We start from the raw sequence: 230,686 nt of genomic DNA on the forward strand, positions 1-230,686 counted from the left end.
ACGCCGGGGACGAGTAATACGGCCAACATAGGTGTTACCTATGTGGCCGGTTTGTGGTGTTACCTATGTGACCGGCTCAACATTTATCAGACAGACTCCCGCTGCCCGCCCCAATACCCCGTCATTCCCGCGCACGCGGGAAACCATTTTGACCTTCCGCTCCAGAAACGTTCCGCCGGCCCTGAGCCGCGCACCGCGCCCTTCAGGTAACTTGCAGATATTCAGTAACTTACCGCTTGACAAGGTTCGGCGTGCTGCGTAAAGTTCGCGGCCATTGCAGGCACGTAGCTCAGTTGGTTAGAGCACCACCTTGACATGGTGGGGGTCAGCGGTTCGAATCCGCTCGTGCCTACCAAATTAAAAGCCCGGCCCCTGTGGCCGGGTTTTTTGTTTCAGCGCCCTTCGGGGCGCCTGTGCAGTAGCCCGTGTGGGCGCCGGCGATCGTTAGCTGGTCTGAACTGCAGCATCAGGCATTCCGGACGGACTTTTCCATCATGTGGCCTTGCGTAGGGGTCACCACTGAGAAGGAGCGGCACATGCCCACTATTACTCTCCCCGACGGCAGTCAGAAATCGTTCGATCACCCCGTTACCGTACTCGAGGTCGCGCAATCCATTGGCGCAGGCCTGGCTAAAGCCACTCTGGCCGGTAAGGTCAACGGTAAGCAGGTAGACGCCTGCGACACCATCGACACCGATGCGACCCTGCAGATCATCACGCCGAAGGACGAAGAGGGGCTGGAGATCATCCGCCACTCCTGCGCTCACCTGATTGGTCATACTGTAAAGCAGCTGTACCCGACCGCCAAGATGGTGATTGGCCCGGTAATCGATGACGGTTTCTATTACGACATCGCCTACGAGCGCTCCTTCACCCCCGAAGACATGGCCGCCATCGAAGCGCGCATGCGTGAGCTGATCGCCACCGATTACGACGTGATCAAGAAGGTCACCCCGCGTGACCAGGTCATCGAGGTGTTCGAGTCCCGTGGTGAGGAATACAAGCTGCGTCTGGTCGAAGACATGCCCGACGAGCAGAGCATGGGCCTGTACTACCACGAAGAATACGTCGACATGTGCCGCGGTCCGCACGTGCCCAACACCCGCTTTCTCAAGGCCTTCCAGCTGACCCGCATCTCCGGCGCCTACTGGCGTGGCGATGCCAAGAACGAGCAGCTGCAGCGCATCTACGGCACCGCATGGGCCGACAAGAAGCAGTTGGCTGCCTACATCCAGCGTATGGAAGAAGCCGAGAAACGTGATCACCGCAAGATCGGCAAGCGCCTGGGCCTGTTCCATACTCAGGAAGAAGCCCCGGGCATGGTGTTCTGGCATCCGGATGGCTGGACCATCTATCAGGTGCTCGAGCAGTACATGCGCCAGATCCAGCGCGGTGCCAACTACAAAGAGATCAAGACCCCTCAGGTCGTTGATCGGGTGCTCTGGGAGCGCTCAGGCCACTGGGAGCATTATTCCCACGCCATGTTCACCACCGAGTCGGAAAGCCGCGACTACGCCATCAAGCCGATGAACTGTCCGTGCCACGTACAGGTGTTCAATCAGGGCCTGAAGAGCTACCGCGAGCTGCCGCTGCGTCTGGCCGAGTTCGGCTCCTGCCACCGCAACGAGCCCTCCGGCTCCCTGCATGGCCTGATGCGCGTGCGCGGCTTTACCCAGGACGATGCGCACATCTTCTGCACCGATGAGCAGGTCGAGGCCGAAGCGTCCGACTTCATAGCGCTGACCTTGCAGGTCTACAAGGACTTCGGCTTCGACGACGTCGAGCTCAAGCTGTCGACCCGTCCGGAAAGCCGGGTTGGTGACGACGCGCTCTGGGATCAGGCTGAAAAGGGTCTCGAATCTGCCCTGAACAAGGCCGGACTGAAATGGGATCTGCAGCCGGGCGAGGGTGCGTTCTACGGTCCGAAGATCGAATTTTCTTTAAAGGACTGCATTGGCCGCGTTTGGCAGTGCGGAACTCTGCAGCTGGACTTCATGCTGCCAGGTCGCCTCGGCGCCCAGTATGTAGCCGAAGACGGCGCACGCAAGACTCCGGTCATGTTGCACCGCGCGATCCTGGGTTCCTTTGAACGATTCATCGGTATTCTGATCGAACATTACGCTGGCGATTTTCCTGCCTGGCTTGCTCCAACGCAGGCCGCCATTCTCAATATCACCGACAATCAGGCCGATTTTTGCTCCGAAGTGGAGAAAAGTCTCAATGAAATGGGCTATCGGGCCACTGCGGACTTGAGAAACGAGAAAATTGGCTTTAAGATTCGCGAGCATACTTTGCACAAGACACCTTACCTCCTGGTAATTGGAGATAGGGAAGTCGAATCGCACACTGTGGCCGTGCGCACACGGGAGGGTAAAGATCTGGGTTCCATGACTGTTACCGAGTTCTCCGAATACCTCGCCCGTGACGTTGCACAACGAGGCCGCCAGAATTCGGAGCTATAAAGATTAAACGCGAGATGAGACAAGACAAAAGAGCCGCACAACGCCCGCCGATCAACGAGAACATCACGGCGCGCGAAGTCCGCCTGATCGGTGCCGAAGGTGAACAAATCGGTATCGTGTCCATTCAGGAAGCCATGGCCGCAGCAGAAGAGGCCAAGATGGACCTGGTTGAGATCTCTCCTGATGCAGAGCCGCCGGTTTGCCGAGTCATGGACTACGGCAAGCACGTCTTCGAAAAGAAGAAACAGCAGGCCGTCGCGCGCAAGAATCAGAAACAGATTCAGATCAAAGAAATAAAGTTTCGACCAGGGACGGAAGACGGGGACTATAAGGTCAAGCTACGTAACCTTATACGCTTCCTGAGTGATGGGGATAAAGCCAAGGTTTCATTGCGATTCCGCGGCCGCGAAATGGCCCACCAGGAGCTGGGGATGGAGTTGTTGAAGCGGGTCGAACAAGACCTGCTGGAATACGGCACCGTCGAACAGCATCCGAAAATGGAAGGTCGTCAGCTGATGATGGTCATCGCACCCAAGAAGAAAAAGTAACCTCCAGGGCATCGCCAGGCCTTGCGGTTATCTATTAACGCTCTATGCGGAGAAATTGAACATGGCTAAAGTAAAGATGAAGACCAAAAGGGGTGCTGCAAAGCGCTTCAAGGCGACCGGCAACGGTCTCAAGCACAAGCATGCTTTCAAGAGCCACATCCTGACCAAGATGAGCACTAAGCGTAAGCGTCAACTTCGGGGTACTTCCGAGTTGCACCCTGCTGATGTGCAAAAAGTCGAGCGCATGTTGCGTCTCCGTTAAGTCAAGGTTGAGGATATAAAGAATGGCTCGTGTTAAGCGTGGTGTAATGGCGCGTAAGCGTCACAAGAAAATTCTGAAACTCGCCAAAGGCTACTACGGTGCACGCTCACGCGTATTCCGTGTTGCCAAGCAGGCGGTCATCAAGGCAGGTCAGTATGCTTACCGTGACCGCAAGCAGCGCAAGCGTCAGTTCCGTGCTCTGTGGATTGCCCGTATCAATGCTGGTGCGCGTATGAACGGTATGTCGTACAGCCGTTTGATCGCTGGCTTGAAGAAAGCGTCCATCGAAATCGACCGCAAGGTTCTGGCCGATCTGGCTGTGAACGAAAAAGCGGCGTTTACCGCGATTGTCGAAAAAGCAAAGGCTAGCTTGGCTTAAGCCCTCGTTACGACAATCACCGGAGCCTGGCTCCGGTTGGCAACGTCATTAATAGGGGAAGAGCCTCATCGCTCTTCCCCTATTTTTGTTTCTGGAGTCTGTAAATGGAAAATCTTGACGCCCTGGTCGGCCAAGCCCTGAAGGCAATCGAACAGGCCGATGATGTCAGCACGTTGGAACAGATACGTGTGCAATACCTTGGCAAGAAGGGCGAACTGACCCAGGTAATGAAGACCCTGGGCAATATCCCCAACGAAGAGCGCCCCAAAGTAGGCGCCATGGTCAATGAAGCCAAGGAGAAGGTCTCGAGCGAGCTAAATGCCCGCAAGAGCAGCATGGAAGCAGCAGCCATGGATCAGAAGCTGGCTGCCGAGCGGATTGACGTCACCCTGCCAGGCCGCGGCCAGGTCAGCGGCGGACTGCATCCCGTTACGCGCACCATGGAGCGGATTGAACAGATTTTTGCCCACGTCGGTTATACCGTCGAGGAAGGTCCTGAAGTCGAGGACGATTATCACAACTTCGAAGCACTCAACATTCCCGGCCATCACCCGGCCCGGGCAATGCACGACACCTTCTACTTCAACGCTAACACCCTGCTACGCACCCACACCTCACCGGTTCAGGTACGTACCATGGAAAGCACGCAGCCGCCGATCCGGATCATCTGTCCGGGCCGTGTCTACCGCTGCGACTCGGATCAGACCCACTCACCCATGTTTCACCAGGTCGAAGGCCTGCTGATCGACGAGGGCGTGAGTTTTGCTGATCTGAAAGGCACCATCGAGCAGTTCCTGCGCGAGTTCTTCGAAGCTGACCTGGAAGTGCGTTTCCGTCCCTCGTTCTTCCCGTTCACCGAACCTTCCGCCGAGGTGGATATCCGCCGCACCGTGGTCAAGAACGGTGAAGAAAAGGCCGACTGGCTGGAAGTGCTGGGCTGCGGCATGGTGCACCCGGATGTGCTGCGCATGTCCGGTATCGATCCGGAAAAATATCAGGGGTTTGCCTTCGGCATGGGCGTCGAGCGCCTGACGATGCTGCGTTACGGAGTGGGCGATTTGCGCATCTTCTTCGATAACGATCTGCGTTTTCTCGAGCAGTTTCGCTAAGCGACGCACCCGCCAATCCCTTTGAAAGCAGGAACCAACAATGAAATTCAGTGAACAGTGGTTGCGCACCTGGGTGAATCCGCCGGTCTCCAGCGATGAGCTGGTAGCGCGCCTGTCCATGACCGGTCTGGAAGTCGATAGCGTCACGCCCGCCGCCGGGGCCTTCAGTGGCGTGGTAGTCGGCGAGATCATCAGCGCCGAACAACACCCCGATGCCGACAAGCTGCGTGTCTGCCAGGTCAGCGCCGGCGGTGAGCAGCACCAGGTTGTTTGCGGCGCGCCTAATGCGCGTGCCGGCATCAAGGTACCTTTCGCCACTGTTGGCGCGGTACTGGGTGAAGACTTCAAGATCAAGAAAGCCAAGCTGCGCGGCGTCGAGTCCCAGGGCATGCTGTGCTCCGCTGCCGAGCTCCAGTTGTCCGACGATCACGACGGCCTGTACGAACTCCCCGCGGATGCACCCGCAGGCCAGGATCTGCGCGAATACCTGGGTCTGAACGACGCTATTATCGAAGTCGACCTGACTCCCAACCGCGGTGACTGCCTGTCGATCGCCGGCCTGGCCCGTGAAGTCGCAGCCAACTACGGCGAGCAGGTCTGCCGTCCGACCGTTCCAGCCGTGCCCGCAATCAATGACGAACAGCGCGCGGTCGAGCTGCTCGCGCCCCAGGCGTGTCCGCGCTATATCGGCCGCGTGATTCGCAATGTCGACCTGTCCCGCCCGACGCCCCTGTGGATGGTCGAGCGCCTGCGTCGCAGCGATATCCGCAGCATTGATGCAGTGGTCGATATCACTAACTACGTCATGCTCGAACTGGGTCAGCCGCTACACGCATTCGATCTGGCCGAGATCCGCGGCGGTATTCGTGTGCGCATGGCCGAGGAGGGCGAGAAACTGGTACTGCTTGATGGCCAGGAAATAACCCTGCGTGCCGACACCCTGGTGATTGCCGACCACGAACGGCCGCTGGCCATGGCCGGCATCATGGGCGGCGAGCATAGCGGCGTCAGCGAGAAGACTACCGATCTGTTCCTGGAAAGCGCGTTCTTCGACACCATCGCGATCGCCGGCAAAGCCCGCGGTTACAGCTTGCACACCGACTCTTCACACCGTTTCGAGCGTGGCGTCGACTGGCAGCTGCAGCGCGAAGCAGCCGAGCGCGCCACCGCACTGATTTTGGAAATCGTTGGTGGCGAGCCTGGTCCGATCGTTGAAGCGGTTGAGCAGGCGCAGTTGCCTACGCTCAAGCACATCACCCTGCGTAACGAGCGCATCACGCAAATGCTGGGCATGCAGATGAGCGACGCCGATATTACCGGCTACCTCACAGGCCTCGGACTGCAGATCAACGCCGATGGCGCCGAGCAATGGCAGATCAATGTACCCAGCCACCGCTTCGACATCAGCATTGAGGTCGACCTGATCGAAGAGCTGGCCCGCCTGTATGGCTACAACCGTCTACCCGTCAGTGCGCCCACCGCAGCGCTGACCCTGACTGCCAAGCCGGAAACCCGTGGCGAGCTGCCGGTACTGCGTCGCCTGCTGGTTGCTCGCGGTTACCATGAAGCCATTACCTACAGCTTCGTCGAGCCGGGTCTGAACAAACTGTTCGACCCGCAGATCGAGCCCCTGGCCCTGGCTAATCCGATCTCCAGCGACATGGCTGTTATGCGCACGTCCTTGTGGCCAGGTCTGAGCAAGGCCGTGCAGTACAACCAGAACCGTCAGCAGGGCCGCGTCCGCCTGTTCGAAAGCGGTCTGCGCTTCGTGCCCCAGGCCGATGGCCAACTGCTGCAGGAACCGATGCTGTCCGGTATCGCCACGGGCAGCCGTGCACCCGAAGGCTGGGCCAACAGTAGCGACAAGCTCGACTTCCATGATGTGAAGGGCGATGTAGAGGCGTTGCTGGGGCAGGGCGGTGCGGGTGATCAGTACCGCTTCGAGCCCGCAGAGCACCCTGCTTTGCATCCGGGTCAGACCGCGCGTATCACCCGCGACGGACACACAGTTGGCTGGCTGGGTGCGTTGCATCCACAACTGGCCACCGAGCTGGATCTGCAAGGTGCCGTGTTCGTATTCGAACTGGCTCTAGGCAAAATCATCAAGGGGCGCCTGCCGCGTTTCGCTGAGTTGTCCCGTTTCCCTGAAGTTCGTCGGGACATCGCTCTGGTCGTCGACAAGACAATGGTGGCCGCAGATCTGCTTGCCGACATTCAAAGCAATGCGGGCGAAGCATTGAAGAACCTCAGGTTGTTTGACGTCTATGAAGGTAAAGGTATTGATCCGCATAGAAAAAGTCTGGCAATCGGCTTGACGTTACAGCATTCGTCACGCACTCTTACTGATGATGAGGTGAACGCTGTCATGGACAAAGTGCTTACGTCTCTGGAGCAAAGGTTCAATGCCACACTAAGGAAATAGCCTATGGGGGCTCTGACAAAAGCAGAAATGGCGGAACGTCTCTACGAGGAACTTGGCTTCAACAAGCGTGAAGCCAAGGAACTGGTAGAACTGTTTTTCGAAGAGATTCGGAACGCCCTGGAAAGCAACGAGCAGGTCAAACTGTCGGGATTCGGCAATTTTGACCTGCGCGACAAGCGCCAGCGGCCAGGCCGCAACCCCAAGACCGGTGAAGAAATTCCTATTACCGCCCGGCGTGTGGTCACCTTTCGCCCCGGACAGAAACTCAAGGCACGAGTAGAAGCATATGCTGGAACCCAGCCATAACGACGAACTACCAGTCATACCCGGCAAGCGTTACTTCACCATCGGCGAAGTGAGTGAGCTGTGTGCGGTCAAGCCGCACGTATTGCGTTACTGGGAGCAGGAATTCCCACAACTGTCGCCGGTCAAGCGCCGCGGCAACCGTCGCTACTACCAGCGTCAGGACGTGCTTATGATCCGTCAGATCCGTGCACTGCTTTACGATCAGGGCTTCACTATTGGCGGCGCCCGTCAGCGTCTGTCCGGTGATGAAGCAAAGGAAGACGTCACCCATTACAAGCAATTGATCCGCCAGACCATCACCGAACTGGAAGAAGTGCTGCAGGTTCTGCGGACCCATTGATTTACCCGCATAATGAAAAAAAACTTTCTCGTATCAGATAGTTAATGTATTATGCGACCCGCTTCGACAGACAAAGTCGAAGCACAGTCGGGGCGTAGCGCAGCCTGGTAGCGCACTTGCATGGGGTGCAAGGGGTCGAGTGTTCGAATCACTCCGTCCCGACCAATATTCAGTGATTTAGCCCAATGTTGACGCATTGGGCTTTTTCATTTCTGGGAGCTGAAGGGCGACTCCCGGCAAACTGTTTGCCCTGTATCTTGTAATCTGACCGACCTTCAAGCTTGTTATTCTCCCTGCTTAAATCATCCAAAGAGGAATTTTCCATGGCTACCACCCGTTCGCGTCGTTTGCGCAAAAAGCTCTGTGTTGATGAGTTTCAGGAACTGGGATTCGAGCTGAACCTGGATCTGAAGGATGACCTTGGTGTTGAAGAGATCGATAGCTTCCTCGATCAGTTCATTCTGCAGGCTCTGGAAGCCAACGGCCTGAACTATGTTGGCGGTGAAGATTTCGGCCTGGTCTGCCTGGCCGAGCGGGGCTCTGTCAGCGAAGAACAGCGTGCAGCGGTAGAGAGCTGGCTCAAAGGCCGTAGCGAACTGAGCAAAGTGGAAGTCAGTCCGCTGGTGGATGCCTGGTATCCAGACACGGCAATTACTGCTTCGGCCTGAAGTGGTAATCGCTCCATACCTGACGGGGTTCAGAAGTAGAATCAGGCTACCATGGCCAGCTTCTGTCGCTGCGTGGTAACGCTCAGTCGTCGTTGCGACGCCCGTCCCGATGGATATTGATGAAAAAGCCCAGTCAGAAATGACTGGGCTTTTTTATGCGTATTGTTTTTGGCCCCAGAGTTGGCTGTTGCTGATCCGCTTGAACTCATTTTGGTGCTAGTAGTACTAAATAACGAACCCCACCCTGCCAAGGAGGCATACCCGGGGACCCTCTGCTGTAACTAGTATCGTTTCAAGACTTGGCTCGTGAGGAGCCAGGCAACGTGCAGAGGATAACAATCATGATTTATGCAAATCCCGGAGCTCAGGGCTCTGTCGTTTCTTTCAAAGAGCGTTATGGCAACTTCATCAATGGTGAATTTGTCGCGCCAGTCAAAGGGCAGTACTTCACCAACCTCTCGCCTGTGACGGGTGGCGTTATATGCGAGATTCCCCGTTCCACTGGCGAAGATATCGAAAAGGCTCTGGATGCCGCTCACGCAGCCAAGGTAGCCTGGGGCAAAACCTCGGTGCAGGCTCGTGGCAATATTCTTCTGCAGATAGCTGACCGCATTGAACAGAATCTCGAAAAGCTTGCTGTTACCGAGACCTGGGACAACGGCAAGGCCGTTCGCGAAACATTGAACGCCGACATCCCGCTCGCAGCGGATCATTTCCGCTACTTCGCTGGTTGTATTCGCGCCCAGGAAGGAACGCTGGCGGAGATTGATGAGCACACCACCGCTTATCATTTCCATGAACCGCTTGGCGTCGTGGGTCAAATCATTCCCTGGAACTTCCCACTGCTGATGGCTGCCTGGAAGCTCGCGCCAGCGCTGGCCGCGGGTAATTGCATCGTGCTCAAGCCGGCGGAACAGACGCCGCTGGGTATCCTGGTACTGATGGAGATCATCGGTGACCTGTTGCCGCCGGGCGTTCTTAACGTGGTCAACGGCTACGGACGTGAAGCAGGCGAAGCACTGGCTACGAGCAAGCGCATCGCCAAGATCGCCTTCACTGGCTCCACACCGGTTGGCAGGCACATCATGCACGCTGCTGCGGAAAATATTATTCCTTGCACGGTTGAGCTCGGTGGCAAGTCTCCCAACATCTTCTTTGCCGACATCATGCAGGCGGAAGAGTCATTTATCAGTAAGGCTGTGGAGGGTCTGGTCCTGGCGTTTTTCAACCAGGGCGAAGTCTGCACTTGTCCATCACGGGCGTTGATCCAGGAATCCATGTACGACGAATTCATTGCGCTGGCAATCAAACGCACCCAGAGCATCAAGCGTGGTAATCCACTGGATACGGAAACCATGGTCGGTGCCCAGGCTTCCGAGCAGCAGTTCGACAAGATCCTGTCTTACATGGAGGTTGCTCGTCAGGAGGGCGCCGAGTTCCTGATTGGCGGTAATGCAGAAAAGTTGGAAGACAGCATCAACAACGGATATTACATTCAGCCGACCCTGCTTAAGGGTCACAACAAGATGCGCATATTCCAGGAAGAGATATTTGGTCCGGTCGTCAGCGTCACCACCTTCAAGGACGAAGCCGAAGCACTGGCGATTGCCAATGACAGCGAGTTCGGCCTTGGTGCAGGGCTCTGGACGCGCGACAACAATCGCTCCTATCGCATGGGCCGTGCGATCCAGGCTGGTCGAGTATGGACTAACTGCTATCACCTGTACCCGGCCCATGCGGCTTTTGGCGGCTACAAGCAGTCAGGTGTCGGACGGGAAACGCACAAGATGATTCTCGACAGTTATCAGCAGACCAAGAACCTGCTGGTCAGCTACGACACCAATCCACTGGGCTTCTTCTAGGTCCCTGTTGCGTTCGCCCGGGATTGCTCCCCCCGGGCGGGCGTATTCTGTGGGTGGTCTCCATTATTGCGCAGCTTCGGCTGCGTTTTTTTATGCCCGGCGGATAACTGTAACCAGATCAGGCACTTTCAGGCCCTACCAAATCGGGCCGAATCTAGTTCCAAAGTACCATTCTTGGAGTTCAATGCGGGTGTTTAACTGAATCTGTCGGCATTGACCGACATGACTCACTCGTAAAACAAGAGGATCGACCTATGTGGACTAAACCGAGCTTTACCGATCTGCGTATCGGCTTTGAAGTCACCATGTACTTTGCTAATCGTTGAGCAGTCGGCACCCCGGCTTGCCGGGGTGTTTCTCAGATCAAACCGATTCGGTGAGCCTCAGGAAAACCCATGCATATTCAGATACTAGGTTCAGCAGCGGGGGGCGGTTTTCCGCAGTGGAACTGCAATTGCCATAACTGTGACGGAGTACGCAAGGGCACCCTGAACGCCAAGCCGCGCACCCAATCTTCTATCGCCTTGTCGGACGACGGTATCAACTGGATTCTTTGCAACGCGTCGCCGGATATTCGTGCTCAGCTGGAAAGCACTCCGGTGCTGCAGCCCGCGCGCGCTGTGCGCGATACCGCAATCGGTGCAATTGTGTTGATGGATAGCCAGATCGATCATGTAACAGGCCTCTTGACCTTGCGCGAGGGCTGCCCACACCAGGTGTGGTGTACCGACATGGTACATGAGGATCTCAGCACCGGTTTTCCCCTGTTCAAGATGTTGGCGCACTGGAATGGGGGCTTGCAATGGAATCCGATCCCTTTGGCTGGAGAGTTCAGCATTCCCGTTTGTCCTGCTTTGCGTTTTACCGCCATTGCGTTACGCAGCGCAGCGCCTCCCTATTCGCCGCATCGTAACAATCCCCATCCTGGTGACAACATCGGATTACTGGTGCGCGATCTGAATACCGGTGGCGTCCTTTTCTACGCACCAGGTCTGGGTCGTCCAGATGATCGAGTCAGGGCAGTGATGGCTGACGCCCACTGTCTGCTGGTGGACGGCACCTTGTGGCGTGATGACGAAATGGCATTCGCTGGCGTGGGCGACAAGCTGGGTAGCGAAATGGGGCATCTACAGCAGAGCGGCGTTGACGGGATGATTGCCTTGCTCGATGAGCAGCGGGCCTCTCGCAAGGTACTCATCCACATAAATAATACCAATCCTATCCTGGATGAGGATTCGCCTGAGCGGGCCGAACTGACCCAGCACGGAATTGAAGTCGCTTTTGACGGCATGCACATCACGCTTTAAGGAGTCCATCTTGCAGCCCCAACCAATGAACGCCGATGCTTTCGAGCAGGCCCTGCGGGCCAAGGGAGCCTATTACCATATTCATCATCCCTACCATGTAGCCATGTATAACGGCACCGCCAGCCGCGAGCAGATTCAGGGCTGGGTTGCCAATCGCTTCTACTACCAGATCAAGATTCCGCTCAAGGATGCGGCGATTCTGGCTAACTGCAATGACTCGGCTACCCGTCGCGAATGGATACAGCGGATTGTAGATCATGATGGCGAGGCGGACGGGCAGGGTGGTATTGAAGCCTGGTTACGACTGGGCGAGGCTGTAGGCCTGGATCGGGACATTCTGTTGTCGCAGGAACGGGTATTGCCGGGCGTGCGCTTTGCAGTAGATGCCTATGTCAATTTTGCCCGTAGGGCGAGCTGGCAGGAAGCGGCCAGTTCTTCGTTGACCGAGCTGTTTGCGCCGCAGATTCACCAGTCACGTCTTGATAGCTGGCCGGCGCATTATCCGTGGATAGACAGTCGCGGATATGAGTATTTCCGTAAACGCATGAGTGAGGCGCGGCGCGACGTCGAGCATGGCTTGCGCATCACGCTCAGCCATTATCAAACCCACACCGCTCAGCAGCGCATGCTCGATATCCTGCAGTTCAAGCTGGACATCCTCTGGAGCATGCTTGATGCCATGACCATGGCCTACGAACTGGGCCGCGCGCCCTATCACACGGTTACAACACAAGCTGTCTGGCATAGGGGAATAGAACTGTGATCGACTTTCAGAAAAGCCAGGTGCCAGTACTGCGTCCCGGATTTCGTCTGCAGTGGGAGCCAATCCAGAACAGCCACGTTCTGTTGTACCCGGAAGGGATGGTCAAATTGAACGAGAGTGCTGCCCAGGTGCTGTTGCTGATCGACGGCGAGCGGCAAATCAAAGGCATCATAGACAGCCTATCCGATCGTTTTCCGAATGTTCCAGGCCTGGATGAAGACATCCTCGCCTTTATCGAGGTGGCCAATGCACAACACTGGATCCAGGTCCGCTGACAGCCCGCTGGTTGCAGAGCAGGGGCCACCGTTGTGGCTGCTGGCCGAGCTGACTTATCGCTGTCCGCTGCAATGTCCCTATTGTTCAAACCCGCTGGAGTTCGCCAATCACAAGGATGAACTGACTACAGCACAATGGGTAGACGTATTCACTCAGGCCAGGGCGCTGGGTGCAGCGCAACTCGGGTTCTCCGGTGGCGAGCCACTGGTGCGTGACGACCTGGTCGAGTTGATCGGCGCGGCGCGTGAGCTCGGGTTCTATACCAATCTGATAACCTCGGGTATGGGCCTGACCGAGCAAAAGATAAACGCGTTCAAGCAGGCGGGGCTCGATCACATCCAGATCAGTTTTCAGGCGTCCGATGCCGAGATCAACAACTTGCTTGCTGGCTCGCGCAAGGCTTTTGAGCAAAAGCTGGCGATGGCGCGCGCCGTGAAGGCGGCCGGGTACCCTATGGTGCTCAACTTCGTGACGCATCGGCACAACATCGACGAGATAGAGAAAATTATCGAGCTCTGTCTGGCACTGGAGGCGGATTTCGTTGAATTGGCTACCTGCCAATATTACGGCTGGGCGCACCTGAACCGGGCTGGCCTGTTGCCCACCAAGGCCCAGCTTGACCATGCTGAAACCGTTACCCAGCGATACCGCCTTAAACTGGCCGCTGAAAATCACCCCTGCAAACTGATTCTGGTGACCCCCGACTATTATGAAGAGCGGCCCAAGGGCTGCATGAATGGGTGGGGCAATATCTTTCTGAGCATTACGCCTGATGGCACGGCATTACCCTGTCATAGTGCTCGGCAATTGCCGGTGAGTTTTCCCAACGTTACCGCGCACAGCTTGTCGCACATCTGGTACGACTCGTTCGGATTCAATCGTTTCCGTGGGTATGAGTGGATGAGCGAACCCTGCCGCTCCTGTGACGAAAAGGAAAAGGATTTTGGTGGCTGCCGATGTCAGGCGTATATGCTTACAGGAGATGCAACCCAGGCAGACCCGGTCTGCAGTAAATCACCGCATCACGACAAGATACTGGCTGCTCGCTCTGAGGCCGAGTTGCCCCAACCGCCAATAGAGGTGCTGACATTCCGTAATGAGCGAACCTCGCGAATCATCTGCAAAGGCTGAACGTCCCGGGTTCTGGACCAGTTCGTTCACTGCCGCACAAGCGGTCGCAGCGGCAAGTGATTACGCCGATCTGGTCTGTGACGAGGAGCGGCTGCTCTGGATTGAATTCCATCCAGAGGACGGCCGCAATCTGGTCCATGAATGGACCCCGGGTGGGCAGCGTAGCTTGACGCCAAATGGCTTCAGCGCCCGCAGCCGTGTTTATGAATACGGTGGTGGTGCGCTTTGCCTGCATGGAGGCCAGCTGTTTTTTGTCAACGAATACGATCAACAGATCTATGTCCAATCCTTGCTCGATCTGGACTGTCAGGTACTGACAAAGCGTCCCGATTGCCGGTACGGAGCACTTGTCTATGATTCCCAACGCGGTCATCTCATCGCAATCGAAGAGTGTCATAGCGTCGCTGCTGTAGAGCACCGGTTAGTGTCAATCAGCCCCCAGGGCGTGCGCCGCATAGTCGCCGAAGGCGCTGATTTCTATAATAGCCCTTGTATCAGCCCCGATGGCTCCCGCATGGCCTGGGTCGAGTGGGACCGGCCGGACCTGGCCTGGACCCGAACGCGCCTTATGGTCGCCGTACTCGACCAACAGGGGGGCATCCAGGAACGCACTGTATGCTCCTGCGGTCAGGCTGAAGCAGGTCACCCCGAAGCATTTCAGCAACCACAGTTCGATGCACTTGGAACACTGGTGTGCCTGACCGACAGGAATGGCTTCTGGCGGCCCTGGCGCGTACTCGACAACAACACCCTGCAGCCTCTGCCTGCCCGGAATGCCGATCATGCTCCAGCGCCCTGGCAGCTTAATCCGCGGCATGTGCTGGGCTTGCCGGGGGGCTTGTGGGCGCTCAGCTGGCTGGAACAGGGTCTCGGACACCTGGCGCTGCGCCACGCTGAATCTGCCGAGGAAAGCCGGTTGGCGCACGGGTACCAGCGCTTCCGCGCGCTGGTGGCGAACAGTCGATGGTTATTCTGTGTGGCAGGCTCTGTGCACTGCAGCGCTGCCATACTGCGAATAGACCTGTTGACACATGAGCATCAGGTCATACGACAGATCATGCCCGCCTTGGCAGAAGATGAGATATCGCAGCCGCAATCAGTGTCCTACCCCAGCGCAGATGGTGAGGTCGCTCACGGTTTTTTCTATTCGCCGCACAATAGTCGTCATTCCTCCCCCTCAGAATTACCGCCATTGGTTATTTTTACCCATGGTGGTCCAACGTCAGCGACCTATGCGGTATTTGATAATCGCATCCAGTACTGGACGCAGCGTGGCTTCGCCGTTGTCGATCTGAACTACCGGGGAAGCGTGGGATTTGGTCGAGCCTACCGACAACGCCTGCGCGGTGAGTGGGGTGTGGTCGATGTGGAAGACGTGTTCGGAGCGATCGAATATCTTGTACAGCAGGGCTATATAGCTCCCGACAAGGTGTTTATTCGGGGTTCCAGTGCCGGGGGCTACACCACTCTGTGCAGCCTGCTAGCTGCCGAGGGGCGTTTTCGTGCAGCGGCCAGTTTATACGGGGTCAGCGATCCGTTAAGGCTCAGGGCAAATACTCACAAGTTCGAAGCTGACTATATCGACTGGCTGATCGGCGATCCTGAGAGTCAGCCCGAACGTTACTTAGCCCGCTCGCCACTGGAACGCGCAGTTGAAATCAGCACACCCGTTATCTTTTTCCAGGGGCTCAAGGATGGTGTGGTTCTACCGGAGCAAACCGAGCGCATGGTGGCTGCACTGCGAGCGCATGGCGTCCCTGTTGAGTGCTTTACCTTTGCAGAGGAACGTCATGGGTTTCGCGAGGCAAAAACACTGTGCAGCGTGCTGGAGCAAGAGTTGGCATTTTATCAGCGCTGGCTGCCAGGTTGAGCGTGCAGATGCGCTCTGTCTGACTTTTTGCCTGCGCAACAGTTGGATGCCCCTCGGCATGCACCTGGTCTTGCGGAAGTAACGGCAGTAACGGTATCACCGCTGCGGCGTTCATTATCACCAGAAGACGCAGGCGCCAGACAAGTAGCCCGATGCCTGTTCTTTCCTCAGTCTGTTGCTTTCCGGTTGTTTGAGTAAGGCTGTGACGCATGGGCAAGCCCTCGAGGGTAGACGGGCGGATTCAGCCCTGGGTCGGCGTAGCCGCATCTCGCCAGGGCGTATCGGTCGCAATAATGTCCCGTTGCTCAAGGCGTTTGCGCGCTTTGCGAGCTTGCTTTTCGGCACTGATGGTGGCCACGCACTGGTTGTCATTATTGAGAATGACAATGCATTCCAGACACTGAATGCACTCGCCGTAGTCGATGCTGCCATCACGTTTGATTGCGCCGATCTCGCAGCTGTTCTTGCAGTGCTGGCAAGGCTTGCCGCAGGCGTCGATCCGTTTGAGCCATGAGAAAAGATGAAACTTGCCCAGCATTGCCAGGCCTGCGCCGAGGGGGCAGACGTAGCGGCAATAGAACTTGTGCACAAACAATCCCATGCCCAGCAATATCAGCGCATACAGCACGAACGGCCAACTGCGCATGAAGAACAGGGTGATGCTGGTTTTGAAGGGCTCAACCTCGGCAAGGCGTTCAGCCAGCGTCAATGATAAAAATGCCGTTAGCACCAAACCGACAAGAATCACATATTTGATCCATTGCAGTTTCTGATGCAACGGATCAGCTATTTTCAATTGCTTGATGTTTAGCTTTTTGGCGATCCAGCCGAGCATTTCCTGCAGCGCGCCGAATGGGCATAACCAGCCGCAGAACAGCCCCCGTCCCCAGATGAAGAGGCTGACGAAGGTAAAACTCCAAAGAATGAAAATCACCGGATCCATCAGGAATACGGTCAAGTCGAAGTCAGGTCCGAGGGCGAGCAGCAGAGTGAAAATATTTACTACCGAGAGCTGACCCTGGGCATACAAACCCAGAAATAACAGGGTAAAGAGCAAGAAACCTGCGCGGAATACATGAAAGGCCTGGCCGTGGCGGCTGATACGATGCTGGAACATGAAGACCATACTCAACAGGACCAAAGCCAGCAGCGTTAACCCGACCTGCCAGCCGCGTTCCTGCCACATGCGCAACCAGACAGGCACTGGTTTGTGTACGGCAGGCGCAGCCTGGATATCGAATAGCGTGGAATCCAGCGTTAGGGGATGGGTGAAGGGTGCGCTGCTCTCAACCAGCGGATTGCGCCTTAGACTGACATTCAACTGCAGGCTGGCCGGTTCTGCCGGGTTGAAACCGGCATGGGGTTTGATCCGGAAAATATGGGCTACACCTTCGCTGATGGGCGTATTCAGCGATCCCAGGATGTCGCCGTTGTTGTAGTTCATATCGTGCAGTTCGATCGCCTTGTCATTTTGCGTCAGCACCAGGCGGCTCGGCGCGCTGGCGGGAATGAAGTCGTCGGGGACATGGGGGTATAGCCCACTGGAAATCACCAGCAATGCCTGTTCGTTTGCTTTCAGTTCGCTGGTAAGGCGTGCGAAACCAGCTTCACCAAGCAGGTTGCGGCCGGTGTTGGGGGTGTTCAGGTAGGCGAAGTACAACTCGCTGAAAGGTTGCTCGGGGCTTTCAATATCCAGGTCGGGAAAATAGGCGATGTGCTGATTGAGGGACTGTTCCACCTCAGCCTGTGAAATTTCCCAGTGCTGCAGGTAACTCCGATCCAGTAGCTGTTGCCAATCCAGGGGTTCGAAAAGATCAGATCGTGGGGTGGCCAGCGGGCTGCCGGCAAAGTCGTCGAGCAATTGGCGAGCGACGCTTAACGCTGAGACCAGTACTGTCTCGTTCAGAATCACCACCGATACAGTGGCCTTGCTTACTCCGTCGAATTGAGTGATGGAGGTACCATCCACTGTTGTGGCCTGGCGGCCGCCAACCACGATCGGCGTACGGATGTCCTGCTGGCGGTATTGCTCGACGAAGTCAAAGAGTGCCTGCTCCCCGAGGCCATGCAGAAATACCGGCTCATGATGCTCGAGCACTTTTACGCCAACCAGAATGCCCTGTGGCTCCAGCCCGATAAGCAGACGAATCGGCTTGCCTGAAAAGCCCTGGAGACTTGAATAGTCCTGGGACTCGAAAGCGTAGCCAAGCAAGTCATCCAGTTGATAGACACTGTAGACAGGAGGGTTGTCCTGTTTTGGTTCGATACGCGTGGCTTTGGGAAACAGTGCCTGAATCTCGCTGTTATCAACTGATGCGTAGAGTGTCTGGCTGAAAAAGAGCCAAAGCAGACACGCTGCCCGCAGAGCAACTGACAGAACTGAATGCGCTTGCATGGCTGATCCCGGATTTATGGTTTTTTTCAATGTTGCGGGGCAGGGCGTTTGACGACCATGCGACTTGCAGGTAACCCGGCAGATACTTAGGTCTTAGTACGCCTGCCAAGCGGCTTCCAGATGGGTAGGAAGAGGCCGATTCAAGGGCAATATGCTTATGGTGCGGCGGTTAATCAGGTACTCTTGCCCCACAATAACAAGCCAGTCGAATCGCCATGTCCTACGATATAAGTCAGTTACGCAAGTTCGTTACGCCGGAGATTATCTTTGGTGCCGGCGCGCGCAAGACCGTCGCCAACTACGCCTCCACCTTTGGCGCTAAAAAGGTCTTGCTGGTCTCCGATCCTGGCGTACAGGCTGCCGGGTGGCTCGCGGATGTCGAGCAGAGCCTGCAGGAGCAGAGTATTGATTACGTGCTCTTCACCCAGGTATCCGCCAATCCACGTGTCGAAGAGATCATGCTCGGCGCCGAGGTGTATCGAGCCGCCGGTTGCAACGTGATTGTTGCCGTAGGCGGCGGCAGCCCCATGGATTGTGCCAAGGCAATCGGCATCGTGGTGGCGCATGATCGGCACATTCTCACCTTCGAGGGCGTCGACACCATACGCGCGCCCATCCCGCCGCTGATCATGGTGCCGACCACGGCCGGAACCTCGGCCGACGTGTCGCAGTTCGTGATCATTTCCAACCAGCAGGAGAAGGTAAAGTTTTCCATCATCAGTAAGGCCGTGGTCCCGGATGTGTCGCTGATCGATCCGGAAACCACCTCGACCATGGACCCGTTTCTGTCCGCCTGTACCGGAGTCGATGCACTGGTTCATGCGATTGAGGCATTCGTATCAACCGGCAGTGGTCCGATGACGGACGCCCACGCCCTGGAAGCCATGCGTCTGATCAATGGCAATCTGGTGGCGATGATCCAGAGCCCCCAGGATATTGCCCTGCGCGAAAAGATCATGCTTGGCAGCTTGCAGGCCGGACTGGCATTTTCCAACGCGATCCTTGGCGCAGTGCATGCAATGTCGCACAGTCTCGGGGGGTTTCTCGATTTGCCCCACGGACTGTGTAATGCCATCCTGGTCGAGCACGTGGTCGCATTCAACTATGCCTCGGCACCCGACCGATTCAAGGTCGTGGCTCAAACCCTGGGTATCGATACTCGCGGCCTCACAACGCCACAGATCCGGCAACGGCTGGTACAACACCTGATCGATCTGAAGAAGGCTGTGGGCTTCGAGCAGAGCCTGGCCATGCATGGCGTCAGCATGTCGGATCTTCCCATGTTATCAATGCACGCAATGCATGACCCCTGCATCCTGACCAATCCCCGTGAGTCCAGCCTCAAGGACGTCGAGGTTGTGTATGCAGAAGCCCTCTGACCCACGCCGGGAAGTACTGACGGGGTTGCTGGGGCTGGGCTCCCAGTCGTCGCGCAAGAGTTATTATCCCGAATTGCTGGCGCGACTGGAGGACCTGGAAGCCGAGCGCAATCGCTACAAATGGCTGTTCGAGAATGCGCTTCACGGTATCTTTCAGGCGGGGCTCGACCAGGGATTTCTGTCGGTCAACCGGGCCCTGGCCCGCATGCTCGGCTATCCCGATGCACAAGCCGTGATTGCTGGCCACGACAAGGGTTGGGCAGCTGTTTTTGTTGATGGCGACCAGGAGCTCCAGGCCATCACCCGCGCGTTGTTGAGCCAGGGTGAGCTGGCCGGATACGAAACGCGCCTGGTTCGCGCCGATGGACGGCACCTGGATGTACGCATCAATATGCTGCTTCGCCCCGATGCGCAGGGGCCTGTGGTCGAGGGGTTTGTCGCCGACATCACCGAGCGCAAGAACGCCCAGGCAAGCATGCAGCGGCTGAACGAGGATCTGGAGCGGCGAGTGCAGGCGCGCACTCAGGAACTGGAAGCGTTGAATACGGATTTACGCCACCAGATTATCGAGCGTGAGAGGGTTCAACGGGCGCTGCGCGAAGCCAGGGATGCCGCTGAGCAGGCCAATACGAGCAAGGATCGTTACCTCGCTGCGGCCAGTCACGACCTGCTCCAACCGATGAATGCAGCGCGTTTGTTGATGTCGACCCTGCGTGAGCGGACATTGCCGGCAGACGAGGCGCAACTGGTCGAGCGTTCCCATTGCGCGCTGGAAAGCGCCGAGGACATGCTCACCGACCTGCTCGATATCGCCCGTCTGGATCAGAGCAACGTCAAGCCGGAGCTCGGCAACTATAGTCTTGCGGAGTTGATCGAGCCGCTGGTTGCCGAGTTTCAGGGGTTGGCCGACCTCAATGGCATCCGCTTGCGCATGCATCCCTCGGACTGCGCGGTGCATACCGATTACCGGCTGTTCAGCCGGATTTTGCGTAACCTCCTGAGTAATGCCATCCGTTATACGGATCGGGGAGGGGTGCTGATCGGGGCTCGCAGGCAGGGCGGTCGGTTGGAAATACAGGTCTGGGATACCGGGCGCGGCATACCTGTCGAGCAGTTTCGCGCGATTTTCAAGGAGTTCAATCAGCTCTCCCAGTCGGCAAATCTTCCGCAGTCAGACCTGCAGGGAAAGCGCAAAGGCGTGGGGTTGGGGCTAGCGATTGTCGAACGTATCGCCACGCTTCTGGAGGCCGGCGTGACGGTGCGCTCCAGAGTTGGCCGGGGTTCGGTATTTTCGGTCAGTGTCCCGTTGGCTACCATGGCGCCAGCCGCGCCGCTGCCCTCCGCCAGGGTTCTGGAGCAGCTTGTTGCACCGCTGCAGGGACGGCTTTTGCTGGTAATAGATAATGAACAGATCATTCTCGATAGCATGCGCGACCTGCTGGAACAGTGGGGCGCCAATGTGCGGGTGGCGGTTCACCATGAAGCCGCGCTGGAACAACTTGGCGGATCCGTCCCGGATGCGGTTCTGGTCGACTATCACCTGGATGAGGGCCGCAACGGCTGCGACGCGGTAAGTAGCTTGCGCGAGCATTGGCAGCAGGTGGTACCGGCGATCATGATCACAGCCGATCGCAGTGAGCACTGTCAGCAGACCCTCCGTGAGCTGGGTATTCCGGTGCTTGGCAAGCCATTGAAGGCAGCCAAGCTACGCGCGATGCTCGGGCAGATGCTCAAGGAGTAACCGCACCTAGTGCTTTAGTGTCACTCATTACTACTTTGGTGGCATTTGGGAATAAAAGCCCGGCTTGCGGGGTTACTCTGGGCTGCCAAGATCCGCCCAGGAGCGCTCAGTGCATTGTATTCCTCTGGCTGCCACTCCCCGCGATGGTCGTGATTATCGGCTTTATCAGCATGCCAATGGTTTGCGCTGCCTGCTGATCAGCGACCCTGAGGCCAGTCTTGCAACCTGTGTAGCCCAGGTAGACGTGGGCAGTGAAGACGAGCTAGGCGGCCATTCCGGCTTGGCCCATCTGCTGGAACACATGTTGTTCATGGGCTCCGAGGGTTATCCGCATCCCGGCTCTTTCCCCGCACTTGTGAATCGCTATGCGGGCCGTTTCAATGCCAGCACCGCGGCACAAATTACCCGCTTCTTTTTCAGCGTTGGCCCCGATGGGCTATCACCCTGTATTGAGCAGCTGGGCGACATGCTCTGCGCACCGTTGTTTGAACCCTCCCTGGTGGGTACCGAGCGTCAGGTCATAGACGCGGAATTTCATACGCGTTTGGCAGATGATGCCTTGCATCAGCAGGCAGCCATGGCTGCAGCTCTTGATCCGGCACACCCGATGAGCCGTTTCAGCGCCGGAAACGCAGTAAGCCTCACCGGCACTGACGCTGATCTGGTGCAGCACTTGCGGGGCTTTCATCAGCAGTATTATCGCGCGGCAGACATGCTTCTGGTGCTTCATGCCAAGCAAACGCCCGCAGCGTTACTCAGTTTGGCCATTGCATTTGCAGACCGGCAAATACCGGGCGGGCGACCGAAACGTTGTCGACCGCCGTTATTTGACCCCAAAAGATTGCCCTGCCGCCTTCAGCGTGAGACAGCACAGGGGTCGCCCAGATGGCAATTGGTCTATCCGCTGACCGGACTCGACTGGCTGGAGCACGACAGCAGTGGCGCGTGGTTGTGTGAGTGGATCGCCAGTCCTGGTCCCGCGGGTGCCCTGGGTTGGCTGCGTGAGTGTGGCCTGATTGCCGAACTGCATGTCCGGATTGAGGTGATGGCGGACAACCAGGCGTTGCTCTACGTCGAACTTGAACCACTACTCAAGCTGGAGAATTACCAGCAATTGCTGGATGCATGGCAGAGCTGGCTGAACTGGCTGCTGGAGGTGGACCCGCAATGCTGGCCGTTTGCAGCCAGAACCTGCCTGCTGGATCAGGCCTTTGCCCGGGGGCGCCAGGGTGACCCGGTCGAGTGGCTCAAGGATCTTGCACACCGGTTGATGCGCTTACCGGTTGACCATCTGCTTGAACCAACGGCAAACCGGCAACCCGTCAATGCCCAGCGTTGGCGGCGCCTGCTGGACCAGCTGCAGCCGACCAGACTGCTGCTTGTACAGCCGCGCCGCAATGCCACATGGACTGAGAGAACACCATGGACCGGCACCGGTTATACGCTTAGTGAACTGACATGGCGTGCGCCGGTTCTGAAAGCGCCATTACAATCTGACCAGGGGCCCGATTTCGACTGTGCGATGGGCAGCAACAACCCGATAGTCTGTATTACGCAATTGCCGGGGTTTCGGCAGCACGACTTGCCTGCTCGAGACGGCCACACCGAACACTCAGGGCAGCAGGTACAAACACGTCTGGCCTGGTGTTGGCCTATGGGGCAGAGCACCCGGGCGCAGCGGTATTTGCTGCAATCGTGCTGGGCTTTGCAGATCGAGCCCATTGCGCGCCGCGCAGAACTGTCAGGCGTCAGGATCGCCTGGCAGCAGGACGCTGGCGTGCTCAGCCTGACGCTATCAGGCCTGGCAGATGGGACGGATAGCTCTGTGCCAGGCATTCTGCGTAGCGTAATCGGTGCTATCACACAGCCCCCTGCGCCCGGCTTGCTGGACCTTGCCTGTCATCGACTTTACTGCTGGCAGGCGGAGCAGGCTGCGCAACTGCCGGCCTATCGCTGCCTGTCGGAGCTGGATGCATGGCTGCTTGCCGACGCTGCAGAGTGTGGCTTCAGTCTGGATGATCAGATGACTGCGACAACGGCATTGAATGTGTGGCGCCATCTAAGCGAGCAGGCACAACTGCTCTGGCTGAAACCCTCTGGCCTGCATGCGAGCACGCTCGACGGCTACCTCATGGCATCAGGGTTTCCGGGCCTGAAGCGGAGCTTTGGCTGGGCTGAACCTCGTCCCAGAGTATTGCAAGCAGGTATCGAGTCACTCTCTATTCCCGTGCTGGCCCCGGATAGATGCCAGTTGCTGTACTGTCAGGCGCCCAGTGGTGGTGTGCTTGAGCGCGCTGGCTGGCGGCTTCTGCAGCAACTGCTGGCCAGCCCCTTCTTTGACGATCTGCGAACCAGACAGCAACTGGGTTACTGGGTTGTAGCTCGCTATCATCCGATTTCGGGAGTACCTGGGTTATTGTTTCTGGTCCAATCTCCCAGTCATGACCACAAGCAGATAACCCGCGCAGTGGACGAGTTTCTCCTCGAGCAGCAAGAGCTGGTAGCGGCTATGCCTTTTGCCCTCATAAAGGCCCAGGCTGAGCGCCTGGCACAGGCCCTCCAGGCTCAGCAAAGCGCCGCTGACCGCATGTTTGAAGAGTGCTGGAGCACACTGCTCGGGCGTGAAGGCCAGAGTCTTGAGGCGGAGTGTGAAGTATTGCGAGGTATGCGAGCGGAGCAATGGCAGGTCGTTCAGTCGCAACTCTGGGAGAGAGCGTTGCGCCTGCGTCTGGCCAGCGAAACCAATACCAAGGTAGCGCACCAGGTACACCTGCAAAAGCACAGTAGTACCGGCGCTTTATAGGCACAACCAAAGCGCACCGGTTTTGCTCCCCAGGCACAATAGGGCCTGGCCCGCAGCTTTCCGATAATCGGCTGGACGTTCTAATCCGTCAGCCATGGATCACATCGGAGAGTAAAAATGAAAAACAAAAAATCGGTCTACCCAGTACTGACTGCCCTCGCAGCAACCATCCTGAGCGCCCCGGCCAGTGCAGCAATCACTCTGTATGACGAAGACGGCACCACCTTTTCCGCAGACGGCTACGTCAACGCCTTCTACGTTCAGACCGACACAGACAATATCAATGACACCCTGGACCGGGACCAATCCCGGGTGAAGATGGGTTTCCTGCCCAACTATATCGGTTTCAACATGGGCAAGAAGATGGACAACCTGACGATGGGTGCACGTTCGTCGTTCTGGGTCACCATCAATGATGGCGAAACCAATGGCACCAGCACCGCAATCGACGTACGGCAATTCTACGGCACCGTCGCGGGTGAATGGGGCGAGGTGTTGGTCGGCAAGGATTTCGGCTTGTTTTCCCGCTCGAACATTTTTGTTGATGAATTTCTTTCCGGTTACGGTCAGGTGAGCGACACCCTGGGCCTGGTCGATGGCGGCGGTGTGTCCTTCGGTAATATCGGTACCGGCTACCCCTATCCGTTTCCCACGGCACAGATCACTTACCGCTCTCCGATCATGAGTGGTTTCCGGGTTGCGGTCGGCATCATGGATCCTGTGGACACAACCGATGATTCCGTTGTGGGCAAGAACTACCAGGACACGCCGCGCTTTGAATCAGAGATTACCTACCAGACGCAACTGGGTGGCGTTGATTTGTTCAGCTGGGTAAACGGTATGCATCAGAAATCCGAAAATACCGACTCCACCGTTGATTCAGTCACTTCCCAGGGTCTGGGTTACGGTCTGCAGGCGAAGATGGGGAACATGTCATTGACAGCTTCGGGTTTTGACGCCGAAGGGGTCAACCCGTTTTTCACCAACAACGCTGGGGAGCCGGTTCTGCGTGAGATCGACAGCACCGGATACCTGCTGCAGGGATCCTACAAATTTGCGGACAAGACACGCGTGGCCCTGTCGTTTGGCAAGACCGAGGATGATGGCAACGGACTGGGTTTCAAGGCGGATTATGAGACTCGTGGTCTGGGTGTATTCCACAGCATCAATGACAACCTGACACTGGTTGCCGAATACAATCAGTTCGAGATAGAAAACACCACCACCAAGCAAACCATTGAGGAGACAGACACCATTGCCCTGGGTGTTGTGCTCAGCTGGTAGGTAATTTGGCAGTTCCATACACAACCGAAGCCTGGCTTCGGTTGTTTTGTTTGCGTCTTAAGGCGTGCTGAGACAGTACTCAAGTAGCATGTTGATCGACTTTACGCCTGACTAGAATCGATGTTATGGCGGATGAACCAGCCACGGAGCCTTTCATGCATCGCACAGTGACGCAGTGTTTTCTCACAGCCAGGACCTGCGTACAGGATCCTGAGCTGGCCGCTGCCGAATTGGCGGATCAGTTACGGCATCCGGGGCTTGGTTGCGTCCTGTTTTTCTGTTCTGCGGAATACTCGCTGGCGCCACTGGCCGAGGCGCTGGAGCGTGTTTTTTCCGGGGTGATGGTCATCGGCTGCACCAGCGCTGGTGAGATAACGTCCGATGGGTATGGGCGAGGTTGTATCAGTGCTGTTGGCTTTGACTCGTCCGCCTTTGCTGTGGATTGCACCCTGATTCAGGCATTGGACAATTTTACGCTGGTCGACGCGCAGTCAGCTGTTGACCAGATGCTCAGCCATTGCCGGGGTATCGGCCTTGCGCCCATCAAGGACCAGACATTTGCCCTGACCTTGCTCGACGGGCTTTCAAGCCGGGAGGAGGTGGTGCTGTCGACCCTGAGTACTGCCCTGGGCAGCATTCCCAATTTTGGTGGCTCTGCGGGTGATGATAATCACCTGAGTCATACCCATGTGTATTACCAGGGCGTCTTCCATACCGGGGCTGCAGTGGTAATCATGTTCAATACCTGGCTGGATTTCGAGGTATTCACCACGCACCACATGCAGCCGATGGAAAACAAGCTGGTTGTTACCGCGGCAGACAGCGATACGCGCACTGTTCTGGAGCTCAATGCAGAGCCTGCGGCCGAGGAATACGCACGTCTGGTCGGGGTGGCAGTAGAGGATCTGAACCTTTCCACCTTTGCTCTCAACGCTCTGGCTGTACGTATTCGTGACCAGTTCTATGTGCGCTCGATTCAAAGGGTCAATGCCGACCTGAGCTTGACCTTTTATTGCGCGGTAGACACCGGAATAGTGTTGACCGCGATGCGTCCTGGACCTCTATTGCCGGGTTTACAGGTTCAATTTGAGATATTACGTCAGCGCCTGGGCGAGCCGGTGCTGATTCTCGGCTGCGATTGCTTTCTGCGCCGCAAGGAAGCCGAGTTGCGCGGCGAAGACCAGGCGCTTTCTGCCTTTCTGGCAAGCAGCAAGGTAGTGGGATTCAATACCTACGGCGAACAATACAACGGTATGCACATCAACCAGACGTTTACCGGGGTGGCCTTTGCCCTACCTGACTGAACCGCTTGCATCCTCTCAGGAGTCTTCTGATAACGCGGAAGTGCGCAGACTGCGGGCCGAGAACAATAAGCTGCGGCGCATCAATGCGGCACTGATCGAGCGCGTGGAATCCAGTTCCAGTCAACGTACCGAAAGCTATGCGGCGTTCCAGCACTCGGTCGAACTGGCCGAGCAGGTACGGGAGCGAACCCATGCCTTGAACGAAACCATGGCTGAACTCCAGGCCAGCAATCGACTGCTGATCGATGCTCGGGCGCACGCTGAGCGCGCACACCATCACCTTTCAGATGCCATAGAAAGCGTTTCTGATGCATTAGTGTTGTTTGACAGGTACGAGCGTATCGTCCTTTTCAACAGCCGTTTTGCCGCGTTCTGGAAAGGCACGCGAGCGGAGGTCACGGCTGGAACGTCCTTGTCCGAGATCAAGCGTCTTGCGGTAAGCACTGGACTGGTAACCGAGGTCGACGCGGCAGCTGACGGTCATGTTCTGTATCAGCTGCGCGGCCAACGCTGGGTACAGGTCAGTGAGCGGCTGACCAGTGAAGGCGGCCTGGTAATAATGTACACGGATATCACCGATCTCAAGCAATCAGAAACTGCGCGACGAGAAAAGGCTCTGGCGCAGAAAACCCGGCTGCTCCAGCGCACAGTCGACAGTCTGTCCCAGGGCGTGGCAGTGATCAACGAGCAAGGCGGTATCGAGGTCTGGAATGGGCGTTTCCTTGAATTGGCCGGGCTGGCGCCAATTGAGCCCCACCGGCCTTTTGCCGAGGTGATGGATGAAAGCGAGCTGGAGTTGTTTGTTCCGGGCCGATACGGCATTTCGGGAAGCGAGCAACTGACCTGCGAGCAGCGTCTGGCCAACGGAAAGGTGCTGGAAGTGCGCACTCACCCGATGCCGACGGGCGGTTACGTCAATACCTATACTGACATTACCGAGCGTGATCTTTACGCCAAGGCCTTGCTGGAGAGCGAGCGCTGGGTCCGGCTGATTACTGATCATGTACCCGCACTGATTGCCTATGTGGGCGAGGATCTGACCTATCAGTTCACCAACAAGGTGTATGACGAGTGGTACGGTTGGCGGCGTGGCGAGAGCCAGAACAAGAGCTTGCGTCGGATTCATAGCCAGGAGCAGTTTGCGCGCTTGCAACCTTATATAGAGCGTGCATTTCAGGGCGAGAGCGTCACCTTTGAATTCGACGAATGCAACGCGGAGAATCTTGAGCGGTATCTGTTGCGATCCTATGTGCCCAACCGCGATGCGCAGGGCAAGGTGATCGGTATCTTTGTATTGATCCGCGATATCACTGAACGACGACATACCGCCGTAGCCCTGCGCGAAGCCTATCAGCACCTGGAGCAGCGTGTCCTCGAACGCACGCAGGAACTGACCGAGCTCAATACCCAACTGCGACAGGAAATCAGTGAAAGGGCCCAGGTTGAGTCACGTCTGCGGGAGGCCAAGCGTGAGGCCGAGCAGGCAAATATGTCGAAAACCAAGTTCCTGGCGGCAGTCAGTCACGACTTGCTGCAACCTCTCAATGCAGCACGTCTGTTTACCGGTGCGCTACTTGAGCATGAGGTGCCTGAGGTAAGTGCCCCGCTGATCAGGCAGGTCAGTCACTCCCTGGAGGATGTGGAAAATCTCCTGGAGACACTGGTGGATATTTCCAAGCTGGACGCCGGCGTTATCAAGCCCGATATCGCCCCTTTCAAGCTCTCTGAGCTGCTTGATAATCTGGCCAACGAGTATCGCCAGATAGCAGGCGTGGAGGGCCTTGAATTGCATTTTGTCGGCAGCGATGCGGTCGTGCGTAGTGATGCACAGTTGCTGGCGCGCATTCTCCGAAACTTTCTCACCAATGCGATTCGCTATACTCAATCCGGAAAATTGCTGCTGGGGTGTCGTCGCCAGGCCCACGGTCTGCGCATTGAAGTATGGGACACCGGTATGGGCATCCCAGAAGATAAGTTGCTCGAGATCTTCCAGGAATTCAAACGGGTAAATCCCAGCGCAAACACCCGAGACCGCGGCTTGGGCCTGGGGCTGGCAATTGTGGACAAGATTGCGCGAATGCTGGGTCACCGCATCCGTGTGCGCTCCTGGGAAGGGCGGGGTTCGGTATTTTCGGTCGATCTACCCTACGGTCAGCTGCAGACAAGGCTCGATCAACCTTCCGCAGCGCCGATGATGCAGGGGCAAAGATTGCAGGATGCCCGCGTCTGGGTGCTGGATAATGATGCATCGATCTGTGCAGCAATGCGTACGCTCCTGGAAGGGTGGGGCTGTCATGTAGTAACGGCACTGTCTGAAGAAGACCTCGCCAGCCAGGTTGACAACTTCCATGCCCACGCTGACCTGCTGATAGCCGACTACCATCTGGATAACGAGGTCAATGGAGTGGATGTGGTCGCCACTATCAACGGTAGACGGGGGCATCCACTGCCAGTGCTACTGATAACGGCAAACTACAGTAACGACCTCAAGCTTCAGGTGCGCGAGTTGGGGCATGTGCTGATGCACAAGCCCGTGAAGCCGCTGAAACTGAAGACCGCAATGGGGCACTTGCTGGCCACTCAGGCGGGCCAGCCAAGGGACGTTCAGCGTCTCAGATAGGAGCTGAAATCGACATCGCTCGCGGACAGGATTGCCTGCACGCGATTGTGTACATTGAGCTTGCGCAAGATCGCCGAGACATGAGCCTTGACGGTGGTTTCCGCAATCTCCAGGTGATAGGCAATCTGTTTGTTGGATTCGCCCTTGGCCATGCGTTCCAGAACCAGCAGTTGCTTGCGCGTCAGGGCATACAGCAGCTCAGGGGATACAGGGTGCTCCTCCGGGTGCCGGCGAGTAATCACACGATTGGAGCGGATGATGTCTGAGGGCAGGTATACATTCCCGGCCATTATCTGCTCGATGGCCCTGGTCATTTCCGCCCGTGGTGAGGACTTGGTAATAAAACCCACGGCGCCATAAGTGATCGCCTGCAACACCACCTGCTTGTCTTCCTCGGCAGAGACAATCACCACCGGAATGGAAGGCGACTCGTTACGCAGCGTGATCAAGCCGTTCAGGCCATGCATGCCAGGCATGTTCAGGTCCAACAGGATCAGATCCAGGTCGTCCTGCTCCTGGGCGATGACCAGTGCACTGTCCAGATCGTTGGTTTCAATAAGCTCCGAACCAGCGAATCCCGTCGTGATGACATTGCAGATGGCTTCACGGAATAATGGATGATCGTCGGCTATCAGTATCTTGTACATGGCCAGTTTCAACCTGTTTGTTGTTGTTTTTTTATGTTTTCGGCTCGCAGTAGAAAGCCTTCTAGTGATTTGGCATTGCTACTTGAGCATTACAACCCGTGCCGACTGTATTGCAAATGATACATTGGCACACTAAAGCAGTACTAAAGTAGTAAATTTCGTTGTCATCCTGCGCTAGTCACCCTGAGGTCGACGCCGCACCGCGGCATGTTGCGGGTTGAAAGTCATGATTGCGGCGCTGGTAATCACCATCAGTAGGACCAGACATACGACCAGCGCCTGACCATTGAGCTGCAGGTACAAGGCAAAGCGCACCAGCTCGACCGCGTGAGTGAAGGGGTTGAGGCTGCATAACCAATAGAGCCATTCACTGGACTCGCGCATTTTCCACAGCGGGTAGAGTGCCGATGAGAGAAAAAACATCGGGAAAATGACAAAGTTCATCACGCCAGCAAAGTTCTCCAGCTGACGTATGCCATTGGACAGCAACAAGCCCAGGGCACTTAGCAGCAGCGCCGCTAGCAGGAGTGCCGGGGCAGCCGCCAGCAAACCCCAGAGCGGTGGCTGAATATCAAACATCCAGGCAATCGCAAGAAACGCATAAACCTGAATCAGAGAGATCAATGCACTGGCAGCCAGTTTGCTGATCAGCAGAAAAGGTCTGGGCAGGGGGCTCATCAGGAGCACCCGCATGCTGCCTATCTCACGGTCGTAAACCATTGAGAGCGAGGCCTGCATGCCATTGAACAGAACGATCATGCAACATAGCCCAGGCAGTATGTAGGTTTCGTAAGTGATGTAGGTGGCGTAAGGCGCCATGATCGAGACACCCAGCGCTGCGCGAAAACCGGCGGCAAAGACCAGTAACCAGAGCAGTGGGCGTACCAGGGCGCTGAGAAAACGCGACCGTTGCTGATAGAAGCGCAACCACTCACGCTTGAGTACGCCGTTAAGGCAAGCCAGATAAGCTGCCGGGCTCATGCTGATGCCCCGGCGGTCTGGGTCATGTACCGGAAAGCGTCATTCAGGTTGGTGTGGCCGGTCTTGGCAATAATGCCTTCAGCGCTGCTCGCCGCCAGGACCCGCCCGCCATGCAGGACTACAACAGGGTCATTCAACGCAATTTCGTCCATAAGGTGGGTCGTCCAGACAACGGTAATCCGCTGCTCGGCGCATAGAGTACGAATATGCTGATTCAGTGCCAGACGGCTCGCAGGATCCAGGCCGGCACTGGCCTCATCAAGAAGCAGAATGCTCGGCTGATGCAACAGTGCTCGGGCAATCTCCACTCGCCTGCGGTGCCCCCCATTAAGCTCGCGTACGCGCTGGTGCTGGTGCGCCAACAATGATTGACGCATTAGCTCCTGCTCTATGAGCGGTGCTGCCGCACGGGCACTCAGGCCATGCAGGGCGGCATGGTAAGCGAGGTTCTGATGTACGCTGAGATCCAGATCCAGCGTGCTCTGCTGGAACACCACCCCGAGCTGCCGCAGTGCCTGGCGGGGCTGCCGCCGAAGTGACACCCCGCCAACCCGGATATCGCCCTGTTGCAGCCGGTATAACCGGCTGAACAAGGCTATCAGGGTACTTTTACCTGCGCCGTTGGGGCCCAGCAGGGCATTCAGCCGGCCCGTCTCGATGCCGAAGCTGACCTGGTCCAGTGCGACCTTGTCGCCAAAACTGAAGCTGACCTGATCAACTTGCAAGGCGTTCAAGGAGTGACCACCACGCCCCATGGATAGCGGCCGACCTTGATGGTATTGACTGCCTTCAACGAATCCACATCGATGACCGAGACATCTCCGCTTACACCGTTGGTGGTCAAGAGTTTGCTTTGGTCGGTATTGAACGACATGTGCCAGACGCGGCGGCCTACCAGAATGTACTCAAGCACCTCATAGGTCTTGGCGTCCACTACAGCCACATGATTGGCAGGGCCCAGAGCAACAAAGGCGTATCGGCCATCGTCACTCAGCTTGACCCCGACCGGCTGGACGCGATCCGGATGAATTCCCTTGATCGCGAACTCAATGGTATGGGTGACCTCCTTGCTGGCTACGTCGACTATCTTGACCGTACCGCCGATCTCGGCCGACGCCCAAAGCAAGCTACTGTCCTTGGTAAACTCCACATGTCGAGGGCGCTGATCTACCAGAGTATTGGCTACCAGTGTATTGGTGCTGGTATCGATCCAGTGCAGCATGTTGCTGGTTTCACTGGTATTGACGGCCCACTTGCCATCAGGACTGACGCCCATGCCCTCGGGCTCGACACCTACATCGATCTGTGCAAGCACTTCGCTGGTTTCAACGTCAACTACCGTCACCAGTGCATCATCTTCATTGGAGATATACAGCCAGCGATCGTTATGATGCAGAGCGAATTGTTCGGGGTCAGCGCCTGAAGGCAGTTCCTTGATTATCTTGCGGGTGGCCAGGTCGATGATCTGTACCCGATCCGAATCGCTGGCGCAGATATACAGCAGTTTGTTATCGCTCGAGAGCAAGACCCCGCGCGGACGCAGTCCCACATCGATGGTTTCCACTACCTGCATGCTGTCCAGGTCGATAACAGAAACGGTATTGTCTTTCTCGTTTGTAACGTAAGCCGTCTCGGCCAGGGCAGTCAGACTGAACGTGCTGGTCAACAAAGCGCCTGCAAGCAGTGACAGACTGAACTTCCTGATCGGCAGACTATGCGCGAGTACAGCAGAGGTGTGACGGCTTTTCTTGTACATGGGTACTCCAGGTTCTTGTTTTTGGGATTTTGGGTGACCGGGCCAGATTCACAGCAGCCGGCATTTGCTCTCGGGTTGGTCAAACCCCAGAGTGTCAAGATCGGTCTCGGGATGCAGAAAGCCTTCCTGTGGTGAGTTGCTTACCAGTGCGCGGGGTTGCACCAAGGGGATGGGCTGACGAAGTTGTCCGCTCCAGTCGCGATAACTCAGCTTTCTGCCTTTGAATCCGTCCAGCGGAAGATCGTCGGACAGACTCAGCGCTTTGATCGCCGCTGGATCGGTGCTATTGAGTGTGGTGACAGCTGCACCAAAGGTACGAATACCCAGCCAGGCGGCGAAGTCCAGGCTATTCATCCAGCGGCCAGCCTGGAGTTCAAAACGTTTTTGCAACTGGGCAGCGCCGAAGGTTTCGACCACTTTATGCCAGCCCAGTGGGGTGAGGCCCTGTGTGCCAGCTACTGGTCTTGGATACCAGGTGTTGTAAGGGATGTATTCACCAAAATCACCGCGCTCGTCAGCCACTACCACAACGTCATACTCGGAGGTCTGGGTAAACAGGGGGACCTCCGCCTGTGCGGTGCGGCGCAGATCGGTATCAAAACTCCAGACTTTTTCAGCCACGACTTTATGGCCGAACCGTTTGGCGGAGCGTTTCAAAGCGGCGGCATAGGCCAGGTCGTCATCCGTGGGGCCACTGATCAGCAGCCAGCGCGTGAGTTTGCGTACGGTCAGAAACTGCGCCAGCGCGTCGGTCAGCATGGCGCGGCTGGGGAGTGTATGCAGTACGTTCGGCAGGCACTGCTCAGTGCGCAGCTTGTCATCGTGACTGCCGGCGTTGATCAGCAAGCTATCAGCGGAAAACTCGTTTGCCAGCTCGGACAGCGCCTGGCTGGGCAAATTGATGACGAACAGCCTTACGCCCTGAGCATGCAGCGCTCTTGCGGCATCCAGAGTAGCCTGCAACTCCGCTTCAGCGGCGACCAGCAACTGATAGTCATGTTTCAGAAAGCGCCCAGTACTGTTGTTGTCTGCCAATGCCAACTGCGCACCCTGCAGGCCCGCATCGGGCGGTTCAGGAATGACGTTAGACATGATCGGGCCTGGGTCTGGAGTCCAGCTGACATAAGCCATATTGACCGTCAGCGTCTGGACCTGACTGCTCGTGGCCACTGCACTGGCGCTGATGACTGTCATAAAACAGAACAGGGAATACAAAACCGTTGAGCGCATGTGGACTCCTTTTATCTTGAGTCCAGCATGGAAGCTGGCAGGTGCCTGGTAAATCCGAAGAAAGTACCAATCGGCCAGTACCAAGGTACTATTCCGAGGTTTTGTTCAAACCGTACGATAGGGCGGACTGTATTAGATTCGTCCAGGAATTAGCCAATGCGCTCTATTTCGACTGCAACTCGCCTGACGGCCTGGGTTTGTGTGGCCTTCAGCATAGTGTTATTGGTCACCATGGGTGTGTTGCTCAGGCAGGCTGAAAAGGATGTCGTGCGTGAGCTGCAGAGCGGCCGGGCAATGGCACTGAGCTTGCTCGAAAACATGGCTCAGCGGCGGGTCTCTCCCGCGGTTGAGGTTCTCGATGATCTCCGCCATGTGCGCATCGCGAAGACTGGCAGTGTCGGCCATGATATTGCTCAACAAACTTCTGGTGCAGTGCCAGGGTGGTTGCTGCGCTGGATGCAGCCGGTGATAGATAAGTCATTTGCACCTGTATCTCTGGACTTTGCCGATGGCCAGCGATGGCTGGTCAGTCCTGATCCAGTCGACGAGCTTGAGGAGGTGTGGGAGTCGTTGCTCCTGCTGCTCGGCGTTTTTGCTGTTGCTCTTGTATTGTCATTGGTAGTCATCCATCTCTCGTTGCGTCGTGGGCTAAGAGCATACCGGCATCTGCTTGAAGCTTTGGAGCTTATCGGGGTTGGTGAATTGCAGGCACGCCTGTCACCTAGCAGCCAGACTGAGTTGAATCAATTGGCCAACCGCTTCAATCTCATGGCCACGGCCCTGGAGCGGGCAGAAGCAAGCAACCAGCAACTGACCCGTGCATTGATGACCCTGCAGGAGAAGGAGCGGATGCACCTGGCTCACGCCCTGCACGATGATCTGGGGCAATACCTGACCGGCATCCGGGCCCAGGCCTATATGCTTGGCGAATCATCTGGTCAGCCCGATCTGATTCGGCAGCACGCGCAACATCTTTTAGAGGCATGCAATGGTTTACAGCGTGGCTTCAGGGCGTTGGTCAAGGATCTGCATCCAGTCGTGCTGGACCGGTTAGGGCTGGAACAGGCTCTACGTCAGTTGACAGGGCAGTGGCAGCAACAACAGGGCATCCAGTGTGTGCTGGAGCTGGATAACCCTTTGCCTGATATGGCAACAGAGCAGCGCACGCATTTATATCGTCTATTGCAGGAAGCTTTGACCAATGTCGCTCGGCATGCCAAAGCCAGCTCGGTATGGGTGCGGCTGGTACTTCAGGGCAACGTGCTGCAAGTCAGTGTGCGGGATAACGGCGACGGTCTGAAAGACCAAAACGAATCCTGCGGAGTGGGCATGCGATCAATGCGCGAACGCGCTCGCTGTCTGCAAAGCGCATTGCAAGTCACCTCAAGCCCAGGCGTGGGTGTATTGGTGTCGCTCACTATTCCACTGAAGGGGCTCGCCGCATGAATATTCTTCTGGTCGATGACCACGCGATTGTGCGTCAAGGCTATACCAGCCTGCTGGGTATGACTTTCACCCAGGCTGACATCCGTGAGGCCGCCAGTGGAGAAGAGGCCATCAGCGCCGCGCAACAAAAGGTGCCTGATCTGGTGGTGCTGGATATCGGATTGCCGGGCATCAGCGGCATCGAAACTGCCCGGCGTCTGCTGCTGCGGTGGCCCTCACTGCGCATTCTGTTTTTCAGTATGCATGATGAGTTACCGCTGGTGCGCCAGGCATTGGCTGCTGGCGCACTGGGGTACATCACCAAAGGCGCAGCACCGGATGTGTTGCTTGAGGCGGTGAGGCGTTGCCTGGGTGGGCAACGCTATATAGAACAGGAACTGGCTACGCAGCTGGCCTGTGCTGGTCCCGACAACACCCTGGACCCGCGGCTGAAATGCATGACTCAGCGGGAGTTCGAGATTTTTGTCATGCTCGCCAAGGGCACGCCACCCAGGCGCATCGCCAGTCATCTGTGCATCAGCAGCAAAACGGTTTCGAATAATCTGACCGTGCTCAAGCAGAAACTGAATGTCAGTTCTCTCACCGAACTGGTCCACCTGGCTATCGATACAGGAGTAATTCGAGTGCAGGTGGCCTGAGCACGTCAGTATATGTCACTTTTCCCAGTCAAAAGGGCAGGCAGTGCAGTTGCTCATGTGCATGTTGAGAAAGGTGCCGTAATGCAGTCGGGCACCGGTCATATCGGCAGATTCCAGATTCGCGTGATTCATCTTTGACTCCTGCAGATTGGCATCGCGCAGATCTGCACCCTTCAGATCCGCCTTGGGCAACCAGGCCATCTCCAGGTTCACAGCACGCAGAGTGGCATCGTGCATGCTGGCACCACTGAAGCGGGCAAACTCAAGGTTGGCTCCGGTAAAGTCAGCATCCTTGAAATGCCCTCCCTGGGCTGTCAGGTTCCAGGCCTGAGCGCCAACAAAGCTTGTACCCACGGCGCTTACACCACGCATTGCGGTTTGTTGCAGGCTCGCCCGGTTGAGATTGGCCCCGTCCAGCCGGGCATTGTCCAGCTTCGCCTGATCCAGTCGGGCATGTCGCAGGTCTGCTCCGCGCAGGTCTGCACCAACAAGGTCGGCCTTGCGCAGGTCCACATGGCGCAGGTCAAGATTACGCAGGTCAACGCCAGGACAGCGTGTGCCTGGCATCAAAGCACAACCGTTGACAGTAACCACATCCTCCTCCGCAAAGTCGGCATCTTGCGCGGCAAGAGGTTGGGCAGCAATGATCCCTAGAACGATAAAGCTTGTGGCAAATAGTGATTTCATTGTCGCAGCTCCTATGGCAACGCCCGGTCTTGCCGGGCGTGCCTCAAGGGTTAAAGGAGTTAGAGGTTCAACGCTTGGCGCTGCTGGTATCCCAGCCAGGCAACTTGAATACCCAGAACGAGCCGCCCTGCGCAACGGGCTTGGTCAACTCAGCCATCTCGCCACCCCAGAGTGGTACCGCGCCGCCGTAGCCGGTGGTAACACCGATGTACTGTTCGCCATCCAATTCCCAGGTAACCGGCGGTGAGATGATTCCGGTGCCGGTCTGGAACTTCCAGACCTCTTCACCAGTTTTGGCGTCGAAGGCCTTGAAATAGCCGTCACCCGTGCCGGTAAAGACCAGATTGCCTGCTGTCGCCAGCACACCAGCCCAGAGGGGCAAGGGTTCTTTGTGTTCCCACTCGACCTTGCCTGTAGTGGGGTTCATTGCACGCAGAATGCCGACGTGATCCTCATACATGCGCTTGATCCGGAAACCCATGCCGAGGTAGGCAGAGCCTTTGTTGTAGCTGACTTCTTCGGTCCAGTAGTCCTCCTTCCAATGGTTCGCTGGCACGTAGAACAGTCCGGTATTCTGGCTGTAGGCCATGGGGTTCCAGTTCTTGCCGCCGAGGAAAGGGGGTGATACCTCTACCGCTTCGCTGCGCTCCTGGCCAGGCTTGAGCCGGGCAGGGCGTTGCCCTTCATTTTCTACCGGTCGGCCGGTCTTCAGATCGATGTGGCTTGCCCAGGTGATGTTGTCCACAAAGGGAAATGCGTTGGCCAACTTGCCGTTATTGCGGTCCACGACATAAAAGAAGCCGTTACGATCAGCATGTGCGGTGGCCTTGAGCGTTTTGCCGTCCTTGTCCTTGTAATCAAACAGCACCAGCTCGTTGTTGCCGGAGAAGTCCCAGGCGTCGTTGGGTGTATGCTGATAGAACCATTTGACCTCGCCGGTGGTGGCGTCAACGCCGACCTGACCTGAGGTGTAGAGACTATCGTAATCGGACGGTTTGCCGTCTTTTGAGGTGCGCGCCCATCCATTCCAGGGCGCGGGATTGCCAGCCCCGATAATAATGGTATTGGTGTCCGGGTCGAAGCTGGCGCTCTGCCAAGGGGCACCTCCACCCTGGCTCCAGGCCTCAACTTTGCCGGTGGGCGAGTTTGTATCATCAGGCCAGGACGGCGCCTTTACGTCGCCAGTAGGGGTGCTCTCTTCGCCATTAAGACGGCCCATGTGGCCCTCAACGAACGGCCGCATCCACAGTTCTTCACCCGTTTCAGGGTCGCGCGCAAAGAGTTTCCCCACTACGCCGAACTCATCACCGGAGGATCCATGAATCAGCATGACCTTGCCGGACTTCTGGTCCTTGATGATGGTTGGGGCGCCAGTCATGGTGTAACCAGCCTTATGGTCCCCGAATTTTTTACGCCAGACCACTTTGCCCGTGTCCTTGTTCAGAGCCACTACCCCAGCGTCGAGGGTACCGAAGAAGACCTTGTCCCCATAGATTGCCGCGCCGCGATTTACCACGTCGCAGCAGGGGCGAATGTCGTCGGGCAACCGATGCGAGTAGCTCCACAAACGGGCACCGCTCTTTGCGTCGAGTGCAAAAATACGTGAATAGGAGCCCGTTACGTAAATAATGCCTTCATGAATAATTGCCTGGGATTCCTGTCCGCGCTGTTTTTCGTCGCCGAAGGAAAAAGACCAAGCCGGCGTCAGTTTGAAAACGTTGTCCCGGTTGACCTGTTTCAGCGGGCTCCAACGCTGGGCGTTGGTCCCCATGCCATATTGCAGCACGTTATGAGTTGAGGTGTGATCGTTGGCAATATCGTCCCAGGTGACAGGTTTGGCGATGGCATAGGGCGCAGCCAGGCTGATACTGGCAGCCATTGTCAGACATTTGATGGCCTGGGCGAGAGGGCTTGGAGCAGTTAACTTTCTTGTTTTCATGGCAGTGTTTCCTTGTTGTTGGATTAGGGCAGCAATGCTGGTCCACGTCCCCATCTTGGTCAGTCGTCTTTTTCGGTGATACGGAAAATGACCCGGGGTTTGCGGGAAAAAACCCCGGGTAGCTGGCGCTTGGGATGCCCTCAATTGGAGCGCTACTTTGGACGGAGCAAATCAATGCTTTTGGCTGTTCTAGCTGTTAAAAGCGGCTTTGCCTGGCTTGAGAATCCGGTGCGGTGGCTGAAGTGTTTAATACCAACGGACTAATTTGCGGCCACCAAAGCAGCATTGGGGTCAGGTCGGTCCGTTCCTACCATGGCCCTCGGATACTCAAATAATGATCCGTGCCTGACACGGCCGAGAGGTGAGCCTAATGATGCATTTCAAACAAGCCCTGAAGATAAGCGCCCTGGGATTACTATTGGCTTCTGGCCAGTCCCTGGCGCACGGCAACGTCACGCCACAGTCAGTGGATACCAAAAACCTGGAGAAACTCGGCGAGGAGTGGCTTGAAACCAACCCCTATCGAGATCATCCGCAACATGACCTAGCAGTAAAAATAGGTGCTTCTGCCTATAACCAGAACTGTGCGTCCTGCCATGGACTGGAAGCCATCTCTGGGGGTATGACGCCCGATTTACGAGAGCTTGAGACCGGTGATTACGGTGATGAGTGGTTCAAGGAGCGGGTCGTCAATGGCGCTGTACGCGACGGCCGGGTGTATATGCCGCGTATGGGCGACGTGCTCAGCCAGGAAGCTCTGTGGGCAATTCGTACCTGGTTGGAAACTGTTGCGGTAGAGCAATAAAGCATGCTTTCCCTGAGGATTGTGGGCTTATGGTGTTGCTTGTTGATGGCCATGCCGGCGCTGGCGTTCAACATCACGCATATCCGCGACCATGATGAAATTATCGATTCCGGTTATCTCAAGGTGGCCGTCTATGAAGACTACCCACCCTATAGCTTTATGCACGATGGTCAGCCTCGAGGCGTTGACGTCGAGCTGGCCAAGGTGCTGGCTGCAGAGCTTGACCTGGAGTTGCGGCTGCAATGGATGAAGCCGGACGAAACCTTTGACGGTGACCTGCGCAATCACCTCTGGAAAGGTCATTACCTGCGCCCTGGTCAGATCGCCGATGTGATGTTGCGGGCACCCAACGACAAAGCGTACAGCACAATGCGTGATGACCTTGGCTTGCCTGCTCACGAGCTGGTTCACATGTTCGGCCCGTATCAACAGGAGCGTTGGCAAGCTGCCTATAACCCGAAGAAGATAGACGCGGTGCCCAGCATTGCGATCTTTCAATATCACCCTGTTGGCGTTGAAGAGGATTCGATTCCCTCGTTCTACCTGGCCAGTGTCATGAATGGTCAATTAAGCAAAATGACCCGCCATTATCGCAACCTGGCTCTCGCCTTCGAGGCTATGAAGACTGGGGAGGTACACGCGGTGATGGGCACGCAGGCCGAGATTGACTGGCTACTTGCCAGAAATGCCGAGGCCGGCATGCAGTTGACCGAAAATGCCTATCCGAATATGGGCAAACAGGTCTGGGATCTGGGGATGGCAGTCCATGACTCCAACCGCCAGCTGGCTTATGCCCTGGGTGATATCACTGAAGCCATGGTGCTGGATGGACGCATGGCAGCGCTCTATGCCGAGTATGGTTTGCGTTACATGTTACCGAGTTATTACGCCGATATCTGAACCGGTTCATGCTTGCCGGCTGGCATGGCAGTCTTGCCATGCCAGCCGGCTTTTTTGTGCCCGCGATCAGGGTATTGCTACCAAGTGATGAGGTAAATCACCCCTGGGTTGCATTGTTGAGAAGATCCTCGCAGCGAACAATCAGGGCCTGAGGCGGGAAAATTTCCCGGTTCTTCGCTGACTCGACCATCACAACAATACATCTTTGAGGTAGCAGCAATGACACACCGCTCATCCTTCGCCTTGACCGCCCTGGTAACCGCCATGAGTTTTTCCGGCTTGGCTGTCGCTGGCGTCACCTATGACGATATCACCAACGACGCGACCACAACCGACTCCATTGTCTCCTACGGCATGGGTACCCAGGGCCAGCGCTACAGCCCACTAACCATGGTAAACGACACCAACGTAAGCCAGCTGCAGCCTGCATGGGCCTTTTCGCTTGGTGGTGAGAAACAGCGCGGCCAGCAAGCACAGCCGATGATCAAGGACGGCGTGATGTATATCACCGGCTCCTATTCTCGTGTGTTTGCAGTCGATGCCCGCACCGGCAAGAAACTCTGGCAATACGACGCCCGCCTGCCAGATGGCATCATGCCCTGTTGTGACGTGATCAACCGCGGGGTTGCCTTGATCGATGATCTGGTGATCTTCGGTACGCTTGACGCCAAACTGGTTGCACTGAACAAGGACACCGGCAAGGTTGTATGGCGCAAGACCGTAGCCGACTACAAGGCAGGCTATGCCATTACCGCAGCGCCGCTGATAGTTAACGGCCGCTTGATTACCGGCGTGTCGGGTGGTGAATTTGGGGTTGTTGGCAAGATTGAAGCCTACGACCCGACCAACGGAGAGCTGCTCTGGACTCGTCCGACCATCGAAGGTCACATGGGTTATACCTACAAGGACGGTAAAGCCATCGAGGCAGGTATTTCCGGTGGCGAAGCCAACAGAACCTGGCCCGGCGATCTTTGGAAGACCGGTGGTGGTGCGCCTTGGCTGGGCGGTTTCTATGACCCTGAAACCAATCTGCTGTTATTCGGTACCGGTAACCCCGCGCCCTGGAACTCGCATATGCGCAAGGGCGACAACCTTTACAGCTCCTCACGACTGGCGCTCAACCCCGACGACGGCACCATCACATGGCATTTTCAGACCACGCCGAATGATGGCTGGGACTACGACGGAGTAAACGAGCTCGTGTCCTTCAACTACAAGGAGGGCGACAAGGAAATCAAGGCTGCCGCGACAGCTGATCGTAATGGTTTCTTCTATGTGCTGGACCGCACTAATGGCAAGTTTATCCGAGGTTTTCCTTTTGTTGACACCATCACCTGGGCCAAAGGGCTAGACAAGAACGGTCGGCCAATCTACAGCGAGGATCACCGTCCAGGTGCGCCCACAGAATCGGGTGATCAGGGGAAAACCGTTTACGCGGCTCCTGCGTTCCTTGGGGGCAAGAACTGGCAGCCCATGGCCTACAGTCAGGATACCGGCCTGTTCTATGTTCCATCCAACGAATGGGGCATGGATATCTGGAACGAAAGCACCGCATACAAAAAGGGTGCCGCCTACCTGGGCGCTGGCTTCACCATCAAACCTATCCACGATGACTACATTGGTGTTCTAAGGGCAATGGACCCCAGAACCGGCAAGGAAGTCTGGCGCGTGAAGAACCCGGCGCCACTCTGGGGTGGGGTACTGAGCACCAAAGGTAACCTGGTCTTTACCGGCAACCCGGAAGGCTACCTGATGGCTTTCAACGCCAAAAATGGAGAAAAGCTGTGGGAGTTCAACACCGGCTCTGGCGTAATCGGCAACCCGGTCACCTGGGACATGGATGGCGAACAATACGTATCCGTGCTCTCAGGTTGGGGCGGCGCGGTGCCGTTGTGGGGCGGCCAGGTAGCCGAGATCGTCAAGGACTTCAACCAGGGCGGCATGCTGTGGACCTTCAAAATTCCGTCATCATCTACGGTGGCCAAGCGTTGAGTACATGGTTTAACCAGCAACAGGTGTGTAGGTAGGAGGTAAGGGCTGGGAGTTCGAATCAATCAGCTCCTGCCAATAGCCAACAAAAGGCCAATCATAAATGATTGGCCTTTTGTTTGGGATCAACTGCAGCGCCGGTGCGGATACCTCGCACTGAGCGGGATAAAAAATAACTATGTATCAGTATATGACTAAATCCTGAATTGCTAACTTGTCTCCAGCCTGTGATAGAGTTCACATCTTGAGCACGGACTAGCTGTTTTTCACATAAAGGAATAAGTCATGAAAAAGCCTCTGCTCGCCACGCTGGCGGTCGTTGTAGTGTCTTTTGTTGGTGCATTGGTATTGTCGGTCGTTTTCGGCGGTCCCTCCGCGCCGTCGGTTATGGCGTCGGCAAACAACCCATTTGATTCAGTGGATTATTCCGGCTTACCCGAGCTAAGCAACTACGCCGCTCGGGACGGCCAGAATCTGGGGTTTCGCCGATATGACGTCGCGAATCCGCAGGGCAGTGCGGTGCTGCTCCACGGCTCATCCGCTGACAGTCGTAGCATGCATCTGATGGCACAGGCTTTGGTAGACGCAGGTTTTGCCGTGCATGCTCTGGATGTGCGCGGGCATGGCGCTTCGGGGGCCAAGGGGCACGTCGCTTATGTGGGCCAGCTCGAGGACGACCTCCAGGACTTCATGGAGCAAGTACAGCCGGCTGCGCCGGTCACTCTGGTGGGCTTTTCTTCCGGTGGCGGCTTCGCCTTACGTGTAGCGGGCGGTGAGCATGCCGCGATTTTTGATCACTATCTGCTTCTCGCTCCGTTCGTCAGTCATGAGGCTCCCACTTATCGCTCGGGCAGCGGCGGCTGGGTGAACGTGGGTCTGCCTCGCTATGTGGCGCTAGCCATTCTGAACCAGATGGGTATTAAGCAATTCAATCACCTGCCTGTAGTGAGTTACGCCCTGAGTGAGCAAGCACGTCAATCGCTGACGCCGGAATACTCTTTCAACCTTGCAGAGAACTATCGACCACAGGCCGATTACGTCGAGGTGATAAAGGGGATTCAGCAGCCTACACAGGTGCTAGTTGGAGCTCAGGACGAGATGTTTTATCCGGCGGAGTTTGTCGATGTGTTTGGTGCAGCTGAAAGGAGAGTGCCGGTTACGCTTGTTGAAGGTGCAAATCACGTGGGGCTGACGCTTATGCAGCCAGCGCTCAACGCCCTGATTGCAGCAATGAGTGAGCTGCGTGATCTGGATAATCTGCGCAGCAAAAGGTGACAGGTTTATTCATGTGCTCAAAAAGGCGAGCTAGAGCGCTTTGTCTGCAGTGGATGCAGAATCTATATTTACGGCCATAGCTACCGCAACTTTTGAACTGCCGGATCATCAGGATTCTGCGCTCGAAGCTCTTCCATCAGTGCCTTCGATTTTGCCGGCGCCTGCACACTCAGGTAGCTGACCAATGCCAGCCGCACCTGGCGGTTGGCAGGATCGGCAGCCAGGTTCTCTTCCAGTAGCCGCAGCGCTTTGTCCCGCTCGCCACTGTCATGCAGAGCGACTGCCAGCACGTATGCGTAGTCGGCGTTATCAGAGCCCAGTTGCTGGGCCAGGGCCAGGGCAAGCGCTGGCAGGGCCTCGGCGAGGTTGCCCTGGCGTACCAGAGCGAGCCCCAGCGCGTGGTGCAGGCTGGGTTCGTCTGGATGCCGTGCGATGGCCTGTTGCAGCAGCGTCAGGCCCCGTTTCGGGAGGCGAAAGTACTGCTCCTGCCATTGCGCCTGCATGATTATGGCGGGGAAAAAACCTGCATCGCGTTCAAGTGCATCGCGCAGGGCAGCCTCAACCTTATCTTCACGGCTGCTGAGTTGATACAGCATGGCCAGATTGAAGTGCGCGTCAGCGCGCTCCAGCAGATTGTTCTGCACCTGCTCGTATTCAGCGCGCAGTGCCGGCCAGGCAGTCAGCCCGGATCGTGTCTGCGCGGGCAACTGGGCCAGTTGCCAGGCAGCTGCCAGACGCACGGCACGAACGGGATCGGCTGCCAGCGGCGCGAGCAGGTCTCGCAGTTGGGTTTCGCTGGCAAGCGCGGGCAAGCTGTTGATGGCCGCCACCCTCACGCTGGGATCAGGATGTCGCACTGCGCGGGCCAGTTGCTGTAGTCCAGCGAGGGAAGGGTAGCGGGGCAGTTCGCTGACCAGCGTGGCCACTCTGATAGCCGGTTGATCGTCACGGGCGAGCTGCCTGAATAGGGCGGCTGCAGCGCCAGGCTTGCCGCCACGTGCAGCGGCCATATCCTGAGCATATCCGCCATCGCGTGGCAGCGCCTCGGGATACTGCGCCAGAAACTGCGCGACTAGCTCTCCAGGCTCGACCTGCTGATGGCAGCCCAGGCAGGCATCGCTATGGCTCAGCTCCAGTGCCTGCGCCGGGTTGGGCGAGGTGAAGCTGTGGTCATGGCGCAAGTCGTTGGTCATGTAAAGCTTGCCGGGCATATGGCAATTGATGCACTGCGCGCCTGGCGAGCCGTTTGGGTGCTTGTGGTGGTCTGGTGAATCATAGTTCTTTGCTTGCAGGCCGCCGCCCTGAATTGCGGCCCGGGTCGGCTGCGCATTGCTGTTGTGGCATTGGGTGCATACGCCATTGCCCGATGCGCGTAGCTCACCGCTGTGCGGGTTGTGACAATCGGAGCAGACCACTCCGGCGGCGTGCATCCTGCTCTGTTTGAAGGAGCCGTATTCAAACACCTCGGCCTTGATCTTGCCGTCTACCTCGTAGAGGTCCGCACTGAGAATGCTCGGCAGAAAGTCGTCCATCAATGCATTGCCATGTTGGTAACCGTCATCCAGCGGCGAGCGACGGCTATGGCAGCGGGCACAGACTTCCACTTCTTCAGTGGATGCAATGCTCGGGCTGGTGGCGAACCCCATGGAGTTATTTTGCTGATCGGGCTCGGTTGCTGGAGTGTCTGCGGCCCATTCGAGGTGCCCCGACGCAGGACCGTGGCAGCTCTGGCAGCCCACGCCCGGGGCTTGCCAGCGGCTGGCGAAAGTGTCGGTGGCGGCATCGTAGTTGCGTTTGAAGTCAGTGGCGTGGCACTCGATACACATGAAGTTGGCGTTCTGTACGCTACCAGTCCAGTGCAGGCGATCCTGGTGGTCCACACCCTGGTCCTGATACAGATGAAACCAGGCCTGCTGCTGCGTATCCCAGGCCATGCCATGGGCCTGCAAACGGCCGCCGGGCATTTCCAGAAGATACTGCTGCAGTGGCTCAATACCGAAGGTGTAGGCCACCTTGGCGTCTACGGGCTGGCCGTCAGCCCCCGGGGTCTGAATAACAAAGGCTCCGTTGTCGCGTAGAAACCGGCTGCTCTCTGTATCGCTGTCGATCTGCTGCCCGCTGAAGTCGCCGAGGACCGAATGCTCGGCGGCCGGCTGCATCGCCAGTTGGTGGTGCGAGCCTTGCCAGTCTGCAAAAGCCGCGGCATGGCAGCTCTGGCATTGGGCTTCATTAACCCACTCGGGCGGGGTTATGGCGGTGCTGTGCTCGGCTACAGACTCAGACTCAGACTCAGACTCAGACTCAGACTCAGACTCAGACTCAGGTATTGGTGCAGTGGGCGAGGGCACTGCCCACCACGCCGTCGCTGCTGCACCTAACAGCAGGAGGACCAGCGGCCAGGTCCAACGCCTACTCATGGTTGCGGGCAAGGACCAAGATTGGCATTGATGATGTCGCGGTCCAGGTCATTGGTAAAACCATCGATATTGAAATCATAGGTACTGGACCCACCCCAGCGCGCCTGCACGACGGCCAGGGCGCTCAGATCCAGATCATCCACCACGCCGTCGCCATTACCGTCTCCGGGACAACTTGGCTGTGAAGCCAGAACGGTGTTGAGCTCCGTTTGCAAGAGCGCAAGATTGCTCTGCTCCTGTGGGTTCAGATTTTGCGTATCGAGTTCAAGGCCGGCCCTGTCAAGTTGTGGCAGGATCGGATTCTGATCGATGGCATAGAACTCTTCCGAGACCACTTCAACCCCAGTGTCGGTAGTGACGTCGTAATCCAGCGCCTGATTACGCACCAGCTTGAACGCGTCATTGCGCACCGCCTGGGTGCCAGTCGGGCTCATGACAATGCGGTTGGTGTCGTAATTGGCAGGATCGTTATCGTAGATGGCCTGATTGACTTCCCAGCATTGGGTGAGAGCACCCTTGAGAACCGTTGGGTCGTCGGCACCAAGACCCCACCAGACGCCAGCGTTGTCCTCACACACACTTTTGCTGATGGGGGTGTGTGAGCAGGAGCTGCCGAAGAATACGCAGGGCCCGTTGCGCCCGCCGTTAACCTGGATATTCAGGCCCCCCTGGGTAAAGTTGTACTCGCGCAGGCTTTCCTGCGCGGGGTCTGCAAGGTAGGGCTGCATGCTTACCGAGTCCACGCCACGCGGTACCGCGGCAGATACGTCTATACCGGCCGTCTCGCCGAACAGCTGAAACACATCAACTGCGTTGATCATATGCTCCACGGCCCGGCCAGGTGCTTCCACCATGGGGCCGGCGACAATCAACGGTACCCAGACACCCGTCTGATAAGTGCTGCCTTTTGCGCGGTTGGGGTCCAGGGGCGCCTTGACTACAGGGCCGAAGCTGCCGTTATCGCCAATCACAACCACCATGGTGTTGCTCGCGGCCGAATCATAGATAAGGGAGCCATCAGGCCGTACCTGAGCGATGCCGGTTTCGACCAGCAAACGGCCCAGTTCGGTATCCATGGCTTCGATCATTGCATCGGACAGGCGGCGCTGATTCAGCGAGTCGCTGCAGTCACTGGTCAATTCTGCGTTGATGCCGGATGGTAGTAGCTCGGCAGGCGGTTGCTGCAGCGGCGTGTGAGCCGAGCTAAAGCTCAGGGTGGTCATCCAAGGGTCGGCTTGACTGTTGCGGGCGTTGATCCATTCAATCGCCGCATTCACCTCAATGGTCGAACGGTAGCCGCGCCCGCGCGTATCGCTCAAGGGCGCCTCGAGCACATTGCCCCCTGCGTTCACCACCAGAGGCGAAACATAATGTGCATTGGCCTGCTGGAAATTCACCTCGGCGGGTGCGTCAGCCTGGCAGGTCGCCTGGGGTACCAGCACGCCGCCGCGTGACACGCACTGCAGGCCGGCGGAATCTCCCAGTGCGCTGGCACCGACGATTTCCGTGCACTGGCTACCGCTATCGGTAGGCACATAGCATGCCCCATAGCTAGCGCCGTTGGGTTGGGTTTCATCCGGTATGTATCCGCAGTTGTACGTCCCGGGCGCGGCAACACCGCCAGCCGTGGTATCGATCGAGTCGGGCACCCCGTCGACCCAGCCGTAAAACGTCCCCCAGCCACTCTGGGCTGGCGCGCCGTTACCGGCCTCGTTGAACCCTGCCTGAGCCAGGTGATACTTGCCAAACATCGCACTGGTATAACCGGCCGGCTCCAATAGCTTGGCAACGGTGATCTCTTCTGGATCGGTCTGCGAATTGGCCAGGTCGTTAGGGCCTATGGCCAGTTTGATATTGGTCCGCAAGGGATAGCGCCCGGTCATCAGAGCGGAGCGCCCCGGGGAACACTCGGGCATCGACCAGGTATTGCGGAAACGCACCCCGGCATCAGCGATAGCACCGATGGTCGGCATGCTCGGCGCTTCCGCGCCACCGTAGCCGAAAGTGCTGAGCTGATCGACACCCACGTCATCCATGATTACGAACAGAATGTTCGGGGTCTCGGCGCCACTGACAGGAGGGGAGTTGTCACCCCCTGAGTCCGATCGGCAGGAAGCAAGGGCAAATAATCCAGCCAACAGCAGCACTTTGACGCCTAGTGTTGATTTCATGAGAATCTCTTCTAATTATTCGAGCTTTTCCAAGCGTAAGTGCTAGTTGAGCTGCAGGTATTGATTATTGCATGGCCGGTCACAGACACTCCAGACCGAGGTTGTCCTCGATGATCTGCCGGTCCGCGGCATCAGTCAGGCCATCCAGGTTGAAGTCGTACCAGCTGGAGCGTCCCTGGTTAAGTTGAGCGAACACCGCCCAGTCGCGCAGGTCTTTCTGGTTGACGACCCGATCCAGATTGCCATCGCCAGGGCAGGGCGGTTCGCTAGTGACTATGCTGTCCAGCTCCGCCAGCAAGGTTTCGTAATTCTGCTGCTGGTCCGAGGTCAGCGCTGGGCGGGTCAGCAGATCCTGGGTGGCAAAGTTGTCCAGACCCTGAAGGGAGCCGCTTTCGTTTATTTCATATAACTGGTTGCGCAGCGTGAGGCTGCCATCACCCGCTGCACAGTTGGGTTCTTCCAGCTGCAGCACCTTGAAGCGATCATTGCGCACCGTTCGCTGGGTTTCGGCAAGAATATCGAAAGGCGCTTCGCCGCCGTTTTCCCGGTAGGTGTTTACCGCGCAGCAGGAGCTAAAGGACTGGCCGGGCACCACACCGTCATCGCCATACCAGGTGCCACCCTCGGACAGACACAGGCCTTTCTGCGGGAACAGCTGCAGGCAGATATTGACGTCGGTGAGCACGCAGGGCTGCGGAATACTGTCAGCCAGGTTGCGTCCCGACATGGAGAAATTGGTGTCGCGCACGGGCGGCGCATCCGGGTTGGCAAGGTAGCTGTCCATTGGCTGGGCATCCAGTCGGTCAGCAACGGCCGGAGCGCTCAGGTCAGCACCGCCTAGTGTGGCAAACAGGTGATAGAGGTCGGTGGAGTTGACCATAGCGCCCACCGAGCGGCCGGGTTGTTCGACGGTGGCGCCAGTGACGATCAACGGCACCCAGATACCACCCTGGTAAACCGTACCCTTGCTGCGGGCAGGCAGGAATGGCTCCTTGACTACCGGGCCGTAGGTACCGTTGTCACCCACAAAGGCCACCACGGTATTGCTCGCTGGGTTGTATTCCAACTCGCCATCATCGTTTTCGATAAAGACCCCTGCCGCCAGCAGCACACGGCGTAGCTCGGTATCCAGCGCTTCCATGGTCTGATTCATCAACTGGCGGGTGTCTGCGTCGTTGTCACAGTCAATGCCGGTATCTAGCGCACCGGCTACGGGTGCCAGGCTGGCGGGTGCTGGTTGCAGCGGTGCGTGTGAGGCCGAGTAGCCAAGCGAAAGCATCCAGGGTTGGTCGTCCGCCTGCGCCTGCATCCAGTCGATGGCAAGGTTGGACTCCAGTTGCGTGCGATAAAGTCTTGAGGCGGGGTCATCCACGTCCAGGCGCCGTGAACTGTTCTCGTCGCTGATCACGACTTCGGCGGTGTAATAGGCATTCTGACGGGTGAAGTCGAGATAAGTGGGTATTTGCGCAGCGCATTGCTGGCCGGGATCAAACAGGCCGCCGCGCTCCAGGCACACCTTGCCGGGTACGGATGCATTGCCAGTCGTCAGCAATTCACAACTGCCGCTTGGCTGATAGCAGGCCCCGGTATCGGCGCCCTGGGGATGATCAGAGGCCAGGGGTACGAAGCCACAACTGAAGGGGGCGGCGCTGCTATCGAGGTTGTCCAACCCTGCCGTCACATCGATCGGGCGCGGGCCACCGTCAAAATAACCGGCGAAATAATCAAACCCCAGGGCCCTGATCGCTTCATCACCAAAAGGGTGGTTGGCCGGATTCACATCCGAACCTGTAATGTGAATCTTGCCAATATAGGCGCTGACATAACCCTCGGCTGCCAGAACGTGAGGCAGGGTTTTTTCAAAGGGTGAGGTCTGCGAGTTGACCAAATCGGTAGAAACGATCGCCGTGTTCACATTGGTCCGCGGCGGATAGCGGCCGCTGAACAGGGCTGCACGCGTGGTCGAACAGGTAGGCATGGACCATGTATTGGAAAAGCTCACACCAGTGGCAGCGAGGTTGCCAATGGTAGGCGTGGCTGGCGGCTGCGTACCGCCAAAGCCAAAACTGCTCAACTGATCGACGCCCACATCGTCAGCAATTATCAGAATCAGATTGGGTTTGTTTCCGCTGTCCGGCGCCGGGCTCTTTAATAATGCACTGCTACCACCGCTGTCGAGACAGGCAGTCAGCAACAGGGGCGAAAGCATCAAAGCCAGTATGCGTACCAAGTGAAGATTCTTGTGTTCTTCTAAGGCGCCTGGATGGTCGGCCAAGTGAGAATTGCTCTGCTGGTGGGTGTGTGTCCAATACTAGCCCGGTGCCATGAACATGTATGCACTTGATTCGCTTCAGAGGCCCCTGATCGCGTTTCAGGAGCCATGCTCTTGCCCTAAAGTGTATTTTTATAGATCACTCCCTGCTTGATGATCATCCGAAAATTCTGCTCGGGGTCAGCGATCAGCGCGAGATCTGCGGTCGGGTCACCCTCTACCAGCAAAAGGTCGGCAATAGCGCCGACCTTGACGACGCCCAGCGGCGCGGGCAGCGGATAACGTGGACCGGCCAGGCTCATTAGCGCGCCATTGTTACCGGTGGCAATTTGCAGAACCTCGCCAGGGGTATACCAGCGTTGCATGGACACCAAAAGCGCGTTCTGGCTTTCACCCAGATTGCCGGTGCCCAGCATATCGGTGCCAAAGGCGACCTTGATCTTGTGCTTGCGCGCCAATTCAAAGGCGCGATCGGTGCCCTGTTGCACCATTTGTTGCTTGAGGCGCGCCGCACCTGTTTTCGGGTTGGACAGCTCGTTGTCGATGAAGGGTTGCAGACTCCACCAGGCATCTTTTTTTGCCATCAGCCGCACGGTGTCCTCGTCTACCAGTTGCCCATGCTCAATACTGCGCGCGCCCGCTTCCAGCGCCATGGTGACTGCACGGGAGGTATAGGCGTGCACGGCGACATAGGTGCCCCAGTTTTCTGCAGCATCGACCGCTGCCTTCAATTCATCCGCAGTGTATTGGGTCACATCCAGCGGGTCGTACATTGAAGAAACGCCGCCACCGGCCATCAGCTTGATCTGCGTGGCGCCCAGCATCAATTGTTCTCTCACCCGCTTCAGTACCGCATCGGACCCGTCGGCAATCGCCGTAACGCCAACGCGATCGGCGTAATTCAAGGGAGCGTTTTGCGCCTGGGGTACTTCGTGGGGTAGCCGGAAGTCACCATGGCCGCCGGTCTGGGAAACCATGGCCCCAGAGGGGAAAATGCGCGGTCCCGTTACCAGCCCTTCTTCAATGGCGCGGCGCAAGCCAAAGGACGGCCCACCCATGTCCCTTACGCTGGTAAATCCACGCATCAGAGTGGCATCTGCCACCCGACCGGCGAGGAGATGGATGTAGGCGATATCCGCAGTCATTGCGCCGATCGAGGATGGGCTGACCAGGGCTGAATGCCAGTGGGCATCAATCAGGCCCGGCATGAGCGTACGGCCCCCGCCATCAAAGACCACGAGGCCATCATTCGCTGCGGATTCGATGGGGGTACTGCTGATATTGTCGATTCTACCGTTGCGCACCAGTACATGCATCGGCGCGCTGCTGCGTTCGGCGGATGTGCCATCAAACACATAGACGTTCCGCAGCAGCATGTCTCGGGCTACGGGCGGGGCTGCCTGGCTACTTACAGGGCCCAGCAGGGCAACAAAAAATACAAGCACAACGGGTAGGCGCATCATGGCAAGACTCCGGTGGGGGCTGGTTATTTATCAATGAATTCATCACTGAGCGCAATGCCCGCATTCAGAAAAACGCAGTCCAGTCGCTCGGATTTATCCAGCGCCGTGGCGATCATTCGTTGGTTATCAATACGCTTGCGCCCTGGGCTTGGGCCAGGCGCGCGGTAGCTTCTAAATGTACCCATGATCCGACTCCCTATGTGTGATAACCCTGTTTACTTCTAGTCACATTTATTCGATCAATGCGTGTGAAGACGTAGTCCGGGAGTGGGGCGCGACGAATCTGGTGTAAACTCGCCCCCTGACCCAGAATCAATGCGCCTACGGAGCCCTTTACATGACCTATATCGAAGAATCCCTGTCAGCGGGAGAGAAAGTCGAAGCACTTTTCCCTTTGCATTGGTTCGCCCGTTTGCCAATGATCCTCTGGATCGTACTGGCCATACCGACTCTGGGTATCACCTTGCTGTTAGCGCTCTATGAGTACCTCAAACTCAAGCACATGGAGCAGGGCGTGACCAACAAGCGCGTCATTCTCAAGCGCGGCATCATCAGTCGCAAAACCGATGAAATGAAGCTGCAGTCAATCGAAACGGTCGAGATCGACCAGGGTATTGGCGGACGCATGTTTGGTTACGGCACCGTCAAAATCACCGGTCGCGGTATCAGCGATGTGATCTTCAAAGCGATTGATGATCCGATGACGGTCAAGCGCCAGATTGAAAGCGTGAGCAATCCAGTAGGGTGACAGCGCTCAAGTACCTCAACGGGTACAGTCCGGATGTCAGGCAGCAGGTGCAGCGGCTGATCGACAATAATCAGCTGGGCACCTGGCTTGAGCAGCGTTACCCGCCGGAAAGTGGGCACAGCGTTCAGACCGATGCTGCTCTCTATGACTATACCCAGCGCCTCAAACAGCAACATATGCGTAGCAGCGGACCGGTCAGCAAGGTCTTCTTCGATACGCGCATGCACGTCATCGACAACGCCCTGGGTCAACATCAGTTTGTCAGTCGGGTGCAGGGCAGCAAGCTCAAGCGCAAGAACGAGATCAAGGTCTCGGCACTCCTCAAATCCCTCCCGGAACCGCTGCTGCGCATGGTCGTGGTGCATGAGTTGGCGCATTTGCGCGAAAAGGATCACAACAAGGCCTTTTACCAACTCTGCCAGCACATGGAGCCCGACTACCATCAGTTGGAACTCGACTTGCGGCTGTATCTGACCCTGCGCGGTTGAACAGCCCGATATGCACCGCTTGACCCTCCAGTAGCTATATGGTTTTTAATGGCGCAATCGAATCCGGGAAAAGGACGCAAGTGAGTGAAGGACGACAGTGTTGCCAGCCCCTGCTGCTGTTCGAGTGAGTCTGTTGCCCAGGTAAATACCGTGCACGCAGGTTCTGCCCAGTGGGCAAGCTTGTTCAAGATCCCCAAAATGGATTGCCCATCAGAGGAGCGCCTTATTCGGCTGGCACTTAACGGCTCCGATACGGTTCAGGCGTTGTTGTTTGATCTGGCCGATCGCCAACTGACCGTACTGCATGATGGTCCGGTAGATCCGATCTCCGCCAAACTGGCGACCCTGAACCTCGGGGCTCAGCTCCTGCAGACTCAGCCTGCCAACGCCGATCAGGTGCAGCAAGCGGAAGGCTCTGCACTCACCGAGGTTGCAGAGTCACGTACCTTGCGCTGGTTGCTGGGCATCAACGCTGTCATGTTCGTTGTTGAAATGACTGCAGGGCTCATCGCCCAGTCTGCCGGTCTGATTGCCGACTCCCTGGATATGTTTGCCGACGCCGCGGTTTATGGTCTCGCGCTTTATGCGGTAGGGCGTGCTGCCAGGTATCAGATGAATGCGGCGCGCTTTGCCGGTGTATTGCAGTTGGTCCTGGCCCTGGGCGTGTTGCTTGACGTAGGGCGTCGATTCCTGTTTGGCAGCGACCCGCAATCCAGCGCGATGATCGCCGTTGCCTTTGTCGCCCTGATCGCCAACAGCATCTGCCTGCTGTTGATTCACAAGCATCGCCACGGCGGTGTGCATATGAAAGCCAGCTGGATATTCTCGGCCAACGACGTCTTGATCAACCTGGGCGTGATCACCGCCGGAGTGCTGGTGCTCTGGAGCGGCTCCAATCTGCCTGACCTGGTGATCGGTACAGTCGTAGGCCTTATTGTACTCAACGGAGCGCGCCGTATATTGGCGCTGAAATCATGAGCGAACACAGCCACGATCACGGTCATGCCCATCACAACCATAACCACGGCACCGGCAAAACGTTGCTTTTTGCCCTGGTGTTTACTACAGCTTTCGCCATCGTCGAGGTTTTTGCAGGGCTGATGGCCAACTCGCTGGCATTGTTGTCTGATGCCGGGCACATGCTCACTGACTCGCTTTCACTTGCCGTTGGTGCCTTTTCCGCCTGGCTCGCCAACAAGCCCGCCTCACGCAGGCATTCGTTCGGGCTGCAACGTGCGGAGGTGCTGGGCGCGCTGTTCAACGTGATTTTCATGTTTCTGGTGATCGTGTATATCGCCTACGAAGCTATCCTCAGGATGCTCGATACCCCGGAGGTAGACGGGGGCACGGTATTGCTGATCGGCGGGCTGGGGTTGTTGGTCAATATCATCGTCGCCTGGGTACTGATGCGCGGTGAGCAAACCATGAACGTACGTGGCGCGCTGCTCCACGTGATGGGCGATCTGCTCGGCTCAGTGGCTGCGGTAGCTGCAGGGGCGATCATCTACTTTGGCGGCCCAGCCATCATGGACCCGATTCTGTCGGTGTTCGTGTGTGTGCTTATCCTGGTGTCTGCTGTCAGGCTGCTGGGCGCAGTCACCCGGGTGCTGATGGAAGGCGTACCACAGGGGATAGAGCCAGGCGACGTCAGCCAGGCTCTGTCAGAGATAGAAGGGGTGCGCGCCGTTCACGATCTGCACATCTGGAGCCTGTCCTCCACCAGCCATGCCATGGCCGCCCATGTGGACCTGGATGCCATGACCCAGTGGCACAGGGTATTACCGCAAATGCAGACTGTGCTGCGGGAGCGCTTCGGCATTGAGCACAGCACCTTGCAGCCGGAGGATGCGGAGATTCGGTTGGGGTGTGTGGTTGGTGTTGGGTGCGGCTCGGACGGTGCGCATGTTCACCGTTAGACCAGCAAGAAGTAATGACGGTTTTGATGTATTGCCTTTTAAGCTACAACTGTAGCCATTAAAGCTACATCAAGGTAAATCGATGCGAGATAGTTAACTCTTCTCCTAGTAGCGCCGCTTCCAATGCTCTGGCCAGAGGTGGTGGCAGGTTGTTATCGAGAAGAAATTTCACGCGGCATCCTTGCGCTCAAACCTGATGGCTGCCTCCACTTCGGCAGGGGTTAGATCGTAAATCAGGGCGACCCTGCGGATATTCTGGTCTTCGGCCTGGTACGCGGCGGCGATGGTTTCTGTATCCACACCGGACTTGGCAAGAATGGGTTTGCCGAAGTGTCTCGCTGGGTCAAGCACCACGGCCTTGCTCCGTGTGAGAGGATACCAGCGCAGGGCCTCGCCATCGCTGTCATAGTCGATGCCAGCGTAAAGCGAGGCGCTGATAACCTGCCTGAAGGCATATTGGCGCTTTACGAGATCGATAAGAGTTTCGTCACCGGTCTCTTCCATGACCGTGGCAAAAATACTCTGACCGTCGGTTTGGAAGCGCCTGCAGGTAAAGGGGTAGGGCTGGTCAAACCACTCTCGTGCATGACCGGCAGCCGCTCGGATGGACTGCAGACTGACGCCATATTGACGGAAAGCATGCACAAAACGGATTTCAAGCAGGTCATGAAAGCTCAGGGTTTTCTCTTCGAGCTCTCCTAGTGCAGGTTGCCATAGGCTAGCGTGGCTTTTTCCGCCCGCACGGTAACCGAAGACCCAGCGGTTGATCTGATCCGCCGGAATACCGGTGTAACTGGAAGCTTCGGGCAGGCTGTAGAGACCAACGCCGAGCAAAGGGCTTAGAGGTTCTGGGGTTTTCATGATTAAGGTACTGATCATTGCCATCCTTGGCTCCGTGTTGATGCGTAATGATATGAAGTATGGACCAATAGCCATAATTCGGAAACAGGCAGCTAGGATGAGTGCCTAAATCGAAATGCTTTTACGGCGAGGTCTGTTAGTCACTAGATCGCGCTCGATCCGCGCCCGGATCAAGCCGCTTATGTTTGTCCCTAGAGACAACGGACCTCAGATAATGCAAAGTGGATCACATAACAAACCGGCTACCTGAGTGTTGTTCGGTAACGTATTCGTGCTGACAAGGATTTTGGAGAGAACGTGTCCGAACTGGAACGGCCGAGCTTTCAGGTTGAAAGGGAGTTTCTTACTGATGACATCGCCTGAACCCACCAGCAATTTTGGTTTTCTGGCAGAACACGATCCGCTTTTTGTCGAAATTGCCCAGTCCGCCGAGCGGGCCTTTGCTGGCGACCCCAACACCACTCTGATCAAATTGCGTCAGCTGGGTGAGGCATTGGCCCAGCACCTTGCTGCCCGGGCCGGTATCGAGTTCGACGATCAAACCAGCCAGGCCGATCTGCTGTTCAAGATCAACCGTGAGCTCAAGCTGGAACCGGTGGTGCGCGAGCTGTTTCATACCCTGCGTATCGAGGGCAACAAAGCCACGCACCAATTCAAGACGCTGCACAAGGAAGCCATCAGCGGTCTGGTAGTCGCCCGCAAACTGGCCATCTGGTTTCATCAAACCTTTGGCAAAACCGGTGTGCACTTCAAGCCCGGCCCCTTTATCCCGCCTGCTGATCCCAGCGAACAGTTGCGCAACCTGCAGACTGAAATTAGCAAGCTGAAATACGAGCTGCAGCAAGCCAATATGGGCCTTGATTCGAGCCAGCAGCTCAATGAGCTGATCGCCAAAGAGAAGGACGAATACGAAGCCCTGGCCCATGCTATGGATGAAGAGTCGCGAGCCCTGGCCCAGCAAGCTGCCACCCATGAGCAGGCGCTCAATCAGCAACAGCAGGCTTATGAAGCCCGTATCAAAGCCCTTCAAGCTGAACTGACGTCACAGGATGACAAGACACAAACCGCTCAACGCCAGACACTCAGCCGCAACACGCAAGCCGCCACCCAGCATATTGTTCTGGATGAAGCCCTCACCCGCATTTTGATTGATCAGCAGCTGATTGAAGCGGGATGGCAAGCTGATAGTGAAGCCCTCACCTACAAGAGCGGAGCCCGCCCGGAGAAGGGCAAGAACCTCGCCATAGCCGAATGGCCAACCCAGTACAAAGGCGAGAACGGCCGCGCCGATTATTTGCTGTTTGCTGGCCTGACACCGATCGCCGTGGTGGAAGCCAAAAAGGAAAACACCAATGTTGCCGGAAAGATTGGCCAGGCCGAGCGTTACAGCAAGGGCTTGAGCGTCACCGCGCCGCTTATTGGCGCCTGGGAGCAGGCAGGGCAGACCGTTGCTTGGCCCGATGACGAAGACGGCCATTACAAAGTGCCTTTCGTATACTCCTGCAACGGGCGCCCCTTTGTTAAGCAGCTGGCAGAACAGTCAGGTACCTGGTTTCGGGACGTGCGGCACCCGGCCAATACCAGAAGAGCGCTGCCCAGCTTCCACAGCCCAGAGGGCCTGCGCGATTTGCTAACGCGTAGTAAAGAGGCCGCGCAAGCCCAATTGCAGGCCGAGCCTTTCGGTTACCTGAAACTGCGCGCCTATCAACAAAAGGCCATTGTGGCGGTAGAAAACACACTGGCTAAAGAAATTCGTGTGGCGCTGCTGGCCATGGCCACCGGTACTGGTAAAACCCACACCATCATCGGGCTGATGTACCGCTTTCTGAAAACCGAGCGTTTCAAACGCATCCTGTTTCTGGTAGATCGTACTGCTCTGGGCCAACAGGCTATCGACGCCTTCAACGAAGCATCGCTAGAACAGAATCAGACGCTGTCGCAGATCTACAACGTCGCGGAGCTGGGTGACATGGCCGCCGAGGCCGCAACCCGCATCCAGGTCGCCACCGTGCAGGCCATGGTCAAGCGCATATTCATGAACGACAACCCGCCGCCGGTGGACCAGTTTGATTGCATTATCATCGACGAAGCCCACCGCGGTTACACCCTGGATCAGGAAATGACCGAGGGCGAACTGGCCACCCGTGATGCCAGCCAATACCTCTCCAGTTACCGCCGCGTACTGGACTACTTTGACGCGGTGAAAATCGGCCTGACCGCCACGCCGGCCAAACACACCAGCGAGATTTTCGGCAAGCCGGTTTACATCTACACCTACCGTGAAGCCGTCGCCGAGGACTGGCTGATCGATCACGAGCCGCCCATTCGCTATGAAACCCTGCTGACGCAAAACGGTATTACCTTCGCCAAGGGCGAAAAGGTCAGCGCTATCAATACCCAGACCGGCGAAGTGCAAAGCGCCGAACTGGATGACGAGTTGAATTTCGAGGTCGATGCCTTCAACCGTCGCGTCATCAACGAGAACTTCAATCGAGTGATCTGTCAGCAGCTGGTACAGGAGTTGGATCCGTTCGCTGATGAGAAGACCCTGATTTTCTGCGCCACCGACCTGCACGCCGATATGGTCAAACGACTGCTGGATGAGGCCTTCAAGGAGCTTTATAACGGCGAATACAACCAGGCCGCAGTAGCCAAGATCACCGGCCAGAGCGACAAGGTCGAGCAGCTGATCCGCCAGTACAAGAACGAGCGTTACCCGAATATCGCCATCACCGTAGACCTGCTGACCACCGGCATCGACGTACCGAAGATCTGCCATCTGGTATTCATGCGCCGGGTCAAGTCGCGCATTCTGTATGAACAGATGATTGGCCGTGCCACCCGCCGCTGTGACGAGATCGGCAAAACCGTATTCCGCATCTACGACCCAGTGGATATCTACGCCGCCCTTAGCGACGTCAATACCATGAAGCCGCTGGTCAAGGATCCGAATATCAGCCTGGAACAGCTGCTGGAGGAGATCACCAACCCCGAGCAACTGGAACGCGCCCTCAGCGCACCAGGGGACAGCGCTGGTGAAAGCCATGCCGACGTGGTGCTCAGCCAGCTAAGCCAGAAAGTCATGCGCGTGCTGCGCAAAGCCGAGAAAAAGGCCGAAACCAAACCGGCGGTCAAACACAAGCTTGATGAACTGCAGGATCTATGGGGCGTAGAGCCGAAAACGCTTCACACTCATTTGCGCAAGCTAGGTCCCAAGCAGGCCGCCCAGTTCATCACCCAGCACAATGGCTTGCTGCATCAGTTGAACGAGGTCAACAACCTACTTGGCAGCGACCGCCAGCCGGTTATTTCCGAACACCCCGACGAGATCCGCGAGCGCACGCAAAGCTATGGCGTGCATCAGAAGCCGGAGGACTATCTGGACAGCTTCAATCGGTTTATCCGCGAACAACTCAACCAGAATGCAGCCCTGGCAGTGGTGGTCAACAAGCCGCGCGACCTGACACGGGAGCAGCTCAAAGAGATCAAACTACTACTCGATGGCGCCGGGTACAGCGAGGCCAAGCTGCAAACCGCCGTCCGCAACCAGACCAACCAGGATATCGCCGCCAGCATCGTCGGCCATATTCGTCGCGCCGCCCTGGGCGAGGCCCTGGTGCCCTTTGAGCAGCGGGTAGCCCAGGCCATGCAGCGTATTTACCAGAGCCATAAATGGCTGCCCGCGCAGCGCAAATGGCTGGAACGCCTGGCCAAACAGCTGGTGCACGAAGTGATCATTGATCGCGACTTTGTGAACAGCCGATTCTCGGAGCACGGGGGTGCCAAACAGCTGGACAAGATTCTGAATAGTCAGTTGGACAGCCTGCTGGTGGAGCTAAACAAAGCCATATGGCCAGAAGTGGGCTGAAAAGCCGGGCAATCGGCAAAGGGTGGCGTCATTTTCTATACATGAGCCTATTGATATGTATAGAAAATAACGATTTCTATGCATGTTCTCCGCGACATGTATAAAATCCAACAAAATCTATATCTGAAAAACCAGTCCATGGATCAAGGCCTGTTACATGAGCGGATACAGCATTCCAGAACTCCCGATCAGCAATCTGAGTAGCCTTGAGACCCGTGCGGTGTTGAAAAAAACCGCCGAGGCTCATCGCTATCTGGCTGAACTCAAGGGCGTTGCCGCCACCATTCCAAACGAAGCCATATTGATCAACACACTGGCCCTGCAGGAGGCAAAAGACAGCTCCGAGATCGAGAACATCGTTACCACGCACGATGAGCTGTATAAAGCTAACCTGAACGTTGAGGCTGTTACCCCCATTGCCGCCAAGGAAGTGCAAGACTATGCCTACGCACTTAGGCAGGGATTTCTTGGCGTCAGGCAGACCGGGTTACTTCGACTAAACGATATTATTGACGTTCAGCAGCTGCTCGAACGCAACAAGGCAGGCTTGCGTCGGCTGCCAGGTACCGAGCTGAAAAATGCCGCGACCGGCGCAGTTATCTACACTCCGCCGCAGCACGCAGAAATCATAGAAAAATTGATGGCGAATCTAGTCACCTACATCAACGATGACAGTCTATGTGATGCAGATCCATTGGTAAAAATGGCCATCATTCACCACCAGTTCGAAAGCATTCATCCGTTCTACGATGGCAACGGCCGCACCGGGCGCATCCTCAATCTGCTATATCTGGTCGCCAAAGACCTTCTCAACCTGCCGGTGCTATACCTGAGTCGTCACTTTATTCGTAACAAGGCCGCTTATTATCAGCAATTGCAGCAGGTGCGTGAAAGCGGAGAATGGGAGCCCTGGCTGCTATACATGCTCGACGCGCTGATCGAAACATCGCAGCACACCATCGAGCTGATACAGGCAATGAAAGTCCTGATGACGGAATATAAGCAAAGGATGCGCGCCGAGCTGCCCAAAATTTACCGGCAGGAGCTGCTCAATAACTTGTTCAACCACCCGTACACCAAAATCGAATTTGTCATGGAAGACCTGCAAGTCTCCCGCATTACTGCAACCAAATACCTTGATCAACTGGTGGAGCACGGCCTTCTGGTCAAAGAAAAGGTAGGCCGCAGCAACTACTACATCAATCAGCCCTTGGTCCGCTTGCTTAGCGAAGCCCCCCAGTTTCCAACCAATTGAGAAAACCATGAACAACAACGACATCGTCCAGAAGCTCTGGAACCTCTGCGACGTGCTGCGCGACGACGGCATCAACTACAGCGACTACGTCACCGAGCTGGTGCTGCTGCTGTTTATCAAAATGGTGCACGAGAACACCGAAGCCGGCACCCTGAAAAAGCACCCGCTGCCCGAAGGCTGTCGCTGGACCGATATCAACGGCAAGTCTGGTATCAACCTGCTGAACGACTACAAGCGGATCCTGCTAAGCCTGTCCACCGGCAAAGATGCGGACAATAATCTGGTACACGAAGACCCACTGATCAGCGCCATCTACGCCGACGCGCAAACTCGCCTGCGCGAACCGCGCCACCTGGAACAGATGATCAAGACCCTGGACCAGATCGACTGGTTCACCGCCGCCAAAGACGGCCTGGGTGATCTGTACGAAGGCCTGCTGGAAAAGAACGCCAACGAAACCAAATCCGGGGCAGGGCAGTACTTTACCCCGCGCGCCCTGATCAACAGCATGGTGCGCTGCCTCAAACCGCAGATTGGTGAGGTAATACAGGACCCGGCCGCGGGGACCGCGGGCTTTCTGGTTGCTGCTGACCAATATATGCGCGAGCAGACCGACGATTACCTGGCGCTGAGCGCCAAGGATGCGGCCTTCCAGAAGCATAAGGCCTTTGTAGGCATAGAACTGGTCCCCAACACGCGCCGCCTGTCCCTGATGAACTGCTTGCTGCATGGCATGGAAGGCGACGACGAAGGTGTAGTGCACCTGGGCAACGCCCTCGGCGATGCCGGCAAGGCCCTGCCCAAGGCCGATATTATCCTCGCCAATCCGCCCTTTGGTACCAGCAAAGGCGGGGAGGCCAGCAACACCCGGGATGACCTGACCTATAAAACCAGCAACAAGCAGCTGGCCTTTATGCAGCACATCTACCGCAACCTCAAACCCGGTGGCCGCGCCGCCGTGGTATTGCCGGATAACGTCCTGTTCGAGGCCGGCGTGGGCACCGAGGTACGCCGCGACCTGATGAACAAGTGCAACCTGCACACCATCCTGCGCCTGCCCACCGGCATCTTCTACGCCCAGGGCGTCAAGACCAACGTACTGTTCTTCCAGAAGGGCAGCCCGGGTGATCCGCGTCAGGAACAGGGCTGCACCCAACGCGTATGGATCTATGACCTGCGCAGCAATATGCCCAGCTTCGGCAAGCGTACGCCCTTTGGTGATGCGCACCTTAAACCCTTTGAAGACGCCTATGGCGATGACCCGAACGGCAACAGCCCGCGGGCCGAGAATGTCGAGGGTATTGGTGAACTCAGCCGTTTCCGCTGCTTTACCCGCGAGCAGATTACCGAGCGCGGCGACTCGCTGGATATCAGCTGGCTCAAGGATGCCTCCAGTGAAAATGCCGCCGACCTGCCCGCGCCAGAAGTGCTGGCCGGTGAGGCCATGGCGGAGTTGACTGAGGCCTTGCATGAGTTGGAGGAGTTGATGAAGGCCTTGGGGGCCGAGGACGAGGTGGTGGCGCAGAAGCGGTTGATGGCGGAGGTGATGGGGCTGGAGGCGCCGGAGGCGGAGCTGCAAGCTTCAAGCGATAGGCTACAAGCGGGGGAGCGGGGATGAGTGGGTTGCCGACGGGATGGGCTGCCTGCCAATTGTCAGATATTGGCCAGATCGTTACGGGAAAAACGCCGAGTACTAAAGAGTCACGCTTTTATGGCGGGGATATACCCTTCATCAAGCCAGGCGACCTCGATTTTGCCAGCCCGATCTTCAGGACTGAAACCTATCTAACTGCTGACGGCGCCGCCGAGATTCCAAGCCTACCGTCACAAAGCATCGTAGTGACCTGCATTGGAAATCTAGGGAAAGTCGGCTTAACCACGACAACCTCAGCTACCAATCAGCAGATTAATGCAATAATTCCGCATGAACGAATAGATCCAAAGTTCCTGTTTCATTACTGCAAAACACTTAAGCCATGGCTCGAAGCCAAATCCTCTGCAACAACGATTTCCATCGTGAACAAGGGCATTTTTTCTACAGCACCAACCTCATTGCCGCCACTCGCCGAACAAACCCGCATCGCCGCAAAACTCGACGAACTGCTGGCCCAGGTCGATACCCTGAAAGCCCGCGTCGACGGCATCCCCGCACTGCTCAAACGCTTCCGCCAATCCGTCCTCGCCGCTGCTGTTTCCGGGCGGTTGACGGAGGAGTGGCGCAAGGATGACTCTAGCAAATATAAGGATCTGGACTTCGCCTACCCGGTTAATAGGCTAGGTTTGCTTGCACGTTTCATCGACTATCGAGGGAAAACCCCAGAAAAGGTCGGGACTGGAATTCCACTCATTACCGCAAAAAACATCAGGTCGGGGTATATATCGAGAGAACCTCGAGAGTTCATACGTCCTGAAGCTTATGAGGGGTGGATGACACGAGGGATTCCGCTGGTTGGTGATGTTCTGATAACAACTGAAGCACCGCTAGGCAATATTGCGGTAATCGACATAACTGAGAAGTTTGCATTGGCACAGCGTGCAATATGCCTCCAGTTTCATGAAGGCTTTTTGTCTAATTTTGGAGCTATAGCTTTGCAATCGCCACTGTTGCAAGAAGAGTTATTGCGCCGTGCAACTGGAACAACAGTTAAGGGTATCAAGGCATCAGTTTTGAAGGACATCGAGGTTCCAGTTCCTACATTAGCAGAACAAACCGAAATCGTTAGCCGCGTAGAACAACTATTCGCCTTCGCCGACCAGCTGGAGACCCGGGTCAAAATCGCGCAAACACGGATTGATCGGCTGACCCAAAGCATTCTAGCCAAGGCCTTTCGCGGTGAGCTGGTGCCGCAGGACCCGAATGATGAGCCGGCCAGTGTGTTGCTGGAACGTATCAAGGCGCAACGGGCTGCGGCGCCCAAGACCAAGCGGGGTCGCAAGGCGTCGGCTTGAACGCATGGGTGAATGAAGTGGGCCTGATTGGTTCAACCGTCGGGGCAGGATGTGAGTACAGGGAGTAGTGCAATAGCAATTCCGCGAATCAATGGGGTCAGAGCGTTTGATCTTTAAGAAAACAATGACACTGACCCCATTGATTGCACGCTGGTACCGGAGTCGACGGATAGTTCGTTTCAGCCGATTGTGTTGGGGCTGAGGAGAAAGATGAGGTGAGAGTGTTGGCGGAGCTCGTTGTGGTTTTGGTTTGAATGACTGGCTGCTATCGGCCAGAAGCAGCCGATGACGACAGATAAAAATTGCACAGAAACGGCCCTCAAGGGTGTCTACGAATCTAGAGAGATTCAGCCTCTACCGCATGGTTTACAAGAAGAGCCTATCGGCAACATCTTGGAAGTATGCAGCCACAAGCTGCCCTGCTCGGCCGGTGCTGATGGCTGAGTCGTGACAAAACTCTGGAACGCTGCCGGGCGGACGCTGGTAAGAAGCCTGCGCCCGCCCGGTGACATGTTACATCTGGCTTTTAGTTACTCCAGTACAGTTGTGGGTAGACAGAACAGTTTGCTTGAATCGCTGCAAACTACGGCGGCCACTGGGTGAAATAGAAACCGTAATGGGCCGCCTGAGAGAGGGGTGAGTCAACTTGCCGTGTTTGCCGCCACGTTGATAACCCCATCCGTGTCGCACTAGGCACCGTATGACGAGGTCGAAGTCTTTGTCTGAGCAGTACTTCCTCATGATGCCTCCCCCGGTGCTGTTGTGTAACGGGAGCGAAAGCCGGCCGGGTTGAAGCGCATTTCGGAAAATGCTGCGGCGGCACCGGAAGGTAAAATCGGTTGGCTGTAGAGGTAGCCTCCTTTCCCAGCTGCTTGGTTTTGGAAGAAACGGCCATAAGGGTCGACCATAAGGTACGACTCACACATGTCGCTGTTGTCCTCGACGCACTGGATTGATCGGAAAGCGCCATGTCTTTCCACAAAGGCTGCAAAGGCCTCGTCGCTAACGGCAAGAGTGGCATCAACTATTGGTAGCATCCGCAGCACCTTCCAGCGCTCTGGGCGAACTCGTGTGATTAGTCCGCTCAAGTCTTCATCGGCATTTAAGGCGTTGACGACGGTAGTAATCTTGATCTTGAGTGCGGGGTTAACTTGACGAGCAAAGTCCAGGTTCGCGGTCAGCTCATTTAGACTCAGCCCTTGCCCGCTTCTTTCTACCCGTCCTATTGCAAGATTGGTCCCAGAGTCCGTGGAGTCTAGGCTGACACCTAGATAGGTCAGTTGCGGTGCAAGCTGCTTTATAACGTCAGATGTCAACCTTGAAGCATTGCTGATAAGTGAAACCTCAAACCCTACTTGTTTGGCCACGCGGGTGATGTCTAGCAGGCGCTCTCCGAGTATCGATGGCTCTCCGCCAGCCAGGTTCAGGCGCAGAGTGCGCCATGAGAGGGCATCACGCAGAGGATTACTGGTGTTTGTCGGCTGAAAATACTGGAACAACTCCACCAGCAAGTGCTGGCTGCGGTCGCGATCGTGAAATAGCTCGCGGGGACAGGGGTGGTCCGTCCATTTCGCGTAGCAGTATTGGCAGCGGTAATTGCAGGCCTCCGTCACGTGCCAGTTGATAGTCAGAGCGTCAACGTGGACGGGAGCTGCTTTTACAGGGCTGATGGGAAAAATCAAATTATCTTTGGACATACGTCAACTCCTTGGCGACCGCAGTGGTGCGGTCGGTAAAAGGTTCTGCATGGCGGACGCGAGGCGTCAGAGTAGGAGCATCAGGCTCCGGTACACCGTGACTTTTCTTGTTGCGGGTGGTTACGGATTACGCATCATATTGCGCCGTGTCTTGAGGGCTCCCTCTGGGTCTATGGGAAGACCGAGTGCGCGTCGCTGACTCATTAGCAGCCACCATTCAGCGGCGATCAGCCCACGCTTGTAGTCCTGAACGCTTTTTTTACTTTTGGTTTCCCGGCGCACGGCTCGATAAGCCTCTTTCGCGACATCGCGGACGCTTTCATCAGGGTCGAACTGCCGGGTAAAAAAAACGGTTTTGTGCGCCTTACCGTTAGGGTCAAGGCCGATTTCCAGCAGCGCCTTCAAATATCCTTGACGCCAGATAGCCGATTGCTCGGTCACCTGGCTATCGGCGTACCGTTCATCTTCGGGCTTCTTTTCGCCTTTGCGCAGGCGCAGGCGGCTAAGGCAAAACTCGATCAGATCAAGGGCGAATGACTGGTAGCTCTCCAGCTCAGCTTTTTCGCATTCCTGTCGGTCAACATAAGGCGTCCCGCTGAGTTTTTTTGCGTGAAAGTTCCTAGCTTGCTCACTCAGTGGGCTGTACCAACTGACAGCCTTGTCGCTGTGATGTGAGCTGAAGCGTGATAGTGACTCGTCGGCGAACGGCACGTACGACGAGCGCATGAGCATCAGGCGATGTCGAAGTGCTTTCCGCGGGTCTAGGTGCGATAGCATGCTCAACAGTGCATCGAGTTGGTTGTTCAGATCAGGCTCTGCCGCATTCGACAGTCGGCTGCGCAGCAGTCCGAGGCTCTTGTCGATGTAAGGCAGCACGACCTCGTCACTCAATCTACCAATAGCATGGACAGTCCATTGCGGGGTTAGAGCCAGTGGAAACTCGGGGTCGTGAATCAACTTTTCGAGCAGGCTATCCCACCAAGGGTGAAGTTCTCGAGATACTGCTTCACTGGGAAGCCGGAAAAGCCTGCAGGATAGAACGGCCAATGCATCTTTGACGCCCAAGGCATGGATCTCGGCTTCTAACTTGGCTTTCCATATGGCCGAATAGTCCGATGCCCACCACTTTCTGCTTCTCTGATCAGATAGTGTTGGGAACGAGTCCAGTCTGCTTTGTAGTGTTGCTTTTACATCGCTGTGGACAGATTGCTGAACCCAAGCCTCGGCTTTGTCGGAAGTGAGCAGGGAGAGTAGCCTGCGAAGGTGCTGCTGCTCGGCTACATCCCACTCACCGCTTGGCAGCTCAATGATTCGCCCCGAGACACAGTTATCAAGCTGTAAAGCCCAGTCAGCAAGCTGTCCTTCATCTGCATCGGCGAGCTCCATGTGGATCGCTAGGGTTTCCTTTAGCTGCAGTTCCAAGTTTATGAGCCAATCTGTGGCAGAGTTGTACAGGTCCTTTTCATCGCTGTCGCCTGAACGTAGCGCCTCTAGGTCAGACCGTAGTGATTCCCTCTCGGTATATAGCTTTTGAAAAACGCCTTCGTGCGGGTTACGGAGTCTGCCGGCAGCAGCATCGGATTTAACCCAAGCCTCTAGAAACCTGACCCGCTGAAGCCATTGGTGTGCTGCAGGTGTTGGCGGGCCAGCATGCCGCTGTGTTGACGCAACTGAAATCAGAGCTTTGGCATCAGGGCTGAAAATTGATGCCAACTCAGTCGGGATTTGCTGCTCGTCGTGTGACCACGCGGGCAAGCACGACCAGAGCACCCGCACCCTTTCCCACTCACCTTCTGCAATAAGCGCTGGGTCATCGAATACTGCGCTGTGGAGAAAGTACTCGTTTCCGTACAGCGCGGTTATGAACCAACCGTGCTGTGAGTCGGGTTTGAGCTTTTTAAACAGCTTGTAAGGGGAGTGCGGAAAGACGGTTTGGGCTACGTCTTTGGCAAAATCGAGCGTTTCTAAGGTGCGTCCAGTGACATCTTTATGTATGAGGACGAATAGTAGCTGCATGCGCAGGCGCTCTGCCAGCGGGCCGGATGAGATTACGGCAGCGGCTTGGTCCTCCATCGTCGCTTGGCTTCGAGCAAGGTCTAACGCCTCTTCCAGTCTGTTAGCGGATGTGAATACGTGCTGCCAGGTGGTGGCGAAGTGGTTAGTTAGCAATGAGCGGAGTTGCCCGACGACTTCATATTCGTCAAGGGCTTGGGTAAAACGCTCGGAGGGGTCGGCTTTTTCGTCAAGGTCGTACTTGCCGAATTCGGCATCAATTCTGCACATGGTTTTTTCCCAATATCAGGATTAGGTTTCATGGGTTACGCACCAGATTGGATTCTGGCCTGCAGTTGAAACCTCCCGTGCAGCAGAGGGGAGCGGATGGGTGATTAGCCCGTGAGCATCAAGCTCTATAGCCGACTGCAGTAGCGCGCCAAATAAAAATAGATGGGTTCGTATCTTTAGTCAAGCATTGATCCAGAGGCCGCCAGCTCGCATCGCTGGCTACAGCCCTAGCTATTTTTCTCCTGACTGGCAGCCGGTAAGCCACGTAAAGGATATGCCGTCCATTGTTTTGAACATCGACTGACGGCTACGTATTAGCGCTATGTGAATAGCCTCGGCTTATGTAGACAGCTAATGACCGCTATTGGCCCAGAGTGTGTAAAAACGCCAGAACGGATTTCCGTCACGGTCTATAGCGAGCCTTTCTCGAGCTGAGAACCTGATCAAGCTTATGACCACTGCGAAGGGGGCATGAGACAATCCAGCAACGCCCTGGAGCCCTCTCAGAGGCAGCGTAGGCGAGTAAAGCCAGGGCTTTTACGCTGTCAGGGCCTCTAGCAAGCTGACGGTGCCTATGATTTTCATCACCCGTTTCAGGTTGTAAGCGAGCACATTCAGGCTCATCTCAGCACTCACCCCATTGAGCTTTCGCGTCAGGAAGTGCGACGCGCCCATCCATTGTTTGAGCGTCCCGAAGGGATGTTCAACGGTTCGTTTTCGAACCTTCATCATCTCGGGTGCTCTGCTGAGCCGGTGCTGCATTTCTTCCAGCACTGCTTCATGCTCCCAGCGCCGAATTCGCCGCTGCTTGCTCGGCGTGCACTGCGATTTCAATGCGCAGCTTTGGCAATTTGAGCTCCAGTACCGATGCAGTTTCATGCCGTTCTCAACGCTGGAGAAACGCCAAATCAAAGTCTCGCCAGCCGGACAAGTGTATGCGTTTGCCGCCGCGTCATAGATAAATGCGTCGTTGTTGAGTCGCCCATCGGCTTTGGCTGCGGAGGTCATTGGCTTGGGTACATAGGTGACGATACCTGCGTCGTGACAAGCCAGGATTTCCCCGCTTTTGAAGTACCCACGGTCAGCTACCACCGACAGCTTTTCTGTTCCCATCGCCTCGCGGGCTTGCTTGGCAATAGGGCTGAGCTGATCGCGGTCGGACCCGACGTTGGTCACCTCATGAGCGACGATTAAATGGTGCTTGGTATCGACCGCTGTCTGCACGTTGTAGCCAACGATTCCTGTGCCGCGAGTCATCATGGAGCGGGCATCTGGATCCGTCAGTGATACCTGCTTATCCGGTGATTCATTGAGCTGAGTTTCGATCAATTGAAGCTCTTTCATTTGCGCCTTCAGCTTGGCGATTCTTTCTTCCAGGTGCACGACATTGGCGTCAGAGGCTGGACGATCCTGTTGATCAGCAGCATCGAGCGCTGTCAGGTACCGATTAATACTTGCTTCGATTTCCTCCATCCGCCGCTTCAATTTGGCGCTGGTGAAATTGCGATCTCGGTTGTTGACCGCCTTGAATTTGCTGCCATCGATGGCAATCAGGCTTCCGGCGAATAACCCTAACTGCTGACAGAGCACAACGAACTGACGGCAGACGCCACGGATAGCCTTACCGTTGTCCTTTCGAAAATTAGCGATAGTCTTGAAATCAGGCATCAAGCGACCGGTCAGCCACATCAACTCGACGTTGCGTTGCGCTTCTCGTTCAAGGCGTCGGCTGGATTGAATGCGGTTGAGGTAACCGTAGATGTAGATCTTCAGCAGGATCGAGGGATGATAAGCAGGCCGACCAGTATCAGCGGGGATGGCGCTTTCAAAACCCAGCTTCACTAGGTCGAGTTCGTCGACAAAGACATCGACCACTCGCACCGGATTGGTATCGTTGACGTAGTCGTCGAGGCTCTCGGGCAGTAAGTTGCTTTGGCCTCGATGCTCACCTTGAATGAAGCGCTTCATGGACGATCCTTGCGATGAAATCCCGAGAAATCATAGCAAGGGTTTGAGACAGCGTTTTTACACACTCTGGGCCGTTAGCGGACTGTCGTTGCCCACGGAAATTTATTAGCCCTAGCGGATCCCTTGTGTGCCGAAGCCTGTCACGAACCCAACGACGCAAGATAGGTGACCGGATCAAGTCGGAGCCGCTGATGCATGTCTCCTGTCAGAGCGAACATTCTTGGTTTCGTCCTGAATTCAAAAAGCCGATAGAGGTGATAACGCTCGGACGTCACCTTGGAAAACTCAACCTCGTTGCGGCTGATGTAGAAGGGCGTTGCTTTTGCAAACGCAGTGGTCTTCACTTCGATAAACCTTTCCCTACCGTCGGTTTCAAACGAGAGGATGTCATAGCCGACACCATCTCCTCGCTTAATTGAAGTGTGTTCCACCTTGCCAGCAAGCGATCCGAAGCCACTGCGTTCTAAACGCTGTTGCTCGTAGCTAAGCACTAATTCTTCCCCAGCAAGACCAAGCGCGCGGTTTCGGGCTTCTCGCGCCACGTAGTCGCGCTTTGTGGCCAAAAATCTCGGTTGATAGGCGGATTCGTTGATTTCTATTGGCTGCGGCGTTTGCTCAATCCAGCAGTCAAAGTCCACTCCCATTGGGACGATTGCAGGTTGCTCGCTAGCATGGCGTGCGGCCTGGTCGAATATTGGGTCGTTTACTAGCGTCTCTACGACAGCTTCGACGAGCAGCGCTTGGTAATTACCAAGCGGTTTGTAACCGACGATCCACGGGCACTCGAGTTCATGCAAGACGGCGCTGATATTTTGATGCTTACGCTCAATGGAGCCTTCTGACCGATCTTGCAAAAGTACCTGCAAGGCTCGCCGGTGGTGGGTTTTACTGTATTTTTGCCCATTGAGCTCCTGTACAAGCATTCTCTTGTAATCAGCGACCGCTAAGCGGACTTCTTCCTGGGTCCAGGGTCCGTTCGCCATGTTTACTATTCCTTATAGCCCCGTACGGGCGTCAATGAGATTCCAGATTTTAGGTCAATTGCGCTCGTCGTCAGGCCAGCTCGCTATTACCTACTTTGATAGGCAACAGAAATTCAGGTAAGCGACCACTCCGCTAATTGCTGACTGGCCTTCAACTTCGCCCGCTGATGCTGCATTGCCGCAAATATCTCATCCAACCCGCTCTGTGGCGTAACCAGCGGCAGCGCAGCTTCAGCCTCAATCAAAAACCGCTCCGAGAATTTCGGCTCCGAAACATAGGCTTCGCCCCACCAATCGAGGATCAGCTCTTTTGAGTTCTCCAGGAGCAGGGCGGAGGGAAGCTTGTCGCCTTTTTTGCTGTTAATGGCTTCTGCTGCGGGCACAAGATTCCACAGGTCGTTATTGAACCAACGGGCCCAGGGGGAAACAGTGATCCACCGCGTAGCGGTCGGGACGGAGTTGTTTCTGGCTCCAGACGCACGAAATGTCGCGGCCACCTAGCTGCATTGCCGCAATACGGCTTCTGACTTCGGCGGTATCGCGTCTGTCTTCATTCCATTGCAAGGCGCGTTCGTACACGCTCGGATCGTACTGCATGCTCCACGAGCGCATCAGCCGGGTCCATTCACTCAGTATGGCGGGCTCCAGCCAGCAGGCGTGCTGGGAAAAGGTCTGCCATAGGTAGGTCGGCACTCTGAATGTGCCGAAGTCGCTCAGCGTTTGTTTGTTGCATTGCCAACTGCCTTTTGGAATCCGTCTGGAGACCCGGTTGCACTCGAATACCGGTTTGTCCTGGCCTGGATAGGTGATGTATTTGGCAGGCATAGCTTCGATGTTGGTGCAGATATTTTTCAGGGTCGCGATCAGGTTCAACGAGGTCTCTGGATCGAATGTGGCACCTACACGCAGATCGTAAGGGGAGAGGGTGTTCAGCTTGTAAAAATGACCACTGCTGGCCCAGCCGTAGCCTGTTTGGTTTTCATGGACGGCTGTCGGGGTCTGGATCAGGTTGTGCTTTAGCACCAGGGGCATGTACATCTTCAGCCAGTAGAGCGCAACCAGACCGAAGGGTATCTCCACCCAGGCTTCGTCCCGCCTGGTGACCATGCCGGGTGCGCCTTCGGCTATGCGGATCAGGGCGCGTAATAAGCCGAGTTTGTAGGAGGCGGATTTATTGTCATTGACGATGATATGTCTGAGCAGCGGCAGGCTGCCGCTGCCATCGTCGGGCAACACAAAGGCCATGCAGTCCCACTCGATGCTTGGGCGGGTGGCGTCGGGTTGCCGGGTTATCACCTTTGGGGCAAGGGCGCGACCCTGGGCAAGTATCTGGATTTGCTGGGCTGTGACTGGATGAAAGCGCTTTTCTTTGTCTTCGCCAATACGCAACGAGATCACCAGAATGCCGCCTGGGGCCAACAGGTCGCTGACGATGCGCATGGCGCGCTCGTGCTGGTCAGGCCGCAGGTGCATCCATACGGCGCTGATCAGGATCAGCTGGAAACGCTGGTCGAGCGAGCGCAAGCGTTTCAGGTCGGGGAGGGCGTCATCCAGCCAGGTTACCGAGCCGGGCCTGCAGTGTTGGGCTGTGGTGCTGGCCTGGCCCAGCTGTCGAAGTTTCTCGCTGGGCTCTACGGCGGTGACGGTCCAGCCCAGCTTGGCGAGCCAGCATGCGTCCCGTCCGGAACCCGCGCCGATATCACAGGCTATGCCAGGTTGGGCTGGCAACAGGTGCCGCCAGGCAGAATGAACGACCTCCGGGTCTACAGCCTGGTAGGCAGCAAAGAGCTCGTCCGCACGTTCGATGTAGTAATCCATGTAATGACATCTCCGTCTCAAGCGAGTGTATCGGTTGGGTAGGGGGTGTCAATCGAGTAGGGCAAGGACTGTCAGTCCGGGCTCACCTGTATCTAGTTCGTTTGTCATGTCGATTTTCTAGGAATATTTCGACATGACGAAGTGTTGTGTCGAAGACCTCGACATATCTGATTGGAGAATTTCAAGCGAATCCGCAGCCCGCACCTGGGGGGCAGGTGCGGATGGAGCGGTATTTTGAGGTCAGGGAACCTTTTAAGCATGTGCTCTGGCGTTACTGCGCTGGCACCCAGCCGTCTTTGGATTTGGCCATTAACACCTCCGAGCGTTGTACGGAGCGACCGGTAATAGGGGTTGTCGCATCCACGTCCACATCACAGAGGTAGACATTGGTGCGTTGTTCTTCGCAGCTATGAATGGTGACGGCGTGGATGTCGACTTTCAGCATGCTGGACATGTTCTCGCCGCCGATCTCACCCAGCATCCCGGACATCTGGTTCATCTGGGCTTCCAAAAGGGTCTTGACGTCGTCTTCCGATGGCCCGCTTGAGCAGGCGCTGAGCAGGAGGCTTGAGCCCAGCAGGAACGCTCCGTAAATGGCTTTTTTCATTCTGATTCCCGGCGGTGTTTTTGTTGTGAGCGAGGTTATGCCAGATAGCAGGGCGGGGCAATACAAGGCCTTACGCTGATTGCTCCACCGGAGCCCGATACTCTGAGGTTTTGTTATAAAGGTAAAAACAGGGCCTGTGGAAAGCCCCTGTAATGCAGGGGCTTCTGTTCAACTACTGCGGCTTGTCACCTATTTATACGCCGTAAACATCAAGGTACCCCGGATCTGGTCGAGTTCGCCGTCGGCTCCGCGCAGGGTAATCGACCATTCTTTCTGGGTGTCTGCTTCATGATGTACGTCAGCCAGGGTATTGAGCCTTGGATCAAGCCAACTGAAGCTGCCTGAGTCAGACAAAGTGACCCAGGTTGGGTCTGCGCTGGTGTCACTCGCTGTTCCATCCGAGGCCAAGGCGGCTGGCTTGTCGTTTGATGCCCCCCAGCTCGGGCTGGCGGTATTAACCGATACACCGGTGCGTGTGAACTGCAAGAAGGCTTCGCCCTCTACACCCAGCACGGTCAAGGGTTGCTCTCCGTTATAGCGAAGCATTATTCCCGGCCTGGGCGCGCTTAGAATCAAGCTGCTCAGGCCCTGGATATCAGGTCGGGCCGTAATGCTGGCCTTGACGAACCCCTCTGGCACATCGTCCAGTTCGAGGGCGCCGTGCGCACCTGCCAGCCCGGAGGCTGACAGGCACGCGAGGCCGAACAAAACGAGACCCGTACAGGCGGTTCTTGTTTGTTCGATGATCATTTGTTTCTCCTTGCGATTACAGGATGTCGAGGGTTGACTCGATAATGCCGTCAGCCGTAACAACGTCGGTTGAGGCCATCACCGGCGCCATGCAAGCCAGACTGCTATTGACCACCGTAATCGGTGCTGCCTCCGAAGGTACGCGACCTTCTGCGGTGTTTTTGCTGACAAACAACATGTACTCACCAGCAGGCACCACATTGTGATTGTTTGGCATTGTCAGCGTCAGTTTGTTGCCAGGGCCCTTGACGATATTCAGCTCGATCGCGCGCTGATCGCCGTCAATCAGGTGGGTCATTACCGTTCTTCTGATCAGCAGTGCCTTGTCGACCTGGTCAGCCTGATCCACTTTGATGTTGAAGCGATTTCCGATGGTCAGACTGCTCGGCGCACGTTGAATCTGCGGGCGGTCACTGCGCATTGCGTAGGGCGGCGTGTAGATCTCGAAGCTCGGATCACGGCCGTCATAGGGGGCCAGTCCCAGGCCCTGCAGGTCCACAAAGGTCAGGTAGGCGGTGTTGATCGGCGAGTGACCGGCAACCATTACACGACCGTCTTCCATGAGCACGGCTGTGTTGTGATAGGTGCGGGCCCGGTGACCAGTGGCCATCTCTGTCCATGTACCGGTTTCTGGGTCGAAGCGCTCTGCGGTACGGATAGGACCCTCCAGCCCTGGGCCTACTACACCGTCCCGGTCGCCGCCGCTGAATACGGTAACGCTGCCGTCAGGCATTAGCACATTGGTGCCGTACCAGCGTGGCTGATTCAGAGGGCCTGTGAGACGGGACTCATAGTCGATCTGATCACCATTGGTGCTGATGCGATCGATACGACTCTGGGCAGTGGGCAGATAACCGCCCGGGTTGGTCAAAACACCATAACTGGGCACCCCTCCCGCGGTGAGCAGTTCGATGTCGGTGTATTCCCCGTTGGCATTGGGCTTGAGCGGCAGCATGGTGGACGAGGTTGACCCACGCATGCCTCCGGCAATAGCCATCTGCAAGCTTTCGTCAGACACGCCGAGATCCAGACCGTTTTCTATGAGCGTCTCGGGGGCGGAGAGCACATCGCCGAGGAAGGAGGTTGCCTGCGAAAGGGACAGGTTGCTGATGTTCAAGGTGCTGCCGAGCTGGCCCAGGCCGACCTCGTCCAGCCGAAGCGGCAGTCCGGCATAGCCAATGTCCGTCCAGCGCTGCGTGGCGGGGTTATAGCTGGCGGTGATATTCCACAGCGCCTGGTCGTAGCCTTGACCAAAGGGATTGAAGGCCTGGCCGCCGGCGTTGTAGAACACGTGGCCGTTGGGTAGCAGGTGCATCCGTGGATACAGCGGAAACGATCGGTCTGCGGTTGTCGGGTTCAGCGTCCAGGTCCGGGTACACGGATTGTACGTTTCGGTTTGAACGACGTTGCGCCCGCTGTTGATCGGATCTTCCGGGTAGACCGGTTTGAGCAGCTTGGTTACGCCGCTGGCAACGAACACGTTGCCATTGCCCAGTGTCACCAGTGAGGGGTACCAGCGACCGAAGTGCATGTCACCGCTTTGAGTCCAGGTGTTGGTTTCAGGATCAAAAATGCGCGAGTTTTTTATGCCCTCTAGCTCTGCCGCGCCCAGGGGCAGGCCGTCAATGCCTGGCTCTGAATAGTAGTCGGTGCCGCCGACCGCCATGACGTTGCCGTTTGCCAGTCCGATCACGTCGGAGCAGAACAGAGCACCATCGTTGTCGCTGGTGTTGTCAGCGGTATCTATCAGACCGTCAAGAAAGGTGCCGTTTAGCAGGGTGGTGCTGTCGTTTCCATCCGGGTTGGCTCCGGCATCCAGCGGAGAGGGCTTGAGCCAGGAGGGGGTATCGTTATCGTCGAGCGACAGGACGCGGGTCTGGTCATTGACTGACACTTCGCCAAACTCGGCCACGATTGAAAGCTCGACGTTCTCGGTGCCTTCCAGGGCATTGAGATACAACAACCGTCCGTCCTTGAGCAGTGCCATGGTGCCGGCAGCCGGTTTGCATTCATCCATACCATCATTGCGTGTAATACACTTTTCATCCGTTTCGATGACCTGTCCATCCACAATGATGGTCGGCTCGGCAAAGGGGAGGCTGAAGCTACCCTTGGCGCTTGATGCTGCCGGTGTGGTGGACGTGCTGTTGGTGGAATCACTGGATGTGCCCAGAAGGCCGCCAAGCAGGCCGGCACTGACTGCTGCAGGTAGGGCTGCAAGTACCAGCAATGAACCTGTTGCGGTTACTAACCGTCTCGATAGATGGGACATTTGCTTCTCCTGATTTTGTTTTTGTTTGATGCTGTCCGCTGGAGAGGGCGGATCAGGCCCTGCTTCACCAGAGCGGCAAACCGTCTCGCTGTTCGCAACTGTCTCGGACATAAGCCATTACGGGCCGGACGCAGAAAAAGATGCACCGCGGAATAAACGCAATGTATCTTGGCGCTTATGGCGCCTTTTATATGTGTTGATAAGACGATTTATGGGCCATAAGGGATGGCTTGATGGCCTGACGAAGACAGTTGCGTGGAATGATCACTCCCATGTCATGTGGTTTGTAGATACTGAGGATATTTCCCACTTGGGCCTTGCCAGGAGGAAACCATGACAGCATGCAGATCAGGTGTAGCGATTCTGTTGGCGGGCTTATGTGTATTACCGGGTTGTGCCACTCATATCCGGGATCGGGATAGTGTCAACGACCTGAGTCAGCGGCACGCTGGTGTTCAGCTGGGCCCACGTCCGGCCTGGCTGGTGGACGACATGGATGAAGGCCCCCTCAAGGAAAGGCTCGAGCGCTGTGAGGGGAAGGGCCTGAATCGTTCGGATTTTTCCATCGGGCACAGGGGGGCGCCGCTGCAGTTTCCGGAGCACACCATGGAGTCCTATGTGGCAGCTGCTCGGATGGGTGCTGGCATTGTGGAATGCGACGTGGCGTTTACCGCCGACCGCGAGCTGGTCTGCCGCCATGCCCAGAATGACCTGCATACCACTACCAATATTGTCACCATCCCCGAATTGAACGCCAAGTGCACCCAGCCCTTTGTACCCGCGGATCCAGCATCCGGCCTGCCTGCCAAGGCTGAGTGCCGTACCAGTGACATCACTCTGGAGGAGTTCAAATCGCTGGAAGGCAAGATGGACGCCTCCAATGCCATGGCGACCACGCCCGAGGAGTACGTGGGTGGCACCGCCAACTGGCGTACCGATCTTTACGCCAGCCGGGGCAGGCTGTTGAGCCACCGGGAAAGTATCGAACTGTTCAAGACGTTGGGGGTGAAGATGACACCGGAGCTGAAGACGCCGGTGGTCGACATGCCCTACGAGGGCGATTACACGCAGCAGGATTATGCTCGCCAGATGATTCAGGACTATATCGATGCCGACGTCACGCCACGGGACGTGTGGCCGCAGTCGTTTCTGCTGGACGACGTGCTGTTCTGGGTGAACGAGACGCCTGAGTTCGGCCGCCAGGCAGTGTTTCTGGACCAGGAGGCCATTACCCCGGAAACCTCCTCGCTGGCCTATATGGAGAGTCTCAAGGCCCAGGGTGTGAGAATCATCGCCCCGGCCATCTGGAAGCTGCTTACCCTCAATGACCAGCAGGAGATGGTGCCTTCAGAGTACGCCCGGAACGCCCGTGCCGCCGGCCTGGACATGATCGCCTGGACCGTAGAGCGCAGTGGTCCGCTGGAGGAGGGTGGCGGCTGGTACTACCAGAGTGTGACCGACGCCATCAATAATGACGGTGATGTGATGAACGTGATTGACGTTCTGGCTCGGGAGGTGGGTGTGATCGGCATTTTCTCTGACTGGCCGGCTACGACTAGCTATTACGCCAACTGTATGGGTATTCATTAAGCCATACAGAAAACCGTATTTTATCGGGCCTTTACCCTTGTACCACTGCTTCAGGATGCAGCCGTTTGAGTAAATCGATACTTTTGCGATACTGCGAAAAAGCGGGTTCCAGTTCGCGGTAATACAAATGTATGGCGTCCTCGAAACGGTTGCTTTCAGCCGCCTCGAACACAGGTTTTAGCCCTTTCTCGGTTAAAGCCTGCAGGTCAGTGACGACAGTGTTGAGCAATAGCCGCTCTTGGTCGGTCACGGCAGAAGCTGAATAGGCGGTTGTAATCTCATTCAGCTCCTGCAGGTTGCGCTCGAGCTGCGGACGAAGGGATGAAAAGGGTTCGGTAATAAATTGCGCTTCCGAGTTGCTCGGATTGTATTGCACCGCAGCCCGGGCGAGCTCCCGATTCCGATTGGCGAGGTCAAGGAGCTTGTCGATTTGCAAGCGGGGGTCATGGTGCTCCTGACTAACAGAATCTGCCACCGAGCTGCTTGGACGCGCGACGTTCAGCCAGATCAGGCTGATGCCTATTATGCAGACAGCTAAAATCAGCAAAGAGAGTATCAGGCGCTTGTTGAAAGAAGTGTCTGTCGGGGTCATGGTCGGTGCTCGAAATAATGGGCTGATTGCGCCGAGTAGCACTCTGGCTACGTGTAATTGCGGCAGTCTATAAGCGTGGTCTTTGAAAAACCAACACCCAAAAGGGTGACCGGTTTGGGCTCATTACTGTTTTTCCTGGAATAACGAAATCGGTGGGCAAAATCGGGGGGCAGATTGAACATTGATGACGCATGAATTGTCTGCATAGGGTCTTTGACTGAATTTCAGTATCACTCCGCATTGATACATTGCCATTTCCTTCATGGATAGGCGTCAGGTCTTCAGGATAGCTGTCTAGCTCGCGGGCCAGACAGCTCGGCCGCTGCGCTGTTTTGTCACGCATTGGGGAAATATGACCCGTGAGTCAGACTCAAAAATTCTGTGCGGCAACGGCCCCGTTATGTGGATACACTAGCGAGCTTGGTGGGCGAGTAATATCGGCGCGCGATTACAGTCCGCGTCTACTAATAACAACGTACTTAGAAAGGAATTATCCATGAGAGGCACCACTGCCGGAGTAGGGGGAGCCCAAGGCCACTTGGTCGGCTACGGCTCCAAGTCGTACCGCAATTATGTGCTTTTTGCGCTGACACTTATCTATATCTTGAATTTCGTCGACCGCGCCCTGCTAGCGGTTGTAGGCCCCGATCTGGTGCCGGACCTCGGGATTACCGACACTCAGTTTGGCCTTCTCACTGGCTTCGGTTTCGCCTTGCTCTATACCGCCGTGGGCATTCCGCTAGCGCGCTTTGCTGACGTCGCCAATCGTGTGTGGATCATGACCGTCTGCGTGGCCTTGTGGTCGCTGATGACGGCGCTCTGCGGCCTGGCGACGGAAGTCACCATCGGCTCGGTAACCATCGGCGCGTTCTGGATCCTGCTGATGTGTCGCGTCGGCGTGGGTATCGGCGAGGCGGGCTGCACGCCGCCAGCCAACTCCCTGATCGCTGACTATTTTATCCCGCGTGAACGATCCCAGGCGCTGGGCTTCTACGCCATGGGCGTAACACTTGGCACCATGTTCGCCAACCTGATTGGCGGCTGGGTTACCGACATGTTCGACTGGCGCACCGCCTTTTTCGTCGTCGGTTTGCCGGGCTTGCTGGTCGCCCTTGTTTTCAAATTGACGGTCAAGGAGCCGCCACGCGGCTACACCGATCCGGCGCAAGCCGAGCAGAAAGAGCGCGCAAGCCTGGGCGAGGCTATCCACGAGCTGATGGGCAAGCCTGCTTTCTGGCTGATGACCGCCGGCGCCACCATTGCCGCGTTCTGCGGTTACGGTATCTCTTCGTTCCAGTCGCTCTTTCTGGTTCGCACCTACGAGATCACTGCTGGTCAGGCGGCGATATGGATCAACACCCCGGTAGCCCTGTCCGCGGCGGTAGGCACCTTCGCCACCGGTTGGCTAGCGACCAGGATCTACAAGAAGCACCCGGGCGCCATCGCCTGGGTACCGGCGATGGGCCTGACACTGTCGGTTCCTTTCTACATTTTCGCCTTCACCACTGACAACCTGCTCTACGCTGCAATCGGCCTGGTCATCGGCGGCTTTGTGAAGTACGGCTACCTGGCCGCTCAGTACACGATCGGCCAAGGTGTGGTCAGCATGCGCGTGCGCGCCATGGCCACGGCAGTGATGCTGCTTCTCGTCAACCTGCTTGGCTATGGCTTCGGCCCGCTGTTCATTGGTGCCGTCTCCGACATCTTCTTCAACTCCGGCGTCGCAGAGCTCGGGGTCGCGGCTGGCGAACTGGCGCGCAATCAGTGTCACCCCGCCGTGCTAGGTCAGCTCGACCAGAACCTGCAGGACGTTTGTGGCCAGGTCTACGCGCAAAGCCTGCAAACCTCCATGGTCATAATGGCCTGCCTGTATGCTGCCAGCGGTCTGTGCTTCCTGCTGACCTGGACCCGACTGGGCAAGGATATGGTGGACAGACAGGATGTAAAACCGGTCACTCCATAAGTGGCTAACCAGAGGGCGCATCGCGCCCTCTTTTTTTGCGCTCAGGAAAGTTGCGCGGCTGATTAATAGCGCTCTGCCCGTTGCTGGCGAATACCGCTACCGTAGTTACGGTGCTGATCGTTCCGCGGATCCCTTTGATGCTGCTGTTGCCTGGAATTGTCGAGCATGCGGTCGCGGTTACGCTCCCAATTCTCACGCTCCCGGTTACGCTGCTCCTTGTACCGCTCCTGTTGAGCGCGATAATCCGGGCGTTGGTACTGGTCATTACGCCGTTGATCGGGGCGCTGGTGCTGCGACCAGCGATCATTGTGTTGGTCGTACTTGTTGCGATCACGGTGCTGGTTGTACTTGTCGTGCCTGTCGTACCTGTCATGTCGGGGCTGCTGGCCGTGCCTGGGGTGTTGATATTGCTGCGACCACTGCTGAGAGTGCCTCGGCTGCTGACGCTGTGTGCCAGGGTAGTAGTCGTATTGCTGCACTTGACCCTGCTGGCTGTAGATGCGCGACGATTGGCCATAGGCTTGCCGGTTTGGCTGCACGACTATCACCCGTGGCTGCGCGGGGTATACCTGAGCATGTTGCGGGTGCAGGGAGTCGTTCGGGCTGGCATAGGGGTTGTTGGCACAGCCACCAAGCAACAGGCTTGAAATGCCCACAAGGGCGATACTACGAAGTATGTTCATTTGAATTGTCTCGCCTTGGGCAGACCGCATACATACCAGCGTCGGGTGCATCCTGCAGCGCGGGGATTACTCATCAGACAGTAAAATGAACATAAAAACTGCATTGTAAAGGTATCTTTACATACATTTACGCTAGCCATGCCGGTGGCTGGTTGCAGTTTCGAGTGCGGGTCGCAAGACAATACTGGCCCCCGTGTTCAGGGCCGACCGGTCTTGCGGCCGTAAATGTAAATAGCCATCGCGATGATGCCGCCGATGATCATGACGTATCCGGCGCCGCCTCCCATACCGTTCTGATTGCCGCTTGAAGCAAATGTGATGATGGCACCGAGCACTATGCTGATGATACTCATGACAAAAAGCACGATCAGACTCTTGCGTGGCTCTTTTTTTACAACTGTTTTTGGATCTTCCATATCGTCCTCACTCTTTTGCAGTTTCTCAGTCATCCACATCGCTGGGGCGCAGATGCTGTTTAGATGCCGTATTACGACTATTACCCTACTTTAGAGTGGGATTGGCTTGTGGAGTTTCTGGTTGCTGGAAATTTCCATGCCTGGGCGATTGAGTTGCAGCTTTCACTGTTTGCATTAAGATCGACGGCCTGGATTAAGCAAGGTGTCATCAGATCGTCAATCAGCCAAAGTCCATTCTTTTCCCGTCCGAGGTGATCCATGACTGAAGCAAGAATTGCCATTATTGGCGGGGGCCTGGCGGGGCTTTATGCTGCTTACCGTCTGGACCGGCTGGGTGTGGCTTTTGATCTTTTTGAAGCGCGTAATCGGCTTGGCGGTCGCATCCTTGCTACTGAATCGGGTGGCTTTGATCTTGGTCCGTCCTGGTTCTGGCCGGATTTTCAACCACGTATGCACGCCCTGGTGACTGAGTTGGGTTTGCCGGTGTTTGAGCAATACACTGCAGGAGCGACGATGCTGGAGGACCGTGCCGTCGGGGTGGTTCGGCGCGCAGGCTATTTGTCCGGCAATACGTCAATGCGTGTCGAGGGTGGCACCTGTGAACTGGTGGCTGCACTCACGGACCTGTTACCGCCGGCACATCTGCATCTGAGCGCTGCACTGAAGGCCGCGAGTCTGGACGGGCAGGCAATACGCCTCGTGTTTGCTGATACCCCGGACCCATCACAGACATACACGCATATATGGCTGGCGCTGCCGCCTCGGCTGGCAGCCGGTATCCAGTTCAGCCCCTCTCTGCCTGAGCGTGATTTGCAGATGCTTATGGCGGTTCCGACCTGGATGGCTGCTCACGCCAAATATGTTGCTCACTATGGCAAGCCGTTTTGGCGTGAGGCTGGGCTATCGGGTGACGCTTTCAGTCGCATAGGTCCCTTGACCGAGATTCATGATGCCGGAAACGAAAAGGGCGCTGCCTTGTTCGGATTTTTCGGGATCAATGCGGCTCAACGGACAGGCCTGACAGCGTCTGAGGTTAAAGCTGCCTGTCGTGCGCAACTGATGCGGTTATTTGGTGAGCAGGCAGCAGATCCTGTTGAAGATGCTTTTTATGACTGGGCGGCCGACCCCTATACAGCGACCGATCAGGACCGGGTCTCATCTGGCGAGCATGGTGCCCTGGATGCCGGCTTTGTGTTTGCCGCGTTGTGGAGAGACAAGATGCGTTTGATTGGTAGTGAGGCTGCGGTTGAGCAGGGCGGTTATATGGAGGGCGCCTTGGCGGCGGTAGACAGAGTGCTTGCGGAGATGAACCTGGCGGCAGTGGATCAGCCGAGGTAAGACTGCCGAACACTCCGAGGCGTATTATTTACCTTTTGGCCAGATCATCCGCATCAAGGCCCGCCGTCTCGGATCAGGAAAGATGATCGTATTCTCCGATTGCTGTATCGCCAGCACTTCGTCCAGTGATTGGAACAGCTTCAGGTGATCCTGAATGCACCGTGGAATCATTTCATCCCGGAGAAATCCGAGATAGGCATCCAGGCTCTGCTGATCCGTTTGCCCGGCGGCTGTAAAGCCATGCCGATGCAGAGCCTTGACGGCAATGGATTGCCACTCATCCCGGTGGCTCGTTTCAAGTCTTTCGGGGTAGGTGTACAGGTCCTGGATTTCTTTCTCGATGCTGACCACCATCTGGTCAGGCGGAAAGGAAAGCCGCATTGCCAGCAGGTCACGGATGTCGTTTAGATGCAGTTCCACCGATTGTCTGACCAACTCGACTCTGTTCATTGCTGCTCGCTGCCGGAGGCGGTTTTTCGAGCGGCTTTCTGGTCATACATTACCCGGTCGGCGCGCGCCAGCAGTTGGTTGCCGGACTCGTTAGGCAAGGCACTGACTACGCCTATGCTGGGTCCTGCGTAGTCCAGTTCAATGTCTTCGATTTTGAAACGGCCCTGCGTCAGCGATCTCAGGCGATCAGTTATTGCCTGACGCTGGCTTTCACTACTGCCTTGGGCTGTAGCGCAAAAGAACACGAATTCATCACCACCGTAGCGGGCAACAAAGTCACCTTCCCGCAGCCTGTTTGTCAGATTGGCGCTGATTTCAAGCAGAAAGCGGTCGCCGAAATCATGTCCGTAACGGTCGTTGATGGCTTTGAAATCATCCAGATCGATAAAGGCAAGGTGGGTTTGCAGTTGGTTGCGTGAGGCATTTGCCAGAGTGCGGGTGAGCTCCTGCTCCATGGCCCGGCGATTGGGTATTCTGGTCAATGGATCTTGCAGGGCGGCTTTACTGAACCGCTGATTCTCCACTTGCAGCTGGGCTATCAGGCGTTCGCGCTCTATCTGCTGGATCAGTAATCGGCCAAACATGGACAGTAATCGACGACTCCTGCTACTGATCTTGCGCTGTGAACTGCTCGCCCCGCATAGGGTGCCGTAGAGCTCACCGTCGCTGGTGCATAGTGGCTCGCTCAGGTAAGTGACAATCCCCAGCTCTCGACCGATGGCGTTGTCAGGCCATAGCTGATGCGCCGCGTCGGTGTGAATGACGCCATCATCCATGGCCCTTTTGCACAGGGTATCGCACCAGGGATTGATGCGCCCTTCAGGAATCTGCAGGCTGCTGGTGTTGTGGGTGTAAACCAGTGTCAGCTCATTTCGCTGGAGATCGACCGACGTCAGAAAAGTCGACTCCAGGTCGGTAATTTCCTGCAGTATCGCCAAAAGAGGGCGCGCAAGGCTCTCCAGGTCCTGGCTGTCAGTGATTGTAGTCGCGAGCTTATCGAGAAAATTGTCGTGCATCGTATGTCCGCTGCCTTTAAGCACTTGTCTACTATATCCAGTAGGCCAGCTTGCCAGAAATAGCGTGATGTTTATCGTATTTAAAGAATAGATTTAGTTTCGAAAAGAGATAGCAAAAATGCTGCCTCCGTGAGAGGTGGGGTCATAGCTTAGATAGCGCATCCGTGCCTGAGACTGCGTCAAGCGTCGCACGATGTTGTTCCGCCTGTCTGTCAGTTACACCTTTCTTTGACCCTCGATCCCTGATTTCGTTTACTGTATGCATATACAGCATACGTGAAAGGTTATTGAGTATGAGCACCGTCACCATTTTAGGCCCTGTGGGCATCTCCGAGAGTGAGCTGCCTTTTTTTTCCGCTCGCGTTCCGGCCGGCTTCCCGTCCCCGGCCCAGGACCATATGGAGCAGACCCTGTCACTGGATGAGCTGCTGGATATCGATGCACCGCACACCTATCTTGTGCGTGCCGATGGAGACAGCATGACGGGGGCAGGCATTCTGGATGGGGATGTGTTGGTGGTGAGTCGGGCGTTGTCCGGCCGCCATGGCGACGTGGTCATTGCAGCGATCAATGGCGAGACCTTCGTCAAGCGATTAGCCCTGCGCGGGGAGGAGGTCATTCTGCTCTCGGAGAACCCCAAATACCCTCCACGCTATGTACTAGAGGGCGATGACCTGCTGATCTGGGGCGTAGTCACCGACAGCATCCGGAGGCACCGTAGCCATGGTTGAGCAGGTTTTTGCGCTGATTGATTGCAACTCCTTCTACGCGTCCTGCGAGCGAGTATTCCGGCCGGACCTGAATCGGGTACCAATCGTGGTGCTAAGCAACAATGACGGCTGCGTTATTGCGAGGAGTGCAGATGCCAAGCCCTTTGTGAAGATGGGAGAGCCCTATCATCAGATCAAGGGTGCGTTGCAGCGCAACGGTGTTCTGGCCTTCAGTAGCAATTACGCCCTTTATGGCGATATCAGCGAGCGCGTAATGACCGTGATCGAAAGTCTTGTGCCGGCGCTCGAGGTTTATTCGATTGATGAAGCTTTTGCCGATCTGACAGGAATTGATCAGCGGGAGAAGCTGGGCCGTGAGATCCGCGCGCAGGTATTGAAGTTGACGGGTATCCCCACCGGAGTGGGCATTGCGCAAACGAAAACACTGGCCAAGCTGGCGAATGCCGGTGCCAAGCGCTGGCAAAAACAGAATGGCGGTGTGCTGGATATCTGTGATCCGCAGCGGCGCGACAAGCTGTTGAAGGTGATGCCGGTTGACGAAGTATGGGGTGTGGGCCGGCGGATGAATGAGCATTTGACTGCCATGGGGATCAAGACTGCGTGGGATCTGGCGCAGGCGGACGCCTGGTTGCTACGCAAGCAGTTCTCTGTGGTGATCGAAAAGACCGCCAGGGAGCTACGGGGTACGCCGTGCCTGGCGCTGGAAGAAGCTGCGCCCGCCAAGCAGGAAATCTGCAGCAGCCGGGCTTTCGGTCAGCGTTTATACGAAATAGAGCCTATCAGGGAGGCGGTCGCTACCTACGCTGCACGGGCCTGCGAGAAGCTGCGGGCCCAAGGATCGCTGTGTAAGCGGATTCGGGTAGCGATTCGCACCGGCATGTTCAATCCCGAGGAAGCCAAGTTTGCCAGGGGCATTGTCTGTGAATTGCCATACCCCTCCGACGATACCCGGCTGATTGTTCGCGCTGCACTGCAGGGGCTGGACGCGATCTTTCGCGCGGGTCACGCCTACGCCAAGGCCGAGATCATGCTTCTGGACTTGAGACAGCGGGGGGAGTTTACCGATGACCTCTTTGCTGAAGTGCAGCCTGTCGCCGCCGCAAAGGTCATGAGTGTGCTGGATGAAATCAACGGCCGATGGGGCAGGGGCACGCTGCGTCCGGCTCGGGTACCGATCGCGCCAGGCTGGGGTATGAAGCGGGAACTGAAAAGCCCCAGTTACACCACCAGGTGGGACCAGTTATGGTGTGCCAGCTGCAGATGATTGGTGGCTGCGCTCACTAGCCGTTGGCCATCAAGATCTCCGGCGCGTTACTCTGGGCTCTCTGCCCCTTAGGAGCCAAGCCAGTCCATGTCTGATATCCGCGACCCAAAACGCTTTGACCATGCGCAATTCGCTGGTGATACCCGTTCCAACTTGAACATGCTGGCACGAGAGACTATCAAGCATTATCAGCAGAATGCCGAAGACTTTCGCGAGGGTACCAGGGATCACGATGTGAGCCAGAACATTGATGCATTGCTGCGCAATATTCACACACCTGCACCGCTGCAGATTCTGGATTTGGGCTGTGGGCCTGGGCGGGATCTGCGTATTTTCAAGGCGATGGGGCACGTGCCGGTTGGGCTGGATGGTTGCGAGCGCTTCGTCGAGATGGCACGGCAGGACACTGGCTGCGAAGTATGGCTGCAGGATTTTCTTGCTCTGGACCTGCCAGTGCAGTGGTTTGACGGAATTTTCGCGAACGCAACACTATTTCATATTCCCAGCAGGATTTTGCCGGCTGCATTACGCCAGTTACACCAGGCCCTGAAGCCCGGCGGGGTGCTGTTCTGCTCCAACCCTCGGGGCGATGATCAGGAAGGCTGGACGGGGGATAGGTATGCCGCCTATTACCGGCTGGACACCTGGAGGGCATTTTTGCAGGCCGCGGGCTTTATCGAGATTGAGCATTACTACCGGCCGGCTGGCTTGCCGCGCGATCAGCAACCGTGGCTGGCGACGGTCTGGCGGCGCGACTCAGCCTGACAACAGCGTTCCGAGCTCGCTTCACAGGTCGGTTGGGATAAGCAACCCTTTGCGCCGGTACGCATCAATATCAATGCCGAATGCGCCGCTGCTGTGTACTTCCTTGATTCGGCAAGACTTTCCTCCGCTGTCGGTTGTGGTCAGTGCCAGGTCGATGACCACTTCCTTGCAGAGTTCCTTTTTGGTGTTGAGTACGCGTAGTATTTTCGGTCTGAGTTTGTTGCCGGGTGCGCAGCCTATGATGATGCCGACTTCACCATTTGCCAGCTCGACAATTTCGCCCGGCGGGTAGATGCCCATCAGGCGAATGAAGTGGCCGACAATGCCCTCATCGAAATGGCTGTTGGCTGAGTCATGCAGTATTCTCAGTGATTCCAGATTGGACCGTCCCTTGCTGTAGATCCGGTCACTGTTGATGGCGTCGTAAGCGTCAACGACGGCAATGATTTTGGCGAAGTAGGGAATCTTGCCGGCATCCAGGCCGCGCGGATAACCTCTGCCATCCAGGCGTTCATGGTGAGAGTAGGCGACATCGACAGTGGCGGGCGTAATCTGTTCGTTGCTCATCAACAGTCTACGGCCCTCGATGGCGTGGCTTTGCATCACACGCAGCTCTTCGGCGGTGAGGGCGCCGGGCTTGTTGAGTATTTCGCTAGGTACCTTGAGTTTGCCCACATCATGCAGCATGCCGCAGACGCCTATCTGCTCCAACTGATAAGAGGCCAGGCCCAGTTCCTTGCCGAGAGCAATGGCGAGCATGGCAACTCTCAGGGAGTGCTCGGCAGTGTAGTGATCGCTGTTCTTGATGCGGGCCAGCCATAGCATCGCTGCGGGATTGCGCAGAATGCTGTCTACGCATTCCTTGACCACGGCCTTGACCGCCGTGACGTCCAGCTCCTGGCCCAGCCTGACTGATTCGAGGATGCGTAAAGATTCCTCCCGCGCTGTATTCCAGGCGGGTGAGGCCTGTTCAATTTCGTGGCTAAAACTGATTTTGCTAATGATGGGCTGTGTGTCTACGGACTGGGCATGACTTTCGATTGTCTGCTTTTTAACGCCACGGATCCGCCTGGAATCCACCCACACGTATTTGCATATCTGCTGGAGTAAGCGAATTTCTTGCTGCTGACGAATACGGAAACCTTGGAACAGAAAACTGGTCTCTGTCCAGGGACGATCAAGCTCGACCACATACATGCCTATAGTCAGCTCGGCTACGTCGATTTTCATGCGGTCCGTTGGTGCATTATCGGACATCGGTTTTCCTGATCAGCGGCAATAGGTGCTTTTGTTATTATTAGTGATCCGGCCAAATCAGTCCCAACAGGCATTGCTCTGTAGGCGCCGGTTGTACGATTGTATTGTTTGCGCGCTGGATCGCCAAGACCTCTTCCAGGCTCTGAAACAGTTTGTTGTCGAGTTCGACAGAATGAGGGGCCGTTGTCCTCTTGAGCAACTCGGGTCAGGTCTCGGGAATTGCTTGTGCGATCTATCCATGCGCGAACAAAAATAGAGCTGTATTTATATTTGCAAATATAAAAAACCAGAACTAGTATCTGTGAGTACATTTATTTATCGAGTTATTCCATGCAAGCAGCTCCAGCTTTAAACCCCGACAAGACAGCATCGGCCACGGGTCTGCGCACCGCTGTTGCTATCCTCGACAGATGGGGCGCAACCGGGGAGCAGGGTGAGGCAATATTGCGGGTGTCGCATAGCACCTACGCGCGGGCCAAGCGCAAGGATGGCCTGGCGTCCATCAGTCTGGACCGTGACCAACTGACCCGTGTGAGCTTTGTGCTCAACATTCACGCAGCGCTGCGCACGATCTTCGACAACCCCGACAACCTCTACGGTTTTATGCGGATGCCGAACGACAATGCGTTCTTTCTGGGCCGCTCGCCACTGGAAGTCATGGGCGGGGGAGATATTGTCGCTGTATATGAAACCTTCCGCCGCATTGACGTGCTGCGTGGTAGTCAGTGGTAGCGGTACGGGATCTGCCAGTCCTGCCAGCGGGGCTGGTGCGTGGTTATCGCCTGGTGAATTCGAAGTTTCCGCCCATCGCGATATTTGATGATGTGGCCAGCGCCGATGAGTTCGAGGAGCTTTACGCGCTGCAGGCCCTGACCAATCCGCGCCTGGCGAACCAGGCAGGGCGGTTGGAGTTGATCCCCAGGGCCGACATTCCTTTTGGTATTCAGGGCTGCTCCTACGCTGCTGCGCCTTTTACCCATGTAAATCCTGATGGGTCGCGTTTCAGTGATGGATCTTTCGGTGTGCTGTATCTGGCCGACTGCATGGAAACCGCGATAGCCGAGGTGCGTTATCACCAGCAGGTCTATTGGGCGAATGTGCCGGCCCTGCGCTATGAGCGCTTTGTTTTCAGGGGGCTGACCGCGCGGTTTGACGAGGCCGGTACTCTGGATGCGCTGAGTGTTCCGTACACGGATCCGGTGTATTCGCCAACCGCCTACGACGCTGCCCGTATGCTGGGCCGCAGCGCCTTTGCCGCGGGCGCGACCGGCATTCGGTATCACTCGGTCAGGCAGGCTGGCGGCGTGTGCTGGGGTTTGCTGACCCCCAGACAGGTCTCATCTGTGGTGCAAACCGCGCATTACGAAATGATATGGAACGGGGATGTTGTCGGGGTGCACAAATTGTCGACCCGCGTAGGGTAGGCAACAGCCGGCACATTAGCCGGCTGCAGGTTGCTTGTCAGTCCTGTTCTTCGATCTCTATCTCTGAGTTGTCATCCGGGTAATCGCCGCTGTCTTCCTCTGGGCGATCTTCATCACGAACCTCCTCACGCTCGTCACGGATATTGTCCAGACCTGCGCGGTCCTCTTCGGGCTCAAGCAAGTCCCGGGAGTAGCTCTGGGCTTCTGCTTCCGTCATGTTCTCATCCTCTGCAAAGGCCGGTGATGCTATCAGCAGTGCCAGGGCCAATGCCGCAGTGGACAGTAAAGGTGTCGCTGTTTTCATGATGTGACCTCTCTTGAATACATATGAACCAGGGTTGCTGTTCTTCTTGGACAGCTCATCGGCCCGGCAAGTTCGACAAGATGCTTGACCCTAAAGTTGTCTTTAAGGTTATGGTGTAGATGTTGACCTCCAGATAGGAGAAGGATTGATGAAAACATTCAGCATCGGCGAGCTTGCGACTGCCAGCGGAGTGGCGACGCAAACTATCCGTTTCTACGAGCAGCAGGGCTTGATGCCGGAGCCGCGGCGAACCGAATCCAACTATCGGCGCTATCCCCATGAGGCTGCTGATCGCTTGCAGTTCATCGTGCATGCCAAGCAATGGGGTTTCACCCTGGATGAGGTACGTGAGCTGCTGACGCTGCAGGATGCCAACGGTGATCGCGCCGAGGCCAAGCGTATTGCCGCGGAGAAATTGCAGAAGATTCGGAGTCAGATTCAGAGCCTGCGCCGCATAGAAGCGGTGCTGGCAAAAACCGTTGATGAGTGTTCCGGCGAAGGCGCGGTTGCGGGTTGCCCGATTGTCGAAGCCATTGCAGACAATGCCTGATTACGTAGGTGGGAGTTTTTATGAGTGAGAGTATCGAAATCGGCATCAACGGCATGTCCTGCGGCTCGTGTGTGGGCCGCGTGGAACGCGCACTGGCCAGCGAGCCTGGCGTCACCAGCGCCCAGGTTAACCTGGCAACAGCAAAGGCCCAGGTGACTTTTGACGGGCAAACCGATGCGGCGGCAGTGATCCGGGCAATTGAGGGCGCGGGCTACACGCCGGTCACCCAGAGCGTGGATCTCATGGTGCAGGGTATGTCCTGTGGTTCCTGCGTGTCACGGGTCGAGAAGGCCATAGGCCAACTGGCTGGCGTGCTGCAGGCAAGCGTCAATCTCACCACCCAGAAGGCTTCGGTGACCTTTCTGCCCGAGATGGTCACGCTGCATCAATTGCACCAGGCGATACGTGGTGCGGGTTATGAGCCGCAGCAGGCCGAAACGACCGGCTCTGTGGTGGATACCCAGGATCACGAAGGCCGGGAGCTGCGTAACCGGATGCTGTTTGCTGCAGCGTTGACCATCCCCATTGTATTTATCTCCATGGGCAAGATGTTGCCTGGGCTGGATACCTTCTTTACTAGCATCATGTCCCATCGCGGCTGGATGGGGATCGAGTGGCTGTTGACCACGCCGGTGCTCTTTTATGCTGGCGCACGCTTCTTCCGCAGCGGTTTTGCCGAGCTCAAGCATTTCAATCCGGGTATGAACAGCCTGGTAATGATTGGCTCGAGCGCGGCGTATTTCTATTCCGTTGTTGCCTTTCTGGCGCCGGGTATATTCCCGGCCGGCACCGCGGGCAGCTATTTCGAAGCAGCCGCAGTGATCGTGACCCTGATTCTCTTGGGCCGCTATTTCGAGCATATAGCCAAGGGGCGTACTTCCCAAGCCATCAAGAAATTGCTCAGCCTGCAGGCCAAGACAGCCCGGGTAATACGCGACGGTGAGCCGGTGGAAATCGCGATCGAGAGCGTTGTGGCAGGGGATCGGATTCAGGTTCGGCCGGGCGATCGAATCCCGGTAGACGGGGAGGTGGAGGAAGGTCAGTCCTACGTCGATGAATCGATGATCAGTGGTGAGCCGGTGCCCGTATCCAAGGAAGTTGGCTCCGAGGTAGTGGGCGGTACCATCAACAAGAACGGTTCCCTGGTGTTCAGAGTGACGCGGATAGGCGGCGATACCGTCTTGTCGCAGATAGTGAAGATGGTCGAGCAGGCTCAGGCTGACAAGCCACCGATCCAGCAACTGGCTGACAAGATAGCCGGTATTTTTGTACCCATAGTCATCCTGATCGCAATCATCACCTTTGCGGTCTGGTACCTGTTTGGCCCCGAGCCAACGTTGTCGTTTGCCTTTGTGACCGGTGTGAGTGTTCTGCTGATCGCCTGCCCCTGCGCAATGGGGCTGGCAACGCCCACGGCAATTATGGTCAGCACCGGCAAGGGTGCGGAGATGGGTGTGCTGTTCCGACGGGGCGCCGCTCTGGAAACCCTGGCGAAGATGGATACGGTGGTGCTCGATAAAACCGGCACCCTGACCCAGGGACGCCCGGAGCTTACTGATTTCGTAGTGATGGAGGGCGATCACAATGAAGTGCTGAGCTGGGTGGCGGCTGTGGAGGCACAAAGCGAACATCCGATTGGCGAAGCCATTGTCAGCGCTGCGAAGGCTGGCGGCCTGACGCTGCCCAGCGTCTCCGGCTTCAACAACGAGCCGGGCTATGGCATCGAGGCACAGGTGGCCGGACGCCAGATTCATATTGGCGCAGATCGCTATATGGAGCGCCTGGGCATTGGCCTGGCAGCTGCCGAGGAGCAGGCAAGGGCGCTTGCACAACAGGGTAAAACGCCTTTTTATGCAGCAGTGGATCACAGTCTGGCGGTTATCATCGCGGTGGCGGATCCGCTCAAGGAGGGCTCGGTCGAGGCTGTGGCGGAACTCAAGTCCATGGGGCTGGAGGTTGCCATGCTGACGGGCGATAACCGGATTACCGCGGAGGCGATAGCGCGTCAGGTAGGTATCGAGCGTGTGCTCGCCGAAGTGTTGCCCCAGGAAAAAGCGGAGGAAGTGAAGCGTTTGCAGGAACAGGGTAAGCGTGTGGCCTTTGTGGGGGATGGCATCAACGATGCGCCCGCGCTGGCGCAGGCCAATGTGGGGATCGCCATAGGCACGGGTACTGATGTGGCTATCGAGGCGGGTGACGTAGTCCTGATGCGTGGTGATCTGCGCGGCATCGTCAATGCTGCCGCGTTATCGCGACGGACTCGCAGCACCATTCTGGGCAATTTTTTCTGGGCGTACGGCTATAACCTCGCGTTGATACCGGTCGCTGCGGGCGTGCTCTATCCGGTAGCCGGTTTTCTGCTGAATCCGATGCTGGCGGCTGGCGCAATGAGTCTTTCAAGCATCTTCGTGTTGACCAATTCGTTACGTTTGCGGCGATTCAAGCTGGATCAATAAAGTGCAATCGTGCGTCGAACCTTCGAGCGACGTTGGCGTCCCAGATATGCGCTTGAAGATCACTTTCCAGGGGGGGTGAGCTATGAACTGTATCCCCGTTGAAGGTTGTGTTCCTCTTGGGTCAATGGCTAAATTCCAGTATTTGGCTCGCTTGGTATAGATACGGTAGGCGAATGACGGATACACCAAAGGAAGATAAAGCGCAGCCGCCTTCTCCGGGTATTCAGGCTGTAACGGAAGCTGTTTCGGATGCAGGCCCGCAACTGGACCTCTGGAAAGAACTGTCTAGTGGGCGGGGCGAATATCGTCTTCGCAGGGCGTTGGATGTAGAAGCGATTGGTGTCATTTATTTCGACATGAGCGGTCGCATAATCGATGCCAATAATGCGTTTCTGGCGATGTCCCGTTACACCCGTGATGAGCTTCTCGCCGGCGACCTCACCTGGCAGCGTCTTACGCCGTCGGAGTGGATGCTCGATTCAAACAGGGCCTTTGCCGAACTCAAGGCGCGCGGCGAAACCACGCCCTACGAAAAACAATACATTCGTAAGGATGGCACCCGGTGGTGGGCGCTGTTTGCTGCGAAGAAGCTTAATGAAGACCTGGCTTTCGAATTTGTAATCAACGTTTCGGAACGCAAAGTAGCGGAAGAAGCTCTGGGCCAGAGCGAGCGCAGACTCCGTTCTCTTATCGATGCGATTCCCCAGCTGGTCTGGCGCTCTGCTGCACGCGGTAACTGGACCTGGGCCAGCGGCCAGTGGCTGGAGCACACTCAACTTACCCCGGAAAGCAGTATGGGACTGGGTTGGCTGGACGCTTTGCACCCGGATGATCGCAAGGTAGCCATGGAGGGTTGGGGCCATGCCGCATCGGACGGTGCTATCAGTTTTGATTGCCGTGTCTGGAACCCCAGTGATAACTGTTATGAATGGTTTCAAGCACGCGCCACCCCGGTGGAGGGAGATGGCGAGCATCTGATCGAGTGGGTAGGTACTTTTACCAATATCAACGAACAGATACTTGTCCGTGAGGCTTTGAGGCGGGGGCAAACCGAGCTGGAGCAGCGGGTAGCAGAGAGAACAATCGAACTGCAGCAGGCCGTCGAGGCGCTGAATACCGAAGCCTCGGATCGCCGCAAGGCCGAGGAACAGTTACTACAAAGCGAAAAGCTCAAGGCGGTGGGACAGCTCACAGGCGGTATCGCCCACGATTTCAACAATCTTTTGGCGGGTATCAGTGGCAGCCTTGAGGTGATTCACATGCGGGTCAGTTCAGGTCGCACTGAAGGGCTCGAGCGATACAGTGAAATGGCCCTGTCGTCAGTGAAACGGGCTGCGGCATTAACCCATCGGCTGCTGGCTTTTTCCAGGCAACAGTCATTGGCACCGCGCATCATTCAGCCAGCCAGAACCGTAGCCGAGCTGGAGGACCTGATAAGTCGTACTGTGGGTCCGAGTATTCATCTTGAATGTCGCCTGGGGTGCGAGGATACGATTCTTTGTGATCCAGGCCAGTTGGAAAATGCCGTGGTTAATCTGGCGATCAATGCCCGGGATGCGATGCCTGGGGGAGGTGACCTGGTCATCGAGATCAGCCATCACGTCATTGATGGCGAGCTGGCGTTGTTGCGCGATCTTCCGCCAGGCGACTATATCGGGGTTTCGGTTACCGATAACGGTGAAGGCATGGCGCCTGATGTGGCGGCCAGGGCTTTCGACCCGTTTTTTACGACAAAGAACATCAGCGAGGGAACCGGCCTGGGTCTTTCCATGGTCTACGGTTTTACCCAGCAATCTGGGGGGCAGGCAAGAATCCACAGTAAACCTGGGCTTGGCACCACAGTTACTTTGTATTTTCCACGCCAGGCGGGCAAGGAGACGGTGATTGAAGGCAAGCCGGATACCCATGAAACGCCCACGGCCCAGGGGGAAAGCATTCTGGTGGTCGATGATGAGCAGTCAGTGCGGGAACTGATGGTTGAGGTTCTGGAAGACCTGGGATATCAGGTGATAGCAGCCGTTGATGGTGCTGATGGCTTGGCACAGGCGCTGAGCATGGAATCTCTGGACGTGCTGGTAACAGACGTGGGTCTGCCCGGTTCGATGAGTGGCCGTGACCTGGCGGAAAAGCTGCGTTCCCGATTGCCTGAACTCAAGGTATTATTCGTCACCGGGTTTGCTGCGGACAAGAGCCTGGAGCAAGCTACCCGACAACCCCATACCCGTCTGTTGACCAAACCCTTCAGCCTGGATGAACTGAGCCGCCGCGTGCGACTACTTCTGGATCAGAAACACAATCTCTCCTGACCGCCCCCAATCGAGGCCTGTATGGTCGCAAAGCTTTCAGACAACAGCCAGGGCATAGCCTACGGCGTGGGTGCGTACACGATTTGGGGCTGCTTCCCCCTGTTCTTCGCCTTGTTCGAAGGGGTGCCGGCCTTTGAAGTGCTGATCCATCGCATCATCTGGTCCTGCGTATTCCTTGCCGTGGTCATCACCCTCATGCGCCGCTGGCAGCCCGTCAGAGAAGCGCTGTCCCGGCCGGGTCGGTTGGGCCGAGTGCTGGGCTGCGCTGTGCTGATTGCGATCAACTGGGGCGTCTACATCTATGCGGTGGAGACCCACCATGTACTACAGGCCAGCCTGGGTTATTTCCTGACTCCTCTGGTGAACGTCGCCCTTGGCATGCTGATACTGCGCGAGCGAATGGAGCCATTGCAGGGTGTGGCTGTTCTGCTTGCGGGAGCAGCCATACTGCTGCAGCTTGTCGTGCTGGGTACCATGCCCTGGATCAGTCTGATTCTGGCGTTGAGCTTTGGTACCTACGGCCTGCTGCGCAAACAGATACTGCTTGATGGTCTGTCGGGGCTGTTTGTGGAAACGCTGTTATTGCTGCCTTTGGCGTTGCTGGTGCTGGCGGGAATGTTTCAGATGGGGCAGTCGAGCATGGATGGCGATGTGCGCACCACTATGTTGCTGATGGCCAGTGGGGTGATTACCGCGATACCGCTTTTGGCTTTTGCCGGAGCAGCCCGGCGGTTACGGCTGGCAACTGTCGGATTTCTGATGTACATCAATCCGAGCATGCAGTTTCTGATTGCGTTGTTGGTGTTCGGGGAGTCGATTACCGGAATTCAGATAGCCAGTTTTGCGCTGATCTGGCTGGCACTGGGTCTTTACTCCTGGTCAACCTGGCGCACCCTGCAAACGAGCAGGAAGCGCCAGGCTGCTTTATAGGGCTGCCTGGCGTCGAATGAAGTCTGCAGTCACATCTGGTTGGGTAATCGGCAACATATGCCCGCCATCGATCAGCTCCAGCGCGGCATTGGGCGCTGCCGCTGCCATGGCCTCACCCTGCTCGCGGTAGTCCAGGATACGGTCCTGGCGACCATAAAGAACGGCCACCGGCAACGTCATGGTTGCGTATTGCTGCTGCATCATCGGCAGGGCATCGGGCAGGGCGTTCATGTCTTCCGAGGCGGAGATGAATTGGCTCGGACGCAAACCCAGCAAGCCGCCGCCACGTACCGGAAAGTCCTTGGGCACGCTCTCGGGGCCAAAAACAATATCCAGTACCTTTTCCCGCTGCAGGATCGACATCGGTGTGGCCAGCGTCCAGGCCACCAGACGGCGCAGCCAGGGCCAGGTGATAGCCAGCGCAGCAAAAGCCTTTGAGGTCTCCGTTGGCATGTGGGTCAAGGGTGCAACCAGTGCCAGTCGGGAAACCTTTTCGGGATGCCGCAATGCGGTGGCCAGGGCGACTGCGCCGCCAAGTGAATGACCAACAATCAACGGCTTGTCGAGCTTCAGGGCGTCGATCAGACCTGCCACCACGTCAGCCTGGACGGCCAGGGAGGCGGATGACTGTGGATGCCGTACCGAGTAACCACTGCCCGGACGGTCAATGGCAATAACCCGGTGGGTCTTGGCCATCTGACCCATGACGCTGTAGCTGAAGTTCTGCGCTACCCCGCCAAGGCCATGGATCATGAGTATGGGCTGGCCCTTGCCTTGCTCTAGGTAGTGCATGCGGTTGCCCATGATGGTGACAAAGCGGCCCTCCGGAGGAAGACCCATGCGCACACGCATGGCTACAAATAGTGTGAAGAGAAATAATCCACCTAGAAACAGAAAGAGGCAGATCAGGATAAAGCTGAATAGATAATTCACCGTTTAAGTCCTTTCCGAGGTGCAGATGTCAGGGGGCAGAGGGTCATCAGACCTTCTGCGTGGCAAGCCCTGGCAACAAACGCCAGTAGTTGACGGGCATTATGCGTTCAAGCCATGACAGTACTCTTGCGTCGTTACCAACCACCACGCGGGGTTTGTCGCGCTCAATCCCGCGCAGGATGATTTCCGCGGCCTTGGCCGGTGGCATGCGCAGCAGTTTTTCCGCCTGTTTGAGCTTGCGTGCATGCTCGGCCTGATCAACACCCTCAGGTGGGCGTGCACTGGTGGCAATGGCCGTGGCTACACCGCCGGGGTGTACCACTGTCACACCCACAGGGCCAGCCTGCAGCTCCAGGCGCAGGGCATTGGAGAAACCACGTACCGCAAACTTGCTGGCACAATAGGCGGTCTGGCCTGCGGGGGTAATAAAGCCGAACAGGCTGGAAATGTTGACGATACGGGCGGCTGGCCGCTGTTTGAGCAGGGGCAGAAAGGCGCGGGTCATGCACACCACTCCGTCAAAATTGATGCCCATGAGCCAGTCGAAGTCCTCGGTTTTGACTTCGTCAAAATTACCACCCAGGGCGACCCCGGCGTTGTTGATAATCAGGTCTACTTTGCCGTGCTCGGCCATCACCGCCTGGGGCAGGGCGGCCACAGACGCGCGATTGGCGACATCGAGCGGATGTTCACTGACCTTGACGCCGATCGCTCTTGCCTGGGAAGCGGTCTCGGCCAGGGCGGTAGCGTTTACATCGGCCAGGGCCAGATGGCAGCCGCGCTGGGCGAGGGCGATGGCCAGAGCCCGGCCTATTCCACTGCCAGCGCCGGTAAGTACTGCAACACAATCATTAACTTGCATGGCTTTTATTATCCTTTTTATTGGAACTGCATGACGCCGTCGTCAACCCGGCCGTACTGAATAGTGAGCTTGTCCTGGAAGTAATTCTGATGCACCTGCCAGGGCTTGCGGTCACCCTGTTTGGGTAGCATGCCCTCTGCGCGCTGAACATAACCGGAGGTGAAGTTGAGGAAGGGAGCGTCCTGCACATCTGCGCCACGGCGCGGCACGGCCATCTTGTAGCCATGGCGATCCATGTACTGCAGCAGGCGGCAGGTGTAGTTGGAAGTCAGTTCCGCCTTGAGTGTCCAGGAGGCATTGGTATAGCCGAAGGTCAGGATCAGATTGGGAATGTCACTGAGCATCATGCCTTTGTAAGCTGTGTGTTCACCAAAGGCAACGGGCTCGCCGTCCACGCTCACCTGTACATCACCAAGTGCATTCAGCTTGAGGCCGGTGGCAGTAATGATGATGTCGGCCTTGAGTTCCTCACCTGATGCCAGGCGGATGCCGTCCGGAGTAAAGGTGTCGATGGTGTCAGTTACCACCGAGGCGCGCCCAGCGCGAATATCATGGAACAGGTCGCCGTCTGGCACGGCGCAGACCCTCTGGTCCCAGGGCTTATAGGACGGGGTAAAGTGCTTCATATCGAGCTCTGGGCCAACCTGGGTCTTGACCATGTGCAGTAGACGCTGCTTGAACATTTCCGGCTTGTTGCGAGCGATCCGGTAAAAGAATGAGCCCAGCAATACGTTTTTCCAACGGGTCAGGGCGTGTGCCGCGGGCATGGGCACCCATTTCTGCAGGCCGCGGGCAAAGCCGTCTTCCAGCGGACGGGATACAACGTAGCTGGGTGAACGCTGCAGCATGGTGACATGGGCGGCGGTCTGGGCCAGCGCTGGTACCAGGGTTACCGCCGTGGCACCGCTACCGATAACGACCACGCGCTTGCCACTGTAATCCAGGTTTTCAGGCCAGAATTGTGGGTGAATGATCTGGCCCTTGAAGTCGGCCTCATTGGGGAAGTCCGGGCGATAGCCTTCGTCATAGCTGTAATAACCAGCACAGACCGAGAGCAGGCGCGCTTTCACCACTTCCTCATGTTCCTCACCCTGCTGGTCTGTGGCCAGGGCAGTGATGGTCCAGAGTGCTTCATCGCTGGACCAGGCGGCAGAGAGGACCTTGCGCTGGAAGCGGATATTGTTGGTGATACCCGACTCTTCGGCGATCTCTTCAATGTAGCGCTTGATGTCCGGACCATCGGCAATCGACTTGCGGTGGGTCCAGGGTTTATAGCTGTAGCTCAGCGTATACATATCCGAGTCAGAGCGGATGCCGGGGTAGCGGAACAGGTCCCAAGTGCCGCCCATGGCGGCACGGCGCTCGAGGATCTGATAGCGCTTGTCCGGGCATTGATCAGTCAAGGCGCGGGCGGCGCCGATGCCGGAGAGGCCGGCCCCGATGATAAGGACGTCCAGTGGCGAGGGCTGGAATTTTTGTTGTTGTGCTGTGCTCATGGGAATATCCCGACAATGGGTGGTGGTGACAATCTAAATTGTCATATAAGATTTGGCAATCCCTGTTGTCAGAATTCAGTTCATGAATATAACCACAAACCCAGCGCCGGCTGAAAAAAAACCTGAGCCGAAGAGACGCTATCGCGGCTCGGCTGTAGAACAGCGCAAGGCGCAGCGACGCCAACAGCTGATCGATGCGGCCATACGGGTATATGGAGAGAACGGTTACCGCCATTCGGGTGTAAAGCAGGTGTGTGATGCGGCCGGCCTGACCCAGCGTTACTTCTACGAGTCCTTCGCCCATAGCGATGAGCTGCTGATTGCAAGCTACGAGCAAGCCGCACGTTGGATGCGTGAAGACAATATGGCGGCTGCCGAAGCCGCCGGTGCAGATCCTGTGGTACGCAGCAGAGCGATGCTGTTGGCGTATTTTCAGCGGTTGAAGGAAAACCCGACCATTGCACGGTTGCTACTGATCGAGATCCGCGGCATCAGTCCCGCGGTGGACGAGGCAATTGAAAAAGCACTGGAGGCGACCAGCGATGACATCGCCCGCTTACTCGCCCGGCCCGGTCAGCGTTTTAACGGATTGTTGCAGGCGGGCATTCTGGGGGGTGTGATTCATATTGCACTGCACTGGATGGCCAACGGCTACCGCACCCCCGTAGACGTGGTCACCGACACCGCACTCAAGCTGGGCGTCTCTCTACTCGATCAGGGCCGCTAGATTCCGGACCCGGATTTGTCCAGGAACCCTGTGGTTCGTCGTGAAATACGGAGCGGCAGGTCCCAGTCTCTACAGGGTCTGGATTCGTGTGGTGGGCATAGTCTCACTGCTCTGGGTTTCAACGTTTTCATCGTTGAGCATGAGTGCTTTTTGTTGCTGGATGTACTGACGTATCAGGGCTTCGCCCAAGACTCCCGAGACCTCCAATAGCTCACGATTGATTTCAGGCTGCATCTGAATGAGCGCTTTCCCGCCGTTACTCTCAGCGAATACCAGGATCTCGGTAATTTCATCGGCATTCATCTGGCGCATCAATGCTTCATCATCAAATGGTTCGCCTGCCAACTCGGCCTGCAAAAGAGCTTGAAAGAAACGTTGTACACCGTCGTTGGCTGAAAGTTTCTCGAGCTCGACCAGTTGTGAGTAGCTGAGATGGCGCGCGTAGACCTCTGCGAACACCTGTTCGAAATATTCATCGTTGACGCCGGCAAAGGCTCGCTGTGCCAGCTCAGCCATGCCGGGCTCCTCCCTGGCTCGGGTGGCAAGGTCTTCGGCAAGACCTATCAGAGCCAGGTCGCCTGCGCCAATGTTGTGAAGAAAGCCTTTCGCAGCATTGATGTGATTCGGACTTTGCACCTCTCCACCCACCCTCATCGGGTTGTCCAGCTGAATCTGGACGGGTACCGGGGTGCTGCAGGCGGATACGAAAAGAAGGGTAAGAGCACAGATAACGGCAGCTGCAAAGGGGTGCGGCATGGATGAGTCCTTTCGCATGTTAGTCGGAGCAGGCGGTTTATCGGACATCCATGCCGCAAGGGAGGGTGTAGACAAGCGAGCGCGCTATCGCCAAATAATGCCGCAGTTCTGCATAACTGCCAAGAGCCTGGAAGGGGATAACAGGTGCCTCGAGCAAGTGGGTCGAGGTGGCCCTCGACCCTTCCGGATCAGCTCTAGGCCAGCTCAGCCCAGAGGTCGTATTCGTCGGCATCGAATACGGTGACGCTGACAATATCGCCGGGCTGCAGGGTTTGTTCGGTGTTGATATAGACATTGCCGTCGATTTCCGGCGCGTCGGCCATCGAGCGGCCAATGGGACCTTCTTCGTCCACTTCGTCGATCAGCACCTGAATGGTCTTACCGATCTTCTGTTGCAGGCGCTCGGCGCTGATCACCTGTTGGTGAGCCATGAATCGCTCCCAGCGGTCCTCTTTCACCTCTTCCGGCACGGCATCAGGCAGCGCGTTGGCTTGAGCACCTTCAACGTCGGAATACTTGAAGCAGCCCACACGATCGAGCTGGGCTTCGGTCAGCCAGTCGAGCAGATACTGGAAGTCTTCTTCGGTCTCGCCGGGGAAGCCAACGATGAAGGTGGAGCGGATGGTCAGCTCTGGACAGATCTCGCGCCATTTCTTGATGCGCACCAAGGTCTTGTCTTCAAACGCAGGACGTTTCATCGCCTTGAGAATCTTCGGACTGGCGTGCTGGAAGGGGATATCCAGGTACGGCAGGATCTTGCCCTCGGCCATCAGAGGAATCAGTTCATCCACGTGTGGGTAGGGGTAGACGTAATGCAGACGGACCCAGATGCCCAGCTCGCTGAGTGCTTCACACATTTCGGTCATGCGCGATTTGACCGGACGGCCATTCCAGAAGCCGGTGCGGTACTTGATATCCACGCCGTAGGCGCTGGTGTCCTGGGAAATAACCAATAGCTCACGCACGCCGGCCTTGGCCAGGCCTTGCGCTTCGTTGAGCACATCGCCCACCGGGCGACTCACCAGCTTGCCGCGCATGCCGGGGATGATGCAGAAGCTGCAGCTGTGGTTGCAGCCTTCGGAGATTTTCAAATAGGCGTAGTGGCGCGGAGTGAGCTTGACGCCCTGGGGCGGTACCAGATCAAGCAGCGGGTTGTGGTCGGTGCGCGGTGGAATCACTTCATGCACCGCGTTAACTACCTGCTCGTACTGCTGCGGGCCGGTAACTGCCATGACGCTGGGGTGCACATCGCGGATAGCACTTTCCTCTACACCCATGCAGCCTGTGACGATGACCCGGCCGTTGGCGGCGATAGCTTCACCAATCGCATCCAGAGATTCGGCCTTGGCGCTGTCGATAAAGCCGCAGGTGTTGACCACCACTACGTCAGCGTCCTCATAGGTGGGGACCACCTGGTAACCCTCAGTGCGCAGTTGGGTGAGAATGCGTTCGGAGTCTACCAGGGCCTTTGGGCATCCAAGACTGATAAAACCGACTTTGGGACTGGTCGAGGGGACCTGGGACATGCTGAACCTCATGGCTGCGCGGCGTGGGCCGGATACGAAAGCGGAAAGCGGCGTATTCTAGCCGCCTGGGTGGCAGCATGCCATAGCTGAAACCTGCCGCTGGTCTTGCTGTGCCGAGCAGTTTTCAGGCGGAGGCGACCCGCCGGACCGCTGGAGCGGGTCGTCCGAAATAATAACCCTGATAGAAAAGGCAGCCCAGCTGCAGAAGTCGATCGCGCTGCGCCTCGGTTTCCACCCCCTCTGCGATTACCCGCAGATCCAGGCTGTTACCCAAGGCGACGATGGTGCTGACAATGGCCATGTCGTTTGGATCGGTCAACACATCCCTGACAAAGGACTGGTCTATCTTCAGCTGGAATAACGGCAGGCGCTTGAGATACCCGAGTGAGGCGTAGCCGGTACCGAAATCATCCAGAGAAAAGCGCACGCCGCGTTCGCCCAGTATGCGCATCCGTTCTGCAGTGTCCTGTACATCTTCGACCAGGAGGCTCTCTGTGAGCTCGAGCTCCAGTCGCCTTGGATCAAAATGACTCTCATCGAGCAGCGTAAGGACGGTTTGCACAAATCCGGGATGACGGAACTGCTTGGGACTGATATTGACCGCCAGCGTCCTGTCTGCCGTTTCCGGGGATTGTGCCCATTCATCAAGTAGAGTGCAGGCTTCGCGCAGCACCCATTCGCCCAGACTGATAATCAGCCCGCTGGACTCGGCGATAGGGATAAAACTGCCCGGGGGAATAAGGCCTTCGTCAGGGTGGGTCCAGCGCAGCAATGCTTCCATCCCGAGGATCCTGCCTGTGTGGTCCACCTGGGGCTGTACGTGAAGCTGCAACTGATCGAGCTCGATTGCCTTGCGCAGATCAGCCTCTATGCTTGCGCGGCGGCTGGCTTCAGCCTGCATGATTGGATTGAAGAACTGCAGGTTGTTGCGACCCCGCTGTTTTGCCTCATACATGGCCAACTCAGCACGCTTGAGCAGCTCCTCGGGATTGTTCAGACCGTCGCAGAACATCACTATACCGATACTTGCCGTGGCAACATGGCTAGTTCTGCCAATCTGCAGAGGTACACTTATTCGGTCCATGGTGACCTGGGCCAGAATCTTCGCCTGGTCCGCGGCCTCGTTCAGTTGCTGGTGTAACCCCTCAACAAGAAGAACAAACTCATCGCCGCCAAGACGAGCCAGGGAATCGGTAGGGCGCATGCCTTCGCGCAGCCTATCGGCGATCAGCTTGAGCAACTGGTCTCCTTTTTCGTGACCCAGGCTGTCATTGAGGTTCTTGAAGTTATCCAGGTCAATGAACAGCAAGGCCCCCTCAAAACCGGTCTGTTCCTGGTTGGCCAGTGCGTGGCGCACGCGGTCGAGAAACAGACCCCGGTTGGGCAGATCCGTCAGCGGGTCGTAGAAAGCCAACTGGTGGATGGCTTTCTGGATGTTACGGTATTCGGTTATCTCGGTATCGATGCCACATAGGCCGTATACCCGGTCATCGGCGTCGCGCAGGGGGATTTTTACCGAGATGAAGGTGCGTTGGGTGCCTTCGTCGCAGAGCTCGCTTAGCTCCTCATTAGCTGAACGCGCGCCCCGTTCCAGGACAAGTCGGTCGCTGTAATGGCGACGCTCTGCCGTTTCACTTTCGAACAGTTCCCTGTCCGTCTTGCCAAGAACCTCGGTTGGCGTCTTGCCCAGCAGGCCGCAGAGTCGCTGGTTTGCGTACTGGTATCTCAACTCTTCATCCTTGATGTAGATATGCGCCTGAACGCTGTCGAGGATCGTATTCAGCCGTTGTTTACTGGTCTTCAGGTCACGCGTGTGCAGATCGACGCGGTGGCGCAGCAAGAGGTTGAATATGAGCGCGATCACCAGTCCAAGGGCCAGCAGCAGCAAAAGACCGATCATGTAGGGCGGTATCGCCAGCAAACTATTGCGCTGGCTCCAGCGGTGCAGGATCTCATGGTAGGGCGAGTCAGGGTCTGCCTGCCAACGGATAAGGTACGCTTCGATTGCCGCCAGCTCGTTCAGGTGGCGCCCACCTGAGCCGGTATAGAAAAGCCGGGCTGGTTGAAAGATGATCGGTGTCGCCTCGATCCCCATGGTGATTGCCTGCCTGTCTCCATAATGATGATTGCTTACTGCGGCATCCACTTCTCCATTCGCCAGCAGCGCAAAACCCGCTGCATAGTTGCTGACTGACATCCAGGTTACGGTTACACCAAAATTGTCAGCAAGCTGAGTGAGGTAGCGCTCCTGGACCGAGCCGGTCAGCACTGCGACACGCTTGCCATCCAGGTCGGGAATCGCCCGGATCCCTCCACGGGCTCGCTGATAAATTTGCGACCAGCTATGCAGGGCAGGGGTGTCATGAAAGTCCAGTGTCCGAGCCCTGAACTCGCTATGGGCGACATCCGGCATGATGTCGATTGCCCCTGTTTCAAGCAGGTTCAGGCACTGGTCCCATTCGCAGGGCACAGGTGTGATGGTCCAGTCTTCACGACTGGCTATTTCATTGAAAAGATCGCCAAAAATCCCTGACAGTTTGCCTTTGTCATCGAGAAACAGTTTGGGTGGGTTCTGGTATACGCCGATATTCAGCGACTTTTGCGGTGCGGAAATCACCAAGGTAGAAAGCAGACTAATCATGATAGCTAGAATCGTCGCCGCCAGCTTGCGGGTGCGCCATCCGGGAGCAACGGCTGCTCTGGCGTGACGGGTCAGGTACACAAACTTCCCGGATAATCTGATCCTGTCCATAGCCTTGTTTTTTCCTTTACCCTGCAATTTCTACCTACCATTATTCATAGCAGAAAAAAGCACCCTGGTGGATGTTGTTGTGAATTAGAAACACACTCTCGCCCGCAGGGTAGGGCATCGCAAGCGGCGCTGTTGGGAGTGACATGCAAGCGGGCGCGACCTTATGAAGCCTCGCGCCCGCTAAGGTTGCAGCATCGGAATCAACGTTCCTGGATCTGATCCACATCGGACTGTGGGATCTGGTGCATCCGGCCTTCGTTGTCCTTGTAGCGCAGCATTTTGGTGTCTTCATCTATCTCGGGTTTGTCGGATGCCTCGAGGATAGTGCCATCATTGGTAGTGATCAGATAATCGCTGGCGCAGCCGGCCAGGGTCAGAATGCCAAAGCCGCATACCAACGCCATAATCCACTGTTTCATAAGCTTTGTTTCCTTCAGGTTGAGAGTCTTGTTCGCTCATTTGGACTACCGACAGGTGTAGATGTTCAAGGCATAAAAAAACCCCACCGAAGTGGGGTTTTCTGTACTGCGGAGTGCTTACAGCTCAGTGACCGGAATGGACGCTGCGGCTTTCTGGTAGGACTCGATTTCGTTGAAGTTCATGTAGCGGTAGATATCAGCAGACATGCTGTTGAGCTCAGCCGCGTAGCCCATGTATTCCTCAACGGTCGGCAGGCGACCCAGAATCGAAGCAACCGAAGCCAGCTCGGCAGAGGCCAGGTACACATTGGCGCCATCACCCAGGCGGTTCGGGAAGTTCCGCGTGGAGGTGGATACGACTGTGGACTTGGCAGCTACGCGTGCCTGGTTACCCATGCACAGGGAGCAGCCGGGCATTTCCATGCGCGCGCCAGCCTTGCCGTAGATGCCGTAGTAGCCTTCTTCGGTGAGCTGGAACTGATCCATCTTGGTCGGCGGGGCCAGCCACAGACGGGTCGGCAGGGCACCCTTGTTCTTCTCGAGCAGCTTGCCAGCCGCGCGGAAGTGACCGATGTTGGTCATGCACGAGCCGATGAACACTTCGTCGATCTTCTCGCCAGCGACCTGGGACAGCAGACGGGCATCGTCCGGATCGTTCGGAGCACACAGAACCGGCTCTTTCACGTCGGCCAGATCGATCTCGATGATCGCAGCGTACTCGGCGTCCGGATCGGCCTTCATCAGCTTGGGATCGGCCAGCCATGCTTCCATGGCCTGGGCACGACGCTCCAGGGTACGCGGATCCTGATAGCCGTTGGCAATCATCCAGCGCAGCAGGACGATGTTGGACTTCAGGTACTCGGCAACCGACTCTTCGCTCAGGTTGATGGTGCAACCGGCAGCGGAACGCTCTGCAGAGGCGTCGGACAGCTCGAATGCCTGCTCGGCAGTCAGGTGGTCCAGACCTTCGATCTCGAGAATACGGCCGGAGAAGATGTTCTTCTTGCCCTTCTTCTCGACGGTCAGGTGACCTTCCTGGATCGCGTAGTAGGGGATTGCATGGACCAGATCACGCAGGGTGATACCGGGCTGCATTTCGCCCTTGAAGCGCACCAGAACCGATTCCGGCATGTCCAGCGGCATCACGCCGGTGGCAGCGGCAAAGGCTACCAGGCCGGAACCGGCCGGGAAGGAAATGCCCATGGGGAAACGGGTGTGCGAGTCGCCACCGGTACCGACGGTGTCGGGCAGCAGCATGCGGTTCAACCAGCTGTGGATGATGCCGTCGCCAGGACGCAGGGCAACACCACCACGGTTGTGGATGAAGTCAGGCAACGTGTGGTGCGTGGTCACGTCGATGGGCTTGGGGTAAGCCGCGGTGTGACAGAAGGACTGCATCACCAGGTCGGCGGAGAAGCCCAGGCAAGCCAGGTCTTTCAGCTCGTCACGGGTCATCGGGCCAGTGGTGTCCTGGGAGCCAACGGTAGTCATCTTCGGCTCGCAGTAGGTGCCTGGGCGTACGCCCTCAACGTTGCAGGCCTTGCCGACCATCTTCTGCGCCAGGGTGAAACCCTTGGTGCTGGCAGCCGGTACATCGGGCAGGCGGAACAGATCAGCAGCGGGCAGACCCAGTTCGGCGCGAGCCTTGTCGGTCAGACCGCGACCGATGATCAGCGGGATACGGCCGCCGGCGCGTACTTCATCGAGCAGCACCTGAGTCTTCAATTCGAAGGTGGTGATAACTTCATCAGTACCGTGCTTGCAGACCTTGCCGTCATAAACGTAAACGTCGATAACGTCGCCGGTGTTGATTTCGTTGACGTCGAACTCGATCGGCAGGGCGCCGGCATCTTCCATGGTGTTGTAGAAGATAGGCGCGATCTTGTTACCGAAGCAGAAACCACCAGCGCGCTTGTTCGGTACGTAGGGAACGTCGTCGCCGAAGAACCACAGAACCGAGTTGGTAGCTGATTTACGCGAGGAACCGGTACCCACGACGTCGCCTACGTAGGCAACCGGGAAGCCCTTGGATTTGACTTCTTCGATCATCTTCAGCGGGCCGACGGAACCTTGCTCATCAGGCACGATGCCGTCACGGGCCATTTTCAGCATGGCCAGCGCGTGCAACGGGATGTCAGGACGTGACCAGGCATCAGGAGCCGGGGACAGGTCGTCAGTGTTGGTTTCGCCAGGTACCTTGAATACGCTCAGGCTGACTTTTTCGGGAACAGCGGGGCGGTTGGTGAACCACTCGCCATCGGCCCAGGACTGCATGACTTCCTTGGCGTGGGCATTGCCCTTCTTGGCGCGATCAGCGACGTCGTGGAAGGCGTCGAACATCAGCAGGGTGTGCTTGAGTTCCTTGGCAGCAGCAGCGGCCAACTCGTCGTTGTCGAGCAGCTCAACCATGGTGACGATGTTGTAACCGCCCTGCATGGTGCCGAGCAATTCAACGGCGCGCAGTTTGGTCAGCAGCGGGGAGGTGACTTCGCCCTTGGCCACGGCAGCCAGGAAGCCGGCCTTGACGTAGGCGGCTTCATCAACACCCGGGGGTACGCGGTTGGTCAAAAGGTCGAGCAGAAACTCTTCTTCGCCAGCCGGTGGATTCTTCAGCAGGTCAACCAGACCGGCGGTTTGTTCGGCGTTCAACGGCTGGGGCACGATGCCCAAGGCTGCGCGCTCTTCTACATGTTTGCGATAGGCTTCTAGCACAGTTATTACCCTCATCAGTCTGTTCTGCTTGCGGCGGAACGGTCATCCTCACGGACCAGGGAAGCACTGAATAAGCATCTTGCGAAAAGGGAGTTATTCAGTGCTTCCCCTGCATGCCGGACTTAGGGCTGGGGAGCAGGCTCGGCCTGTTGCTACTGGCGGGCAAGCTGGTAACGGATCACGCAGCCCTAACGGCGGGCCGATTCTACAGTAAGCGCCCGGCAAAGTTAAGCTTGAGGGCTCTGTGACCTTCGTATCAGACGCTTATAAAATCGTCAGTGGTGGTTCTGGGGTCAGGAAGACACTTGATTTACCATAGGCCGCCAACGCGGAGCCGGCCATGACAGAAACCTCTTACACCAGCAAAACACCCTGCGTAGGCTTGTGTTCGACAGTCTATGGCGATCTGGTGTGCCGCGGCTGCAAACGCTTCAGCCACGAGATTATCGACTGGAATCGCTACCAGCCTGTGCAGAAAGCTGCGGTCTGGAGCCGCTTGGAACAGTTGCTCGGGCAGATAGTATTGGCGCGGATAGAAGTCGTATCTGCATTGCAACTACGTGAAGCGATGGCAGCCAAGCAGATGCTTTTCAACGAGAGCCAGCCCATGGCGTACCAGGCCTGGCGTCTGTTGAGCCGCGCTGATGCTCCAGCACTTGAAGAATGTGGCATGCGGGCACGACAGGGCTATACGGATCTCACACTGAAGCAGCTACGCGAGGAGATCGACAGGGACTATTTCAGCCTGTCGGAAGCTTATTATCAAAGGTATGCGGCCGGAAACACCTCCGGCTGAGCAGCAAGCCGTAAGCCCAAGCTGCAAGCGACAGGCTACAAGCCAAAGCCAGAGCCAAAACTTCCAGCTTCCTGCTCCGCCCCCTGCTTTTAACTTGCCGCTTGAAGCTTGAAGCTTGCCGCTGCCTTTATTTCTCCAGCAGGTCTTCCAGGTGCGCCATGGTGTCTTCGGGCTTGAGGACCAGGATGTCGCTTTCCAACTGATCAAGAATGACCTCGGCTGTATTGCCGATCAGTGCGCCGGCAATGCCCTTGCGGCCTACAGTACCGATGACGGTAACGCTGGCACCGATCTGCTTGGCTACTTTCGGAATCAATGTGTCAGCCGGACCTTCGTCGATATGCACATGACCATCATCCAGCTGATGACCGCTGATGTAGCGCTCTGACTCGTCGCGGTAACGTGCTGCAATGTTTTCGCGCAGCTGATACACCGGATCCGAGGCGGACATCATTGGCGCCGGGTGAGCGCTGACCAGATGCAGGCTGCCGTTGATCATGTCGACGATATCCGCGGCGTGGCTAACGATGGTGTCATGCAGTACATGGTGCTGGTCGTCATGATTGCCGACGTCTACGGCTGCCAGGACGCTACCTTTCATCCAGGAAGCTGTGGTTTTTACCAGCAGGATCGGAGCAGGGCAGTAACGCAGTAGCTTCCAGTCGTCCGGCGTGAGAAGAGCCTTTTTCAAGGGGCTGTCAGGCAGGTGCTGTTTGACGACCAGGCCGCAACCTTCGGAGGCTGCCACGTGCACGACGGTGTCGGTCAAATTGTTGTGCCACGCCTGAGTCGCTTGTGCCTTGAAACCTTCTGCCTTGAGCTCGGCACAAAGCTTGTCCAGCATAGGCTGGTGGCTGTTGCGGTTCTCGCATACGAGCAGGTGCAAATCCGACTCAATGACCCCCGCGATCAGTTTGGCGCGCATCAACGCCAGCTGTTCGGTTTGTGTCGGATCGATCACAACCAGGATCCGCTTGATTGCTTGCATGGCCTTTCTCCCTGTTTTTTGATTTAACCAGTTTTATTTCTACCACCAATGTAGCCTGTTTTTTCCTGAACGCTGTTGATTTGGATCAAACCTGCTGAGTGCAAGGATCTCGCGAGTCGTGGATAATGCGCTGATTACGCTACATTAACTCCCTATCGTGACCTCCATGACCCTGCCACAAGAACTTATCGATTTCCTTCCCTCGCGAACATCCGGAATGTGGGTGGAACAAGCGCTGGCCCATCCCGCCGAGCTTTTGATTGATCATGCCAATTGCGAGAAAAAGGCAGCTTCAACGGCGCTGAATCTGATGTTCCGGTATGTTGACAAGCCCGAGCTACTACAGAAGATGTCACGTCTCGCCCGTGAAGAGCTTCGACACTTCGAGCAAGTGACCGCAATCATGCAGCGTCGTGGAATCGCTTATCGGGGTCTTTCTGCCAGCCATTATGCCCAACGTCTGCGCCAGCACGTGCGCACGACCGAGCCTGGACGTCTGGTGGATACCCTGATTATCGGCGCCTTTATCGAGGCCCGTTCCTGTGAGCGGTTTGCCTGTCTGGCTCCGCATCTGGATGAGGAACTGGGCGATTTCTACCGCTCATTGCTCAAATCCGAAGCCCGGCATTATCGCGATTACCTTACTCTTGCGCGGCAATATGCCGATGCACCGATCGAGGACCGCATAGCCGAATTCGCTGTGATAGAAGGCCAGGCTATGATCGAAGATGATTCGGAGTTTCGCTTTCACAGCGGTACAGTTGATGGTTCAGCCAAACTCGCCTGAAAAGCCGGTCATGACCCGTCTATAATGGGGGTGAATGCAGCATTCAGGTCTGGACATTTTCAAGGAGTTTCAATGCAACAGCCAATGACCGGAAACCCTATGTTACCCAGAGCCGCAAAGCTGTTTGTTTTGCTCGCGAGTGTCCTGATACCGTCGTTATCCTTTGCTGCGGTTCCGCTTTGCGAGCGGATAGTGGCAACCGGCAACCCCCAGTACCCACCCATTCTCTGGGTCGATCCTGAAGACGATAGCCGGCTGATCGGCGCCGGGGCCGAGCTTCTTGAGCAGGCTCTTGCACAGAGCGATGTCAAGCTGGACATGCTGAATGTCGGGCCCTGGTCACGTGCCCAGGAAGAAGCGCGAAGCGGTCGTGTGGATATGCTCGCCGGTGCGTTTCTTACCCGCCAGCGTCTGGGCTATATGGATTACATCCATCCCGCCTATGCGGACGTGCCCAGTGTCATCTTTGTGCGTTCCGACGGAATCTTTCCATACAGTGGCTGGGAAGACTTGCGTGGCAAGACCGGCAGCACCGTGCTCAACAACAGCTTCGGCAACCAATTTGACCGCTTCGCAGCGGATAATCTGCAGATCGAATCAGTACCTTCGGTGGAGCAATCCTTCCAGAAACTGCTGCGTGGAAGGGCCGATTACGTGATTTACGAGCGTTATCAGGGCCTGGCTATCGCTCAGCAGATGGGCATTGCAGACAAGTTGGATGTGCTCGACGGCTCCCTCATGACTGAGCAACTGTACCTGACCCTGTCGCATAATTCGGCATGCAATTCTTCCGATCTTCGGGCAGCCCTGGCACAGGCCATGTTTGACCTCTCCCGTTCCGGTGTACCCCAACAGTTGCTGGAAAAATACCGCGAGATCTGGGCGCAGCAGCTGGTTACGTCAGGCGCAGTGCCTGGTCCGATAGTCAACGAATAACGGAACAGTTCGTTTCCCGTTGCACTGCTCCCGCACAGTTGCTGTCGCTGGTATGCTGTTGGGGTATTTTTCCCCGCAACTGTATGGTGCTGACCAGATTACCGCTCCATTAAGGTAAAAAGGCATGCAGGAGAACAGTGATGAGCAGCCTTTTATACCAACAGATCGCCCGACAACTGGCCGATGACATACGCAAAGGGTTCTACAAACCCGGTGAGCGAGTTCCCTCGGTGCGGAAATTGAGCACCCAGAAGGGGGTCAGCCACGCCACCGTGTTGCACGCCTATGCCACGCTGGAAGATCAGGGCCTGATAAGGGCCAGGCCCCAGTCTGGCTATTTCGTCCACAATACGCCCGCGCTGACTGCGCCGACACCACCTATCGCACGGGTCGAACAGCCCTATGCGGTGACTCGTAGCGGCATTATCAGCGAGATTTTGCATCAGTCCCGCCGGGAGGGTGTTATTCCACTGGGGGCCGCCGTGCCTTCGAGCCAGTATCTGCCGCTGCGGGCTCTCCACCAACAGATGAGCAAGGTCACGCGGTTTCACAGCCAAAAAGCCTACAGCTACATTTTCAGCCCCGGCTACGAGCCACTGCGTAGACAGATTGCTATTCGCATGCGTGATGCCGGCGCGGTTGTCGATCCGTCCCAGATCGTGATAACCAATGGATGCGTTGAAGCTATTCAGTTGTGCCTGCGCTCGGTTACCAATCCCGGCGATCTGATTGCTACGGAGGCTCCGAGCTATTACGGACTGGTGCAGCTTTGCGATCTGTTGGGGCTGAAGGTGATAGAAATACCGACCGACCCCGATAGCGGCCTGAGCCTTGAATCCCTGGAAAAAGCGGCGGACAAATGGCCAATCAAGGCGCTTGTTCTCACCGCACGTGCGGGCAATCCCATGGGTGCAACCATGCCCGAGGACCGGCAGCGGAAGCTGGTGGCCATGATGGCCAAGCGTTGCTTGCCGATCATTGAAGACGACATCTACGGGGAGCTGATGTTCGAGCCCGGACGTTCCAAGGCGCTAAAGGCCTTTGATTGTTCGGACACCGTGATGTACTGCTCGAGTTTTTCCAAGACCATTTCACCGGGCGTTCGAACGGGCTGGGTCATCGCCGGGCGGCATCAGAGCGCCATCGAAAAGCTCCAGACCTTTACCACGCTGTCAGCCTGCAGTGTGAGTCAGATGTCGGTGGCGGCGTATCTGGAAAATGGCGGTTACGATCGGCATCTGCGCTATTTGCGACAGGAGTACCGTAAAAATCTGAGCAGCTTTCAGCTGGCCGTGCAGCAATATTTCCCCGAGGGTACGCAGATCACCCGACCTGCAGGCGGATTCATTTTATGGATCAGCCTGCCTGGCGATATAGACGCACAAAGACTGTTCGAGCAGGCTTTGGAGCACAACATCAGTATTGCGCCCGGTGCGGTGTTCAGTCATTCGGAACAGTTCAACCACTGTTTGCGATTGAACTGTGGTGTGCCGTGGAATCGGGAAACCGAGGCGGCGGTGATGACGCTAGGTGTTCTGGCTAAGGGGTTATTGAGTAAAAACAAGGTGGTAGAGGCGGTTGATGAGGAGGTGGCTTAAGTAGGGATTGGTGGTTTTCGGACCCTTCCCGGCGGGGCCGCCGGCCCCACTGGCCCCGGCGCGAAAATAGGGCCCGATCCGGACTATCGCGCCGCCAGAATGGCCCGCGCGACCCTTGAGCCATTTTCTCTGCCCAGCACCAAGTTGATGCGCGCACCGGCGTTCACCAGCAGATCGAGATCGATACCGGTCTCGATTCCCATGCCGTTCAGCATGTACAGCACATCTTCGGTCGCCACATTGCCGGTGGCACCCTTGGCATAGGGGCAGCCGCCCAGTCCGGCAACTGAACTGTCGAATACGCTCACCCCCTCCAGCAAGCTGGCATAGATGTTGGCCAACGCCTGGCCGTAGGTATCGTGAAAATGCCCAGCCAGTTGCTCGCGTGGTACGTGCTTGGCTACTGCTTCGATCAGGGCTCGGGTTACACCAGGTGTGCCGGTGCCGATGGTGTCGCCCAGGGATACCTCGTAGCAGCCCATGGCGTGGAGTTCGCGGGCAACACTGGCGACCTGGTCAGCCGGTACTTCACCCTGGTAGGGACAGCCGAGCACGCAGGAGATATAGCCGCGTACCTTTACATCCGCCTTTTGCGCGGCTTCCAGCACGGGTGCGAAACGCTCGATGCTTTCAGCAATCGAGCAATTGATATTGCGCTGGGAGAACGCCTCGGACGCTGCGGCAAATACTGCCACTTCGCGCACACCGGCTTCCAGGGCGGCCTCCAGACCTTTCATGTTCGGCGTCAGGGCGGAATAACTGACGCCGGAATGCTGTTTGATCGCCGCGAATACCTCGGCCGATCCGGCCATCTGTGGCACCCACTTTGGCGATACGAAGCTACCGACTTCGATATGACGTATACCTGCGGCGCTCAGATCGTCTACCAAGCGCACCTTGTCAGTCACGGCGATCGCCTGCGACTCATTCTGCAGACCGTCCCGCGGCCCGACATCGACCAGACGCACGGATTGCGGCATATTCATGGGGTTGCCTCCAGTTCGACCAACAAAGCGCCTTCGTTAACCAGCTCTCCCTCGCTACAAAATATCGCGGTGACGGTGCCGGCATGGGGAGCGCGGATGCTGTGTTCCATTTTCATTGCTTCGACCACCAGCAGTGCCGCTCCGGCCTCCACCTGGTCACCGGTAGTGACCAGCAAACGCACAATGCTGCCATTCATGGGTGCCTGCAAGCCACCCGCATGTTGCTGGGCCTGATCGACGCGGCTGATGGGATCAACCTGTTCGATTTTGAGCCACTCGTTCTGCCATTGCAGAAATAGCGCCTGGCCGCGAACAACGACTGCATGGCGCTGCAAAACACCGTCATGGATAACGGTCAGTTGGCCACTGGCCGGATCAAAGCTGCTGCCGCTTATGTTGACGTTATTCAGCTGACGCTCATCGTTACCGCATTGCAGGTGCAGCCGGCTGGTGGTGGGGAGCCCGCTGCGCCATCCGCTGGGTAAAGTGCTCCAGGGCGATTGGGGGTCGTCCGTGCGCTTTATCTGAGGTAGGCAAAGTAGCCAGGCGGCGCCAGCCAGTTGCCAGAAATCCCCGCTTAGCTCTGTCTTTTCCGGTAGTAGCTGTTCGGCATGGCGGGGGATGAATCCGGTATCCAGTTCTGCGTTGGCAAAGGCAGGGTGATCGATGATGCGACCAAGGAACGTCAGATTGGTCTGTACGCCGGCAATGGCGGTTTCACGGAGCATAGCCAACAGTTTAAGCCGCGCAGCTTCGCGTGTTTCGCCCCAGGCGATGACCTTGGCCAGCATTGGATCGTAAAAGGGTGATACTTCGTCGCCCTCGCAGATACCCCCATCCAGCCGTCTACCCACACCCGGCTGGGATTCGCGATATAGCTCAAGGGTACCACTGGCTGGCAGGAAATCATTCAGCGGATCTTCCGCATAAAGGCGGGCCTCTATCGCATGCCCCTGTAACGGAACCTCGTGCTGCTGCATTGGCAATGGCAGGCCCTGGGCAATGCGCAATTGCCAGGCCACCAGGTCCTGGCCGGTGATGGCTTCGGTAACCGGGTGCTCGACCTGCAGCCGGGTATTCATCTCCATGAAGTAGAAGCGTTCCTGCTCATCGAGCAGAAATTCGACCGTGCCGGCCCCCACGTAATCGATTGCCTTCGCGGCCTGCACAGCCGCCTCACCCATTGCCTGACGAAGTGTTGCTGACAGGCCGGGGGCGGGGGCTTCTTCTATCACTTTCTGGTGCCGGCGCTGGATCGAGCAGTCACGTTCGTTCAGATGGATGCAGTTGCCTTGCTGATCGGCAAATACCTGGATCTCGATATGCCGCGGCTTGCCCAGATACCGCTCGACCAGCATGCGGCTATCGCCAAAGGCGGATTTCGCCTCCCGTTGGGCGGATTCCAGAGCTTCGGCTAGATCGGTCTCACCCTCGACTACCTTCATACCCTTACCGCCACCGCCGGCTACGGCCTTGAGCAGAACCGGGTAGCCGATGCGTTCGGCGGCGGTGCGGAAGGTAGCCAGGTCCTGATCGGCACCGTGATAACCCGGTACCAGGGGGACGCCAGCGGTCTCCATCAATGCCTTGGCGGCGGATTTGCTACCCATGGCATCAATTGCACTGGCCGGCGGACCAATAAAGATCAGGCCCTCAACGGCGCAGGCCCGGGCAAATTCGGCATTTTCTGAAAGAAAACCGTAGCCGGGATGAATCGCTTGGGCGCCGCTCTGCCGGGCGGCAGCCAGCACCAGATCGCTACGCAGATAACTGTCCGCCGGCTTGGCACCGCCAAGGTTGATTGCCATGTCGGCTTCAAGCACGTGCCGCGCATGGCGGTCGATATCGCTATACACCGCCACGGTCCGGATGCCCATGGCTTTTGCAGTACGCATGATCCGGCAGGCGATTTCGCCGCGGTTGGCTACCAGCAGGCAGGTGATGGGGGAAGTTGAAATCTCACGCGGCTTACCCATTTCAGTACTCCTGCCAGGACGGTTTGCGTTTATCGAGAAACGCGGTCAGACCTTCCTGGCCCTCAGGGCTTACCCGTACGCGGGCGATGGCTGCCTCGGTATAACGGCGCAGGGCCGGCGACAGTTCACCATGTTTGACCTCCTGCAGCAGCGCCTTGGTCGCACGCATCGCGGCGGGGCCGTTTTGCAGCAGGTTGGTAGTCCAATCGTTCACCGCCTGGTCCAGCTCTTGAGCGGAATAAGTGGCTGCAAGCAAGCCGAGATGTTGCGCCTGCTTCCCATCAAAACGCTCGGCGGTCAGTGCGTAGCGGCGGGTCGCACGCTCACCGATCGCCTTGACCACGTAAGGGCTGATCACCGCCGGCAGAATGCCGATGCGCACCTCGGAAAGGCTGAACAGACTGTCCTCGGCGCCAATGGCCATGTCGCAGCAACTGATCAGCCCCAGCGCGCCGCCGAAGGCCGCGCCCTGAACGATAGCGAGAGTGGGTAGCTTGAGCTGGAACAGGCTGGCCATCACCTGTGCCAGTTCGCGGGAATCATTGAGGTTGGCGTTGTAATCGAGCTTCGCGCTTTCCTGCATCCAGGCCAGATCGGCACCGGCGGAAAAATGCTTGCCACGGCCACGCAGCAGAAGAAAACGCAACCCGGGCCGGGCTTCGATTTCATCGAATGCCAGCAACAGCTCGCGGATCATCTCGGCGTTGAAAGCATTTTTCTTCTCCGGCCGATTGAGCCACAGTGTGGCCACGTCGTTCGGGGAGAATTCGAGCTGTAGTGTTTTGAAGTCGGGCATTTCGGTCTCTGTTTTCTCGTAAGCCGCAAGCCGCAAGCTTCAAGCGGCAAGCAGGGCGTGCAAATGTATAGTCGTTTGGCTAGGCCTGCTGATTCCCTGCGTTTAGCTCGCAATCAACACGTTCGTGCGAGCCGCTTGAAGCTTGAAGCTCGCGCCGAAGGCGCGCCCTACATCCTAAATACCCCAAACCGTGTCTGTTCAATCGGTGCATTCAACGCGGCTGATATAGCCAGCCCCAGCACATCGCGGGTCTGGGACGGGTCGATGACGCCGTCGTCCCAGAGCCGTGCGCTGGAATAGTAGGGGTGGCCCTGGTGTTCGTACTGGTCGAGTATCGGTTGGCGTAGCGCCTGCTCCTGTTCGGGGCTGAAGGTGTCGCCGCTGCGTTGGGCTTGCTCGTGCTTGACCTGCACCAGCACACCGGCGGCCTGCTCACCACCCATCACCGAGATGCGCGCATTGGGCCACATCCACAGCAGACGAGGCTCGTAGGCGCGGCCGCACATGCCGTAGTTGCCGGCACCGAAGCTGCCGCCAATGATCACGGTAAATTTGGGTACCCGTGCGCAGGCAACTGCGGTGACCAGCTTGGCACCGTGTTTGGCAATGCCGCCGGCTTCATATTTCTGGCCGACCATAAAGCCGGTGATGTTCTGCAGGAAGACCAGCGGGATACCACGCTGGCAGGCCAGCTCGATAAAGTGTGCACCCTTTTGCGCTGACTCGCTGAATAGCACGCCGTTATTGGCGACTATAGCAACGGGATAGCCGTGCAGATGAGCGAAACCACACACCAATGAGCTACCGTACAGCGCCTTGAACTCGTCGAATACCGAATCGTCCACCAGCCGGGCAATGACTTCCCGCACGTCATAGGGCTGTTTTGCGTCAGCCGGCACGATGCCGTACAGATCTGTAGCGGGGTAGCGGGGCGGTAGTGCCGGTTTGCATTGCAGCTCACCCGCCTTGCGCCAGTTCAGGTTGGCAATGCAGCGCCGCGCAATGGCCAGTGCGTGTTCGTCATCCTCGGCGTAATGATCAGCCACGCCTGAGGTCTTGCAGTGCACGTCGGCCCCGCCCAGATCCTCGGCGCTGACGACTTCGCCAGTGGCAGCCTTGACCAGCGGCGGACCGGCGAGAAAAATCGTCGCCTGCTCGCGCACCATGATGGCTTCATCCGCCATCGCCGGCACATAGGCGCCACCGGCCGTGCAGGAGCCCATCACCACCGCGATTTGCGGAATGCCCTTGGCGCTCATATTGGCCTGGTTATAGAAAATGCGGCCGAAGTGCTCGCGGTCAGGAAAGACTTCATCCTGACGGGGCAGGTTGGCGCCGCCGGAGTCGACCAGGTAAATACAAGGCAGGCGATTCTGTTCGGCAATGGTCTGGGCGCGCAGGTGCTTTTTTACCGTGAGCGGATAGTAGGAGCCGCCTTTGACCGTCGCGTCGTTGGCCACGATCAGGCATTCCACTCCCTCCACCCGGCCAATACCCGCAATCAATCCTGCCGCCGGAACGTCTTCGCCATAAACCTCGTGGGCGGCAAGCTGGCCAATCTCGAGAAACGCCGAGCCCGGATCAAGCAGGGCATCGATGCGCTGCCGTGGCAACAGCTTGCCCCGCGACAGATGCCGCTCCTGCGCCTTGGGCCCGCCGCCCTGGCTGATTTGTGTCAGGAGTTGTTGCAGCTCATCGACCAGGTGGCGCATGGCGTTGGTGTTGGCCGCGAAATCGGGGGAGCCGGGGTGTATCTGGGTATTGAGCACGCTCATTGCCCTGACCCCATGCGCAGCGACAAGCTACAAGCTACAAGCCGCAAGCTGCCCGTCGTGGCCCTATCAATAAGCTTCCACACTGACTGCTTGCCGCTTGCAGCTTGAGGCTTGAAGCTGGTTTCAGCGTGTCTCATTAAACAACTCCCGCCCAATCAGCATGCGTCGGATTTCGCTGGTACCCGCGCCGATTTCGTAGAGCTTGGCGTCGCGCAGCAAGCGACCGGCGGGGTAATCGTTGATATAGCCGTTACCACCGAGAATCTGGATGACGTCCAGGGCCATCTGGGTGGCGCGTTCAGCGGTGTAGAGGATTACGCCGGCGGCGTCCTTGCGGGTAGCCTCGCCACGGTCACAGGCTTGCGCCACGGCATACAGGTAGGCACGACTGGCATTGAGCTGCGTGTACATGTCGGCGACCTTGCCCTGGATCAACTGGAATTCGCCGATGCTCTGGCCAAACTGCTTGCGGTCATGAATATAGGGTACGACCTCATCCAGACACGCCTGCATGATGCCCACCGGGCCGCCTGCCAGCACTACGCGCTCGTAATCCAGGCCGCTCATCAGGACCTTAACGCCCAGGTTCAGGCCGCCCAGGATGTTTTCAGCTGGTACTTCTACGTTGTCGAATATCAATTCACAGGTGTTGGAGCCGCGCATGCCCAGCTTGTCCAGCTTCGGGCCTCGGGAAAAGCCTTGCCAGTCACGCTCGACCAGAAACGCGGTAATGCCGTGGGGGCCTTTTTCCGGCTCGGTCTTGGCGTAGATCACGTAGACATGGGCGTCGGGGCCGTTGGTGATCCACATCTTGGTGCCGTTCAGCACGTAGTGGTCACCGCGCTTGTCGGCGCGCAATTTCATGCTGACCACATCGGAGCCGGCGTTCGGTTCACTCATGGCCAGCGCGCCGATATGCTCGCCACTGATCAGTTTGGGCAGATACCGGGCTTTCTGCTCGGCACTGCCGTTGCGGTTGATCTGGTTGACGCACAGGTTCGAGTGCGCGCCATAGGACAGTCCCACAGACGCCGAGGCGCGGCTAATTTCTTCGATGGCCACCACGTGGGCCAGGTAGCCCAGGCCGGCGCCTCCATCCTCTTCAGGCACCGTGACACCGAGCAAGCCGAGATCGCCAAAGCGGCGCCACATTTCATTGGGGAACTGGTTGTCGCTGTCGATGCTGGCTGCGCGCGGGGCGAGTTCCGCACTGCAGAAGGCGCGTACCTGCTCGCGCAGCATGTCGATGGTTTCGCCCAGGGCGAAGTTCAGGGAGGTGTAATGCATGAAATCACCTTTTATTTTTGTAGTAGATGATCAGGCGCTGATCGGGCGTCCGGACAGTGTTCGGGTCAGTGCTGCATGACAGCGTTCCTCAGCGGTATCCAGCTCGATCTGCATTTGTTGGATGTCGAGCATCTGTTGCTCGAGCTGCGCCCGACGCTCGGCGATTTTGCCAAGCATGGTATTGAGCTGTTTCTGGTTGTCGCCCATGGGGTCATACAGGCTTATCAACTCACGGCATTCCGCCAGGGAAAAACCGATGCGTTTGCCGCGCAGAATAAGCTTCAAGCTGACCTTGTCACGGGCGGAATAAACGCGCTCCTGACCACGACGTTCCGGGCTCAGCAACCCTTGTTCTTCATAGAAACGGATTGCGCGGGTGGTGATGTCCAGTTCGCGGGCGAGGTCGGAAATAGAATAGGTGAGGGGCTGCATGGGGAAACCTTCAATTTGACCTTTACGTTAACGTAAAGCTGTTGACGCAGCCTGTCAATGGGAGGTTAAGGTGGGCTAGGGGAAGACCCCGGCACATGAAGCGCCGGGGCTGAAACAGAAATCAGGACGCTGCAAGAGCTGCGTCGCGCTCCTTGTTCATCTTTCGTTCGAGCTGTTGGGACAGCTCGATGATCTGTTCACGCATCCAGCGGTTGGCCGGATCCTGGTCGGTACTCTCGTGCCAGAACAGGTGCGTCTCGATGGGGGGTACGTCATCGATGGGCAGCTCGACGTAATGCAGGTTGTGCCGGCGGGCAAAACGCTCGTGCACGGTCATCACCATATCGGTGGAGTCGAGTACCAGAGGCGCCATCTGGTAATGCTGCGAGCGCAGCACCACGCGACGCTGGATGCCGATCTTGCCCAGGGCCAGGTCCACATGGCCCAGACCGTTGCGACGGCTGGAGATATGGATGTGCGACTGGGCCAGATAGTCATCCAGAGTGATCTTGTTCTTGGTCGCCAGGGGATGATCCTTGCGCATCACACAGACATAGCGGTCCTCGAACAATTTGACGTGACGGACCTGGGTATCGGTATTCAACGGCGCATCGATGGCGAAATCAAGACGGCCGGCCGCCAGTTCCTTGGTGGTTTCGCGGCGCTTGGTGAGAAAGCTGTCAATATTGATATTGACGGCCAGGCGACGGATCCGGGAAGCCAGGTTCGGTAGAATCACCGCCTCGGACAGATCGGTCATGCTAATGCGATAGGTCTTGGTGGCTTCGTCAGGATTGAAGCTGCGACTCTCCTGCACAGAGACCCGCAGCAGTTGCAACGCATGACGGACCGGCGTAATGATGTTCTGCGCCATGGGTGTGGGCACCATGCCCTGGGCAGTGCGTACGAATAACGGATCGTTGAAAGTTTCACGCAGGCGGGCGAGGGCGTTACTCACTGCGGGCTGGGTAATACCCACTATCTGACCGGCGCGGGTCAGGTTGGCTTCGGTATATATGGCGTCGAACACAATGAACAGGTTCAAGTCGACTTTACTGAGGTTCATCGCAACATCATCCTTCATAGGGCGTGGGACGGCGTGACTCAAGACGAGACATCACCGAGGCATCATAAGCGAAGTATATATTGCTTATGAATGTTAATACACGCGGAAAATAGGTTAGATAAATCGATTCGCCTCATCTAGCATCGTTGGTGTCGCTTACACATTGTCACTGAAAAAGGCACGCAACTATGGATTTCGGATACTCCCCCAAGGTTAAAGACTTGCGCGAACGCGTTGATGCATTCATGCAGGAACATGTATTCCCGGCCGAGCATATCTTCCACGAGCAAGTGAACGAAGGCGATCGCTGGCAGCCTACCGCCATCGTTGAAGAGCTTAAAGTCAAGGCTCGCGCTGCTGGCCTGTGGAACCTGTTCCTGCCCGAGTCCGAACTGGGCGCTGGCTTGACCAACCTTGAATACGCACCACTGGCTGAACTGATGGGCCGTTCTGGTCTGGCTTCCGAGGCATTCAACTGCAGCGCGCCTGACACCGGCAACATGGAAACCATCGTGCGCTACGGCAACGAAGAGCAGAAGGAGCGTTGGGTCAAGCCGCTGCTGGCTGGCGAAATCCGTTCCTGCTTTGGCATGACCGAGCCTGGCGTTGCTTCATCTGACGCCACTAATATGCAGGCCAATGCCCGCCGCGAAGGCGATGAGTGGGTTATCAACGGTCGCAAGTGGTGGACTTCAGGCGCTTGCGATCCACGCTGCAAGATCATGATCTTCATGGGTCTGACCAATCCCGATGCGCCTCGTCACCAGCAGCACTCGATGATTCTGGTGCCCATGGACACCCCCGGCGTGAAAGTGATTCGTCCGCTGCCGGTATTCGGCTATGACGATGCGCCACACGGCCATGCTGAAGTTACCCTGGACAACGTTCGCGTTCCCTACGAAAACGTGTTGCTGGGTGAAGGTCGTGGTTTTGAAATCGCTCAGGGTCGCCTCGGGCCAGGTCGTATTCACCACTGCATGCGCTCCATCGGTGCCGCCGAACGCGCACTGGAACTGATGTGCAAGCGTTCAGTAGAGCGTGAGGCATTCGGCAAGCGTCTGGCTCAGTTGGGTGGCAACATCGACCTGATCGCCGAGTCGCGCATCGAGATCAACCAGGCTCGCCTGTTGACTCTGAACGCCGCTTACATGATGGATACCGTGGGCAACAAGATCGCCAAGAGCGAAATTGCCCAGATCAAGGTAGTCGCACCGAACGTTGCGCTACGCGTGATTGACCGTGCTATCCAGATGCACGGTGGTGCAGGTGTGTCGGAAGATACTCCGCTGGCACACATGTATGCCATGCAGCGCACGCTGCGTTTGGCCGACGGTCCGGACGAAGTACACCGCGCCGCGATTGGCAAGATCGAGTTGGGTCAGTACATGAAGCGCTAAGCTTCACCTGGCTCCGGCCGGAAACAAAAAACCGCTCCTTGTGAGCGGTTTTTTTGTGGCTGCGTTCTGATGTGGACAAACAATGTGGATAAACAAGGAATGCGCGCAAGCGAACGCCCACCCGCTTTAACGGGTGCGCATATCAGATCTGGCGTTGGCGTTGGCCGGTTTGGCCGGAACTGCCGGGAGCAGCGCCCCGGATTAACGAGCGCGGTAGGTAATGCGACCCTTGGTCAGGTCGTAGGGCGTCAGTTCGACGCGTACCTTGTCACCGGTCAGGATGCGGATGTAGTTCTTGCGCATCTTGCCTGAAATGTGGGCAGTAACGACGTGACCGTTTTCCAGTTCAACGCGGAACATGGTGTTCGGCAGTGTGTCTACAATGGTGCCTTCCATTTCAATACTGTCTTCTTTCGCCATTAAGCAAAGGCCTCTCAAATTACGGAATATCAGCGGGACACCAATGCAGCGCCCGCAAAAAAGGTGAGCAATTGTGCCTGAAAATCGCCCAACAACCAAGTTTGATCGGCTTTATTTAGCCAGCTGGGCGATTCATCACCGCTTTTGCTGGTGATCAGTAGCTTGGGGAGGCATTTAATTCACACGCATCCAGCGTTGATTGACTAGCATTTCCAGCGGCCGGTACTCGGTCTTGTAGCTCATCTTGCGGCAGTTTTTTATCCAGTAGCCCAGATAAACGCCTTGCAGTCCGGTGCGCCGGGCTTCCGCGACCTGCCAGAGGATGGCAAACCGCCCAAGACTACGACGTGGGTACTGCGGATCAAAAAAAGTGTAAACCGCTGAAAGTCCATTGTGCATATGGTCAGTAACTGCCACGGCCAGCAGTTGCCCATCAAGGCGAAATTCGTAGAAGAGGCTGAAGGGCCAGTCCCGGACGAGAAAGGAGCCGAACTGTTCGCGGGTCGGTGGATACATATCCCCATCTGCATGGCGCGATTCGATATAACGAGCGTACAACTGATATATCTCGTCAGTCACCCTGGGCGGATGAGCTGTTACCTGCAGGTCGGCATTACGTTTGATGATGCGTTTTTGCTGGCGACTTGGTGAAAAGTCTGCGGCCGGTATGCGCGATGCGATGCAGGCACTGCATGCCTGGCAGTGGGGGCGGTAAAGATGATCACCGCTACGCCGGAACCCCAGCTCCGAAAGATGGCTGTAGGTTTCTACGTCAATGGGTGTTTGCGGATCGAGAAAAAGGGTGGTTGCGCGCTCATTTTCCAGATAGCTGCAGGCATGGGGATGCGTGGCGTAAAATTTCAGATGAGCGAGGTTGGTCATGGACGGTTGCTCGACAGTATGTTCGATGCTGCGTATGCGTCAGTATAAGCGTTGCTCGGCCAGCTACAACTCATCAGCGCCCCAGAGTCCGATAGTGGGCGCAGGGCAAAGCAGTTGCAGTTTTGCCAGAAAGGCATTCCGGCTGATAGATTCAGCTCCCAGACTGAACAGGTGTTCGGTTGGCATCTGACAATCAATCAATTGGAAGCCCCATTTTTCGAGCTTTCCGACCAGATATATGAAAGCAGCCTTGGATGTGTTGCTGCGGCGACTGAACATGGACTCGCCAAAGAACACTTTCCCCAGTGCAACCCCATACAGGCCTCCCACAAGGTGGCCCTCTTGCCAGACTTCGACGGAATGGGCGATGCCCAGTTCGTGCAGCCGGCAGTAGGCAAATTGCATCTCCGAGGTGATCCAGGTGCCGTCGGTATAATCTCGCGGTTGTGCACAGGCATGGATCACTTCGGCAAAACTGCGGTCCAAGGTGATCTCGAGGTCAGCTGTGCGCATGAATTTCTGCATACTGCGCGATATATGCAGGTGGGCAGGGCGCAGAATGGTGCGTGGATTGGGAGACCACCACAGCAGCGGTTGGCCGTCCTGGTACCAGGGGAAAATGCCCCGACTGTAGGCTTCTATCAAGCGTTCTGGCGACAGGTCGCCGCCCGCTGCAAGCAATCCGTCAGGTTCGGTCAGTGCCCGGTTGTGGGGCGGAAAAGCCAGGCTGTCGGAGCGCAGCCATGTAAGCTGTGGCATCAGTCAGCACCTTGTTCCGAACGTGGGAGCCACGATCTTGAATGTTTAAACAGTTTATCAAGATACTGATATAAGTTATTGTGATTCATGAATATAATTTCAATATGTGATCCAATACCATCCACCGGTGAGACCCGACGCTTATACTCGTTTCTGAAACCTGACTGCCGCGCGTCCAGGCAGTTGTGAATTCCCCGCCCGGACATCGTACAATGTTCGGCTGAACAACGACGGAAGCCAGTCTTTTGAAGGATACCAAAGCCCGCAAAGCCCCGCCCGTGTGGCGTGAACAGCTGACACTGCGCCTTCGCGAGGGCGCACTGCTGGCGATGATCGCCCTGTGCCTGTACCTGAGCATGGCGCTGTTGAGCTATGACACCTCTGATCCGGGCTGGACACGTAGCGGCGGCACCGGTGAAGTGGGTAACGCTGGCGGTAGCATGGGTGCCTGGATTGCTGATGTGTTGTTGCTCTCCCTGGGCTATCTGGCTTACCTGTTTCCGGTGATTGTGGCGGTGAAAGTCTGGCAGATGTTCCGCCGCCGTCATTTGCCCTTTATCTGGAATGGCTGGCTGTTCTCCTGGCGTCTGATTGGTTTTGTATTGACCTTGTTGGCCGGCACTGCTCTGGCTGCGCTGCATGGTAGTGCGCCAGATAACTTCCCGAATATAGATGGCGGTGGCGGGGGCGGTGTTCTCGGGGAGCTGCTGTCCCAGATGGCCCGACCAATCCTCAATATGCAGGGGAGCACTTTACTTTTTCTGACCCTGTTCCTGTTTGGTCTGACGGTTTTTACCAATCTTTCCTGGTTTCGCGTCATGGAACTGACCGGCAAGATCACCCTGGATCTGCTCGACCTGCTCAAACGTGCCTGGCACAGTTGGCGAGCTCGTCGCGCTTCTGCTGCCGTAGAACGTGATCTGCCGGCGCGACCGACGAAACAGCCCGCCGCACGCAGCGAACCGGTATTCAGTGCGGCCGAACAGCGCGAAGCTGAAGCTTCCCGTGCTCGGCGCCAGGAGTCCCTGGCCAAGCACCAGGCGTCCCGCGATGGTCGCCAGCCGCCTGAGATCGTACCGCCGGATATCAAGCCGGCCCCGTCCAGCGAACGGCTACAGAAGGAAAAACAGTCGAAGCTGTTCAACGATTCTATTGAGCCAGGCTCTCTGCCACCCATTTCACTTCTTGATCCGGCCCTGAAAAAAACCAAGGGGTTTTCTGCTGAGTCGCTGGAGGGTATGTCACGGTTGCTGGAGCTCAAGCTCAAGGATTTCGGCGTGGAAGCCGAGGTTGAGAAAGTCCAGCCCGGACCGGTGATTACTCGGTTCGAGATTCAACCAGCTGCCGGCGTCAAGGTCAGCAAGATTTCCAACCTGGCCAAGGATCTGGCCCGGTCCCTTGCGGTCATCAGCGTAAGGGTGGTCGAGGTCATCCCCGGCAAGACAACGGTTGGTATCGAGATCCCCAACGAGGATCGCGAGATTGTACGCCTGTCCGAGGTGCTACAGACCCGTGAGTTCGACGAGGCCACCTCGCCGGTAACCCTGGCTCTGGGTCACGATATTGGTGGTCATCCGGTAATGGCTGACCTGGCCAAGATGCCGCACCTGCTCGTTGCCGGCACGACCGGCTCGGGTAAGTCAGTGGGCGTGAACGCGATGCTGCTGAGTATCCTGTTCAAGGCACCACCAGAGGAAGTGCGGCTGATCATGATCGATCCGAAGATGCTCGAGCTGTCGATCTACGAGGGTATTCCGCACCTACTCGCGCCGGTTGTTACCGACATGAAGGAAGCTGCGAACGCCCTGCGTTGGTGTGTGGCCGAGATGGAGCGCCGCTACAAGCTCATGGCCGCCATGGGCGTGCGTAATCTGGCGGGCTACAACCGCAAGATAAAAGATGCACAAAAAGCCGGCACGCCGCTGACCGACCCCTTGTTCCGCCGCGAATCCATGGAAGACATCCCGCCCGAACTGGAAACGCTTCCGGTGATTGTGGTGGTGATCGACGAATTCGCCGACATGATGATGATTGTCGGCAAGAAAGTGGAAGAACTGATCGCGCGTATCGCTCAGAAAGCCCGCGCCGCCGGTATTCACCTGATTCTGGCAACCCAGCGTCCATCGGTGGATGTGATTACCGGCCTGATCAAGGCCAATATTCCGACGCGCATGGCCTTCCAGGTATCAAGCAAGATCGATTCGCGCACGATTCTAGACCAGGGTGGGGCAGAACAGCTGCTTGGTCACGGTGACATGCTCTATATGCCGCCGGGCACCAGTCTGCCGGTACGTGTACACGGCGCCTTCGTGTCCGACGATGAGGTGCACCGTCTGGTTGACGCATGGAAACAACGAGGCGAGCCGGATTACATTCAGGACATACTCGACGGCGCAGACGATGGCGCGGGCGGCAGTTTTGACACATCCGGTGGCATGGGTGGCGGTGACAGCGAGGAAGACGCACTGTACGACGAGGCTGTGCGTTTCGTCACTGAAAGTCGCCGGGCCTCTATTTCTGCCGTACAGCGCAAACTCAAAATTGGCTATAACAGAGCCGCTCGCATGATTGAATCCATGGAAATGGCCGGAGTGGTAACATCAATGAACACCAACGGTTCGCGGGAGGTGATTGCCCCGCCTCCAGTACGAGATTGACGCGGTCCACCCTTACTCAGCGGAGAATACTCCTGATCATGATCAAAAACCTTTTGCGCTCAAGCCTTGCGGCGCTTTGCCTGATGACTCTGCCCATTGCAGCCCAGGCCAATGAAGAGGCTGTGGCTGCAGAACGACTTAATACCTTGCTGTCGCGCGCCAATACGATGAGCGCCGACTTTTCCCAGATGACGCTGAGCTCAAACGGCGCCAACCTGCAGGAGGCTACAGGTAGCCTGGTCCTGAAGCGTCCGGGGATGTTCCGCTGGCATACCGCTCCGCCTGCCGAGCAGTTGCTGGTGTCTGATGGCGAGCAGATATGGCTCTACGATCCCGACCTGGAACAGGTGACCATCCAGAAAATGGATAAACGCCTGACTCATACACCGGCGTTGTTGCTGTCAGGCGACGTCAGCAAGCTACAGGAAAACTTTGTCATTACCGTGATCGAGAGCGGCAGTGTCTCCGAGTTCCTGTTGACTCCCAAGGCGAACGACACCCTGTTTGACAATCTGCGCCTATCGTTTCTGGACGGCAAGATCAATGACATGCAGATGAGTGATGCGGTAGGTCAGCGTACCAACATCCTGTTCCGCGATGTGAAGGTCAACGAATCCGTTGAGCAAAGCGATTTCACCTTCGAGATTCCACCGGGAGTCGATGTCATCAGTGAGTGAGGCAGGCCTCTTCCCCGATCGGGGAACGCATCAGCCGCTGGCCGCACGCATGCGGCCAGCGACACTCGACGAATACACCGGCCAGGCGCATCTGCTCGGACCGAGTCGCCCGCTGCGCGTAGCGTTGGAGCAGGGCGCATTGCATTCGATGATCTTCTGGGGACCTCCGGGGGTAGGCAAGACCACCCTGGCGCGTTTGCTTGCCACCCTGGCTGATGCGCACTTTGTGAGTATTTCGGCGGTGCTGGCCGGGGTAAAGGATATCCGTCAGGCGGTAGAAGTGGCTCGTCAGCAGGCTTCGCAAAGCGGCCGGCAGACGATACTGTTTGTTGACGAGGTGCATCGCTTCAACAAGTCGCAGCAGGATGCCTTTTTGCCCTATGTGGAAGATGGCACCCTGTTGTTTATCGGTGCCACCACTGAAAACCCCTCTTTCGAGCTCAATAACGCCTTGTTGTCCCGCGCCCGGGTCTATGTGCTCAAGGCGCTGGATGAAGACTCGCTGTCGATCCTGATCGATCGTGCCTTGACGGATGTCGAGCGCGGCCTGGGGCGGCATGCGCTATCGGTCAGTGACGAGGCCCGGGGCATATTGCTTGATGCGGCCGATGGTGACGCCCGTCGTCTGCTGAACCTGCTTGAAATTGCTGCTGATCTTGTCGATGACGGCGGTACCATCGATACCGCCCTTGTCAGCGATCTGCTCAACGATACCCGGCGCCGCTTCGATAAGGGTGGTGAGGCCTTTTATGACCAGATCTCTGCGCTGCACAAGTCGGTGCGCGGATCCAATCCCGATGCTTCGCTCTACTGGTTCGCCAGAATGATTGACGGCGGAGCCGATCCCCTGTTTGTTGCTCGCCGAGTGGTGCGCATGGCCAGTGAAGAGGTGGGCAATGCGGATCCCCGGGCGCTTACCCTGGCGCTCAATGCCTGGGATGTACAGGAGCGCCTGGGTAGCCCGGAGGGTGAGCTGGCGGTTGCGCAGGCGGTGGTCTATATCGCCTGCGCCCCCAAGAGCAACGCGGTCTACAAGGCGTTCAATGCCGTAATGAAGGATGTCGCCAGCCAGCCGTCCTACGAGCCGCCGCTGCACCTGCGCAATGCGCCGACCAAACTGATGAAGGAATTGGGCTACAGCGAGGGCTATCGCTACGCGCATAATGAACCTCAGGCTTATGCGGCCGGGGAAGATTACTTTCCCGAGGAGTTGGAGCCGAAGCGCTACTACGAGCCGGCTGACCGTGGCCTGGAACTCAAGATCGGGCAGAAATTGGAATATCTGCGCAGCCTGGATGCGGCTAGCGGGACAAAAAGGAGGTAGGTACCCATGGGTGGCAGTTTGTTGGCAATCGCTCTTGGCGGATCGCTCGGCGCATTGAGCCGCTTCGGCATCGCGCAGTGGATCATGCTGACCTGGCCAAAGGCATTTCCGCTGGCAACCTTTGCCGTGAACCTGATCGGCTGCCTGATCATAGGTATACTTTATGGCCTGTGGCTGAGCCGGCCGGAATTTGCGCCGCTCCTGCGCCAGGGACTCTTTATCGGTTTTCTTGGCGCCTTTACTACATTTTCCACGTTCTCCCTCGACGCGCTGCGTTTGATGGAAAACGGCGAGAGCCTGATGGCCCTCGGATACATTCTGCTCAGTGTGTGCGTTTGTCTGCTCGCCACCTGGGCCGGCCTGACGCTGGTGCGATAACCAGTCAGGCTGCCACCCTGCAACCATAAGATGATGACTCATGCTTGATCCTAAACTGGTCCGTAGCCAACCCCAAATGGTCGCCGAGCGCCTTGCCACACGCGGCTTTGTACTCGACGTTGCACAGCTGGAAAGTCTCGAAGCGCGTCGCAAGACAGTTCAGACCCGTACCGAGACCCTGCAGGCGGAGCGTAACAGCCGCTCCAAGTCCATTGGCCAGGCCAAGGCCCGAGGCGAGGATATTCAGCCGCTGCTGGCGGATGTTGAGCGCATGGGCACCGAGCTGAGCGATGCCAAACAGGAGCTTGAGGAAATTCAGGCTGAACTGGATGCGCTGCTGCTGAGCATGCCCAACCTGCCAGAAGAATCCGTGCCGGTGGGCAAGGATGAGGCTGATAACGTTGAACTCCGCCAGTGGGGCACACCCCGCGACTTTGACTTCGATCCGCGTGATCACGTGTCCCTGGGCGAGCAGCACGGTTACCTCGACTTCGAGACTGCAGCAAAGTTGTCTGGGGCCCGTTTTGCATTGATGCGTGGCCCGATTGCGCGTCTGCACCGGGCGCTGGCCCAGTTCATGCTCGACGTGCACGTTAACGAGCACGGCTATGAGGAACTCTATACGCCTTACCTGGTGCAGGCTGATGCGTTGCAGGGTACGGGCCAGCTGCCGAAGTTCGAAGCCGACCTGTTCCGTGTTCCGCGTGGTGAGGAGCAAAGTGATCTGTATCTGATTCCCACCGCGGAGGTCACCCTGACCAATACGGTCAGTCAGAGCATTATCGACGCTGACAAGCTGCCCATGCGCATGACCGCCCACACACCCTGTTTCCGCAGTGAAGCCGGCTCTGCAGGCCGTGATACCCGTGGCATGATTCGCCAGCACCAGTTCGACAAGGTCGAGATGGTACAGATCGTCCGACCTGAGGACTCTGCAAACGCTCTGGAAGAGCTTACCGGCCACGCCGAGAATATTCTCAAGTTGCTGGACCTGCCTTACCGTGTATTGGCGCTGTGTACCGGTGACATGGGCTTTGGTGCGACCAGAACCTACGACCTGGAGGTCTGGATCCCCAGCCAGGGCAAGTACCGGGAAATTTCCTCCTGTTCCAGCTGTGGAGATTTCCAGGCCCGGCGCATGCAGGCCCGCTGGCGGAATCCGGAAACCGGCAAGCCGGAACTGGTGCATACCCTGAACGGTTCCGGTCTGGCCGTTGGTCGTACCCTGGTAGCCATCCTCGAGAATTACCAGCAGGCCGATGGCAGCGTGTTGATCCCCGAAGTCCTCCAGCCCTATATGCCCGGCATTGGACAGATCGGCTGACATGGAATATTTGCCGTTATTCCATAATCTGCAGGGCCGCCTGGTACTGGTTGTCGGCGGCGGCGAGATTGCCCTGCGCAAATCGCGACTGCTCAGCGAGGCCGGAGCGGTGCTACGCGTTGTTGCTCCCGAGATTGAGCAGCAGCTGGCCGAGCTGGTACACAGCGGTGGCGGTGAGTGCATTGAGCGCGGTTATCAACCGGACGATATGAACGGAACCCAACTGGTTATTGCCGCCACGGACGACGAGCCTCTCAACGCTCGGGTGTCGGCTGATGCTCAGACGCGGTTTCTGCCGGTCAATGCTGTAGATGCACCTGATCTGTGCACGGTCATCTTTCCAGCCATAGTCGATCGCTCGCCGCTGATTATTGCCATTTCCAGTGGCAGTCATGCGCCAGTTCTGGCGCGACTGACCCGGGCGCGAATCGAAACGCTGTTTCCCTATACCTACGGCAAGCTGGCCCAACTGGCCAAGCGCTTTCGCAGTCAGGTAAAGGCTGCGTTCCCGGGGATCAATCAGCGCCGCGTTTTCTGGGAGGACGTATTCCAGGGTGACGTGGCTGAGCGCATTTTTGCTGGTCAGGATGAGGCCGCGGAAGAACTGCTGGCGAGTCGACTGGCGGATCAGGCAGGGCAGAACTACCGCGGTGAAGTCTATCTGGTTGGCGCCGGCCCGGGCGATCCGGACCTGCTGACATTCCGCGCATTGCGGCTGATGCAGCAGGCAGACGTGGTCTTGCATGATCGCCTGGTGCCTACCGCGATCATTGACCTGTGCCGCCGTGATGCAGAGCGTATCTATGTTGGCAAGGCCCGTTCCGAACATACTGTCCCTCAGGAACAGATCAACCAGTTACTGGTGCGTCTGGCAGGTGAGGGCAAGCGTGTTCTGCGCCTCAAGGGCGGGGACCCGTTCATTTTCGGACGTGGAGGCGAAGAAATTGAAGAACTCGCCGCCCATGGCGTGCCTTTTCAGGTGGTGCCCGGTATTACCGCCGCCAATGGCTGCTCCGCTTATGCCGGTATACCGCTTACCCATCGTGATTATGCTCAGTCCGTGCGTTTTGTTACCGGGCATCTCAAGGATGGGACCAGTAATCTTGCCTGGCAGAGCCTGGTTGCGCCGGGCCAGACACTGGTGTTCTACATGGGCCTGGTGGGTCTGCCCGAGATTTGCGCGCAACTTATCAAACATGGCCGGGGTGCAGATACCCCGATGGCGCTTGTGCAGCAGGGCACAACCGCCAATCAGAAAGTATTGATCGGAACCTTGAGCACCATGCCTGGCCTGGTGGAAAGCACCAACATCACGCCGCCGACACTTCTGATTGTGGGTGAGGTGGTCCACCTGCACGACAAACTGAAATGGTTCGCGCCCGATGCCGTGGAGATTGATACAAAGGGTGTTTTGCGCTCCAACCAGGAATCGTCAAACCCAACGGACTAGACTAAAGTAGTAGCGAGTAATGAATGGCAGATTGATACTATCCGCAGCCGCCATTCGACGTCGTCGATTGAAGGCATGAAACGGAGTTCGCGTGCAGATAATTGAGGGAGTCCGGCAGCGCAAGTTTCTTTGGGACGCCAGGCGGACGTTGCTGTTCTGTGTGTTTTGCCTTACATATCTGGTCGCTCAGCATGCCCCTGCGCAGACTGAGCTTCTGATAGACAATGAGCCGCACTATTCACTGTCCACGCACTTCTCCGCTCTCCAGCACCATGGTGTCGGGCTTACCCTGGAGCAAGCCATCCAGCTGCAGGCACAGGGTGAATTCAGCAAAGCCGATACGCTATCGGCCTCTGTCACCAACTTCGGTCTAACCCGCGCGCAGGTTTGGCTCTATCAGGGTTTTACCACTGGCAATTCGGTACCCGAGCGCTGGATTCTTGAAGTTGCCCATGCATCACTCGACAGTGTTGACCTGTACATTGCGCCTGAGGGGTCGTCCTACCTTCGTCAGCATGCCGGGGACCTTGTACCCTTTGTCGACAAGCGATTCCCCCATCGGCATCATCTTTTCGAACTGCAGCTTGAGCCGGATACCCGCTACCAGATATTTATCAAAACATCGTCTGCGGGCACCCTGTCAGTGCCAGTAAGCCTTTGGCAGCCTGACGCATTATGGGCAGAGGATCAGTTCAGCTATACGTTTCTCAGTGCCTATTATGGGCTGTTGGGCGGCCTTATGTTTTACAACCTCTTTTTGTTTCTCTCTTTGCGCGACAAGCTGTATCTGATCTATGTGGCTTTTGTCGGCTTCCTGGCTCTGGGGCAAGCCGGTCTTGCCGGCCTGACAGGGCAATTTCTGTGGCCAAGCAACGCCATGTTGACCCACCTGTCTCCTACCGGCGGTGTGGCGCTTGCAGGGTTCTTCGGGACCTTGTTTGCACAGCGATTCCTTGGCTCTACCCCGCGCAGTCTCTACATGCATTGGGTTATGCCACTACTCGGCGTGGTGTTTGCCCTGTGCTTTCTGATTACCCTGTTCGTTTCTTACTTTGCCGGTGCCGTAATCGTTAATGTCACCTCTCTGCTATTTGCTCTGAGCGCACTGATCATCGGCGGAGTCAGTCTGTATCGGGGGCAGCCAGGTGCCCGTTTCTTCGTGCTTGCCTGGGTATCCCTGTTGGTCAGCATACTGGTCATGGCATCGCACAACCTGGGCCTTCTGCCCTCCAACGGCTTTACTTCAAACGCCTTGATGTTTGGTTCCGCCGCCGAGATGCTGCTCCTTTCGCTGGCGCTGGCTGATCGCATAAACAGCATGCAAAGAGCACAGGATCTTGCACAGCAGGAGGCGTTAGCCGTTAATCGCAAGATGGTTGATGCACTGCGCGAAAGTGAACGACGATTGGAAAGTCGGGTTACCGAACGCACGGTCGAACTGAAACAGGCTAATGAAGAGCTGACGCGCAACAAGGTGTTGCTTGAAGAACAGGCAAATCATGATGCGTTGACCGGCCTGGCCAACCGGAAATTGCTCAACGATCGCCTTGAGCAGGCGCAATTGCGTTCCCAGCGAACAGGCCAACGATTTGCTCTGATGGTCGCTGACCTGGACAGGTTCAAGCAGATCAACGATCGATTTGGTCACATGGCCGGTGATCAGGTTCTGGTAGAGGTTGCCCAACGCCTCAAGGCGCATCTGCGTGAAGTTGACACGGTAGCGCGCGTTGGCGGTGACGAGTTTGTACTTCTGCTGGAGTCGGTGGGCAGTAGGGAAGCCATGCAGACTTTGCAGCACAAATTGCTGACTGAGGTTATAAAGCCCTTGCCAATAGGGGGGCATGACATATCAGTCGGTATGAGTATTGGTATGGCGGTGTATCCCGATGATGCCACCAATGCGGAAAATCTTTTCCAGCTTGCCGATAAGCAGATGTATTCTCTCAAGCCGGACGCTGCTTCAAAAGTGGACTGACTCCTGCTTGCGCAGCCTGGGTGGCCGCAAATATCAACCGACACAAGGTAGATCAAATGCCGCGCAAGCTGGTGGTCAAACGTGGGAAAAAGCTCGGCGCGGCGCCTGGCACTCTGGTGCATATCGGTGACCACGCGCAGTTCGAGTGCACTACCTCTGTGGTTGTCTATGACCAAGAGAATCTCCAGATCAGGGAGAACGTTACTCCGCAGACGTGTCATGAGCTGCTCGCGCTACCCGGAGTGAAGTGGTTGGACATGGACGGCGTACACCAAGCTGCAGCGGTGAAGGAGATGGGAGAGCTACTGGGTCTCCATCCGTTGGTACTGGAGGATATTCTCAATACCGACCAGCGACCCAAGGTGGAAGCCTACGACGGCTATCTCTACATTGTTTTGCGCATGCTCCGGTTCGATCAAACCAACCATCAGATCTATTCCGAACAGATCAGCCTGATCCTTGGCAAGGATTACGTGTTCTCGCTGCAGGAATTGCCTGATGACATGTTCGACGGTGTACGCGCACGGCTGCGGGAAGGACGGCGTATTCGTTTCATGCAAGCCGACTATCTGGCATACGCGCTCCTCGACGCAGTAGTCGACCATTACTTTGTGCTGCTGGAAAAACTGGGTGATGAAATCGAGGCGCTTGAAGATCAACTCATTATCGAGCCTCAACCCACTACTCTGCGACGCATACACCATTTCAAGAGGGAAATGCTGATGCTGCGCAAAGCAGTCTGGCCTCTACGAGAGGTGCTGAACCAGCTCTCACGGGATGACTATCCGCTGATCAGCGAGGAAACAAGACTGTTCATGCGCGACGTACAAGACCACAGCGTGCATGTTCTCGACACAATCGACACCATTCGCGAATTGTTGGTCAGCATGCTGGATCTGTATATGTCCAGCATCAATAACCGGATGAACGAGGTGATGAAGGTACTTACCATTATCGCTACGGTGTTCATGCCTCTGACATTTATTGCCGGGGTATACGGCATGAACTTCGAACACATGCCGGAACTCGCCTGGCGATGGGCGTATCCGGCAGTGTGGGTAGTGATGACTGTGGTATCCGCTGGATTACTCTTGGTATTCCGACGAAAAGGCTGGCTCTGACGTCATCAGGTCAGCGTATCGACTATTCCTCCTTCGACGCGCATGGCAGCCCCTGTGGTAGCGGAAGCCTGCTGGGAGCAGACATAGACCACCATGTTGGCGACCTCTTCGGTTGTAGCCGCTCGCTGGATGATTGAAGAGGGACGCTTGGCCTTGACGAACTGGCTCGCGGCTTCTTCGGTGCTGATGCCCTGTTTCTTTGCTGCCGGCTCGATCATCGCCATGACGCCCTCGGAGAGAGTTGGCCCGGGCAAAACCGCATTGACGGTTACGCCAGTGCCAGCCAGGCGCTTGGCCAGACCCCGTGAGACCGACAGGTTGGCCGACTTGGTAAAGCCGTAATGGATCATTTCGGTCGGAATGTTGATACCTGATTCCGAAGACAGGAAAACGATCCGTCCCCAGCCATTCTCGACCATGCCAGGTGCGTAGGCCCGGGATACCCGCACGCCGGAAAGCACATTCACGTTGAAAAAGCGCTGCCAGTCATCATCCGGGATTTCAAAGAAATCCACTGCTTCGAAAATGCCCAGGTTATTCACCAGAATGTCGGCATGGGGTTCGGCGTTGACCAATTTTTCACAGCCGGATGCTGTCGCCAGATCCGCCGCCACGCCGCGCACATTGGCGTCGGGGTAGGCCGCCCGTATCTCTTCTACCGCAGTATGTACGCGGGCCTCGGTGCGGCCATTTACCACTACGCTGGCTCCGGATCGAGCCAGTCCGTGGGCTATGGCCAGGCCGATACCTGCGGTTGAACCGGTAACGATTGCCGTCTTGCCAGTCAGATCGATAAGCATTTTTTACTCCTTCAGTAGGAAACACGTTTCTGTCGCACAGCGTAGCCGCTGTGGTGCCCGCAGACAGCAGCCGATGCTGTCTTGCCGTAGCCGTGTCAGAAGGTTTGGGCGCCTGCTGGTGGCTGCTTGTGGATATTCGTACGTGGACGGGGCGAGCTCGAGGGAGTAGGGTGGCCGTCACCGGAGAGGCTTCCGGCCGCACTATCACGGCGTTTTCGATGCCGACTTTCGCACTATGAGGCTGCCAACCGCAACCTTCATCTCGCTACAGACATAACTAGAAAGATGTTCTGTTTTTGCTTACGTCCTGTGGCTGCCGCTCCGTATGGAATTCTGGTTGCCACGAAGGATGATCGGGCTGCAAAGCCTATGGGTATTCAATGAACAAAGAAAGTTTCTATCAGTTTTCGACGCTGACCGTCCTTGCCTTGCTGGTCGCCTTTTACGGCGGCACCTATCTGCTGACCTTGCTAATCAAGAAGAAAAAAGAAAATACCGACGCCTTCATGGTATCCAACCATCAGATCGGCTTCGGGCTTGGCGCTGCCAGCATGACCGCCACCTGGATTTGGGCCGCCTCGTTCTACGGCGCCGCCACCTCGGGATATACCTACGGCATTTCCGGCCCCCTGCATTACGGGCTGTGGGGCGCGCTGATGATTCTGTTTATCTATCCTTTCGGCCGTCGCTTCAGGGAACTGGCGCCCAACGCACACACCTTGGGTGAGCTGATTCACGCCCGCCATGGGTCCTCGAGCCAGCTGATTCTGGCGTCCTCCAATATCCTGGGCAGTATCATCAGTCTGATGGTCAACTTTACGGCCTCCGGTGCGCTGGTTTCGGTACTTTCTCCATTGTCGTTCCAGGCAGGGGTGGTGATCGCCGGGGTCGGCGTGCTGTCCTATACCTTGTGGTCGGGCTTTCGCGCATCGGTGCTTACCGATTTTGCGCAGTTGATGGCGATGATGGCGGTGGCAATCCTGATTATCCCTGCGGTGCTCTTCGCCCTCGGTGGGCCGGGCACGCTGTCCGATGGCATGAGCCTGCTCACGCCAGAACAGGCCAATCTGTTCTCGATGGACGCGATCCTCAACCAGGGCGCTCCGTTCTTTGTGGCGGTGCTGGCTTACGCGATCGGTAACCAGACCATCTCGCAGCGACTGTTCGCGGTTCGCGAAGACCACATCAAGCCTACATTCATCACCGCAACAATCGGCTACGGTGCGATCGTGATCGGGCTGGGCATGATCGGCCTGATGGCGCTGATGACAGGCATGGAGCCTATTGATGGCGACATGAACAACCTGATCCCGCAAATGGTTTCGATGTACCTGTCGCCGGTGTTTATCGGGCTGTTCTTCATTCTGGTGATCGGCTCGCTGTCCTCGACCGCGGATTCGGATCTATCCGCGATGTCAGCGATCGTAATGGCCGACGTCTACGGCAAGAATATCGCCAAGAACAAGCCAGATCCGACCAAAATGCTGTTTATCGGCAGGTTGACCATGATTGTCGCGACGCTGATCGGTGTGATTCTCGCGAGCTTCTCGATGGATATTCTGATCATGCTGGTATTCGTCGGCGCGCTCTGGGGCGCCATTGTGTTCCCGGTGATCGCCAGTTGCTTCTGGAACCGGGTCACCAATGCAGCTTTTACCTCGGCGGTGATCGCCGGCCTGCTGATGTTCTGCATCGCTCGCTTTGAGTTGTTGCCCATGGTCAGCGTGATTCCGGTGTTATTCGAATTGCTGGCGGCGGTTGGTGGCGGTGTGGTGCTCGGCCTGATGGCTTTCGGTTTCGGTGGGCGCCGTGTGGGCATGATTGTCGCCACGATAGCCGCCATCGCGCTGGCTTTTTTCTGCGTCGGTTTCTTGCGCGACTACACAGTTCTACTCGCATCGCTGATGGCGTATGGCGTCAGCACGATAGTCTGTGTGGTTGTCAGCCTCCTCAGTTCCAGCGAATTTGATTTCACGCAGATCGATCAGAAAGTAATCAATTACGATCCAGTCAAGCCTGGTGTCCAGGCCTGAACCTGATCAGTTTCATACGCTGGTGCGTTTCGGCGCACCGGCCAGACAAAGGAAATCAAGATGCAAACATTCATACTGGGATCATATGTACTGATCTGGCCGCTGGTATCACTGGCTATTCTGGCAGTGATCGGCGTTGCTACATGGAAGGATATTCAAAAAGCGCGACGTGAGAAAACCGAACTGGTCTGAAAATACTCAGACCAGCTCGCTACTGAGGCGGGTGTTGGCTATTTGTCTGCCAGGCCCTTGAGCAACGCTTCATGAAAGCGCTCGGGCGCCTGGATCTGAGGCGAGTGGCCGAGGTCGGGGAATTCGACCAGCGTTGCCTCCGGAATCGCTGCGGCCGCCTGCTCACCCAGAACGTCGTAACGGCCAAGCTCCTTTTGCAGGTCCTTCGGCGCCTGGGCTTTGCCGATAGCGGTGTTGTCTTTTTCACCTATGATCAACAAAGTTGGCACCTGCAGTTTGCCGAATTCATGGACCACCGGCTGGGTAAATACCATGTCGGAGGTCAACGCCTGGTTCCAGGCGACCAGCTCCTTGTCTTCACCGGCGTACATGCCAGCAAGCATATTTACCCAGCGATCATATTCAGGCTCCCAGGTATCCACGTAGTAGGTCGATTTCTGGTAGGCGCGGATGCCTTCGGCGTTCTTGCGCAGCTCGCCCTGGTAATTGTCATCCACGGTCTGATAGGGCACGCCCAGGGCCTTCCAGTCTTCCAGCCCGATCGGGTTGACCAGGACCAGCTGCTCAGTGCTCTCCGGATACATTAGTGCGTACCGGGTCGCCAACATGCCACCCATGGAGTGCCCCATCACGGTGACTTGTTCGATCTCCAGGTTATCCAGGAGAGCGTGCGTGTTATTGGCTAACTGATGAAAAGTGAACTGGTAATGCTCGGGTTTGGATGACTTGCAGAAGCCGACCTGATCTGGCGCGACGACGCGGTAACCCGACTCATGCAATTGGGCGATGGTCGCTTCCCAGGTGCCGGCACAGAAGTTCTTGCCATGCATCAGCACGACCGTCCTGCCGTTGGCCTGGTCAGCCTCGGGCGGAACATCCAGGTAGGCCATTTCCAGCTTTTGACCCTGCGAGTCAAATGTGAAGCGCTCTACCGGATAGGCGTACTCGAAACCGGACAGCTGCGCATCGTAGCTGGGCACATTGTCTTCAGCCTGGATACCGGTACTGCACAGAGCCGCGGCGAACGCGACGGTGGAAAGGCCAGCGGGAAGGGTGACACTCGGGATATAAGAGCCCTTTGATACGGTCAGATCACTGAACATTGCTACACTCCGTGGGAATAAAACTACAGACATCATAGGTGACCAATGAATATCCGACAGCTCATGCCCGTTTTTCTCGCCATTCTACTGGGCGGTTGCGTCAAATTACCCGAGAACGTCAAGCCGGTTTCTGATTTCGAGGCGGATCGCTATCTGGGCACCTGGTACGAGATCGCGCGCCTTGATCATTCTTTCGAAAAGGGGTTGAGCCAGGTTACCGCGCAATACAGCCTGCGGGATGATGGCGGCATCCGCGTTATCAATCGTGGTTATTCGAAGGAAAAGGACGAGTGGCAAGAAGCAGAGGGCAAGGCGTATTTTGTCGAGGACGAGAATACCGGTTATCTGAAGGTGTCGTTCTTCGGGCCTTTTTATGGTGCTTACGGCATCTTCGAACTGGATAAGGAAGATTACAGTTATTCGTGGGTGTCTGGGCCGGATACCGGCTACCTCTGGCTGCTAGCTCGTTCTCCGGAGGTCAGCGAGGAGCTAAAGCAACGTTTTGTAGAGCGGACTGACGAGCTGGGGTTCAATACGGATGAGTTGATCTGGGTCGAACAGGGGAGTCAGGAGTAGGTTGTGTCACTGCTGCTGATGCGCTTTCAACGCGGTCAATAGCAGATTGACAGCTGACTCGACCCGAAAGCGCAACTCCTCTGCCCCGGGAGCAGGACAGCCGTTCATGAGCAAACCGTGGACCAGGCTACCTTTCCACATGCCGATCAACTGCTCAGCGGTATGCATAGGGTTATCTACCCTGATTTCTCCCAGCTCCGCAGCCCGCTCCAGGCACGCCGCCGCGCGGGCCACAAAAGCCCGGGGGCCATCCCGGTAGATCAGCTCGCCATGTTCGCAATGACGGGCGCCGTGGGTGATGACCGTCCGCATGATCCTTACACCCTGGTCACTGGTAAGAAAGGCGAGCAATTGTGTGCCTAACACAATCAATTGCTCGCGAAGATCATCAATCGTGTTGACGGGCAGGGGACCCAACCCGGCCATTTCCTGATGCTGACGTTCGAGCACTGCGCGCAACAACGCTTCTGCGTTATCGAACCTGCGGTAAATAGTGCCTTTCGATACGCCAGCTCGCCTGGCTATACCCTCGATGGTGAAGTGCATGTCGCCGTCTGCGAAACAGTCGAGCACCGCATCGAGTATACGATCCAGCTTTTCTGCATCCACCGGCCTGCCAGGGCTGGCCGATTGCACCTCTTTTTCACCCATTTGCTCACCTCTGCGTAGGGGCGCTGCGATTATCGGGGCATACATTCTGTCGTAATCCTCTGCGACACTCATCACAAGATTAACGGAATACAACCATTTACGGAACGATGGCGTTCTGTAATTATACGCCCAAATAAATTGGCTTCTAAGGTCACTCGGCTATGCGTGCGCTCCTCCTTTCAGTTCTGACAATAACACTGCTTACAGGTTGCGGTGCCGAGCAAGAGAACGAGACAGCAGCATCGGTAGTGAAGGTGCGCGCAGCAGAGATCCAGAGTGCCGAGGAACAGCACTGGACGCTCAGCGGTACCGTGCAATCGCGCCGTGATGCGGCGCTGAGCTTTCTTATTTCCGGCCAGATCAACGAGCGCCTGGCTCAGGCGGGTGAGCAGGTAAAAGCCGGTGATGTCCTGATGAGGCTTGATCCGCGCGACATCCGTCAGCAACTCGCCGCTGCCCGTGCAAACGTCGCGGCTGCACGCGCCCAGGCTGAGAACGCAGAAGCCAATCGTGACCGTCTTGACTTGTTGAGTCAGCAGGGTCTGGTCCCCGCCCAGTCCTTCGAGGACGCCCGGGCCCAGGCTCGCGCCGCCCGCCAGAGCGCCAAAGCAGCCGAGGCGGCCCTCGCTCAGGCTAGCAGTGCCAACGAGTACGGCGAGTTGAGAGCGCCGGCCGACGGAGTTCTATTGGAAGTCAGTGGTGAGGTCGGGCAGGTGGTTACTGCAGGCATGCCGGTCGCAACCCTGGCCTATGACGGCCCCCGGGATATTGAGGTGTTCGTGCCCGAGCGGCGCCGTGAGCAGCTGCCGGAGCAGGCCCAGGTTCAATTGTATGGCAGCAATATGAAAGCCGAGGCAAAACTCAGAGAGGTGGCCGGTTCGGCCGACTCGCAATCGCGCAGTTGGCGCACCCGTTACAGTATCGAAGATAGCCCGGCAGCATGGCCCTTGGGCAGCAGTGCCACACTGATTCTGCCAACCACAACCAATGGCGACAGTTCAGCCTTGCAGCGCGTGCCCGTTGGCGCTCTGATTGATCAAGGTGCAGGTATGGGCGTCTGGGTGCTGGAAAACGGCCAGGTCAATTGGCAGCCAGTTGAACTGGTGCGCATGGATACAGAGCGCGCGTACATCCACAGCGACCTGCCTTCAGGAACGCGTATCATCGCTTTGGGTGCCCACCTGCTGGAGCCGAACCAGAAGGTTGAGGCCCTGCCATGAGTCGGGATCCGTTGCGTTTTAACCTGTCTGCGATCGCGGTGCGTGAGCGCTCGGTCACGCTGTTCTTTCTCTTGCTCATAGCCGTGGCCGGGGTGTACTCCTTTCTCGCCCTTGGCCGTGCCGAAGACCCCGCGTTTTCCGTGCGGGCTATGGTGGTATCAGCCACGTGGCCCGGCGCGACTGCCGAGCAGATGCGCGATCAGGTAGCCGACCCGCTGGAGAAACGGATCCAGGAGGTTGAATGGTTCGAGAAGATCCAGACCACCGCCAGACCCGGCCGGGTCGACATGCTGGTGACTTTCCAGGACTACACCCCCTCGGAAAACCTGCCCGAGGTGTTCTACCAGGTGCGCAAGCGCATGCAGGACGAGGCGCGCGTTTTGCCCCCGGGTGTGCAGGGTCCATTCGTTAATGATGATTTCTCCGATGTGTACTTCTCCCTCTACGCCCTGACCGCACCGGGTCTGCCTCAACGCCATCTGGTACAGGAGGCGGAAAGGCTGCGGGATATTTTCAACCGCATTGAAGGCGTGCAGAAAGTGCGTCTGATCGGCGAACAGCAACAGCGGGTGTTTGTTGATCTGGACTCCTACCGCATGGCTCAACTGGGCATCAATGCGCAGCAGATAGGCCAGGCATTGGACGCCTACAACCGCCTGATGCCGGCAGGCCTGATAGAAACCGAAGGGTCCCGTCTGTATTGGCGTGTCGATGCTGATCTGGCCGATCTGGACGCTATCGAGGATGTGCCGCTGCGCCTGGGCGACCGCCTGATCCGTCTTGGGGATGTGGCTGATGTCACCCGCGGCTACGAAGATCCACCAAGCTATATGGTCCGGGCGTTCGCCGAGGATGCCTTGATGCTCGGCGTGGTGCTGAACAAGGGCGTTGATGGCCTTGAGGTGGGCGATCGCTTGCAGGCCCAATACGAGGAACTGTCTGCGCAGATGCCCCTGGGCCTGCAACTGCGTCAGGTGACCAACCAGGGCGAGGCCATCAGCCGTGCGGTCGAGCTGTTTCAGGTGAAGTTCATGATCGCTGTGCTGGTGGTCATGCTGGTGAGCTTTGTCAGTCTGGGGCTGCGTCCAGGGCTGGTGGTGGGTATCGCCGTGCCGCTCACCTTGGGTCTGACGTTCCTGCTGATGCTGATCCGCGGGATGAACCTGGATCGCATCACGCTCGGCGCCTTGATCATCGCATTGGGCCTGCTGGTGGACGATGCCATTATTGCGATCGAGATGATGCTGGTGAAGATGGAGGAGGGCTGGGAGAAGACCCGCGCCGCCGCCCATGCCTGGACTGCAACCGCTGCGCCGATGCTGTCAGGCACGCTGGTCACCGCCATTGGTTTCGTTCCCATCGGCTTTGCCCGTTCCGGGGTGGGCGAATACACCGGTAATATCTTCTGGGTATTGGCTTTTGCGCTACTGGCCTCGTGGTTGGTCGCCGTGGTCTTTACCCCCTTTCTTGGGGTGATGTTGCTCAAACCCAGCACCAAGCCAGCGCATAGTCATTCAGCGCATTACCAGACGCGTGGCTATCAGCGTTTTCGTAATCTGATAGAAGGCTGCGTGCGTTATCGCAAGACCATCGTGGCGGCCACGGTAGGGCTGTTCATTCTCTCTGTGGTGGGCATGAGCGGGCCGGTCCAGAAGCAGTTTTTCCCGTCATCTGACCGCCCCGAAGTGCTGGTCGAAGTATTCATGCCCGAGGGCAGCAGCATTGCCGCCACCGACGAGGTGACCCGCCGGGTAGAGTCGATTCTGGTCGAGCACGAAGATGTGCGCTCCCTCGCAGCCTATGTGGGTGCCGGCGCGCCACGCTTTTTCATCTCCCTGAATCCCGAGATGCCAAGCCCCGCGTTCGCCAAGGTTATCGCCATTGCCGAAGACGACAAGGGCCGCAATCGCATCATAGAAGACATGCAGGCGCGGGTAGCAGCCGGCGAGTTTCCAGAAGCTCGGGTGCGAGTACATCAACTGGTGTTCGGCCCGCCAGTTGCCTGGCCGGTCAGCTTCCGTGTCATGGGGCCTGATCCGGATGTGTTGCGCAGGGTCTCCAACGACGTCCGGGATGTGATGGCTACCCATCCGCAGATCATCAACGCCAACCTGGACTGGGGCGATCGCGTGCCCGCCGCTCGCCTGCGTCTCGACAACGAAAGGCTGCTGGCGATCGGGCTGACACCGCTGGAGCTGGCGGAACAGCTTCAGGTGCAGTGGGGTGGCCAGCCAGTCACCGTGCTGCGCGAAAATACACGCAGCGTACAACTGATGATCCGTGGTGCGCCGGAGGGCCTGGACAACTTTGCCGATTTGCCGCTGCGCACGGCCGATGGTCGGACCATTACCTTGCAGCAGGCAGGGCTAATCGAATTCGTCAGTGAGGAGCCGGTACTCAAGTATTACAACCGTGAGCCCTACATCATGGTGCAGGCGGATGTGCAGGATGGCCAGCCACCGGACGTCACCATGGCGCTCTGGGGGCAGTTGGAGTCGCTGCGCGAATCGCTTTCACCGGACTATCACATTGAGATCAGTGGCGCGGTTGAACAGTCAGCCAAGGGCCAGGATTCCATCCGCAAGGTGCAGCCCATCATGCTGGGACTGATGATGATCGTGATCATGCTCCAAATGCGCAGTTTCTCAGGCACCTTCATGGTACTGGCAACAGCGCCACTGGGAGTGATCGGCGCCACTTTGGCGCTGCTGGTGGGGAACCAGCCGTTTGGGTTTGTTGCACTACTTGGCCTGATTGGTTTGGCGGGCATTCTTATGCGCAACACGCTGATTCTGACCAAACAGATCGATGACAACCTCGCGGCAGGTATGGATCAGTTCAGCTCGGTAGTTGAAGCCACAGTACACCGGACTCGCCCGGTATTGCTGACCGCACTGGCCGCCGTGTTCGCCTTTGTGCCCCTGACCCTGGATGCGTTCTGGGGCCCGCTGGCGTATGTGCTGATTGGCGGCACCCTGGTGGGTACGCTGATTACCCTGATGTTTCTGCCGGCGCTGTATTCACTTTGGTTCCGGGTTAAACGACCAGAATCCGCTGGCTAACGGTTGAAGCCGGGGCAAGCGGATCTAGGAGGCCCCCGTTATTCCACAATGCATAAACCCGCCCTTTGAACCAATGGTTCTTCGCCTTCGCGAGAATGACGGGGTGAGGGTGAGGGTGAGGGTGAGCGAGGGCGAGGGCGAGGAGAAGTGCCCGCGGGAATGACGAGGTGCGCGGCACTCAAGACGACGAGCTCTGGCTCATCCTCGATGCCACCAGACAGGACTCCGCTCTCTCAGCGAACGTCATCCTCGCGAAGGCGGGGATCCAAGCGGAATTGCGTTTGAACTGATCAGGTGGCGCACAACACACCCCTCGCTTCAGCCCCAAAACCCGTCATTCCCGCGTACGCGGGAACCCATTTTGACTTTGGGTTTATCACTCTCATCAGCCACCACTGCGCAACTTCTTGCACACCTATCCCTTTGATCTGTTTATCTTTTCAGCTCGCCGTTTTGCCGACTGGCTCACGCTTTCGATATTGCTGATCTGCGATAATCTGCGCGCAGCAACTCCAGCACAAGGAACATCGGATGTTCACCCCTGCCAACACGGCCGCTTTCACAGTCGATATCCCCGGCCACGCCCATGACTTCAAGGTGCTGTCCTTCACCGGCACCGAAGCCATCAGCCAGCCCTACCGCTTTCAATTGGAACTGGTCAGCGAACGCCCCGATCTCGACATTGAAGCACTGCTGCAACAGCCCGCGTTTTTTAATTTCGCCGGCCAGGGCAAGGGCATCCACGGACTGATCCACCGCGTCGCCCAGGGCGATGCCGGCAAACGGCTGACCCGTTACCACATCGACCTGGTGCCGCATCTGGCTTACCTGGGCCACCGCACCAACCAACGCATCTTCCAGCATCTGTCCGTACCCGAGATCATTAGCAGGGTATTGAACGACCACGGCATTCAAGCCGACGCCCACCGCTTCCAGCTCAACAGCGAGTACCCGCAGCGGATCTATTGCACCCAGTACGATGAAACCGACCTGCACTTTATCCAGCGCCTGTGCGAAGAAGAAGGCATCCACTATCACTTTGAACACAGCGTCGATAACCACCTGCTGGTGTTCGGCGATGATCAGACCGGATTTCCCAAGCTGGACCGCCCCACGGCCTACATTCAAGACAGCGGCCTGGTCGCCGATGAGCCCGTCATCAAACGCTTTGCCATGCGTATCGAAACCCGCCCCAGCCGCGTCACCCGCCGCGACTACGATTTTGAGAAGCCGCATCTGTTGATGGAGGCTGCGCACAAGGCCGAACAGCGAGCAGAAGGCGAAGAGGCACCCACTCCGCTGCCCGACCTGGAAGACTACGACTACCCCGGCCGCTTCACCGAACGCGCCCGCGGCAAGCAACTGGCCAAGCGCAGCCTGGAACGGCACCGCAGCGATTACCGTCTAGCCGAGGGCAAAAGTGATGTGCCCACTCTGGTCACTGGCCACTTTCTGACGCTGTCAGAGCATCCGCGCACTGAATGGAACGACCTCTGGCTAGTCGTGGGAATCCAGCACGAGGGCAAACAGCCCCAGGTACTGGAAGAATCCGTCACCAGTGATACCAAACAACCAGACGGATTCACCCAGGGCTACCGTAACCAGTTCACCGCCGCACCCTGGGATGTCCACTACCGCCCGCAACTCGATCACCCCAAACCCAAAGTGTTGGGCACCCAGACCGCCGTGGTCACCGGCCCCAAGGGCGAAGAAATCCACTGCGATCAATACGGTCGCATCAAGGTGCAGTTTCACTGGGATCGCGAAGGCCAGGGCGACGAACGTACAAGCTGCTGGCTGCGCGTAGCCTCAGGCTGGGCCGGTAACCAATACGGCGGCATCGCCATTCCAAGGGTCGGCATGGAAGTACTCATCACCTTCCTCGAAGGCGACCCGGACCAACCCCTGGTCACCGGCTGCCTCTACCACAAGACGCATCCAGTCCCCTACGAACTACCCGCCAACAAGACACGCAGCGTGTTCAAGACCCTCAGCTCACCGGGCGGAGGCGGCTACAACGAGCTGCGCATCGAAGACAAGAAGGACCAGGAACAGATCTACATCCACGCCCAGCGCGACTGGGACGAGAACATCGAGAACAACCAGAAAATCCGCGTCGGCAACCAACGCCACGATCGTGTAGAAGCCAACAGCTACACCGAGCTCATGGCAGAAGAGCACCACACCACACATGCCGATCGCAAAACCGAAATAAAGGCCAATGATCACCTGACCGTCGGCTCAACTCAGCATGTCAGTCTTGGCAAAGGTTACATGGTCGCGGCCGGTCGCGAGATCCACCTGAAGGCCGGGCAGAAGATGGTCATCGAAGCGGGCAGTGAAATCACTCTCAAAGCGGGTGGTAGCTTTATCAAGATCGATCCGAGTGGTGTCACTCTGGTCGGGCCCAGTGTGAAGGTGAATTCCGGGGGTAGTCCGGGTAAGGGGAGTGGGGCGGCACCTCTAATTCCAGGTATCGCAAAAGGCGCCGCTACCGATCACGCGGGCGACACCTTGGCTCCGCTACCACGCAGATTAAGTGACTCAGGTATCACTCCTCTGTGTGGCAAGCAAAGCAACGGCGCCTGTAGTCGAGGGGATTGCCCATGCGTGAATTGACAATAGATTCATTTCTGAACCGCCCGCGTAGTGAAATTCAGGAGCTTGGCGCAGGGCATAGTGGAGCGCTGTGTTTCATCATCGACCAAGCTCGTCAGCCGGATGCCTTGGCGCGTCTTTATGGGTTAGGCCAACCGTTGGAACCGACCAATTTATTTATAGGCACAGAATTTGAAGCACTGGCAGAGCAGGGGCCCATTTGGGTTGGTGGTGCGAGTACCCCTGAGTTAAAAGCACTCGCTGCTGATCTGTGTATCGAGCGCAACGCCGGACTCTGCCTAGTCACCAGTGACATGCAGCAAGCACTGACGCACGCGCGTTGGCTGCTGAAAGCCAATGATGGAACCGGTGGTCAGAGCATTTTGAGTTATTGCCGCGCTGAACTTTGGGCTGCTCTGGCCAGCACAGTAGAGATGGCGTCATCGCAGTTGATAGGTCCTTGGAGCGCTGTTTTGAGCCCGGCACCAAAGCACGTGGGCGCGACTTCAAAGCGTTGGATCGCGTGGCGCGCAGGCACGGACAGGCCCTCAGTTCCGCCATCTACACGCTTCAATTTATCGCCCGAGTGTTCCGTGGCACAGCATATGTTTGCTTGGGTGTATTGGGTTGATGAGCACTTCCAGCACTTTGGACGACCACAAGGTGAGAGCCTGCAGCGGATAGTCGCCAACCTCGCTTTTTTATCTGAACACCGGATTAGTCAAGGACGGCATCTGCTCAAGCTAAGCCAGTTAATCTGCGGTTCACTGCTCCAGGCCAGGCCGGATGTTATTGGGGTGCTGGAGTCACAGGGAGCGGCCTATCTCAAGGTGCAGCGACTGGCGGATCTGCCCGTCGTTCCCCTGAATAATGCGGCTAGCGCACAGGATGAATGGAGTCATCATGGAACTTGCTAATCACCTGGTAGTAAGTGGGGAAACGCTAACCAGCATTGCGGCTCAATACGGTACGACGACCAATGAGCTGCAACGGCTTAACCGATTCATTCAGAACGCAGACTACGTCAGGGCTGGTTGGAATCTTAGCGTACCTGCACCCAGCTCTTTTTCTGCTGCATCAGCTGTGAAGACCGCAGCATCGCCTGCCGCAGCGGCGGCGCCCGCTTCAAACGACAGCTCACACAATGCAACTGCGTTCGGTAAGGAGCCGTCGGTGCCGGATAGCTGCAAGGCACCCGGCGAGGAAGCATTGCCGCCCTGCGCCATAACCTACGCGACAGCTATTTACGCCACGAAAGAAAGGCAGTTCTGGCTTCTCCCAGAAAAGCTTTCCGAAGCCATCCAGGAAGCTTTGCAAGAGCTGGCCGACAGCGTCTCCCCAGAAATGTCGCCCGAGGAACGCAAGCGGGGGTTGGATGATTTGGGCTTGCTCGAGTATTTCATGGAGCCAAAGCTCACCAATTTCCTGGAAGGCGAGGATCTACAGCGCGCGCAGGCAATAGAGGCAGAATTTCCGGAAATAGCGAATCGCAGCCGAGCATGGCAGCGCCTCTCTGATGCGCGAGAACTGCCGGATTCTCCCTTTAACCGCCCACCGATGGGCAACCCGTTTACTGCAGAGGGCCGAGCAGCTGCGCGGCATCTCGAGAGAACCTTGGCCGAGGTGCGTCAAGCCACTGCACGGCTGGATGCGCTGCACTATGAATGGCAGCGGCTGGAGGCAAAGGCTCTGTTCCAGGCCAAGAAGGAGGGCTACACCTACGAGAACGGCGCCCTGTTTTCGAAAGAAGCCATGGAAGCCCGCCGGCGTGTGCAGGACTATTTGAGTAAACGCAGCCAGGTGATGAACGAAGGTCAACTGCCGGACTACGATGTGGCCTTGCTGGCTGATACCTTGGCCAAAGCAAAGTCGCGGCACCAGGCAGTGCAGAACTGCACGAAACAGTGCCGCGGCAAGGTCAAGTCCTATAGCGCCTGGCTGCGCGCCTCACGTGGCAAACTCGATTTCATCGACTACGTCGAAAGCATTATAAAAGTGGCCGATTACGGTCTGGCTTTACCCGAGTTCGCCTTGATCCCGGCATCGGAGGAGGATGTAACTGCCGGTGTGACAGTTTTTCGCCAGTATCTGGATGCCCAGCTCAAGCAGCAAGAAGTGAATGACCGCCTGCAAACCAAGTACCGTAACTGGGTAGAATCTACCGGCAGCAACATGCATGCGCCTGCGGGTCTCGTGGCTGCAGAAAGAGCAGAGTGGGAGGCGTTGCAGCAAGTACAGAAGGATCTCAAGCGCCAAGCTGAGCTCAATGTACAAAACGGAGAAACCCAGCGTCATTTGCTGTGGGAGCCTGAACATTTTCAGCCGCAACCGGCAGAGCGACTGGTGCGCGCCGGCTTTCCACTAAGCGAAATGAGCTTGCCTGATAACCCTGAAAGCCCGGTCAGAGCGCTCAGTTTGTTTAACCTTGAAGGCATCGCAGAGCAACTGAAGAAAGACATCAAAACCAAGCCGGTGGACGCCGTTGTAAAAGGTATCCAGCGCATCCCAACTGATACATCAGGCAAACGCTCCAGCGAACAGAGTTTGTTAGAAGCCTGGCTGGAAAATGCGGGTGGGTTCAAGATTGATGACCAGGCAAGCGACTGGTTTGATGAAGACGGCTGGTTTGAGATGGAGAAGTTTTATGCCTATCTCCAGCAGGAAAAGCTCAAGGTTGATTCGCTGGAAGATGCCGCCGTGCGAGCGGATTGGGGACTCAGACTGAAACAGGTTCTGTTTAGTGCCGACATTCGCGATGACATGCGGTTGTTTGATTCCAGTCCTCAGGCGCAACTGGTGCGTTGTCTTACACCGCCGCAAAGCAATATTCACAGCTCAGCCTCAGCAGAAGGCCCGAGTTTCAGTGTTGCAGAAGGAGTCCAGGCATCAGCACAGGCGTCTCTGAGTATCGACCTTGCCCGCGGCGAGGTCGAGATATTCAGCGTTGATTATCCCGCCCGCAGCGCTGCCAAAGAGATTACCGTTCACTATCAAAACCATGCTGGTGAGATGTTGCCGATGAGTTTGGGCCGCTACTCCATGCACCTCTCCGCGCGAGCCTGGGGTTACGCCGGCGCCTCTCTGCTGCTTGTAGCCAAAATAGAGATCACGCCCAACGGCCCGCTGTGGGGGAAAACCGCCCTGAGCGCCGAAGAACCTGCAACGCGCCTCGGCGAAGAGCCTATAACGCGGCCGGACGAAGAACAATCGCCACGCAAGGTATCGCGCGAGAGCACGCATACCAGCGCCCCCGTCGCCACCGGCCGGGGGCCTAGCGTGAATGTGCAAGAGGGCGCACAGGCATCCTTCAATCTTTTTGCCGGAGTGCAAGCGGGCATTCTGCTTACGGGCGCGCTCAATTGGGCGCCACCTACAGGCCTGGCCGCCATGCGTACCATTCCCGGCGGACAAGCCGGTTCTGTTGAAACCAGCGACGCCAATCAATGGCTTAGCATGGCAGACCTCACCGTTGGGGCAGGCGGCGCCATCGGTTTGGGCGCCGAAGCCAACGCCATGCTGTCGTTACATAATGGGCGGCTCGTACTCAAGCTCAAAGCTGCCGCTATGGCCGGTGCTGGTGTAAGTGGCGAGTTCAGCTTCGCGGTCAGCTATCAGGGAATGGTTGAGCTGATCAATATTTATCGCCGCGAACTGCACCGCAATCACGGCCGCCCGCTTGACTGGATTGACCCGGAAGCGGCTGATCTTATTTCCAAGATCAACGTGCTGAGCGCGGTGGGTTTGGATGCCGAGCTGCTGTTGGGGATGTCAATGTGGATGGCCCACCGTCGGGTAATACAGGTGGATATGATTATGTCCCTCTATGAGTCGCTGCTGACACGGCCAGGGCGGGCAGGGAGGATAGCCAGCTCGATTAATCAATACCAAAATGCCGAAGAACTGCGGAAATGGTGTGTCGAGGCGGTGCCCGCTGCGCTAGGGCCTCTGTTGCTGACCCTAGTTAGCGAGCCATTATCATTTGATGCTGTGTTTGATAATTCAGAAGATGCACAACAAAGAAGAAAGGCAAAGCTAGACCAGCAAGGGGCGATTGTTCGTATTCTGGGCTGGGTAGTTGATAACGCTAAAAAAAGCAACAGCGTACCCGCAGCTCAGCACCAGTTTGAAGAGGCTTGTATGCGGATGAATCAGTATGGCGTGCTGCCTAAAAATACCGGGCAGGCGTATTGTGAAAATCGCTTGAGGCTTGATTTGTTTATCGAGTCAGGTCCAGATAGTTCAACATCTCGAGATCATGCAATCGTGCGTTCCAGCTATCAGCGACACTCTAAATTGCTAGGCGCTCAAGCAGATCTCAGTTGCAAAAGACGTGAAAGCTTGCTGTCTTTTGGTAGCCCCTCCGTAAGCTATGAACCTCAGTGAGAAATGGGATATATGAGAGAACGAACAACTAAACCACAGCGTTGGCTGCTCATCCTTATGTGCTTTGCGGTCTGTCCTGTCTGGGCGGAATTAACGCCAGAGCAGCAGGCCGCCAAAGAACATGGCAGCATTCTATATCGTCAGTTCAAAGCGATATCTGCTGAGCCGTATTTGACCATTGCAGCAGAGGCGGGGGATGCGGAGTCGCAATTTCTTCTGGCTGAAGCCCTGCGCAAGAACAATCGTTTTATGACCCCAGAGGCATACCGTTGGTTGGAGGCGTCTGCTGAGCAGGACAATAGCTACGCCATGATTCGTTTAGGCCGCAGTGGTGATGGTCTATGTGCAGTTATGGGCAATTGTTCAGAAGGTACCAAAACCCCAGAGCAATGGCTCGCTGAAGCGCTCCAATTAAATGAAGGCGGGGCCGCGCAAGGCGATCCCGAAGCCATGTATTTAATGTATAAAATTACGCTTGATCGGGAGTGGCTTAAAAAAGCGTCAGAAGCAGGCCATGCATTGGCGCAATACTGGCTAGCTGGGTATACCGAAGATGGCATGGGGCTTTACTTGTGGCCCGGCAGTCGTCAAGAAGCTGTAAAGAAGTGGTACAAGGCTTCTGCGGAAGGTGGGTATCCCCTAAGCATGAAAGATTATGCGACGATACTTCTGATCGAAAAAGACTATAGCGGTTACAGATATTGGATAGAGAAAGTCGCCGAAACGGGTTACGTCTCTGGCGTTTATGAGTACAGCATGATGTTGATTGATCCAAGGTACGACGGCTATAAAAAAGATATGGTGAAAGGATATGGGTTGCTTTTACTTTTTCTCGAGTTAGAAGGTGGTGGGTTTTTAAACAAAGAAACGATTGAGAAAGAGCTTCCGCAATACGCTGAGAAAATGACCGCGGAACAACTTGAACAAGCCCGCGAGTTTGCCGCAGAATGGAAAGCCACCCATCCCCCGCTGTCGTTCTTTCCGCAGAAGCTCGACCCGAGCGATACCCTGTTCTGAAGATCAGTATACAACTGGCTTCCCCCGTTAATAATCTGCTCCGGCCATGTCCAGCCGGACGCCCCGGTTGATACAGATCGTCAACGTCCCTAAATGTGCTGGTGACGTTTGATACGACCATTCATGGTTCCTACTTTGCCGAATGCGGCAAAGCATTGCCCCCTTGCCCACTGAGATCTCTACACAATCCTAGTGCAGAGCGGGTTTACGCGCTAAAACTGGCTGGCCTGATTTATGCAGTTCACCTCAAAGCTTTATCGCAAGTGTGAATAAATCGACAACGTGGCAGGGGGACTCCATGAGCGCTATCAACATTATCGCCAACAATCATCAGGCACCGCTGACCGGCTCCAGTAACAGCAGTCGCAACACCTCTGCAGAGGAATTCCGCCAGGTCATGCAGACAGTGAGCGAAGCAAACGCAAGCGCACAAGCCGAGGTCGAGACCAGTGCAGACGCTGACAACAACGCCGCAGAGGAATTCAGCCGCTACATGGCTATGTCCGTCGCAGACAAGATCAAGCACAGCGTGTTGCAGCAAATGGGGTTAACCGAAGAAGACTATGATGCTCTGCCCCCTGAAGAGAAAACCAATGTAGACGATAAAATCGCCGAGCGCATCGCTGACATGAACAGCACCACGCAGACTATTAGCGACGAGCAGCTTCAACGTCAGGCTAGCCAACGGATGCGTGACACCCTGGAAGGGCTGAACGCAGACAAGAAGAGTTCATCACTTTTTGATATCACCGGATAGCAGGGGGGGTGGGAATTACTTTTTATTAAATGTTCGGACGTCAGAAAGATCCTCTAACAGACAGAAGACAAGCAGGCCCTGGTGTGTTTCATCCGCTACACTGCGGTGATTTGAGTTGAAAAGGCACCGCTATCCATGGCTTCACGAAGGTCTCCTTCTACATTCCTGTTCCTATTCACCAGTCTCCTCCTGAGCTGCCTATTGGTGTCTCCCGCCATGGGGTCGGTTACTGAATTGTTGAATGCGGCCTCTGGCGCAGAACAGGAACAGAGTGCCAGCGAAGAGTCCGATGACGACCGGGAATCCGAGGAGTCGTCAGAGGAACCGCCGCCTGAACCGTCCGCCCATCCGGTCCAGCCAATACTGGAAGAAGAGCCAGAGCAGTATCTGGAGAGCGATCTTCCGACTTCAGAGTCTGCTGATGATCCCCAGCAAATTCAGATTTTGCGCGACGCACTGGAGAACCGCCAGGCTGCATTGGAGGGCTCCCGCCGCCGATTGTCCCACGCTCAGACTTTGCTTGAACGTCTGGACAACGAGTACCGCAGTTTCGAGTTGCGGCTTGAGAAAGCAGGGCTGAACCTGACAGTTGAGTATGCCCGTCTACTGCGTCAACGATTGGATCGGCTCAAAAGCCAGACTATTGCTGTTGAGTTGACTGATGGTATCAGCGCCCGATTGTCAGCCGCCCGTGAAGAACAGCTGCGGCTTGAGGAGTATGAGGCGATCAGCGATAACGATGCTCAAGATGGCGCGCCACAGGTACGCCAGGAGCTGATCACCCAGCTCCACGGCGCGATCACGGAACACATCGATGTCCTCAACGACTACTACAACACCGTGACCGAACTGCGAGAGCGTTTCGGCGCCTATCAGGAGCTGCTGCAACAACGGCTGTTCTGGCTTCCCAGCACGGAGCGGGTAGGGCTTGAGACCGTCAAGGGCTTGTATCAGGGGGCCAGCTGGTTTGTATCGAATTTTCATTTGCAAGCCCTCACCGAGGCGCTGCGTAACTCCTTCGCCGAGCGAGGCATTCGTATACTGGCTGTTTTGGCCGCTCTGATATTCTTGCTGGCCCGTCGCCGGGCCCTGCGGCAGAAGTTGCTGGATAGCGGGCAGGACGTCGGCAACGTCGGCCGCGATCGCATGGCCGCCACTTTCACTGCAGGGGGCGTGAGTTTCATCCTGGCATTACCTGGGGTCCTGGTTTTCTCCCTCGCGGCGCTGATGCTCATGGAAGGCAATAGCTTTTTTTCCGCGTTATCCTCGGGCTTTAGCTCAGCCGCCTTCGTTACATTGCTACTGGAAGCCCTGCGCTCTGTGGCCCGTCGGGGCGGGCTAGGTGAGCGCCACTTCAAATGGAACAGTCCGTCGCTGATGGCGATTCGGCTACAGATCCCGATACTGTTAGCCGTGCTTGTTCCGGTAGTGATCGTCCTGCCGACAATGGGTATTGAGGAAGGCGCCACCTTCGATGACAGCCTTGGGCGACTGCTGTTTATTATTACCTCGGTGGCAATGGCCTGGTTTGCGTGGAGGGTGACGAGAGCTGTATTGCAAGCCGCACTCGACCGCAAATTCCTTAAAGGCGCGCAACTACTCGCCGTAGCTACGCCCCTGGCGCTCGCCGTGGCAGCCCTCGAGGGGTATTACTATACGGCGGTACAGTTACAAGGGCTGATGTTTATCAGCATCTGCTGGGTGGCCTTCACGATCTTGCTGTACTACCTGGGCCTGCGGGGTTTGTCCGTACGCGAGCGACGGATGACCCTCAAACGGCTGCGGGAACAGCGCATCGCCGAACGTAAAATGGCCGAAGCCCGCGAAGCTGCGGAAAATTCCGGGGAGGGCGTACCCATCTCGCTCGACATGCCCGAAATGGATCTGGAAGACATCAGTCAGCAAAGTAAGTCACTGGTACGGATACTGGTCGTGACCCTTGCCGCCTATGTGCTGTGGGGCTTCTGGGCCGACGTCATTCCTGCTCTACAGATATTCGACAACATCACGCTGTGGAGTATTGGCGGCGACACCGAAGGCGAGGGTTCAGTGGCCATCACTCTGGGGGATCTGCTGCTGGGGTTGCTGGCCGGCGTTGGTACCCTCCTGGCCGCTCGCAACCTGCCGGGTACGCTGGAGGTAATGGTGTTGAGCCGGGTCAACCTGGAGCCTGGTGCCGGGTATGCGATCACGACCCTGGTTACCTATATCATCGTTTTCATTGGCGTGGTGGTGGCGCTGGCAGTCATAGGTGTGCAGTGGTCGGAGCTGCAGTGGCTGATTGCTGCCCTGGGTGTGGGCCTGGGGTTCGGGCTTCAGGAGATTGTAGCGAACTTTGTGTCCGGCATCATTCTGCTGTTTGAACGCCCGATTCGCGTAGGCGACACGGTGACTATCGGCGGGACAACGGGCACCGTGTCCCGGATCCGTATCCGGGCTACCACCCTGGTGGATTGGGATCGCAAGGAGCAGATTATTCCAAACAAGACCTTTGTGACCCAGGATCTCACCAACTGGACACTGACAGACCCCATTACACGGGTAATCATTCAAGTGGTTGCCGCCTATGGCTCAGATGTGGACAAGGTCCGGGATCTCCTCCTTGAGGTGGCGGAAAACAACGAAAGGGTCCTGAATGACCCGGCCCCCGCGGTCTTTTGCGTGGGTCTGGGGGAGAGCGGAATCAACTTCGAAGTACGGGTGTTTGTGCAAGACCTCCTGGACTTCATGCCCCTGTCCCATGAGCTGCATTCGGCTGTCACCCGCGCGTTCAAGGAAGCCGATATGGAAATCCCGTTTCCTCAGCGGGACATTCATATTCGTACTGTGCCCTTACCCAAAGCGCGTCCCGAGTAACAAACTGTTGAAACAACTCTAGGCGCTTTCAGTCGGGCACTACACTTATCAATACTTCTGGCTTATCCGACAACGGTAAAGCCAGAATCACCCCTTCATTGGAGGCCGGGAATACGCCCGTCAAGGCCGTTATATTCACCTGGTGGGACACCAGCACCACAGGCAGGCCAGGCTTCAGTGCGTTGACCTGGTCTATGGTCTCTCGGGTTTGCGCTGAACTCTGGTTACGGTTCTGAAAAAACGAATTCAGTGCCGGCCACTCTGTTACGGCACCCACGTCCATCTCTGTGGCTGTATCACGGCTGCGACACCACTGACTGGTGTAGACCCGCGCCTGATTGATGCCGTGCCGGGCGAGGAAGGGGTTCCAGGCTGCAGCCTGCTGGCGGCCGCGGTCGTTGAGATTGCGCTGAGTTGAACAGTCGCCAAGAGTAAAGTGTGAGGGATCGCCGGTTCCGGGGGCGAGGGCATGGCGCAGCATCAGCACGGCCTTGCCCTCGCGCAATGCCTGCCAGGCCTCTGCTTCGTGCTGGGCGTGGACTTGCGTCGCCAGCAGGAGCAGCATCAGGGTAATAACAAGTGATCGTAGTGCGGACATCCATGCAGCCCTTTTTAGACTTACAGTTTAGAACTTGAAGCTTAAAACCATGTTTACCGGGTGCTACGACTACTGCCAAGGCGGCGTTTGTAAGATTGCGTGAGCAGAGCGATGGCGGTACCACCCACAACGCCTGGCAGTATCCAGGGCAGCAACATCATCTGGCCGCTGAACAACTCTTCCATGACCGATGCCGCACCGAACACAAAAAAGGCAGTGTGCGCTGCAATGCCGCTGCCGAGGGTGCTGCGGATATGTTCCAGTAGCCATTCCCCACGCTCCAATGTCGGTTTGAACGCGTACCACAATTGACCGGTGCCAATGAACAGTCCCAGGCCGGCAAACACCAGATACAAGACCGAAGAATCGGCGAGCCCTAACCAGGCCAGGTAAACAGCAGAAATAACTAGGAGCGTCGGCGCGACCAGATGGATCGGACGTTGCAGCAACTGCCGGTCTGCCTTGGCCACCAATGCCAGGGTGGCGCGCTGGGCGGAGGCAATCAACAGAAATGCCAGTAGAAAAAAGAAAGCGGCCCGTTGTTGCGTACTCGCGGCCAGCTCAGAAATCTGCTCGGGGGAAAGGTTCGCTGGTGGCGGGCTGACTGCCAGGGGCACGAAGAACATCATCAGCGCCATGAGCAGCCCCGTCAGTCCGGTTGCCATCATCAGGTTGAGGTACCAGCGACCGATCCGTTTATGGTTCTTGCTTCCTTTCTTTACGATGATCGGGATCCAGAACAGGGCAAGTCCGAGCATGCCTGCACTGGCGTGCAACCAGAGCGTATATTGATAAAGCGTAGTCATATCGTCGACTCCCTTTTTGCAGTGATAGCAGTGCATTGACGGGTTGACGATACTCAGCCTTCCAGGCCTTGCCCCGTGCCGAAAGTCACGACCTGTGACCATGACTTTTGGCAGGGGTCGATAGCCCGCAGGTATGCAATACTTCTGGCATGAAACTGAATGCCTGGCTCGATCACACATTACTCGGTCCGCTGCAATTTGCCGCGTTGCTCACCTGGCTGGTGATCGGCTATTTCACCTTGTTCGTCCAGCAGATCGATAGCCTGGAAGGCGGTGCTCGGCTGTTCGCGGGGCTGGCGCTATTGGGCTTTCTGATCGCGATGTTTACCGCCTGGGCTGTGCCGGCAGGCCGGATAGATCTCGCAGGACTGATCGCTATGCCGGTGGCTCTATTTTTCGCCTGCTGGTTTCAGCCTACGCAGCTGCTGCTGATTTTGATGTGCATTTTTGCCGGCACCTTGCCGTACTTCCTATCAGTTCTAAGATCTCTGGGTGTGGTGGTCGCAGTCCACTTTTTGTTGGTGGCCGTTATCTCCCTGCGCAGCGATTCGAGTGTCTGGCTGTTCTCCCTGACCAATCTGGGCTTTGCCGTCTTCGCACTGTTCTCCAGCCACAGCGTGATGCGGGAGCGGGCCGCCAGGGAAGAGTTGGACTCGGTGCATCAGCAGCTGCTTGCCACTCAACAACTGCTCACAGAAAGGGCGCTGGAGGACGAACGCCTGCGGATATCGCGGGACCTGCACGACTCCCTGGGGCACCACCTCACTGCGCTTTCCCTGCAATTGGAAGTCGCCCGCCACATGACTCAGGACGGCGCGCGGGATCACATCAGCCAGGCCCAGGGGCTGGCGAAGCTGCTTCTGTCAGACGTGCGTCAGGTCGTTGCCGACCTGCGCGATGTATCGCCCTCAAGCCTGCGCGATCGGATTGCAGGCCTGGCTCAAACCGCGCGGCCTGTAATGGAAATGAATATAGATGAGGCCGCCTACAAGCTCAGCTACGAACAGGAGGATGCCATGTTTCGTGCGGCGCAGGAGATCATTACCAACTGCAACAGGCACTCCCATTGTGAGCGCCTGACCATCAGCCTTGAGCAGCAGCCAAATCAATGGTTGATGACCGCAACCGAAGACGCGCAAAGCCCTGTATCGCTCACCTGGGGCCATGGGCTGAGGGGATTGCAGGAAAGGATTACTGCCTTGGGCGGCAGTGTGGAGCTGGACACCAAAGCCGGGCTCAACTATCGGATTGTGATACCAGCATGATCAAGGTACTGATAGCGGACGACCAGACGCTGGTGCGGCAAGGCTTTCGCAGCTTGCTGGGATTCAGTGATGCCGTGGAGGTTGTCGCAGAGGCAGGTGATGGTGAACAGGTATTGCATGCACTCGGCGAGCATGCGGTCGACGTGCTGCTGCTGGACCTGCAAATGCCCAGACTGACCGGGTTGCAGGTACTGGAGCGCATCCATCAGCAAAGGCTGGGTGTCTCCGTAATCGTACTCACCACCTTTGATGACGATGCCAAGCTACTCGAATGCGCCAGGTTGGGCGCCCGCGGTTATCTGCTGAAAGATGTCAGTCTGGAGCAGCTTAGCTCGGCCATAATCCGGGTCGCGGCAGGGGAGCTGCTGATCGAACCGCTGGTAACCCGGCGTGTAATCCACGGTCTGCAACGACAAGCTCAGGATTTCGAACATGTGGTTAACCCGGAAGCGCTGACGCAACGGGAGCTGGATGTGTTGCGCTATATGGCCGGAGGTTATTCCAACCGAGAAATCGCCAGCGCGATTCACCTGACCGAAGGCACAGTAAAAAACCATGTTTCTTCCATTCTGTCCAAGTTCGGCGTGCGTGACAGAACGCGCGCAGTGCTCAAGGCAATGGAGATGGGCTTGATCGGGGGAGGGTAGAAGCCTCCCTGGGGAGGTATTCTGTGAGGGTCGAGTTCCATCTCGACTTGCGTGGTTATGGCGGGCGCCTTTGGCCGAGGTGGATTCCCGCCTTCGCGAGAATGACGGAAGCGTTCCCAGGGGGCGGAACTTTTTGGTCTAGTTTGAAGCTGGCTTGGGCTTGGGGAAGCCGAAAATGATGGCGGCGATGGCCATGGCTGCCAGGAGCCAGCAGTAGTAGACCTGGCCCACCAAAGCCAGTGGCGAGATGGAGGCCAGGGAGCCGGCCAGCAGTATCTGGGCGCCGTAGGGGATCAGACCCTGGATGACGCAGGAGAAGATATCGAGCAGGCTTGCGCTGCGGCGGCGGTCGACTTCGTAGTCTTCCGCAAGCTCTCTCGCGACGCTACCGCTGATGATGATGGCGACGGTGTTATTGGCGACAAACAGGTTGGTAATGCTGACCAGAGCGGCGATAGCAGCTTCGCCCGTGCGCTTGCCGGTCTTGCCGATGGCACCGGCGATGCGTTGAATACGCTCGCGAACCCAGTCCAGGCCGCCTTCGCGTTTCATGATGGCCGAAAGGCCGCCAATGAACATCGACAGCACCATGATCTCAAGCATGCCTTCGAAACCGCGATAGATGTCTCCGCCCCAGGTCGCCACGCTGTATTTATCTGCGATGAACAAGCCAGTCAGGCCTGACAGCACAATGCCGGTCATGAGTACTGCGAGTACGTTCAGTCCGCTGAGCGCGAGCACCAGTACGGCAACGTAAGGCAGTACCAGCAACAACTGATAGTCGGCGATGACGGGCTCTACGGTGGTGTCGCCGAGAATAAACAGCAGAATCAGCGTGAGTACCATGGCGGGCAGGGCGATTAGCAGGTTGAGCTTGAATTTGTCGCGCATGGACACGCCCTGGGTGCGGGTAGCGGCAATGGTGGTGTCGGAGATGATCGACAAGTTATCGCCCGCCATCGCGCCACCGATGATCGCGCCCATGGCCAGGGGTATAGAGAGTCCGGTCGCTTCGGCAAAACCCAAAGCTACTGGTGCAAGCGCGCCGATAGTGCCCATGGAGGTCCCCATGGCTGTAGAGATAAACGCGGCGATCAGGAACAAGCCCGGAAGTACGAATGCCGAGGGAATAAAGCTCAGACCCATATTGACCGTGGCAGCCACGCCGCCGATGGCTTCGGTAACTGTAGCGAAGGCGCCGGCGAGCAGAAAAACCAGAGCCATAGTAATGATATTGCTGTCGCCCACGCCGGCAACAAAGGCTTCCAATGTGCGGTTCAGGGTGTCACGGGCGAGAAGTACGGCGAGTATGATCGCGGGCAGTATCGCGACCGGCGCCTTGATTTGATAGAACGCGAAGTCGGTGCCGATGGCGGTGTAATAGATGCCGCTGCCGAGGAAGATCAGCAGAAACAGCAGCAATGGCAGTAGTGCAATCGCGCGCGGTGGCAAGCGTTCAGTCATGGCCGGAGATCCCTATGGACTCATCTCGATGGATGCGACAACGGTAGTGATAGAAGGCGCAATATTCTACGCGAGTTGCAGGCTGATTGCCTTTGTCATTCAATCTCAGCCAGCAGCGCTTGAACGTCAGCATAGGATTGCGGCAGCACAGGCCCTGAGATGACTTCACCCTCGGCGTCCAATAGAACCAGATCACCATCTCTGGAGTTGTGATCCCGGGCAAAAGCTCGGCCGTCTTCCTGACCCTGATGGGCTACGCGCAGATATACACGCTCGCCATATTGAGGCTGAGCCTCCCGGAGCAAATCAAGTACTTCACCCCCGCCAACCAGGTTGTTATCCCGGGTCAGGACCAGGGCAGGCTTATCCATACCGATAACGGAGAGGTCTGTCGAGACGCCTGCCCGGGGTAGCTGTTGCCATGCAACAAGGCTGACGCAGCCGAGCAATACCAGAATGAACAGGGCTTTTATCCAGCCGGGGATACGTTTGGTGTTAGAGGTTCTGGTGGTGGTCATATGCTCTCTCCGAATGTGCGGCATGCATGTTCTCACGCCTTGGCACGCCCTTGGGGATAATCCTGCTACAAAGACTTTCAACGCTTTTTCATGGCATAGTCTGTCTCAATTCAAGCCACTTATCAGGAAGACAAGTCGATGATTACAGTCCACCACCTGGCCAACTCCCGCTCGCAACGTATTCTCTGGCTGCTCGAAGAGCTGGGTCTTGAATATGAGGTCAAACGCTATGAGCGCGACCCCGAAACCAGTCTTGCACCGCCTGAATTGAAGAAAGTTCACCCGCTGGGCAAGTCGCCTGTAATTACCGATGGCGATCTGGTAGTGGCTGAGTCTGGTGTAATTATCGAGTATCTGGTCGGCAAGTACGGCAAGGGTAAGCTCGCGCCGGAGCAGGGCACCCCAGAGCGGCTGAAATATACCTATTGGCTTCACTATGCCGAAGGCTCGGCGATGATGCCGCTACTGCTCAAGCTGGTTTTCAACAAGGTCGAGAATGCAAAAATGCCGTTCTTTGCCAAACCCTTCGCCAAGGGTATTTCCAGGAATGTGCGCAGCAGCTTTATCGAACCACAGATTCGTCAACATCTGGATTACATGGAAGCGGAAGTAGCCAAGACAGGATATTTCGTCGGCGATCAATTCAGCGCTGCTGATATCCAGCTCAGCTTTCCCCTGGAAGCGGCCGCCGCTCGTGGCGGCCTGGATAAGAACTGGCCAAACCTGATCGCCTATCTCGAGCGCATACATGGGATGCCGGGTTACAAGCGTGCACTCGAACGCGGCGGTGAATACGACATAATCAGCTGATTTATTTTTTCGGCACACCTCTTGTTTTTGTCTACTCTGTTCAATAGAGTGCTTTGCAAAGAATAAAACAAGAGAGTGTTCATGCCGCCTTCAGTTGAAGAAGCCGCACGGGCGTTGCGCGAGATTGATGCCATCAAGGCACGCGCCGCCGGGTTCCAGGATTACCGTGCAGAGTCCGACCAGCTCCTGCTGTGGGGGTTGGCTCACGCGGTTGGCTTTGCTCTTTCGGGATTTTTCCCAGCTTTCATTCTGTTAATCTGGCTCATCGTAGTTCCCCTCTCCATGGGCGCTGGCATGTTGTTGGCTCGCCGCGCGGCCAGCGAGATACCGGGTATCAGTTGGCGCTACCTGGTACTGATCGGCGCTATTTTCACCTTTATGGTTCTTATCCACGTGGTCATGTGGCCGCTCACCCCCGAGCAGGGCTCCATGGTGGCCCCTTTGTTTGTGTCCGCTTTGTATGTGATGCGCGGCGTACAGATGCGGCCCCGTTATCTGTTTATCGGTGGCTGGTTGGCCGTACTGTTGATGACGGGGTTTGTATTCTTTCAACCGGTTTTCTGGTGGTGGATGACCACTGTCTACGGTGGCAGCTTCATCGCTTTCGGCATCTGGTTGAGGCGCCTGTAATGCAGACACCCAATGAGATCATCCACCAACCTATCCGCCTGAAGATCATGGCTGCCCTTAATACGCTGGGCGCAAATCAATGGCTCGAGTTCGTCTCTCTGAAATCGATTGTCGACACCACCGACGGCAATCTGGGAGCGCACCTCAATACCCTTGAGAGCGCCCAATACGTTCTTATCAAAAAAGATTTTGCAGGCAAGAAACCGCGCACACGGGTCTGCCTGAGCGCCAAGGGTCGCGAAGCCTTCGCCGGCTATATTGCGGCGCTGCACGCCATCCTTGCGCTGGAAACACTTGAACCTGATGTCCCCACTACCTCTACCCATAACAATAGATAATGGAGCTTTCTATGCAGACCACCAACCCTCACGCCCCCGCCAACCGCTGGCAGACCCGTCTGCGTCTTGCGGCACTCGTGATTCTTATGGGCGTGACCGGCCTGACTGCCAATCTGGTGGTTGCCCAGGCCGAACAGGAGCAGGCGAGCCAACAGACAAACGCCGCCACAGCTGCTCCGGCCGTTGAAGCTGGACAATTGAGCCAGCCAGCACAGAGCGCAACAGCGCCTACCCAGACGACGATGACTCCAGCCGAGCGTTTCGGTGTGAAGGAGATGTTTTTCCAGGCCGATGTGGTGGTCAAGGCGGTGATGATTTTTCTGGTGCTCTGTTCCCTGGCGACCTGGGCGATCCTGTTCGAAAAGCTAGTCGTTTTTGCCCGCGCAAAACGCGCCAACCAGCGTTTTCTGGCAGCGTTCCGCAATGATGACAAAACGGCCATGCACGAGCAGTCCGACTCCAGCGCCATGGGGCGTATGTGGCAGGTAGCCCAGGGCGAGCTTCGTCGTTTCGGGTCCGATCGCAAGGCTGATGCCGATCAGATAAATCGCTTGCTGCAGCGCATGTCCCTGACTGCCAGTATCCCGCAGGAGCGTGACATGGCGCGCCTGGGCAGCATGATGGGCGTACTTGCCACCATAGGCGCAACTGCTCCTTTCATCGGTCTGTTCGGTACCGTATGGGGCATTCTCAACAGCTTCGCCAGTATTGCCACAATGAAAACCGCCAGCCTGGCCATCGTTGCTCCTGGTATCGCCGAGGCACTTCTGGCTACGGCACTGGGCCTGTTCGCGGCAATACCCGCGGTGATGATCTTTAACAAGTTTGCCCGTGACATTAATCATTTTGTCGGCAGCCTGGATAACTTCTCGGCCGAGATGCTGGCAACCACTTCCCGTCAGTTGGACGAGGTGCGCTGATCATGTCGATCCAGTTCAATTCAGGGCCTACGGTTAAGAGACACAATTACCAGCAGAATGCCGAGATGAACATCACGCCCTTTGTTGACGTGATGCTGGTATTGCTGATCATTTTCATGGTGGCAGCTCCGCTGGCAACAGTGGATGTGCCGGTAGATTTGCCCAGCAACGCTGCCGCGCCCAGCTCTCCACCTGCAGATCCGGTCTACGTGAGCGTGCAAGCTGACGGTCTGCTGTTCGTGCAGGAACAGGAAGTCACCATCGACGGGCTACAGGCGCTTGTTCGCGGTGTGACCTCAGGGCAACAGGACACACGATTGTTCCTGCGTGGTGACCAAGCGGTTGACTACGGGACGTTGATGCGCGTCATGAATACGCTGCAGAAGGCCGGATACACGCGTATCAGCCTGGTTGCATCGGAAGAGCTGGAACCCTGATGAGTCGCTCTACGACAAAGCTGGGCTGGGCCGCACGGATTCTGGTGATTGCGCTGTCACTGGCGTTGCATGCTGCGCTGGTGGCATGGCTTGCGAGCGGACACCTCGCCAGACCGATGATCATCGAACCTGAGGCGGTGGCAATTGAGCTGGTTGAAATCCCTCCAGAGCCTGAGCCTGAGCCTGAGCCTGAGCCAGAACCCGAGCCAGAACCTGAACCTGAGCCAGAACCCGAGCCAGAACCCGAGCCTGAACCTGAACCTGAACCTGAACCTGAGCCAGAACCTGAGCCAGAACCCGAACCGGTCAAACCGCGCCCCCAGCCGGTCGTTAAGCCAGCGACACCTAAGCCCGCTGGGCCACCTGTGCACTCTTTCGGAGCGAATACCGAATGGAGCGCTCCACCTGCACCACCGGCCAACGCGCCAACACGTGCACGTATGGCGCCATCGGGATATGCCGACACGGTTAAAGGTCGTGTGACTGCGAAAATTGTGCGACCAGTCGGCTCCTCATACAAACCGCCACCGGGCTATAAGGGCGATCCAGAGGACTTCAAGCGTCAATGCCGTATCCCCTATGAGGTGGTAGTTGATGCCCAGGGAAAGATGGTGTCCTACGAGATAGACCGTTGTGGCGACGATGTGCTGGACCAGGCTGCTGAACGTGCGGTGCTTCAGGCAGCACCGTTTCCACCGCCACCCAATGAAGGCGCGAGCCAGTACACGATCTATGGCACCGTCATATTCATCAAGTAACAGGAGGTCGCTCGATGCTATACCTAACACGTTCCAACGCTGCGCTATTGGCGACAGCGGTTTCGGTGGCCTTTCTCAGTGGCTGTGCCGGACAACCCGTTGCCGGCCCGGTGGACAACACGCCACCGCCACCCAGCTTGCCAACCGAGCGCGCTACAACCAAGGCCAGCTTCGAATGCGGCGGCGCCTTGCCGCCAGTGCATCGGCAGATCTGCGCCAGTGATGACCTGTCACTGGCGGACCGCCAGCTCCATGAACAGCACCGGGCCCGGGTACAGGCGACAGATATGGCCGGGGCTCTGTTGCTTGAAGCAAATCATCGCCAATGGCTGTTGGGCAGGGCAGGGCATTGCGGCCTGGGCCAGGAGAGCAGTACCGAAATACAAGCCGATAGTCAGGCGATAGGCTGCCTGCAATCGCTGTATCGGCAACGTTCCCGGGAGCTGGCATCCTGGCCAGAAGCTCAACCCCAGGCCCAAAGCAAGCCCCATGCCTACGCCTCCTACGTAACTTACCGGCTGGCAGACAGCCGCGATCCCGCGTTGTGCTCAGCCATGACGGCCGATTTGAATAATGATCTGGCGCGGCATGGCCGCCCTTCAGCTTCGCGCCTGGCAGGTGTGACGTTATTGGCAGGCACTCACGCCCCGAAAACCTCGGCCAATATCAACGGCAGCGAAATCCAGGTTGATGTTTACAACGCCGGGCCTTATGCCGGTTACGAGAATCGCTCCCGTGTGCTGATCGTCAATGGTCAGGCGATTCTCGGCCACCGCACCATGCCCCAGTGGATCGCCCAGCAGCCCAATTATGGCGGCCGCGCCCATGCCTCGTCATCGCAAACGGGAGACTATGGTTCGATCGACGTATTTACCCTAGACGGGCGCACACTGGTTATGGTTAACGAAACCTGGGGCTTCTATTCGCCTGCAGCGCGTGGTGAGTCGGCTTACAGTGGGTTGTACGAGCTGCAGGGGCAGACGGTGCAGCCGCTGTGTCTGTTCCAGACCTATCTGACGCCGCCGCGCACCAACACCCTGGCGGGAATGCCCTCCTACGCACAGCTGCAGGCCGAGCTCGACAAGCTGGCGGGGGATCCCTTGCCGGGTTACGCGCAGCACGAGCGTCGCGATAATTTTCAGACCTGGAAAGAACGTCAGTGGACATTGCTTAACCTGCCTTTGTTGGGTGCCGATGCACTCAGCCGTTTCGGCCGTGAGGGAGCTGTACGGCAACGCAACGATGCGGCAATGGATGCGTTTTTTGCCTGGTCGGAGCGCAGCCTTAGCAACAAGGCAATGTACCGGCGGGTGATGCCCATGCTGCAGCCAGCTCACAATGAGCTGGTGCAAATGTTTGCTGCTCAAGGCCTTTCGGACTCGGAGGCACGCGCCTCGGCTGATTTGCTGTTCCACGAGACATTTGCCCGGGCCACTGAGAATCTGAGTGCACCGGATCAAGCTCCTGGCTTGCCGTTAGCCCCTGGCGCGAATTATCAGCCACGTTTTGCGATGGCACCGGCCGCGGGTGAGTTGGAGCGCGGACGCAATTTCGCCACGCTGTACAGTGTCTTGCTCAACAACGCACCACAGAACGTGGTGCGGGATTTTATCGCCTACGAAACAGATACGCTGGGTCGTCAACGCGGACTGGGCCCCGACGCGAGCCCGGCATTGCTTGCCGCCCTGGAGACGCCTGCAAACGTGCGGTTATTGCTGGATGCCGGCTTTGATGTGAATGACGCCAATGCCTGGGGCAAGACACCGATGATGGCGGCGGCACAGCTCAATGAGCTGGACAGTGCCCGGCTGCTGCTCGGTAGCGGCGCCGATGTGCATCGCCAGACAACTCAGTCCCCGGGGCTAGGTGTGGGTGGCCCCGACAGGGAAGAGGCTGCAAGTGGCCGGCGAACGGCACTGCTGATGGCTGCACGGGAAGCGGAGGCGAGCATGATTACCACTTTGCTTGATGCGGGCGCGGCACGGCAGCTATGGAAGGGTTATCACCAGCAGGTCTGCAATGCTCTGGATGCCAATCCAAAATTGAGCGATAGCGAGCGTGCTGCATTCAAGGAGCCTCTTTGCAGGGAGGTCTACAAGCCGCTGCCGGTAAGTCAGCAAAAGCCGGTGAATATCCGTGCCGGGGACATTCTGCCGCTGCGCGATGATGGGGTGATATATGAGATCGCCCTCGTCGAACGTCCTGCAATGGACCTGTTTGGCCGTGCATACAATCTTTCGCCCAAACGTTTGCGTAATGATATTGGCTCGCTGGCCCGTACCGTCGGCACGGCTGCGACCCGCCGTGGCAAGGTCAAGATAGATGGCCCTCTCACGCTGGTCTTCGCGGACCTGTCAGCGGTAACTCCGGACAACTTGCCGGTGACTGTAAGCTTTCCAGTAGATGCCTCTGGGGTGCCTTCAGTGAGCGGTTTTGTGATGGATAAAGTTGACGCCCAGCAGGTACTTACCGTTGACTTTGATACCCAGCGTAACGATGTGGAGGGTACCTGGCGTGCTCTGTACAGCGCAGCACTGACGCAGGGTTTCACGCCAGCCGGGCGCGGTTATGTGGTTGTGCATACACGCGGAGGTTTGCGCACGGAATACCAGTTGGTAGTAACGGAATAGGGGGAGTGTCCGGTCGGGTGATACGATAGGATCATCACCCGATAATAATGAGAGCGCCATGCGCCTTGAACAATATGTAATGGTCGGCTGCGTTTGTGCGCTGCTTGCGGGTTTGACGGCCTGCGCCACACCGCTGCCCGACCATGATGTGCCCCCGAGCTACCGTATTGATGCTCCAGCCCACGGCTTGCTCGGCACCTACATGAGAAAGCAACCGGCCGAGGGCAAGGCCATGTCCGGCTTTTACATGCTTGATCGAGGTGTCGACGCGTTATCGGCACGACTGCACCTGATCGATACGACCCGTACCAGCCTCGACCTCCAGTATTACATTTACAACAACGACGTCACCGGAGGGCTCGTCGCCGAACGGATTCTTGCGGCAGCGGATCGCGGCGTCCGTGTGCGTATCTTGCTGGATGATGTGGGTAATGCCTTATCAGACGAGACTGCTACCACGCTGGACAGGCACATCAACATCCAGTTGCGACTGTTCAATCCAGTGCGAATCCGTAATCCCTGGCTCAGCATGCCAAGTAAAATCGTTGAATTTGGCCGCATCAACAATCGCATGCACAACAAACTCATGATTGCCGATAATTTGGCGATAATCACGGGCGGACGTAATATCGGTGATGAATACTTCGCACTGAGTGAAAGGGACTTTCAGGATATTGATCTATTGGGGATTGGCCCGATCGGTCAGGAGGCGTCAATTAGCTTTGATGCTTTCTGGAACAGCCCTAACGCTATCCCTGCCAGCGTGGTGCATGAGAACGGCAAACAGGGCGCCTTGAATATTACCCGCAAAAATTTGGTATCACACCGGCTACGGGAAGAGCAAAAGCCCTATACCCGGGCAATGGAACAATCATCTTTCAGCACTTCCCTGAAGGAAGGCAGCCTGCAGCTGTATTGGGGAGAATCCGAATGGCTTGCAGATCCGCCAGGCAAGGCCAACGCCCAATCCATTCGCAGCGAGGAGCCTTTTCTGGCTCGTATCCTGGCTGATCATTTACAGGATGTACGCTCCGAGTTGTTGATGAAATCAGCGTACTTTATTCCTGGTGAGCGCGGTGTGGAGTTGCTGGCCGCAATGGTGAGTAAGGGAGCAAAGGTATCGGTGTTGACCAATTCACTTGCTACAACCGATGTACTGGCGGTACACAGCAGCTACGCCCAATATCGCAAACCCTTGCTGCAAGGTGGTGCGAGGCTCTGGGAACTGCAGCCCAGGAGCAGCCGGCAGCCGGACCCCAGCGCTTTTATCGGTGAGTCCGAGGCGAGTCTGCATGCAAAAAGTTTTGTGTTTGATAGGCACAAGCTGTTTGTTGGCTCAATCAATAGCGATCCACGTTCTATCAAACTCAACACGGAAGCTGGCGTGATGGTTTATCAGAGGGAGCTTGCAGAACGTTTGGCGGAGTTGTTCATGCGCTGGACCTCCGATGCCTATGCCTTCGAAGTACGCCTGAGCGAGCAGGGCAGTCTGGAATGGCACGCGCAGAACAGGCACTGGACATCAGAACCAGAGGCAGGGAATGTACGCCGTTTCAAGGCCTGGTTGCTCGGGTGGCTGCCAATTGAAAGCCAGATGTAACCCCTACCTGTAAAGGACACAGAGACCAGAATGCCCCACGGAGTCAGCGACTCCGCTGAGGCACCCTCAGTTTCAAATGACAGCTAGTTAATCAGTTTTTTTGCTGCTCCAAGGTAGGCAGTGCCATGCTTACGCACTGCTTCGGAGTCGGCCCGTTCGGATGCCAAATGAACTTCTTCCAGTGACTCGGCCATGTCTTCAACTTCTGCGTCAATTTTTGCCAGCGCATTTTCCAGCGTGTAGGTGAGCTCGTGGACCTGGGCCAGGTCACTACCATTCAGATCGCCGGCCAGCAATCGCTTGAGACGGTCGTTGTATTCGGTAAAGTTGACCAAAGCCTGCTCCAGCGTATCAGCTGATTTGGCCTGGTAGTGATTTACCTCTTCTGCGTGGGCAATGGTGGGGGACATCAAAGCGGCAGTCAGGGTCAGGGGCAGCAGATAAATGCGCATTACGTACCTCTCAATATGAATGATAAACAGTCGCATTTGGAATTTATCAGCCATTCTTGATGATAACAAGTCTCATTTGTGAAATTCAGCCAACTTCTAACTGGGTTCTTGGGCAACTCTGTAGGAGCCTCAGAGCAGCGGGCTCATGAAGAACATCAGCCGTTCGAGCACCTTTGCTCTTTTGCTACGTCCTCTCCATGAGGCCAGGGTCAGGAGTTCACTGCGTTCAAGGTAGGCATCAATCAAGTGCCCAACGGCGGCGGTATGTGGCCCGCCAAACAAAGTAACAGTCAGTTCGAAGTTGAGCTGGAGACTCCGTATATCCAGGTTGACGCTGCCAACCAACGCCATTTCATTGTCAATCAGCATTGCCTTGCTATGCAGCAAACCACCTTCAAACCGGTGAATTCGCGCACCCGACTCCAACAGCAGCTCGAAATAGGAGCGACTGGCCCATCCCACCATGATTGAGTCGTTATGCTTGGGCAGTAGCACGTTTACGTCAACACCACGCCTTGCTGCCTGGCGTAGTGCATCGAAGATCGCCTCTGAGGGCACGAAATAGGGAGTGCAAATGGTGATACTGGTATTAGCACGATAGATCGCAGAGAGCACTGCCTGGCCGATAAGGTCTTCCCCGACTCCCGGGCCAGAGGGAATAACAGAAAGCCAGTTGGGCCAGCTCTCTGAGGTGGGGTAATGCTGTGGCAGATCGCGCAGGCCGGTTTCCACTTCCCAGTCCCAGGCAAAGACCTTGGACAAACCGGGGGCTGCCTGACCATCAAAGCGCAGCATGAGGTCGATCCATTGACCGACCCCGGCGCCCTGTTTGAAGCTCAGCGGGTCGGCCATGTTCATCGAGCCGGTATAGGCGACGCGGTCGTCAATGATCCAGAGTTTGCGGTGCATGCGAAGATCTATACGGTGAGCGAGGGCACGAAGCAGCTTCACCGGTAAAGCCGGCACCACCTCTATACCCGCCTCAACCATTTTTTTACGCCAGCGTGAGCGGAAAAATTTCCGACTGCCCGCGTGGTCAATAAGCAACGATACCCGAACGCCACGCTGGCTCGCGGCTATAAGAGCCTGGGTAATATCGTCAACCCGACCCCCAGGGTGCCAAATATAGGTCACCACCCGGATACTTTCAGTGGCATGCTCGATGTCACTCATCCATTGCTGAAAAATAGCTTCAGGCGTGGCGAGCAACTGCATATTCGAATACCCCAGCGCACTCACCCCGTTTCGCGCGATCAGCAACTGGTGGATACCCAGGGCCAGGGGGCCACCGGGCAATTCAGCACCGGGGCGTACAAAACGCTGATTGATGTTGTGCAGGTAAGGGTCGATCATCGCGCTGGTACGCCTGCCATGTCGGCGCCCCAGATTCATCTCACCAATCATCAGATATAGCACTGCGCCGATCAGCGGTATTACATAAATAACCAGCAACCAGGCAAGGGTGCCGCTTACGGGTCTGCGGCGGGTGATGACACGGACAGTGACCGCTGCCGAGAACAGCCAGTAAAAGGCAATGGCAAAAAGCGCGAAGATGTTTTGCAGGTTATCCATCAAATTCCGTTGTCATAATTTGGCCGCAGGCTTGCAGATAGTCAATCTAGCAGGCTTTATGTACGCTTGTAAGATTTTGACCTATTCGGAAATTCTTATGCTGCCCTTCACGCTGGTAGACCGCCTGCGCTACATCCTCGAGCGCCAGTTAATCAAAGGGGTGCATTATCAATTGCTGGTGGTAGCACTTTTTATCGGATTGATTTCGCTGATTGGTGGCTGGTTGGCCTGGCCCTCTGCAGCGGCTGACATGCCCCTGGCAGATTCGGTGTGGTGGGCATTTCTGCGACTTACCGATCCCGGATATCTTGGCGACGATGTGGGAACCTGGCGTCGAGTCATTTCAACTGTATTGACCGTTGTCGGGTATGTGTTGTTCATGGGTACACTGGTAGCCATCATGACCCGGTGGCTGATCAGTAAGATGGGGGTGCTGGAACAGGGCCTGACACCGGTCACCATCAGCAATCACGTGGTAATCCTGGGCTGGACAAACCGGACCATTCCCCTGGTGCAGGAAATCATGGATACCGCTGGAGGTATTCAGCGTCTGCTCAAATCTCTCGATACTCGCCGCCTGCGGCTGGTCATTCTCTCCGATATCGTCAACACCGAGCGCAGTCAGGAGCTGCGCGATACACCCGGCGTCGGTCGAAGGGTGAAGGACATCATCTTGCGCTCAGGTACGCCGCTGCACCCCGACGCACTGCACCGGGTCGCCTGTTTGCAGGCTGCCGTGGTCATGATTCCCGGGCGGTCACAGGGCGGTAGTACGCTTGTGACCGGCGATATGGAAACCATCAAGGCTTTATTGACCCTACACGCCCAAGGCCAACATAGCGGTCAGCCTTTACCTTATGTCGTTGCCGAGATCGAAGACGTTCGCAAACTTAACGTCATGCGCCGGGCCTACCCGGGGCCACTGGAAATTATCGCCAGCGACGCAATAGTCAGCCGTCTGATGGCACAGGCCATCTTGCATCCTGGCCTCCCGGAATTCTACGGCGAAGTCATGTCGGTGCACGATGGCAACGAGATTTACCTGCGCTCCAGTGCTGGCTGTGAGGGGCAGACATTAGCGGCAATTGCTTCACGATGTCCACGTGCAGTGCTTCTCGGTCTGGTGCGCAGGGAAGGGGAGAGATCAATCCCGATGCTCAACGCACCGACCAGCGAACGCCTGCGAGCGGGTGACAGCCTGGTAATGCTGGCCCGCGAGTATGAGGATGCTGATCCGATACAGGTAAGTGAGAGTCTCACCAGGGCCTGGGAGCGGAAAGAGCAGATTAATTCGGACCTGGTTGCTGTGAATGCAATCAAGAAGTCAGTACTTATTCTGGGCTGGAACCGCCGTCTGCCAGCTCTGGTGCACGAGCTTGCAACCTATGGTGAACAGAACTTCCGGCTCATGATGGTTTCAACGCTGGACGCCGAGGCCCAGCGTGAGGAGCTGGTGCAATACAGTGAGCAGGCTCAGCGAGTGCCATGTAATCACCTGCAGGCGGACTTCATGGCCGAGACGACGTTGAGAAAGATACTGCAAACCGAGTGGGACAGTATTCTGCTGGTATCAAGCGACCGGCTCGACTCGGGTGAAGAAGCCGACGCTAGAGCCATGGTCGGTTATATGGCAGTGGATGAGTTGCTGAAGGAGCGCAGAAAACGACCTCAGCTGTTGCTGGAATTGAGTGATCCTGCAAATGAAGAGCTGGTGGTGCGTAACCGCAGCGAAAGTATCATAAGTCCGATGATTCTCAGTCATCTCATGGCGCAAGTTGCTCAACGACGCGAGCTTGGGTTGGTATTCGAGGAGCTCTTTACCGTGGGCGGAGCCGAAATTCTTTATCGAGACCAGAGCGAATACCCGATGCAGAGCGTCAATACCTTTGCCGATCTGGAAGCTGTGGCTGGTTTGCAAGGCGAAACCGCTCTGGGCATCTACCGGAATGCCCCTGACGGCGAGGGCCGACGTCTGCAACTTAATCCTCCCAGGGATATTCCGCTCAAGCTTCAGGTTGGCGATGAGCTGGTTATTCTAACAACACTGCCTTGATACCTAATCTTCACAGACAATTATCAGGCTTGGGCAGACCGGCAATCTTGCTTGCGAGTTTGGCAGGGCTGCCGGGAAACAGCTTGAGTAAATAGATGCTCTTACCTTTCTCGGCGCCCAGTTCCTGGCCAATATATTTGACCAGCGGCCGCATGGCTGGAGAAAGCTGATAGCGCTGATAAAACTGCCGGAGTGCCAGAACCACCTCCAGGTGCTCTTCGGTAAGATCGATGCCCTCAAGGCGCGCCAGCTCAGCCGCCAAGGGTTGCGACCAGTCGTTCAGATCGACCAGAAAGCCTTCCTGATCCAGCGCTACATTCTTCGAGCCGATCTGTATTGTCTGCGTCACCAGCTGATCACCTTGCTGCTCTGTTCGCAGAGTCTAACCATACCGGCGTAGCCTGTGGGTTGCACTCGCGAGGGCAGGTCGTCGAGCGCCAGACCTCGAGCGAGCAGGTCCGTCTCCAGCACATACAGGCGCACATCGCCCGGTAGCAGACCGATGCTGCTCAAGGCCGCAGAACCGGGTAGAAGAGCGTAAACTGCGTCCTCGGTGAACAAGATTGATTGTCCGCTCGCCAATACCCGCTTGCAGCTGGCCAGCGAGCTGTTAGCGGACGGCGAATGGCGGAGAATATGCAGCAACGGCGCGCTCACAGGGAGACAACCTCCGAGTAATGTTCCAGTAAAACAGCGATTTGAGCGCTATCCACACAGTCTGCAGCCAGTGAACATTGTTTGATGTTCATGCCGCGCTCGGCCAGGGAGTGACGGCAAACCATGATGTCTTCTACTCCATACATGTCCAAAGCACCCAGGTTGGCGGTCAGGGACTTTTGCTGCAGTAGGCTGGCATCCTGGCCCTTGCGCAATTGCAGTACTCCATCACCCATAAAGAGAAACCCCGTCGGCACGCCAAAGGCGGCGGAGGCGAGGGCCAGATCGAGGGCTTCCCGGGCGGCGATATGCGTCGGCGGTCGACTGGTAATGATCAGCACACTTTTCATATCAGGTTCCGAACGTCACGGTACGGTCAGCTGTTTGCAGACTGTCGACCCATTGTCCAAGGCCGGATAACTCCCAGGGCGCTCCTGTGTTTGCTACAGGCCGCTGCCAGCGTGAAGCCTCCGCGTCATCGAGCACGCCGCGGCGCAGGGCGGCGGCAATGCATACAACGGCATCAAGCTGGTTCTCTGAAATGAAGGCTCTCCAATCCGCGTAGATGTCCGCTTCGTCCTGGGGCTGTACAGCCAGCGCGGTAGCCAGATGGACTGCGTCGCGATAGAAGAATAACCGACTGATCTGATGCCCGGCATCCAGCGTTGCGCGGGCAAAATTCAGTGCGCTGCGGGCAGCTGGATCCTGGGGACCGGAGAGTAGGACAATGGCAAAATTCATGGTCAGAACCGTTCAAAAACAAAAAAGGCCCGCTATCGAGCGGGCCTCATTGTAACCAACTAATCGATCAGTCGTCGCCAACAACGCCCAGAATGTGCAGCAGGCTCAGGAAAATGTTGTAGATAGAAACGAAAAGGGTGATGGTCGCCATGATGTAGTTGTCTTCGCCACCGTGAATGATGGAGCTGGTCTGATAAAGAATGATGGCCGATGAAAACAACACGAAGCCAGCAGAAATCGCCAGTGAAAGACCAGAGATGTCCAGGAAAATACTGGCCACGACTGCGCAAAGCAATACGACAAAACCAGCCATGATGAAGCCGGACAGGAAGCTGAAATCCTTGCGGGTCAGAATCGCGTATGCAGACAGACCCAGGAACACCATGGCAGTCATGCCCAATGCCATAGCCACCAGTGAACCGCCATTGGGCAGTGACAGGTAAGCGTTCAATATGGGGCCAGTGGTGTAGCCCAGGAAGCCGGTAAATACGAAGGTCAATACCAGACCCCAGCCCGAATCACGGAACTTCGAGGTCAGGAAGAGCAGGCCATAAAACCCCACCAGCATGATGATGATATTAGGCCGCGGCAGATTCAACGCCATTGAAACCATTGCAACAATGGAACTGAACGCCAAAGTCATGGCCAGCAGAGCATAGGTGTTGCGGAACAGCTTACTGACCTCGGCCTCGTTTACACCCGAATGCTGCAGGGTGGTTTGCTGATCTTGCATGTTCATAGTCGATCTCCAGGAGTGGGCAAGCAGGTTGATCCTTTGATATGCGCTCGATCATACCTGTTCGATGTTGCAAATCAAGGCCTTGAAAATGTTAAAGCGTTTCATTTAGCTACCTTGGGCATTGACTAGCGCGCGGTTTCCGGTAGTATTGCCGGCCGTGGAGGGATGGCAGAGCGGTTGAATGCACCGGTCTTGAAAACCGGCGTAGGTTAATAGCCTACCCAGGGTTCGAATCCCTGTCCCTCCGCCATATCAGTAGTCAAAAGCCCCAGAAATGGGGCTTTTTTCGTTCTGCTGTTGATCTGGACGATTGGGCGAATCATCAGGTGGTAGCAACTCCAACATGGGCTTGATCGGGCAACCATCCGGCCCACACCGCAAAGTCAGCCGCGGCCATCGGTTTGGCATAATAGAAGCCCTGGGCGAAACGGTAGTTGAGCGACCGCAAGAAAGCTTCCTGAGCAGGGGTCTCGACCCCCTCGCCAAGCGCCTCGATATGCAGGTGACGACTCAGCTGCGCAAGACTCGCAACTACACCGGCGCCGCGTCCGTCGGGTGATTGCCAGACAAACGCCTTATCTACCTTGATCAGATTGAACGGGATATCGATCAGACGTCCCAGAGAAGAGTAACCGGTACCGAAGTCGTCCAGGGCTAGAGAAAAACCAGCTGCAACCAGGTCATCGATCACCTGTCGCACACAATTGATGTCGAATTCCAATGCGTTCTCTGTTATTTCGAGCTTCATGCATCTTGGCGACACGCCTATAGATCGCGAGATATCCACAAAGCGGGCGGCCAGATTCGGATCCCGGAGTTGAGAGGGTGCTACATTGACCGAAATCCAGAATGCCGCGTTGCCCTCGAGCGCTTGCCAACTTCGAAGTTGAAGGCAGGCATCTTCGAAAACTTGTCCTCCCAGCTCATCCATGAGCCCCAGCTGCTCGGCCAGCGGGATAAAACAGTCCGGACCTATCGGGGCTTGCCCTTCAGGTAGTGGCCAGCGCAATAAGGCCTCAGCCCCCACTGCCTTACCGTTTTCCAAATCCATAACTGGTTGATAAAAGAGCACCAATTGCTTTTCGGAGACGGCAGACTGCAGATCGCCTTCAAGTTTGATTTCCTGGCGCTGCGCTTCCTTTATGCTGTGATCAGCCCAGCGAATAGGATCCGCGTCTGTATTGGCGGCCCCTTCAGCAAGCTCTTCGGCAAGCAGTGCCAGCTCTCGCGCGTGGCGGCCATCTGTGGGCGCGCGGGCAATACCCGCGCTCACCTCGACCCGTAGAACTTCACCCGCAATTTCAAAATCCTTTTCAGTAACAGCCGCAATGAAAGAGCGTGCTCGCTTCATCAGATGATGATCCGCATCGTTCGCCGCATCGGCTTCCGCAGAGATGATTACCGCGAAGGTGTGATCATGGGAACGGGCCAGCGATTCCTCCGGCTTAAGTCTGTTACCGAGGCGTTTGGCGATATCGCTCAGGAGATGATTGATTGTCTCCACGCCAAAGGCTCGATCAATGCGGTCAAGGCGTCTGAACTGCAAGGACACAAGGCCGGTCACTGAGCCGGATTCTGCCGTCTGATCAATGAGACGCTGTAGCCGCAAAAGCATACTGCGATGATTCAAGGCGCCAGTAATAGGATCGTGCTTGGCTCCGCTTGAATTCAAAAGTGCATTCAAGCGCCGAGTTTGGCCCTCCAGCCTGTCCTGAGCAGGATTCAGGTTGGTTATTTCCTGCTGCACGGAAAAAAAATAATCCAAACCTTCTCCATCATGGCGTAAACGCGTGATGGTCCACTCAACCAGATAGGGCGTACCGTCCTTCCGGTAATTCCACGCCTGACACTCAAAAGAGTCGCCGGCACGCAAGTTTGACTTGAGTCGCTCCAGAACTGTGCGATCAGTGTCCGGACCCTCCAGGAGGCTGGGTGCTGCACCCAGAAGCTCCTCTCGTGAATAACCCGTCATGCGTGTAAAAGCATCATTAACATGCACGTAGACCGGCCCTGCAGGTTCCAGCTCGCCAGTGGTTATGACTACTGAAAAATCTGATTCCTTGATGACCGCTAACAAGGCGGGGGGTCTGAAGGTCATTGGCTGCATCCTTGCTATTATTCGCGATGGGGTATCAGCAACTATATGTGGCCAAAATGCGGAAAAACTATATCTTTTTTTGCAACTGACTGGTCCCCAATTGATGGGTTGAGTCGAACCTGGAGACATTTGGCGCGCTATAGAGTGGTCTGCAGAAGAAATTGTTTTCCAGACCCAATTACGAAATAGGGGGCGTTTGCAACACGGATCCCCGATCCGCGGGGTCCGAAAACAGTAGGTGTTGAACCCGAGCAGAGAGCGCGTCGATGGCAAAGGGCTTGGTCAGCACTTGCATACAAGCTCCAAGATCGTCTTTACCAAGAACAGAAGCCTCCGCATAACCAGTAATAAACAGCACCTTGAGGCCAGGCCGATTTTCCAGGCCTGCGTCGGCCATCTGCCGTCCATTCAGACCGCCCGGGAGTCCGACATCGGTGATCAGCAGGTCAATGTTGATGTCGGAACGCAGCAGCTTGAGCCCTGCGACGCTATCAGCCGCCTCGATCAGGGTGTATCCCTGGTCGCCCAACGCCTCACGAAGCAACATTCTTACCGTTGGTTCATCATCGACGATAAGGATGGTCTCGCCACTTTTGGAAAAGTTTACGGGAGCGTTTTTCAGTTGTTGACCGACTTTCGCAGCGGGACCGTGATGGCGGGGAAGGTAAATGCTTATGGTCGTGCCCTGGTCAACCTCCGATTCAATACGTACCTGCCCACCTGACTGCTTGGCAAAACCGTAAATCATCGAGAGACCCAGCCCTGTCCCCTGACCGATTGGCTTGGTGGTAAAGAAAGGCTCAAAAGCTTTGGCAAGGATGTCCGGTGTCATACCAACACCGGAGTCAGTTACAGTAAGTGCAAGGTACTCACCCGGTGGTATCTCGGCAGCTTGCGCCGTCAGGCCCTCCAAATGCTTGTTGCTGGTTTCAATAACAATACGGCCACCATCAGGCATGGCATCTCGCGCATTGAGGCAAATGTTGAGCAAAGAGCTTTCGAGCTGCCCTGCATCAACCAACGTAGTCCAGAGATTGTCCGCGCCAACTGTTTTCACGAGGATGCCCGGTCCTACAGCGTGGCGGATCAATTCGACCATGCTGGCAATCAAGGTGTTCACATCAATGGCACGAGGATCCAGCGTTTGCCTACGCGAAAAGGCGAGCAATCTGTGGGTCAGAGAAGCTGCACGTTGGGCTGCCCCTTGTGCCGACAGGATATATTTACCTATCTCGTCGGTACGTCCCTGATTGATCCGTCTGGACATCAGTTCGAGCGCACCGGAAATACCTGCAAGCAAATTGTTGAAGTCATGGGCCAGCCCTCCTGTGAGCTGACCGACTGCTTCCATTTTCTGCGATTGACGCAACTTGTCCTCGGACTGCATCAGCTCATCGGTACGCTCTGCAACGCGTTGTTCCAGGGTGTCATTCAAAGCTCGTAGCGCTGCCAGTGCCCTGTCACGTTCCGCCTCGACAGCGCGTCGCTCTTCTACATCAAGAAGGACCCCTGGAAAGCGCAGAGGTACGCCCTCGGCGCTATGCTCAACCCGACCGTTTGCTTCTATCCAATAGTATTTCCCATCTGCCCGACGCACACGGTACTGGTGAGCATAGGCGCCGCCCCGCAGGATGGCTTCATCGATTGCGTTCATCAGACCAGCGCTGTCATCGGGATGCACTGTCTTTACCACCTCTACCAGAGGAAGGTCGTGTCGACTGATTCCGGGGGGAAGACCAAAGGCGTTCACAAAGCCGTCATCGATGCTGAAGTGGTCGGTAGCCAGATCCCAGTGCCAAGTACCAATAATGGCGCCAGCGGACAGCGCCAGTTGAACACGCTCTACATTGTCTCGGGCCAGGGCTTCGCTTGCGCGCAACCTTTCCTGCGCATTCCGCCGCTCAGTGACATCATTGAAAATGACCGCAATTTGCCTATCCGCCGGATCGCCGACGCGAACCGCGCGTACATCGAACCACCGGGCGAACGCTTCGGCGTAACTTTCGAAGCTGGCGGGCTCGCCGGTCATGGCCACCTTTCCGTAAATCTCAAACCAGAAGGGCTCCAGATCAGGGGCGTACTCTGTGACCCATTTACCCTGAAGGTTTACGCCCGCCTGTTTCTCGAACGCAGGGTTGATCTCGTCGAAACGGTAATCAACCGGCCTGTCCTGGCTGTCGAACTTGACCTGAACGATGGCAAACCCTGCCTCAACGGTTTCCAGTATCGTTCTGAAGCGTTCTTCGCTTCTGCGTAGCGCATTTGCTGCAATTCGCATCTGAGTCAAATCGAGCATGGCGCCGATAACACGTATTGCCTGGCCGCTCGAGTTCCGTATCACCTGTCCACGATCGAGGACCTCTGCATACGTACCATCTCCCCGGCGGAAGCGGTATTCCTCACTCCAGGCAGTTTCTTCACTATGAATGACGGTATGGATCGACGCATCAACACGGGCCTGATCGACCGGATGAATCTGGGCAATCCACCAATCTCCGGTCGGAGTAATGGTTTCTGCCGTGTAGCCGTAGGCGTGCATCAACGCCTCATTCCACAAGACGTAATTGGTCACAAGATCCCAATCCCACACCGCGTCGTTGGTGGCTTTAGCAATCAGCCTATAACGTTCATGCATCGCCTGTTCACCGCTTTGATCGCGGTTTTGCATGGTTTGAGAACTGCTTGCGGGCGTGTTTCCAGCTCCTTCTGGATGGTCGTCCTTCAAGGTATTACCCCGCGAGACACAAGGGTCGTTGCCTTCTCCATCGCCTGGCAAATAACTCTGGATAAACCGGCCTCATCAAAGGGCTTGGCCAATGTGGGTATGCCTGGGTCAGCCCGCTCGGTAATGTCCGAGTAACCCGATGCAATAATTACCGGCAACTTGGGGTTGGACACTTTCAGGCTTTCCACCAGTTGTCTGCCAGTGGTATTGGGCATGGCGTGGTCCGTAATGACCAGTGCGACTTCGAGATTCTTCAACATCTCAAGAGCTACGTCCGCAGAGGAAGCTTGAAAAGTGTGATGACCCATGTCCTCCAGAAGCGCACAGGTATTGGTCAGCACCAGGTCGTCGTCGTCAACTACGAGAATCTGTAATGGTTTGGTAGCAGAGGCGCACTGAGCAATGCTGGATGGACCGGCCTGCACAGTCAGCTCATGGCTAATCGGCAGCCACAGCTGGACTGTTGTACCTTTTCCCAGAACACTTTCTAACATCAGCTTGCCACCCAGTTGCTCGACTATGCCGTGTGCCATTGACAGCCCAAGCCCGGTACCCTTGCCAACGTCTTTTGTGGTGAAGAACGGTTCGATGGCCCGCCGAGCGGTTTCTTCATCCATACCGTCGCCGGTGTCGACAACCTCCAGCAAAACATATTCATTTGGCTCCATTACCGCTTCAACGCTATCGAAAGCGGTGGGTAGACGGGCCGAGATTAATACCTCGCCGCCCCCGGGCATGGCGTCGCGGGCATTGATGACCAGATTCAGAAGGGCCGTTTCCAACTGGTTACGATCGCCATGAATGCGGGGCAGGGCAGACGCGATTCTTGTATGAATCCGCATAACGGGCCCAATGGATTGCCGAATGAGACCTTGTATCCCCTGCAACAGGTCGGCAATTACCAATGTCTCTATTTTTAGTGGCTGGTGTCTGGAGAAGGCCAGCATCCGCTGGGTCATGGCAGCACCGCGCTCGGCGCCCTGAATAGCATTGTCAATCAGGTCAAGTACAGGGGAGTCAGGGGCTCGTTTCTTCGCCAGGTTCAGACTGATCAAGACGATGGTCAGCAGATTGTTGAAATCGTGGGCGACACCGCCGGTGAGACGACCAACGGCTTCCATTTTCCGCGCCTGAAACAAAGCTTCACGTGCGCGGTCGAGCTCCTGCTGGGTTTGATAGCGCTCGGTGATATCACGAGTGACCTTGGCAAATCCGGTGATAGAGCCCACCTCGTCGCGAATCGGATCGATAATCACGTGGGCCCAAAACCGCGAGCCGTCGTTTCTGACCCGCCAGCCCTCCGTCTCGAAGCGCCCCTGCGCCGCGGCAATTTCAAGACCACGCTTGGGCAAGCCGGCAAGTCTGTCTTCCTCGGTATAAAACAAGGAAAAAGGCAAACCAATTATTTCTTCGCTGGCATATCCCTTGAAGCGCTGCGCTCCAGAATTCCAGCTGGCAACGATACCGTCTGGGTCGAGCATGTAAACGGCATAGTCGATGATCGAGTCGACCAGCAGCCGGTAGCGTTCCTCCACGTTAGGCAATAGAGGTGACATATCTTGAATTTTCATGCCGATTTGCGGTCCTAGATGTTGAAGGTGCGAGCTGGCCCAGTGCTCTGAAACATTTCCTAACAGCCGCGAAGATTTTAACCATACTGGCTGATAAAATACGCCAATAAAGTGGCTCGGATGGTTTCAGAGTCAGAAAACAGCTGCCCAACAGCAGATTAGTACGTTGCTCTCGAGGGGCTGCGTCCCTTTTGAGGATATCGAATGGCAAAAACATACCCCGTCATCTCCACCGGCAACAACGGATTTGACGCAATTCTCAAGGGCGGACTGCCCCAAAACCGGCTCTATCTTTTAGAGGGCACGCCCGGTGCTGGTAAAACAACACTTGGCTTACAGTTCCTGCTCGAGGGTGTTGCCGCCGGCGAGCCCGTGCTCTACATCACCCTCTCAGAAACGGCAGAAGAACTTGAAAGTGTGGCGCATTCACATGGTTGGACACTCGATGGTATTGATCTGTTCGAGTTTTCTTCCACTGCTGAAGTGCTGGGCCAAAGCTATGAGCAATCCATCCTGCATCCCTGGGAGGCCGAGCTAGGCAATACCATTCGGCTGATCGAGGAAAAGGTAGAACTGCTCAAGCCAAAGCGACTGGTCTTCGACAGCCTGTCAGAAATGCGCCTGCTTGCTCAGGATCCCTTGCGCTACCGACGCCAGGTTTTGGCGCTCAAACAGTATTTCTCTGGTCAGCAGATCACCGTTCTGCTGGTAGACGATATGACAGGTTCTAACGGGGAGCGTGATAATCACTTGCACAGTCTTTGCCATGGTGTTGTTACCCTGGAACGGCTGACCCTGGAGTTCGGGGCCGCTCGCAGGCGCATGCAGGTACAGAAACTGCGAGGAGTGGATTTCGTAGCTGGCTATCATGACTTTACTATCAAGAAAGGTGGATTGGAGGTGTACCCTCGTCTCATTGCGGCCAAGCACCATGTCAAGTTCAGCACTGAATCAGTTTGTAGCGGGATAAAAGAGCTCGACGACTTGCTGGTTGGTGGCCCCCTACGGGGTACCAGCACTCTGGTAACCGGTCCGGCCGGCTCCGGCAAAACCACTCTGGCACTCGTATACCTGGCAGCTGCCTGTAGAAGGGGGGAAAACTGCACCATCTACGAATTCGATGAGCGGGTAGCCACGCTCATCAATCGCGCGGACAGCATGGGGCTCGACCTCAGTAGGTATGTAGCAAATGGTCAGCTGGTAATCCAGCAGATTGATCCGGCAGAAATCTCCCCCGGTGAATTTACCTGGCGAGTGCGCACCGAAGTAGAAGAACGCAACAGCAGGATGATCGTAGTTGACAGTCTTAATGGCTATATGGCCGCTATGCCTCAGGAGCAGCAGCTCATCCTGCAGATGCATGAGGTGCTGTCCTATCTGAGCCAGTTGGGGGTCGTCACCTTTCTGATAAACCCACAGCATGGGCTCATAGGCTCGATGTCCACCAGCCTCAACGTTTCCTACATAGCAGACTCAGTCATACTGATTCGCTATTTCGAAGCCCAAGGGAGGCTTCGCAAAGCGATTTCAGTACTCAAACACCGTACTGGCGCCCATGAAGATGCTATTCGTGAATTGCGGATTGACTCTCATGGCGTACGCGTTGGCGATCCACTGATAACATTCCGCGGCGTACTTACGGGCACCCCGGAATATTTTGGCGAAGAACACCTCATGGAAGAGAGGCAGCGTGATTTCTGAAAGACGACCTGAAGCGAAGACCCTTTCAATTGTTGCACCGTTCAAAGGGGATGCGCCCAGCCTGAACAAGCTTTTCTCAGGTAAGTACTATGTTCAGGTTCATTCCAATATCAACTCCCTTGCAGCAGAGCTCGGCGCGGGTACGGGGCTGGTCATCCTGACCGAAGAGTCCCTGCTGGGCGGAGTCGTTGCGCTGGACGAGGCGCTGGGTCGCCAGCCCAGCTGGTCTGATATTCCGACCATACTCTTGGCATCTAACAAAGGTCGATTGGGGCGTGATACCGATGTTGCCAGACGCCGTTTGCCTGCCTCCGCCGGCTACGTGATCGTGCTGGAGCGACCATTGAGTTCCGCATCGTTATTGAGTGCAGTTGATGCTGCCTGGGGTTCACGTGAGCGTCAGTTCGAGATGCGTGATCGCCTGGCTGAACTCGCGGAAGAACGCGGCCGGCTGACAACGCTTTTGGAAAACGTGCCCGTCGGTATCAGTTTCATGGACAGTCAGGGCAAATCAATCATCAGCAATCCGCTGTTCAGAAAGTATCTGCCCAGTGGAATTATTCCTTCAAAGCACCCGTCAAGCGCTGCACGCTGGATCGCTCGTGATTCAGAGGGTAAAAAGCTGGAGCCGAACATGTTTCCCGGCGCCAGAGCCCTCAGAGGCGAGGCCGCGACAGGTGTGGAGTTTTGCCACAAACTTGATAGTGGTTCCGAGTCCTGGATGCGTGTAAGCGCGGTGCCTTTGTACGACGAGCAGCGCAATATTCTTGGAGCCGCGTCGGTCATTCTGGATATAAACGAAGAAAAGCAGGCTGAGCTGTCTCTGCGCCGTTTTAATGAGGAGCTCGAGATTCAGGTACAGGCGCGAACACGCGAACTCAATGCCGCTATTGAGCGACTCAGAAAGGAGAGTGATGAGCGCGAACGAGCCGAGGACCAGCTCCGCCAGGCACTGAAGATGGAGGCGGTAGGCCAGTTGACCGGGGGTATCGCGCATGATTTCAACAATATGCTCACGGGCGTTATCAGCGCGCTTGATCTGATCAAGATTCGCATGGCTAAAGGCCAAACCAAAGACATTGAACGGTTTATGGACGCGGCCAACAGCTCTGCACAGCGCGCAGCCTCCTTGACCCAACGATTGCTGGCTTTTTCAAGGCGCCAACCACTGGACGCCAAACCCTTGCCAATCAACCGTCTGGTGTCGACTCTCAAGGATCTGCTGCAGAGAACGGTATCCGAGCAGATCGCCCTCACATTGGAGCTCTGTAGTGAGGATCCATGGATCCACGCCGACGGCAATCAGTTGGAAAACGCTATTCTCAATCTCGTCATCAATGCCAGGGACGCAATGCCTGCGGGGGGAGCCCTGATCATTCGCACTCGGCTTATCAAGTCCAATGAGGCTGAGCAGGGGCAGGTGTGTATTGATGTGCAAGATACCGGGTATGGAATACCCCACCATGTTCAGGACAAGGTCATGGAGCCCTTCTTCACCACCAAGCCGATTGGTCAGGGCACAGGGCTAGGTCTGTCCATGGTTTACGGCTTTGCTCAGCAAAGTCATGGTTACCTTACAATCAACAGCGTGCCGGAGAGGGGTACCAACGTAACCATCTGCCTGCCGGAAAACTACCAGGCTCACAAGGACTCAGCGCCTATTGAAAGGTTGGCTAAAGCAGGTAGCGGTCAGTCGATACTACTGGTTGAAGACGACGATTCGGTGAGGCTGATCAACAAGGAAGTGCTGGAAGAGCTCGGCTATCAGGTTACGGTGGCTCGCAACAGCGATGAGGCGCTCGAATCCTTTTACGTCATGGACCGCGTTGATCTGCTGTTGACCGATGTCGGGCTACCGGGAATGAACGGTCGGCAGTTGGCTGAGGTTATTCAGCAGCTGCAACCAAGGTTGCCTGTTCTCTTTCTCACCGGTTACGCAGAGAGCGCCATCAACCAGACCGATTTTCTCGGTCCGCATATGCAATTGTTGACCAAGCCTTTTACCATTGATGTATTGGCCAGCCGCGTAGCAAACATGCTGCTGGCCAATACACAGGAAAATGCTGGATATCAGACTACGCCCTGAGCGAGCATCGTGTCCGCAATTTTGACGAAGCCTGCTATGTTAGCCCCTTTGACATAGTTGATAAATCCATCATGTTCCCTGCCGAAATGCACGCAGGTGTTGTGGATCGACTTCATGATGCTGTGCAGCTTTTCGTCTACCTCACCGGCAGTCCAATGCAGGCGCATGGCGTTCTGAGTCATTTCCAGCCCGCTCACGGCAACGCCGCCAGCATTAGCGGCTTTACCCGGCGCGAACAGGATCTGGTGCTCCATGAACACATCGACGGCAGCCAGAGTGCACGGCATATTGGCACCTTCAGCCACGCATATGCAGCCATTCTGGACCAGAGCACGAGCGTCGGTTTCGTCAAGCTCATTTTGTGTGGCGCAGGGCAGGGCGATATCACACTGCAAATGCCAGGGCGTCTGTCCGGGGTAAAAGTCAGCGTTGTCGCTGGCCATTTCTTCCAGCCTTCCGCGACGTTCGTTCTTGAGCGCCATCAGCTCGAACCATTGATCAGACGTCATACCTTCGACGAAGTGCAGGGTACCGCCAGAGTCGGAAACGGAAATCACCTGCCCACCGAGTTCCAGCACTTTTTGCGCAGCGTACTGGGCAACGTTGCCGGAGCCCGAAATAGCGACGCGTTTGCCTGCGAAACCGGTATCACGGCCCTTGAGCATCTCTTGCGCAAAATACACACAGCCGTAGCCGGTCGCTTCCGGACGGATGAGGCTGCCTCCGTAGGTGGGGCCCTTGCCAGTCAGCACCGAAGTGAATTCATTGCGCAGACGTTTGTACTGCCCGTACATATAGCCAATCTCGCGTGCGCCAACTCCGATGTCGCCAGCGGGCACATCCACATCTGCACCGATATGACGCGCGAGTTCCGTCATGAACGACTGACAGAAGCGCATCACTTCTTCGTCACTCTTGCCCTTGGGGTCAAAATCCGATCCGCCCTTGCCACCGCCCATTGGCAGAGTTGTCAATGCATTCTTGAAAACCTGTTCAAAGGCGAGGAACTTCAGCACGCTCAGATTTACCGATGGATGAAAGCGCAGCCCACCCTTGTAGGGCCCTATGGCGCTGTTCATCTGTATCCGGAAGCCCCGATTGACCTGGACCTGGTTCTTGTCATCCATCCACGGCACCCGGAACATTATCACCCGCTCTGGCTCGACGAGACGCTCGATAATGCCACTTTTCAAGTACTTGGGATGTGATTCCAGAAACTCCCAAAGAGAGCTGAGTATTTCTTCCGCAGCCTGATGGAATTCAGGCTGGTCGGGATCACGCTTTTTGATATTCGCGAGACAGTTTTCCAGGGTGTAGGTCATTTGCATTCTCTTGTAGTAAGCGTGAAGAACATTATTGGCTTAAGGGCATATGCATACAGACACGCAGTCGCGCCTGACCCCGGGACTGGAAATAGACACAGTCGCGCGGTGAATATCGTTTTTTCAAAGGATTCCTTTCGGGGATCTACCAGGTTCGCTGCAGCTCTAACTGTAACAAAGTGATGCATTCTATGCACTATTGCGGTGCGAGCCATAAAAACAAAGCCCCGAAGTTCGGGGCTTTGTTTCTCAACCAGCGTAGGTATTTCAGTTCTGTGGGCGGCCCTGATCAGGCTCGTTATAGTTACAAACCCCCTCGGGGAAAATGGCATTCAGTTGCGTTATCTCCGCGGTGTCAGGCACCCAGCTTCCATAAGTACCATCGTTCAACGCAGTACTGATCGGCTTGAGAGTGCACTTGAAAATACTGCCCTCTATCGGCCCGCCGGCCTCCATGCGTGAGGTGGTATAGGTAGGGAACTGGCTAGTGCACAGGCCCTCCGGGTCGTTGTCGATTATTCCGTCCCATACGTCGGTGCCGGATGCAATCAGATCGCCCTGCGTTTCAAAGCAACTGTCCACTGCAGCGGCTGGCTTGTTTTCAGCGATGGTCTGGTCCGGATTCTGTTCGATGTTTTCAAGCCATTCGTGCAACACCTCAAGGGCCAGCCAGGTGTGATCGAATTCTTCCCGAGGGCGAGGACGAGCCGGGTCGGAAGTATCGGTCGGGCGAGTATCGGTAAACCATATAACCTGATTATCAGAATGGCCCATTTTGTTACGGATACGCTGGCGTGCGGAGAACGACTGATGGCTGTTGTGCATGTCGAGCACTTCTTCCAGGTAATGCCGCCATTCAATTACGGGAATATTCAGCTGACCATCGAATACCATTCCTGACTCATAGGCTGCCCGGATTGCCAGCAGATCACCCTCCGTGCGCGGCGCAGGTGCGATACCATCCGGACTGAGTAACATGTTCCGCCGGCTCCAGGGGTCGAACTTGGTAGGATCATTCATTACATCGGCGATGGTGCCGATAAAGGGAAAACCTTCCTGAACCATGTCCTCCGGCTGCTTCCAGCCGCCTACTTGCGAATTGAGTTTGAGAAACTCCTCAGGAGATATCTCATTGCTGGTCAGCGCATCAAGGCCGTATTGAACACCGACGTTATCGAACAGTGTTCGCGGATTACCTTGGGCATCTACGCCGTAGATATTGCGCAGGTCGTCATAGTGAGTCCAGTTAACCTGCTCCATTACCCCTGCAGGTTCCATCTGGGCCTGATTGGCCACCTGTCCGAACATTGGATTCATGACCAGGGGTGTCAAGCCGCGCCATGCAGGAATACACTCGGACATTCCGGGTGCCGTTGCGTAACCCAACATGGTCTTGGCGTCGGCGAAGGGATCGGGATAGTCATCTGTCGCATTCAGCCCTACCAGCAAAGAGCGATTCTCGGTGGTTTGCCAGCGTGCGTTGTTGCGGTCAGTCACGTCCATGTAGTGTTCCAGAAGTTCGCAATCGCCGATATGGATGGTCTGGGTGACCATGTCCGGATAGGCGTACTGCGGCACACCGGCATCCAGTAGGTCGGGGTGGTTCTGGGAGTAGACATACTGCTGGATTCCGCCGCCCGAGCCACCGATGGCCACGGTGTAGTCCGGCACACCGAAGCGTTTGATAAAGTGCTCCTTGACCATGAGTGCAGTTTCGCCGCCAACCTGGAGGTTGTAATGCGCATTGGTTCGGGTGCCGGAAGAGTAGATGACGGCATATCCCTTGCCCAGAACTTCTGGTGCCAAAGCTCGACCGCTGACTCGGCCCTGGGTGTGGCCGATGGCAACACCTCCCTCGAACTGGAACAGCAGCCGGCCATTCCAGTTATCAGTCGCTGCCGCATCTGCGGCATCTCCCAGGGTGGCAAGGGTGGCAAAGCTGTAAAGGAACCTGTTCAGCGTTCCGCGCTCCCAGCGCACGACGAAATCTACTTCACGGCCGTCGGTCAGGGTGGTGCTGGCCATGTCGGCTGGGCGAGTACCGTCGCCCGGTAGAGGCTGGTAGCTGCCGCCTGTAGTGCGATAAACAAATGTCACGAAGGGCTCAACCGAACAATCACGGCTTAGGCCGATCTGTGTACCTCCCTCGAATACCGGAAAACCTGTATCGCCATTGGTATCGACCAAGGGCTGTTTGTCCCACTCGCTGACTGTTGTGCAGACAAAGGGGTATTGCTGCGGGCCAGAGAAAATCGGACCAGTTTCTGGAAACGCTGACACAGCCATCGAGTCCAGCGGACCACGCTCGGTGTGGTGCAGCTCTATCCGGTTTTCACCCTCGCTCAGGCCCGGAATAAGCACCTCGATGCGGCCGTTGCGCCGCGTGACACGTGTCGGCTCGGTTTTCTGGTCATTAACCCACAGTTCCAGCTCTGCCACCTGTTGTTCAGTCAGGTCGACATCACCCTCGACGCCCAGCAGTACCGAGTTCCCGGTGACCTGGTCAGGACTGCTGGAGAGCACCGCTATAGACAACGCCGCAGGGTCTTCAATATCGGAGCTTGAACCGCCACCGCCACCGAGGCAGCCTGTGAGTGCCACTGTAAGTGCGCCAAGGGCGCAAGGTAATGCGTAACTTCTGAAAGGTGTCATGGTGCAGATCCCTCTGGGCCGGAGCCTTCTTGTTGGTTTTTGGAATCATCATGCTAGGCCCGGGGAGTGGAGCGGAACAGGTACAGATCCATGCATTTGACTGACACAGAGGAGTCCAGGGCCAGTACCCGAAGCGTCAAAGCCTCGCTGCGATATCGCCAAGACGCTGGATGGCCCTGCTGTTTTGCTCGCTGAGCGGATTGCCGGCATTCAACCGCAGGAAATCACTATGCCTCGGCCCGGCAGAGAATACGCTGCCGGGGAATACGTGTATGCCCTCAGCCAAGGCCAGATCGAAGAGTTGGCGCGCATCCCTGCCGCCAGGTAATCCAACCCATAAAACGCAACCACCGGTAGGTTGCCTGGCTGTGGTACCGGCGGGAAAGCATTCGAGGATCTGTTTCGAGGTCTGTTCTGTCTGTGTTGCCAGATGGCCCCGTAAATGCTGTATGTGCTGCGTGTAAAACCCGCTTTCCATTAACCGCGCCATCATTATCTGTGGAACCGAAGCGGTGGTGATGTTGCTGATCTGTTTCAGCTCCCGAATACGGCGGTGATAACGCCCGGGCGCAACCCAGCCAAGTCGTAAGCCGGGCATCAGTGCTTTGGAAAACGAATTGCAGTAGATCACCATGCCCGTTTCATCATAGGCCTTGGCGGGTAAAGCCTCTCCGGTGAATACGGTATCGCCCCAGATATCGTTCTCTATGATGGGTACGTCAAATTTGACCGCCAGGGCGACCAGCCTGCGTTTACGCTCCGCAGACATGGTAAAGCCCAGGGGGTTCTGGGCGTTGGTCGAAAGCAGGCAGGCTTTGACCTGTCCCCGTTTGAATGCCTGTTCCAGTGAATACAGGCATATACCATCCCGGTAATGCGTCGGGATCTCCAGGACACGTCGCCGCATGACGCCTAACGCGAGCAGGGTGCCATAGTAAGTGGGCGTCTCCACGGCCACAGTGTCTCCGGGTTGCGTCAGCGCGCGCAGAGCCAGTTCAATTCCCTCCATACACCCGTTGGTAGCCAGCAGCTCATGCTGGTCGATGGGTACGGGATAGTTGATGCTTCGCCGGGAGAGCTGATGGGTAAAGCGCTCATGACCATGGGGATGGGTATAGTCCCAGGACTCCAGTGCGTGCGTACGGGTAACCTCGCGCATGGTTTTGAGTATGCGGTCCACTGCTATCAACTGGGGGCTGGGCAGGGCGATTCCGAAGCGCACAAGTTCGGATCTCGCATGGGGCTCCATGAAATGAAGTATGTCCTCGCTCAGGGAGACCTCTACCGGCAGCAACGGGAAATGCGCAATATTGTCAGGGCGGGCTGGGGCAGGGAGCGCGTCCGCAACAAATACGCCGGAACGGGGACGCACTTCGATAAAGCCGTCAGCTTCCAATTGTCGAAAACACTGGGTGATGGTGTTCACACTGACATTGAACAGTCGACTGAGCGATCGTACCGAAGGCAGTCGTTCGCCCGATCGATAATTGCCCTGTCGAATATGGCAGCGCAGTCGCTCGCTGATGCCCTCGTACAGATACAGATGCTGTGCCATGAGCTGTGTCCTGAACCGGCTTGCTGGGTTGTTGTTGTGAGCCAGTTGGAGAAAGCATAGGCAATTGAGACTGAAGGCGCCAAAAAAAGTGACACGACAAAAAGGTGATAACTGTACGCACATACAGTATCCTGTGTCGGCCGGTCTGATCAAAGCGACAGAACGGATATCACTATCAAGCCAGAGGTATGAGTATGGCCGTTGAAGTTGTTTATCGTAGTAGCAGAGACCCGGAGCAGTTGTTCATGGATAAAGCCGAAGCTGATCGTCACGACAAGATGCTAGAACTGGCTGAAGCGCTCGGTGAAGTGCTGCAGACTGCGGTACCGTCATTGACCGAGCAGACCGCTGAAGATGTCAGCCTTTACCTGGCGCAAAATCGTGATGTGTTTGCCAAGGCATTCAAGAACAATTTGGGCGCGCTAGCTGATCTACTTCCCGCCGGCAACCCGTCCTGATAGGTCGTCCGCTCTAAAGGTGCCCGCCGAGAGGCGGTGTGATGCATTACAGCCCGGACGCTCCCTTTGTTGGCGCACCGAAGTTCGAGGTTGAATGAAAACGCCCCGACTGGTTCGGGGCGTTTTTGTGTACGCTATTAATTAATAGCTATAGGTCGCCTGGGCTGACAGACCATGGGCGCTGTTGCGGTAATCGGCGGTGTAGGCGGGACTGGTGTCGGATCCTGAGTAGCTGACACTGCCTTCATCTTCGTGCAAATAGGCATAGGCCACATCCAATGTCAGATTATCAGTGGCCTCCCAGCCAGCACCCAATGACAGAACCGTGCGATCACTGACCGGTATACGTACCGTACGGTCGGCATCGTTGGTTGGCGAGCGATCAAAGGCAACACCAGTACGCAACACCACACTTGGAGTGATCTGGTAGGCAGCCCCTAATGCATAGGCTACGGTGTCAGACCAATTGAGGTCCTCCTCGATATTGCCGAACCGCCCTGGGGCAGAGGGGTTTTCAATAACCAACTGATCAAACTGGCTCCAGCGGGTCCAGGTAGCACCGGCGTACAGCGTCCAGTATTCGTTGTGTGCATAGGTCAGCGACAGGTCAATCGACTCCGGAGTGGTGACGTCCAGCGTGGCGTCGTAGGTACCGTTAACCGGGATAGGGAAATCAGACACCTGGGTGTCGCCTTCCAGGGTGTAGTCAACCTTCGAGTGATAGGTCAGGCCCAGTGCCAGGCTATCGGTCAGATCAGCCAGAACGCCCACATTGAAACCATACCCGACGTCGTCTCCTTCAATATCCACATAACTATCGTTGAGCGGACTGGCAGCTACCGCACGGGTCAGGGTGCCTTCAATACGATTGATGGTGGGCCCGAAACCAACCGAGACCCGCTCGTTGATCCGGTAGCTGATTGTAGGCTGCACAGTAACTACCTGCACTTCGCTTTCCAGTCCGTGGTAGCGGCCCTGGAAGCTGTTCTCGTAGTCGCTGATCACGCCGAAGGGAACGTAGACGCCCAGACCGAAATGCCAGTTGTCGCTAAGGGGTTTGACGTAATAACCAAAGGGAATCGCGGTGAATGGCACCATATCGCCATCGTTGGTTCCGGTAGCCGGGCTTTGTACACTGCTGATGTCAGTGCTGGCGTCGATCACGGCAAAGCCGCCGCTGATCTGGGTACGCTCGATTTTCGACATGCCAGCAGGGTTGCCAAATACGGTGCTGGCGTCCTGTGCAGAAGACGACCGGCCCGCAAAACCCGTGCCCATGCCGCTAGCACTTTGCTCGTTCACGGCCACACCGTTGGCCATAGCCTGTGTGGAGGCCGCAGCAGCGGCTAGGGCGAGGGCGGTTCTAAGGCGTGTTTTGTTGATCATTTGGAACTCCGGAATTGGCAGGGGCGCGAAGACTATCGTCCGTTCCGACCCGTGTCCAACCCTGGGGTTCAGTTTTTTTCGATAAGGCTAGATTCCGCCCGAACGGGCGTGCTTGAGCTTGCGCCAGTGGCCGAGGCGACTCTCCAGGGCGGCCAGATTGGGGATTCCCTGGGCGCGCGCCTTGCTCAACAGGATCAAGGCGATTTCAGCGGTGGCCAGTGCATCAGCTGCCGCATTATGCCGCTGAGTGTTATTGAGACGAAAATGGGCCTGCCAGTCATCAAGACCGCCGCGGCCAACTTGCGCGTCAGGGCAGAGCATGGGCGACATTTCGGCGATATCAATAAACACATGCTGCAGTCGATGCCCCAGGTCCTCGCGCAAGCTGCGCCGCAGCATGCGTTGATCGAAGCGGGCGTGAAAAGCCATGAATACGCACTGGCCGGAGAATTCCATGAAATCCAGCAGCGCATCGGCGGCGTCCCGGCCTTCGGCTATCTCGCTGGGCGCGATACCGTGGATCAGAATGGCTTCGGTTACCTTGTGGTTTTCACGGTAGAGCGTGCATTCGTACTGGGTGCCCATGTCGATGGCACCCTGCTCGATAACCACCGCACCGATCGACAAGACCTTGTCGCGTCGTGTATCCAGGCCGCTGGTTTCCAGATCCATGACGACCAACCGCGCTTTCTCCAGGGGAGTGTCATTCAGCGGTTGCACAGGGGGGAGATGTTCCCTGCGGGCCTGCTGAGCTTCGGTCAGTTGAGCGCCACTCTTGCGTGAGAGCCAGTCAAACGGATTCATAGCTGGTAACGGATGGCCAGGCTGGCCTGGAGGCGCTTGGCCTGGCGAAAGGATTCGCGGAGGATGCGCCGGTCAAGATGGTTGAGGGTGTCCGGGTCAATTCTATTGCTGAAAGGCAGACCTTGCCGATCCTGCAACTGGTGTTGCTGCATGCGGATCAGCTGAATGAAGTGATAGGCCTCTTCGTATGCGGCGGCATCCTTGGCGTCAATCACCTCGCGGGCACTCAGTTGCTGAAAGCGCTCGAGCGTGTTGCAGTCGGTAATGCCATGGGCCAGTGCCAGCAGTCGCGCGCCGTCCACAAAGGGCATCAACCCCTGTTTCTTCAGATCCAGGGTGTCTTTTTCGGCGCCGCTGCGAGCCACCACGAAATCACGGAAGCGCCCGATGGGCGGCCGTTGTGTCAAGGCATTCTGGGCCAGCATATGCTGGAACAGGGAGTTGTCGCGGATCTTGTCGAGCAGCCGGTCAAATATCCTGCGCGTGCCCTCAGGCTCGCCCCATATGACCCTCAGGTCGAAGAAAATCGAGGACTCCATCAGGTTCTTTGGTGTAGTGGTACGGATCAGCTGATCGAAGCGTTTATCCCACTCCTGCTCCGACAGACACAATTCGGGGTTGCTGGCCATGATATTGCCCTTGCACAGTGTGAAACTGCACTCCGCCAGGGCATTGTTTATATGTCGCGCCAGTGGTAACAGACGTTCACGGTAACTGGCTGCCTGTGCGGGACTTTCGGCCTGAAAGAGAATGCCGTTGTCCTGATCGGTATGCAGGGTCTGTTCGCGACGACCCTCACTACCAAAACACATCCAGGTGAAGGGGAAGCCCGGATCGCCATACTGTTGAATGCAAAGTTCAATCACCCGGCACACCGTATGGTCGTTGAGCAGGGTGATAATGTGGGTGATCTGGGTTGACGAGGCGCCATGGGCCATCATGCTCTCTACCAACTGGCGTACATCGGTGCGCAGGGCGGCTAGAGTACTGACCTTGGTGGCTTGGCGGATGGTTCTGGCCAGGTGCACCAGGTCTACGCGCTGCAAGGAGAATAGGTCCCGCTCGGACACCACGCCGATGAGCTTTTCTTTCTCAACCACGCATATATGCGCGATATGCAGACTGGTCATGGCAATGGCGGCATCAAAGGCCGAAGCACCAGGAGCCAGGTAGTGGGGCGATGGAGTCATGACGCCGCTTACCGGGTCCTCCAGATCTATATCGATCTGGGCGATTACCCGGCGCAGGTCGCGCAGGGTGAAAATGCCCAGGGGTTTATGCGCGGCATCAACGATTACAATGCTGCCCACGCTGGCATCATCCATCGCTTTAACCGCGTCACGGATGGACAGTTCGGCGGCGCAACAGACCGGGCTGCGTACGGCCAGGTCGCCAAGACGGGTGTCCAGCGAATATTGTGCGCCGAGGTTTTCAGCAGCCTGCTGCTGCGCCTGCTGGTTGACCTGATCAAGCAGGCTGCTGACCCCGCGCAAGGCAAAGTCGCGGAAGGGCGCAGAGAGGCTGAACAGGCGTGCGAACTCACTGCGCGGCAGAGCCAGACAAAAGGTATCTTCACCGGCCAGATGCTCGGTGCGGGTGGCGCGCTCACCAATCAGTGCCGCCAGGGGAAAACACTCGCCAACGCTGATTTCAAAGGTGGTCTCAGGTTCGTCCTGACCGCTGAGCAGACGCTCGCCGCGCACCAGGCCCTGCTTGACGATATAGAAATGTGTCACTGCCCCCTGCTGGGGGCGGATGATGGCTTCACCCTGGGCATAGAAACGCAGCTGGCAGTGTTCAACCAGGTATGCCAGATGGTTGGTCTCCATCTGATTGAAGGGCGGATAGGCGAGCAGAAACGTCATAGTGCCATGCACGTTCTGCATGACCGCTGTTTTACCGGCTTCGGCGAACACTGTGTCTTTGCTCATGGACTCTTTGTCACCCGGGCAGTTAAAGACTTATTATCACGGGCAAGACCCTCTTGCATGTGTGGCTATTGTGCGCCGGTGGGCAGTTTCAGCCCACCCGACGTAAGTCTAGTTCCCCTCACCGACCCAGGAGCGAATCATGGCGGCAAACAAGAGGAATAGTCATCATGTCCGCACAAAACTACCAGCAAGCCTACCACCAGGCCAGTGAGAACCCGGAAGCTTTTTGGGCTGACCAGGCAGCAAAACTGGAATGGCATACCCGGCCAACCACCATTCTCGCGCAGGATGCCGAAGGTAACCACCAATGGTTTGCGGACGGCAGGCTGAATACGTCATGGCTTGCCCTGGATGCCCATGTGCAGGCCGGCCGTGGCAACCAGGCCGCCATTATCTACGATTCACCGGTCACTTCTACCAAGGCAACCATCACCTACGCGGATCTGACCCGTAGAGTCGCTCAATGCGCCGGCATGTTGCGTGGGCTCGGTGTAGGGAAAGGCGACAGGGTCATCATCTACATGCCGATGATTCCCGAGACGGTCATTGCCATGCTGGCCTGCGCGCGCCTGGGAGCGGTGCACTGCGTGGTATTCGGTGGCTTTGCTGCACCGGAACTTGCGGTACGCATCGATGATGCCAGGGCAGATGTGGTTCTGACAGCCTCCTGCGGTATTGAAATTGATCGGACTATTGCCTACAAACCCCTGGTTGACGCTGCGATCGAGCTGGCGCGGCATCCGGTTCGCCACTGCGTGGTTCTACAGCGCCCCTCCTGCAAGGCCGAGCTTTATACCGACCGCGACCTGGACTGGCACCAGGCCCTGGCCAATGCAGAACCCGCCGATGCTGTACCCGTAATGGCAACCGACCCTCTATATATTCTGTATACCTCAGGCACCACCGGCAAACCCAAAGGGGTAGTCCGCGACCATGGGGGCCATGCGGTTGCCATGCGCTACAGCATGCAGTCCGTCTACGATGTAGGCGTGGGTGATGTATTCTGGGCCGCGTCAGATGTGGGCTGGGTGGTGGGTCACTCCTACATCGTGTACGGCCCGCTGCTGGCAGGCTGCACCACTGTGATCTACGAGGGCAAACCGATACGCACACCGGACGCCGGCGCGTTCTGGCGGGTCTGCAGCGAGTATGGCGTGAAAACCCTGTTTGCTGCGCCAACCGCTTTCCGCGCGGTTCGCAAGGAGGACCCGGATGCCGATCTGGCCAGGCAATTCGATCTGACGCGCCTCGAGCGGCTGTACCTGGCCGGCGAACGCCTGGATCCACCCACCTGGGCGTGGCTTCAGGAGCACTTTGATCGGCCGATCATTGATCACTGGTGGCAGACAGAAACAGGCTGGGCAATTGCTGCCAACCCCGCAGGCTACGAACTGCAGGCGCCGAAGATGGGGTCCGCCACATGGCCGATGCCTGGTTACATGCTGAGCATTCTGGACGATGAGGGCCTACCCGTAAGCGCTGGCATGAAGGGTAACATTGCCATTCGTCTGCCCCTGCCCCCAGGTTGCCTGACCGGCATCTGGGGTAATCCGGCTCGTTTTCGCGAGGGATATCTGAATACCTTCCCCGGTTTCTATGTGTCTGGTGACGCCGGCTACGTCGATAGGGACGGCTACGTCTTCGTGATGGGTCGTACCGACGATATCATCAACGTGGCAGGGCACCGGCTATCCACCGGTGAAATGGAAGAGGTGCTGGGCGCACACCCAGCCGTGGCCGAATGCGCGGTAATCGGTATTCCTGACGAACTGAAAGGCGAATTACCCCTGGGCCTGGTGGTGCTCAAAAATGGCGTGCACATCGACCCGCAACAGCTGGCTGGCGAACTGGCGAGCATGGTGCGCAAGGAAATAGGCGCCTTGGCGTGCTTTCAACGCAGCCTGATTGTGCAACGTCTGCCTAAAACCCGATCAGGCAAGATCTTGCGCAGAATCATGCGCCAGATTGCCAGCGGCGAAGCCTTTGTGACGCCTTCTACCATTGATGATCCGGCCTGCCTCGAGGAGCTGAAGGGCCAACTGGACCCTCAGATGGAGGAGAGCCGCACCGGCTGAGAATCGTTCCACTCTGCGCGTCGATTTGCTATGGTAGCGGCTTACGAATAGCGGCAGGAAACACTGCCAAAGCTGCCCGGAGACGGAAACCCGGCAGGCACAAACGCCGACCGTCAATTTGCGCAAGGGGTGGGATTTGATCAAGGTACTGGTTGTTGACGACCATGATCTGGTACGCATGGGCATCAGCCGCATGCTCGGCGACGTCCCCGGTTTGAGTGTGGTAGGGGAGGCCAACTGCGGTGAGAGCGCAGTGACCCAGGCTCGCGCGCTGAAGCCCGATGTGGTGCTTATGGATGTGCGCATGCCCGGTATTGGCGGCCTTGAAGCCACCCGGAAATTGCTGCTGCATGACAAGAACCTGCGCATTATCGCCGTCACTGTCTGCCACGAAGAACCCTTTCCCACGCGTCTTATGCAGGCTGGCGCAGCCGGTTATGTAACCAAGGGCGCGGCGCTCGATGAAATGGTCACGGCCATCCGCCAGGTGGCCAGCGGACAACGTTATATCAGCCCGGAAATTGCCCAGCAGCTGGCACTCAAATCATTTGCCCCCGCCAGTGAATCGCCTTTCGACAGTCTGTCCGAACGTGAAATGCAGATCGCTTTCATGATTGTCAGCTGCGAAAAGGTTTTGGCTATCGCCGACAAGCTGTGTCTCAGCCCGAAAACCGTGAATACCTACCGTTATCGACTGTTCGAGAAACTCGGCATCACCAGTGACGTAGAGCTCACCCTGTTGGCGATTCGCCACGGCATGATCGACGCCATACCCCGTTGATGCAGCAAATTACCGAATTCGATCCGAGCGCCTTTCTGGCGACTGCGAGCAATAAGCCCGGCGTTTACCGCATGTTCGACGTCAAAGGCGAGCTGTTGTATGTGGGCAAGGCAAAAAGTCTCAAGAAACGCCTGGCCAGTTACTTTCGCAAGACTGGCCTGAGCCCCAAGACTGCTGCTCTCGTGGCGCGCATTCAGCAGATCGACACCACTATTACCGCAAATGAGACCGAGGCACTGCTCCTTGAGCAGAGCCTGATCAAGGCATCGCGGCCGCCATACAATATTCTGCTACGTGACGATAAATCCTACCCCTATGTCTTTCTGTCTAGCCAGGACAGCTTTCCACGGCTGGGCCTGCACCGCGGCACAAAGAAACTCAAGGGCCGCTACTTCGGCCCTTATCCCAGCGCCGGCGCTATTCGCGAGAGCCTCAGCCTGCTGCAGAAGACCTTCAAAGTCCGCCAATGCGAAGACAGCTATTATCGCAACCGCAGCCGGCCATGCCTGCAGCACCAGATCAACCGCTGCAAGGCCCCATGCGTTGGCCTGGTAGACGAGCAGGAATACGCTGAAGATGTACGTCATTCGGTGATGTTCCTCGAGGGCCGAAGCAATGCCCTGACCGATGAACTCAACAGGGCAATGGAGCAGGCCGCCCAGGACCTGGATTTCGAGCGCGCCGCCGAGCTGCGCGATCAGGTCGGGCTGCTAAGACGTGTTCAAGATCAACAGAGCATGGACACCGAGCAAGGCAACGTCGACGTAGTCGCTGCGGCTGTATCCCCGGGCGGGGCCTGCGTGCATGTCATCATGGTGCGCCAGGGCAGGGTGCTCGGGAGCAAGAACCATTTCCCGAGGGTACCCATTGAACAGACGCCTGGGGAGGTGCTGGCAGCCTTTCTGCCGCAATTCTATCTGGGCGGCGCCGAGCGTGAACTGCCTGGCGAGATTATCGTCAACGACACGCACGAAGACCTGCCCGTGATCGCCGAGGCCCTTGCCCAGGCCCGCGGCCACAATCTGGTCATCAGCCATCGCGTGCGCGGTACTCGCAGCCGCTGGCAAACCATGGCGGTCAATAATGCCGATATGGCGCTGACCGGCATGCTGGCCAATCGTCAGAATATTCAAGTGCGCTTCGAAACCCTGCAGGAAGCACTCAAGCTGGATGAAATGCCCACGCGGCTGGAGTGCTACGACATAAGCCATTCCAGCGGCGAAGCAACAGTTGCTTCCTGCGTGGTCTTTGGGCCCCAGGGACCGATCAAGAGCGATTACCGCCGATTCAATATCGAGGGCGTCACCGCCGGCGATGATTATGCCGCGATGCGCCAGGCACTGGTACGACGTTTCAGTCGGATCCAGGAGGGCGAGGGCAAGATGCCCGATATTCTGCTGGTCGACGGCGGCAAGGGCCAGATGTCCATGGCTCTGGAGGTGCTCAAGGAACTCGCTATCCACGACCTGACGCTGCTCGGTGTGGCCAAGGGCGTTACTCGCAAGGCTGGTATGGAAACGCTCTATCTGAACGATCCGCAGGTGGAGCTGGTATTGCCCGGACATTCACCCGCGCTGCACCTGATTCAACATATCCGCGATGAGGCCCACCGATTTGCCATTACTGGTCACCGCGCCCGTCGTGGCAAGGCACGCAACACCTCACCACTTGAGGGTATTGAAGGCGTGGGGCCCAAGCGCCGGAGGGAGTTGCTGCGTCACTTTGGTGGCCTGCAGGAATTGCGTCGTGCCAGTGCCGCCGAAATGGTCAAGGTGCCAGGCATCAGCAAAAAACTTGCGGAACAGATTTATGCATCACTGCATAGCGACTAGAATGCATGATCAAGAGAGGGTCGCCGAAAGTTTATGAACATTCCCAATATCCTGACGTTGTTGCGGGTCGCGCTGATCCCCATCTTCATCCTGCTGTATTACCTGCCTCTGCACTGGAGCTACCTGGCCGCCGCTACGGTCTTTACTTTGGCGAGTCTGACTGACTGGCTGGACGGCTATCTGGCCCGAAAGTGGCAGCAGAGCACCGCCTTTGGCGCCTTCCTGGACCCGGTGGCAGACAAGCTGATGGTCGCCGTGGCCCTGGTTCTGCTGGTGCAAGCCCACGCCAATTTCTGGGTTACCGCACCAGCTATGGTAATTATCGGGCGCGAGATTGTTATCTCGGCGCTGCGCGAATGGATGGCGGAGATAGGCGCGCGGGCACAGGTAGCCGTCTCCAACCTTGGCAAGTACAAGACGGCCGCGCAAATGGTCGCGCTGATCGTGCTGCTGGCCAATCCCCCAACATTTTCGAGCTGGGTGATCCTGGGCTATGTACTGCTGATGATCTCCGCCGTGCTCACTTTGTGGTCCATGTGCCTGTATTTAAAAGCCGCATGGCCTCATATGAGTATGCATTCTGATCAAAAAAGCGACAAATAACTTTTTCTGAATCAATGAGTTGACAGGCTGGCGCAGCAAGATAGAATAGGCGCCGTTGCAAAGCGGGAATAGCTCAGTTGGTAGAGCACGACCTTGCCAAGGTCGGGGTCGCGAGTTCGAGTCTCGTTTCCCGCTCCAGATACAGATCAAAGCCACCTTAGGGTGGCTTTTTTCGTTGTCTCTTTCGCGCAGTTTCTAGCCCCCCCCTAGACCTCCAGATCTCTCCCTACGCGCGCAATTCAGCCTAAGACTAATGTCGGGGATTTATTGTCAGGCCGAATTTTGCAGAATCGCTAGCACGGAACCCTTCCGAGCTAGTGGAATTTCCCAAATCGGTAATAACAATAAAGTGGAGAGATACGATGGATGATAAAGAAAAAGGCAAGGCGTACTGGTCGGCGAATCTACGCCTGATCTACGGATGCCTGGCAGTCTGGGCTACGGTTTCATTCGGTTTCGGTATCTTGTTACGACCTTTTCTATCTGACATTTCGGTCGGTGGCGCAGACCTTGGCTTCTGGTTTGCCCAGCAGGGCTCAATCCTGACGTTCGTTTTCCTGATCTTCTTCTATGCCTGGAAAATGAATCGTCTGGACAAAAAACACGGCCTGGAGGAGTAACCGGAATGAGCCAATTCGTTATCAACCTCTTGTTCGTCGGCGGGTCTTTCGCTGTCTATATCTTCATTGCGATATGGGCGCGTGCCGGATCGACTAAAGAATTCTATGTCGCAGGCGGCGGCGTGCATCCCGTCGCGAACGGCATGGCGACGGCAGCTGACTGGATGTCTGCGGCCTCTTTCATCTCAATGGCTGGCCTGATCTCGGTTGGCTATGTCAACTCGTCATTCCTGATGGGCTGGACCGGCGGCTTCGTGCTCCTGGCGATGTTGCTGGCTCCCTACCTGCGCAAATTTGGCAAATACACCGTGCCGGATTTCGTCGGTGATCGGTTCAACAGCAATGCGGCGCGGGTAGTAGCAGTCATCTGTCTTCTGGTGATTTCCACCACCTACGTTATCGGGCAGATGACCGGTGCAGGCGTGGCATTTGCGCGCTTTCTTGAAGTCGACAGCACCACCGGCCTGATTATCGCATCTGCAGTGGTATTCGCTTATGCGGTGCTGGGCGGCATGAAGGGTATTACCTACACCCAGGTTGCCCAGTACGTCGTGCTGATCATTGCCTACACCATTCCCGCGATCTTTATTTCGCTGCAAATGACGGGTCATGTATTACCACAGACAGGTCTGTTCGGAACCCATCTGGAGTCCGGCATGCCCATGTTGCAGAAACTGGATCAAGTGGTTAATGAGCTTGGCTTTCAGGACTATACCGCTGACGTCTCCAACAAGCTGAACATGTTCCTGTTCACTGTGTCGTTGATGATCGGTACTGCTGGTCTGCCGCACGTCATCATTCGCTTCTTCACTGTGCCAAAGGTCGCCGATGCGCGTTGGACCGCCGGCTGGGCGCTGGTATTCATCGCGATTCTGTATACCACTGCACCCGCTGTCGCCTCCATGGGCCGTTTGAACCTGATCGACACTGTCTATCCTGAAGGTCCGACCGCCGAATCACTGGAATACGAGGAACGGCCAGAATGGATCAGGACATGGGAAGCAACCGGGCTTGTCACCTATGAAGACAAGAATAATGACGGTCGTATCCAGATGTACAACGATGTGCCTGCATTTGCTGAAACAGCCGAAGCGCGTGGCTGGGAGGGTAGTGAGCTGGTCGTCAACAACGACATTCTGGTACTGGCGAACCCTGAGATCGCCAACCTGCCGGGATGGGTCATCGGTCTGATTGCGGCGGGGGGCATTGCAGCGGCGCTTTCCACCGCTGCGGGTCTTCTGTTGGCGATTTCATCGGCAATCAGTCACGACCTGATCAAGAAGATCATAAAACCCGATATCACGGATAAAGGAGAAATGCTGGCAGCCCGTATTTCCATGGCGGTAGCCATTATCATTGCCACGTACCTGGGTATCAATCCACCCGGATTTGCTGCACAGGTGGTCGCACTGGCGTTCGGTATTGCCGCGGCAACCATCTTCCCCGTACTGATGATGGGTATTTTCTCCAAGCGCATCAACAGCAAGGGCGCGGTATTGGGCATGCTGGCCGGCTTGATCGCCACCACCGTGTACATCTTCATCTATCTGGGCTGGTTCTTTATCCCAGGCACCAACACCCTGGAAAACATTCCAGCGAACTGGGTGTTTGGCATCTCGCCTTTGGCCTTCGGGGCAGTTGGTGCGCTGATCAACTTTGCCGTCGCATTCGCAGTAGCCTACGCGACAGAGGAGCCTCCGCAGGAAATTCAGGATCTGGTAGAGAGCGTCCGCTACCCGAAAGGAGCTGGCACCGCGCTGGATCACTGAGTACTATCCAAGCCAGACCTGCAGGGCCACGCTCTGCAACTGGCTGAACCTGAGCGGGCTTCCTTATGGGAGCCCGCCTTATTTCCGGGAAATGAATTTATGATCTGGCATTTATTTGCATTGGCTGTAGCAGGCCTGGGCGCGGCGGGGATCGCTTTCCTGTTGCGCGGTTTGACTGGAAAGAAACTGCCGACATGGATAGTTCCAATATTTGCCGGAGCGGGAATGCTGGCTTACCAGATCTACTATGAGTATTCCTGGTTCGAGCATAAACAAAGCCAGTTACCTGCAGCGTCGCAGGTGATAGCTCTGGATCAGGAAGGCGTGTTCTGGCGTCCCTGGACTTATCTGTTCCCGATGACAGTAGGCTTTACTGTACTGGACACCGAAAACATCATCCGGACTGACCGTGATGAGCAGCGTGTTCGTCAATTCATACTTTACACGTTCGACAAGGAATACGTGGACCTGGTCTCGCACCAGACCCACCTGCTCAATTGTGATACTCGGGAACTTGTGCCAATGGCCGAGGACGGATCCTTGCGAGTGTCCGCTATGCGGCAGCTTGAGCCTGGCGAGCCGTTGTACAAGCAGGTCTGCCTCTAGAGTTCAGGGCATGCTTGCCAAGCCCTCCAAATTAATACATAATGCAGCCCATCGATTGCGGCACGCTTGAAAATTATCAGTCTTATCAACAAGATAAGTTAATATCTGAGATGTTTTTGTTGCGATTGCCGGTATCGATAAAAGTTACGTTTGACTCACCCACAACGTAGCTGTTTTCCTCTGAGGCCGGGTGGCAGAGTGGTCATGCAGCGGATTGCAAATCCGTGTACGCCGGTTCGATTCCGACCTCGGCCTCCATTATTCAGTAGCATTCAGTACCTGCTAGCCCGGATGGCGAAACTGGTAGACGCAAGGGACTTAAAATCCCTCGGAGGCAACTCCGTGCCGGTTCGATTCCGGCTCCGGGCACCATTGGTTATTCTTCTCCGGCATCAATTATCCCGTTTCATTATTTCTGCTTTATAGCGCTCCAGCACCCAGAAACCAACTTCTCGAACATTCCTCCTGAACGTATCCGCTTTCCGGCGGTCCCTACCTGTAAGCGATAAAAAGCCCAAGTCTGATTCAACATCGAACATCGAACATCGAACATTGAACAGCGGGCCATAAATGCAATTTTCGCGAAAAACGGTGATTTGACGCGAAAAAAGACGATAACAAGTAAAAAATCGTTTTTGATCAATATCAATTCTAAAAGTTTGGATTGGACCTACACTGATCGCCCCGCAAGTCCCCTCACCGCAACGGGAGTCTCGTTGAATGACCAACCTTCTCAGCTCTGCATGGCTATGCAGAACTGCCGTCTGCGTTTTTCTTGCGTTGGGAGCATTCCAGGCTGCTGTCGCCCAGGAATCCACCGAGCTTGTGCAACAGCGCATTGATACTGCGTTGCCCGACGTTGATGTCATCTCCGAGCCCGAAGGTGAGTACAACGTCCGTACCTTGTATGCAGGCGAGGAGGTGGTGGGTTATAGCTACCAGAGTATTGACGTCACTACTATTCCCGCCTATTCCGGCAAACCTATCAATCTCCATGTGATCCTGGATCCGTTGGGCGTAATCGTTGATGCCTATGTACTTGAGCATCATGAGCCCATTTTGCTCATCGGCATCCCCGAGCAAAAATTGCACGATTTTACCTCCAAGTATACCGGCGTCTCCGTCAACCAGCGTGTAGTGGTCGGCCGCTCGAGAGATGAAAACGCGGTCACTGTGGATGCAGTGAGCGGCGCTACAGTGACCGTCATGGTGGTCAATGAAATTGTCATGGGCACTGCGCATACAGTGGCGGTTTCCCTGGGGCTGGTCGAAGAGACAAGTGGTGTCGGAACCAGGCCGGCCACTGTTCGAGATGATGTATATCAGGAAGCGGACTGGGAAACTCTCACCGGGAATGGAGCAATCCGCCGCCTGCGTCTAACCCATGGTCAGATCGACGAAGCTTTTCGCGGTACGCCTGCAGAGGGAATAGACGAAGCAGGCCCAGATCAGGCCGACACGACCTTCATTGATCTGTACGTTGCGCATCTCAACCCGCCTACCATTGGTCGCAACTTGCTGGGTGACAACCAGTACCGATTTCTGATGGAAGATCTCGAACCTGGTGAACACGCCATCGCTGTGATGGGACGTGGAGATTACTCCTACAAGGGTTCCGGTTACGTCCGCGGTGGCATCTTTGATCGTTTGCAGTTGCGGCAGTTCGGCGAAATGATGAGTTTTCGCGACCTGGATCATGATCGTCTGTCGGATGTGTATGCCGCTGGTACGCCCGATTTTGACGAGAAGTCCATCTTTATCGTGCGGGATGAGCATGCGTTCGACCCTGGCACGCCCTGGTCCCTAGAGCTGCTGGTTCGCCGTCAGACCGGGCCGGTGAGCAGTATGTTCAGCAGCTTCGAGCTTGCATACCAGCTTCCTGAGGATTACCTCGAGCGGCCGCTGCCCACTGAGCAGGAGCTGGCTGCCATCGAAGAAGCCAACCGGCCTATGTGGGTCAATATCTGGTATCAACAAAGCTGGCAGATCGCCGTGGTCATTACGGCACTGCTGGTTTTGCTCGGGATCCTGTTCTTCCAGGACAAACTCACCAAGCACCCAACCATGCTGCATTGGCTACGTCGCGGATATCTGGTTTTCACCGTGGTGTTTCTCGGCTGGTATGCGCTGGGTCAGTTGTCGATAGTCAACGTACTGACCTTTGTTCACGCGGTCTTTGATGACTTCCGTTGGGAGCTGTTTCTCACCGACCCGATCATCTTTATCCTGTGGGTCTTCACTGCAGGCAGCATCCTGCTTTGGGGGCGCGGGGTGTTTTGCGGCTGGCTGTGCCCCTTCGGCGCTCTGCAGGAGCTGATCAACGAAGCAGCACGCAAACTGAAAGTGCCTCAGTATGAACTGCCCTTCGCAGTGCATGAGCGGCTTTGGGCGATCAAATACATCGTGCTTATGGTCCTCTTTGCCATATCGCTGGAGTCCATGTCAGTCGCGGAGCGGGCGGCCGAGGTGGAGCCGTTCAAGACGGCCATCACTCTCAAATTCGATCGCCAATGGTGGTTTGTGTTGTATGCGGTGATCCTGCTGGTGATCAGCATATTCACTCGCAAGGTGTACTGCCGCTACATCTGTCCGCTCGGCGCAGCGCTAGCCATCCCTTCAAAGTTCCGTTTGTTTGACTGGTTGAAGCGTCGCAAGGAGTGCGGTGACCCCTGCCAGTTGTGCGCCAAAGAGTGTGAGATCCAGGCCATTCATCCGGATGGACACATCAATCATAACGAGTGCCACTACTGTCTGGATTGTCAGATGACCTATCACAACGACGAAAAATGTCCGCCGTTGATCCTCAAGAAAAAGCGCGCCCGAAATGGGAAGAAGGAGCCCATACCCGAGCTGATACCTGTGCATGTGGTTGAACCCTGAACGAGCAGAAATCTTAACGTTCAGGATCCGAATATAAAGTATTCAAGGAGCACAAGATGAGCGACAAAGATAAAGCAGGCGAGATAATTGAGTCCAAAGGACTAAGCCGCCGCGGCTTCCTCGGTGCCAGCGCCATGACCGGCGCAGCAGTTTTCGGCGCAGCGACGCTGGGCAGTTCCGTCATGAGCCGCGAGGCCTTCGCCCAGGCCGCAAAGGAGGGTAAGGGCAAGTCCAAGATCCATGTCGCGCCAGGCGAACTGGATTCGTATTATGGTTTCTGGAGCGGCGGGCATCAGGGTGAGGTCCGGGTCATGGGCGTCCCGTCCATGCGCGAGCTGATGCGCATCCCCGTTTTCAACGTTGATTCGGCCACCGGCTGGGGTCTTACCAACGAAAGCAGAAAGATCCTGGGCGATGGTGCGAAGTTTCTGAATGGGGACTGTCACCATCCGCACCTCTCCATGACCGATGGCAAGTACGACGGCAAATACCTGTTCATCAACGACAAGGCCAACAGCCGCGTCGCGCGTATCCGCCTGGATATCATGAAGTGCGACAAGATCACCACGATCCCCAACGTTCAGGCGATTCATGGCCTGCGGCTACAAAAAGTGCCGTATACCAAGTACGTTTATGCCAATGCCGAGTACTTCATTCCGCACCCGAACGACGGCAGCAACTTCGACATGACTGGCGATGATGTCTACACCATGTTCAACGTGATCGATGCCGAGAGTATGGAAGTCGCTTTCCAGGTTATCGTTGATGGTAACCTGGACAATACCGACTCAGACTTTACCGGCAAATACGCAGCATCTACCTGCTACAACTCGGAAAAGGCCACTGATCTGGGCGGCATGATGCGCGCAGAACGCGACTGGGTAGTGGTGTTCAATATCGCTCGCATCGAAGCTGCGGTCAAAAAAGGCGACTTTATCACCCTGGGCGACTCGAAAGTGCCAGTTGTGAACGGCCGCGCCGGCTCAGAGCTGACGCGGTACATCCCCGTGCCGAAGAACCCCCACGGCTGCAACACCTCGCCTGATGGCAAGTACTTTGTAGCAGCCGGCAAGCTGTCACCTACGGTCAGCATGATCGCTATCGACCGACTCGATGATCTGTTCGACGACAAGTTCGAAGATCCACGTGAGGTGATCGTTGCTGAAGTTGAACTGGGCCTCGGACCGCTGCACACGACTTTTGATGGCCGTGGAAATGCCTATACCACCCTGTTCATTGATAGCCAGGTGGTTAAGTGGAACATGGCAGATGCTATTCGTGCGTATAACGGCGAAGACGTGAAGTACATCAAGCAGAAGATTGATGTGCACTATCAGCCCGGTCATAACCATGCGTCGCTGACTGAAACGTCCGAAGCAGATGGTCAATGGATGGTAGTGCTGAGCAAGTTCGGCAAGGATCGATTCTTGCCAACCGGTCCGTTGCACCCAGAGAACGACCAGTTGTTTGACATCTCCGGTGACGAAATGAAGCTGGTGCATGATGGTCCTGCCTTTGCCGAGCCGCATGACTGTGTTCTGGCGCGTCGTGATCAGATCCGGACCAAGAAGATCTGGGATCGTGATGATCCGTTCTTTGCCGAGACGGTCAAACGGGCGGAAAAGGACGGCATCAGCCTGACTTCCGATAACAAGGTGATCCGCGACGGCAACAAGGTGCGCGTCTACATGACGTCCTTTGCGCCGGCTTACGGTGTAACAGAGTTCACCGTCAAGCAGGGTGATGAGGTCACTGTGACCATCACCAACATCGACCAGATCGAGGATGTGACCCACGGCTTCGTGATGGTCAACCATGGTGTGAGCATGGAAATCAGTCCGCAGCAGACCTCCTCTATTACCTTTACTGCCGACAAACCCGGTGTGTACTGGTACTACTGCAGCTGGTTCTGCCACGCATTGCACATGGAAATGACTGGCCGGATGTTGGTCGAGCCCGCCTGATAAGCACGTTGTCAGCATGCTTAACAGCCCGGCGAAATCGCCGGGCTGTTTTTCTATGGCGCCCAAAGAAGGTAACAGCAGTGCCGAAAAGACTGGCGAGAGTGGTATCGCGCTTTAGTGCTACATGTGCATTACTGTATGTTTCCGGAGTTGCCCAGGCGGCTCCCCAGAATATTGTTGACTTGCCACTGTCTGCCGACAGTGACAACCGCTGGATCCTCCCTGAAGGGGAGTATCAGGGTCAGTTTCTGATTGATCAGCCTATCCATCTGCGTTGCGAAGATGGCGCAATACTAAGAGGCCAGGGCACCGGCCATATCGTCGAGATCAAAGCCCCGGACGTCACGCTCGAGAACTGCACCTTGCTGGAGTGGGGAGCGAACCTGACCGATCTGGATGCGGGGGTTTTCATTCATCCACACGCGGATCGCGTGACCCTGCGCGGCAACCGTCTGCGGGGGCCCGGTTTTGGCATCTGGATCGATCAAGCCAGTGATGTCAGCGTGATCGGCAACGACATTGAAGGAGACGAGACGGTTCGCTCGCAAAACCGTGGCAATGGCATCCATATGTTCAGTACCAAGGGTGCCCGCATTATCGATAACCATGTGCGCCACACCCGCGACGGCGTATATATCGGCAATTCCAACGGCAATCAGATCGAGGGCAATACGCTGGAAGATCTGCGCTATGGCGTGCACTACATGTTTTCCCACGACAATACGGTAATCGGAAATCTCACGCGCAATACCCGTACCGGCTATGCGCTGATGCAGAGCCGTCAACTGACGGTCACCGGTAATCGCTCCGAGCACGATCAGAATTACGGCATTCTGATGAACTACATCACCTACTCCACGATAAGCGATAACTTCGTATCCGATGCACACCAGGGAGATGGTGATGCCATGATCTCGGGCGCGGAAGGCAAGGCTTTGTTCATCTATAACTCCCTGTTCAATACCATTGAGAATAATTATTTTGAAAACAGCGGGTTGGGAATACATCTTACTGCTGGTTCTGAGGACAACAAGATCAGTCGCAATGCCTTTGTGGGTAACCAGCAACAAGTCAAATATGTCGCTACCCGAACCCAGGAATGGTCGGTGGAGGGGCAGGGTAACTATTGGAGCGATTATCTGGGCTGGGATCGTGATGATGACGGTATCGGCGATGTGTCCTACGAACCGAACGACAATATCGACAGACTGCTCTGGCTCTATCCGCAGGTGCGCTTGTTGATGAACAGCCCGGCCATTGAACTGTTGCGCTGGGTGCAGCGAGTTTTCCCGGTGACCAAGTCACCGGGCGTGCAGGATAGTCATCCGCTAATGAAGCTGCCGGCCGACAGTCCGGCGCTGATTCAGGAAACCACTCGATGAATGCTGTTGAAATCCAGAATCTCACCCAGCGCTACGGCACCATGACCGTGCTCGAAGACCTTAGCCTGACCCTGGACGAAGGTGAAGTGCTCGGCCTGTTCGGACATAACGGGGCAGGCAAGACCACTACCATGAAACTTGTTCTTGGCCTGCTCAACGCCACCGAAGGTCGAGTGCGGGTGCTGGGTCGCGAGCCGAATGATCCGCAGGTTCGTCGCACACTCGGTTATCTACCCGAGAATGTCACTTTCTATGCACAACTGAGTGGGCGCGAAACATTGCGTCACTTTGCCCGTCTCAAAGGTGCTCACACCAGCCAGACCGACCATTTGCTGGAGCAGGTAGGTCTGGGGCACGCGGCCGATCGCAAGGTACGCACCTATTCCAAAGGTATGCGCCAACGCCTGGGCCTGGCGCAAGCATTGCTGGGCGAGCCCCGGTTGTTGTTACTGGACGAGCCTACTGTCGGGCTGGACCCGGTTGCCACCGAGGATCTGTACAGCCTGATCGATGGCCTGCGCCAACAGGGCTGCAGCGTCATTCTCTGTTCCCACGTACTGCCGGGCGTCGAACGGCATATCGATCGAGGTGCCATCCTCGCAGGTGGTCGCCTGCAGGCAGTGGGCACCCTGACCAGCTTGCGCCAGGAGGCTGCGCTGCCCGAGCGTATCCGGGTCAGCGGTGTGGTCGATCGGGAGTCATGGCTGCAACGGTGGAACGCAGCTGGTCATATTGCCACGCCCCTTGGTAACGACGGTATCGAAGTAGTTGCACGCGGGGATCAGAAGCTTGACCTGTTACGTGAGCTGCTCGCCGGAGAAACACTGACTGACATCGAAATTCACCAGCCCTCGCTCACCGACCTCTATCGCCACTATATGGATCAGGCCAGCGAGGTCACGGCATGAACCAGATATGGAATATCGCGCGCAAGGAACTCAGCGACGGGCTACGCAATCGCTGGTTGCTGGCGATCAGTCTGGTGTTCGCATTGCTGGCAGTAGGCATCGCCTGGTTTGGCGCAGCGGCTTCAGGGCAGGTGGGTTTTACGTCTATTCCGGCGACCATTGCTAGCCTCGCCAGTCTGGCAACCTTTCTCATGCCACTGATCGCCTTGATGCTGGCCTACGATGCGATCGTCGGCGAGGAGGAGGGTGGTACGCTGATGTTGCTTCTGACCTATCCGCTCGGCCGCGGACAGATACTCCTGGGCAAGTTTTTCGGGCATGGCTTGATCCTGGCCCTGGCCACCTTGATCGGTTTTGGCTGCGCTGCCGTGGCCATCGGTGTCCTGGTCGAAGATGTGGAACTGAGCCTGCTGATGTGGGCATTCGGACGTTTCATGATCTCTTCGACGCTGCTGGGCTGGGTGTTCCTGGCCCTGGCCTACGTGTTGAGCAGCCTTGCCCGGGAAAAATCGACCGCGGCGGGTCTGGCCCTTGGGGTGTGGTTCGTGTTCGTGCTGGTATTCGATCTTGCGTTGCTGGCGGTACTTGTTATCAGCGAGGGCAAGTTCAATCCGGACCTGTTGCCCTGGCTTTTATTATTCAACCCCACCGACATCTACCGCCTGATCAATCTGTCCGGCTTTGAAGTTGGCAGCAGCGCCGTGGGTGTACTCACCCTGGGTGATGATCTGCCCATATCAGGTTGGCTGTTGTGGGCCTGCCTGGTGGTTTGGGTGGGTGTTTCCCTGCTATTGGCTTATTGGTTATTCCGTCGACGTGTTGTGTAGCTATGAGGATATCTGGATGATGAGTTATCTCGAAGGGCGCAGCGCGCGCCTGATTGCAATTGCCCTGTTGGGTTTGAGCTTGCTGGCCTGTGGCAAAGAAGATGTCGAGCAGGTCGCCCGCGAACCTGTGGCATTCCATCAGGAAGACGAGTGCCATGTCTGTGGGATGGTGATCAGCGAATTCGAGGGGCCGAAAGGGCAGGGCGTGGGCAATGATGGCGTGCGCAAGTTTTGCTCGACTGCCGAGATGTTCGGCTGGTGGCTGCAGCCTGAAAACCGCATCAGTGATGTTTCGCTGTTCGTTCACGACATGGGCCAGAGCACATGGAGCTCGCCAGATGATGCGCACCTGATCGACGCAACCCAGGCCTTTTACGTCATCGGCATTCCGCTGAAGAGCGCAATGGGCGCCAGTCTGGCCAGCTTTGCAGACGAAGCTGCGGCGCAGACACTCGCTGACGAACATGGCGGACAAATGTTGCGCTTTGAAGAGATAGATCAGCAAGTATTGCAGCAGTCCGCGTCCTCGCAGCATGGGCATGACATGCACTGAAAAAACCGGCTTCCTGGGAAAACTCTGTATGCAATGGCGAGTGCAGCCCGCCTGCACTCTTCCAGCATGGTAACGGCATGAACCCTCTCAGTGGCTGTCCGTCCGCCGAGCCTGACTGAGGTCGCGGGCTATCGAGAGTGAGCAGTTAGTGATCAAGCTTTTCGAAAGTCGGGTCATTGAAGTAGGTTGCGTAGCTGTTCAACGCCTCCACCACCCGTATGGCACCATCGCTACGAGCCTGCCCGTGCTTATCGCCCTGCATCAAGACGACTCCAGCCATTAGCTCGGCAATGATCACATGCAGTTGTGCATCCGCTTGGGCCTCCAGCTCGCAATTGTCAATCATATAGGTCACCTGGTCATTCACGCTGGCAGCAATCGCGTCGTAGTGATCAACTGAGAGCCGACGCTGATGAATATCCAGCGCCAGTGGCTGCAGATCGTTTCTTAATCTGGCCATGGCCTTGCGTAACGGACCATCGGTCTGCCACTGATTGCCGTTGTTCAATTGCAGAGCATTTGGTCTTTCACTCTGCTGCTGGTGCGTTTCCCCACCATGGGCATGAGCACCGGCATTATCTTCGGCATGGGACAGGCTGAGCGGCAGAGCCGTAATTACAATCGCGAGGCATAAGCCAAGAGTGTGGTTAGGCATTACTGATAGTCCTTTGTTGGATCTTGAAGCGAAGTTTCGCTTCTCCCTGTAACCTTAAGCATATTTCATGCCGCTACTTAACCCCATGAGTTTGTTAACATTTTAAACTTAATGGTCAGATACACCACGAGGCATCAGGGTAAATTACACTGATGTGGTTATATAAACCCCGCTCTTCTGTCTTATCACCAGTCTTTTTGGCAACGCAGAACTCTTGCTTGATGTTATCGTCAGACCTAGAGACGATTCATGTACCGAGGGACGACAATGGCATTTCTGGATCTGCAGGGAACGAGTACTTTCACGCTGATCAAGCGTACCTTCAAGAACTTCATCTCCGATGATATGCCCACTTACGCCGCGGCACTCTCATACCGCGCACTCTTTGCGCTTTTTCCCTTTCTGCTTTTCCTGATAGCCATGCTGAGCTTTCTCAACCTACAGGATTTTTTCGGCTGGTTACGTGAGCAGGCGGCGCTGGTGCTTCCATCGGCAGCACTAGAGATCGTGGATCCTGTGATTACTGATTTGCAAAGCGGCAAGAACAGCATCTTCTCGGTAGCCATTGTGGTGGCAATCTGGGTAGCGTCAAACGGCATCCGCTCGCTGATGAACGCAATGAACAAGGCTTACAACGTGTCTGAAACCAGACCGGGCTGGAAACGCTATCTGCTTTCCGTGGCATACACCGTCGGGCTTGCATTGCTGCTGCTCACTGCTACGGCACTGATGGTGGTGGGGCCGGGCTTGATAGCGTGGATAGGTAGCTGGGTGGGGCTAGGTGATATGGCGGTTACGCTGTGGGCCGTTTTACGCTGGCCGTTCGCTATCATGCTGCTGATGTTAGTAGTTGCCCTTTTGTATTACTTCACACCTGACGTCGAACAGAAATTTCGTTACATCACTCCAGGATCAATAATGGCTGTGATCATCTGGATAGTCGCTTCCTTGGGGTTCGGCTTCTACGTCAGCAATTTCGGCAACTACGACGCCATGTACGGCGGGATCGGAGCGATGATTGTGCTGCTGCTGTTCTTTTACATCTCCTCAGCGGTATTACTCCTGGGTGCAGAGCTCAATGCCACTATTGAACATGCCTCGACGGAGGGCAAGGACAAGGGCGAGAAACAGGTCGAATCATGATCCCGTGGTGACAAACCATCTGGTGGGCTAATGCGTGGGCAAAACAGCCTGTCGATGCGTTATGCTGTGGCATCTTTTTTCAGCAGCCAGGCGGAAACATGAGCGATTTTGATTTTGACCTTTTTGTAATCGGGGCCGGGTCAGGAGGCGTGCGGGCCAGCCGCCTCGCCGCAAGTTATGGGGCGAAAGTTGCCGTTGCCGAAGACCTGTACCTCGGAGGCACCTGCGTCAACGTTGGCTGCGTGCCAAAGAAACTGTTCGCCTATGCTGCGCATTTCGCCGAAGACATGGAAGATGCCCATGGCTATGGCTGGAACATTGGCGAAACCAGCTTTACCTGGAGCCGCCTGCTGGAAAACAAGAACCGCGAAATTACGCGGCTTAACGGCATCTACCGCAATCTGCTCTCCAGCGCAGGGGTCACGCTTATTGATGGGCGTGCACGCTTTGTGGACTCGCATACCGTTGCGGTAGGTGACAAGACCTTCACCGCCGAGCGTGTTCTGGTAGCCACAGGCGGCTGGCCTTACATCCCGGATTTTCCTGGTAGCGAACATGTCATAAGCTCCAACGAAGCCTTTTACCTCGAAACCCTCCCAAAACGGGTAACCGTGGTAGGCGGTGGTTATATCGCAATAGAGTTCGCCAGTATCTTCCAGGGCGTCGGCTGCGAGGTGACTCAGTTGTACCGTGGAGACCTGTTTCTGCGCGGGTTCGATCAAAGCATCCGTGAACACATGGCTACTACCATGAAGGCCAAGGAGCTGGATCTGCGCTTTAACACCGATGTGCTTTCCGTCGAGCGCCGCGAGGACGGAGTGCTGTCGCTGTCGCTGTCCGATGGCTCAACACTGGAGACCGATCTGGTGCTTTACGCCACTGGCAGGCGCCCCAATATTGCCGGACTGGGTCTGGAGAATACCGGAGTCACCGTGGACGATATGGGTTTCATCGATGTCGACCAGGATTATCAGACCAGCGATCCCGCCGTGCTTGCCATAGGTGATGTTACCCATACCATGCAGCTGACACCGGTCGCGCTGGCTGAGGGCATGGCGCTTGTGCGGCGCCTGTACAAGCCCGACGAATACCGCCCGGTGGATTATGACGATATCGCCACCGCGGTGTTCTGCATCCCCAACGTGGCAGCTCTGGGGCTGACTGAAGAGCAGGCCAGAGGCAAGGGCTACACACTCGCTGTCTACGAAAGCCGATTCCGCCCGATGCGCAACACCTTGGCCGGACGGGGGGAAGAGAGCCTGATGAAGATGATCGTCGACAAGCAGACCGACCGGGTACTGGGTGTTCACATGGTTGGCCCGGATGCGGGGGAGATCGTCCAGGGCATGGCGATTGCACTCAAGGCGGGAGCGACCAAGGCCATGTTTGATGCCACTCTGGGTATCCATCCCACAGCCGCTGAAGAATTCGTGACGATGCGGGTCCCTACGCGTGTAGATCCCGACTGAGCCGACAGGAGCTGTGGGCATGAGCTGGTTTTACGCGTTTGATCTTTTTGGTGTCGCCGTGTTTGCCATCTCTGGCGCATTGATGGCTGGACGCAAGTCCATGGACCTGTTCGGGGTGCTGGTAATTGCGCTTATCACCTCACTGGGAGGGGGAACCCTGAGAGATACGATTCTGGACAACCATCCGGTTGTCTGGATTCGTGACGATCTCTATATTCTGGTTGCGGTTCTGGGGGCACTTGGCACCATTGCCTGGGTTCGCTTGACAAGACCAATCCATGAAACCGGCCTGCTGGTCGCGGATGCGTTCGGATTGGCGATTTTCACCGTGATCGGTACGCAGGTGGCGTTGGCACAATCGGTACCAGTCAGTGCCGCCGTCATCATGGGCGTGATGACCGGCGTGGCCGGTGGCGTAATACGCGACATCATCTGCAACGAGATCCCGCTGATTTTTCAGCGAGAGATCTATGCAACAGCCTGCATCGTCGGGTCGTTGGTGTATATCGGTCTATACCGACTGGATACACCAGCCGACCTGGATGTGGCAATTGCAGTAGCTACGGTGCTGGTCATCCGGCTCGCAGCAATCCGCTGGCATCTGGGGTTGCCACGTTTTCATCTACTGGATCGCAAGCCCGCTGAAAAAGACTGATTCAGTGGTGCTGATGCTCGCTCCGCTCTATATCAGCCGAGTGAGTGTCGTGCGCCGTGGTGCTGGGCGGCTTCTCTTCAATCATTACCTGCACCTCGATACTACCGCCATCTGTGAAGACCAGGGTCATTGGAAAACGCTCGCCCGCTTCGAGCGGTTGCTTCAGGCCGAACATCATGAGGTGGTAGCCACCGGGTTTGAAGACAACCTCAGCACCTGGCGGAATAGCTAGCTGATCAACCCTCTGCATTTTCATCAGCCCATCCACATGAACGTGCTCGTGTACCTCGACCTTTTCTGCAATCGGCGAATGGGCATCGACCAGGATTTCCTGATTGTTGCCGCGGTTTTCAATGACCATATAGGCGGCGCCGGAAGGCACGACCGGGGGAAGGGGGCGCGCCCAAGGGTGGGCTATGTGGAGGTCCCCAACCTGGTAGTCATGGGCCAGAGCAGGCCCTACCATTAGTAGGGCACAAAAAAGACTGGAAAGTGTTTTGTGTAACATGCACTGTTTCTCTAAAGGTTGATTGATCGAGAGTAACCTGGCCAGCCAGCCGTCGCTACAACGACATCGCAAATTACTCAAAGATACGAATATGTCATTGTGCCATTACTTGGGCGGTGTCAGAATTATGGCGAGATTTGCGGAGTAGTTAACGTTAATTCTTTGGCGCATGGCTGTTAGCCAGCATCAGTTTCCAGCAGACTGTATGGGTCAGGCACCGCGGGCAAAAACATGGACTATTACCTTGACCATTGAGTCAAATATGTACGAAAAACGAAAACTGGAACGAAAAACAGTGAGCACAAGTCTCGAGGTGTACGATCTGGATACGGGTAACCACCTGGGCAGGGTTGTAGATCTGCATGCCGAAGGACTTATGCTGCTGAGCGATCGGCCTATTGATCTCTACAAGCACTATGCGCTGCAGGTGAGCCTGCCAATGACGCTCAACGGCTTGACCGAGTTCTTTCTTGATGCCGAAAGCCTCTGGAACCGGGAAAGCCTCGCCGGGGGGCAGTACTGGACCGGCTTGCACTTCACCCAGTTGCCAGAGGCTTCCCGTACCTGTATCGAAAAAATGGTTGCCAGCCGCTAGTTTTATCCAGGCAGTATTGATGTCAGGTGCGAGTTGACGTTAGATGATTGTCCCATCGCTGATCACTGGCCTCGATCCGCGTCACACGACTTGCCCGATTGAGATAGATGCCGCCCATGCCTGAGGTAAACACGAAGGTGCTGCGCCGGTCGGCAATAGCACCGGCAACGTCGTCGATCTCTACCGTTTCCAGGGTCTCACAGGTCATATAATCCAGCAGCAAAGCGCGATTGCCACGCGGCGCAGTCACCGCCACGATATGGCTCGCAGGATCAATGGCCACGCTGGCAATGTAATTGCGTAATTTGCTCTGCTGCTCTGCAGGCAGTTTGATCTCGGAAAACTCGCTATTGGCACAATCCAGCCGCCCAATCAGCGGTGGTGTTTCCCATGCCTGGCCTTCAAATTGATACCCGGCGATAACAATCCCTTCCTTACTCACATCCAGATGGCGAAGGCTGAGCTGGTGGTGGGATGGCTCGTGTCGTTGGGAAATATGACCACTGTCGCGATTGATCAGCAATAGCGCGGGCTGCATGTCGGCCAGATTGAGCTTGATGCGATCGTAGTCGGGATGCGTCCTGATGCCACCCAGGGCAACCACCAGAGTCTGGCCGTCCGGATGCAGACGAATCTCGTGCGGGCCAATCCCGTCGACGTCCAGGTCGCCCAGCAACTGGTAGGCGTGTTGCGCGTCGTACACCAGAATCTTTCCGCCACCGCTGGGGTAATGATTGGCGGTAGCGTACAGCAGGTTACCGTCCGGACTGAAAACGCCATGCCCATAAAAGTGATGATCTTTTTCTGCCTCGATCTGCCGAACAATGGTACCTGCCTGAAAGTCAATTACCTGAAAATGGCGGCCGGGCCTGCGACTGAACATGACGACTTCGTTGGCAAGTGGCCGTCTGCAACCGCCATGCCCACGCTCCGGCACGGGCAGGCGAAAGCCAATCACGCCGTCCTCATAGAAACCGGCAATGAAATGCCCTCCGTCTGCATCATCCAGGGCACTGAGATACAGTGGGCCGGGCCGGGCAGAAGAGCTCTGCGTCGCTGACCTTGCGGCCCCCATCACAGAGAAAGCGGCCATGGCACCCACACTGGCCAGACCCGCGCGCAGCAAAGCTCTACGGTTGATCACGGGTATCAGTCTCCGTCGCTCGAGTTGAAGCCCTTTATGATGCCCAGTTCGCTGGCAATACTGCCGTTAAGCAACGTCGTCAGGCGATCAACATCAATATAGAGCAGCTGCAACTGACGATAACCGTCGTCACTTTCAAGTAAAGGCGTGAGGGCTGCAGGCATGTTTTCCAGACGTGCCAAGGTGGCACTCAATTGCTTGCGAAATTGTTCCGCAAGCGGTGTGAGCTTGCGTTCCTCCAACAGGATAACCAGCCCGGGTAAAAAATAGGTCTGCAGGCCAGCAAGCGTTGCGTGCATGGTGGCCAGTGATTCACCACTGCGCCAGGCGTCGGCAATATACGGATTGCGCCGGGTCGTGCTGCCTAGCCCCATGGGCGCCGCAAGGCGCTTGTCGCGCAGGATTTCCAGGCTGTGCATGGCGGCCAAAACGGTGGTGTGAACATACTCTGGCCGGCTTAGGAAATGCAGCTCGAAACTTGTCCAGCCAGCTTGCAGCCGCATGGCGTTGGTGTGGATCTGTGCGCTTACCGTCTGCAGAAAGTCACAGGCGCGTTTGGCGGGTAGTGCGTGACCGGCGTTGACGACACGTGGGTCGAATAATACATATTCCAGGGCGGGAAACCCTTTGGCTGCGACACTGTCGCTGGCAATTGATGCCGCATCAATGAGCTGCTCACCTTGCAGCCACTGGTCTGTCTTGCGGGCGATCAGGTTCTTGGAATCCGGCCAGAACTGCAATTGCCAGGCAATGTTGTCTTGCTCGATTGGACCGAAGTCGACAAACCGAATCCGCTGCCAATCCAAAAAGGCGCTCAACCACGCATCGCGAATCGTCGTTACTTGATGATTGTCCGGTGCCTGGCAATAGGCCCGGGCGCGCTCTTGCAGCGCTTCGCTGCTAATGACAAACGCCTCGTAGCCTGTATTCAGGTCCGCGTGCCATTGGGGTTTGGCGTGTTGCTGGGCAATGGCCAGCTGGCTGAGAGAAATGGCAAACAACCCGCACAGATACACCAGCAGTTTTCTCGAGCGGTGAAACAAACGCATGTCGATACTCCATAAAGTGATGTTCATAGGGACTCGAGAAAGCGAATAAGAGCAGAGCGATCTTTAACCGTCATCGACCGATAGCGATCAGCCGACGCCTGAGCTTCACCACCATGCCAGAGGATCGCCTGTTCCAGCGTTTCTGCACGGCCATCATGCAGGAAGCCCGCCCGCGGGTTGATCTCCTGGGCAAGACCTAAACCCCACAATGGCGGTGTACGCCATTCATTGCCATTGGCTAGAAATTCATCACGGCCATCTGCCAGACCTGAGCCCATGTCGTGCAACAACAGGTCGGTATAAGGCCATATGGTCTGATGACTCAAATCAGGCCGGCCGGCTGCCTCGCCAGTGACATGCCGTGGGGTGTGGCAGGCAGCGCAGTCGCTCTGATTAAACAGCTTGGCTCCAGCCATAACTTGTGGGTCGTCCATGTTACGGCGGGCCGGCACCGCAAGGCTGCTGGCGTAGAAATCGATAAACCCAGCCACTTCATCGCTGACCTCGGGTTCGCCTCCATGGGGGGCGGCATCGCAGCCCTGGCTGGGCGTGCAATCGGTTCCCGGAACCAGTGCGGAAGTCAGGCCCATATCACCCGCAAAAGCACCCATACTCTGCTGCATGACCGTTGGTTCACTGGCTTTCCAGCCAAAACGGCCAAGTACAGTGGTTTTTTCAGCCTTGTCCCACACGCGGTTGGCCCGGCCCGAGATACCATCGTTATCGGTATCATCCGGGTCGGCCGCAGCTAGAATCAGCTCCTCTGGAATATTCGCCAGCAGACCCAGGCCGATCATGGGCGGGGCCACCCGCGGGGACGTCAACAAATCGGCAGGCAGTGGTCCGTACTGTGGGTTTTCTATTCGATAATGCGGCACGCGCATTGTCACCTTGGTGCCATCGCCCAGTAACTCCTCACGCTGGGTCCAGTTGATTACCAACTCGGCTTCTGGCTTGAAACCCGGAATAGCGGCGGTCTGTAACTGGCTACCGTAAACCGGATGCGGGACAAAGCCGTGCTGCTCAAGGATCTCGACATCTTTTTCTGGATCGGCTGGCATCGCCAGGCGCAAGAACAGGGAGATGCTTGCTTCATCGGTCAGGGGAGGGTGACCACGGCCATCCTTGATATGGCAACCCTGACAGGAGTTGGTATTGAACAGCGCGCCCAGACCGTCTCGGGCTGCTGTGCTGGAGGGTGCAATAACCCAGGGATTACGGAAGAAACTGTTGCCCACACTGAAATCAAGTCGCTTGGTCATGGACAGATTGCCCTGGGGCAGCGAGAAAGCATTGTGATCGGATTGCTCAACCGTTCCTTCTCCGCCCGTTTGGGGGGTCTCCTGGAGCGGATAACTGTGAGCCTCTGTGCCAGCGGCCAGAAGGGCAATAAGCAGAGTTACGCATGCTAGTCGTGGTGCAACTGCACCCGACGAGTGAAAAAGTGAGTTCATGAATGCAGGTCTATGTAGTCACTGAAAGAATAAAAGCCCGGCGCGATACGCCAGGCTTTCAATTGTTACCGCTGTTTCCGAACTGTCCGGCGAATCAGAAAGAATGCCCGGCGTCGTCCGGCTCCAGCGAATCCAGGCCCAGCTCGTTGGCGATCTGCTCGATGGTACCGGTCTGTTCAACCAGAGCAGCGATAGCCTTGTTGACGATCTTTGCGCCTTGCTCATTACCAGGTGCAATCATCATGTCGAATGACATGGGCTCGTCGCTCGCTTCGGCAGCGTCCTTCATCTGCTGCAGAGCTGCCATGGTCTGCTCGAGGTCGCCGCGCAGTTTCTGATCAAGCTCCGGATTACGGTCTGCCATCAGATCGGAGAGGGCAGGGCCAGACATTTCTTCGCCATCGGTGGTGGTGTAGGTGCCCAGGTAAACATTCTGCACGCCCTTGGCATTATAGAAATGCGAGTTGTGGGTGTTGTCACTGAAGCAGTCATGCTCGTCTTCATAGGAGTTGGCTTCCAATGCAACTTTCATGCGCTCGCCAGCCAGCTCGCCCAGGGAGAGGGATCCCATCCCGAACAGCATTTTCTGGAAGACTTCCTGTGGTTGCAGGGCAAGCAGTTCTTGCCGGTAGTTGCCGCCTTCACCTGGCGCCCACTGGCCAACCATCCACTCAAGGTCGTTGACCAACAGATCGGTGACCGCATCAAGATATTCGCCGCGGCGGTCACAGTTGCCATTGGTGCACTCCTCGCCCTTGGCATAATCAGTAACCGGACGGCTGCCAGCACCATGTTCAAAGCCGTTCAGATCCTGGCCCCAAAGCAGAAATTCAACTGCATGATAACCGGTGGCAACATTGGCCTCGGAACCGCCAGCTTCATTCAGGTTAGCCAGGATTTCCGGGGTGAGGGTGCTGACGTCAACCGTTTCGCCTCCCACGTTGATTTCCTGGTTGGCAATAATGTTGGCGGTAGCACCTTCGTTACCCATCTCGTATTGGTAATCATCGGCGGCGACATAGTCAATCATGCCTTCATCCAGTGGCCAGGCGTTCATCTGGCCCTCCCAGTCATCGACAACGGCGTTGCCGAAACGAAAGACTTCGGATTGCTGATAGGCCACTCGGGCTTGCAGCCAGGCCTGCTTGGCTGCTGCCAGATTCTCTTCAGTGGGTTCCGCAATCAGAGCATCAGTGGCTTCGTTGAGGGTCCGTGCGGTTTTCAGCGCATCCTGATAATTGGCGTGCGCCATATCAGCATAGTGCGCTGCAACCGCCTGGTGATCGACACTGGCGGAAGCTGTTTCGTTTTCATCAGACGGGAACACTTCCGCGCCCGGCTCGGCATCAGCCATAGTCTCTACTGCCGGCGAATCACTGGCCTGTGCAGCGGGAGCATAGTCATCATCGTTGTTGCATGCGGTCAGGATGAAGGTCGCGGAGACTGCAAGCGCCAAAGCCTTGAGTGGAAAATGAACTGCCATGAATTAGAACTCCCTGTACCCGTTTGGGTCATAATGAGATTGATTTGTGTTTCCGATTATATGCCGGAAATGTGATTTTGCAATGCCAGTCCGTGTAAAAGGTGGCTGCAACACTCGTGGGACCGCTGTTCTATAAGAGTGTTCGCATCAAGCAGTCCTCAGCCCCGACCCACTGGTTTTCGTCCTTCGTGGCAACATGGTGCATTAACCCGCGCGTGGTGTGTTCTGAACTAACCCGAATATCTTTTGCCATACTCAGTGAACATGCACAGCAAGCAAGGAGTACTACATGTCCAACCATCACGTTTACAAGAAAGTCGAAATTGTTGGCTCTTCTACCACCAGCATCGAAGAAGCCATCGAGCACGCGATCGCCGAGACAAGTAAATCGGTGAAAAATGTAGAATGGTTTGAAGTTCAGGAAACCCGAGGCCACGTGACTAATGGGAAGGTTGCGCACTATCAGGTGGTTCTCAAGGTTGGCTTTCGCGTAGAAAGCACCTGATCAAGGCAAATTAAAAAACCCGCTGACTAACGGCCTGTGCTCGTTAGTCAGCGGGTTTTTTACGTTATAGCTGAAGAGTGAATTACTGGAATGCGCTACTGATAACGTCGCGATAATTTCGCACGCGCTGTACAAGGTGAACCGGTTCATAGCCGCGAGCGTAACCGTAACGCAGGCTTGGGTAGTAGCGTTTGTCAGCAAGCAGGGGGAGCACCTCACGCATATCGGACCAGGAGTCAGGATTTTTGCCTAGCTCCCGGGCCAGCTTCCGAGCGTCAAGTAAATGACCACGACCTACGTTGTAAGCGGCGAGCGCCATGAAATAACGATCCGGGTCGGGTATTTCTTCGGATAACAATTCGTATCGCCCGGCCAGATAGCGCGCGCCTCCGTCAATGCTCTGAATCGGATCCAGCCGGTTGGTCACGCCCAAGGATCTGGCTGTATTCTGCGTCAGCATCATGAGTCCTCGGACTCCTGTAGGGCTACGCGCATGGGGGTCCCAGTGGGACTCCTGGTAGGCGAGAGCTGCCAGCAGGTCAGCCGGGATTCCCGTGTCCTGCTCAGCTTTCACAAAATGGTCGATATACTGTGGCAATCGATTTTCCATCCGCATGACCAGCGTGTTGAGGTCAACGAAATCGAATTCGGAAATGTAGGCGTAGTAGCGGGTGTTTACCGCGGAAATAGCTGCCAAACCAGCTTCGCTGCTCATCCAGCTTGCTGCTATTGCTGCGAGGCTGTCGCTACCCGGCGCGAGATACCAACCAATCTGTTGTTCAGGTGACAGATCCATGACTACAGCCAATTCCGGCATGGACCGACGATTGATGTCCACAATATTGGAATCAGCCACGGTGCAGTCGAGCTCTCCTTCAAATACCGCAGCAAGAAGCTGTTCTGTCCCCCGGGTTTCCGTTTGCCTGAAGCTGACATTCGGCCTTGCGCTGATAAATTGCTCAAGGGTTTCCACATAACTGGAGTCAGCGGCTACCTCTATATCAATTCCCTCGAGCTTGGCGGCATCCGTGGGCAACAGAATGATTTCCCGGTGGCAAACCAGTTGTTCGCGCACATTGTGGTGCATCGGACCTGCGGTAAGGCGCTCATCCCGCGAAGCCAACTTGGTAAGCCCGGCAGCACCCAAGTGCGATCGGCCTTCTTCCAACTGCCGAAGTACCGCAGCGGTGGAGAACTGCACATCCCACTCGACTTCCCAACCCTGCGCAGCGGCGAAGCGATTTACAAGGTCATATTCCGGGCCGACGGGCTGTTCGAAGCGATCAGTGTAATAGGTGGTAGAACCGTTGCGGGTTGAAACCTTCAATACACCGGTTTCATCGGGGGATAACAGTTTAGCCGCTGAGTTCTCAGTACTGTCGCAGGCGGTAAGTATCAACGACAGCGTCAGCAGAGTGCCTGTCAGGCGGGCCTTGTCGAGCATGCAGTTCTCCAGCATTGCGGGCTGACGCCATATTTCAATGCCAACCTCGAAGGTGCAGTCACCCACCGCAGTCGGCGACACTATTCAAACAGATTAGTTCACTCACAAAACGCTGTAAAATCAGCATTGTTACCTTATGCTCAGTTTCAAATAAGCTATTAAGGACTGAAGATCATGCCAAGCCGGCAGGAAACACAGCAACTCGCCGCAGGTGTGACGCGTCTGCGCAACAGCAACGGTCGCGAGTTCATAGAGGTTGCACACCCGCGGGTTTCAGCCAGAATAGCGCTGGAAGGAGGGCACTTGGTCAGCTGCTTGCCAGCCGGGCAAAAACCGCTGCTTTGGTTAAGCCCGCAGGAGCCGGAGGTACCGGGTAAGCCCCTGAGAGGGGGAGTTCCCCTGTGTTGGCCCTGGTTTGGCAACGAGCGCTCCGGCCCTGCACATGGCATTGCTCGCACGGGGCTCTGGGAGTTGGAATCAGTCGTGGTCACGGATGAAGCAGTACAGATAAATCTCGAGCTTCCGCAGTCTGAAATGGCCATTCATATACCCGACGAACACTGGAAACTGGGGGTTCAGTTCATACTGGCAAGCGACTTGCAGGTGACACTGACCTCAACCAATACGGGCAGCAAAGCACAAATCCTCGGGCAGGCTTTACACGCCTACCTGCCTGTTTCAGATATCACACAGGTCGAGATAAAGGGTCTGGACCAGGCCAGCTATCTGGATCAATTGACCGGCAAAGAGGAAGTACAGCTGGGGCCGGTTCGCTTCTCGCAGGAGGTAGACCGGATCTACCATGGGGCCATTGGCGCCGTGCAGCTTGAGGACGCTGGCGAGACCATCACCGTCGCAGGTTCGGGAAGCGGCTCGACAGTCATCTGGAACCCCTGGGTGAAAAAGTCTCGGCGTCTTGGTCATTTTCCAGAGGACGGCTACCGGGAGATGCTGTGCATCGAAACAGCTAACGCAGGGCACGACAGGCGTGTTCTGGATCCTGGTGAGACCCACAGTCTGAGTACGAGAATCAGTCACCACGTTTGAGGGACGCCTGCCGCCTCACTTTCGTGAGGCGGGCATGATCAGTGCCACCGCAATACTGACCAGACTGGACGCGAGCAGGGCGCCCAGAAAAGGTGCCAGTGTCGGAATCGCACCCGGAAAACTGGCAGCCAGCAGGCCCGATGAAAAGGACCCACCCGTAACCCATCCTGGCAGTACGGCGCCCAACAGCCCGGCCAGGCAACCGGCTATGGCAGCTACCGCTCCCATGCGTTTCCACAACCCCATCAATACCGGTACCACCGCCGTGGCGCAGAGCAGATCAGCGATCAGAAACAGTCGCAGCACCGAGATTCCCTGCAAGGCGATGAGCACTACCGGAACCATAAGTAAAACGGTGATCCAGCGCGCACTGGTCAGCGAAAGCCCTTTCTTTTCCGTAACCGCCAGCGAGGCAATCGCGTTCTGCAGGGTATCCACTGAAGAAGCAACCAGGGTAAGTGCCAGTACCAGCGCGGGTATGGTCAACCACGCAGACGCATCCATCAGCAATGCGAAAAATGGAATCGGAGGGCTACCCAGATCGGTGCCACTCATTGCTGCAGCAATACCCAGCCCACCTACAATCGCCACTACAATGACCGTTATTAGGCCGCCGAGAAGAGCGCCCCGACCCAGTGATGCACCATCACGGGCAGACCAGACCCGTTGCCAGTAGCCCTGATGAAAGAGATTTGCAGCCGTGACGGCGATGATCAGCGTCAACGCGACGCCCAAGGCACTGCCCACCGGAATGCCTGGCAGCTGCATTGAGGATGAGTCCATATCGGGTAGACGCTGCAACGCAACAGCACCTACGACTACAAGCAGTGCCAATAATAGCCAAGCTTGCCAGCGGTCCGTCATCAAGCTCGCCCGCAAACCACCGCCGGCAGTGTAGATAAGCGTGGCTACAGCTACTCCCAGAATGACCAATGCGGGATTCACATCGGACAACATGGCGGTAATTGCGCCAATGGCAGTGAGTTCGGCAATCAGGAAGCACAACATGTAGAGCAACGAGATCATTGCCACCCAGCGACGTACCAAAGCGCCATAACACGCCTGGGCAAACTCGCCGATGCTGCTGCCCTGCGGTAGATAACGGCGAATAGCCGGTCCGCAGAATGCAAATACAATAAAGGGCAGGGCAGCACCAATAGCGTAACCAGCCAGTGCCACAGGCCCCACCAGAGCCCCCACTTCCGGCGGCGCAAAGAGAATCCAGCCGCCCATACCCGAGGCCAGAAACGACAGCCCAAGTGCCTGGGCGCCCTGGCTGTTGCGAGCGGTCAGGAAATCATCGAGTTCAGCATGGCTGCGTCGGGCACGCAGGCCCAGCCAGACGAATAACAGAAGCGCCGCGCCCAGCACGGCGAGGGTCAGGTAAGGCATGTCGCACTTCCTCCGCCGGTATTATCCGGATCAGGTTCCAGGGTTTGGGCGGGCTGCAGACAGCCCACTGATTCTCAGCCTGTGCGGATGACGGACAGGCTCCCCTGGCGACTAAAATGTGGGATTAAGATGAAGCGCGCCAATACTGCCACAGAAAGTGGCAGCAGACGACAGTTTGGCGTGCTCAGCTCGCAGCAGCGAGGCTTTGCGGCTTAACCAAGGCGACCAGTTCTTCCAAGGCATCCATATCCGGAACTGCAAGAAAGTCTGAAGCCTGATAAGCCGGATTCGGATAACGATAATAGCCTTCCCCGGTCTGCAGACCCAGTTTTCCCTTGTCTACAAAATGCTGTTTGATATAGACGGCATCGGCCAGCAATTGGGCATCCTGTTTCTCGTTACCCCAATAATTCATCACGTCGTAGCAGGTTTTCATGCCGATAATATCCATGATGCCGCAAGGCCCCACAGCACATCCGCGATTGGCAATCAGATAGGTCCGGTCGATGTATTCAGGGGTGGATACGCCATTGGTGATTAGCGACTGAGTGGCGCTCAATAAAGGCACCAGCCAGGTATTGAGTACATAGCCGTTCTGCTCTTTTTGAATCGGGATGGGCACCATGCCAATTTCAATGGCAAACCGGGTTACTGCCCGTAGCGTGTCTTCGGCGGTGCCGGCATGGGCCATCACCTCTGCCAGGTTCATGCTCCAGATCATGTTGGCAAAATGCAGCGCGCAGTATTTTTCCGGCCGACCGGTAGCGCTCGCAAACTGGGCAGGTAGCAATGTTGATGAGTTGGTCGCTACCAGGGTGTGTGCCGGCAATAATGCTGCCATCTCCTGATAGACCGCAGTTTTTACTTCCGGGATTTCCGGTACTGCTTCTATAACAAGATCGGCGTTGATAACGACATCGGCGAGAATGCAGCTGTAGCTGAGACGAGCCTGGGTCTCACTGATCATGGACTGACTCGCACCCAGTTCAGCCTGGTAGATAGCGGCATACTGCTGATGAGCAAGCTGGCAACGCTGCAGGGACTCTTCAAACAGATCGTATACAACGACCTGCTTGCCCTTGAATGCACTGTGCCAGGCAATCTGGCCACCCAATACGCCTGCACCTAGAACAGTCAGATTATTCAATGCTTGTGTCATAGGGATCTCCGGAGGTCAAGCAGCCTGGTCGGCCGCCTGTTTGGTAGTGGCGGACGGATCGAAGGTCAAAATACCGTCCTCGAGCGACTCCTTGAGTAACAGCACCGAATCGAGCTCGTAATTGTTCAGAATCCGCCAGGGCAGGGCGCGGCCCTGGCGTGGCAGAATACCGTTGGCCCTTTGTACATATCCGGACTGCAGAGACCCCATGATGGAGTCTTTTTCAGCGTGGCCATGCTTGTCCACAGGGACCGCAACCTGTTTACCTGTTTCATCCATGTGCTTGAGCAGTCGGCAGATGTACAGTGATGCCATATCCGCCTTGAGGGTCCAGGGTGCATTGGTGTAGCCCAGAATCCAGGCCATATTCGGCACGTTCTGCATCATCACCGCCTTGTAGGTCATCTGCTCATTGAGCGGGCAGGGCTCGCCATCCAGGCTCAGTTGCATACCGCCCAACATCTGCATCTGCAGGCCTGTAGCGGTAATAATGATATCCGCTTGCAGTTCTTGCCCCGATTTCAGCCGGATGCCTTTCTCGGTGAAGGTATCAATGTGATCGGTGACGACCGAGGCCTTGCCCTTGTTGATGGCTTCGAACAGATCCGCGTCGGGTACCGCACAGAGCCGCTCATCCCAGGGGTTATAGCTGGGTGTGAAGTGCTTCATATTGCCCTGGTCATCCAGCTTCTTGCTG

The 230,686-nt window shown here is 56.6% G+C and carries 188 protein-coding genes, 6 tRNA genes and 1 riboswitch (1 of these 195 cut by a window edge); of the genes, 112 read left to right on the forward strand and 82 right to left on the reverse strand.

The genetic code is table 11. The features are described 5' to 3' along the window. Positions 1-278: 278 nt before the first annotated feature. The 18 genes from IEV54_RS10135 to IEV54_RS10220 all read left to right on the forward strand — a co-directional run bounded on the left by IEV54_RS10135 (position 279) and on the right by IEV54_RS10220 (position 15,705). Positions 279-355: transfer RNA gene (locus tag IEV54_RS10135), tRNA-Val, on the forward strand. A gap of 181 nt (positions 356-536) precedes the next feature. Next, on the forward strand, positions 537-2,462 hold the full coding sequence (thrS, locus tag IEV54_RS10140) for a threonine--tRNA ligase (protein ID WP_150277095.1): 1,926 nt from the start codon (positions 537-539) through the stop codon (positions 2,460-2,462). After that, the gene (gene infC, locus IEV54_RS10145; protein WP_188434448.1) at positions 2,459-3,010 is read left to right on the forward strand and encodes a translation initiation factor IF-3; all 552 of its coding nucleotides are present in this window, start codon (positions 2,459-2,461) and stop codon (positions 3,008-3,010) included. The genes thrS and infC overlap by 4 nt, the downstream gene beginning before the upstream one ends. 61 nt (positions 3,011-3,071) lie before the next feature. Then, positions 3,072-3,272 (forward strand): 50S ribosomal protein L35, encoded by a 201-nt coding sequence (gene rpmI / locus IEV54_RS10150; RefSeq protein WP_022964142.1) that lies wholly within the window; start codon positions 3,072-3,074, stop codon positions 3,270-3,272. Between the two features lie 22 nt (positions 3,273-3,294). Next, a complete protein-coding gene (gene rplT / locus IEV54_RS10155; RefSeq protein ID WP_150277093.1) occupies positions 3,295-3,651 on the forward strand; it encodes a 50S ribosomal protein L20 in 357 nt (118 codons plus the stop codon). 104 nt (positions 3,652-3,755) lie between these two features. Next, on the forward strand, positions 3,756-4,760 hold the full coding sequence (pheS, locus tag IEV54_RS10160; protein WP_150277092.1) for a phenylalanine--tRNA ligase subunit alpha: 1,005 nt from the start codon (positions 3,756-3,758) through the stop codon (positions 4,758-4,760). Positions 4,761-4,800: 40 nt separating this feature from the next. After that, complete coding sequence (gene pheT / locus IEV54_RS10165; protein WP_150277091.1) at positions 4,801-7,182, forward strand: phenylalanine--tRNA ligase subunit beta; 2,382 nt, start codon at positions 4,801-4,803, stop codon at positions 7,180-7,182. Positions 7,183-7,185: 3 nt separating this feature from the next. Continuing rightward, positions 7,186-7,488: an integration host factor subunit alpha gene (ihfA, locus tag IEV54_RS10170; RefSeq protein WP_036992243.1), complete on the forward strand. Its 303-nt coding sequence runs from the start codon at positions 7,186-7,188 to the stop codon at positions 7,486-7,488. Beyond that, on the forward strand, positions 7,469-7,828 hold the full coding sequence (locus tag IEV54_RS10175) for a MerR family transcriptional regulator (RefSeq protein ID WP_022964137.1): 360 nt from the start codon (positions 7,469-7,471) through the stop codon (positions 7,826-7,828). The genes ihfA and IEV54_RS10175 overlap by 20 nt, the downstream gene beginning before the upstream one ends. Before the next feature lie 88 nt (positions 7,829-7,916). Beyond that, positions 7,917-7,993: transfer RNA gene (locus tag IEV54_RS10180), tRNA-Pro, on the forward strand. 158 nt (positions 7,994-8,151) lie between these two features. After that, positions 8,152-8,496, forward strand: coding sequence for a YggL family protein (locus IEV54_RS10185; RefSeq protein ID WP_150277090.1), 345 nt, complete (start codon positions 8,152-8,154; stop codon positions 8,494-8,496). A gap of 341 nt (positions 8,497-8,837) precedes the next feature. Beyond that, positions 8,838-10,358, forward strand: coding sequence for an acetaldehyde dehydrogenase ExaC (gene exaC, locus IEV54_RS10190; RefSeq protein WP_150277089.1), 1,521 nt, complete (start codon positions 8,838-8,840; stop codon positions 10,356-10,358). 254 nt (positions 10,359-10,612) lie between these two features. Then, the gene (gene pqqA, locus IEV54_RS10195) at positions 10,613-10,684 is read left to right on the forward strand and encodes a pyrroloquinoline quinone precursor peptide PqqA (protein ID WP_081941331.1); all 72 of its coding nucleotides are present in this window, start codon (positions 10,613-10,615) and stop codon (positions 10,682-10,684) included. Positions 10,685-10,753: 69 nt separating this feature from the next. Continuing rightward, a complete protein-coding gene (pqqB, locus tag IEV54_RS10200) occupies positions 10,754-11,665 on the forward strand; it encodes a pyrroloquinoline quinone biosynthesis protein PqqB (RefSeq protein WP_150277088.1) in 912 nt (303 codons plus the stop codon). 25 nt (positions 11,666-11,690) lie between these two features. Beyond that, positions 11,691-12,428 (forward strand): pyrroloquinoline-quinone synthase PqqC, encoded by a 738-nt coding sequence (gene pqqC / locus IEV54_RS10205; RefSeq protein WP_150277133.1) that lies wholly within the window; start codon positions 11,691-11,693, stop codon positions 12,426-12,428. Beyond that, complete coding sequence (pqqD, locus tag IEV54_RS10210; protein WP_150277087.1) at positions 12,425-12,703, forward strand: pyrroloquinoline quinone biosynthesis peptide chaperone PqqD; 279 nt, start codon at positions 12,425-12,427, stop codon at positions 12,701-12,703. Before pqqC ends, pqqD begins: the two co-directional genes overlap by 4 nt. Next, positions 12,675-13,835, forward strand: coding sequence for a pyrroloquinoline quinone biosynthesis protein PqqE (gene pqqE, locus IEV54_RS10215; RefSeq protein ID WP_150277086.1), 1,161 nt, complete (start codon positions 12,675-12,677; stop codon positions 13,833-13,835). The genes pqqD and pqqE overlap by 29 nt, the downstream gene beginning before the upstream one ends. Continuing rightward, complete coding sequence (locus IEV54_RS10220; RefSeq protein ID WP_150277085.1) at positions 13,801-15,705, forward strand: S9 family peptidase; 1,905 nt, start codon at positions 13,801-13,803, stop codon at positions 15,703-15,705. The genes pqqE and IEV54_RS10220 overlap by 35 nt, the downstream gene beginning before the upstream one ends. A 241-nt stretch (positions 15,706-15,946) precedes the next feature. On the opposite strand, the gene IEV54_RS10225 is transcribed toward IEV54_RS10220, so the two are convergent. Further along, complete coding sequence (locus IEV54_RS10225; RefSeq protein WP_150277084.1) at positions 15,947-18,100, reverse strand: NosR/NirI family protein; 2,154 nt, start codon at positions 18,098-18,100, stop codon at positions 15,947-15,949. A 215-nt stretch (positions 18,101-18,315) separates the two neighbouring features. On the opposite strand from IEV54_RS10225, the gene ercA reads away from it, so the two are divergent. The 6 genes from ercA to IEV54_RS10255 all read left to right on the forward strand — a co-directional run bounded on the left by ercA (position 18,316) and on the right by IEV54_RS10255 (position 29,231). Further along, positions 18,316-19,479, forward strand: a complete 1,164-nt coding sequence (ercA, locus tag IEV54_RS10230) for an alcohol dehydrogenase-like regulatory protein ErcA (RefSeq protein WP_150277083.1) — start codon at positions 18,316-18,318, stop codon at positions 19,477-19,479. Further along, positions 19,463-21,220 carry a PAS domain-containing hybrid sensor histidine kinase/response regulator gene (locus tag IEV54_RS10235; protein WP_150277082.1) on the forward strand — a complete coding sequence of 586 codons (1,758 nt, stop codon included), beginning with the start codon at positions 19,463-19,465 and terminating at the stop codon, positions 21,218-21,220. The genes ercA and IEV54_RS10235 overlap by 17 nt, the downstream gene beginning before the upstream one ends. A 109-nt stretch (positions 21,221-21,329) precedes the next feature. Further along, on the forward strand, positions 21,330-24,023 hold the full coding sequence (locus IEV54_RS10240) for an insulinase family protein (protein ID WP_188434416.1): 2,694 nt from the start codon (positions 21,330-21,332) through the stop codon (positions 24,021-24,023). A 117-nt stretch (positions 24,024-24,140) separates the two neighbouring features. After that, the gene (locus tag IEV54_RS10245; RefSeq protein WP_150277080.1) at positions 24,141-25,307 is read left to right on the forward strand and encodes a porin; all 1,167 of its coding nucleotides are present in this window, start codon (positions 24,141-24,143) and stop codon (positions 25,305-25,307) included. 155 nt (positions 25,308-25,462) lie between these two features. After that, positions 25,463-26,611 carry a nitric oxide-sensing protein NosP gene (nosP, locus tag IEV54_RS10250; protein WP_150277079.1) on the forward strand — a complete coding sequence of 383 codons (1,149 nt, stop codon included), beginning with the start codon at positions 25,463-25,465 and terminating at the stop codon, positions 26,609-26,611. Further along, entirely contained in the window at positions 26,595-29,231 is a 2,637-nt protein-coding gene (locus tag IEV54_RS10255) for a hybrid sensor histidine kinase/response regulator (protein ID WP_373286443.1), read from the forward strand. The genes nosP and IEV54_RS10255 overlap by 17 nt, the downstream gene beginning before the upstream one ends. Here the strand turns inward: IEV54_RS10255 and IEV54_RS10260 are convergent. The 5 genes from IEV54_RS10260 to pedA1 all read right to left on the reverse strand — a co-directional run bounded on the left by IEV54_RS10260 (position 29,216) and on the right by pedA1 (position 33,845). Then, the gene (locus IEV54_RS10260; RefSeq protein WP_150277078.1) at positions 29,216-29,878 is read right to left on the reverse strand and encodes a response regulator; all 663 of its coding nucleotides are present in this window, start codon (positions 29,876-29,878) and stop codon (positions 29,216-29,218) included. The two genes, IEV54_RS10255 and IEV54_RS10260, sit on opposite strands and share 16 nt — an antisense overlap. 174 nt (positions 29,879-30,052) lie before the next feature. After that, positions 30,053-30,859, reverse strand: coding sequence for a lanthanide ABC transporter permease protein PedC (pedC, locus tag IEV54_RS10265; RefSeq protein WP_150277077.1), 807 nt, complete (start codon positions 30,857-30,859; stop codon positions 30,053-30,055). Continuing rightward, entirely contained in the window at positions 30,856-31,593 is a 738-nt protein-coding gene (gene pedB, locus IEV54_RS10270) for a lanthanide ABC transporter ATP-binding protein PedB/LutE (RefSeq protein ID WP_150277076.1), read from the reverse strand. The genes pedC and pedB overlap by 4 nt, the downstream gene beginning before the upstream one ends. Further along, on the reverse strand, positions 31,590-32,615 hold the full coding sequence (locus IEV54_RS10275) for a YVTN family beta-propeller repeat protein (RefSeq protein WP_150277075.1): 1,026 nt from the start codon (positions 32,613-32,615) through the stop codon (positions 31,590-31,592). Before IEV54_RS10275 ends, pedB begins: the two co-directional genes overlap by 4 nt. 48 nt (positions 32,616-32,663) lie before the next feature. Further along, on the reverse strand, positions 32,664-33,845 hold the full coding sequence (gene pedA1 / locus IEV54_RS10280; RefSeq protein WP_150277074.1) for a lanthanide ABC transporter ABC transporter substrate-binding protein PedA1: 1,182 nt from the start codon (positions 33,843-33,845) through the stop codon (positions 32,664-32,666). A 156-nt stretch (positions 33,846-34,001) separates the two neighbouring features. On the opposite strand from pedA1, the gene IEV54_RS10285 reads away from it, so the two are divergent. Further along, on the forward strand, positions 34,002-35,291 hold the full coding sequence (locus IEV54_RS10285; protein WP_150277073.1) for a sensor histidine kinase: 1,290 nt from the start codon (positions 34,002-34,004) through the stop codon (positions 35,289-35,291). After that, positions 35,288-35,929 carry a response regulator gene (locus IEV54_RS10290; protein ID WP_150277072.1) on the forward strand — a complete coding sequence of 214 codons (642 nt, stop codon included), beginning with the start codon at positions 35,288-35,290 and terminating at the stop codon, positions 35,927-35,929. The genes IEV54_RS10285 and IEV54_RS10290 overlap by 4 nt, the downstream gene beginning before the upstream one ends. Positions 35,930-35,944: 15 nt before the next feature. On the opposite strand, the gene IEV54_RS10295 is transcribed toward IEV54_RS10290, so the two are convergent. After that, on the reverse strand, positions 35,945-36,616 hold the full coding sequence (locus IEV54_RS10295) for a pentapeptide repeat-containing protein (RefSeq protein ID WP_150277071.1): 672 nt from the start codon (positions 36,614-36,616) through the stop codon (positions 35,945-35,947). Between the two features lie 67 nt (positions 36,617-36,683). After that, on the reverse strand, positions 36,684-38,555 hold the full coding sequence (exaA, locus tag IEV54_RS10300) for a quinoprotein ethanol dehydrogenase (RefSeq protein ID WP_150277070.1): 1,872 nt from the start codon (positions 38,553-38,555) through the stop codon (positions 36,684-36,686). 373 nt (positions 38,556-38,928) lie between these two features. Here exaA and pedF point away from each other — a divergent pair, with 373 nt between their 5' ends. From pedF to IEV54_RS10320, 4 genes are all read left to right on the forward strand, one after another. After that, entirely contained in the window at positions 38,929-39,360 is a 432-nt protein-coding gene (pedF, locus tag IEV54_RS10305; RefSeq protein WP_150277131.1) for a cytochrome c-550 PedF, read from the forward strand. A gap of 45 nt (positions 39,361-39,405) precedes the next feature. Continuing rightward, positions 39,406-40,260, forward strand: coding sequence for a substrate-binding periplasmic protein (locus IEV54_RS10310; RefSeq protein ID WP_308420813.1), 855 nt, complete (start codon positions 39,406-39,408; stop codon positions 40,258-40,260). A gap of 219 nt (positions 40,261-40,479) precedes the next feature. Further along, positions 40,480-42,252 carry a PQQ-dependent methanol/ethanol family dehydrogenase gene (locus IEV54_RS10315; protein ID WP_150277068.1) on the forward strand — a complete coding sequence of 591 codons (1,773 nt, stop codon included), beginning with the start codon at positions 40,480-40,482 and terminating at the stop codon, positions 42,250-42,252. A 282-nt stretch (positions 42,253-42,534) separates the two neighbouring features. Continuing rightward, complete coding sequence (locus IEV54_RS10320) at positions 42,535-43,524, forward strand: alpha/beta hydrolase (RefSeq protein ID WP_150277067.1); 990 nt, start codon at positions 42,535-42,537, stop codon at positions 43,522-43,524. An 80-nt stretch (positions 43,525-43,604) separates the two neighbouring features. On the opposite strand, the gene IEV54_RS10325 is transcribed toward IEV54_RS10320, so the two are convergent. From IEV54_RS10325 to IEV54_RS17355, 5 genes are all read right to left on the reverse strand, one after another. Next, positions 43,605-45,683 (reverse strand): tetratricopeptide repeat protein, encoded by a 2,079-nt coding sequence (locus tag IEV54_RS10325; RefSeq protein ID WP_223825404.1) that lies wholly within the window; start codon positions 45,681-45,683, stop codon positions 43,605-43,607. 254 nt (positions 45,684-45,937) lie between these two features. Further along, a complete protein-coding gene (locus IEV54_RS10330) occupies positions 45,938-48,112 on the reverse strand; it encodes a sulfatase-like hydrolase/transferase (RefSeq protein WP_150277065.1) in 2,175 nt (724 codons plus the stop codon). Positions 48,113-48,191: 79 nt separating this feature from the next. After that, entirely contained in the window at positions 48,192-50,342 is a 2,151-nt protein-coding gene (locus IEV54_RS10335) for a sulfatase-like hydrolase/transferase (RefSeq protein WP_223825403.1), read from the reverse strand. Positions 50,343-50,503: 161 nt separating this feature from the next. After that, positions 50,504-51,847 carry a metal-dependent hydrolase family protein gene (locus IEV54_RS10340; protein WP_223825402.1) on the reverse strand — a complete coding sequence of 448 codons (1,344 nt, stop codon included), beginning with the start codon at positions 51,845-51,847 and terminating at the stop codon, positions 50,504-50,506. A 23-nt stretch (positions 51,848-51,870) separates the two neighbouring features. Then, positions 51,871-52,032 carry a hypothetical protein gene (locus tag IEV54_RS17355; protein WP_223825401.1) on the reverse strand — a complete coding sequence of 54 codons (162 nt, stop codon included), beginning with the start codon at positions 52,030-52,032 and terminating at the stop codon, positions 51,871-51,873. Between the two features lie 152 nt (positions 52,033-52,184). On the opposite strand from IEV54_RS17355, the gene IEV54_RS10350 reads away from it, so the two are divergent. The 4 genes from IEV54_RS10350 (at position 52,185) to IEV54_RS10365 (ending at position 54,999) form a co-directional block, all read left to right on the forward strand. After that, on the forward strand, positions 52,185-52,595 hold the full coding sequence (locus tag IEV54_RS10350; protein WP_150277064.1) for a PH domain-containing protein: 411 nt from the start codon (positions 52,185-52,187) through the stop codon (positions 52,593-52,595). Next, the gene (locus IEV54_RS10355) at positions 52,592-53,083 is read left to right on the forward strand and encodes a M48 metallopeptidase family protein (protein ID WP_150277063.1); all 492 of its coding nucleotides are present in this window, start codon (positions 52,592-52,594) and stop codon (positions 53,081-53,083) included. The genes IEV54_RS10350 and IEV54_RS10355 overlap by 4 nt, the downstream gene beginning before the upstream one ends. An 84-nt stretch (positions 53,084-53,167) precedes the next feature. Then, the gene (locus IEV54_RS10360) at positions 53,168-54,061 is read left to right on the forward strand and encodes a cation efflux transmembrane domain-containing protein (RefSeq protein WP_373286444.1); all 894 of its coding nucleotides are present in this window, start codon (positions 53,168-53,170) and stop codon (positions 54,059-54,061) included. Beyond that, a complete protein-coding gene (locus IEV54_RS10365) occupies positions 54,058-54,999 on the forward strand; it encodes a cation diffusion facilitator family transporter (protein ID WP_150277062.1) in 942 nt (313 codons plus the stop codon). Before IEV54_RS10360 ends, IEV54_RS10365 begins: the two co-directional genes overlap by 4 nt. Positions 55,000-55,167: 168 nt before the next feature. Here IEV54_RS10365 and IEV54_RS10370 read toward each other — a convergent pair whose 3' ends face one another. After that, the gene (locus IEV54_RS10370) at positions 55,168-55,860 is read right to left on the reverse strand and encodes a DUF433 domain-containing protein (RefSeq protein WP_150277127.1); all 693 of its coding nucleotides are present in this window, start codon (positions 55,858-55,860) and stop codon (positions 55,168-55,170) included. Between the two features lie 349 nt (positions 55,861-56,209). Between IEV54_RS10370 and hsdR the strand changes: the two genes are divergently transcribed. The 4 genes from hsdR (at position 56,210) to IEV54_RS10390 (ending at position 63,932) form a co-directional block, all read left to right on the forward strand. After that, the gene (gene hsdR / locus IEV54_RS10375) at positions 56,210-59,728 is read left to right on the forward strand and encodes a type I restriction-modification system endonuclease (RefSeq protein ID WP_150277061.1); all 3,519 of its coding nucleotides are present in this window, start codon (positions 56,210-56,212) and stop codon (positions 59,726-59,728) included. 157 nt (positions 59,729-59,885) lie between these two features. Continuing rightward, positions 59,886-60,983, forward strand: a complete 1,098-nt coding sequence (locus IEV54_RS10380; protein ID WP_150277060.1) for a Fic family protein — start codon at positions 59,886-59,888, stop codon at positions 60,981-60,983. A gap of 7 nt (positions 60,984-60,990) precedes the next feature. Then, positions 60,991-62,601: a class I SAM-dependent DNA methyltransferase gene (locus tag IEV54_RS10385; RefSeq protein WP_150277059.1), complete on the forward strand. Its 1,611-nt coding sequence runs from the start codon at positions 60,991-60,993 to the stop codon at positions 62,599-62,601. Then, positions 62,598-63,932, forward strand: a complete 1,335-nt coding sequence (locus IEV54_RS10390; protein ID WP_150279362.1) for a restriction endonuclease subunit S — start codon at positions 62,598-62,600, stop codon at positions 63,930-63,932. The genes IEV54_RS10385 and IEV54_RS10390 overlap by 4 nt, the downstream gene beginning before the upstream one ends. A 737-nt stretch (positions 63,933-64,669) precedes the next feature. Here IEV54_RS10390 and IEV54_RS10395 read toward each other — a convergent pair. The 9 genes from IEV54_RS10395 to IEV54_RS10435 all read right to left on the reverse strand — a co-directional run bounded on the left by IEV54_RS10395 (position 64,670) and on the right by IEV54_RS10435 (position 76,310). Continuing rightward, positions 64,670-65,629: a viperin family antiviral radical SAM protein gene (locus IEV54_RS10395; protein WP_150277058.1), complete on the reverse strand. Its 960-nt coding sequence runs from the start codon at positions 65,627-65,629 to the stop codon at positions 64,670-64,672. Positions 65,630-65,749: 120 nt separating this feature from the next. After that, positions 65,750-67,912, reverse strand: a complete 2,163-nt coding sequence (locus IEV54_RS10400; protein ID WP_150277057.1) for a hypothetical protein — start codon at positions 67,910-67,912, stop codon at positions 65,750-65,752. Between the two features lie 537 nt (positions 67,913-68,449). Continuing rightward, complete coding sequence (locus IEV54_RS10405; RefSeq protein WP_150277056.1) at positions 68,450-69,880, reverse strand: IS1182 family transposase; 1,431 nt, start codon at positions 69,878-69,880, stop codon at positions 68,450-68,452. 140 nt (positions 69,881-70,020) lie between these two features. Further along, a complete protein-coding gene (locus IEV54_RS10410) occupies positions 70,021-70,863 on the reverse strand; it encodes a protein NO VEIN domain-containing protein (RefSeq protein WP_150277055.1) in 843 nt (280 codons plus the stop codon). Between the two features lie 113 nt (positions 70,864-70,976). Then, a complete protein-coding gene (locus IEV54_RS10415; protein WP_150277054.1) occupies positions 70,977-71,246 on the reverse strand; it encodes a hypothetical protein in 270 nt (89 codons plus the stop codon). A gap of 16 nt (positions 71,247-71,262) precedes the next feature. Further along, positions 71,263-72,681, reverse strand: coding sequence for a class I SAM-dependent methyltransferase (locus tag IEV54_RS10420; protein WP_150277053.1), 1,419 nt, complete (start codon positions 72,679-72,681; stop codon positions 71,263-71,265). Between the two features lie 271 nt (positions 72,682-72,952). Then, entirely contained in the window at positions 72,953-73,288 is a 336-nt protein-coding gene (locus IEV54_RS10425) for a hypothetical protein (RefSeq protein ID WP_150277052.1), read from the reverse strand. A gap of 189 nt (positions 73,289-73,477) precedes the next feature. Continuing rightward, positions 73,478-74,038 carry a hypothetical protein gene (locus IEV54_RS10430; RefSeq protein ID WP_150277051.1) on the reverse strand — a complete coding sequence of 187 codons (561 nt, stop codon included), beginning with the start codon at positions 74,036-74,038 and terminating at the stop codon, positions 73,478-73,480. A gap of 16 nt (positions 74,039-74,054) precedes the next feature. Then, complete coding sequence (locus IEV54_RS10435; RefSeq protein WP_188434418.1) at positions 74,055-76,310, reverse strand: galactose oxidase early set domain-containing protein; 2,256 nt, start codon at positions 76,308-76,310, stop codon at positions 74,055-74,057. A 333-nt stretch (positions 76,311-76,643) separates the two neighbouring features. Between IEV54_RS10435 and IEV54_RS10440 the strand changes: the two genes are divergently transcribed. Then, a complete protein-coding gene (locus IEV54_RS10440; RefSeq protein WP_150277050.1) occupies positions 76,644-77,900 on the forward strand; it encodes a glycerophosphodiester phosphodiesterase family protein in 1,257 nt (418 codons plus the stop codon). A 31-nt stretch (positions 77,901-77,931) separates the two neighbouring features. Here the strand turns inward: IEV54_RS10440 and IEV54_RS10445 are convergent, their stop codons facing one another. Further along, positions 77,932-78,492, reverse strand: coding sequence for a Tar ligand binding domain-containing protein (locus IEV54_RS10445; protein ID WP_150277049.1), 561 nt, complete (start codon positions 78,490-78,492; stop codon positions 77,932-77,934). Positions 78,493-78,988: 496 nt separating this feature from the next. Between IEV54_RS10445 and IEV54_RS10450 the strand changes: the two genes are divergently transcribed. Then, positions 78,989-80,455 (forward strand): spinster family MFS transporter, encoded by a 1,467-nt coding sequence (locus IEV54_RS10450; protein WP_150277048.1) that lies wholly within the window; start codon positions 78,989-78,991, stop codon positions 80,453-80,455. Between the two features lie 62 nt (positions 80,456-80,517). On the opposite strand, the gene IEV54_RS10455 is transcribed toward IEV54_RS10450, so the two are convergent. Together IEV54_RS10455 and IEV54_RS10460 are read right to left on the reverse strand one after the other, a co-directional pair. Then, positions 80,518-81,138, reverse strand: coding sequence for a hypothetical protein (locus IEV54_RS10455; RefSeq protein WP_150277047.1), 621 nt, complete (start codon positions 81,136-81,138; stop codon positions 80,518-80,520). A gap of 197 nt (positions 81,139-81,335) precedes the next feature. Beyond that, a complete protein-coding gene (locus tag IEV54_RS10460; protein ID WP_223825398.1) occupies positions 81,336-81,587 on the reverse strand; it encodes a hypothetical protein in 252 nt (83 codons plus the stop codon). Between the two features lie 225 nt (positions 81,588-81,812). Between IEV54_RS10460 and IEV54_RS10465 the strand changes: the two genes are divergently transcribed. Next, complete coding sequence (locus IEV54_RS10465; protein ID WP_150277046.1) at positions 81,813-82,892, forward strand: flavin monoamine oxidase family protein; 1,080 nt, start codon at positions 81,813-81,815, stop codon at positions 82,890-82,892. Positions 82,893-82,916: 24 nt separating this feature from the next. Here IEV54_RS10465 and IEV54_RS10470 read toward each other — a convergent pair whose 3' ends face one another. Both IEV54_RS10470 and IEV54_RS10475 read right to left on the reverse strand, forming a co-directional pair. Continuing rightward, positions 82,917-83,342: a hypothetical protein gene (locus IEV54_RS10470; protein ID WP_150277045.1), complete on the reverse strand. Its 426-nt coding sequence runs from the start codon at positions 83,340-83,342 to the stop codon at positions 82,917-82,919. Next, entirely contained in the window at positions 83,339-84,358 is a 1,020-nt protein-coding gene (locus IEV54_RS10475; protein WP_150277044.1) for a sensor domain-containing diguanylate cyclase, read from the reverse strand. Before IEV54_RS10475 ends, IEV54_RS10470 begins: the two co-directional genes overlap by 4 nt. 293 nt (positions 84,359-84,651) lie before the next feature. On the opposite strand from IEV54_RS10475, the gene IEV54_RS10480 reads away from it, so the two are divergent. The 3 genes from IEV54_RS10480 (at position 84,652) to IEV54_RS10490 (ending at position 87,118) form a co-directional block, all read left to right on the forward strand. Beyond that, positions 84,652-85,089, forward strand: coding sequence for a LexA family protein (locus IEV54_RS10480; RefSeq protein WP_150277043.1), 438 nt, complete (start codon positions 84,652-84,654; stop codon positions 85,087-85,089). Further along, positions 85,082-86,353, forward strand: a complete 1,272-nt coding sequence (gene umuC, locus IEV54_RS10485) for a translesion error-prone DNA polymerase V subunit UmuC (RefSeq protein WP_150277042.1) — start codon at positions 85,082-85,084, stop codon at positions 86,351-86,353. The genes IEV54_RS10480 and umuC overlap by 8 nt, the downstream gene beginning before the upstream one ends. A 159-nt stretch (positions 86,354-86,512) precedes the next feature. Then, entirely contained in the window at positions 86,513-87,118 is a 606-nt protein-coding gene (locus IEV54_RS10490; RefSeq protein WP_223825408.1) for a class I SAM-dependent methyltransferase, read from the forward strand. Between the two features lie 21 nt (positions 87,119-87,139). On the opposite strand, the gene IEV54_RS10495 is transcribed toward IEV54_RS10490, so the two are convergent. Then, entirely contained in the window at positions 87,140-88,375 is a 1,236-nt protein-coding gene (locus IEV54_RS10495) for an HD-GYP domain-containing protein (RefSeq protein WP_223825397.1), read from the reverse strand. 330 nt (positions 88,376-88,705) lie between these two features. On the opposite strand from IEV54_RS10495, the gene IEV54_RS10500 reads away from it, so the two are divergent. Then, positions 88,706-89,107 carry an antitoxin Xre/MbcA/ParS toxin-binding domain-containing protein gene (locus IEV54_RS10500; protein ID WP_150277040.1) on the forward strand — a complete coding sequence of 134 codons (402 nt, stop codon included), beginning with the start codon at positions 88,706-88,708 and terminating at the stop codon, positions 89,105-89,107. Then, positions 89,101-89,799 (forward strand): RES family NAD+ phosphorylase, encoded by a 699-nt coding sequence (locus tag IEV54_RS10505; RefSeq protein WP_150277039.1) that lies wholly within the window; start codon positions 89,101-89,103, stop codon positions 89,797-89,799. Before IEV54_RS10500 ends, IEV54_RS10505 begins: the two co-directional genes overlap by 7 nt. A 37-nt stretch (positions 89,800-89,836) precedes the next feature. Here the strand turns inward: IEV54_RS10505 and IEV54_RS10510 are convergent, their stop codons facing one another. Then, complete coding sequence (locus IEV54_RS10510; RefSeq protein WP_150277038.1) at positions 89,837-90,103, reverse strand: hypothetical protein; 267 nt, start codon at positions 90,101-90,103, stop codon at positions 89,837-89,839. A gap of 148 nt (positions 90,104-90,251) precedes the next feature. Here IEV54_RS10510 and IEV54_RS10515 point away from each other — a divergent pair, with 148 nt between their 5' ends. From IEV54_RS10515 to rarD, 4 genes are all read left to right on the forward strand, one after another. Then, positions 90,252-90,653: a MerR family transcriptional regulator gene (locus IEV54_RS10515; RefSeq protein WP_150277037.1), complete on the forward strand. Its 402-nt coding sequence runs from the start codon at positions 90,252-90,254 to the stop codon at positions 90,651-90,653. 20 nt (positions 90,654-90,673) lie between these two features. Then, a complete protein-coding gene (locus IEV54_RS10520; RefSeq protein WP_150277036.1) occupies positions 90,674-93,109 on the forward strand; it encodes a heavy metal translocating P-type ATPase in 2,436 nt (811 codons plus the stop codon). Between the two features lie 173 nt (positions 93,110-93,282). After that, the gene (locus tag IEV54_RS10525) at positions 93,283-95,415 is read left to right on the forward strand and encodes a hybrid sensor histidine kinase/response regulator (RefSeq protein WP_150277035.1); all 2,133 of its coding nucleotides are present in this window, start codon (positions 93,283-93,285) and stop codon (positions 95,413-95,415) included. A 21-nt stretch (positions 95,416-95,436) separates the two neighbouring features. Further along, positions 95,437-96,345, forward strand: coding sequence for an EamA family transporter RarD (gene rarD, locus IEV54_RS10530; RefSeq protein ID WP_150277034.1), 909 nt, complete (start codon positions 95,437-95,439; stop codon positions 96,343-96,345). On the opposite strand, the gene IEV54_RS10535 is transcribed toward rarD, so the two are convergent. From IEV54_RS10535 to IEV54_RS10545, 3 genes are read right to left on the reverse strand one after another with little or no spacing between them, the layout of a single operon-like run. Next, on the reverse strand, positions 96,340-97,278 hold the full coding sequence (locus tag IEV54_RS10535) for an alpha/beta fold hydrolase (protein WP_223825396.1): 939 nt from the start codon (positions 97,276-97,278) through the stop codon (positions 96,340-96,342). The genes rarD and IEV54_RS10535 overlap by 6 nt on opposite strands. 46 nt (positions 97,279-97,324) lie before the next feature. Then, entirely contained in the window at positions 97,325-98,140 is an 816-nt protein-coding gene (locus IEV54_RS10540) for an SDR family NAD(P)-dependent oxidoreductase (protein ID WP_150277033.1), read from the reverse strand. A 17-nt stretch (positions 98,141-98,157) separates the two neighbouring features. Further along, entirely contained in the window at positions 98,158-99,636 is a 1,479-nt protein-coding gene (locus tag IEV54_RS10545; protein WP_150277032.1) for a flavin-containing monooxygenase, read from the reverse strand. Between the two features lie 82 nt (positions 99,637-99,718). On the opposite strand from IEV54_RS10545, the gene IEV54_RS10550 reads away from it, so the two are divergent. Next, complete coding sequence (locus IEV54_RS10550) at positions 99,719-100,363, forward strand: TetR/AcrR family transcriptional regulator (protein ID WP_150277031.1); 645 nt, start codon at positions 99,719-99,721, stop codon at positions 100,361-100,363. A 69-nt stretch (positions 100,364-100,432) separates the two neighbouring features. Here the strand turns inward: IEV54_RS10550 and IEV54_RS10555 are convergent, their stop codons facing one another. The 5 genes from IEV54_RS10555 to acnB form a co-directional block, all read right to left on the reverse strand. Continuing rightward, positions 100,433-101,119, reverse strand: a complete 687-nt coding sequence (locus IEV54_RS10555) for a DUF2059 domain-containing protein (RefSeq protein WP_150277030.1) — start codon at positions 101,117-101,119, stop codon at positions 100,433-100,435. A 194-nt stretch (positions 101,120-101,313) separates the two neighbouring features. Next, complete coding sequence (gene rimO / locus IEV54_RS10560; RefSeq protein ID WP_150277029.1) at positions 101,314-102,645, reverse strand: 30S ribosomal protein S12 methylthiotransferase RimO; 1,332 nt, start codon at positions 102,643-102,645, stop codon at positions 101,314-101,316. A 124-nt stretch (positions 102,646-102,769) separates the two neighbouring features. After that, positions 102,770-105,397 carry an EAL domain-containing protein gene (locus IEV54_RS10565; RefSeq protein ID WP_223825395.1) on the reverse strand — a complete coding sequence of 876 codons (2,628 nt, stop codon included), beginning with the start codon at positions 105,395-105,397 and terminating at the stop codon, positions 102,770-102,772. Positions 105,398-105,597: 200 nt separating this feature from the next. Beyond that, the gene (locus tag IEV54_RS10570; RefSeq protein ID WP_150277028.1) at positions 105,598-105,816 is read right to left on the reverse strand and encodes a YgdI/YgdR family lipoprotein; all 219 of its coding nucleotides are present in this window, start codon (positions 105,814-105,816) and stop codon (positions 105,598-105,600) included. 117 nt (positions 105,817-105,933) lie between these two features. Beyond that, the gene (gene acnB, locus IEV54_RS10575; RefSeq protein WP_150277121.1) at positions 105,934-108,528 is read right to left on the reverse strand and encodes a bifunctional aconitate hydratase 2/2-methylisocitrate dehydratase; all 2,595 of its coding nucleotides are present in this window, start codon (positions 108,526-108,528) and stop codon (positions 105,934-105,936) included. A 340-nt stretch (positions 108,529-108,868) separates the two neighbouring features. On the opposite strand from acnB, the gene IEV54_RS10580 reads away from it, so the two are divergent. Further along, positions 108,869-109,324: a DUF1289 domain-containing protein gene (locus IEV54_RS10580; protein WP_150277027.1), complete on the forward strand. Its 456-nt coding sequence runs from the start codon at positions 108,869-108,871 to the stop codon at positions 109,322-109,324. Positions 109,325-109,451: 127 nt separating this feature from the next. Here the strand turns inward: IEV54_RS10580 and IEV54_RS10585 are convergent, their stop codons facing one another. Beyond that, positions 109,452-110,312, reverse strand: a complete 861-nt coding sequence (locus tag IEV54_RS10585; RefSeq protein ID WP_150277026.1) for a universal stress protein — start codon at positions 110,310-110,312, stop codon at positions 109,452-109,454. A 166-nt stretch (positions 110,313-110,478) separates the two neighbouring features. Here IEV54_RS10585 and IEV54_RS10590 point away from each other — a divergent pair, with 166 nt between their 5' ends. The 3 genes from IEV54_RS10590 to IEV54_RS10600 all read left to right on the forward strand — a co-directional run bounded on the left by IEV54_RS10590 (position 110,479) and on the right by IEV54_RS10600 (position 113,633). Then, positions 110,479-111,099: a MiaE family protein gene (locus IEV54_RS10590; RefSeq protein WP_150277025.1), complete on the forward strand. Its 621-nt coding sequence runs from the start codon at positions 110,479-110,481 to the stop codon at positions 111,097-111,099. Positions 111,100-111,171: 72 nt separating this feature from the next. After that, positions 111,172-112,035: a substrate-binding periplasmic protein gene (locus IEV54_RS10595; protein WP_223825394.1), complete on the forward strand. Its 864-nt coding sequence runs from the start codon at positions 111,172-111,174 to the stop codon at positions 112,033-112,035. A 137-nt stretch (positions 112,036-112,172) separates the two neighbouring features. Next, complete coding sequence (locus IEV54_RS10600; RefSeq protein WP_150277024.1) at positions 112,173-113,633, forward strand: aminotransferase-like domain-containing protein; 1,461 nt, start codon at positions 112,173-112,175, stop codon at positions 113,631-113,633. A gap of 83 nt (positions 113,634-113,716) precedes the next feature. Here the strand turns inward: IEV54_RS10600 and IEV54_RS10605 are convergent, their stop codons facing one another. The 7 genes from IEV54_RS10605 to IEV54_RS10635 form a co-directional block, all read right to left on the reverse strand. Next, on the reverse strand, positions 113,717-114,619 hold the full coding sequence (locus IEV54_RS10605) for a hydroxymethylglutaryl-CoA lyase (protein ID WP_150277023.1): 903 nt from the start codon (positions 114,617-114,619) through the stop codon (positions 113,717-113,719). Further along, on the reverse strand, positions 114,616-116,595 hold the full coding sequence (locus IEV54_RS10610; RefSeq protein WP_150277022.1) for an acetyl/propionyl/methylcrotonyl-CoA carboxylase subunit alpha: 1,980 nt from the start codon (positions 116,593-116,595) through the stop codon (positions 114,616-114,618). The genes IEV54_RS10605 and IEV54_RS10610 overlap by 4 nt, the downstream gene beginning before the upstream one ends. Position 116,596: 1 nt before the next feature. Then, complete coding sequence (locus tag IEV54_RS10615; protein ID WP_150277021.1) at positions 116,597-117,391, reverse strand: gamma-carboxygeranoyl-CoA hydratase; 795 nt, start codon at positions 117,389-117,391, stop codon at positions 116,597-116,599. A 167-nt stretch (positions 117,392-117,558) separates the two neighbouring features. Next, a complete protein-coding gene (locus IEV54_RS10620; protein ID WP_150277020.1) occupies positions 117,559-119,166 on the reverse strand; it encodes a carboxyl transferase domain-containing protein in 1,608 nt (535 codons plus the stop codon). 123 nt (positions 119,167-119,289) lie between these two features. After that, positions 119,290-120,453: an isovaleryl-CoA dehydrogenase gene (locus tag IEV54_RS10625; RefSeq protein WP_150277019.1), complete on the reverse strand. Its 1,164-nt coding sequence runs from the start codon at positions 120,451-120,453 to the stop codon at positions 119,290-119,292. A 30-nt stretch (positions 120,454-120,483) separates the two neighbouring features. Beyond that, on the reverse strand, positions 120,484-120,885 hold the full coding sequence (locus IEV54_RS10630) for a MerR family transcriptional regulator (protein WP_150277018.1): 402 nt from the start codon (positions 120,883-120,885) through the stop codon (positions 120,484-120,486). A 121-nt stretch (positions 120,886-121,006) separates the two neighbouring features. Beyond that, positions 121,007-121,951 carry a LysR family transcriptional regulator gene (locus IEV54_RS10635; RefSeq protein ID WP_150277017.1) on the reverse strand — a complete coding sequence of 315 codons (945 nt, stop codon included), beginning with the start codon at positions 121,949-121,951 and terminating at the stop codon, positions 121,007-121,009. Positions 121,952-122,139: 188 nt separating this feature from the next. Here IEV54_RS10635 and IEV54_RS10640 point away from each other — a divergent pair, with 188 nt between their 5' ends. Next, positions 122,140-123,348 (forward strand): acyl-CoA dehydrogenase, encoded by a 1,209-nt coding sequence (locus IEV54_RS10640; protein ID WP_150277016.1) that lies wholly within the window; start codon positions 122,140-122,142, stop codon positions 123,346-123,348. A 201-nt stretch (positions 123,349-123,549) separates the two neighbouring features. On the opposite strand, the gene infA is transcribed toward IEV54_RS10640, so the two are convergent. The 3 genes from infA to aat form a co-directional block, all read right to left on the reverse strand. Next, positions 123,550-123,768, reverse strand: coding sequence for a translation initiation factor IF-1 (gene infA, locus IEV54_RS10645; protein WP_036989719.1), 219 nt, complete (start codon positions 123,766-123,768; stop codon positions 123,550-123,552). A 174-nt stretch (positions 123,769-123,942) separates the two neighbouring features. Beyond that, the gene (locus IEV54_RS10650; RefSeq protein ID WP_150277015.1) at positions 123,943-124,650 is read right to left on the reverse strand and encodes an arginyltransferase; all 708 of its coding nucleotides are present in this window, start codon (positions 124,648-124,650) and stop codon (positions 123,943-123,945) included. Positions 124,651-124,713: 63 nt separating this feature from the next. Further along, positions 124,714-125,409 (reverse strand): leucyl/phenylalanyl-tRNA--protein transferase, encoded by a 696-nt coding sequence (gene aat, locus IEV54_RS10655; protein WP_150277014.1) that lies wholly within the window; start codon positions 125,407-125,409, stop codon positions 124,714-124,716. 245 nt (positions 125,410-125,654) lie between these two features. On the opposite strand from aat, the gene IEV54_RS10660 reads away from it, so the two are divergent. The 8 genes from IEV54_RS10660 to corA all read left to right on the forward strand — a co-directional run bounded on the left by IEV54_RS10660 (position 125,655) and on the right by corA (position 136,315). Continuing rightward, positions 125,655-128,066, forward strand: a complete 2,412-nt coding sequence (locus IEV54_RS10660; protein WP_150277013.1) for a DNA translocase FtsK — start codon at positions 125,655-125,657, stop codon at positions 128,064-128,066. Between the two features lie 83 nt (positions 128,067-128,149). After that, entirely contained in the window at positions 128,150-128,743 is a 594-nt protein-coding gene (gene lolA, locus IEV54_RS10665) for an outer membrane lipoprotein periplasmic chaperone LolA (RefSeq protein ID WP_150277119.1), read from the forward strand. 49 nt (positions 128,744-128,792) lie between these two features. After that, the gene (locus tag IEV54_RS10670; RefSeq protein ID WP_223825407.1) at positions 128,793-130,067 is read left to right on the forward strand and encodes a replication-associated recombination protein A; all 1,275 of its coding nucleotides are present in this window, start codon (positions 128,793-128,795) and stop codon (positions 130,065-130,067) included. A gap of 6 nt (positions 130,068-130,073) precedes the next feature. Continuing rightward, the gene (gene crcB / locus IEV54_RS10675; RefSeq protein WP_150277011.1) at positions 130,074-130,445 is read left to right on the forward strand and encodes a fluoride efflux transporter CrcB; all 372 of its coding nucleotides are present in this window, start codon (positions 130,074-130,076) and stop codon (positions 130,443-130,445) included. Between the two features lie 40 nt (positions 130,446-130,485). Further along, positions 130,486-131,769, forward strand: a complete 1,284-nt coding sequence (gene serS / locus IEV54_RS10680) for a serine--tRNA ligase (RefSeq protein WP_150277010.1) — start codon at positions 130,486-130,488, stop codon at positions 131,767-131,769. 1 nt (position 131,770) lies between these two features. Beyond that, on the forward strand, positions 131,771-133,219 hold the full coding sequence (gene cysG, locus IEV54_RS10685) for a siroheme synthase CysG (protein ID WP_150277009.1): 1,449 nt from the start codon (positions 131,771-131,773) through the stop codon (positions 133,217-133,219). Between the two features lie 91 nt (positions 133,220-133,310). Continuing rightward, complete coding sequence (locus IEV54_RS10690; RefSeq protein ID WP_150277008.1) at positions 133,311-135,194, forward strand: diguanylate cyclase; 1,884 nt, start codon at positions 133,311-133,313, stop codon at positions 135,192-135,194. A gap of 56 nt (positions 135,195-135,250) precedes the next feature. Next, complete coding sequence (gene corA / locus IEV54_RS10695; RefSeq protein WP_150277007.1) at positions 135,251-136,315, forward strand: magnesium/cobalt transporter CorA; 1,065 nt, start codon at positions 135,251-135,253, stop codon at positions 136,313-136,315. 5 nt (positions 136,316-136,320) lie between these two features. On the opposite strand, the gene IEV54_RS10700 is transcribed toward corA, so the two are convergent. Beyond that, positions 136,321-137,115, reverse strand: coding sequence for an SDR family NAD(P)-dependent oxidoreductase (locus IEV54_RS10700; protein ID WP_150277006.1), 795 nt, complete (start codon positions 137,113-137,115; stop codon positions 136,321-136,323). Positions 137,116-137,495: 380 nt separating this feature from the next. Between IEV54_RS10700 and IEV54_RS10705 the strand changes: the two genes are divergently transcribed. Then, a complete protein-coding gene (locus tag IEV54_RS10705) occupies positions 137,496-139,148 on the forward strand; it encodes a sodium:solute symporter family protein (protein WP_150277005.1) in 1,653 nt (550 codons plus the stop codon). Positions 139,149-139,208: 60 nt separating this feature from the next. After that, positions 139,209-139,340, forward strand: coding sequence for a putative transporter small subunit (locus IEV54_RS17360; RefSeq protein ID WP_223825393.1), 132 nt, complete (start codon positions 139,209-139,211; stop codon positions 139,338-139,340). A gap of 38 nt (positions 139,341-139,378) precedes the next feature. Here IEV54_RS17360 and IEV54_RS10710 read toward each other — a convergent pair whose 3' ends face one another. Further along, on the reverse strand, positions 139,379-140,443 hold the full coding sequence (locus tag IEV54_RS10710; RefSeq protein WP_150277004.1) for an alpha/beta fold hydrolase: 1,065 nt from the start codon (positions 140,441-140,443) through the stop codon (positions 139,379-139,381). Between the two features lie 45 nt (positions 140,444-140,488). Here IEV54_RS10710 and IEV54_RS10715 point away from each other — a divergent pair, with 45 nt between their 5' ends. Continuing rightward, entirely contained in the window at positions 140,489-141,019 is a 531-nt protein-coding gene (locus IEV54_RS10715) for a lipocalin family protein (RefSeq protein ID WP_223825392.1), read from the forward strand. A 6-nt stretch (positions 141,020-141,025) separates the two neighbouring features. Here IEV54_RS10715 and IEV54_RS10720 read toward each other — a convergent pair whose 3' ends face one another. Further along, entirely contained in the window at positions 141,026-141,670 is a 645-nt protein-coding gene (locus IEV54_RS10720) for a TetR/AcrR family transcriptional regulator (RefSeq protein WP_188434423.1), read from the reverse strand. 161 nt (positions 141,671-141,831) lie between these two features. On the opposite strand from IEV54_RS10720, the gene IEV54_RS10725 reads away from it, so the two are divergent. The 8 genes from IEV54_RS10725 (at position 141,832) to IEV54_RS10760 (ending at position 157,563) form a co-directional block, all read left to right on the forward strand. Then, positions 141,832-142,890, forward strand: a complete 1,059-nt coding sequence (locus IEV54_RS10725) for an efflux RND transporter periplasmic adaptor subunit (protein ID WP_150277002.1) — start codon at positions 141,832-141,834, stop codon at positions 142,888-142,890. After that, positions 142,887-145,952: an efflux RND transporter permease subunit gene (locus IEV54_RS10730; RefSeq protein ID WP_150277001.1), complete on the forward strand. Its 3,066-nt coding sequence runs from the start codon at positions 142,887-142,889 to the stop codon at positions 145,950-145,952. The genes IEV54_RS10725 and IEV54_RS10730 overlap by 4 nt, the downstream gene beginning before the upstream one ends. Before the next feature lie 531 nt (positions 145,953-146,483). Then, a complete protein-coding gene (locus tag IEV54_RS10735; RefSeq protein ID WP_150277000.1) occupies positions 146,484-148,571 on the forward strand; it encodes a type VI secretion system Vgr family protein in 2,088 nt (695 codons plus the stop codon). Next, on the forward strand, positions 148,559-149,467 hold the full coding sequence (locus IEV54_RS10740) for a DUF4123 domain-containing protein (RefSeq protein WP_150276999.1): 909 nt from the start codon (positions 148,559-148,561) through the stop codon (positions 149,465-149,467). The genes IEV54_RS10735 and IEV54_RS10740 overlap by 13 nt, the downstream gene beginning before the upstream one ends. Beyond that, positions 149,454-152,933 (forward strand): LysM peptidoglycan-binding domain-containing protein, encoded by a 3,480-nt coding sequence (locus tag IEV54_RS10745; RefSeq protein ID WP_188434425.1) that lies wholly within the window; start codon positions 149,454-149,456, stop codon positions 152,931-152,933. Before IEV54_RS10740 ends, IEV54_RS10745 begins: the two co-directional genes overlap by 14 nt. Positions 152,934-152,945: 12 nt before the next feature. Further along, positions 152,946-153,950: a tetratricopeptide repeat protein gene (locus IEV54_RS10750; protein ID WP_223825391.1), complete on the forward strand. Its 1,005-nt coding sequence runs from the start codon at positions 152,946-152,948 to the stop codon at positions 153,948-153,950. Positions 153,951-154,248: 298 nt separating this feature from the next. Further along, positions 154,249-154,707, forward strand: coding sequence for a hypothetical protein (locus tag IEV54_RS10755; RefSeq protein WP_150276997.1), 459 nt, complete (start codon positions 154,249-154,251; stop codon positions 154,705-154,707). 216 nt (positions 154,708-154,923) lie between these two features. Next, a complete protein-coding gene (locus tag IEV54_RS10760; protein ID WP_150276996.1) occupies positions 154,924-157,563 on the forward strand; it encodes a mechanosensitive ion channel domain-containing protein in 2,640 nt (879 codons plus the stop codon). Positions 157,564-157,591: 28 nt separating this feature from the next. Here the strand turns inward: IEV54_RS10760 and IEV54_RS10765 are convergent, their stop codons facing one another. Next, the gene (locus IEV54_RS10765) at positions 157,592-158,161 is read right to left on the reverse strand and encodes a histidine phosphatase family protein (RefSeq protein WP_150276995.1); all 570 of its coding nucleotides are present in this window, start codon (positions 158,159-158,161) and stop codon (positions 157,592-157,594) included. A gap of 53 nt (positions 158,162-158,214) precedes the next feature. Continuing rightward, positions 158,215-158,967 carry a hypothetical protein gene (locus tag IEV54_RS10770; protein WP_150276994.1) on the reverse strand — a complete coding sequence of 251 codons (753 nt, stop codon included), beginning with the start codon at positions 158,965-158,967 and terminating at the stop codon, positions 158,215-158,217. A gap of 149 nt (positions 158,968-159,116) precedes the next feature. On the opposite strand from IEV54_RS10770, the gene IEV54_RS10775 reads away from it, so the two are divergent. Both IEV54_RS10775 and IEV54_RS10780 read left to right on the forward strand, forming a co-directional pair. Next, the gene (locus IEV54_RS10775) at positions 159,117-160,232 is read left to right on the forward strand and encodes a sensor histidine kinase (protein ID WP_150276993.1); all 1,116 of its coding nucleotides are present in this window, start codon (positions 159,117-159,119) and stop codon (positions 160,230-160,232) included. Then, entirely contained in the window at positions 160,229-160,879 is a 651-nt protein-coding gene (locus IEV54_RS10780) for a response regulator (protein ID WP_150276992.1), read from the forward strand. Before IEV54_RS10775 ends, IEV54_RS10780 begins: the two co-directional genes overlap by 4 nt. Before the next feature lie 138 nt (positions 160,880-161,017). Here the strand turns inward: IEV54_RS10780 and IEV54_RS10785 are convergent, their stop codons facing one another. After that, on the reverse strand, positions 161,018-162,343 hold the full coding sequence (locus IEV54_RS10785) for a Na+/H+ antiporter NhaC family protein (protein WP_150276991.1): 1,326 nt from the start codon (positions 162,341-162,343) through the stop codon (positions 161,018-161,020). A 95-nt stretch (positions 162,344-162,438) separates the two neighbouring features. Then, the gene (locus IEV54_RS10790) at positions 162,439-162,861 is read right to left on the reverse strand and encodes a hypothetical protein (protein ID WP_150276990.1); all 423 of its coding nucleotides are present in this window, start codon (positions 162,859-162,861) and stop codon (positions 162,439-162,441) included. A gap of 138 nt (positions 162,862-162,999) precedes the next feature. Between IEV54_RS10790 and IEV54_RS10795 the strand changes: the two genes are divergently transcribed. The 8 genes from IEV54_RS10795 (at position 163,000) to IEV54_RS10830 (ending at position 170,984) form a co-directional block, all read left to right on the forward strand. Beyond that, a complete protein-coding gene (locus IEV54_RS10795) occupies positions 163,000-163,671 on the forward strand; it encodes a glutathione S-transferase (protein WP_150276989.1) in 672 nt (223 codons plus the stop codon). A gap of 81 nt (positions 163,672-163,752) precedes the next feature. Further along, positions 163,753-164,301 carry a hypothetical protein gene (locus tag IEV54_RS10800; protein WP_150276988.1) on the forward strand — a complete coding sequence of 183 codons (549 nt, stop codon included), beginning with the start codon at positions 163,753-163,755 and terminating at the stop codon, positions 164,299-164,301. Next, on the forward strand, positions 164,301-164,639 hold the full coding sequence (locus tag IEV54_RS10805; protein ID WP_150276987.1) for a winged helix-turn-helix domain-containing protein: 339 nt from the start codon (positions 164,301-164,303) through the stop codon (positions 164,637-164,639). The genes IEV54_RS10800 and IEV54_RS10805 overlap by 1 nt, the downstream gene beginning before the upstream one ends. A gap of 11 nt (positions 164,640-164,650) precedes the next feature. Further along, a complete protein-coding gene (locus IEV54_RS10810) occupies positions 164,651-165,559 on the forward strand; it encodes a MotA/TolQ/ExbB proton channel family protein (RefSeq protein ID WP_188434427.1) in 909 nt (302 codons plus the stop codon). A gap of 2 nt (positions 165,560-165,561) precedes the next feature. Continuing rightward, positions 165,562-165,996, forward strand: coding sequence for a TonB system transport protein ExbD (gene exbD / locus IEV54_RS10815; RefSeq protein ID WP_150276985.1), 435 nt, complete (start codon positions 165,562-165,564; stop codon positions 165,994-165,996). After that, positions 165,996-166,754 carry a TonB family protein gene (locus tag IEV54_RS10820; protein ID WP_188434429.1) on the forward strand — a complete coding sequence of 253 codons (759 nt, stop codon included), beginning with the start codon at positions 165,996-165,998 and terminating at the stop codon, positions 166,752-166,754. Before exbD ends, IEV54_RS10820 begins: the two co-directional genes overlap by 1 nt. 14 nt (positions 166,755-166,768) lie before the next feature. Beyond that, the gene (locus IEV54_RS10825) at positions 166,769-169,384 is read left to right on the forward strand and encodes an ankyrin repeat domain-containing protein (protein ID WP_150276983.1); all 2,616 of its coding nucleotides are present in this window, start codon (positions 166,769-166,771) and stop codon (positions 169,382-169,384) included. Positions 169,385-169,442: 58 nt separating this feature from the next. Further along, entirely contained in the window at positions 169,443-170,984 is a 1,542-nt protein-coding gene (locus tag IEV54_RS10830; protein ID WP_150276982.1) for a phospholipase D family protein, read from the forward strand. Between the two features lie 83 nt (positions 170,985-171,067). Here IEV54_RS10830 and IEV54_RS10835 read toward each other — a convergent pair whose 3' ends face one another. Together IEV54_RS10835 and cls are read right to left on the reverse strand one after the other, a co-directional pair. Next, a complete protein-coding gene (locus tag IEV54_RS10835) occupies positions 171,068-171,436 on the reverse strand; it encodes a DUF6746 family protein (protein WP_150276981.1) in 369 nt (122 codons plus the stop codon). A 129-nt stretch (positions 171,437-171,565) separates the two neighbouring features. Next, positions 171,566-173,008 (reverse strand): cardiolipin synthase, encoded by a 1,443-nt coding sequence (cls, locus tag IEV54_RS10840; protein ID WP_150276980.1) that lies wholly within the window; start codon positions 173,006-173,008, stop codon positions 171,566-171,568. Positions 173,009-173,105: 97 nt separating this feature from the next. Between cls and IEV54_RS10845 the strand changes: the two genes are divergently transcribed. Next, positions 173,106-175,061 (forward strand): CASTOR/POLLUX-related putative ion channel, encoded by a 1,956-nt coding sequence (locus IEV54_RS10845; RefSeq protein WP_150276979.1) that lies wholly within the window; start codon positions 173,106-173,108, stop codon positions 175,059-175,061. 10 nt (positions 175,062-175,071) lie between these two features. Here the strand turns inward: IEV54_RS10845 and IEV54_RS10850 are convergent, their stop codons facing one another. The 5 genes from IEV54_RS10850 to IEV54_RS10870 all read right to left on the reverse strand — a co-directional run bounded on the left by IEV54_RS10850 (position 175,072) and on the right by IEV54_RS10870 (position 177,192). Beyond that, positions 175,072-175,410, reverse strand: a complete 339-nt coding sequence (locus tag IEV54_RS10850; protein ID WP_223825390.1) for a TusE/DsrC/DsvC family sulfur relay protein — start codon at positions 175,408-175,410, stop codon at positions 175,072-175,074. Then, on the reverse strand, positions 175,407-175,718 hold the full coding sequence (gene tusB, locus IEV54_RS10855; protein WP_150276978.1) for a sulfurtransferase complex subunit TusB: 312 nt from the start codon (positions 175,716-175,718) through the stop codon (positions 175,407-175,409). Before tusB ends, IEV54_RS10850 begins: the two co-directional genes overlap by 4 nt. After that, positions 175,715-176,068 carry a sulfurtransferase complex subunit TusC gene (tusC, locus tag IEV54_RS10860; protein ID WP_150276977.1) on the reverse strand — a complete coding sequence of 118 codons (354 nt, stop codon included), beginning with the start codon at positions 176,066-176,068 and terminating at the stop codon, positions 175,715-175,717. Before tusC ends, tusB begins: the two co-directional genes overlap by 4 nt. Before the next feature lies 1 nt (position 176,069). Next, the gene (gene tusD / locus IEV54_RS10865) at positions 176,070-176,459 is read right to left on the reverse strand and encodes a sulfurtransferase complex subunit TusD (protein ID WP_150276976.1); all 390 of its coding nucleotides are present in this window, start codon (positions 176,457-176,459) and stop codon (positions 176,070-176,072) included. 67 nt (positions 176,460-176,526) lie between these two features. After that, positions 176,527-177,192 carry a Bax inhibitor-1/YccA family protein gene (locus IEV54_RS10870; RefSeq protein WP_150277115.1) on the reverse strand — a complete coding sequence of 222 codons (666 nt, stop codon included), beginning with the start codon at positions 177,190-177,192 and terminating at the stop codon, positions 176,527-176,529. 165 nt (positions 177,193-177,357) lie between these two features. On the opposite strand from IEV54_RS10870, the gene IEV54_RS10875 reads away from it, so the two are divergent. After that, positions 177,358-177,448 (forward strand) — tRNA-Ser (locus IEV54_RS10875). Between the two features lie 72 nt (positions 177,449-177,520). Here IEV54_RS10875 and IEV54_RS10880 read toward each other — a convergent pair. Genes IEV54_RS10880 through IEV54_RS10890 form a run of 3 tightly spaced genes read right to left on the reverse strand, consistent with a single transcriptional unit; the run spans position 177,521 to position 183,592 of the window. Beyond that, positions 177,521-179,425, reverse strand: a complete 1,905-nt coding sequence (locus tag IEV54_RS10880) for a putative bifunctional diguanylate cyclase/phosphodiesterase (protein WP_308420819.1) — start codon at positions 179,423-179,425, stop codon at positions 177,521-177,523. A gap of 49 nt (positions 179,426-179,474) precedes the next feature. Then, positions 179,475-181,964: a PAS domain-containing protein gene (locus IEV54_RS10885; protein ID WP_150277114.1), complete on the reverse strand. Its 2,490-nt coding sequence runs from the start codon at positions 181,962-181,964 to the stop codon at positions 179,475-179,477. A 53-nt stretch (positions 181,965-182,017) separates the two neighbouring features. Beyond that, positions 182,018-183,592 carry an ATP-binding response regulator gene (locus IEV54_RS10890; RefSeq protein WP_150276974.1) on the reverse strand — a complete coding sequence of 525 codons (1,575 nt, stop codon included), beginning with the start codon at positions 183,590-183,592 and terminating at the stop codon, positions 182,018-182,020. 204 nt (positions 183,593-183,796) lie between these two features. On the opposite strand from IEV54_RS10890, the gene IEV54_RS10895 reads away from it, so the two are divergent. Together IEV54_RS10895 and IEV54_RS10900 are read left to right on the forward strand one after the other, a co-directional pair. After that, entirely contained in the window at positions 183,797-185,293 is a 1,497-nt protein-coding gene (locus IEV54_RS10895) for an ATPase domain-containing protein (RefSeq protein ID WP_150276973.1), read from the forward strand. Beyond that, positions 185,283-187,379 carry an ATP-binding protein gene (locus IEV54_RS10900; RefSeq protein WP_150276972.1) on the forward strand — a complete coding sequence of 699 codons (2,097 nt, stop codon included), beginning with the start codon at positions 185,283-185,285 and terminating at the stop codon, positions 187,377-187,379. Before IEV54_RS10895 ends, IEV54_RS10900 begins: the two co-directional genes overlap by 11 nt. On the opposite strand, the gene gdhA is transcribed toward IEV54_RS10900, so the two are convergent. The 3 genes from gdhA to IEV54_RS10915 all read right to left on the reverse strand — a co-directional run bounded on the left by gdhA (position 187,364) and on the right by IEV54_RS10915 (position 192,908). Beyond that, complete coding sequence (gdhA, locus tag IEV54_RS10905) at positions 187,364-188,701, reverse strand: NADP-specific glutamate dehydrogenase (protein ID WP_150276971.1); 1,338 nt, start codon at positions 188,699-188,701, stop codon at positions 187,364-187,366. The two genes, IEV54_RS10900 and gdhA, sit on opposite strands and share 16 nt — an antisense overlap. 267 nt (positions 188,702-188,968) lie before the next feature. Next, positions 188,969-191,353: a DUF6351 family protein gene (locus IEV54_RS10910; RefSeq protein WP_150276970.1), complete on the reverse strand. Its 2,385-nt coding sequence runs from the start codon at positions 191,351-191,353 to the stop codon at positions 188,969-188,971. Between the two features lie 136 nt (positions 191,354-191,489). Next, a complete protein-coding gene (locus IEV54_RS10915; protein WP_150276969.1) occupies positions 191,490-192,908 on the reverse strand; it encodes an aminotransferase-like domain-containing protein in 1,419 nt (472 codons plus the stop codon). Positions 192,909-193,102: 194 nt separating this feature from the next. Between IEV54_RS10915 and IEV54_RS10920 the strand changes: the two genes are divergently transcribed. After that, a complete protein-coding gene (locus IEV54_RS10920) occupies positions 193,103-193,366 on the forward strand; it encodes a YebG family protein (protein ID WP_150276968.1) in 264 nt (87 codons plus the stop codon). Positions 193,367-193,507: 141 nt separating this feature from the next. Here the strand turns inward: IEV54_RS10920 and IEV54_RS10925 are convergent, their stop codons facing one another. The 3 genes from IEV54_RS10925 to IEV54_RS10935 all read right to left on the reverse strand — a co-directional run bounded on the left by IEV54_RS10925 (position 193,508) and on the right by IEV54_RS10935 (position 197,487). Next, positions 193,508-194,749, reverse strand: coding sequence for an OmpP1/FadL family transporter (locus IEV54_RS10925; RefSeq protein ID WP_150277113.1), 1,242 nt, complete (start codon positions 194,747-194,749; stop codon positions 193,508-193,510). A gap of 90 nt (positions 194,750-194,839) precedes the next feature. Further along, positions 194,840-195,556: a 3'-5' exonuclease gene (locus IEV54_RS10930; protein WP_150276967.1), complete on the reverse strand. Its 717-nt coding sequence runs from the start codon at positions 195,554-195,556 to the stop codon at positions 194,840-194,842. Then, positions 195,553-197,487, reverse strand: coding sequence for a putative nucleotidyltransferase substrate binding domain-containing protein (locus tag IEV54_RS10935; RefSeq protein ID WP_150276966.1), 1,935 nt, complete (start codon positions 197,485-197,487; stop codon positions 195,553-195,555). Before IEV54_RS10935 ends, IEV54_RS10930 begins: the two co-directional genes overlap by 4 nt. A gap of 167 nt (positions 197,488-197,654) precedes the next feature. Between IEV54_RS10935 and IEV54_RS10940 the strand changes: the two genes are divergently transcribed. From IEV54_RS10940 to IEV54_RS11015, 16 genes are all read left to right on the forward strand, one after another. Further along, on the forward strand, positions 197,655-199,562 hold the full coding sequence (locus tag IEV54_RS10940; protein ID WP_150276965.1) for a propionyl-CoA synthetase: 1,908 nt from the start codon (positions 197,655-197,657) through the stop codon (positions 199,560-199,562). Between the two features lie 136 nt (positions 199,563-199,698). Continuing rightward, positions 199,699-200,343, forward strand: coding sequence for a UvrY/SirA/GacA family response regulator transcription factor (gene uvrY, locus IEV54_RS10945; protein ID WP_150276964.1), 645 nt, complete (start codon positions 199,699-199,701; stop codon positions 200,341-200,343). Next, on the forward strand, positions 200,343-202,175 hold the full coding sequence (gene uvrC / locus IEV54_RS10950) for an excinuclease ABC subunit UvrC (RefSeq protein ID WP_150276963.1): 1,833 nt from the start codon (positions 200,343-200,345) through the stop codon (positions 202,173-202,175). The genes uvrY and uvrC overlap by 1 nt, the downstream gene beginning before the upstream one ends. Positions 202,176-202,208: 33 nt before the next feature. After that, positions 202,209-202,778 carry a CDP-diacylglycerol--glycerol-3-phosphate 3-phosphatidyltransferase gene (gene pgsA / locus IEV54_RS10955; RefSeq protein WP_150276962.1) on the forward strand — a complete coding sequence of 190 codons (570 nt, stop codon included), beginning with the start codon at positions 202,209-202,211 and terminating at the stop codon, positions 202,776-202,778. 62 nt (positions 202,779-202,840) lie between these two features. Continuing rightward, positions 202,841-202,916: transfer RNA gene (locus IEV54_RS10960), tRNA-Gly, on the forward strand. 224 nt (positions 202,917-203,140) lie between these two features. After that, positions 203,141-203,398 carry a DUF4212 domain-containing protein gene (locus tag IEV54_RS10965; RefSeq protein WP_150276961.1) on the forward strand — a complete coding sequence of 86 codons (258 nt, stop codon included), beginning with the start codon at positions 203,141-203,143 and terminating at the stop codon, positions 203,396-203,398. A gap of 5 nt (positions 203,399-203,403) precedes the next feature. Next, on the forward strand, positions 203,404-205,167 hold the full coding sequence (locus IEV54_RS10970; RefSeq protein ID WP_150276960.1) for a sodium:solute symporter family protein: 1,764 nt from the start codon (positions 203,404-203,406) through the stop codon (positions 205,165-205,167). Positions 205,168-205,266: 99 nt separating this feature from the next. Next, positions 205,267-205,773 (forward strand): hypothetical protein, encoded by a 507-nt coding sequence (locus IEV54_RS10975; protein ID WP_150276959.1) that lies wholly within the window; start codon positions 205,267-205,269, stop codon positions 205,771-205,773. Between the two features lie 184 nt (positions 205,774-205,957). Then, positions 205,958-206,031: transfer RNA gene (locus IEV54_RS10980), tRNA-Cys, on the forward strand. 27 nt (positions 206,032-206,058) lie between these two features. Further along, a tRNA-Leu gene (locus IEV54_RS10985) sits at positions 206,059-206,145 on the forward strand. A 348-nt stretch (positions 206,146-206,493) separates the two neighbouring features. Next, entirely contained in the window at positions 206,494-208,653 is a 2,160-nt protein-coding gene (gene nosR, locus IEV54_RS10990) for a transcriptional regulator NosR (RefSeq protein ID WP_188434430.1), read from the forward strand. Between the two features lie 56 nt (positions 208,654-208,709). Next, positions 208,710-210,617, forward strand: coding sequence for a TAT-dependent nitrous-oxide reductase (gene nosZ, locus IEV54_RS10995; protein ID WP_150276958.1), 1,908 nt, complete (start codon positions 208,710-208,712; stop codon positions 210,615-210,617). 80 nt (positions 210,618-210,697) lie between these two features. After that, a complete protein-coding gene (locus IEV54_RS11000; RefSeq protein WP_223825389.1) occupies positions 210,698-211,999 on the forward strand; it encodes a nitrous oxide reductase family maturation protein NosD in 1,302 nt (433 codons plus the stop codon). Next, entirely contained in the window at positions 211,996-212,907 is a 912-nt protein-coding gene (locus IEV54_RS11005; RefSeq protein ID WP_150276957.1) for an ABC transporter ATP-binding protein, read from the forward strand. The genes IEV54_RS11000 and IEV54_RS11005 overlap by 4 nt, the downstream gene beginning before the upstream one ends. Then, positions 212,904-213,734, forward strand: a complete 831-nt coding sequence (locus IEV54_RS11010; protein WP_150276956.1) for an ABC transporter permease — start codon at positions 212,904-212,906, stop codon at positions 213,732-213,734. Before IEV54_RS11005 ends, IEV54_RS11010 begins: the two co-directional genes overlap by 4 nt. A 16-nt stretch (positions 213,735-213,750) precedes the next feature. Next, positions 213,751-214,287, forward strand: coding sequence for a nitrous oxide reductase accessory protein NosL (locus tag IEV54_RS11015; protein WP_150276955.1), 537 nt, complete (start codon positions 213,751-213,753; stop codon positions 214,285-214,287). A gap of 145 nt (positions 214,288-214,432) precedes the next feature. Here the strand turns inward: IEV54_RS11015 and IEV54_RS11020 are convergent, their stop codons facing one another. Continuing rightward, entirely contained in the window at positions 214,433-214,942 is a 510-nt protein-coding gene (locus IEV54_RS11020) for a hypothetical protein (RefSeq protein ID WP_150276954.1), read from the reverse strand. A gap of 267 nt (positions 214,943-215,209) precedes the next feature. Here IEV54_RS11020 and IEV54_RS11025 point away from each other — a divergent pair, with 267 nt between their 5' ends. From IEV54_RS11025 to IEV54_RS11035, 3 genes are all read left to right on the forward strand, one after another. After that, a complete protein-coding gene (locus tag IEV54_RS11025) occupies positions 215,210-216,085 on the forward strand; it encodes a YihY/virulence factor BrkB family protein (RefSeq protein WP_150276953.1) in 876 nt (291 codons plus the stop codon). A 98-nt stretch (positions 216,086-216,183) separates the two neighbouring features. Then, the gene (gene gorA, locus IEV54_RS11030; protein ID WP_188434432.1) at positions 216,184-217,554 is read left to right on the forward strand and encodes a glutathione-disulfide reductase; all 1,371 of its coding nucleotides are present in this window, start codon (positions 216,184-216,186) and stop codon (positions 217,552-217,554) included. Between the two features lie 19 nt (positions 217,555-217,573). Next, positions 217,574-218,209, forward strand: a complete 636-nt coding sequence (locus tag IEV54_RS11035) for a trimeric intracellular cation channel family protein (RefSeq protein ID WP_150276952.1) — start codon at positions 217,574-217,576, stop codon at positions 218,207-218,209. A 1-nt stretch (position 218,210) separates the two neighbouring features. On the opposite strand, the gene IEV54_RS11040 is transcribed toward IEV54_RS11035, so the two are convergent. After that, positions 218,211-218,717, reverse strand: a complete 507-nt coding sequence (locus IEV54_RS11040) for a copper chaperone PCu(A)C (protein ID WP_150276951.1) — start codon at positions 218,715-218,717, stop codon at positions 218,211-218,213. A gap of 262 nt (positions 218,718-218,979) precedes the next feature. On the opposite strand from IEV54_RS11040, the gene IEV54_RS11045 reads away from it, so the two are divergent. Continuing rightward, positions 218,980-219,312, forward strand: a complete 333-nt coding sequence (locus IEV54_RS11045; RefSeq protein WP_223825388.1) for a PilZ domain-containing protein — start codon at positions 218,980-218,982, stop codon at positions 219,310-219,312. 22 nt (positions 219,313-219,334) lie between these two features. On the opposite strand, the gene IEV54_RS11050 is transcribed toward IEV54_RS11045, so the two are convergent. From IEV54_RS11050 to IEV54_RS11065, 4 genes are all read right to left on the reverse strand, one after another. Continuing rightward, positions 219,335-220,456 (reverse strand): DUF1513 domain-containing protein, encoded by a 1,122-nt coding sequence (locus tag IEV54_RS11050; protein ID WP_223825387.1) that lies wholly within the window; start codon positions 220,454-220,456, stop codon positions 219,335-219,337. Positions 220,457-220,461: 5 nt separating this feature from the next. Beyond that, the gene (locus IEV54_RS11055; protein WP_188434436.1) at positions 220,462-221,505 is read right to left on the reverse strand and encodes an imelysin family protein; all 1,044 of its coding nucleotides are present in this window, start codon (positions 221,503-221,505) and stop codon (positions 220,462-220,464) included. 23 nt (positions 221,506-221,528) lie between these two features. Beyond that, positions 221,529-222,959 (reverse strand): di-heme oxidoreductase family protein, encoded by a 1,431-nt coding sequence (locus tag IEV54_RS11060; protein ID WP_150276948.1) that lies wholly within the window; start codon positions 222,957-222,959, stop codon positions 221,529-221,531. A 94-nt stretch (positions 222,960-223,053) separates the two neighbouring features. After that, positions 223,054-224,442 (reverse strand): imelysin family protein, encoded by a 1,389-nt coding sequence (locus IEV54_RS11065; protein WP_150276947.1) that lies wholly within the window; start codon positions 224,440-224,442, stop codon positions 223,054-223,056. A 289-nt stretch (positions 224,443-224,731) separates the two neighbouring features. Here IEV54_RS11065 and IEV54_RS11070 point away from each other — a divergent pair, with 289 nt between their 5' ends. Next, positions 224,732-224,947 (forward strand): dodecin, encoded by a 216-nt coding sequence (locus IEV54_RS11070; RefSeq protein WP_150276946.1) that lies wholly within the window; start codon positions 224,732-224,734, stop codon positions 224,945-224,947. 82 nt (positions 224,948-225,029) lie between these two features. Here the strand turns inward: IEV54_RS11070 and mltF are convergent, their stop codons facing one another. Continuing rightward, positions 225,030-226,391 (reverse strand): membrane-bound lytic murein transglycosylase MltF, encoded by a 1,362-nt coding sequence (mltF, locus tag IEV54_RS11075; protein WP_150276945.1) that lies wholly within the window; start codon positions 226,389-226,391, stop codon positions 225,030-225,032. A 174-nt stretch (positions 226,392-226,565) separates the two neighbouring features. On the opposite strand from mltF, the gene IEV54_RS11080 reads away from it, so the two are divergent. Further along, a complete protein-coding gene (locus IEV54_RS11080) occupies positions 226,566-227,438 on the forward strand; it encodes a D-hexose-6-phosphate mutarotase (RefSeq protein ID WP_150276944.1) in 873 nt (290 codons plus the stop codon). Between the two features lie 15 nt (positions 227,439-227,453). Here the strand turns inward: IEV54_RS11080 and IEV54_RS11085 are convergent, their stop codons facing one another. The 3 genes from IEV54_RS11085 to IEV54_RS11095 form a co-directional block, all read right to left on the reverse strand. Further along, positions 227,454-228,830, reverse strand: a complete 1,377-nt coding sequence (locus IEV54_RS11085) for an SLC5/6 family protein (RefSeq protein WP_150276943.1) — start codon at positions 228,828-228,830, stop codon at positions 227,454-227,456. Further along, positions 228,820-228,946, reverse strand: a riboswitch (TPP riboswitch). It overlaps the preceding gene by 11 nt. A 68-nt stretch (positions 228,947-229,014) precedes the next feature. Further along, complete coding sequence (locus IEV54_RS11090) at positions 229,015-229,989, reverse strand: 3-hydroxyacyl-CoA dehydrogenase (RefSeq protein ID WP_150276942.1); 975 nt, start codon at positions 229,987-229,989, stop codon at positions 229,015-229,017. Between the two features lie 15 nt (positions 229,990-230,004). Further along, positions 230,005-230,686, reverse strand: the end of a protein-coding gene (locus tag IEV54_RS11095; RefSeq protein ID WP_150276941.1) for a flavin-containing monooxygenase. It continues 809 nt past the right edge of the window; 682 of the gene's 1,491 nt are visible here — the last part of the coding sequence; the start codon falls outside the window, past its right edge; it ends in the stop codon at positions 230,005-230,007.

The organism is Halopseudomonas salina (assembly GCF_014637955.1).
GTDB lineage: Bacteria > Pseudomonadota > Gammaproteobacteria > Pseudomonadales > Pseudomonadaceae > Halopseudomonas > Halopseudomonas salina.

What these genes read in the sequence shown, in the direction of transcription:
- ercA (WP_150277083.1), top strand. Translation starts at nt 18,316, where the DNA reads ATGTCCTACGATATAAGTCAGTTACGCAAGTTCGTTACGCCGGAGATT.
- nosP (WP_150277079.1), top strand. Translation starts at nt 25,463, where the DNA reads ATGCATCGCACAGTGACGCAGTGTTTTCTCACAGCCAGGACCTGCGTA.
- rpmI (WP_022964142.1), top strand. Translation starts at nt 3,072, where the DNA reads ATGGCTAAAGTAAAGATGAAGACCAAAAGGGGTGCTGCAAAGCGCTTC.
- crcB (WP_150277011.1), top strand. Translation starts at nt 130,074, where the DNA reads ATGGGTGGCAGTTTGTTGGCAATCGCTCTTGGCGGATCGCTCGGCGCA.
- IEV54_RS10395 (WP_150277058.1), bottom strand. Translation starts at nt 65,629, where the DNA reads ATGTCCAAAGATAATTTGATTTTTCCCATCAGCCCTGTAAAAGCAGCT.
- IEV54_RS11045 (WP_223825388.1), top strand. Translation starts at nt 218,980, where the DNA reads ATGTACGAAAAACGAAAACTGGAACGAAAAACAGTGAGCACAAGTCTC.
- IEV54_RS10435 (WP_188434418.1), bottom strand. Translation starts at nt 76,310, where the DNA reads ATGTCCCATCTATCGAGACGGTTAGTAACCGCAACAGGTTCATTGCTG.
- IEV54_RS10825 (WP_150276983.1), top strand. Translation starts at nt 166,769, where the DNA reads ATGCTATACCTAACACGTTCCAACGCTGCGCTATTGGCGACAGCGGTT.
- IEV54_RS10800 (WP_150276988.1), top strand. Translation starts at nt 163,753, where the DNA reads ATGCCGCCTTCAGTTGAAGAAGCCGCACGGGCGTTGCGCGAGATTGAT.
- IEV54_RS10330 (WP_150277065.1), bottom strand. Translation starts at nt 48,112, where the DNA reads ATGAAATCAACACTAGGCGTCAAAGTGCTGCTGTTGGCTGGATTATTT.
- IEV54_RS10550 (WP_150277031.1), top strand. Translation starts at nt 99,719, where the DNA reads ATGAATATAACCACAAACCCAGCGCCGGCTGAAAAAAAACCTGAGCCG.
- IEV54_RS10615 (WP_150277021.1), bottom strand. Translation starts at nt 117,391, where the DNA reads ATGCCCGACTTCAAAACACTACAGCTCGAATTCTCCCCGAACGACGTG.
- IEV54_RS10585 (WP_150277026.1), bottom strand. Translation starts at nt 110,312, where the DNA reads ATGCAAGCAATCAAGCGGATCCTGGTTGTGATCGATCCGACACAAACC.
- IEV54_RS10935 (WP_150276966.1), bottom strand. Translation starts at nt 197,487, where the DNA reads ATGAGCAAAGACACAGTGTTCGCCGAAGCCGGTAAAACAGCGGTCATG.
- IEV54_RS10510 (WP_150277038.1), bottom strand. Translation starts at nt 90,103, where the DNA reads ATGAAAACAGCGACACCTTTACTGTCCACTGCGGCATTGGCCCTGGCA.
- IEV54_RS11090 (WP_150276942.1), bottom strand. Translation starts at nt 229,989, where the DNA reads ATGACACAAGCATTGAATAATCTGACTGTTCTAGGTGCAGGCGTATTG.
- IEV54_RS10670 (WP_223825407.1), top strand. Translation starts at nt 128,793, where the DNA reads ATGCGGCCAGCGACACTCGACGAATACACCGGCCAGGCGCATCTGCTC.
- IEV54_RS10315 (WP_150277068.1), top strand. Translation starts at nt 40,480, where the DNA reads ATGACACACCGCTCATCCTTCGCCTTGACCGCCCTGGTAACCGCCATG.
- ihfA (WP_036992243.1), top strand. Translation starts at nt 7,186, where the DNA reads ATGGGGGCTCTGACAAAAGCAGAAATGGCGGAACGTCTCTACGAGGAA.
- IEV54_RS10715 (WP_223825392.1), top strand. Translation starts at nt 140,489, where the DNA reads ATGAATATCCGACAGCTCATGCCCGTTTTTCTCGCCATTCTACTGGGC.
- nosZ (WP_150276958.1), top strand. Translation starts at nt 208,710, where the DNA reads ATGAGCGACAAAGATAAAGCAGGCGAGATAATTGAGTCCAAAGGACTA.
- IEV54_RS10745 (WP_188434425.1), top strand. Translation starts at nt 149,454, where the DNA reads ATGGAACTTGCTAATCACCTGGTAGTAAGTGGGGAAACGCTAACCAGC.
- IEV54_RS10880 (WP_308420819.1), bottom strand. Translation starts at nt 179,425, where the DNA reads ATGTCTCCAGGTTCGACTCAACCCATCAATTGGGGACCAGTCAGTTGC.
- IEV54_RS10810 (WP_188434427.1), top strand. Translation starts at nt 164,651, where the DNA reads ATGCAGACCACCAACCCTCACGCCCCCGCCAACCGCTGGCAGACCCGT.
- IEV54_RS11055 (WP_188434436.1), bottom strand. Translation starts at nt 221,505, where the DNA reads ATGCGTTTGTTTCACCGCTCGAGAAAACTGCTGGTGTATCTGTGCGGG.
- IEV54_RS10780 (WP_150276992.1), top strand. Translation starts at nt 160,229, where the DNA reads ATGATCAAGGTACTGATAGCGGACGACCAGACGCTGGTGCGGCAAGGC.
- IEV54_RS10895 (WP_150276973.1), top strand. Translation starts at nt 183,797, where the DNA reads ATGGCAAAAACATACCCCGTCATCTCCACCGGCAACAACGGATTTGAC.
- IEV54_RS10495 (WP_223825397.1), bottom strand. Translation starts at nt 88,375, where the DNA reads ATGTCCGATAATGCACCAACGGACCGCATGAAAATCGACGTAGCCGAG.
- IEV54_RS11035 (WP_150276952.1), top strand. Translation starts at nt 217,574, where the DNA reads ATGAGCTGGTTTTACGCGTTTGATCTTTTTGGTGTCGCCGTGTTTGCC.
- IEV54_RS10320 (WP_150277067.1), top strand. Translation starts at nt 42,535, where the DNA reads ATGAAAAAGCCTCTGCTCGCCACGCTGGCGGTCGTTGTAGTGTCTTTT.
- IEV54_RS10260 (WP_150277078.1), bottom strand. Translation starts at nt 29,878, where the DNA reads ATGTACAAGATACTGATAGCCGACGATCATCCATTATTCCGTGAAGCC.
- IEV54_RS10540 (WP_150277033.1), bottom strand. Translation starts at nt 98,140, where the DNA reads ATGCAAGTTAATGATTGTGTTGCAGTACTTACCGGCGCTGGCAGTGGA.
- IEV54_RS17355 (WP_223825401.1), bottom strand. Translation starts at nt 52,032, where the DNA reads ATGGGTACATTTAGAAGCTACCGCGCGCCTGGCCCAAGCCCAGGGCGC.
- IEV54_RS10885 (WP_150277114.1), bottom strand. Translation starts at nt 181,964, where the DNA reads ATGCAAAACCGCGATCAAAGCGGTGAACAGGCGATGCATGAACGTTAT.
- gdhA (WP_150276971.1), bottom strand. Translation starts at nt 188,701, where the DNA reads ATGACCTACACCCTGGAAAACTGTCTCGCGAATATCAAAAAGCGTGAT.
- IEV54_RS10740 (WP_150276999.1), top strand. Translation starts at nt 148,559, where the DNA reads ATGCGTGAATTGACAATAGATTCATTTCTGAACCGCCCGCGTAGTGAA.
- lolA (WP_150277119.1), top strand. Translation starts at nt 128,150, where the DNA reads ATGACTCTGCCCATTGCAGCCCAGGCCAATGAAGAGGCTGTGGCTGCA.
- IEV54_RS10595 (WP_223825394.1), top strand. Translation starts at nt 111,172, where the DNA reads ATGCAACAGCCAATGACCGGAAACCCTATGTTACCCAGAGCCGCAAAG.
- IEV54_RS10750 (WP_223825391.1), top strand. Translation starts at nt 152,946, where the DNA reads ATGAGAGAACGAACAACTAAACCACAGCGTTGGCTGCTCATCCTTATG.
- IEV54_RS10760 (WP_150276996.1), top strand. Translation starts at nt 154,924, where the DNA reads ATGGGGTCGGTTACTGAATTGTTGAATGCGGCCTCTGGCGCAGAACAG.
- IEV54_RS10730 (WP_150277001.1), top strand. Translation starts at nt 142,887, where the DNA reads ATGAGTCGGGATCCGTTGCGTTTTAACCTGTCTGCGATCGCGGTGCGT.
- IEV54_RS10940 (WP_150276965.1), top strand. Translation starts at nt 197,655, where the DNA reads ATGTCCGCACAAAACTACCAGCAAGCCTACCACCAGGCCAGTGAGAAC.
- IEV54_RS10470 (WP_150277045.1), bottom strand. Translation starts at nt 83,342, where the DNA reads ATGAACAGAGTCGAGTTGGTCAGACAATCGGTGGAACTGCATCTAAAC.
- IEV54_RS10365 (WP_150277062.1), top strand. Translation starts at nt 54,058, where the DNA reads ATGAGCGAACACAGCCACGATCACGGTCATGCCCATCACAACCATAAC.
- IEV54_RS10765 (WP_150276995.1), bottom strand. Translation starts at nt 158,161, where the DNA reads ATGTCCGCACTACGATCACTTGTTATTACCCTGATGCTGCTCCTGCTG.
- IEV54_RS10635 (WP_150277017.1), bottom strand. Translation starts at nt 121,951, where the DNA reads ATGAACCTCAGTAAAGTCGACTTGAACCTGTTCATTGTGTTCGACGCC.
- pqqB (WP_150277088.1), top strand. Translation starts at nt 10,754, where the DNA reads ATGCATATTCAGATACTAGGTTCAGCAGCGGGGGGCGGTTTTCCGCAG.
- IEV54_RS10580 (WP_150277027.1), top strand. Translation starts at nt 108,869, where the DNA reads ATGACAGAAACCTCTTACACCAGCAAAACACCCTGCGTAGGCTTGTGT.
- IEV54_RS10625 (WP_150277019.1), bottom strand. Translation starts at nt 120,453, where the DNA reads ATGCATTACACCTCCCTGAACTTCGCCCTGGGCGAAACCATCGACATG.
- IEV54_RS10735 (WP_150277000.1), top strand. Translation starts at nt 146,484, where the DNA reads ATGTTCACCCCTGCCAACACGGCCGCTTTCACAGTCGATATCCCCGGC.
- pgsA (WP_150276962.1), top strand. Translation starts at nt 202,209, where the DNA reads ATGAACATTCCCAATATCCTGACGTTGTTGCGGGTCGCGCTGATCCCC.
- exbD (WP_150276985.1), top strand. Translation starts at nt 165,562, where the DNA reads ATGTCGATCCAGTTCAATTCAGGGCCTACGGTTAAGAGACACAATTAC.
- IEV54_RS11065 (WP_150276947.1), bottom strand. Translation starts at nt 224,442, where the DNA reads ATGGCAGTTCATTTTCCACTCAAGGCTTTGGCGCTTGCAGTCTCCGCG.
- IEV54_RS10385 (WP_150277059.1), top strand. Translation starts at nt 60,991, where the DNA reads ATGAACAACAACGACATCGTCCAGAAGCTCTGGAACCTCTGCGACGTG.
- IEV54_RS10440 (WP_150277050.1), top strand. Translation starts at nt 76,644, where the DNA reads ATGACAGCATGCAGATCAGGTGTAGCGATTCTGTTGGCGGGCTTATGT.
- IEV54_RS10710 (WP_150277004.1), bottom strand. Translation starts at nt 140,443, where the DNA reads ATGTTCAGTGATCTGACCGTATCAAAGGGCTCTTATATCCCGAGTGTC.
- IEV54_RS10785 (WP_150276991.1), bottom strand. Translation starts at nt 162,343, where the DNA reads ATGACTGAACGCTTGCCACCGCGCGCGATTGCACTACTGCCATTGCTG.
- pqqC (WP_150277133.1), top strand. Translation starts at nt 11,691, where the DNA reads ATGAACGCCGATGCTTTCGAGCAGGCCCTGCGGGCCAAGGGAGCCTAT.
- pedC (WP_150277077.1), bottom strand. Translation starts at nt 30,859, where the DNA reads ATGAGCCCGGCAGCTTATCTGGCTTGCCTTAACGGCGTACTCAAGCGT.
- IEV54_RS10275 (WP_150277075.1), bottom strand. Translation starts at nt 32,615, where the DNA reads ATGTACAAGAAAAGCCGTCACACCTCTGCTGTACTCGCGCATAGTCTG.
- rarD (WP_150277034.1), top strand. Translation starts at nt 95,437, where the DNA reads ATGGTCGCAAAGCTTTCAGACAACAGCCAGGGCATAGCCTACGGCGTG.
- pheT (WP_150277091.1), top strand. Translation starts at nt 4,801, where the DNA reads ATGAAATTCAGTGAACAGTGGTTGCGCACCTGGGTGAATCCGCCGGTC.
- serS (WP_150277010.1), top strand. Translation starts at nt 130,486, where the DNA reads ATGCTTGATCCTAAACTGGTCCGTAGCCAACCCCAAATGGTCGCCGAG.
- IEV54_RS10350 (WP_150277064.1), top strand. Translation starts at nt 52,185, where the DNA reads ATGACCTATATCGAAGAATCCCTGTCAGCGGGAGAGAAAGTCGAAGCA.
- IEV54_RS10820 (WP_188434429.1), top strand. Translation starts at nt 165,996, where the DNA reads ATGAGTCGCTCTACGACAAAGCTGGGCTGGGCCGCACGGATTCTGGTG.
- IEV54_RS10220 (WP_150277085.1), top strand. Translation starts at nt 13,801, where the DNA reads ATGAGCGAACCTCGCGAATCATCTGCAAAGGCTGAACGTCCCGGGTTC.
- IEV54_RS10795 (WP_150276989.1), top strand. Translation starts at nt 163,000, where the DNA reads ATGATTACAGTCCACCACCTGGCCAACTCCCGCTCGCAACGTATTCTC.
- IEV54_RS10705 (WP_150277005.1), top strand. Translation starts at nt 137,496, where the DNA reads ATGAACAAAGAAAGTTTCTATCAGTTTTCGACGCTGACCGTCCTTGCC.
- IEV54_RS10465 (WP_150277046.1), top strand. Translation starts at nt 81,813, where the DNA reads ATGACTGAAGCAAGAATTGCCATTATTGGCGGGGGCCTGGCGGGGCTT.
- IEV54_RS11070 (WP_150276946.1), top strand. Translation starts at nt 224,732, where the DNA reads ATGTCCAACCATCACGTTTACAAGAAAGTCGAAATTGTTGGCTCTTCT.
- IEV54_RS10775 (WP_150276993.1), top strand. Translation starts at nt 159,117, where the DNA reads ATGAAACTGAATGCCTGGCTCGATCACACATTACTCGGTCCGCTGCAA.
- IEV54_RS10755 (WP_150276997.1), top strand. Translation starts at nt 154,249, where the DNA reads ATGAGCGCTATCAACATTATCGCCAACAATCATCAGGCACCGCTGACC.
- IEV54_RS11020 (WP_150276954.1), bottom strand. Translation starts at nt 214,942, where the DNA reads ATGCCTAACCACACTCTTGGCTTATGCCTCGCGATTGTAATTACGGCT.
- IEV54_RS10650 (WP_150277015.1), bottom strand. Translation starts at nt 124,650, where the DNA reads ATGACCAACCTCGCTCATCTGAAATTTTACGCCACGCATCCCCATGCC.
- IEV54_RS10400 (WP_150277057.1), bottom strand. Translation starts at nt 67,912, where the DNA reads ATGTGCAGAATTGATGCCGAATTCGGCAAGTACGACCTTGACGAAAAA.
- IEV54_RS10515 (WP_150277037.1), top strand. Translation starts at nt 90,252, where the DNA reads ATGAAAACATTCAGCATCGGCGAGCTTGCGACTGCCAGCGGAGTGGCG.
- exaA (WP_150277070.1), bottom strand. Translation starts at nt 38,555, where the DNA reads ATGAAAACAAGAAAGTTAACTGCTCCAAGCCCTCTCGCCCAGGCCATC.
- IEV54_RS11025 (WP_150276953.1), top strand. Translation starts at nt 215,210, where the DNA reads ATGGCATTTCTGGATCTGCAGGGAACGAGTACTTTCACGCTGATCAAG.
- IEV54_RS10420 (WP_150277053.1), bottom strand. Translation starts at nt 72,681, where the DNA reads ATGGATTACTACATCGAACGTGCGGACGAGCTCTTTGCTGCCTACCAG.
- IEV54_RS11080 (WP_150276944.1), top strand. Translation starts at nt 226,566, where the DNA reads ATGCCAAGCCGGCAGGAAACACAGCAACTCGCCGCAGGTGTGACGCGT.
- IEV54_RS10770 (WP_150276994.1), bottom strand. Translation starts at nt 158,967, where the DNA reads ATGACTACGCTTTATCAATATACGCTCTGGTTGCACGCCAGTGCAGGC.
- IEV54_RS10185 (WP_150277090.1), top strand. Translation starts at nt 8,152, where the DNA reads ATGGCTACCACCCGTTCGCGTCGTTTGCGCAAAAAGCTCTGTGTTGAT.
- IEV54_RS10310 (WP_308420813.1), top strand. Translation starts at nt 39,406, where the DNA reads ATGGCCATGCCGGCGCTGGCGTTCAACATCACGCATATCCGCGACCAT.
- IEV54_RS11010 (WP_150276956.1), top strand. Translation starts at nt 212,904, where the DNA reads ATGAACCAGATATGGAATATCGCGCGCAAGGAACTCAGCGACGGGCTA.
- IEV54_RS10965 (WP_150276961.1), top strand. Translation starts at nt 203,141, where the DNA reads ATGGATGATAAAGAAAAAGGCAAGGCGTACTGGTCGGCGAATCTACGC.
- IEV54_RS10835 (WP_150276981.1), bottom strand. Translation starts at nt 171,436, where the DNA reads ATGCGCATTTATCTGCTGCCCCTGACCCTGACTGCCGCTTTGATGTCC.
- IEV54_RS10445 (WP_150277049.1), bottom strand. Translation starts at nt 78,492, where the DNA reads ATGACCCCGACAGACACTTCTTTCAACAAGCGCCTGATACTCTCTTTG.
- IEV54_RS11015 (WP_150276955.1), top strand. Translation starts at nt 213,751, where the DNA reads ATGATGAGTTATCTCGAAGGGCGCAGCGCGCGCCTGATTGCAATTGCC.
- IEV54_RS10500 (WP_150277040.1), top strand. Translation starts at nt 88,706, where the DNA reads ATGCAAGCAGCTCCAGCTTTAAACCCCGACAAGACAGCATCGGCCACG.
- IEV54_RS10725 (WP_150277002.1), top strand. Translation starts at nt 141,832, where the DNA reads ATGCGTGCGCTCCTCCTTTCAGTTCTGACAATAACACTGCTTACAGGT.
- tusD (WP_150276976.1), bottom strand. Translation starts at nt 176,459, where the DNA reads ATGAATTTTGCCATTGTCCTACTCTCCGGTCCCCAGGATCCAGCTGCC.
- pheS (WP_150277092.1), top strand. Translation starts at nt 3,756, where the DNA reads ATGGAAAATCTTGACGCCCTGGTCGGCCAAGCCCTGAAGGCAATCGAA.
- IEV54_RS11060 (WP_150276948.1), bottom strand. Translation starts at nt 222,959, where the DNA reads ATGAACTCACTTTTTCACTCGTCGGGTGCAGTTGCACCACGACTAGCA.
- IEV54_RS10845 (WP_150276979.1), top strand. Translation starts at nt 173,106, where the DNA reads ATGCTGCCCTTCACGCTGGTAGACCGCCTGCGCTACATCCTCGAGCGC.
- pedA1 (WP_150277074.1), bottom strand. Translation starts at nt 33,845, where the DNA reads ATGCGCTCAACGGTTTTGTATTCCCTGTTCTGTTTTATGACAGTCATC.
- IEV54_RS10620 (WP_150277020.1), bottom strand. Translation starts at nt 119,166, where the DNA reads ATGAGCGTGCTCAATACCCAGATACACCCCGGCTCCCCCGATTTCGCG.
- nosR (WP_188434430.1), top strand. Translation starts at nt 206,494, where the DNA reads ATGACCAACCTTCTCAGCTCTGCATGGCTATGCAGAACTGCCGTCTGC.
- IEV54_RS10555 (WP_150277030.1), bottom strand. Translation starts at nt 101,119, where the DNA reads ATGCCGCACCCCTTTGCAGCTGCCGTTATCTGTGCTCTTACCCTTCTT.
- IEV54_RS10380 (WP_150277060.1), top strand. Translation starts at nt 59,886, where the DNA reads ATGAGCGGATACAGCATTCCAGAACTCCCGATCAGCAATCTGAGTAGC.
- IEV54_RS10370 (WP_150277127.1), bottom strand. Translation starts at nt 55,860, where the DNA reads ATGAAAACCCCAGAACCTCTAAGCCCTTTGCTCGGCGTTGGTCTCTAC.
- IEV54_RS10340 (WP_223825402.1), bottom strand. Translation starts at nt 51,847, where the DNA reads ATGATGCGCCTACCCGTTGTGCTTGTATTTTTTGTTGCCCTGCTGGGC.
- IEV54_RS10525 (WP_150277035.1), top strand. Translation starts at nt 93,283, where the DNA reads ATGACGGATACACCAAAGGAAGATAAAGCGCAGCCGCCTTCTCCGGGT.
- IEV54_RS10590 (WP_150277025.1), top strand. Translation starts at nt 110,479, where the DNA reads ATGACCCTGCCACAAGAACTTATCGATTTCCTTCCCTCGCGAACATCC.
- IEV54_RS10640 (WP_150277016.1), top strand. Translation starts at nt 122,140, where the DNA reads ATGGATTTCGGATACTCCCCCAAGGTTAAAGACTTGCGCGAACGCGTT.
- infA (WP_036989719.1), bottom strand. Translation starts at nt 123,768, where the DNA reads ATGGCGAAAGAAGACAGTATTGAAATGGAAGGCACCATTGTAGACACA.
- IEV54_RS10225 (WP_150277084.1), bottom strand. Translation starts at nt 18,100, where the DNA reads ATGCAAGCGCATTCAGTTCTGTCAGTTGCTCTGCGGGCAGCGTGTCTG.
- IEV54_RS10630 (WP_150277018.1), bottom strand. Translation starts at nt 120,885, where the DNA reads ATGCAGCCCCTCACCTATTCTATTTCCGACCTCGCCCGCGAACTGGAC.
- IEV54_RS10325 (WP_223825404.1), bottom strand. Translation starts at nt 45,683, where the DNA reads ATGCAGCCGGCCGCCGAGCATTCGGTCCTCGGCGACTTCAGCGGGCAG.
- rimO (WP_150277029.1), bottom strand. Translation starts at nt 102,645, where the DNA reads ATGTCCCAGGTCCCCTCGACCAGTCCCAAAGTCGGTTTTATCAGTCTT.
- IEV54_RS10920 (WP_150276968.1), top strand. Translation starts at nt 193,103, where the DNA reads ATGGCCGTTGAAGTTGTTTATCGTAGTAGCAGAGACCCGGAGCAGTTG.
- cysG (WP_150277009.1), top strand. Translation starts at nt 131,771, where the DNA reads ATGGAATATTTGCCGTTATTCCATAATCTGCAGGGCCGCCTGGTACTG.
- IEV54_RS11085 (WP_150276943.1), bottom strand. Translation starts at nt 228,830, where the DNA reads ATGCCTTACCTGACCCTCGCCGTGCTGGGCGCGGCGCTTCTGTTATTC.
- umuC (WP_150277042.1), top strand. Translation starts at nt 85,082, where the DNA reads ATGGTTGAGCAGGTTTTTGCGCTGATTGATTGCAACTCCTTCTACGCG.
- IEV54_RS11005 (WP_150276957.1), top strand. Translation starts at nt 211,996, where the DNA reads ATGAATGCTGTTGAAATCCAGAATCTCACCCAGCGCTACGGCACCATG.
- IEV54_RS10295 (WP_150277071.1), bottom strand. Translation starts at nt 36,616, where the DNA reads ATGAAATCACTATTTGCCACAAGCTTTATCGTTCTAGGGATCATTGCT.
- pedF (WP_150277131.1), top strand. Translation starts at nt 38,929, where the DNA reads ATGCATTTCAAACAAGCCCTGAAGATAAGCGCCCTGGGATTACTATTG.
- IEV54_RS10390 (WP_150279362.1), top strand. Translation starts at nt 62,598, where the DNA reads ATGAGTGGGTTGCCGACGGGATGGGCTGCCTGCCAATTGTCAGATATT.
- hsdR (WP_150277061.1), top strand. Translation starts at nt 56,210, where the DNA reads ATGACATCGCCTGAACCCACCAGCAATTTTGGTTTTCTGGCAGAACAC.
- mltF (WP_150276945.1), bottom strand. Translation starts at nt 226,391, where the DNA reads ATGCTCGACAAGGCCCGCCTGACAGGCACTCTGCTGACGCTGTCGTTG.
- IEV54_RS10565 (WP_223825395.1), bottom strand. Translation starts at nt 105,397, where the DNA reads ATGGACAGGATCAGATTATCCGGGAAGTTTGTGTACCTGACCCGTCAC.
- IEV54_RS10455 (WP_150277047.1), bottom strand. Translation starts at nt 81,138, where the DNA reads ATGAACATACTTCGTAGTATCGCCCTTGTGGGCATTTCAAGCCTGTTG.
- IEV54_RS10425 (WP_150277052.1), bottom strand. Translation starts at nt 73,288, where the DNA reads ATGAAAAAAGCCATTTACGGAGCGTTCCTGCTGGGCTCAAGCCTCCTG.
- gorA (WP_188434432.1), top strand. Translation starts at nt 216,184, where the DNA reads ATGAGCGATTTTGATTTTGACCTTTTTGTAATCGGGGCCGGGTCAGGA.
- IEV54_RS10450 (WP_150277048.1), top strand. Translation starts at nt 78,989, where the DNA reads ATGAGAGGCACCACTGCCGGAGTAGGGGGAGCCCAAGGCCACTTGGTC.
- IEV54_RS10890 (WP_150276974.1), bottom strand. Translation starts at nt 183,592, where the DNA reads ATGAAAATTCAAGATATGTCACCTCTATTGCCTAACGTGGAGGAACGC.
- tusC (WP_150276977.1), bottom strand. Translation starts at nt 176,068, where the DNA reads ATGAAAAGTGTGCTGATCATTACCAGTCGACCGCCGACGCATATCGCC.
- IEV54_RS10545 (WP_150277032.1), bottom strand. Translation starts at nt 99,636, where the DNA reads ATGAGCACAGCACAACAACAAAAATTCCAGCCCTCGCCACTGGACGTC.
- IEV54_RS10970 (WP_150276960.1), top strand. Translation starts at nt 203,404, where the DNA reads ATGAGCCAATTCGTTATCAACCTCTTGTTCGTCGGCGGGTCTTTCGCT.
- IEV54_RS10930 (WP_150276967.1), bottom strand. Translation starts at nt 195,556, where the DNA reads ATGAATCCGTTTGACTGGCTCTCACGCAAGAGTGGCGCTCAACTGACC.
- IEV54_RS10480 (WP_150277043.1), top strand. Translation starts at nt 84,652, where the DNA reads ATGAGCACCGTCACCATTTTAGGCCCTGTGGGCATCTCCGAGAGTGAG.
- IEV54_RS10410 (WP_150277055.1), bottom strand. Translation starts at nt 70,863, where the DNA reads ATGGCGAACGGACCCTGGACCCAGGAAGAAGTCCGCTTAGCGGTCGCT.
- uvrC (WP_150276963.1), top strand. Translation starts at nt 200,343, where the DNA reads ATGCAGCAAATTACCGAATTCGATCCGAGCGCCTTTCTGGCGACTGCG.
- IEV54_RS10520 (WP_150277036.1), top strand. Translation starts at nt 90,674, where the DNA reads ATGAGTGAGAGTATCGAAATCGGCATCAACGGCATGTCCTGCGGCTCG.
- IEV54_RS10805 (WP_150276987.1), top strand. Translation starts at nt 164,301, where the DNA reads ATGCAGACACCCAATGAGATCATCCACCAACCTATCCGCCTGAAGATC.
- corA (WP_150277007.1), top strand. Translation starts at nt 135,251, where the DNA reads ATGCCGCGCAAGCTGGTGGTCAAACGTGGGAAAAAGCTCGGCGCGGCG.
- IEV54_RS10910 (WP_150276970.1), bottom strand. Translation starts at nt 191,353, where the DNA reads ATGACACCTTTCAGAAGTTACGCATTACCTTGCGCCCTTGGCGCACTT.
- IEV54_RS10610 (WP_150277022.1), bottom strand. Translation starts at nt 116,595, where the DNA reads ATGGGTAAGCCGCGTGAGATTTCAACTTCCCCCATCACCTGCCTGCTG.
- IEV54_RS10870 (WP_150277115.1), bottom strand. Translation starts at nt 177,192, where the DNA reads ATGCAAGATCAGCAAACCACCCTGCAGCATTCGGGTGTAAACGAGGCC.
- IEV54_RS11040 (WP_150276951.1), bottom strand. Translation starts at nt 218,717, where the DNA reads ATGTTACACAAAACACTTTCCAGTCTTTTTTGTGCCCTACTAATGGTA.
- IEV54_RS10700 (WP_150277006.1), bottom strand. Translation starts at nt 137,115, where the DNA reads ATGCTTATCGATCTGACTGGCAAGACGGCAATCGTTACCGGTTCAACC.
- IEV54_RS10830 (WP_150276982.1), top strand. Translation starts at nt 169,443, where the DNA reads ATGCGCCTTGAACAATATGTAATGGTCGGCTGCGTTTGTGCGCTGCTT.
- IEV54_RS10460 (WP_223825398.1), bottom strand. Translation starts at nt 81,587, where the DNA reads ATGACTGAGAAACTGCAAAAGAGTGAGGACGATATGGAAGATCCAAAA.
- IEV54_RS10790 (WP_150276990.1), bottom strand. Translation starts at nt 162,861, where the DNA reads ATGACCACCACCAGAACCTCTAACACCAAACGTATCCCCGGCTGGATA.
- IEV54_RS10175 (WP_022964137.1), top strand. Translation starts at nt 7,469, where the DNA reads ATGCTGGAACCCAGCCATAACGACGAACTACCAGTCATACCCGGCAAG.
- IEV54_RS10405 (WP_150277056.1), bottom strand. Translation starts at nt 69,880, where the DNA reads ATGAAGCGCTTCATTCAAGGTGAGCATCGAGGCCAAAGCAACTTACTG.
- IEV54_RS10235 (WP_150277082.1), top strand. Translation starts at nt 19,463, where the DNA reads ATGCAGAAGCCCTCTGACCCACGCCGGGAAGTACTGACGGGGTTGCTG.
- exaC (WP_150277089.1), top strand. Translation starts at nt 8,838, where the DNA reads ATGATTTATGCAAATCCCGGAGCTCAGGGCTCTGTCGTTTCTTTCAAA.
- IEV54_RS10490 (WP_223825408.1), top strand. Translation starts at nt 86,513, where the DNA reads ATGCTGGCACGAGAGACTATCAAGCATTATCAGCAGAATGCCGAAGAC.
- IEV54_RS10720 (WP_188434423.1), bottom strand. Translation starts at nt 141,670, where the DNA reads ATGGGTGAAAAAGAGGTGCAATCGGCCAGCCCTGGCAGGCCGGTGGAT.
- IEV54_RS10285 (WP_150277073.1), top strand. Translation starts at nt 34,002, where the DNA reads ATGCGCTCTATTTCGACTGCAACTCGCCTGACGGCCTGGGTTTGTGTG.
- aat (WP_150277014.1), bottom strand. Translation starts at nt 125,409, where the DNA reads ATGCCACAGCTTACATGGCTGCGCTCCGACAGCCTGGCTTTTCCGCCC.
- rplT (WP_150277093.1), top strand. Translation starts at nt 3,295, where the DNA reads ATGGCTCGTGTTAAGCGTGGTGTAATGGCGCGTAAGCGTCACAAGAAA.
- IEV54_RS10975 (WP_150276959.1), top strand. Translation starts at nt 205,267, where the DNA reads ATGATCTGGCATTTATTTGCATTGGCTGTAGCAGGCCTGGGCGCGGCG.
- cls (WP_150276980.1), bottom strand. Translation starts at nt 173,008, where the DNA reads ATGGATAACCTGCAAAACATCTTCGCGCTTTTTGCCATTGCCTTTTAC.
- IEV54_RS10570 (WP_150277028.1), bottom strand. Translation starts at nt 105,816, where the DNA reads ATGAAACAGTGGATTATGGCGTTGGTATGCGGCTTTGGCATTCTGACC.
- IEV54_RS10430 (WP_150277051.1), bottom strand. Translation starts at nt 74,038, where the DNA reads ATGATCATCGAACAAACAAGAACCGCCTGTACGGGTCTCGTTTTGTTC.
- IEV54_RS10605 (WP_150277023.1), bottom strand. Translation starts at nt 114,619, where the DNA reads ATGAATATGCCGCAATCCGTGCGTCTGGTCGATGTCGGGCCGCGGGAC.
- pqqE (WP_150277086.1), top strand. Translation starts at nt 12,675, where the DNA reads ATGCACAACACTGGATCCAGGTCCGCTGACAGCCCGCTGGTTGCAGAG.
- thrS (WP_150277095.1), top strand. Translation starts at nt 537, where the DNA reads ATGCCCACTATTACTCTCCCCGACGGCAGTCAGAAATCGTTCGATCAC.
- IEV54_RS10245 (WP_150277080.1), top strand. Translation starts at nt 24,141, where the DNA reads ATGAAAAACAAAAAATCGGTCTACCCAGTACTGACTGCCCTCGCAGCA.
- IEV54_RS10290 (WP_150277072.1), top strand. Translation starts at nt 35,288, where the DNA reads ATGAATATTCTTCTGGTCGATGACCACGCGATTGTGCGTCAAGGCTAT.
- IEV54_RS10915 (WP_150276969.1), bottom strand. Translation starts at nt 192,908, where the DNA reads ATGGCACAGCATCTGTATCTGTACGAGGGCATCAGCGAGCGACTGCGC.
- IEV54_RS10475 (WP_150277044.1), bottom strand. Translation starts at nt 84,358, where the DNA reads ATGCACGACAATTTTCTCGATAAGCTCGCGACTACAATCACTGACAGC.
- IEV54_RS17360 (WP_223825393.1), top strand. Translation starts at nt 139,209, where the DNA reads ATGCAAACATTCATACTGGGATCATATGTACTGATCTGGCCGCTGGTA.